This is a genomic window from Macrococcoides bohemicum, from assembly GCF_003259675.1.
Taxonomy (GTDB): domain Bacteria; phylum Bacillota; class Bacilli; order Staphylococcales; family Staphylococcaceae; genus Macrococcoides; species Macrococcoides bohemicum.
In genome coordinates, this window is record NZ_PZJG01000004.1 from 1 (window position 1) to 216,219 (window position 216,219).

The 216,219-nt window shown below is 33.2% G+C and carries 210 protein-coding genes, 1 pseudogene and 1 riboswitch; of the genes and pseudogenes, 45 read left to right on the forward strand and 166 right to left on the reverse strand.

From position 1 onward, the window contains the following. The 9 genes and pseudogenes from BHX94_RS07595 to BHX94_RS07635 form a co-directional block, all read right to left on the reverse strand. A pseudogene (locus tag BHX94_RS07595) lies at positions 1–71 on the reverse strand (IS6 family transposase); the annotation flags it as partial. Positions 72–127: 56 nt separating this feature from the next. Beyond that, positions 128–625 (reverse strand): GNAT family N-acetyltransferase, encoded by a 498-nt coding sequence (locus tag BHX94_RS07600; RefSeq protein WP_157742190.1) that lies wholly within the window; start codon positions 623–625, stop codon positions 128–130. Positions 626–751: 126 nt separating this feature from the next. Beyond that, entirely contained in the window at positions 752–1,216 is a 465-nt protein-coding gene (locus tag BHX94_RS07605) for an NUDIX hydrolase (RefSeq protein WP_111745583.1), read from the reverse strand. A 7-nt stretch (positions 1,217–1,223) separates the two neighbouring features. Then, the gene (locus BHX94_RS07610; RefSeq protein ID WP_111745584.1) at positions 1,224–1,718 is read right to left on the reverse strand and encodes a GNAT family N-acetyltransferase; all 495 of its coding nucleotides are present in this window, start codon (positions 1,716–1,718) and stop codon (positions 1,224–1,226) included. Continuing rightward, on the reverse strand, positions 1,715–2,011 hold the full coding sequence (locus tag BHX94_RS07615) for a GNAT family N-acetyltransferase (protein ID WP_331463397.1): 297 nt from the start codon (positions 2,009–2,011) through the stop codon (positions 1,715–1,717). The genes BHX94_RS07610 and BHX94_RS07615 overlap by 4 nt, the downstream gene beginning before the upstream one ends. Positions 2,012–2,038: 27 nt before the next feature. Next, positions 2,039–2,443: an NUDIX domain-containing protein gene (locus BHX94_RS07620; protein ID WP_111745588.1), complete on the reverse strand. Its 405-nt coding sequence runs from the start codon at positions 2,441–2,443 to the stop codon at positions 2,039–2,041. After that, positions 2,440–3,078 carry a uridine kinase family protein gene (locus BHX94_RS07625; protein WP_199798146.1) on the reverse strand — a complete coding sequence of 213 codons (639 nt, stop codon included), beginning with the start codon at positions 3,076–3,078 and terminating at the stop codon, positions 2,440–2,442. The genes BHX94_RS07620 and BHX94_RS07625 overlap by 4 nt, the downstream gene beginning before the upstream one ends. Positions 3,079–3,182: 104 nt before the next feature. Beyond that, positions 3,183–4,211 (reverse strand): S66 family peptidase, encoded by a 1,029-nt coding sequence (locus BHX94_RS07630; protein WP_111745592.1) that lies wholly within the window; start codon positions 4,209–4,211, stop codon positions 3,183–3,185. 161 nt (positions 4,212–4,372) lie between these two features. Continuing rightward, positions 4,373–5,107: a MerR family transcriptional regulator gene (locus BHX94_RS07635; protein WP_111745594.1), complete on the reverse strand. Its 735-nt coding sequence runs from the start codon at positions 5,105–5,107 to the stop codon at positions 4,373–4,375. A 145-nt stretch (positions 5,108–5,252) separates the two neighbouring features. Here BHX94_RS07635 and BHX94_RS07640 point away from each other — a divergent pair, with 145 nt between their 5' ends. Continuing rightward, positions 5,253–6,464: an esterase/lipase family protein gene (locus tag BHX94_RS07640; protein ID WP_111745596.1), complete on the forward strand. Its 1,212-nt coding sequence runs from the start codon at positions 5,253–5,255 to the stop codon at positions 6,462–6,464. A gap of 22 nt (positions 6,465–6,486) precedes the next feature. Here BHX94_RS07640 and tenA read toward each other — a convergent pair whose 3' ends face one another. The 7 genes from tenA to glgB all read right to left on the reverse strand — a co-directional run bounded on the left by tenA (position 6,487) and on the right by glgB (position 15,813). Next, entirely contained in the window at positions 6,487–7,164 is a 678-nt protein-coding gene (tenA, locus tag BHX94_RS07645; RefSeq protein WP_111745598.1) for a thiaminase II, read from the reverse strand. A 37-nt stretch (positions 7,165–7,201) separates the two neighbouring features. Continuing rightward, positions 7,202–7,299, reverse strand: a riboswitch (TPP riboswitch). A gap of 85 nt (positions 7,300–7,384) precedes the next feature. Further along, complete coding sequence (locus BHX94_RS07650; RefSeq protein WP_111745600.1) at positions 7,385–7,570, reverse strand: hypothetical protein; 186 nt, start codon at positions 7,568–7,570, stop codon at positions 7,385–7,387. Between the two features lie 174 nt (positions 7,571–7,744). After that, a complete protein-coding gene (locus BHX94_RS07655) occupies positions 7,745–10,150 on the reverse strand; it encodes a glycogen/starch/alpha-glucan phosphorylase (protein ID WP_111745602.1) in 2,406 nt (801 codons plus the stop codon). 10 nt (positions 10,151–10,160) lie between these two features. Next, a complete protein-coding gene (locus tag BHX94_RS07660; RefSeq protein WP_165958591.1) occupies positions 10,161–11,561 on the reverse strand; it encodes a glycogen synthase in 1,401 nt (466 codons plus the stop codon). A gap of 20 nt (positions 11,562–11,581) precedes the next feature. After that, entirely contained in the window at positions 11,582–12,685 is a 1,104-nt protein-coding gene (gene glgD, locus BHX94_RS07665; RefSeq protein ID WP_111745604.1) for a glucose-1-phosphate adenylyltransferase subunit GlgD, read from the reverse strand. Continuing rightward, positions 12,685–13,833, reverse strand: coding sequence for a glucose-1-phosphate adenylyltransferase (locus BHX94_RS07670; RefSeq protein WP_111745605.1), 1,149 nt, complete (start codon positions 13,831–13,833; stop codon positions 12,685–12,687). The genes glgD and BHX94_RS07670 overlap by 1 nt, the downstream gene beginning before the upstream one ends. 51 nt (positions 13,834–13,884) lie before the next feature. Next, positions 13,885–15,813: a 1,4-alpha-glucan branching protein GlgB gene (gene glgB, locus BHX94_RS07675; RefSeq protein WP_111745607.1), complete on the reverse strand. Its 1,929-nt coding sequence runs from the start codon at positions 15,811–15,813 to the stop codon at positions 13,885–13,887. A 258-nt stretch (positions 15,814–16,071) separates the two neighbouring features. On the opposite strand from glgB, the gene pulA reads away from it, so the two are divergent. Continuing rightward, positions 16,072–18,147, forward strand: a complete 2,076-nt coding sequence (gene pulA, locus BHX94_RS07680) for a type I pullulanase (protein WP_111745609.1) — start codon at positions 16,072–16,074, stop codon at positions 18,145–18,147. Between the two features lie 85 nt (positions 18,148–18,232). Then, positions 18,233–19,882, forward strand: coding sequence for a phospho-sugar mutase (locus BHX94_RS07685; protein ID WP_111745611.1), 1,650 nt, complete (start codon positions 18,233–18,235; stop codon positions 19,880–19,882). 43 nt (positions 19,883–19,925) lie between these two features. On the opposite strand, the gene BHX94_RS07690 is transcribed toward BHX94_RS07685, so the two are convergent. The 32 genes from BHX94_RS07690 to BHX94_RS07845 all read right to left on the reverse strand — a co-directional run bounded on the left by BHX94_RS07690 (position 19,926) and on the right by BHX94_RS07845 (position 53,303). Then, complete coding sequence (locus BHX94_RS07690) at positions 19,926–20,648, reverse strand: hypothetical protein (protein ID WP_111745613.1); 723 nt, start codon at positions 20,646–20,648, stop codon at positions 19,926–19,928. A 61-nt stretch (positions 20,649–20,709) separates the two neighbouring features. Then, positions 20,710–21,321, reverse strand: a complete 612-nt coding sequence (gene pyrE, locus BHX94_RS07695) for an orotate phosphoribosyltransferase (RefSeq protein ID WP_111745615.1) — start codon at positions 21,319–21,321, stop codon at positions 20,710–20,712. Beyond that, positions 21,311–22,012: an orotidine-5'-phosphate decarboxylase gene (gene pyrF / locus BHX94_RS07700; RefSeq protein WP_096076828.1), complete on the reverse strand. Its 702-nt coding sequence runs from the start codon at positions 22,010–22,012 to the stop codon at positions 21,311–21,313. Before pyrF ends, pyrE begins: the two co-directional genes overlap by 11 nt. Further along, the gene (locus tag BHX94_RS07705) at positions 22,013–22,939 is read right to left on the reverse strand and encodes a dihydroorotate dehydrogenase (protein ID WP_111745617.1); all 927 of its coding nucleotides are present in this window, start codon (positions 22,937–22,939) and stop codon (positions 22,013–22,015) included. It lies immediately after the preceding gene. Next, positions 22,936–23,700 (reverse strand): dihydroorotate dehydrogenase electron transfer subunit, encoded by a 765-nt coding sequence (locus BHX94_RS07710; protein WP_170120808.1) that lies wholly within the window; start codon positions 23,698–23,700, stop codon positions 22,936–22,938. Before BHX94_RS07710 ends, BHX94_RS07705 begins: the two co-directional genes overlap by 4 nt. 5 nt (positions 23,701–23,705) lie before the next feature. After that, positions 23,706–26,879, reverse strand: a complete 3,174-nt coding sequence (carB, locus tag BHX94_RS07715; RefSeq protein ID WP_111745621.1) for a carbamoyl-phosphate synthase large subunit — start codon at positions 26,877–26,879, stop codon at positions 23,706–23,708. Then, complete coding sequence (gene carA / locus BHX94_RS07720) at positions 26,879–27,967, reverse strand: glutamine-hydrolyzing carbamoyl-phosphate synthase small subunit (protein WP_111745623.1); 1,089 nt, start codon at positions 27,965–27,967, stop codon at positions 26,879–26,881. Before carA ends, carB begins: the two co-directional genes overlap by 1 nt. After that, positions 27,960–29,243 (reverse strand): dihydroorotase, encoded by a 1,284-nt coding sequence (locus BHX94_RS07725; RefSeq protein WP_111745625.1) that lies wholly within the window; start codon positions 29,241–29,243, stop codon positions 27,960–27,962. The genes carA and BHX94_RS07725 overlap by 8 nt, the downstream gene beginning before the upstream one ends. Positions 29,244–29,307: 64 nt before the next feature. Continuing rightward, positions 29,308–30,186 (reverse strand): aspartate carbamoyltransferase catalytic subunit, encoded by an 879-nt coding sequence (locus BHX94_RS07730; protein WP_111745627.1) that lies wholly within the window; start codon positions 30,184–30,186, stop codon positions 29,308–29,310. 36 nt (positions 30,187–30,222) lie between these two features. Next, on the reverse strand, positions 30,223–31,539 hold the full coding sequence (locus tag BHX94_RS07735) for a uracil-xanthine permease family protein (protein ID WP_111745629.1): 1,317 nt from the start codon (positions 31,537–31,539) through the stop codon (positions 30,223–30,225). Between the two features lie 111 nt (positions 31,540–31,650). Then, entirely contained in the window at positions 31,651–32,175 is a 525-nt protein-coding gene (gene pyrR, locus BHX94_RS07740; protein WP_096076836.1) for a bifunctional pyr operon transcriptional regulator/uracil phosphoribosyltransferase PyrR, read from the reverse strand. Between the two features lie 162 nt (positions 32,176–32,337). After that, positions 32,338–33,243, reverse strand: a complete 906-nt coding sequence (locus BHX94_RS07745; RefSeq protein ID WP_111745630.1) for an RluA family pseudouridine synthase — start codon at positions 33,241–33,243, stop codon at positions 32,338–32,340. After that, the gene (gene lspA / locus BHX94_RS07750) at positions 33,230–33,721 is read right to left on the reverse strand and encodes a signal peptidase II (protein WP_096076838.1); all 492 of its coding nucleotides are present in this window, start codon (positions 33,719–33,721) and stop codon (positions 33,230–33,232) included. The genes BHX94_RS07745 and lspA overlap by 14 nt, the downstream gene beginning before the upstream one ends. A gap of 187 nt (positions 33,722–33,908) precedes the next feature. After that, complete coding sequence (ileS, locus tag BHX94_RS07755; RefSeq protein WP_096076839.1) at positions 33,909–36,656, reverse strand: isoleucine--tRNA ligase; 2,748 nt, start codon at positions 36,654–36,656, stop codon at positions 33,909–33,911. Positions 36,657–36,943: 287 nt separating this feature from the next. Then, a complete protein-coding gene (locus tag BHX94_RS07760) occupies positions 36,944–37,438 on the reverse strand; it encodes a DivIVA domain-containing protein (protein WP_096076840.1) in 495 nt (164 codons plus the stop codon). 15 nt (positions 37,439–37,453) lie between these two features. After that, positions 37,454–38,224 (reverse strand): YlmH family RNA-binding protein, encoded by a 771-nt coding sequence (locus BHX94_RS07765; RefSeq protein ID WP_096076841.1) that lies wholly within the window; start codon positions 38,222–38,224, stop codon positions 37,454–37,456. 54 nt (positions 38,225–38,278) lie between these two features. After that, positions 38,279–38,572, reverse strand: coding sequence for a YggT family protein (locus BHX94_RS07770; protein WP_096076842.1), 294 nt, complete (start codon positions 38,570–38,572; stop codon positions 38,279–38,281). After that, positions 38,572–39,126, reverse strand: a complete 555-nt coding sequence (locus BHX94_RS07775; protein WP_111745632.1) for a cell division protein SepF — start codon at positions 39,124–39,126, stop codon at positions 38,572–38,574. Before BHX94_RS07775 ends, BHX94_RS07770 begins: the two co-directional genes overlap by 1 nt. A gap of 10 nt (positions 39,127–39,136) precedes the next feature. Beyond that, positions 39,137–39,799 carry a YggS family pyridoxal phosphate-dependent enzyme gene (locus BHX94_RS07780; protein WP_111745634.1) on the reverse strand — a complete coding sequence of 221 codons (663 nt, stop codon included), beginning with the start codon at positions 39,797–39,799 and terminating at the stop codon, positions 39,137–39,139. Between the two features lies 1 nt (position 39,800). Further along, positions 39,801–40,589, reverse strand: a complete 789-nt coding sequence (gene pgeF / locus BHX94_RS07785; RefSeq protein WP_111745636.1) for a peptidoglycan editing factor PgeF — start codon at positions 40,587–40,589, stop codon at positions 39,801–39,803. Positions 40,590–40,691: 102 nt separating this feature from the next. After that, on the reverse strand, positions 40,692–41,819 hold the full coding sequence (gene ftsZ / locus BHX94_RS07790) for a cell division protein FtsZ (protein ID WP_111745638.1): 1,128 nt from the start codon (positions 41,817–41,819) through the stop codon (positions 40,692–40,694). Positions 41,820–41,852: 33 nt separating this feature from the next. Continuing rightward, positions 41,853–43,241, reverse strand: coding sequence for a cell division protein FtsA (gene ftsA / locus BHX94_RS07795; protein ID WP_111745640.1), 1,389 nt, complete (start codon positions 43,239–43,241; stop codon positions 41,853–41,855). Positions 43,242–43,379: 138 nt separating this feature from the next. After that, the gene (locus tag BHX94_RS07800; protein ID WP_111745642.1) at positions 43,380–44,276 is read right to left on the reverse strand and encodes a cell division protein FtsQ/DivIB; all 897 of its coding nucleotides are present in this window, start codon (positions 44,274–44,276) and stop codon (positions 43,380–43,382) included. A gap of 3 nt (positions 44,277–44,279) precedes the next feature. Further along, positions 44,280–45,620, reverse strand: a complete 1,341-nt coding sequence (gene murD, locus BHX94_RS07805) for a UDP-N-acetylmuramoyl-L-alanine--D-glutamate ligase (protein WP_111745644.1) — start codon at positions 45,618–45,620, stop codon at positions 44,280–44,282. After that, entirely contained in the window at positions 45,621–46,589 is a 969-nt protein-coding gene (gene mraY, locus BHX94_RS07810) for a phospho-N-acetylmuramoyl-pentapeptide-transferase (protein WP_111745646.1), read from the reverse strand. Between the two features lie 35 nt (positions 46,590–46,624). Next, positions 46,625–48,964, reverse strand: coding sequence for a penicillin-binding protein (locus BHX94_RS07815; protein WP_111745648.1), 2,340 nt, complete (start codon positions 48,962–48,964; stop codon positions 46,625–46,627). After that, positions 48,951–49,325 (reverse strand): cell division protein FtsL, encoded by a 375-nt coding sequence (gene ftsL, locus BHX94_RS07820; RefSeq protein WP_111745650.1) that lies wholly within the window; start codon positions 49,323–49,325, stop codon positions 48,951–48,953. The genes BHX94_RS07815 and ftsL overlap by 14 nt, the downstream gene beginning before the upstream one ends. Positions 49,326–49,336: 11 nt before the next feature. Next, positions 49,337–50,269, reverse strand: a complete 933-nt coding sequence (gene rsmH, locus BHX94_RS07825; RefSeq protein ID WP_111745652.1) for a 16S rRNA (cytosine(1402)-N(4))-methyltransferase RsmH — start codon at positions 50,267–50,269, stop codon at positions 49,337–49,339. A 9-nt stretch (positions 50,270–50,278) separates the two neighbouring features. Next, positions 50,279–50,710 carry a division/cell wall cluster transcriptional repressor MraZ gene (mraZ, locus tag BHX94_RS07830; RefSeq protein WP_096076854.1) on the reverse strand — a complete coding sequence of 144 codons (432 nt, stop codon included), beginning with the start codon at positions 50,708–50,710 and terminating at the stop codon, positions 50,279–50,281. Between the two features lie 171 nt (positions 50,711–50,881). Beyond that, complete coding sequence (gene bshC / locus BHX94_RS07835; protein ID WP_111745654.1) at positions 50,882–52,477, reverse strand: bacillithiol biosynthesis cysteine-adding enzyme BshC; 1,596 nt, start codon at positions 52,475–52,477, stop codon at positions 50,882–50,884. 118 nt (positions 52,478–52,595) lie between these two features. Beyond that, positions 52,596–52,769 (reverse strand): 50S ribosomal protein L32, encoded by a 174-nt coding sequence (gene rpmF / locus BHX94_RS07840; RefSeq protein WP_041635879.1) that lies wholly within the window; start codon positions 52,767–52,769, stop codon positions 52,596–52,598. Between the two features lie 21 nt (positions 52,770–52,790). Beyond that, complete coding sequence (locus BHX94_RS07845; RefSeq protein WP_111745657.1) at positions 52,791–53,303, reverse strand: YceD family protein; 513 nt, start codon at positions 53,301–53,303, stop codon at positions 52,791–52,793. A 124-nt stretch (positions 53,304–53,427) separates the two neighbouring features. On the opposite strand from BHX94_RS07845, the gene BHX94_RS07850 reads away from it, so the two are divergent. Then, a complete protein-coding gene (locus BHX94_RS07850; RefSeq protein WP_111745659.1) occupies positions 53,428–54,498 on the forward strand; it encodes a tRNA(Met) cytidine acetate ligase in 1,071 nt (356 codons plus the stop codon). A 151-nt stretch (positions 54,499–54,649) separates the two neighbouring features. Here the strand turns inward: BHX94_RS07850 and coaD are convergent, their stop codons facing one another. Further along, positions 54,650–55,150 (reverse strand): pantetheine-phosphate adenylyltransferase, encoded by a 501-nt coding sequence (gene coaD, locus BHX94_RS07855; protein ID WP_111745661.1) that lies wholly within the window; start codon positions 55,148–55,150, stop codon positions 54,650–54,652. Beyond that, on the reverse strand, positions 55,143–55,682 hold the full coding sequence (rsmD, locus tag BHX94_RS07860) for a 16S rRNA (guanine(966)-N(2))-methyltransferase RsmD (RefSeq protein WP_111745662.1): 540 nt from the start codon (positions 55,680–55,682) through the stop codon (positions 55,143–55,145). The genes coaD and rsmD overlap by 8 nt, the downstream gene beginning before the upstream one ends. Positions 55,683–55,759: 77 nt before the next feature. On the opposite strand from rsmD, the gene BHX94_RS07865 reads away from it, so the two are divergent. Next, positions 55,760–56,149 (forward strand): DUF7147 family protein, encoded by a 390-nt coding sequence (locus BHX94_RS07865; protein ID WP_096076860.1) that lies wholly within the window; start codon positions 55,760–55,762, stop codon positions 56,147–56,149. On the opposite strand, the gene BHX94_RS07870 is transcribed toward BHX94_RS07865, so the two are convergent. After that, positions 56,133–56,393 carry a DUF2129 domain-containing protein gene (locus BHX94_RS07870; RefSeq protein WP_096076861.1) on the reverse strand — a complete coding sequence of 87 codons (261 nt, stop codon included), beginning with the start codon at positions 56,391–56,393 and terminating at the stop codon, positions 56,133–56,135. The genes BHX94_RS07865 and BHX94_RS07870 overlap by 17 nt on opposite strands. Before the next feature lie 89 nt (positions 56,394–56,482). Here BHX94_RS07870 and BHX94_RS07875 point away from each other — a divergent pair, with 89 nt between their 5' ends. Continuing rightward, complete coding sequence (locus tag BHX94_RS07875; RefSeq protein ID WP_242446676.1) at positions 56,483–57,403, forward strand: glycerophosphodiester phosphodiesterase family protein; 921 nt, start codon at positions 56,483–56,485, stop codon at positions 57,401–57,403. 31 nt (positions 57,404–57,434) lie between these two features. On the opposite strand, the gene BHX94_RS07880 is transcribed toward BHX94_RS07875, so the two are convergent. From BHX94_RS07880 to BHX94_RS07890, 3 genes are read right to left on the reverse strand one after another with little or no spacing between them, the layout of a single operon-like run. Continuing rightward, on the reverse strand, positions 57,435–58,019 hold the full coding sequence (locus tag BHX94_RS07880) for a class I SAM-dependent methyltransferase (RefSeq protein WP_111745664.1): 585 nt from the start codon (positions 58,017–58,019) through the stop codon (positions 57,435–57,437). A 9-nt stretch (positions 58,020–58,028) separates the two neighbouring features. Beyond that, on the reverse strand, positions 58,029–58,451 hold the full coding sequence (locus BHX94_RS07885) for a YlbF/YmcA family competence regulator (protein ID WP_170120799.1): 423 nt from the start codon (positions 58,449–58,451) through the stop codon (positions 58,029–58,031). A gap of 11 nt (positions 58,452–58,462) precedes the next feature. Then, the gene (locus BHX94_RS07890) at positions 58,463–59,542 is read right to left on the reverse strand and encodes a CAP-associated domain-containing protein (protein WP_111745666.1); all 1,080 of its coding nucleotides are present in this window, start codon (positions 59,540–59,542) and stop codon (positions 58,463–58,465) included. Positions 59,543–59,670: 128 nt separating this feature from the next. On the opposite strand from BHX94_RS07890, the gene BHX94_RS07895 reads away from it, so the two are divergent. Together BHX94_RS07895 and ytvI are read left to right on the forward strand one after the other, a co-directional pair. Beyond that, entirely contained in the window at positions 59,671–60,030 is a 360-nt protein-coding gene (locus tag BHX94_RS07895) for a YugN family protein (RefSeq protein WP_096076864.1), read from the forward strand. A 71-nt stretch (positions 60,031–60,101) separates the two neighbouring features. After that, positions 60,102–61,151, forward strand: a complete 1,050-nt coding sequence (gene ytvI / locus BHX94_RS07900) for a sporulation integral membrane protein YtvI (RefSeq protein WP_111745668.1) — start codon at positions 60,102–60,104, stop codon at positions 61,149–61,151. Positions 61,152–61,244: 93 nt separating this feature from the next. On the opposite strand, the gene BHX94_RS07905 is transcribed toward ytvI, so the two are convergent. From BHX94_RS07905 to cyoE, 7 genes are all read right to left on the reverse strand, one after another. Continuing rightward, positions 61,245–61,706 carry a DUF420 domain-containing protein gene (locus BHX94_RS07905; RefSeq protein ID WP_096076867.1) on the reverse strand — a complete coding sequence of 154 codons (462 nt, stop codon included), beginning with the start codon at positions 61,704–61,706 and terminating at the stop codon, positions 61,245–61,247. 9 nt (positions 61,707–61,715) lie between these two features. Beyond that, the gene (gene ctaG, locus BHX94_RS07910; RefSeq protein WP_096076868.1) at positions 61,716–62,669 is read right to left on the reverse strand and encodes a cytochrome c oxidase assembly factor CtaG; all 954 of its coding nucleotides are present in this window, start codon (positions 62,667–62,669) and stop codon (positions 61,716–61,718) included. Positions 62,670–62,800: 131 nt separating this feature from the next. Further along, on the reverse strand, positions 62,801–63,154 hold the full coding sequence (locus tag BHX94_RS07915; RefSeq protein ID WP_111745670.1) for a cytochrome C oxidase subunit IV family protein: 354 nt from the start codon (positions 63,152–63,154) through the stop codon (positions 62,801–62,803). Next, entirely contained in the window at positions 63,154–63,783 is a 630-nt protein-coding gene (locus BHX94_RS07920; RefSeq protein WP_111745672.1) for a cytochrome c oxidase subunit 3, read from the reverse strand. The genes BHX94_RS07915 and BHX94_RS07920 overlap by 1 nt, the downstream gene beginning before the upstream one ends. Further along, entirely contained in the window at positions 63,783–65,645 is a 1,863-nt protein-coding gene (ctaD, locus tag BHX94_RS07925; protein WP_170120809.1) for a cytochrome c oxidase subunit I, read from the reverse strand. The genes BHX94_RS07920 and ctaD overlap by 1 nt, the downstream gene beginning before the upstream one ends. A 52-nt stretch (positions 65,646–65,697) precedes the next feature. After that, positions 65,698–66,759: a cytochrome c oxidase subunit II gene (coxB, locus tag BHX94_RS07930; RefSeq protein WP_111745676.1), complete on the reverse strand. Its 1,062-nt coding sequence runs from the start codon at positions 66,757–66,759 to the stop codon at positions 65,698–65,700. A gap of 31 nt (positions 66,760–66,790) precedes the next feature. Then, positions 66,791–67,714 carry a heme o synthase gene (gene cyoE, locus BHX94_RS07935; RefSeq protein ID WP_111745678.1) on the reverse strand — a complete coding sequence of 308 codons (924 nt, stop codon included), beginning with the start codon at positions 67,712–67,714 and terminating at the stop codon, positions 66,791–66,793. Positions 67,715–67,967: 253 nt separating this feature from the next. Here cyoE and BHX94_RS07940 point away from each other — a divergent pair, with 253 nt between their 5' ends. Further along, positions 67,968–68,876, forward strand: coding sequence for a COX15/CtaA family protein (locus BHX94_RS07940; RefSeq protein ID WP_099580738.1), 909 nt, complete (start codon positions 67,968–67,970; stop codon positions 68,874–68,876). Between the two features lie 33 nt (positions 68,877–68,909). Here the strand turns inward: BHX94_RS07940 and BHX94_RS07945 are convergent, their stop codons facing one another. From BHX94_RS07945 to BHX94_RS07955, 3 genes are all read right to left on the reverse strand, one after another. Beyond that, positions 68,910–72,347, reverse strand: a complete 3,438-nt coding sequence (locus BHX94_RS07945; RefSeq protein ID WP_111745680.1) for a pyruvate carboxylase — start codon at positions 72,345–72,347, stop codon at positions 68,910–68,912. Between the two features lie 228 nt (positions 72,348–72,575). Further along, on the reverse strand, positions 72,576–73,763 hold the full coding sequence (locus tag BHX94_RS07950) for an FtsW/RodA/SpoVE family cell cycle protein (RefSeq protein WP_111745682.1): 1,188 nt from the start codon (positions 73,761–73,763) through the stop codon (positions 72,576–72,578). 50 nt (positions 73,764–73,813) lie between these two features. Continuing rightward, on the reverse strand, positions 73,814–74,089 hold the full coding sequence (locus tag BHX94_RS07955) for an Fpa/YlaN family protein (protein WP_096076877.1): 276 nt from the start codon (positions 74,087–74,089) through the stop codon (positions 73,814–73,816). A gap of 118 nt (positions 74,090–74,207) precedes the next feature. Here BHX94_RS07955 and BHX94_RS07960 point away from each other — a divergent pair, with 118 nt between their 5' ends. After that, a complete protein-coding gene (locus BHX94_RS07960; protein WP_170120810.1) occupies positions 74,208–74,684 on the forward strand; it encodes a hypothetical protein in 477 nt (158 codons plus the stop codon). 58 nt (positions 74,685–74,742) lie between these two features. On the opposite strand, the gene BHX94_RS07965 is transcribed toward BHX94_RS07960, so the two are convergent. Both BHX94_RS07965 and typA read right to left on the reverse strand, forming a co-directional pair. After that, on the reverse strand, positions 74,743–75,084 hold the full coding sequence (locus BHX94_RS07965) for a YlaH-like family protein (protein ID WP_111745685.1): 342 nt from the start codon (positions 75,082–75,084) through the stop codon (positions 74,743–74,745). Between the two features lie 3 nt (positions 75,085–75,087). Continuing rightward, entirely contained in the window at positions 75,088–76,932 is a 1,845-nt protein-coding gene (gene typA, locus BHX94_RS07970; RefSeq protein ID WP_111745687.1) for a translational GTPase TypA, read from the reverse strand. A 117-nt stretch (positions 76,933–77,049) separates the two neighbouring features. On the opposite strand from typA, the gene BHX94_RS07975 reads away from it, so the two are divergent. Beyond that, on the forward strand, positions 77,050–77,235 hold the full coding sequence (locus BHX94_RS07975) for a DUF5325 family protein (RefSeq protein ID WP_111745689.1): 186 nt from the start codon (positions 77,050–77,052) through the stop codon (positions 77,233–77,235). 165 nt (positions 77,236–77,400) lie between these two features. Continuing rightward, positions 77,401–77,967: a hypothetical protein gene (locus BHX94_RS07980; protein ID WP_111745691.1), complete on the forward strand. Its 567-nt coding sequence runs from the start codon at positions 77,401–77,403 to the stop codon at positions 77,965–77,967. Positions 77,968–78,267: 300 nt separating this feature from the next. Here BHX94_RS07980 and BHX94_RS07985 read toward each other — a convergent pair whose 3' ends face one another. Beyond that, complete coding sequence (locus BHX94_RS07985; protein WP_111745693.1) at positions 78,268–79,089, reverse strand: inositol monophosphatase family protein; 822 nt, start codon at positions 79,087–79,089, stop codon at positions 78,268–78,270. 134 nt (positions 79,090–79,223) lie between these two features. Between BHX94_RS07985 and BHX94_RS07990 the strand changes: the two genes are divergently transcribed. Beyond that, positions 79,224–79,835, forward strand: coding sequence for a YktB family protein (locus BHX94_RS07990; protein WP_111745695.1), 612 nt, complete (start codon positions 79,224–79,226; stop codon positions 79,833–79,835). Between the two features lie 19 nt (positions 79,836–79,854). Here BHX94_RS07990 and BHX94_RS07995 read toward each other — a convergent pair whose 3' ends face one another. From BHX94_RS07995 to BHX94_RS08050, 12 genes are all read right to left on the reverse strand, one after another. Continuing rightward, positions 79,855–80,697, reverse strand: coding sequence for a DUF4064 domain-containing protein (locus tag BHX94_RS07995; RefSeq protein ID WP_111745697.1), 843 nt, complete (start codon positions 80,695–80,697; stop codon positions 79,855–79,857). A 109-nt stretch (positions 80,698–80,806) separates the two neighbouring features. Next, positions 80,807–81,880 (reverse strand): ABC transporter substrate-binding protein, encoded by a 1,074-nt coding sequence (locus BHX94_RS08000; protein WP_111745699.1) that lies wholly within the window; start codon positions 81,878–81,880, stop codon positions 80,807–80,809. Then, a complete protein-coding gene (locus BHX94_RS08005; protein WP_111745701.1) occupies positions 81,877–82,689 on the reverse strand; it encodes an ABC transporter permease in 813 nt (270 codons plus the stop codon). Before BHX94_RS08005 ends, BHX94_RS08000 begins: the two co-directional genes overlap by 4 nt. Beyond that, positions 82,686–83,492, reverse strand: coding sequence for an ABC transporter permease (locus tag BHX94_RS08010; RefSeq protein WP_111745703.1), 807 nt, complete (start codon positions 83,490–83,492; stop codon positions 82,686–82,688). The genes BHX94_RS08005 and BHX94_RS08010 overlap by 4 nt, the downstream gene beginning before the upstream one ends. A 1-nt stretch (position 83,493) precedes the next feature. After that, positions 83,494–84,576, reverse strand: a complete 1,083-nt coding sequence (locus BHX94_RS08015; RefSeq protein ID WP_111745705.1) for an ABC transporter ATP-binding protein — start codon at positions 84,574–84,576, stop codon at positions 83,494–83,496. Between the two features lie 9 nt (positions 84,577–84,585). Further along, positions 84,586–85,128, reverse strand: coding sequence for a helix-turn-helix domain-containing protein (locus BHX94_RS08020; RefSeq protein ID WP_096076890.1), 543 nt, complete (start codon positions 85,126–85,128; stop codon positions 84,586–84,588). Between the two features lie 108 nt (positions 85,129–85,236). Further along, entirely contained in the window at positions 85,237–85,512 is a 276-nt protein-coding gene (locus BHX94_RS08025; RefSeq protein WP_111745707.1) for a UPF0223 family protein, read from the reverse strand. A 66-nt stretch (positions 85,513–85,578) separates the two neighbouring features. Continuing rightward, positions 85,579–86,985 carry a dihydrolipoyl dehydrogenase gene (lpdA, locus tag BHX94_RS08030; RefSeq protein WP_111745708.1) on the reverse strand — a complete coding sequence of 469 codons (1,407 nt, stop codon included), beginning with the start codon at positions 86,983–86,985 and terminating at the stop codon, positions 85,579–85,581. Between the two features lie 4 nt (positions 86,986–86,989). Further along, positions 86,990–88,288, reverse strand: a complete 1,299-nt coding sequence (locus tag BHX94_RS08035) for a dihydrolipoamide acetyltransferase family protein (RefSeq protein WP_111745710.1) — start codon at positions 88,286–88,288, stop codon at positions 86,990–86,992. Between the two features lie 124 nt (positions 88,289–88,412). Beyond that, positions 88,413–89,390 carry an alpha-ketoacid dehydrogenase subunit beta gene (locus tag BHX94_RS08040; RefSeq protein ID WP_111745712.1) on the reverse strand — a complete coding sequence of 326 codons (978 nt, stop codon included), beginning with the start codon at positions 89,388–89,390 and terminating at the stop codon, positions 88,413–88,415. A 3-nt stretch (positions 89,391–89,393) separates the two neighbouring features. Then, complete coding sequence (pdhA, locus tag BHX94_RS08045) at positions 89,394–90,509, reverse strand: pyruvate dehydrogenase (acetyl-transferring) E1 component subunit alpha (protein WP_096076895.1); 1,116 nt, start codon at positions 90,507–90,509, stop codon at positions 89,394–89,396. Positions 90,510–90,701: 192 nt separating this feature from the next. Then, positions 90,702–91,334 (reverse strand): YkyA family protein, encoded by a 633-nt coding sequence (locus tag BHX94_RS08050; RefSeq protein ID WP_170120800.1) that lies wholly within the window; start codon positions 91,332–91,334, stop codon positions 90,702–90,704. Positions 91,335–91,457: 123 nt separating this feature from the next. Here BHX94_RS08050 and def point away from each other — a divergent pair, with 123 nt between their 5' ends. After that, on the forward strand, positions 91,458–92,012 hold the full coding sequence (gene def / locus BHX94_RS08055) for a peptide deformylase (protein WP_096076897.1): 555 nt from the start codon (positions 91,458–91,460) through the stop codon (positions 92,010–92,012). Positions 92,013–92,056: 44 nt separating this feature from the next. Here the strand turns inward: def and BHX94_RS08060 are convergent, their stop codons facing one another. Continuing rightward, positions 92,057–92,320, reverse strand: coding sequence for a hypothetical protein (locus tag BHX94_RS08060; protein WP_111745716.1), 264 nt, complete (start codon positions 92,318–92,320; stop codon positions 92,057–92,059). 11 nt (positions 92,321–92,331) lie between these two features. Continuing rightward, positions 92,332–93,108: a Cof-type HAD-IIB family hydrolase gene (locus BHX94_RS08065; protein ID WP_111745718.1), complete on the reverse strand. Its 777-nt coding sequence runs from the start codon at positions 93,106–93,108 to the stop codon at positions 92,332–92,334. Between the two features lie 235 nt (positions 93,109–93,343). Here BHX94_RS08065 and BHX94_RS08070 point away from each other — a divergent pair, with 235 nt between their 5' ends. Both BHX94_RS08070 and rnjA read left to right on the forward strand, forming a co-directional pair. After that, entirely contained in the window at positions 93,344–93,556 is a 213-nt protein-coding gene (locus tag BHX94_RS08070) for a DNA-dependent RNA polymerase subunit epsilon (RefSeq protein ID WP_096076900.1), read from the forward strand. Continuing rightward, the gene (gene rnjA, locus BHX94_RS08075; RefSeq protein ID WP_096076901.1) at positions 93,557–95,269 is read left to right on the forward strand and encodes a ribonuclease J1; all 1,713 of its coding nucleotides are present in this window, start codon (positions 93,557–93,559) and stop codon (positions 95,267–95,269) included. A 35-nt stretch (positions 95,270–95,304) separates the two neighbouring features. On the opposite strand, the gene BHX94_RS08080 is transcribed toward rnjA, so the two are convergent. From BHX94_RS08080 to BHX94_RS08090, 3 genes are read right to left on the reverse strand one after another with little or no spacing between them, the layout of a single operon-like run. Then, entirely contained in the window at positions 95,305–95,967 is a 663-nt protein-coding gene (locus tag BHX94_RS08080; RefSeq protein ID WP_111745720.1) for a potassium channel family protein, read from the reverse strand. A 12-nt stretch (positions 95,968–95,979) separates the two neighbouring features. Further along, positions 95,980–96,999 (reverse strand): cytochrome d ubiquinol oxidase subunit II, encoded by a 1,020-nt coding sequence (locus BHX94_RS08085; protein WP_111745722.1) that lies wholly within the window; start codon positions 96,997–96,999, stop codon positions 95,980–95,982. Next, on the reverse strand, positions 96,999–98,342 hold the full coding sequence (locus BHX94_RS08090; RefSeq protein WP_111745724.1) for a cytochrome ubiquinol oxidase subunit I: 1,344 nt from the start codon (positions 98,340–98,342) through the stop codon (positions 96,999–97,001). Before BHX94_RS08090 ends, BHX94_RS08085 begins: the two co-directional genes overlap by 1 nt. 215 nt (positions 98,343–98,557) lie before the next feature. On the opposite strand from BHX94_RS08090, the gene BHX94_RS08095 reads away from it, so the two are divergent. Next, positions 98,558–98,791 carry a glutaredoxin domain-containing protein gene (locus BHX94_RS08095; RefSeq protein WP_096076905.1) on the forward strand — a complete coding sequence of 78 codons (234 nt, stop codon included), beginning with the start codon at positions 98,558–98,560 and terminating at the stop codon, positions 98,789–98,791. Then, a complete protein-coding gene (locus tag BHX94_RS08100) occupies positions 98,784–99,614 on the forward strand; it encodes a metallophosphoesterase (RefSeq protein WP_170120801.1) in 831 nt (276 codons plus the stop codon). Before BHX94_RS08095 ends, BHX94_RS08100 begins: the two co-directional genes overlap by 8 nt. A 43-nt stretch (positions 99,615–99,657) precedes the next feature. Here the strand turns inward: BHX94_RS08100 and ptsP are convergent, their stop codons facing one another. The 5 genes from ptsP to auxA form a co-directional block, all read right to left on the reverse strand. Continuing rightward, positions 99,658–101,367, reverse strand: a complete 1,710-nt coding sequence (gene ptsP, locus BHX94_RS08105) for a phosphoenolpyruvate--protein phosphotransferase (protein WP_223160808.1) — start codon at positions 101,365–101,367, stop codon at positions 99,658–99,660. After that, entirely contained in the window at positions 101,367–101,633 is a 267-nt protein-coding gene (locus tag BHX94_RS08110) for a phosphocarrier protein HPr (protein ID WP_096076908.1), read from the reverse strand. The genes ptsP and BHX94_RS08110 overlap by 1 nt, the downstream gene beginning before the upstream one ends. Before the next feature lie 180 nt (positions 101,634–101,813). Beyond that, positions 101,814–102,347 (reverse strand): DUF697 domain-containing protein, encoded by a 534-nt coding sequence (locus BHX94_RS08115; protein WP_096076909.1) that lies wholly within the window; start codon positions 102,345–102,347, stop codon positions 101,814–101,816. A 73-nt stretch (positions 102,348–102,420) separates the two neighbouring features. Then, on the reverse strand, positions 102,421–103,590 hold the full coding sequence (locus tag BHX94_RS08120; protein WP_111745730.1) for a class I SAM-dependent rRNA methyltransferase: 1,170 nt from the start codon (positions 103,588–103,590) through the stop codon (positions 102,421–102,423). A gap of 200 nt (positions 103,591–103,790) precedes the next feature. Beyond that, a complete protein-coding gene (gene auxA, locus BHX94_RS08125) occupies positions 103,791–105,071 on the reverse strand; it encodes a lipoteichoic acid stability factor AuxA (protein ID WP_111745732.1) in 1,281 nt (426 codons plus the stop codon). A gap of 140 nt (positions 105,072–105,211) precedes the next feature. Between auxA and BHX94_RS13100 the strand changes: the two genes are divergently transcribed. Continuing rightward, positions 105,212–105,343, forward strand: a complete 132-nt coding sequence (locus BHX94_RS13100) for a hypothetical protein (protein WP_275068273.1) — start codon at positions 105,212–105,214, stop codon at positions 105,341–105,343. A 28-nt stretch (positions 105,344–105,371) separates the two neighbouring features. On the opposite strand, the gene purD is transcribed toward BHX94_RS13100, so the two are convergent. The 11 genes from purD to purE are packed head-to-tail and all read right to left on the reverse strand — an operon-like array spanning position 105,372 to position 116,495. After that, complete coding sequence (gene purD, locus BHX94_RS08130) at positions 105,372–106,604, reverse strand: phosphoribosylamine--glycine ligase (RefSeq protein WP_111745734.1); 1,233 nt, start codon at positions 106,602–106,604, stop codon at positions 105,372–105,374. A 9-nt stretch (positions 106,605–106,613) separates the two neighbouring features. Further along, the gene (gene purH / locus BHX94_RS08135; protein ID WP_111745736.1) at positions 106,614–108,092 is read right to left on the reverse strand and encodes a bifunctional phosphoribosylaminoimidazolecarboxamide formyltransferase/IMP cyclohydrolase; all 1,479 of its coding nucleotides are present in this window, start codon (positions 108,090–108,092) and stop codon (positions 106,614–106,616) included. 10 nt (positions 108,093–108,102) lie between these two features. Beyond that, positions 108,103–108,669, reverse strand: a complete 567-nt coding sequence (gene purN, locus BHX94_RS08140; RefSeq protein ID WP_111745738.1) for a phosphoribosylglycinamide formyltransferase — start codon at positions 108,667–108,669, stop codon at positions 108,103–108,105. Position 108,670: 1 nt separating this feature from the next. Next, on the reverse strand, positions 108,671–109,702 hold the full coding sequence (gene purM / locus BHX94_RS08145) for a phosphoribosylformylglycinamidine cyclo-ligase (protein WP_111745739.1): 1,032 nt from the start codon (positions 109,700–109,702) through the stop codon (positions 108,671–108,673). Positions 109,703–109,704: 2 nt separating this feature from the next. Then, positions 109,705–111,123, reverse strand: a complete 1,419-nt coding sequence (gene purF / locus BHX94_RS08150) for an amidophosphoribosyltransferase (protein ID WP_111745741.1) — start codon at positions 111,121–111,123, stop codon at positions 109,705–109,707. Then, a complete protein-coding gene (gene purL, locus BHX94_RS08155; RefSeq protein WP_111745743.1) occupies positions 111,102–113,282 on the reverse strand; it encodes a phosphoribosylformylglycinamidine synthase subunit PurL in 2,181 nt (726 codons plus the stop codon). Before purL ends, purF begins: the two co-directional genes overlap by 22 nt. Positions 113,283–113,284: 2 nt before the next feature. After that, the gene (gene purQ / locus BHX94_RS08160) at positions 113,285–113,947 is read right to left on the reverse strand and encodes a phosphoribosylformylglycinamidine synthase subunit PurQ (RefSeq protein WP_111745745.1); all 663 of its coding nucleotides are present in this window, start codon (positions 113,945–113,947) and stop codon (positions 113,285–113,287) included. After that, on the reverse strand, positions 113,947–114,207 hold the full coding sequence (purS, locus tag BHX94_RS08165) for a phosphoribosylformylglycinamidine synthase subunit PurS (protein ID WP_099580658.1): 261 nt from the start codon (positions 114,205–114,207) through the stop codon (positions 113,947–113,949). The genes purQ and purS overlap by 1 nt, the downstream gene beginning before the upstream one ends. 2 nt (positions 114,208–114,209) lie before the next feature. After that, the gene (gene purC, locus BHX94_RS08170) at positions 114,210–114,911 is read right to left on the reverse strand and encodes a phosphoribosylaminoimidazolesuccinocarboxamide synthase (protein WP_111745747.1); all 702 of its coding nucleotides are present in this window, start codon (positions 114,909–114,911) and stop codon (positions 114,210–114,212) included. Then, positions 114,908–116,026 carry a 5-(carboxyamino)imidazole ribonucleotide synthase gene (purK, locus tag BHX94_RS08175; RefSeq protein ID WP_111745749.1) on the reverse strand — a complete coding sequence of 373 codons (1,119 nt, stop codon included), beginning with the start codon at positions 116,024–116,026 and terminating at the stop codon, positions 114,908–114,910. The genes purC and purK overlap by 4 nt, the downstream gene beginning before the upstream one ends. Next, entirely contained in the window at positions 116,013–116,495 is a 483-nt protein-coding gene (gene purE / locus BHX94_RS08180) for a 5-(carboxyamino)imidazole ribonucleotide mutase (RefSeq protein WP_111745751.1), read from the reverse strand. The genes purK and purE overlap by 14 nt, the downstream gene beginning before the upstream one ends. Positions 116,496–116,699: 204 nt before the next feature. Between purE and folD the strand changes: the two genes are divergently transcribed. Further along, on the forward strand, positions 116,700–117,548 hold the full coding sequence (gene folD, locus BHX94_RS08185) for a bifunctional methylenetetrahydrofolate dehydrogenase/methenyltetrahydrofolate cyclohydrolase FolD (RefSeq protein ID WP_111745753.1): 849 nt from the start codon (positions 116,700–116,702) through the stop codon (positions 117,546–117,548). 215 nt (positions 117,549–117,763) lie between these two features. On the opposite strand, the gene BHX94_RS08190 is transcribed toward folD, so the two are convergent. Continuing rightward, positions 117,764–118,906, reverse strand: a complete 1,143-nt coding sequence (locus tag BHX94_RS08190) for a globin domain-containing protein (protein ID WP_111745755.1) — start codon at positions 118,904–118,906, stop codon at positions 117,764–117,766. Positions 118,907–119,048: 142 nt separating this feature from the next. Between BHX94_RS08190 and BHX94_RS08195 the strand changes: the two genes are divergently transcribed. Continuing rightward, positions 119,049–119,465: an RrF2 family transcriptional regulator gene (locus BHX94_RS08195; RefSeq protein ID WP_111745757.1), complete on the forward strand. Its 417-nt coding sequence runs from the start codon at positions 119,049–119,051 to the stop codon at positions 119,463–119,465. Between the two features lie 9 nt (positions 119,466–119,474). On the opposite strand, the gene BHX94_RS08200 is transcribed toward BHX94_RS08195, so the two are convergent. From BHX94_RS08200 to BHX94_RS08340, 30 genes are all read right to left on the reverse strand, one after another. Then, complete coding sequence (locus BHX94_RS08200) at positions 119,475–120,506, reverse strand: acyltransferase family protein (RefSeq protein WP_111745759.1); 1,032 nt, start codon at positions 120,504–120,506, stop codon at positions 119,475–119,477. A gap of 1 nt (position 120,507) precedes the next feature. After that, positions 120,508–121,323 (reverse strand): intercellular adhesin biosynthesis polysaccharide N-deacetylase, encoded by an 816-nt coding sequence (icaB, locus tag BHX94_RS08205; protein WP_111745761.1) that lies wholly within the window; start codon positions 121,321–121,323, stop codon positions 120,508–120,510. Beyond that, on the reverse strand, positions 121,307–121,621 hold the full coding sequence (icaD, locus tag BHX94_RS08210) for an intracellular adhesion protein IcaD (RefSeq protein ID WP_111745763.1): 315 nt from the start codon (positions 121,619–121,621) through the stop codon (positions 121,307–121,309). Before icaD ends, icaB begins: the two co-directional genes overlap by 17 nt. Next, complete coding sequence (pgaC, locus tag BHX94_RS08215) at positions 121,585–122,829, reverse strand: poly-beta-1,6-N-acetyl-D-glucosamine synthase (RefSeq protein WP_111745765.1); 1,245 nt, start codon at positions 122,827–122,829, stop codon at positions 121,585–121,587. The genes icaD and pgaC overlap by 37 nt, the downstream gene beginning before the upstream one ends. A gap of 273 nt (positions 122,830–123,102) precedes the next feature. Then, positions 123,103–123,729, reverse strand: a complete 627-nt coding sequence (locus BHX94_RS08220; protein WP_111745767.1) for a sugar transferase — start codon at positions 123,727–123,729, stop codon at positions 123,103–123,105. Further along, entirely contained in the window at positions 123,704–124,645 is a 942-nt protein-coding gene (locus tag BHX94_RS08225; protein WP_111745769.1) for a hypothetical protein, read from the reverse strand. The genes BHX94_RS08220 and BHX94_RS08225 overlap by 26 nt, the downstream gene beginning before the upstream one ends. A gap of 9 nt (positions 124,646–124,654) precedes the next feature. Next, entirely contained in the window at positions 124,655–125,842 is a 1,188-nt protein-coding gene (locus tag BHX94_RS08230; RefSeq protein ID WP_111745771.1) for a glycosyltransferase family 4 protein, read from the reverse strand. Positions 125,843–125,857: 15 nt separating this feature from the next. Next, positions 125,858–127,117, reverse strand: coding sequence for a nucleotide sugar dehydrogenase (locus BHX94_RS08235; RefSeq protein WP_111745773.1), 1,260 nt, complete (start codon positions 127,115–127,117; stop codon positions 125,858–125,860). Between the two features lie 9 nt (positions 127,118–127,126). Further along, positions 127,127–128,311, reverse strand: a complete 1,185-nt coding sequence (locus BHX94_RS08240) for an O-antigen ligase family protein (protein WP_111745775.1) — start codon at positions 128,309–128,311, stop codon at positions 127,127–127,129. A 30-nt stretch (positions 128,312–128,341) separates the two neighbouring features. Further along, positions 128,342–129,514, reverse strand: a complete 1,173-nt coding sequence (locus tag BHX94_RS08245) for a hypothetical protein (protein WP_111745777.1) — start codon at positions 129,512–129,514, stop codon at positions 128,342–128,344. 13 nt (positions 129,515–129,527) lie between these two features. After that, complete coding sequence (locus tag BHX94_RS08250) at positions 129,528–130,625, reverse strand: glycosyltransferase (protein ID WP_111745779.1); 1,098 nt, start codon at positions 130,623–130,625, stop codon at positions 129,528–129,530. A 13-nt stretch (positions 130,626–130,638) separates the two neighbouring features. After that, entirely contained in the window at positions 130,639–131,259 is a 621-nt protein-coding gene (locus tag BHX94_RS08255; RefSeq protein ID WP_111745781.1) for a CatB-related O-acetyltransferase, read from the reverse strand. Next, complete coding sequence (wecB, locus tag BHX94_RS08260; protein ID WP_111745783.1) at positions 131,256–132,377, reverse strand: non-hydrolyzing UDP-N-acetylglucosamine 2-epimerase; 1,122 nt, start codon at positions 132,375–132,377, stop codon at positions 131,256–131,258. Before wecB ends, BHX94_RS08255 begins: the two co-directional genes overlap by 4 nt. A 2-nt stretch (positions 132,378–132,379) precedes the next feature. Then, positions 132,380–133,489, reverse strand: coding sequence for a polysaccharide biosynthesis C-terminal domain-containing protein (locus tag BHX94_RS08265; protein ID WP_111745785.1), 1,110 nt, complete (start codon positions 133,487–133,489; stop codon positions 132,380–132,382). A gap of 16 nt (positions 133,490–133,505) precedes the next feature. Beyond that, on the reverse strand, positions 133,506–134,531 hold the full coding sequence (locus BHX94_RS08270) for a polysaccharide biosynthesis protein (RefSeq protein WP_111745787.1): 1,026 nt from the start codon (positions 134,529–134,531) through the stop codon (positions 133,506–133,508). A 25-nt stretch (positions 134,532–134,556) separates the two neighbouring features. Next, positions 134,557–136,344 carry a polysaccharide biosynthesis protein gene (locus BHX94_RS08275; RefSeq protein ID WP_111745789.1) on the reverse strand — a complete coding sequence of 596 codons (1,788 nt, stop codon included), beginning with the start codon at positions 136,342–136,344 and terminating at the stop codon, positions 134,557–134,559. Positions 136,345–136,367: 23 nt separating this feature from the next. Continuing rightward, positions 136,368–137,084 carry a CpsD/CapB family tyrosine-protein kinase gene (locus BHX94_RS08280; protein WP_331463398.1) on the reverse strand — a complete coding sequence of 239 codons (717 nt, stop codon included), beginning with the start codon at positions 137,082–137,084 and terminating at the stop codon, positions 136,368–136,370. A gap of 8 nt (positions 137,085–137,092) precedes the next feature. Then, on the reverse strand, positions 137,093–137,770 hold the full coding sequence (locus tag BHX94_RS08285) for a YveK family protein (RefSeq protein WP_111745793.1): 678 nt from the start codon (positions 137,768–137,770) through the stop codon (positions 137,093–137,095). Between the two features lie 208 nt (positions 137,771–137,978). Further along, positions 137,979–139,232: a nucleotide sugar dehydrogenase gene (locus tag BHX94_RS08290; protein WP_111745795.1), complete on the reverse strand. Its 1,254-nt coding sequence runs from the start codon at positions 139,230–139,232 to the stop codon at positions 137,979–137,981. A gap of 254 nt (positions 139,233–139,486) precedes the next feature. After that, positions 139,487–141,262 carry a hypothetical protein gene (locus BHX94_RS08295; RefSeq protein WP_111745796.1) on the reverse strand — a complete coding sequence of 592 codons (1,776 nt, stop codon included), beginning with the start codon at positions 141,260–141,262 and terminating at the stop codon, positions 139,487–139,489. Between the two features lie 21 nt (positions 141,263–141,283). Then, positions 141,284–142,063, reverse strand: coding sequence for an accessory Sec system protein Asp2 (locus tag BHX94_RS08300; RefSeq protein WP_111745798.1), 780 nt, complete (start codon positions 142,061–142,063; stop codon positions 141,284–141,286). Positions 142,064–142,131: 68 nt separating this feature from the next. Continuing rightward, on the reverse strand, positions 142,132–143,841 hold the full coding sequence (locus tag BHX94_RS08305) for a heparinase II/III domain-containing protein (protein WP_111745800.1): 1,710 nt from the start codon (positions 143,839–143,841) through the stop codon (positions 142,132–142,134). A 13-nt stretch (positions 143,842–143,854) separates the two neighbouring features. Beyond that, on the reverse strand, positions 143,855–144,655 hold the full coding sequence (locus tag BHX94_RS08310; RefSeq protein WP_111745802.1) for a glycosyl transferase: 801 nt from the start codon (positions 144,653–144,655) through the stop codon (positions 143,855–143,857). A gap of 5 nt (positions 144,656–144,660) precedes the next feature. Continuing rightward, positions 144,661–147,315 (reverse strand): glycosyltransferase, encoded by a 2,655-nt coding sequence (locus BHX94_RS08315; protein WP_170120802.1) that lies wholly within the window; start codon positions 147,313–147,315, stop codon positions 144,661–144,663. After that, on the reverse strand, positions 147,297–148,223 hold the full coding sequence (locus tag BHX94_RS12990) for a hypothetical protein (protein ID WP_242446677.1): 927 nt from the start codon (positions 148,221–148,223) through the stop codon (positions 147,297–147,299). Before BHX94_RS12990 ends, BHX94_RS08315 begins: the two co-directional genes overlap by 19 nt. Then, entirely contained in the window at positions 148,223–149,428 is a 1,206-nt protein-coding gene (locus BHX94_RS08325) for a glycosyltransferase family 4 protein (RefSeq protein WP_111745803.1), read from the reverse strand. Before BHX94_RS08325 ends, BHX94_RS12990 begins: the two co-directional genes overlap by 1 nt. A 156-nt stretch (positions 149,429–149,584) precedes the next feature. After that, entirely contained in the window at positions 149,585–150,868 is a 1,284-nt protein-coding gene (locus tag BHX94_RS08330) for a glycosyltransferase (protein ID WP_111745805.1), read from the reverse strand. Positions 150,869–150,976: 108 nt separating this feature from the next. Next, positions 150,977–151,129, reverse strand: a complete 153-nt coding sequence (locus BHX94_RS12860) for a hypothetical protein (RefSeq protein ID WP_170120803.1) — start codon at positions 151,127–151,129, stop codon at positions 150,977–150,979. An 81-nt stretch (positions 151,130–151,210) separates the two neighbouring features. Beyond that, the gene (locus BHX94_RS08335; RefSeq protein WP_111745807.1) at positions 151,211–152,113 is read right to left on the reverse strand and encodes an ABC transporter ATP-binding protein; all 903 of its coding nucleotides are present in this window, start codon (positions 152,111–152,113) and stop codon (positions 151,211–151,213) included. A 37-nt stretch (positions 152,114–152,150) separates the two neighbouring features. After that, on the reverse strand, positions 152,151–152,960 hold the full coding sequence (locus BHX94_RS08340; protein ID WP_111745809.1) for an ABC transporter permease: 810 nt from the start codon (positions 152,958–152,960) through the stop codon (positions 152,151–152,153). Between the two features lie 341 nt (positions 152,961–153,301). Between BHX94_RS08340 and BHX94_RS08345 the strand changes: the two genes are divergently transcribed. The 3 genes from BHX94_RS08345 to BHX94_RS08355 all read left to right on the forward strand — a co-directional run bounded on the left by BHX94_RS08345 (position 153,302) and on the right by BHX94_RS08355 (position 158,504). Continuing rightward, the gene (locus BHX94_RS08345; RefSeq protein WP_111745811.1) at positions 153,302–154,699 is read left to right on the forward strand and encodes an LCP family protein; all 1,398 of its coding nucleotides are present in this window, start codon (positions 153,302–153,304) and stop codon (positions 154,697–154,699) included. Positions 154,700–154,715: 16 nt separating this feature from the next. Further along, the gene (locus BHX94_RS08350) at positions 154,716–155,183 is read left to right on the forward strand and encodes a DUF2538 family protein (RefSeq protein ID WP_111745813.1); all 468 of its coding nucleotides are present in this window, start codon (positions 154,716–154,718) and stop codon (positions 155,181–155,183) included. 249 nt (positions 155,184–155,432) lie between these two features. Continuing rightward, positions 155,433–158,504, forward strand: a complete 3,072-nt coding sequence (locus BHX94_RS08355) for an N-acetylmuramoyl-L-alanine amidase (protein ID WP_111745815.1) — start codon at positions 155,433–155,435, stop codon at positions 158,502–158,504. 107 nt (positions 158,505–158,611) lie between these two features. Here the strand turns inward: BHX94_RS08355 and BHX94_RS08360 are convergent, their stop codons facing one another. After that, positions 158,612–159,058 (reverse strand): MarR family winged helix-turn-helix transcriptional regulator, encoded by a 447-nt coding sequence (locus BHX94_RS08360; protein ID WP_111745817.1) that lies wholly within the window; start codon positions 159,056–159,058, stop codon positions 158,612–158,614. Between the two features lie 191 nt (positions 159,059–159,249). Between BHX94_RS08360 and BHX94_RS08365 the strand changes: the two genes are divergently transcribed. Further along, positions 159,250–160,239, forward strand: coding sequence for an acyltransferase family protein (locus BHX94_RS08365; RefSeq protein ID WP_111745819.1), 990 nt, complete (start codon positions 159,250–159,252; stop codon positions 160,237–160,239). Positions 160,240–160,393: 154 nt separating this feature from the next. Further along, positions 160,394–161,977, forward strand: a complete 1,584-nt coding sequence (locus BHX94_RS08370) for a M20/M25/M40 family metallo-hydrolase (protein ID WP_170120804.1) — start codon at positions 160,394–160,396, stop codon at positions 161,975–161,977. Positions 161,978–162,006: 29 nt separating this feature from the next. Here the strand turns inward: BHX94_RS08370 and BHX94_RS08375 are convergent, their stop codons facing one another. Continuing rightward, positions 162,007–162,486 (reverse strand): competence protein ComK, encoded by a 480-nt coding sequence (locus BHX94_RS08375; RefSeq protein WP_111745822.1) that lies wholly within the window; start codon positions 162,484–162,486, stop codon positions 162,007–162,009. Positions 162,487–162,703: 217 nt separating this feature from the next. Between BHX94_RS08375 and BHX94_RS08380 the strand changes: the two genes are divergently transcribed. The 3 genes from BHX94_RS08380 (at position 162,704) to BHX94_RS08390 (ending at position 164,066) form a co-directional block, all read left to right on the forward strand. Further along, a complete protein-coding gene (locus BHX94_RS08380; protein WP_111745824.1) occupies positions 162,704–163,177 on the forward strand; it encodes a sigma-70 family RNA polymerase sigma factor in 474 nt (157 codons plus the stop codon). Between the two features lie 103 nt (positions 163,178–163,280). Beyond that, positions 163,281–163,463: a YkvS family protein gene (locus tag BHX94_RS08385; RefSeq protein WP_111714415.1), complete on the forward strand. Its 183-nt coding sequence runs from the start codon at positions 163,281–163,283 to the stop codon at positions 163,461–163,463. Positions 163,464–163,466: 3 nt separating this feature from the next. Beyond that, the gene (locus tag BHX94_RS08390; RefSeq protein WP_111745826.1) at positions 163,467–164,066 is read left to right on the forward strand and encodes a CPBP family glutamic-type intramembrane protease; all 600 of its coding nucleotides are present in this window, start codon (positions 163,467–163,469) and stop codon (positions 164,064–164,066) included. 7 nt (positions 164,067–164,073) lie between these two features. Here BHX94_RS08390 and BHX94_RS08395 read toward each other — a convergent pair whose 3' ends face one another. After that, positions 164,074–164,943, reverse strand: a complete 870-nt coding sequence (locus tag BHX94_RS08395) for a bifunctional UDP-sugar hydrolase/5'-nucleotidase (RefSeq protein WP_111745828.1) — start codon at positions 164,941–164,943, stop codon at positions 164,074–164,076. A gap of 64 nt (positions 164,944–165,007) precedes the next feature. On the opposite strand from BHX94_RS08395, the gene BHX94_RS08400 reads away from it, so the two are divergent. Further along, positions 165,008–166,525 (forward strand): ATP-binding protein, encoded by a 1,518-nt coding sequence (locus BHX94_RS08400; protein WP_111745830.1) that lies wholly within the window; start codon positions 165,008–165,010, stop codon positions 166,523–166,525. A gap of 46 nt (positions 166,526–166,571) precedes the next feature. Here BHX94_RS08400 and BHX94_RS08405 read toward each other — a convergent pair whose 3' ends face one another. The 6 genes from BHX94_RS08405 to BHX94_RS08430 form a co-directional block, all read right to left on the reverse strand. Then, the gene (locus BHX94_RS08405) at positions 166,572–167,915 is read right to left on the reverse strand and encodes a TrkH family potassium uptake protein (protein ID WP_111745832.1); all 1,344 of its coding nucleotides are present in this window, start codon (positions 167,913–167,915) and stop codon (positions 166,572–166,574) included. Between the two features lie 32 nt (positions 167,916–167,947). After that, positions 167,948–169,477, reverse strand: a complete 1,530-nt coding sequence (locus BHX94_RS08410; RefSeq protein WP_170120805.1) for a S1C family serine protease — start codon at positions 169,475–169,477, stop codon at positions 167,948–167,950. Between the two features lie 77 nt (positions 169,478–169,554). Next, positions 169,555–170,328: a TerC family protein gene (locus tag BHX94_RS08415; protein WP_096076961.1), complete on the reverse strand. Its 774-nt coding sequence runs from the start codon at positions 170,326–170,328 to the stop codon at positions 169,555–169,557. 78 nt (positions 170,329–170,406) lie between these two features. Continuing rightward, the gene (locus BHX94_RS08420) at positions 170,407–171,969 is read right to left on the reverse strand and encodes a peptide chain release factor 3 (protein ID WP_111745836.1); all 1,563 of its coding nucleotides are present in this window, start codon (positions 171,967–171,969) and stop codon (positions 170,407–170,409) included. Positions 171,970–171,980: 11 nt separating this feature from the next. Beyond that, complete coding sequence (locus BHX94_RS08425; RefSeq protein ID WP_096076963.1) at positions 171,981–172,220, reverse strand: YueH family protein; 240 nt, start codon at positions 172,218–172,220, stop codon at positions 171,981–171,983. Next, positions 172,201–173,697, reverse strand: coding sequence for a UDP-N-acetylmuramoyl-L-alanyl-D-glutamate--L-lysine ligase (locus BHX94_RS08430; RefSeq protein WP_111745838.1), 1,497 nt, complete (start codon positions 173,695–173,697; stop codon positions 172,201–172,203). Before BHX94_RS08430 ends, BHX94_RS08425 begins: the two co-directional genes overlap by 20 nt. A gap of 124 nt (positions 173,698–173,821) precedes the next feature. Between BHX94_RS08430 and BHX94_RS08435 the strand changes: the two genes are divergently transcribed. From BHX94_RS08435 to ltaA, 4 genes are all read left to right on the forward strand, one after another. Further along, a complete protein-coding gene (locus tag BHX94_RS08435; RefSeq protein WP_111745840.1) occupies positions 173,822–174,535 on the forward strand; it encodes an ABC transporter ATP-binding protein in 714 nt (237 codons plus the stop codon). After that, complete coding sequence (locus BHX94_RS08440) at positions 174,535–175,722, forward strand: ABC transporter permease (protein ID WP_111745842.1); 1,188 nt, start codon at positions 174,535–174,537, stop codon at positions 175,720–175,722. The genes BHX94_RS08435 and BHX94_RS08440 overlap by 1 nt, the downstream gene beginning before the upstream one ends. Before the next feature lie 143 nt (positions 175,723–175,865). Next, on the forward strand, positions 175,866–177,035 hold the full coding sequence (locus tag BHX94_RS08445; RefSeq protein ID WP_111745844.1) for a diglucosyl diacylglycerol synthase: 1,170 nt from the start codon (positions 175,866–175,868) through the stop codon (positions 177,033–177,035). Continuing rightward, positions 177,013–178,212: a lipoteichoic acid biosynthesis MFS flippase LtaA gene (gene ltaA, locus BHX94_RS08450; protein WP_111745846.1), complete on the forward strand. Its 1,200-nt coding sequence runs from the start codon at positions 177,013–177,015 to the stop codon at positions 178,210–178,212. Before BHX94_RS08445 ends, ltaA begins: the two co-directional genes overlap by 23 nt. A gap of 37 nt (positions 178,213–178,249) precedes the next feature. Here ltaA and galU read toward each other — a convergent pair whose 3' ends face one another. Then, a complete protein-coding gene (gene galU / locus BHX94_RS08455; protein WP_111745848.1) occupies positions 178,250–179,125 on the reverse strand; it encodes a UTP--glucose-1-phosphate uridylyltransferase GalU in 876 nt (291 codons plus the stop codon). Positions 179,126–179,274: 149 nt separating this feature from the next. After that, positions 179,275–180,372, reverse strand: coding sequence for an AI-2E family transporter (locus BHX94_RS08460; protein WP_111745850.1), 1,098 nt, complete (start codon positions 180,370–180,372; stop codon positions 179,275–179,277). 92 nt (positions 180,373–180,464) lie between these two features. On the opposite strand from BHX94_RS08460, the gene BHX94_RS08465 reads away from it, so the two are divergent. Both BHX94_RS08465 and BHX94_RS08470 read left to right on the forward strand, forming a co-directional pair. Further along, positions 180,465–181,187 carry an alpha/beta hydrolase gene (locus BHX94_RS08465; RefSeq protein ID WP_170120806.1) on the forward strand — a complete coding sequence of 241 codons (723 nt, stop codon included), beginning with the start codon at positions 180,465–180,467 and terminating at the stop codon, positions 181,185–181,187. A gap of 43 nt (positions 181,188–181,230) precedes the next feature. Beyond that, complete coding sequence (locus tag BHX94_RS08470; RefSeq protein WP_111745854.1) at positions 181,231–181,740, forward strand: YjcG family protein; 510 nt, start codon at positions 181,231–181,233, stop codon at positions 181,738–181,740. Between the two features lie 28 nt (positions 181,741–181,768). Here the strand turns inward: BHX94_RS08470 and fabI are convergent, their stop codons facing one another. From fabI to BHX94_RS08505, 7 genes are all read right to left on the reverse strand, one after another. Further along, positions 181,769–182,542 carry an enoyl-ACP reductase FabI gene (gene fabI, locus BHX94_RS08475; protein ID WP_111745856.1) on the reverse strand — a complete coding sequence of 258 codons (774 nt, stop codon included), beginning with the start codon at positions 182,540–182,542 and terminating at the stop codon, positions 181,769–181,771. A gap of 147 nt (positions 182,543–182,689) precedes the next feature. Further along, positions 182,690–184,528 carry a monovalent cation:proton antiporter family protein gene (locus tag BHX94_RS08480; protein WP_111745858.1) on the reverse strand — a complete coding sequence of 613 codons (1,839 nt, stop codon included), beginning with the start codon at positions 184,526–184,528 and terminating at the stop codon, positions 182,690–182,692. A 9-nt stretch (positions 184,529–184,537) separates the two neighbouring features. After that, a complete protein-coding gene (gene mgtE, locus BHX94_RS08485; RefSeq protein WP_111745860.1) occupies positions 184,538–185,914 on the reverse strand; it encodes a magnesium transporter in 1,377 nt (458 codons plus the stop codon). 25 nt (positions 185,915–185,939) lie between these two features. Beyond that, positions 185,940–186,800, reverse strand: coding sequence for an RluA family pseudouridine synthase (locus BHX94_RS08490; protein ID WP_242446678.1), 861 nt, complete (start codon positions 186,798–186,800; stop codon positions 185,940–185,942). Further along, positions 186,797–187,594 (reverse strand): NAD kinase, encoded by a 798-nt coding sequence (locus tag BHX94_RS08495; protein WP_111745862.1) that lies wholly within the window; start codon positions 187,592–187,594, stop codon positions 186,797–186,799. Before BHX94_RS08495 ends, BHX94_RS08490 begins: the two co-directional genes overlap by 4 nt. Before the next feature lie 13 nt (positions 187,595–187,607). Beyond that, positions 187,608–188,237: a GTP diphosphokinase gene (locus BHX94_RS08500; protein ID WP_111745864.1), complete on the reverse strand. Its 630-nt coding sequence runs from the start codon at positions 188,235–188,237 to the stop codon at positions 187,608–187,610. 14 nt (positions 188,238–188,251) lie between these two features. Then, entirely contained in the window at positions 188,252–188,596 is a 345-nt protein-coding gene (locus BHX94_RS08505) for a UPF0738 family protein (protein WP_111745866.1), read from the reverse strand. A gap of 146 nt (positions 188,597–188,742) precedes the next feature. Between BHX94_RS08505 and BHX94_RS08510 the strand changes: the two genes are divergently transcribed. Genes BHX94_RS08510 through BHX94_RS08520 form a run of 3 tightly spaced genes read left to right on the forward strand, consistent with a single transcriptional unit; the run spans position 188,743 to position 190,545 of the window. Further along, positions 188,743–189,330 (forward strand): CYTH domain-containing protein, encoded by a 588-nt coding sequence (locus tag BHX94_RS08510; RefSeq protein WP_111745867.1) that lies wholly within the window; start codon positions 188,743–188,745, stop codon positions 189,328–189,330. A 47-nt stretch (positions 189,331–189,377) separates the two neighbouring features. Next, entirely contained in the window at positions 189,378–189,743 is a 366-nt protein-coding gene (locus tag BHX94_RS08515) for a globin domain-containing protein (protein ID WP_111745869.1), read from the forward strand. A 19-nt stretch (positions 189,744–189,762) separates the two neighbouring features. Beyond that, positions 189,763–190,545, forward strand: coding sequence for a DsbA family protein (locus BHX94_RS08520; protein WP_111745871.1), 783 nt, complete (start codon positions 189,763–189,765; stop codon positions 190,543–190,545). 327 nt (positions 190,546–190,872) lie between these two features. Here the strand turns inward: BHX94_RS08520 and pepF are convergent, their stop codons facing one another. The 4 genes from pepF to spxA all read right to left on the reverse strand — a co-directional run bounded on the left by pepF (position 190,873) and on the right by spxA (position 194,994). Further along, complete coding sequence (gene pepF / locus BHX94_RS08525) at positions 190,873–192,681, reverse strand: oligoendopeptidase F (protein ID WP_111745873.1); 1,809 nt, start codon at positions 192,679–192,681, stop codon at positions 190,873–190,875. 36 nt (positions 192,682–192,717) lie between these two features. Then, positions 192,718–193,710 (reverse strand): competence protein CoiA, encoded by a 993-nt coding sequence (locus tag BHX94_RS08530; RefSeq protein WP_111745874.1) that lies wholly within the window; start codon positions 193,708–193,710, stop codon positions 192,718–192,720. A gap of 76 nt (positions 193,711–193,786) precedes the next feature. Further along, positions 193,787–194,455, reverse strand: coding sequence for an adaptor protein MecA (mecA, locus tag BHX94_RS08535; RefSeq protein WP_096076984.1), 669 nt, complete (start codon positions 194,453–194,455; stop codon positions 193,787–193,789). 143 nt (positions 194,456–194,598) lie between these two features. Then, positions 194,599–194,994 carry a transcriptional regulator SpxA gene (gene spxA / locus BHX94_RS08540; protein WP_096076985.1) on the reverse strand — a complete coding sequence of 132 codons (396 nt, stop codon included), beginning with the start codon at positions 194,992–194,994 and terminating at the stop codon, positions 194,599–194,601. 465 nt (positions 194,995–195,459) lie between these two features. Here spxA and trpS point away from each other — a divergent pair, with 465 nt between their 5' ends. Then, positions 195,460–196,452 (forward strand): tryptophan--tRNA ligase, encoded by a 993-nt coding sequence (trpS, locus tag BHX94_RS08545; protein ID WP_111745876.1) that lies wholly within the window; start codon positions 195,460–195,462, stop codon positions 196,450–196,452. Between the two features lie 49 nt (positions 196,453–196,501). On the opposite strand, the gene BHX94_RS08550 is transcribed toward trpS, so the two are convergent. From BHX94_RS08550 to BHX94_RS08575, 6 genes are all read right to left on the reverse strand, one after another. Next, positions 196,502–198,169 carry a peptide ABC transporter substrate-binding protein gene (locus BHX94_RS08550; protein WP_096076987.1) on the reverse strand — a complete coding sequence of 556 codons (1,668 nt, stop codon included), beginning with the start codon at positions 198,167–198,169 and terminating at the stop codon, positions 196,502–196,504. Positions 198,170–198,509: 340 nt separating this feature from the next. Next, positions 198,510–199,475, reverse strand: a complete 966-nt coding sequence (locus BHX94_RS08555; RefSeq protein WP_111745915.1) for an ABC transporter ATP-binding protein — start codon at positions 199,473–199,475, stop codon at positions 198,510–198,512. A 242-nt stretch (positions 199,476–199,717) separates the two neighbouring features. Continuing rightward, positions 199,718–200,791 carry an ABC transporter ATP-binding protein gene (locus BHX94_RS08560; RefSeq protein WP_111745878.1) on the reverse strand — a complete coding sequence of 358 codons (1,074 nt, stop codon included), beginning with the start codon at positions 200,789–200,791 and terminating at the stop codon, positions 199,718–199,720. Positions 200,792–200,805: 14 nt separating this feature from the next. Then, complete coding sequence (gene opp3C / locus BHX94_RS08565; protein WP_111745879.1) at positions 200,806–201,864, reverse strand: oligopeptide ABC transporter permease; 1,059 nt, start codon at positions 201,862–201,864, stop codon at positions 200,806–200,808. Beyond that, positions 201,864–202,790, reverse strand: coding sequence for an oligopeptide ABC transporter permease (opp3b, locus tag BHX94_RS08570; RefSeq protein WP_111745881.1), 927 nt, complete (start codon positions 202,788–202,790; stop codon positions 201,864–201,866). The genes opp3C and opp3b overlap by 1 nt, the downstream gene beginning before the upstream one ends. Before the next feature lie 155 nt (positions 202,791–202,945). Continuing rightward, complete coding sequence (locus tag BHX94_RS08575) at positions 202,946–204,583, reverse strand: peptide ABC transporter substrate-binding protein (RefSeq protein WP_111745883.1); 1,638 nt, start codon at positions 204,581–204,583, stop codon at positions 202,946–202,948. A 318-nt stretch (positions 204,584–204,901) separates the two neighbouring features. Here BHX94_RS08575 and BHX94_RS08580 point away from each other — a divergent pair, with 318 nt between their 5' ends. Further along, entirely contained in the window at positions 204,902–205,264 is a 363-nt protein-coding gene (locus BHX94_RS08580; protein WP_170120807.1) for a DUF3899 domain-containing protein, read from the forward strand. A 220-nt stretch (positions 205,265–205,484) separates the two neighbouring features. Here the strand turns inward: BHX94_RS08580 and BHX94_RS08585 are convergent, their stop codons facing one another. From BHX94_RS08585 to BHX94_RS08600, 4 genes are all read right to left on the reverse strand, one after another. Continuing rightward, entirely contained in the window at positions 205,485–206,387 is a 903-nt protein-coding gene (locus tag BHX94_RS08585; protein WP_111745887.1) for a nuclease-related domain-containing protein, read from the reverse strand. Positions 206,388–206,468: 81 nt separating this feature from the next. Continuing rightward, a complete protein-coding gene (gene fabF, locus BHX94_RS08590) occupies positions 206,469–207,704 on the reverse strand; it encodes a beta-ketoacyl-ACP synthase II (protein ID WP_111745889.1) in 1,236 nt (411 codons plus the stop codon). Next, on the reverse strand, positions 207,704–208,657 hold the full coding sequence (locus BHX94_RS08595; RefSeq protein ID WP_111745891.1) for a beta-ketoacyl-ACP synthase III: 954 nt from the start codon (positions 208,655–208,657) through the stop codon (positions 207,704–207,706). Before BHX94_RS08595 ends, fabF begins: the two co-directional genes overlap by 1 nt. A gap of 79 nt (positions 208,658–208,736) precedes the next feature. Further along, positions 208,737–209,744, reverse strand: a complete 1,008-nt coding sequence (locus tag BHX94_RS08600) for a BMP family ABC transporter substrate-binding protein (RefSeq protein ID WP_111745893.1) — start codon at positions 209,742–209,744, stop codon at positions 208,737–208,739. Positions 209,745–209,832: 88 nt separating this feature from the next. On the opposite strand from BHX94_RS08600, the gene BHX94_RS08605 reads away from it, so the two are divergent. Next, positions 209,833–210,027, forward strand: a complete 195-nt coding sequence (locus BHX94_RS08605; RefSeq protein ID WP_111745895.1) for a YjzD family protein — start codon at positions 209,833–209,835, stop codon at positions 210,025–210,027. A gap of 26 nt (positions 210,028–210,053) precedes the next feature. Here the strand turns inward: BHX94_RS08605 and clpB are convergent, their stop codons facing one another. Then, entirely contained in the window at positions 210,054–212,636 is a 2,583-nt protein-coding gene (gene clpB, locus BHX94_RS08610; RefSeq protein ID WP_111745897.1) for an ATP-dependent chaperone ClpB, read from the reverse strand. A gap of 174 nt (positions 212,637–212,810) precedes the next feature. Here clpB and BHX94_RS08615 point away from each other — a divergent pair, with 174 nt between their 5' ends. Then, on the forward strand, positions 212,811–213,506 hold the full coding sequence (locus BHX94_RS08615; RefSeq protein WP_111745899.1) for a Crp/Fnr family transcriptional regulator: 696 nt from the start codon (positions 212,811–212,813) through the stop codon (positions 213,504–213,506). Positions 213,507–213,536: 30 nt separating this feature from the next. On the opposite strand, the gene BHX94_RS08620 is transcribed toward BHX94_RS08615, so the two are convergent. Beyond that, positions 213,537–213,845 carry a metal-sulfur cluster assembly factor gene (locus BHX94_RS08620; protein WP_099578638.1) on the reverse strand — a complete coding sequence of 103 codons (309 nt, stop codon included), beginning with the start codon at positions 213,843–213,845 and terminating at the stop codon, positions 213,537–213,539. Positions 213,846–213,941: 96 nt separating this feature from the next. On the opposite strand from BHX94_RS08620, the gene BHX94_RS08625 reads away from it, so the two are divergent. Further along, complete coding sequence (locus BHX94_RS08625; protein ID WP_111745901.1) at positions 213,942–214,751, forward strand: Cof-type HAD-IIB family hydrolase; 810 nt, start codon at positions 213,942–213,944, stop codon at positions 214,749–214,751. A gap of 11 nt (positions 214,752–214,762) precedes the next feature. Next, positions 214,763–216,082 (forward strand): CoA-disulfide reductase, encoded by a 1,320-nt coding sequence (locus BHX94_RS08630; RefSeq protein ID WP_111745903.1) that lies wholly within the window; start codon positions 214,763–214,765, stop codon positions 216,080–216,082. Between the two features lie 42 nt (positions 216,083–216,124). On the opposite strand, the gene BHX94_RS13200 is transcribed toward BHX94_RS08630, so the two are convergent. Continuing rightward, positions 216,125–216,217, reverse strand: a complete 93-nt coding sequence (locus tag BHX94_RS13200; RefSeq protein WP_120787076.1) for an IS3 family transposase — start codon at positions 216,215–216,217, stop codon at positions 216,125–216,127. Positions 216,218–216,219: the final 2 nt, after the last annotated feature.

Below are 216,219 nucleotides of genomic sequence, written 5' to 3' on the forward strand. Positions count from 1 at the left end.
TATCTTAGATAGTAGCCAACGGCTACAGTGATAACATCCTTGTTAAATTGTTTATATCTGAAATAGTTCATACAGAAGACTCCTTTTTGTTAAAATTATACTATAAATTCAACTTTGCAACAGAACCTTATATTTCAATCCAAAATCTATTCGTAACGCCACCATCTTCTCTTATATGCGATTGATCTTGTACACCACCATTGTTTAATATTACTTTTCTACTCGCAATATTTTCTTCATCACATGTAATAAGTGCTTTTTCTACATTCAAAGATTTCAAAAATTTTAAGGACTCATTTAGAATCTTTGACGCATAACCTTGACCTCTCATATCAGGTCTTACTCCATACCCAACATGACCACCATAATTCGTTAAAAACTCATTTAAGTGATGACGTACATTAGAAGAACCTATGATTTTTCCATCATCAATTAAAAATAATGTAGTGTTTAATACTTCATATAATCTTTCACGTTCTTCTAAATTATTGATAAAGTCTTGAAAAGATTTATATCGTTTAATGTTTGTAGCTGAAGGGACTATGCTTTTTTGTTCATCTCCCCAAGCATTAAAATACTCCATGAATAATATTTCATCATTAATCGTCAGTCTTCTAAATTCCATTAATACACTCCTATTATTGTATTTATCGAAACAAAAAAACATTGCCTTTCTCTAAGACGTCATCAAAAGATGAGTCCATTACCAACTTAGTGATTCAGTGATTTAAATATGTTTCAGTTAATTACATTAATAAATATTAATATCCATTTTTCCTTCCACCCAATCACTTACAAATTCTTTATGTGGTGGATTGATCTCAACATCTTTCATTTCTTCACGAGATACAAATCGTAATTGTTTAGACTCATCAGAAATAGTTAGTTCACCATCAAATTGTTTTGTATAAAAAATAATCGAAACAGAATAAACTTCATCACCATTTGGATAAGTCACGATGTAATCTGCGCCTGAATATATACCAAACAATTCTACTTCTTTTGGAATTAATCCTGTTTCTTCTGTCACTTCTCTTATTGCAGCATCTTTTACCTTTTCTCCTATTTCAATCAATCCACCCGGAATACCCCATAGTCCGTTGTCTGCTCTTTGTTCTAAAAGAATCTTTTCGTCTTGTTCAATAATCACACCGGCACCAATCACAATTAAACAATCATGCCTAACATGTTGTCTCATCTTTTGTATATAATTCATAAGTCACCTACACCAATTTACTCATATAATATTCATCATAAAATTTATTATTAATCTTCAATGATCTTCGTTTTGTGCCTTCTATTTCAAATCCACTTTTCTGATACAATTTAACGCCCGCTTTATTCTCGGTTACAACCGTTAATTCTAATCTCGTTATACCGACAGTTTTAGCCCACTGTTCAACTGCTTCAAATAACAAAGTCCCAACACCTTGTCCTCTTATTTCTTGATGTACACCTATTACTAAATACGCTGAATGTTTATTTCGTAATGAAGTATTGCCTATCGCGATGAGATAACCATATAATCCATCATTATCAGCAACAAGTATAGTACTGTTATCCTGATTATTAAAATGCTCAATCATTTTCGTTTGTTTCTCAATACTATTATTACGCTCTCCCGGTTCCATTAACATAAAGTCAGATGTCGATTCTACATTATCGATAAGATACATTACCTGCTCAGCGTCTTCCACTGTCACTTGTCTAATAATCACTTGTAATCCTCCCACTCATTTCGCATGATACCCATTTTAATTGCATCATAATATTTACCGTCTACTATCCTTGCATCACGAATTCTTGCCTCTTCTATCATTCCAACTTTTTCAGCCAATTTCATCATTCGGACATTGCCTGACCATGTTGATATTCCGATACGGTGTAAATCACTATTATTAAAAATATAGTCTATCCATTGCAGGAATGCAGAGGTACCATAACCTCTACTCCAATAATCAGGATTATAAATACACATTCCAATTTCCATCCAATTTGTTTCTTCACTCACCCAAATTGCATAATGATAGATACTTTATTAGACATATTGATCTCCGGGTTTTAAATAACTTTTTATGAATAATTCATCTTCTGGATACATCCAGTCTATATCATCGTATTCAGATATCGTTATCCATTTTATTTCTTCAATTTCGTCATCCGGATCATTATTTAACATTTCTCCTGAATACACTTCTCCTAAGAAGTAATCTACGGTAACATTATATTCTTTCACTAATTTACTTAGCGTTTTAATATGGTTTAATATTGTAATGCTATAACCTGTCTCTTCAAATACTTCTCTTATTGCAGCTTCCTCGGAAGCCTCTTCTTTTTCAATGCCACCTGTTGGTATAGACCATTTCTGTTCACTCTTTGACTTAACGATTAGTAATTTATTATTATTAATTACAATAACACTCGCACCATTCCATGTTTTCATATTGATTTCTCCATAATAAATGCGTTGTTAGAAGTATCGATTACATAATCAAATTCAGCTTCTAAAGGCAACATGAATTGTTCATATTGTCTTCTACGTAATGCTTGCGTTGATTTAATATAATCAGGATTTCCACCTCTAATATTGACATCTCTATCTAGCCTTCTCAGCATTTCAGTTTCTTCATCACATTTAAATACAATCGAAATATCGAATAAAGCTTTATCTAAGAAAAATAAACTCAACCCTTCATAGATATTAATTTGACGATTGCCATTCAGTTTGACACTAGGTGCCCAGGGTTCATCAATTGTTATGATGTCCATACCATTCTTTAATGCCAATATATCTCTTTTTAAACTATTAAGTTCGTGCGCTAAGGGCATACATCCCGTTATTTTTTCTTTATACTTTTGTCCACTGAAATCATATTCAACATAAGCCAATTTTCTAATACTACTATCGATAATATATGGATCTGTCTCTAATAAATTGTATTTTTCTTCATTTAACTGACTGATTAATTGATTAGTGAATGTTGATTTGCCAGATGCACCATGGCCACTAATTCTAATATTGATTGATTTAGTCGATTGATTAATTAGTTTTTGTATTTCTTCAATAAATTCATCCATTGTCATCACCCACTTAACATATTATATTAATGATATATTATTATCAGATTTTTCAAAAGAGTGAATCAATAATTTTAGGTAAAAAAATAACCAGCCAGCGCTGGTTATTCTACTGCATTTTCTAATATTGTAAACGTCTTATTGTAAGTATCGAGTTCAGCCTGAACACCATAAGGTAATATCCCTTTTGGTTCATTATGTCCAAAGGTTGCATTATAAAATACCGGTAAATCTTCTCTGCCGATTTCTTTAAGTATCTTTTGAAAGACTGCTTTAATTTCTTCATAATAGACACCATCTTGTGGTCTACCGATTATCATCCCATTGATTATATCAAAGATTCCCATTACTGCATACGTTCTTATATATTGCTCTAACACTTCAGGATGTGTGTGTCTTTCAGATGTTTCAAGGAACAGAATGGCATCTTTAAATGCGGATACTTCTGGAAAATATTTCGTGCCTTGTATATGATTTAACGTTTCAACACATCCACCTATTAAATGTCCTTGAACCTTACCTACCCCATTAATCACTTCGTACCCTGGATTGAGTAAATTTTCTCGCTCAAATACTTTGGCAATCTCATCCCATAACAATCCAAATTTACGCACAGTTTCTGAAGTATATATACGTCCAACAGGATTATCAGTAAAAAGTACATTTAATATTTGGCTGATTGTATATTCATCCATCTTTACATTTTCAGCAAAGTCAGTAAGTAGTGCGGGGCCATAATACGTTGTTATACCATGTTGATAGAAATAAAGATGTTGCACTGTCGTATCAGAATAGCCCATAAAAATTTTGGGATTCTGTTTAAACGCTTCTACATCTATATACGGCATAATACGAACTGATTCGGTACCGCCTATTGTACAAATAATTGCTTTAACTTCTGGATCTAACACTGCCTGATTGAAGTCTTCTGCCCTTTTTTCAGGATGTGCATATAAATATTCTGAACCTTTTAATGCATTTGGCATTACTTTATATTTTAATCCAAAAACAGATTCAAGTCTTTCTAAACCTTGCTTCGTTCTCCATATGAAATCATCATCACCGGCCATACCACTAGATAAAGATACAATAGCTATTGTATCACCTTTTTTTATTTTTACTGGTTTTATCATCATGTCACCTATTATTCATATTTGTTAATAACATTTTATATTAAATTCTGAATTTTTAAAAGTCTTTGCAAAAAATTATTACTAAGAACATTATTTTCAATGTATAATAATTATTTTGCATAGTTAAATTTATGCAAAATAAAAACAGCTGATGCGCTGTTTTAAGAATTTATCATAGCATAATATTTCATTGCTTCACTCATATATTTCGCAAGTCCTTCGCCATACTGATTGATGTTATTAGTAAATCGTTCATCAATCATATACATATCACCTAATCCATAAAATGCATCGAGTGAATAATTACCAAAGTTATTATTTAAAAAATGATAAAATTTTTCAGTATGCAAGGTAACTGTTTGGTCTTCAATCGGTTTATCCTTTAATTGATTAAACGTTTTAAATATATCAATCCAATCCTGTGAAAGTTGATTTTTACCATCATCTGAAAGCTGGTTAATTTTCTTTTGTGATAAATCTACCGCTTTATCCCCATACTTCTCACGCGCTTCTTGTTCATACTGGATATCGTTAAAATTAATACCTTTAAATTTTTCTTCTGGTGTCATCTTCTTACCCTCTTTTTTACTTTTTATTGTTTGGTCGATTAGTGTAATCATTGAATGAATCTGTTGTTGCTGCACTTGCAGTCTTGTTCGTTGATCTGTAAGGACATCTATCATATTTACATTGTTGTTTAATAGCGCTTTGATTTTATTTAGTGATAGATTCATTTTGCGGTAGAGCATTATGTGTTGAAGTCTGTCTAAATCTAAATCACTATAATCACGATATCCGTTGTCATTTTTATTTGGACATAATAAGTCGATTTCATCATAATAATGCAAAGTTCTTATGCTTACACCTGTTAATTCAGATACTTTTTTAATATTCATATCCTACCTCCTTACAATGTTACTTTAAACTATAACGTTACGTCAGAATCAACACATAATTTTAGTTTCTGATTTAAATATTTTGAAGTGATATAATGAATTAAACAATTTATGAATATCCTATATTGTTCAAGGAGTTTTGATAATGCGTAAACGTCTTACAACAATAATTACAGAACGTGCACCGATTCTTCCTGAGAGAGTAGCTAATAATGATTTAAAGATTAATAAAGAGCCGATTATTTTAGTCCATGGTTTTGCGGGTTTTGCAAGAGATAATACACCGCATGGATTAATGCCTTATTGGGGTGGTTTAAAGGTAAATATAACTTCTACATTAAACATTGAAGGCTATAATGTTTATGAAGCGAGCATAGGTTCTATGACCTCAAGTTATGACCGCGCTGTTGAATTATATTATTATATCAAAGGTGGTCGTGTAGACTATGGGGCTTATCACAGTAAGAAATTTGGGCATCATCGTTTCGGTAAGACATATGAGGGCATTTTTCCGGATTGGCAGCCAGGTAAAAAAGTGCATTTCATAGGTCATAGTATGGGCGGACAGACAATACGTATATTAGAGCATATGTTACGTTATGGTCGTCCTGAAGAAGTAGCCTATGCAAACGCCCACCATTTAAAAGTTGCATCTCTATTTATAGGTGGACAAGATAATATGATCAATACAATTACAACAATCGGTACACCGCATAACGGAACATATATTGCAGATCGATTAGGTAATAAGAATTTAATTAAATCATTCTTTTATCGACTCGTTGAGAACGAAGGTATAGCAAGCTTTAAAGTAGACTGGGGCTTTGGTCAATGGGGATTACGTCAACAAAAAGGTGAAAGTTACTTTGCATACATTAAACGAGTTAGAGCGAATAAGCTTTGGCAGACTACTGACAACGGCTTTTATGACTTAACATTAAAAGGCTCAGAGGAAATCAATAACAAGCTTTCAATTAATCCAAACATTCGATATAAAAGTTATTCGACTGTTGCTACACATAAAAGTTTCTTCACGAAATATCAAATTGCAAATGTCGGGATGTTTGCCCCTTTCTATCTTACGGGTATAATCAGTACAATATCAGGAACACCTGAATGGTGGGAAAATGATGGACTTGTGCCAGCAATTTCTGCTGAAGGGCCATTCACCGAACCTAGATCTTACAATAAAAAGGTGATGATAGATCGTGGTATATGGCATGTTGTTCCTAGGATGTATGGTTGGGATCATATGGATCAGATTGGCGGCAATATGACAAATTTACTCCATACGCCAGGAGAATTAATCGATTTCTATCGCACACTTGTTAAAGAACTCGTTTTATTTGAAAAATAAAAACCTAGGAAAATTCCTAGGTCTATTTTTGTGGGATTGGCCATGTTTCAAGATTTTCACACATATCCCAGAACATATATTCATAATAACTTGTCTTAACGATAATTTCTTCTAATTCTGCTAATTCCGCTTCAGGTTTACCTTCAGTCAGCTCATCCATTAATCTGATTGCTTCATTCGTTAATTCAGTAAATTCTTCACCAGAGTATGTTGCAACCCAGTCATGATAAAGATTACTTTCATCGCGTGCACCAGGCATTTGTGCTAATGATTTACCGATATAATTGTAACTCCATGCACATGCGAGTAGACATGCAACGACATGCTCAGCACCTCCACGTTGTGCATGATTCAACATATAACTCGTATAAGCAGTGTTTGTAGCAGCTGAATCAGTAGATTCAAGTTCATCAGTAGTTATGTCAAAAGATGCTGCATATTTACGATGTAAATCCATCTCCATAAATAAAGTACCATGCAATAAATGTGCGAATGTACTCATCGTAGATAGATCTCTAGATTTAGCACTTCCAATCGCCATTAATTTTGCATATTCAATTAAATATACATAGTCTTGTTTCAACCAATGCTGAAATTTTTCTTTTGAAAGTGTACCATCCGCTAATCCTTTCACAAAAGGATGATCAAGATAAGAACTCCAAATAGGTTCAACACGTTGCCAAATACGTTCCGTAAACATTCTATTCCTCCTAAAAAGATACCTATACACGTAAGGGATAGGTATCTTCCCACTTCCCTACGCTAGCATTAACCAACAGGTTCAAAGGGTCGGAATTAACCTCTCAGCATAAAACATGCACCCCTAGTGTATAAGTATTATATTTACATTTATTATAACAATAATTAGCTTAATTACAAAATGCCCTTAGGTGCTTCAGTTAGAATTAATCCGACTTAGACTATTTGATGGTTGTTTTATATGCTTCTACAAATGCTTTTGCTTCTTTTCGATTCACTTGATCAAACAGCCACGATTCACCGTTTTTTTCCATTATCGCGATACGGAATGGAACTGTTGAGATGCCGCTTTTGATACTCTTAATTTCATCTAATAAAAAAGTATCTTTTACTTCAGTTCCTGACAATGGAGAAAAGATTTATAGCGAAAGAAATAGCGATATTGTTTATTTTTAGTTAGAGATTCCACTATTACTCACTTTCTTTTGCGGTATCTTATTCTTCTTACCATCGATTCCGTTAAATCTCTGCCAGCAAATGAAAAAAGACCAATCTTTCACTCGGGATTGGTCAAAATCTTACTATACTAATTTCCAGATATCAGTTGCATATTGCTGAATTGTTCTATCACTTGAGAATTGTCCTGATTTCAGGATATTCATCAAGCTCATTTGATTCCATTTCTTCTTATCCTGATATGTTGCCATCGCAGTTAAGTGAATATCTACATAAGCATTAAAATCTTTTAATAGGAAATATGGATCATTGTTTGTAAGCACATGATAATATAGATTGTTAAATGCAAAGTCACGACCAAACTGTTCATTTTTAAGTGCATCCATCGCACCTTTAACACGTCCATCTGTTTGATAGATAGCTTCCGCCTGATAACCACCATTGTTCTGGTAGTTAATTACTTCTTCTGAACTTAATCCAAAGATAAAGATATTTTCCTTACCTACTAATTCAGCGATTTCAACGTTCGCACCATCCATTGTTCCAAGTGTCACAGCTCCATTCATCATCATCTTCATATTCCCAGTTCCAGATGCTTCCATAGATGCTGTAGATATTTGCTCAGAGATTTCAGCAGCCGGCATAATATCTTCTGCAAGTGTTACATTATAGTTCTCTAAAAATACTACTTTAATTCTATTGTCTACATCTTTATCATTATTCACAACATTGCCTACTGCATGAATTAATTTAATAATTTCTTTAGCAATATGATAACTTGGTGCAGCTTTAGCACCAAATATAAATGTTCTAGGCTGAATTCTTATAGATGGTTTGCGCTTAATTTCATTGTAAAGATATATAATGTGTAAAATATTTAATAATTGACGTTTGTATTCATGTAATCTTTTTACCTGTACATCAAATACTGAATTTTCATCTACTTCAATACCTGTTTTTTTATAGATAACTTCTTTAAGTACACGTTTATTCTCAAGCTTAACATCTGCAAGATGATTTAAGAATGATTCGTCGTTATAATAACGCATTAGCTGTGTTAATTCTTGTGGTGATTTATGCCACACATCACCAATTGCATCATTGATTAAATGCGTTAACCCAGGGTTAGCTGTCATCAACCAACGACGGTGTGTAATACCATTTGTTTTGTTGTTGAATTTTTCAGGTTGTATCCTATAGAAATCATTAAATGTATGATCTTTAATAATTTCAGAGTGAAGTGCTGCAACTCCGTTTACCGAGAATGAGCCAACGATTGCTAATTTACTCATATGCACGACATTATTACTAATCACTGCTAAATCAGCTATTTTGTCGCGCATTTCTGGATGTTTCTCATATACTTCACGGCAGAATCTTTCATTAATTTCATTAATAATCATAAAGATTCTTGGATTTACCTTTTGAACTTGACTTACTGGCCATTTTTCTAATGCTTCCTGCATGATTGTATGGTTGGTATAGGCAAATGTCTTAGTAACAATCGACCAGGCTTCATTCCATCCTAAACCTTCTTCATCCATTAAAATACGCATTAATTCAGGAATACCGAAAGTAGGATGCGTATCATTAATTTGAATACAGTGATATTCATGGAACTGCGTCACAGGTAAATTATATTTTTCTTTGAATTGTTTAATTAAGGTCTGAATCGTTGATGACACTAAGAAATACTGTTGTTTTAGACGTAGGAAACGACCTTCTTCAGTCGAATCATCCGGATATAAGAATCCTGAGATTCGTTCTACATTCTGCATATGTTCTAATCTGTTCTTATAGTTGCCATGATCAATAACGTCTGATGGTAATTCAGCGCTCCACAATCTTAACTGGTTCACAACGTCATTGTCATATCCCACTACACCAACGTCATATGGCACTGCTAATACTGTTTCCTGATTGTGATACGTAAATTTAAAATTACCATGCTCATCGACTTCACTTGATACTTCACCACCGAAGTTCACATGCATCGCTTCATCTATTTTACGTGTTTCCCATGGATAAACTTCTTGTAACCAGTTATCTGGTAATTCAATTTGCGTACCATTGACGATTCGTTGTTCAAATAGCCCATAACGATAACGAATTCCAAAACCATTTCCTAAATAACCAAGACTCGCGATAGAATCTAAGAAACAGGCTGCAAGTCGTCCTAATCCCCCATTACCAAGTCCTGCATCATTTTCTTCACTATATACTTTTTTAGGGTCTCTTCCTAATTCAGTTAATACTTCGTTACAAACATCTAACAATCCTGCATTTAATAAGTTACTTTCAATTAAACGACCAATTAAAAATTCCATAGATAAATAGTTGATTTGACGTTTTTTTCTATCTATATTAGTTTTTTTCGTTTCAACACTCGCTTGGTTGATTTCATCTTTTAAGATTGAACAAATTGCATAGAATAAATCCGTATCTGTCGTATCTTCTAATGTTGTATTTCTTTTGTTCGTTAATTTCATCTCCAGGCGTTCACGGAATTCTGTTTTTGAATAAGTTTTCATTGAAGTCTCCTTAATAGATTTCTAGATATTTTTGAGCTGATGCATCCCAGCTATGATTTACCTTGGCAATATTCTTAATTAATGATTTATATTCTTCTTTGTTGCTATAAATTGCTAATGAAGCATATAAGCGGTCCAGTAATTCATGTGCATTATAATTAGCGAAACTTAAACCAGTACCCTCATGTGTCACATAATTAAATGGAATAACAGTATCTTTTAATCCACCTGTTTCTCTAACAATTGGAATTGATTTATACTGAAGTGCTATCAACTGACTTAAACCACACGGCTCGAATAATGATGGCATAATAAAGAAATCACTTGCAGCATATATTTCTCTTGAAAATGCTTCATTAAACCCAAGATGTAAACTCACTTTATCAGGATACTTATCGCTTAAATAATGGAAATAATGTTCATATCGATAATCACCATTACCTAAAATAACGATTTGAACATCTTGCTGAACAAATTCTTCTAATATACGCATGACAAGATCGAGTCCCTTTTGTTCAACCATTCTTGTAATAATCGCGTACATAGGGATATCCTTATTGACTGGTAAATTAATTTTCTCTTGTAAAATTTTCTTATTCTCTTGTTTTTTAGGAATTGAACTTTTGAAATTAACGGGTATTGAAGGATCTTTCATTGAATGATAATCATCAACATCAATGCCATTCACAATACCTATTAAATCATGGTGACGCATATTCAGCAGATCTTCTAAACCTTCTCCGTAATAAGGTGTCTTTATTTCATCCGCATAGCTTGGAGAAACTGTTGTAATCTTATCTGCATGAAAGATACCAGCTTTAAGTAAATTTAACATACCGTCCCATTCAAAACCTGAAAAATGCGTTCTATCTAGGTTAAACACATCTTCAAAAGCATCGTACATCAGTAGACCTTGATATTTAATATTATGAATAGTAAAGACAGTCTTAATACCTTCTACTGGTCGTTTAATGTTACATATTGCTACAGCTGCACCTGCTTGCCAGTCATGTCCGTGTAATACATCAGGTTTATAATCACTGCGATAGATAAATTCTATTACTGCATTTGAAAAGAATACAAATCTTTCACTGTCATCTTCATATCCATACATACCATCGCGACCGAAATACTGTAAATTATCAACAAAGTAATACTTAATACCTTCTAATTCTAAAGATAAGATACGTGTATATTGAAAACGCCACCCAACTGGTGTCTGGTAAACCATTTCTTCTTCAAGCATATCTCGATACTCTTTTTTCAAGCTTGCATACATCGGTAAAATGACACGAACTTCACATTGATTCGTTTGATTTAAATATTTTGGAAGACTGCCGATAACATCGGCAAGTCCTCCAGATTTAAAGAATGGTGTACATTCTGAAGCCACAAACAATACTTTTTTCATTATTATCTTCCAACTTTCTGTTAAATTGTTTGTCGTTTGGCAACTACAAATGGTTTATCTGTTGATCCAATTAACTTTTGATGTTCATTAACCGTAACATCCTTATCAAGTATTACATTTTCAATGTAAGCATCTTTATGAATACAGCAATTCGTCATAATAATTGAATTTTTAATCACTGCGCCCTTTTCAACTTTTACACCACGATATAAGATACTATTTTCAATATGGCCTTCAATTACACATCCATTAGCAACAGTTGAATTTTTAACGATACATCCATCTTTATACTTTGTAGGGGGTTGATTAGAAGTCTTAGTTTTGATACGATTTTCCTTCATAAATATTTTCTTATATTTATCAGGATCTAAAATATCAAGATTACACTTGTAAAATGCTTTTAAAGAATTGATATACATCGTTGTCTCTTCAATATCAAAAAATATAATATTTAATTCATGCATACGTTCCTGAATACCTTGAACAAAGAAATTATCTTTATAGTTTTGAATACAGAAATCCATAATTTCAAACAATTTATCTTTCTTCACTATATAAGTACCAGTGAAAATATGGTGATTTTCCTGGTCGTGATTTAAAAATGTTACACGTTTACCTTCTGTATTGACGCGTAACAATGGTTGATGCATTTCTTCCAAGTGCTCTTTTTGTTCTGTAATCAGTGTAATATCAGCATCACTTTCAATATGATGTTTAAAAGCTTCTTTAAAATCAGTATTGACAATAAACTGTGACCCTGAAATAATAACATCTGTTGCTTTTGATCTTGTAAAGAAATCACGGTTGTTATGGAAATGACGCAAGTCACCACGAGAAATATCTGTCGGGTCATGCCAATCAGGAGGTAAAACGAATAAACGAGATAGTCTATCATCTAATCCAAAGTTATCACCATTTTCCAAATGGTCCATTAATGAACGATATTTCTGATTAACAAATAGAGCAACTTCATTTGTACCGCTATTTACCATATTAGATAAACTAAAATCAACAAGACGATAACGTCCTGCAAATGGAACACTTGCACCATTTCTAAAATACGTTAATTCTTCTAAAAAATCATGTTCATTTTCAATATTAATTAAACCCATTAATGATCTCATTATTTACTACCTCCTGTGAACTCGCTTAAATTATCTCGTCCAACTACAATTGGTTCTTCACTATTATTACCATCTATTACAGTGCCATCAGGAATATTTATTTTATCCATGATAATCGCCTTATCAATTTTACAGTTTTCACCGATTACTGTTTCAGGGTGAATAATAGAGTCTTTAATGAAAGTACCATTACCAACAGTAACTTCACTAAATAAAACTGAGTGTTCAACGTGACCAAAGATAAATGACCCAGAACAAATTAATGAATCAGTTATATTCGCTTCACTGCCAATAAATTGAGGAGGTAAATTAGCCTCATGAGAAAATGTTGGCCATGTCTTACTATTTAATAATTCAGATAAATCTTCATTTAATAAATCCATATTAGCTTCCCAATATGACTGTATCGTACCAACATCTTTCCAGTAACCATCAAAACGATAAGCATATAATAATTTATTATCCGCTAACATTTTTGGAATAATATCATTCCCGAAATCGTGTTCAGACTGTGTATCTTTTTCATCTTCAACTAAATATTCACGTAATACTTTCCAATTAAAGATATAAATTCCCATTGAAGCTAAATTATTTTTAGGAACTGCCGGTTTCTCATCAAACTCATAAATTTTAAGATCTTCTTCTGTATTTAAAATACCGAATCGACTTGCTTCTTCAAAAGGTACTTCGATTACAGAAATCGTCGCATCTGCATTCTTTTCTTTATGATGTTCAAGCATTGCCTGATAGTCCATTTGATAAATATGATCTCCTGATAATATTAATAAATATTCCGGATCATATTGATCGATAAAATGAATATTTTTCGTAATTGCATCTGCTGTTCCTTCAAACCATGAAGCACCAGTCTGATCAGCAAACGGTGCAAGGACTGTAACTCCACCATCAAGTTTATCCAGCGACCAAGGTTTACCCATACCAATATGGCGGTTTAACATTAAAGGTGCATATTGAACGAGTACCCCTACAGTATTAATATTTGAGTTCGTTAAATTACTTAAGGTAAAATCGATGATTCTATATTTCCCCCCAAATGGTACTGCTGGTTTTGCCACCTTTTTTGTTAATTGACCTAACCTTGTACCTTTACCACCTGCTAATAACATACCAACAATTTCTTTAGCCATTTTGAAATCCCCTATTCTTAAATTATTTATAGTTTTCTTGAAAAAAATTCTTTATTTAGATAAATTTTTTCGCTCCTTAACTTTCTTATAAATAACAAAACCTAATGGTGGTATTTTCCCTTGTATCGAATGATTTAAACCATGCATAGGGTTTGGATTACTAAATAAATATTTTGATATTACTTGATTTGAACCGCCATATTGCTTAGCATCTGAATTAAATAACTCCCGATATTTTCCTGGTTCTGATACACCAACTTTAAAATCATAATAAACTTCAGGTGAGAAATTTAATAGTACGATGAGTTCAGTACCATCTTTTGCCCGACGTATATAACTCAATAAACGCTGTTCATTATTATCTGCATCAATCCATTGAAATCCATCGTGACTAAAATCCTGTTCAAATAATGCTTTCTCTCTTAAATACAATTTATTAAAATCTTTTATGAAACGATGTAAGCCACTATGTACAGGATAATCCAATAAGAACCAGTCTACTTGATCTTTATCTTTCCATTCAGCATACATTCCAATTTCACTACCCATAAAGTTTAGTTTCTTACCAGGTTGTGTCAATTGATAGCCATATAATAATCTATATTGTGCAAACTTTCTCCATTCGTCTCCAGGCATTTTATCAAGCATTGATAATTTCCCATGAACAACTTCATCATGTGAAAACGGCAATATATAATGTTCATTATATCGATACATCATCGGGAAATTGAGGTGATTATGATACCTTTGTCTGTCCTCCGGAGCCACTTCAAAATAATCTAATGTATCATGCATAAATCCCAGATCCCATTTATAATCAAATCCAAACCCACCATCTTTAACAGGTGTTGTAATGGACGTAATATCAGAAGAATCCTCTGCTATCATAATTGCATGTGGTACAGCTTTATGAATTTCATCATTTAATTTCTTTATAAAAGCAACCGCTTCTTTATGTTCATTTGTTCCTTCATCATTATAAATCTTCTCATGAGCTTCATAGTTCTCAAAGTTGAGGTCTGTCATACTATGCACTGCATCTACTCTTAAGCCATCTACATGATACTCTGTTAACCAGAAAATAGCATTTGAGATTAAAAAGCTCTGAACTTCTGTACGCCCAAAATCAAAAGTCAATGTTCCCCAGCTACGCTTTTCTGCACGATACATATCTTGATATTCAAAAAGTGGTGTACCATCAAACATACGTAATCCATGTTCATCTTTACAGAAATGTGCGGGTACCCAATCAAGAATGACACCGATATTATGCTGATGACATTGATCGATAAAATACTTAAAATCCTGAGGTGTCCCGAATCTCGATGTCGGCGCATAATATCCTGTCACTTGATATCCCCAGCTTAAGTCAAAAGGATGTTCGGTTATCGGCATCAGTTCAACATGGGTATAACCCATTTCAACTAAATATGGAACAAGCTTTTCTGCCATTTCGAGATATGAATAGTGCGTTTTATCGGTATAAGTATCTATCGTATCTTCTGCTGTACGATTTGCTTCATGCTTTTTCCATGTTCCGAGATGCACTTCATAAATATTCATCGGAGAAGATAAATGATTAAATTTCTTACGTTTATTCATCCATTGCTTATCCTGCCAATTATAATCAATGTTACGAACGATTGAAGCTGTATGTGGTCGTTTCTCTGCATAAAATGCATAAGGATCAGCCTTTAAAAAAGGTTCTCCATTCTGAGGCGTTATCTTGTATTTATAAGCGGTGTTCTCATGTACTTTGAACGTTCCTGTAAAAATACCGCTATCCTCAACTCTAGTTAAATTAAAATGATTTCCTGTCCAATTATTTTCATCTAATGTAACTGAAACATCTAAAGCATTTGGTGCCCAGACACTAAACGTCGTTTCTTTCGTCTCCGGATGATAATGCGCACCTAAAAATGAATAAGATTGATAATGTGTTCCCTGGTGAAATAAATATTTGTCTAAATCTGTAATCATACCCTCACCCTTTACCGCTTCTATTCTCTATCTTTTATTATATGATAATTTTGTAAATATTACGTCAATTAGTATAAATTAATTCAAAGAAAAATATTACATTCGTGTTAACTTGTATGGCGTTAAACATAATAAAATTTATAACACAAATGCTTATATATTATTAGTATACATCTGTCATCATAATTTTAATAATAATATCATATTATTTACTAATAACTGAAAAACTCGATATAATAATCATATCAGGAGGTTGTTATGAGCACAGCATATATTGATGATTTTCAGATTATCACGTTACATTATGATTTAGTCGAAAATCCACAAAACTATTTTAAGACGATCCAGCTTGTTAGCAATAAATTTGTACATCATCTCGATTTAATTGAAACGAATCATTTTGAAAATCATTCTTACTATAAGTTTAAAACAGATAGACCTATTGATATTTCAGATAAATATTTTATTCATATCAAACAACTAAAAATACCTGTAATATTAGGTAAAGTTACCCAAACGAATACTTTTGAACAAATGTTTGATGCTCGTGAACACGAATTTGGTGCAATTGTTCGTGACAACAAAACGACATTTACAGTGTGGTCACCAGTTGCAAAAGTAATCAAGCTCAATATTAATGATAAGAGTCATACGATGGAAAAATTAAATGATGGTACACACCGTATCACTTTATATGGAAATTACCATCTCCAAAGTTATCATTATGATGCATATATTAACCACCAATGGATTCAGGTAAATGATCCGTACTCAAAAGGATTAACATTGAACGCTACTGAATCTGTCGTTATCGATTTTAATAAAACTAACCTCGAAGGTTTCTATGAATTTTCACGTCCTGAAACAATGCAGAAAGATGCTCTTATTTATGAAGTACATGTAAGAGATTTTACGATGCATCCTAATAGTGGGGTTTCTCCAGAGAAAAAAGGTAAATTACTTGGATTAATTGAACCCCATACGACAACATCGACAGGTGAATCAACAGGTTTTGATTACTTGACTCGTTTAGGTATTACGCATGTAGAATTACTACCCATCAATGATTTTGCGCGAGTTGACGATGTAGAATTTGAAAAAGCATATAACTGGGGCTATGATCCAGAATACTTTCAGACAATCGATGGCAGTTATTCAACACAACCTGCTAATGCCGCAAAAAGGATTCAGGAATTAAAGCAGGTTGTCCAAGCATTTCATGAAAAAGGTATTGGCGTCATATTAGATGTCGTATTTAATCATGTATTCTATATGCCGAATTCAAGTTTTGATAAGCTCGTGCCGGGATATTACTTTAGATATCATGAGGACGGTACAGTAAGCAACGGAACAGGCGTCGGTAATGACACAAAAACAGAACGTCTAATGATGCGTAAATTCTTTGTTGATACGATTAAATATTACATCCATGAATTTAAAATTGATGGGTTCCGCTTTGATTTAATGGGAACGATTGATATTGATACCATGCAGGAAATTAAGTCTGTTGTCATGCGTGATAATCCAAATGCATTTTTACTTGGTGAAGGTTGGGATCTCGCTACAGCACTTCCGAAAGAACTTAAAACAACGCATGAAAATGCATATAAACTTCCGGAAATACATTTTTTCAATGATTATTTTAGAGATACATTAAAAGGTAATAACTTTAATTTGATGGATCGAGGATATTTTAATGGTGGTGGCAGGTATTATGAAAGAATGTTCAATATATTTATTGGACACAAAGGCGAGTTACCTGTCAACCAAACTGTGAACTATGTAGAAGTTCATGATAATCATACATTATTTGATCGCATCAACTATACAAGTAATAAATCTTTAGAAGAAAAAAATATGATTCATCAGTTAGCAACAGTCTTTACAATTTTATCCCTGGGTACCCCGTTCCTCCATGCCGGCCAAGAATTTTACAGAACTAAATATGGCCACGGGAATACGTATAATTTAAGTGACTTCATTAACCGCATTGACTGGAACCGACGCATAAAATACAAAGATGATATCAATCTGATAAAAAGAGCAATTCAAATTAGAAATGAACATCGCATTTTTAGAACTAAAAATATCGATAAAATCAAAAAACGCATTATTCCATTTGAATTGGAACATCCTTTGCTCGGTATTTTATTAATTGATTCAAAATCCGAACTCATTTTACTTTTTAATCCAACACCATTGCATCACATCGTTAACTTGCCAAGAATGGATGAATTTATGGTCATTCTTTCGAACTATAATGAGGACATTGCAATTAAAAATTTTTACGATCTCAGTCCTTTTGAATATGTTGTATTAAAAAAGAAATTATAGGGAAAAGTCCAATAGAAATTAATTGTAAACGATATCATTACCTGTTTTAATAAATATATGATGATTACTAAGGAGATGGAAGCACATGTCAGTTCGTGAATTATGGGAATCAAATATTGAAAACAGTTTAATTACTCAAGAAGTTTATTCAGCCACTTCTGAAGCATTGAAAGAAGATGGATATGTCGGTGCACTTGCATTCGGTACAGCAGGTATCCGTGGGAAAATCGGTCTAGGTCCTAATCGATTAAATAAGTACACAGTTCAAAAAGTTGCTACTGGGCTTGCAAAATATTTAAATGAAGTGAAAAAAGATGCTACTGTCGTTATCGCTTATGATACACGTCATTTTTCACCTGAATTTTGTGATGTGATTGCATGCGTACTTGGTAGTTATGGCGTAAAAACATTCATGTTTGACTGTTATCATACGACACCTGAACTTTCTTACTGTGTAAGACACCTTAAAACAGATGCAGGTGTGATGATTACTGCAAGTCACAATCCTCCAGAATACAACGGTATCAAGATTTATGGACCAGATGGCGGTCAATTAGCAATAGAAGGTGCTGCAAAAGTAAGTGAATTTATTGATAAGATTGATGATGTGTTCAATTTACAATCTGAAGATAAAGAAGTTTTAGTTAGCAAAGGTTTAATTGAATACGTAGAAACAAGCATCATCGAATCATATAAACAGGAAGTATTAAATTTAGTTGAAGGTATTCCATCTTCAGACTTAAAGGTTGTATTTACGAGTTTACATGGGACAAGTGTTCCAATCGTGCCTGAGATTTTAGATGCACTGAACTTCACACAATACGAAATCGTAAAAGAACAGGCTGTACCAGATGCAGATTTCTCTTCTGTAAAATCTGCAAACCCGGAAGATCACGATGCTTTTGATATGGCAATTGAGTATGCTAAAAAAAGCAACGCTGATTTACTGATTGCGACGGATCCAGATGCTGATCGAATGGGTATTGTCGCTCAAGTTGATGGACAATTCCACTATTTTAATGGTAATCAAATTGGCGCATTACTCCTAAATTATAGAATTCAATCAACACAAGACACTGAAAATCGTGCTGCAGTAAAGTCTATTGTGACAAGTGAATTAGGTAAAGTCATTGCAGAACAAAATAATGTGAAGATGTTTGATGTATTGACTGGATTTAAATTTATCGCAGAAAAAATTGCTTCTTTTGAAGCAAATAAAGATTATAATTATATCTTTGGATATGAAGAAAGTTACGGATTTATGGCTGGTCCTTTCGTACGCGATAAAGATGCCGTACAAATTGTTCCATTGATTATTAAACTTGCGAGCGAACTAAAAAATGAAGGTAAAACAATTGTAGATGCAATGAATGAGATATATGCTAAATACGGCAAGTATCAGGAAAAATTATTCTCACATACATTTGAAGGCCAAGAAGGAAAAAGCAAGATTGATACGATCATGCGTGAAAATCGACAAAATATACCTGCTGAAATTGCTGGATATAAAGTGATTAAAACTGAAGATTTCTTAGCGCAGACAAGTACAACAGCTGAAAGTATCACTCGATTAGAATTACCTCCAGCAAATGTATTAAAGTTCTACTTTGAAGAAGGATGGATTGCACTTCGCCCTTCTGGTACTGAACCTAAAATAAAATTATATGTATCAATGATTACAGATGATATTGATACAATTGCTGAAAAAATTAACAATGAGATATTTGGTAAATAAAACTTATACAAAATAAAACGAGACTGAAAAATTCAGTCTCGTTTTATTTTGTCATTGCAAATTTAAAGAAATTTAACCATTCAATATCTTTAGAAATAAAGATATAGATTACCATAATAATGATAAAAGTAATGTGCAACGGAAAAACATCCATTTTTATATTATTCATTTCACGATATGTTACAAAAAGCTTAAATGGAATTGTCATGATAATTAAGAAACGAATAATGTAAAAAAGCATCACTGTTTCTGGTGAAAAATATAAAGCGATGAGCTCAAATATGACAAATAGATTATATATAGTATAATAGCTGATCGAATCTACAAATACTTTATAGAAATTATTCGTGCGATTCAATGCTACCATTTGAATAAGAAATGTAAAAAATATTGAAACTAAGGAGAAAATTGCCCCACTTACAGTCATTCTTAGTCCTGATTCAACATTAAATTGAGTAGAATAAAATGCACCTAGTGCAAATATTAGCAGTAAATAGACGATAAAGTTCAGTGCTGCAAAGAAAAAATATTTACTGCTTTTTGGATTATCAATAATTTTATTCGGCATTGCAACTGTTCTATAAACATAGTTAAAGAAAGAGTCGATTTGATAATCAAATTCTTTAATAGGTCGTTTAACTTGCGCAATCAATTTATTTTTAGAAAATTTTTCGTTATCCTTAATTTCAGTGTCAATTCTTTTTTTCCCAGCCACAGGTGTTGGATTCTTTATAAATTTATTAATATGTCCCCATTTATCTGCCAATATTGTCACCTCATAAAAAAACTGTTTAATGTAAGTATACATTAAACAGTTTTTTTTAACATTATAAAGTGTCACGCCATTCTGTTAATCCGTCGATATCACTTGCTTCAATTTTATTCATTTCTTTTGCGACTTGAATTAACGTATCAAAATCACTTAATGTGTAATATTCATAACCACTTTCTGCTAAGCGTTCTTTACCTTTAGATAACTGATAGCTAAATATCGCAACAATTCCTAAAACTTCAGCACCATGTGCTTTTAAAGCATCAGCAGCATCTATTGCTGATCCACCAGTAGAAATTAAATCTTCTACAACAACAACTTTCTGCCCAGGTTCAACTTTCCCTTCAATCTGATTGCCTTTTCCATGTTTCTTACTTGAAGAACGTACATAGCTCATTTTTAAGTTCATCTTTTGAGAAACAAAAGCAGCATGTGGAATGCCGGCTGTTGCAGTTCCCGCTAAAACTTCGACATCACTGAAATGTTCCTCAACTAAAGTTTTTAAACCTTCAGCAATCTCGTCGCGAACTGCAGGGTAACTCATCGTTAAACGGTTATCACAATAAATCGGACTTTTAATCCCTGATGACCATGTAAATGGATCATTTGGTTGTAAAGATACTGCTCCAATTTCTAATAATGATTTCGCTATGTTTTTACTTAACATGATTTTCCCACGCTTTCTTTATTGAATAATATTTTTCTACAGGATTAACGTCTTGAGTGATTGATCTACCAACTACAATATGCGTTGAACCATTCTCTTTAGCGAATTCTGGTGTCGCTACACGCACTTGATCTCCAACAGCATCAGTCAATGTTCTGATACCTGGAGTTACTTTTAAAAAGTCTTCACCTAAAGCATCTCTTAACATTTTACTTTCATTAGCAGAACATACAACACCATCAAGCCCTGCGTCACGTGTTAATGTGGCATAATTTAATATGCATTCATCGATCGTTAGCGGTATACCTTGTTCATTTTGCATTACCGCTTCCGATGTACTTGTCAATTGCGTTACAGCTATTAATTTCGCTTCACTTCCTGCATCACGCAATCCATTCATCGCTTCCTGCATCATCTTTTTTCCGCCTGCTGCATGTACATTCACCATTTGTATATCTAGCTTTCCTAAACCTAACATGGCTTGACGCACGGTATTAGGTATATCATAAAGTTTTAAGTCTAAAAATATTTCATGGCCTTGACTACGAATCACTTTAACAATTTCCGGACCATTCTGCATAAATAATTCCATACCGACTTTCACAAATAACGGTTCATCAAATGGTTTTAAAAATGCATTTACTTCATCCATATTTTTAAAATCTAATGCAATAATCGGTTTATGAAACATTTATTTTGCCTCCAGTAATTGATGCGTTCTATTTTTTAATTCAAGAATATGGTTTACACCAAGTTTATCTAAATAATCAGGTAAACTGTTAATGATATCTATACAAACATTAGGATTCTGGAAGTTTGCTGTACCTACTGCAACAGCATCAGCACCTACAGAAATAAAGTCAATTACATCCTGTGCATCTGTAACGCCACCCATTGCGATAATTGGGAAATCAGGTAAGGCTTTACGAACCTCATAAACCATACGCATTGCTATTGGTTTAACTGCAGGTCCACTAAGTCCTCCGACAACATTTGCAATAATTGGTGCACCTGTTTTTTCATTGATACGAAGTCCAACGAGTGTATTTATCATAGTAATACCGTCAGCATATTCAGCAACAGCTACTGCCATCTCTACGATATTCGTAACGTTCGGTGATAATTTAACATATACGGGTACATGAGAGACTGCTTTTACTTTTCGTGTTAATTCAGCTGCTGTTTTTGGGTCAGTTCCGAACTGAATACCACCCTCTTTGACATTTGGACAACTGATATTCAGTTCTAATGCTTTTACGTTTGGTGACTTTGAAATCTTTTCAGCAACCTCAACATAATCTTCTTCTTTTGAACCCGCAACATTTGCTATAATCGCTGTTTCAAATTGTTCAAGCCATTTCAATTCATGTGCAATAATATGGTCAACACCAGGATTTTGTAACCCAATCGCATTAATCATACCGCTTGAAGTTTCAGCAACACGTGGCGTTGGATTACCAAAGCGCAACTCAGGTGTAGCAGCTTTTATCATTATGGCACCTAGTTCATTTAAATCATAAAAGTTCGCAAATTCTTTTCCGAATGCAAAACAGCCGCTAGCAGGCATAATCGGATTTTTTAAATCTAATCCTGGTAATTTAACATTTAATCGACTCATAGGGCTAACGCTCCTTTCTCAAATACAGGACCGTCTGTACATATTTTTACATAACCTTCTTCATTATCTGCTTTGCATACACAAGCATAACATGCACCGATACCGCATCCCATTCGTTCTTCAAGTGATACATATCCTGGCGTATCCGGTAATGCGTTTTCTATCGCTTTTATCATCACGATTGGGCCACATGTATAAAAAGTATCATAAGTCTTAGGTAATGCTTTAATAACATCAGTGACAAATCCTTGAGTACCAAAAGAACCATCAACAGTCGCGATATGTGTTTCACCTAAAGTACTAAACTGCTCCAGGTAAAATATATCTTCTTTTGATTGGAAACCTAATATATGAATTGTATTAACGCCACGCGCATTCAATTGTTTCGATAATTCATATAAAGGAGGAACACCTATTCCTCCGCCGATAAGTAATGCAGTATTTCCTGCTGCGTCTACCGGGAATCCATGTCCCAGTGGTGCCAGAATATCAACAGTATCACCTTGTTTTAATTGTGATAATACTTTAGTACCCTTACCATCTGCACGATATAAACAGGTTAATGTATGTTTAGATTGATCAACTTCGCAAATAGAAATGGGACGACGTAGCATAAACTCAGAAGAATTCCCTACTCTAATATGAACAAACTGTCCAGGTGTTGTCATTTCTTTCGTAATTTGACCTTCAAGTACAATTTCATAAATATTTTTTGCGATGCTTTGTTGACTTACGACTCTCATTTCTTCCTGCATAGTGATCCCTCCTACATTTGATTCATATTAAATGTCATACTCTCAATCACTTCAATTAATGCACGTGCAGTATCTAATGATGTTAAGCAAGGTACACCATTATCAACAGAATCACGTCTAATCTGGAAGCCATCACGTTCAGTTTGCTTACCATTTGTCATTGTGTTAATAACAATTTGAACATGTCCATCACGAATAACATCTAATAAGTTAAATTCTGTACCTATCTTACTTACTTCTACCGCCGGAATATTATTCTCTTTTAATAGTTTAGCAGTACCACGCGTTGCCATAATACGGTAGCCAATTTCATGTAATCGTTTTACAAGTCCCAGCGCTTCCTGTTTGTCTTTATCTGCTACAGTGATTAACGCTGTACCATGATCTTTTACCTGCAATCCACTTGCTACTAGCCCTTTGTATAATGCTTTTTCAAGCGTTTTATCTTTCCCCATAACTTCACCTGTTGATTTCATCTCTGGTCCTAATGTAATATCAACATTTTTAAGTTTTGAGAAACTGAATACAGGTGCTTTTACGAATACGCCATCTTTGAATGGTACTAAACCTTCTTTGTAACCTTTATCCAGTAATGACTCTCCTAAAATACCTTTCATCGCGATATTCGCCATCGGAACATCTGTAATCTTACTTAAGAATGGAACTGTACGAGATGCACGTGGGTTTACTTCTAATACATAAACTTCTTCATCCGCAATAACAAATTGTATGTTTAATAATCCTACGATTTCTAAACCATGCGCTAAGCGTGTTGTGTAGTCTACTAACGTATCGATTTGTTTTTCAGTTAATGTTTGTGGTGGGTAAACTGCGATTGAGTCACCAGAGTGAACCCCAGCACGTTCAATATGTTCCATAATACCTGGAATCACCACTGTCTTACCATCACAGATTGCATCTACTTCAATTTCTTTACCTGTTAAGTAACGGTCAATTAATACCGGATGTTCTGGACTTGCTTTAACTGCTCTATTCATATAATCCACAAGTTCTGGCTCATTATATACGATTTCCATCGCGCGACCACCTAATACGTATGATGGACGAACAAGTACCGGATAACCGATAAAGTTAGCGTTATCTACCGCTTCTTCTACAGACGTTGCTGTTTTTCCTAATGGTTGAGGAATTTCAATTCTTTGCATTAACGCTTCAAATTCTTTACGGTCTTCAGCACGATCTAAGTTTTCTAAAGAAGTCCCTAATACTTTTACACCATATTTCGTTAATTTCTCTGCTAAGTTGATTGCAGTTTGTCCACCGAACTGAACGACTACACCTTCAGGTTTTTCAAGGTTAATAATGTTCATAACATCTTCTTCAGTTAAAGGTTCAAAGTATAATTTATCTGAGATAGAGAAGTCCGTTGACACAGTTTCAGGGTTATTGTTAATGATAATTGCTTCATAACCCATTTCACGAATTGCCCATACAGCATGCACTGTCGCATAATCAAATTCTACCCCTTGACCGATACGAATAGGTCCAGATCCTAATACGATGACTTTCTTCTTGTCACTTACAATAGATTCATTTTCATTTTCATAAGTACCATAGAAGTATGGTGTATTAGATTCAAATTCTGATGCACATGTATCAACCATCTTAAATACTGGATTGATGTTATTTGCTTGTCTTAAATCATAGATTTCACGTTCAGTCATATTCCAGCGATGTGCAATAACACGGTCGCTAAAGCCATATTTTTTTGCCCATTCTAAACGATCAATATCGCCAATATGTCCCTTTAGGTCATGCTCAATATCGATAATATGTTGGAATTTATTTAAGAAGAAGTAATCAATCTTCGTCCATTCATGAATATCATCTAAAGAAATTCCACGACGAATTGCTTCACCAATAAAGAATAAACGCTCATCATCTTGTTCTTTAATACGTTTTTCAATGAAATCCAATTCGAAATTTTCACCGTTAGGTAATCCTAAATGGTGTACGCCATATTCTAAAGAACGAATTGCCTTTAATAATGACTCTTCGTAAGTACGTCCGATTGCCATGACTTCCCCAGTTGCTTTCATTTGGGTTCCTAATACACGTTCACCTTTTTCAAATTTATCGAATGGGAAACGCGGAATCTTAGATACAACATAGTCAAGCGCTGGTTCGAATGCCGCATAGCTCGTACCTGTTACCGGATTTAACATTTCATCTAATGTTAGACCGACCGCTATCTTCGCTGCCAGCTTTGCGATTGGATATCCTGTTGCTTTCGAAGCTAATGCTGATGAACGTGATACACGTGGATTAACTTCGATAATATAATAATTAAATGAATGTGGATCTAATGCTAACTGTACGTTACATCCACCTTCAATTTTTAACGCACGAATGATTCTTAATGATACATCACGTAACATGTGATATTCTTTATCACTTAATGTTTGTGAAGGTGCAACTACGATTGAATCACCCGTATGAATACCCACCGGATCAATATTTTCCATATTACAAACTACAATTGCATTATCATTTGAGTCTCTCATCACTTCATACTCAATTTCTTTATAACCTGCGATTGATTTTTCAATTAAACATTGTGTTACTGGTGAATATTTTAAACCATTCGTTACGATTTCAATTAATTCTCTCTCATCGTGACAAATACCCCCACCTGTACCACCCATCGTAAATGCCGGGCGTACAATTACTGGGTAACCAATTTCATTTGCAAAATTAACTGCTTGTTCAACCGTATTAACGATATCACTTTCAGGTACCGGCACATCTAATTCGTACATTAAGCTTCTGAATAAGTCTCTATCTTCTGCCTGGTTGATAGAGGATAATTCTGTACCTAATAGTTTAACGTTGTTTTCTTTTAAGATACCCGCTTCTTCTAATTGAACAGCCATATTTAACCCTGTTTGACCACCTAATGTTGGCAGTAAAGCATCTGGTTGTTCTTTACGAATGATACGCGCAACGAAATCTAATGTTAATGGTTCGATATAAACTTTATCTGCAATTTCTGTATCTGACATGATGGTTGCTGGATTTGAGTTCACAAGAATAACTTTGTATCCTTCTTCTTTTAAGGCAAGACATGCTTGTGTACCGGCGTAGTCAAATTCTGCTGCTTGACCGATAATAATTGGACCTGATCCAATCACTAGAATTGTTTTAATATCATTACGTTTAGGCATTATTTTGTACGCTCCTTAAAGTTAGTCATTAAATCGATAAATTCATCAAATAAATAGTTTGGATCATGTGGCCCTGGAGATGCTTCAGGGTGATATTGTACCGAAAATGCTGGTACCGTTTTATGTTTAACACCTTCAACAGTGCCATCGTTTAAAGCGATATGCGTAATTTCTAGATCTGTATTTGTAATAGAATCAGCATCAACTGCATAACCATGGTTTTGAGACGTTATTTCAATCTTACCCGTTGCTAAATTTTTAACAGGATGATTCGCTCCTCGGTGACCGAATTTTAATTTGAAAGTCGTTGCGCCACACGCTAAGCTGAATAATTGATGTCCTAAACAAATACCGAAGAATGGCACTTTTCCTAAAATTCCTTTAATCATTTCAATTCCTTCAGTCACAACTTCTGGATTACCTGGCCCGTTTGAAAGCATTACCCCATCCGGTTGTACACGTAAGATTTCTTCAGCAGTTGTAGTATAAGGCATTACAGTAACGTCACAGCCACGTAAGTTTAATTCTCGAACGATATTTTCTTTTTTACCAAAGTCGATTAGTACAACACGTAAGTCACTACCTGTTGAGATGTATGGTGTTTTTGTAGAGACTTGTGCGACTTCATCTGTAGGTAACTCAGTTGTTTTTAACGAAGCAATCGTTTCATCAACTTTAGAAGCATCATTGATTAGCGCTGCACGTAAGACACCATACTGTCTAATGATTCGAGTTAATTGACGTGTATCAACACCGTCAATACCAGGCACATCATAACTTTTTAATGTTTCATCAAGGCTTGCAGTATTTCTAAAGTTACTTGGAAAATCACATAATTCACGAATAACCATCGCCTTTAATGATGGATTTAATGTTTCAAAGTCATCTCTGTTAATACCATAGTTACCGATTAATGGATAAGTGAAAGTGATGATTTGTCCAGTATAAGATGGATCAGACAATGTTTCCTGATAACCTGTCATCGCAGTGTTAAATACGATTTCTCCAACTACTTCTTTATCGCTACCAAATGCATAGCCATTAAAAACTGTACCGTCTTCTAATACTAAATATTTTTTATTACGCATGGTGTGCCCCCTCATAAGCTAATTGTCCTTCTACAAATGTCTTCGTTACGTTACCGAATACTTTTTCACCGATAAATGGTGTGTTACTTGATTTTGACAAGAAATCTTCAGCTTTTATTTCATACGCTTCATCTAAGTCAATAACAGTAATATCTGCGATAGCGTCAACTTCTAATGGTTTGCCATATGGTAAGTTAAATACTTCACCAGGTTTTACTGCTAAATAATCAATCAATTGCTGTAAAGTCCAGTCTCCATTTTTAACGAACTTTGTATATAGTAATGGGAATGCTGTTTCGCTACCAACGATACCAAAAGGTGATTTCGTCATCGGTTGTGCTTTTTCATCAGCAGCGTGTGGTGCATGATCTGTTGCGATAAAATCAATCGTGCCATCTAATAACGCTTCAATTAACGCTTCCTGATCTTCTTTTGCACGTAACGGCGGGTTCATTTTAAGAATCGCGTCATCTTTTGTGATTACTTCTTCATTCAATAATAAGTGATGTGGCGTAACTTCTGCAGTGACTTTAATGCCTGCACGTTTCGCATCACGAATGACTCGAACACTTTCTTTACTTGACACGTGACATACATGGTAGTGACAATCCGCTGCTTCAGCAAGTAACACGTCACGAGCAATTTGAACCGCTTCACAAATTGATGGGATACCCGGAATATTTAATGCTTTGCTCACTTTACCTTCATGCATCGCACCGCTATAAATCAGTGAATTATCTTCACAATGTGCAACAATTGCCATATCAAGTGCTGCTGCTTGTTGCATCGCTTCATACATTACTGACGCAGTTTGTACGCCGACACCATCATCTGTAAAAGCGAATGCCCCATGCTCTTTTAGTGCTGTAAAATCAACAAGTTCTTCACCTTTTTGTCGCACAGAGATAGAAGCATATGGTAATACACGAACTTTCGCATTCTTTTCAATTGAAGCGTTTAATGCCTCCAGGTTTTCTACTGAATCTGGTACAGGACGCGTATTTGGCATCGGGCATACAGTTGTGAATCCCCCACGTGCTGCAGCTTTTGTACCTGTTTCAATCGTTTCTTTATGTTCGCCACCTGGTTCACGTAAATGAACGTGCACATCGACAAAACCTTGAGATACAAACTGTCCGTTTAAATCGATAATTTTTGAATCGTAGACATTTAATTTTTCACCGATTTCAGTAATCTTTCCATCCTTAATTCTAATATCTCGTTCTATTAATTCACCATTAATTAATATTTTGCCGCCTCTAAGTAATGTTGACATAGTATGCACTCCTTAAAATATGATTTATGTTTATTTTACAATTTTCTAATTTTTATTACCTGTTTTACTGATTTCCTTCAATGACTTGAGATAATATACTCATGCGAGTATATACACCATTCTCCATTTGTTTAAAGATTCTCGCTTTCGGCGCTTCTACTAGTTCACTTGCTATTTCAACATCGCGATTAACAGGTGCAGGATGTAATATAATTGCATTATCTTTTAACTTATCATAACGCGCTTGATTAAGACCAAAACTGTTATTATATTCTTCTTTCGTAAACGATGATGCTTTATCATGACGTTCATGTTGTACGCGCAGTAACATACAAACATCCACTTCCTCTATCACATCATCAATATTAACGTATTCAGCAGGTATTGAGTTATCAATCCAGGCATCTGGAGCCACAAACTTAACCTCTGCACCTAAACGAGTTAAAGCATCGAAGTTACTTCGTGCAACACGTGAGTTCAAGATATCTCCGCAAATCACTACTTTTAAACCATCGAACTTTCCGAACTCTTCATAAATCGTCATCAAATCTAATAAACATTGCGTTGGATGCTGTCCTGACCCGTCACCACCATTAACAATTGGTATATTTAATCCATCTAACTGTTTATAGTAATCATTCTCTGGATGACGGATGACTAAAACGTTACATCCGATGCTTTCCATTGTTTTGCACGTATCATAAAGACTTTCACCTTTTGTTACTGACGAAGTACCAGTTTCAAATGGTATCACTTGCATACCTAATTTACGTTCTGCCACTTCGAATGAACATTTTGTACGTGTAGAGTTTTCAAAAAACAGGTTTGCTGCATAAATTTCTGAAAAATTTGCGACATTTCCATTTTTAATTTCGATTGCACGTTGAATCGTAGTCATGATTGCTTCGTTAGATAAATCTGTGATCGAGTGTAAATGTCTCAAAGTAAATAGCCCCTTTTTATTTTATTGTAATTTTTTTTAGTAATCTTCATGTGTTTTTGATTCAGGCAAGATAGCGTTTAAAATAATACCTGCAAGTGCTGCTAACGCCATACCTTCAATATTTAAATGAATTTGATTCACCGTTAAATCAATATGGGCTTTACCAATCCCTAAAACTAAAATGACAGAAGCGATGACTAAGTTTCGCTTATCGCCAAAATCCACTTTCGATTCAACGAGCATACGTAAACCACTTGAAGCGATAATACCGAATAACAGGATTGACACACCACCCATTACTGGAGTGGGAATACTTGATACAAGCGCTGTAAATTTACCTACAAATCCTAAGATAAGTGCAAGGACTGCTGCACCACCGATCACCCATATACTATATATTCTTGTAATAGCAAGAACGCCAATGTTTTCACCATAAGTTGTACTTGGTGGTCCACCAATCAGTGAAGCGACCATGGTTGAAATTCCATCACCCATTAAACTTCGGTGTAATCCAGGATTTTTAAAGAAGTTACGACCTACAATTTTATTAATAACGATTTGATGACCAATATGCTCACTAACCGTTACGAATACGATTGGTAACATAATCATTATCAATACCCAATCAAACTGTGGTTCATAATTAACATATGGTAAATATACTTTAGGGGCTTCAAACCATTGTGCTTTTTCTATACCTGTGAAATCTACAACGCCTAAAATTATCGATGTAATATATCCAACGATTATTCCAATAAGGACTGGAATAATTGATAAGAATCCTTTTACTGCCACAGAAAAAATAATTACTGTTAGCAGTGTAATCAATGCAATACTTAAATATGTAAGGTTATAGCCCTTCATTGCGCCACTATCTGTATACATCGCCATATTAACTGCTACTGGTGCTAACCCTAAACCAATGACCATAATAACTGGCCCAACTACAACCGGTGGTAAAAGCTTAAGTAACCAATTGACACCAACCATTTTGATTATCAATCCGATGATGACATACATTAAACCACTCATGAAAAGTGCCATTAACATTTCACCCATCTCATGGGTTTTCAGACCCACGATAATTGGTGTGATGAATGCGAAACTTGAGCCTAAATATGCAGGAATTTTTCCTTTTGTAATTAATATATAGAGTAACGTACCTAGACCAGACGCAATTAACGCAGCTGATACAGGTAATCCTGTTAAATAAGGTACTAATACTGTTGCACCAAACATTGCAAATAAATGTTGCGAACTCAATAAGAACCATTGACTTGTTTTCGGTTTTTCGTTTACATCGAGTACAGGTTCAACAGTTCTTTCGTAAATTTCTTCATTTGTAGAATTCATAATTTCCTCCCTTTTTTTCAATAAAAAAAGTCTCTTTGCACATGCAAAGAGACTTAAGTGTCTATTACTCACTTAAACCCTTTGCAGGTGTCTCGCACCAACTTAAAAGAGTTATTTAATATAAACTTGTGTTCGTTCATCGACTTCATCTAATAAGACTATGACTTCTTCTGAAGTTGCCGTTGGAATGTTTTTACCGATAAAATCAGCGCGAATTGGCAATTCACGATGTCCTCTGTCTACAAGCGTTGCCAGACTGATGCGTTTTGGACGCACATGATCTAATATCGCATCAAGTGAAGCACGTACTGTTCTACCTGTGAAAAGAACATCATCAACAATCACAACATGTTGATTGTTCATATCAGTATCAATCTCATAAGCTATAACATCTGAACTGATGCGATCAGTCTTATCATCACGATAATTTGTTACATCTAAAATACCTGTAGGTACTTTAACACCATCGATGCGTTCAATTTTTGACTGAATACGGTTAGCAAGATAAATGCCACGTGTACGAATACCGAGTAGTACTAGATTATCTGCGCCTTTATTATTTTCAAGAATTTCATGCGCAATACGTGTTAACGTACGGTCAACCGCTTTATCATCCAGCACGATTCTTTTATCCACATTAATTCCCTCCTCAAAAAATCCTCACGTCAAATAGACGTGAGGATTCCTCGACGCCTTTTAAGCCTCTCTGGACTTAATTAAAAGCATTAACGTGTGATTTATTACATTTAATAATAACACTATTAATTTCAATGTCAATCGTCATAGAAAAATTACATTTTATTTTCTAAGTTTCGTTAAAATTTCCTCAAAATATTCTGGAATTGGCGCTGTACGTTCAATGTATTCACCAGTAACTGGATGTTCAAATCCTATTACACCTGCATGCAACGCTTGTCCATCAATATCCATCGTTTTCTTCGGTCCATATTTAGGGTCGCCAACTAATGGGAAACCAATGTGCTTCATATGTACACGAATTTGGTGTGTTCGTCCAGTTTCTAATACACATTCTACTAAAGTATATTTATCAAATGTTTCGATTACATTAAAATGTGTGACTGCCTGCTTACCATTATCTACAATTGCCATTTCCTGACGATCACGCACATTACGCCCAATCGGTGCATCAATTGTACCAAATTCATGTGGAATGACACCGTGTACTAGTGCAGTATATTTACGCGTTACAGACTTATTAACCAATTGTTCTACAAGTCCGCGATGTGCGATATCGTTTTTAGCAATCATAAGTAATCCAGATGTATCCTTATCGATACGATGAACGATACCCGGACGGATTTCGCCGTTAATGCCTGATAAATCTTTAATCGCATACATCAATCCATTTACTAAAGTACCATTCGGATGACCAGGCGCCGGATGCACTACCATACCTTTTGGTTTATAGACAATTGCAACATCTTTATCTTCATAGTAAATTTCAATACCTAAGTCTTCAGCTTGCAAATCAATTTCCTCTACAGGTTTTTCAGTTACAACGATTTCATCCTCCAAGCGAAGTTTATAGTTCGCTTTTACTGGTTTTCCGTTAACGATTACTAAATCTAGTTTGATCCAGTCCTGAATTTGGTTACGAGACCAATCTTCATTCATATCTGTCAAGTAGCGATCTATTCTTGTTCCTACTTCTTCTTCTTCAATTAAAAAATTATATGTTTCCATTACTTTTCTCCTCTTTTTGGTTAAATAACATGTCATAGAGTAAGACAATAACACCAATTGTTAAACAGCTATCAGCTAAATTAAAAATCGGGAAATCATAATTGATAATCTTCGTATCAATAAAATCTACAACATTTCCACGTATTAGACGATCAATAAAATTACCGATAGCACCAGCAAAAATTAAAGTTAAGCCAAGCTGCATCAACGGATTAAACATTGCTTCTTTATAATAAAAGAAAGCAATCGCTACTAACACGATAACTGTAATAATATAAAAGAAAGTCATTTGATTTTGTAACATACCCCATGCAGCACCATAGTTTCTATGTGATGTAATTTCTAAAATATCACCGATTATAGAAATACTGTCACCGATCTTCATTGTTTTAACAATAATATATTTCGTTATCTGATCCATCGCGATTAAAAATATCGCTAAAATAGACATCAATGTTAGGTTATATCGCTTGTTCATAATTTCACTCCAATCTTTAGTATTTTAACACATTTTTATGGGTAAGTCTGTTTTTGTTTTTGAAACACAATATTAGTTCACATAATATAATTACATTATATAATTATATGGTTACGAAATACCTTAATGACATTGATAATTAAAAATCCCGAACGCACTCACAATAGTACGCTCGGGATTTACTATATTATTTACTTTCTAAAACACTTAAACATCTTGGACATACATGTGGAAAATCGTGATCTTCTGCTGTAATTTCAGTTGAGTAATTCCAGCATCTTTCACATTTTTCACCGTCAGCACGTTCTACTAATACGTTTAAGTTTGTATATTGCGACCCAATTGCACTATCACTTACTTTTGCCTGAGAAACGATAAACAATTGATTTAAGTTATCAAATGATTGAAGTAATGCTAAATCATCAGCATTTTCAGTAAATACAGTAACTTTTGCTTCTAAAGGTTTTCCGATTACTTTTTCATTACGTAAGTTTTCGATACCTTTTAGCACATCATCACGAAGTTCCAGGAATCTAGACCATTTCTCGATTAATGCATGATCCACATCATGAACTGCAGGCATATCCGTTAAATGAACACTTTCTTCAGTAACATGTGGTGTGTGACTCCAGATTTCTTCTGCTGTATGCGGAATAATTGGCGCTAAAACTTTCGTTAACGAAGTTAATACTTCATATACAACAGTCTGCATGCTACGACGAACATGACTATCTGCTGCTTCGATGTAAAGAATATCTTTACCATAATCTAAGTAGAAGTTACTTAATTCTACATTGATAAAGTTTTGTAATTCCTGATAAATATCAAGATAGTCATTATTTTCATAATGATTATGTGCTTTGTTAACGAAATTATACAATTTGTTTAACATAAACTGATCGATTTCTTTTAAATCTTCATAAGCAACTGCATCTGTTTCAGGATTGAAATCATTCACATTACCTAATAAGAATTTAAATGTATTACGGATTTTACGGTATACTTCAGAAACTTGTTTTAAAATGTCGTCAGAGATACGTACGTCTGCTAAGTAATCTACAGACATTACCCATAGACGAATGATATCTGCACCCATTTGTTTTACAACTTTTTCAGGCAGAATTGTATTTCCTAATGATTTACTCATCTTACGGCCTTGTCCGTCCATTACGAAACCATGAGATAATAATTTCTTATATGGTGACATGCCGCGTGTAGCAACTGCAGTAGTAATTGATGAGTTGAACCATCCACGATACTGGTCACTGCCTTCAAAATACATATCGGCTGGGAATGTTAATTCAGGTCTTGCTTCTAACACACCACGGTGACTTGAACCTGAATCAAACCATACGTCCATAATGTCTGTTTCTTTTGTGAATTTGCCATTAGGACTTCCAGGATGTGTAAATCCTTCAGGTAATAAATCATTTGCGTCTCTTTCATACCAAACATTAGAACCGTGTTCTTCAAATAGTGTTGCAACATGTTCAATTACCGCTTCATCCATGATAATGTCACCATTCTCTGCATAGAATACAGGTAAAGGCACACCCCAAACACGTTGACGTGAAATTACCCAGTCTCCTCGGTCACGAATCATATTATAAATACGTGTTTTACCCCATTCAACTTTAAATTCAGTCTCATCGATAGCATTTAAGATATCCTGACGCACTTTATTAATTGACGTAAACCACTGTGGTGTTGCACGGAAGATTACAGGTTTTTTAGTTCGCCAGTCATGAGGATATGAATGCGTGAAGAAATCTAATTTTAATAATGCGCCAACTTCTTTTAAACGCTCAGTGATAACTGGATTCGCTTTATCATAGAATAATCCTTCAAATTCTCCAGCTTCTTTTGTAAATACCCCTTTATCATCAACTGGTGAAATAACCGGTAAGTCATATTTTTGTCCAACGATAAAGTCATCTTCACCATGACCAGGTGCAGTGTGAACACAGCCAGTCCCGGCATCTGTAGTAACGTGATCACCTAAGATGATGATTGATTTTCTCTCTTCAATTAAAGGATGCTGTGTTTCAATCAATTCTAATTCTGAACCTTTAAATTCTTTTTCGAGTACAACACTTTCTTTATCCCAGCCGATTGCTTCACACACGTTATCAAGCAATGCTTGCGCAACGATATAAGCGTTACCATCAATCACTACTTGTACATACGTTAACTCTGGATTTAAAGAGATTGCAACGTTAGCAGGGATTGTCCAAGGCGTAGTTGTCCAGATTACAAATTTAACACCATCGTCAACGATGCCACGTCCATCAACTGTATCAAATGCAACATAAATAGAGGCAGATTTTTTATCCTGATATTCAATCTCAGCTTCCGCTAATGATGATTCACTAGATGGAGACCAGTAAACTGGCTTCTTACCTTTATAGATATAACCCTTTTTAGCCATTTCTCCGAAAAGTCTAATTTGTTCTGCTTCAAATTTTTCCTGTAATGTAATGTAAGGATGTTCCCAGTCACCATTTACGCCAAGACGTTTGAAGTCTGCTTTTTGTAATTCAACTTGTTCTAATGCATACTTACGACATAATTCGCGGAATTCAGCAGTAGACATTTCCTTACGATTGACACCCTTTTTAGTTAAAGCTTGTTCAATCGGTAAACCATGCGTATCCCAACCAGGAACATAAGGCGTATAAAAACCATTCATTGCTTTATAACGCGTGATGAAGTCTTTAATAATTTTATTTAATGCATGTCCCATATGAATCTGTCCATTCGCGTACGGTGGGCCATCATGTAAAATATATGGTGTTTTACCTTCATTTTTCTTTAATAATTTTTCATATAAATTTTTTTCATCCCAGCTACTTTGAATTTGAGGTTCCTTGTTAGGTAATCCTCCACGCATTGGAAAATCTGTTTTCGGCATTAATAATGTGTCTTTATAATCCATTTAATATTCCTCCTGAATAATAAAAAAACACTTAAGCTGATTTCTTCAGGACGAACGAATCCGCGGTACCACCTGAATTAACTCAACTTAAGAGTTCTCTTTAATATATTGAATTGAATATAGACTGATCTTATCTATTTATCGATGATTAGGCTCCCACTCACCCTAATTCGCTGTGCATGTCATCAATAGATACGGTTCTATATGATTATTTTGATTATTCTTTATACTATCACGTTTTTATTCATTTGATAAGTAAAAATAAATAATAAATAAAATTTCTTAAATTATTCTTCTTCTAATGGTTTCATTTCTAAATCATAATTTAATAAATGATCCCAGTCTTCACTCTTCAACAAATCTAACTGTGCTTCAACCAGCATTTTAAAACGAGCTCTAAAGATTTTTGACTGACGTTTCATATCTTCAGTCTGAAAAGCAATTTCTCTCGCTTGCTGCATCGCATCTTTCTTTATGAGTTCTCCGTGATTCTTTGCATCCTGGATAATTACATCAGCCTGCATACCAGCACTTGCTTTAATTTCATCTCCTGCTTTTTGTGCGACGATTAAAGCTTCTGAAATTGTATTTTCAACATTTTTAAATCTCGTTATATTTTCATCTTTATCAGCGATTAATTGCTCTAACATCTTTTTTTCTCGACGCATTGTTTCAAGTTCATCACTTAAAGCTTTCAAATAATCTCTAACTTCATTTTCATTTAAACCTTTATGCACTATATTAAATGATTTATTTTGAATTTCTTCCGGACTAAATTTCATAACGTCACCTCATATTTATTTAAACATCGTACCATAAGTTATACGAATCTTATCCTTCTTCGTACGATCTCCGATTGCTTCTATTCTACCACGACCATATCCTTTTATTGAAATCAAATCATTCGTTTCAACATTGAAACTTGTCTTGTCAATAACAACATGATTCACTTTTACGTGCTCAGCTTCAATATGTTTTTGTGCGATACTGCGTGATTTATTAATCATTAAAGCAACAATATTATCAAGACGTAAACTAGAAACTGTTGATTGGTGTGAAGAAAATGGTTCGGAAGTATCTATCGTTGCTTCTCTATCAATTTCAAACAACTTAATACTTGAACCTTTTAATTTCGTTAAATTCTGAAATACAAAGTCTTTTAAATGTGATGCAATTACAAACTGAATCTTTTCTCCGACGAGTATATCACCTAATAAATCACGTTTGAAACCGATAGACATAAGTGCACCTAACACATTACGATGTGTTAATGTTACAAATTTATCAGCATATTTAATTTCGATTATGGATAACTCAAAATCCTCGTGACTTACTTGGTGATATTCAGGATAAATTAATGCGCGCATACGCTCACGCTCACCACGTCCGCCATAAAATGATACATTCAGTTCCGTTCGATTAACAAGTGTCGTTAAAATAAACTGCTGACGTGGATCCAGAAAATGTGTTAGAACAGGTGAATACTGAGATTCAGCACGTTCTACTAAACTTTCTAAATACTTTACAATCTCTATTTCTTCATTTCTAAAATGCTGATATAAATTCATAATATCCTCTTTTACTTTGACATGAAAAAAATCTCATAGCAATGAGATTTTTCTCTAAATTAAATTAGGCAATACATTGTTATATATAGCAATGAGTCCATACTTAAAGAAGTTCAGGAAAATCAAAGCTGCTATGCTTGAAATATCAAACATTCCAATCGGAGGAATCATACGTCTGAACGGTTCTAAAAATGGTTCATAAATTTTGCCCATCCATTCACCAATTACAGATTCTCTTAATCCTGGAACCCAGGACATAAAGAAATAAATTATCATACCAATTGTATAAATATCGACGGCTCTAATAATAAAATATAATATAGTTGCTGCTATTTCGTATGTACTCATTAAAACTCCTCATGTTCATTATATTCTTCTGGTGCTTCTAACATTTCAGTAATTGATCCAGCTACTTCAACATTATCAGGTGTACATAAAAAGATGTCTGCACCGATACGCTGAATATCTCCACCAATCGCATATACAGTTCCACTTAAAAAATCTATAATACGTTTTGCAGAGATTTTATCAATGCGTTGTAAGTTAACAAGTGTCGCACGTCTGTTTTTAAGTTCATCTGCAATATCCTGCGTATCACTGAATACACGTGGTTCAAATAGACACACTTTAGAAATGCTAGAAGTTGGTTGTTCATGCATGTTAACAACATTATTTTGACTCACTTTGCGCTCATTCACTTTCACTTTAGATTTTACTGGTTCAGGTTTCGTGCGATACACAGTTTCTTGTTTGACAATCTTTTTATCTGCTTTATCATTACTTGCCTGAATTTTTTCTCTTTCAACTGATTCTACAGCTTTTTTCGGTGTATTGTCTTCATATACGACTTCTTCTTCATCTTCATAAACGAAGAATCCTTTAAATACATCTTTAATGGCCATAAATTCCCTCCTAACCAACGAGTTTCGTTCCTATACGAATAAACGTCGCACCTTCTTCTATCGCGATTTTGTAATCATTACTCATCCCCATTGAAGTTTCAGTACATGGTGCATGTGGTAATGCCAGTTCTTGAATTGTTAATTGTAAATGCTTTAAATGTTTAAAATAAGATCTAATTTCTGTTTCATTGGCGTCAAGCGGTGCCATTGTCATTAAACCTACTACCTCAATGTTATCATATTTGGCTAAACTTTGGGTAAATGATTGTAATTCTTCAGGACTAATACCATGCTTGCTATCTTCTCCGCTTACATTAACCTGAATAAAACATTTTACTTTTTTGTCTGCGCGTTTTTGAATTTCTTTAGCTAAACTCATTCTATCTAATGAATGTAGATAATCTACCTGATTGATGACTTCTTTAACTTTTCTCGTCTGTAAAGACCCGATATAATGCATCGTCACATTGTCGATGTTTTCTTTTTTTTCAATAAATCCTTCGATTCGATTTTCACCTAAATCTTTAATTCCAGCAAATACAGCTTCTTTTGCACGTTCAGTTGAAACATACTTTGTTACCGCAATAATTGTCGGCGTCTGATTATAAGGTGAATTTGCCTTACTCTCTTCAATATCTTTTAAGATAGCCTTCAGATTATCTTTAACTTCCATTTTAATCCCTCGTTCCAATATATGCTAACATTCTACCTGTCTTACCTTTTTCTAAACGATATGAGAAAAATTCTTCATTCTCAGTTGATGTACAACGTGTTGTGATAGTTATATTTTCTTGTTTAATCCCTGCATTCATCGCAATACGTGCATTAATTTCCTGTAGGTTAATATCAAACATATTATTCTTATTAATCTGGAAACAATCTTCTATTTCTAGATTTAGTTCAGTAAATTGTCGTTTAATATCATCATTCACTTCATAACATGGTGCAGTGACTGACGGACCAATGATACATTTTAGGTCATCGATATTACCAGTATATGCTTTTATAAGTCGGTCAACGATTAATCCTACTGAACCTCGCCATCCTGCATGTCCCAACGCTATGAAGTCATCTTTAACACTATACAGGTAAACTGGAACACAATCTGCAAAACACATTGTTAGTAGTATACCTTTTTCATTCGTATATAAACCATCAACGTCTAACCATTTATGTGTAAGCTCTAATACATTTGTACCCTTGTCTTCTAAAAAAGCTTCCTGAATATTATTACCATGTTTTTGAATCGGAAAGACCCAGTCACTCGTTTTAAATCCAATTTCATTAGCTACTAACGCCTGATTATGATGGACATTAAACGGTGCATCATCAATATATAACGCCATGTTTAAACTACCTTCAGGATAATCACTAATCCCACCATGTCGACTCGTAATGCCAATCACTTTATTGTTATTATTAGCTACGTTATATGTATGTTTCTTTAATTGAAATGGTTCCATATGTGCCTCCAAAATGGCATATTATATAAAAACCGAACAAACAGAAATCAAAGAGCGACTTATGTTTGTTCGGATGTATTGTCAATCAATTATTTAAGTGAATTATCTTCTACGACGACGTGTACCACGGTCTTTTAAGAAACCTGGAACATCTAAATCATCTCTATTTGATTCTCTTTCAGGTTGTGCTTGTTGTGGTTGAGAAACTGATTCTGAGCGTGTCTCACGTTGTGTTTGCGGTGTTCCAAAGCCAGTTGGAGCAACACTACGTGTCGGTTTGTCATTGAAACCAGTTGCAATAACTGTTACCACGATTTCATCTTGTAGTTCTGGATTAATAACTGTACCAAAGATCATATTAACATCTTCATCTGCTGCGTCCTGAACGATATCAGCTGCTTCTTGTGCTTCGAATAACGTTAATGATTCGCCACCAGTAATATTCATTAATACCCCTTGAGCACCCACGATAGATGTTTCAAGTAATGGAGAAGAAATCGCTTTTTTCGCTGCTTCGATTGCACGGTTCTCACCACTAGATACACCGATACCCATTAAAGCAGAACCTTGGTTACTCATAATTGTCTTAACGTCTGCGAAGTCTAAGTTTACTTCACCAGATACTGCGATTAAATCAGAAATACCTTGTACACCTTGACGTAATACGTTATCTGCTTCTTTGAATGCTTCCATCATTGGCGTTGATTTGTCAACGATGTCTAATAAGCGATCATTTGGAATAACGATTAATGTATCTACTGCAGCTTTCATTGCTTCAACACCCGCAGCAGCTTGTGTTTGACGTTTACGGCCTTCAAATGAGAAAGGACGCGTAACGACACCAACTGTTAAAGCACCCATCTCTTTAGCAATTTTAGCTACAACTGGTGCAGCACCTGTACCAGTTCCGCCACCCATACCAGCAGTTACAAATACCATATCTGCGCCCTGGATTGCATCTTCAATTTGTTCACGTGACTCTTCAGCTGCTTTCTTACCAATTTCAGGATTTGCTCCAGCCCCTAAACCACGTGTTAATTTTTCACCGATTTGGATTTTAGAAGTTGCTTTAGATAAGTTTAAAGCTTGGCCATCAGTATTGATCGCAATAAATTCTACATTGTTCATACCGTGATCAATCATTCGGTTTACGGCGTTATTACCGCCGCCCCCTACACCGATTACTTTTAATGTTGCTAAGTGATTAAAGCCCTGTTCAAATTCTAACATTCAATTTTCCTCCTATATAATTGTGGCCAATTATTATTCAAATAAAGATTTCATAATTTTTTTCATTACACTTGATTTTTCATTTTCATGTTTAGGTTGTTCAAAAGTACCATCTTCACGTTCGACGCGTGCGCCGATCGTTTTAGATGTATAAGTTTCTGTTTCAACATCTTTGTTCGCTTTACGTTTAAAGAATCCATCAAATCCTTTTGATTTTGGTTTCTCTTCCACGTACTCTTCAACATGCTCCTCTAAAGAAGTAGTTTCATGATTATTAATTGTAACATAATCTAATAGTTCATCAAAGCTAATACCACTATTGATTGTAGAAATACTTGAAGAAAATTCCGGTTTTCTAATTCCCATTTGTTGTGGAACATGAATTCTCACTTTTTCACTAACCATATCAGATAATAATTCTTTAATACCTAACATGTTAGCAGTACCACCGGTTATTACAAAGCCACCATTAATTTTATTCAATCCCATCTCCTGTAGTAAATCAAATACTTCAAGAAATATTTCTTCAACACGTGCTTCTACGATATCACTTAAATCTTTTTGGTTAAAGCTCATCGGTTCATTAGAATCTACTTGATTTACAGTGAATACATCTTGTTCAGAAGCTAAATCATAAAACGCATGTCCATACTGCTCTTTTACTTTCTCAGCCAGATCAAAAGTTGTATTTAACGCTTGAGCAATATCATTTGTAATTTGACTACCCGCCATTGGAATATTATCAGCGTCAAACAAATTGCCACGTTCATAATATGCCACCTGAGTTAACTGGTCACCTATATCAATGACTACTGCACCTAGCTCTACTTCAGTTGGCGTCAAGATATGTTTATAATTATATGCATCAGAATAAACATCTAATACATGTACCCCACAACTTTCAACGCATTTCAATGTATTGATTAATACAGAACGATTTGTTGTAATTACACCTGCATCAACCGATAAACTTTGCGTTGCAATCATTTCTTTCGGATCACTTACTTCATGTAAGTCGTCAACTTTAAACATTTTCGGGAAAACACCGATAATTTCAATTTCATTCGAAGTATTTTTTGCACGAATGCCATCTAATACTTCTTCAATATGCTCTCCAGTAATTTCAGTCGATTCACCATTAAATGTAATTTCATGTTCAATATCATGAATTTCAGAATGAATAATCGGCATTTTTAAAAATACATCTTCAAACTCTATCCCTGATGCAATTTGTGCTTTCTTAATCGTATCTTTAATCGCATGACTTGCAACATCAAAATCATCAATCATACCTTTTTTAATCCCATCAGTAAAAGTTTGACCTGTACCTATCACATTAATGCCATTATGAAACTTTTCGCCTACAACTACCTTAACGCTCGATGATCCAATATCTATAGAAACATAGTAATGTTCTTCCATCGATAGGCACCTCCTATTTATGTTTGTTTAACATACACTATCAATATTACATTATAGACTTTATTCAGAAAACTATAAACGCTTTTTTTTTAGAATAAAATAATTTTTTATAAAGTTTAATACAATATATTTTTCATATTAATTTGATGTATTGTTTTGTTTTACGTTATTTAACTGCTTTTGTAAATCTTGTACTGCTTTCTCTACTTTTTCTTTCTCTTTTGCTTCATTAGCTTTCATTTCTGATTCCATTTCAAGTCGTCGTGTTTCAGCTTTCTTTGATTCATATGGTATAAATACTGCGCCGACCTCTAAATCAATTATGCCAGGCTTTATCATTTTACCAGATTCATCGCGTTCAATATTTTGAGCCATACTTGGATAGTAATCAAGTTTATCAGAAATTGTTCTTAAATCTCCTATAACTTCAATACCATCTTTCATAAACATTTGAATACGTGCAGATGACTGTTCATTTGGAACAAAGTTAATTTCTGAAATTTGATTAACAATTGCCGGTTTTGTATGTTTTAACACTTTAATGAGTTGGTTTAACTCTTTTTTTCCAAAATTATTGATTAATGGTGCGTTACTCGGTCTATCAAAATTCATTTGATGTATTATCTGACCATTTTCTAAGACTGGATGAAATTCGCTTCCATCTGGTAAGACACCGATTACATTGTATTCATCAATGATGATTGCTACTTTATTTGGAAAATGTCTTTTTACTGTTGCAGATTTTACACCATCTAAATATTCAATATTACTTGATATTTCATCTGTGTTGAGACTATAAATACGGTCACGATTTGAAATTTGAGCTTTCTTTAAAATAGTTTCATTGCTATTTAGTACCGTATTATTGACAGACACTTTATTCACGTAACTAATATTTGTAAACATATATAGTAAAATTAGAGTAACTACTGCTACGATTGTTAAAAAAATTGCAAGCTGAATACGTTGTCTTCGTTTGCGACGTTTTTTCTTTTCCTCTACATACTGAGGCGTTTCTATAATTTGATCTTCCATAGCCTATTGCAGCAACTTCACTTGTTGAATGAAGTCTTCTCCTCTAACTTCATAGGTCGGATATTGGTCCCAGCTGGCACAAGCTGGGCTTAACAGTACAGTATCGCCTGCCACAGTCTTACCTTTCGTTTGCACAACTGCATCTTTTACGTCATCACAAACTGAATATGGAATGTGATGTGATTCAGCAAATGCTTTTAATTTTTCAGTCGTCTGTCCAAAAATATACATATGTTTAACATTGCTAACATGTTCATCTAACTCTTCAAAACCATTCCCTCTATCTAAACCACCACATAACCAGTGAATAGGAGAGTCAAACGCATCAAGCGCAAAAGTAGTTGCTAAAGTGTTAGTTGCTTTAGAATCATTAAAATATTTCACATTAGCATGTGTCTTTACAAATTGTAATCGATGTTTGATGCCTTCAAAAGACTTTAATGTAGCGATAATACTTTCGTTAGGAATGTCACTTAGTTTAGCTGCTGTAATACTTGATAAAATGTTTTCAAGATTATGTTTACCAGGTAACACTACTTCGTCTACGTCAATAATAAATTCATCCTGAAAATAAATTTTTCCATCGACAATATAACTACCATTAACTTTTTCTTCTGTACTGAAATAAATAATCTGACTTTTAATTTCGAAATTTTTAAGCAGCTCTTTTTGCTTATAGTTAAAAATTAAATAATCTTCTGCGGTCTGATTTTTTACGATATTTAATTTTGCACTGACATATTCATCTTGCGTGCCATGATAATCTAGATGTGCAGAATAAATATTAGTAATTAAAGCAATATGTGGTCTAAAAAGTCTGATACCCATCAATTGAAATGATGATAGTTCTGTTATTAATGTATCTTCAGACTTTGCATTTTGTGCTACTAAGGAAGCAACAAATCCTATATTTCCACATAGCAATCCTGTTTGATTACTATGCTTAAACATGTCACCCATTAATGATGTTACAGTCGTCTTACCATTTGTTCCTGTTATACCGATGATTTTGCCTTCATTAATCTCATATGCTAGTTCCACTTCAGTAATAATTTGAATATTACGGTCAAGTGCTTCCTGAATAAAAGGAATACGATAAGGTATACCTGGATTTTTTACGATAAGATCAATGCCATCTAATAACTCAATTGGATGATGTCCACTTACTACTTTAATTTCAAGCGCTTCTAATTCTTTCGCTTCATTTGTTAAGCTAATATCCTTGCCATCATTAACAGTTACTTTCGCACCTAGTAAATGTAATAACTTCGCTGTTTCATAACCACTTTTCCCGAGACCAAGTACCAAAATTTTTTTTCCCTGATAACTTGTTATATTCTTCACTTAATTCACTCCTAAATAAATCCCAATTAATCCAGAAATAATACCGACTGTCCAGAATACAATTACTATTTTCCATTCAGACCATCCACCTAATTCATAATGGTGATGTAATGGACTCATTCTAAAAATACGCTTACCGGTCAATTTAAATGATGCAACTTGTAACATCACTGATAAAGTTTCTAAAACAAACATCAAACCAATAAAAATTAAAGTTAATTCTTGATTTAACATGATAGAAACAGTAGCAATTATGCCTCCTAAAGCGAGGGAACCAGTATCTCCCATAAATAATTTCGCTTTATATTTATTATAGATTAAGAATCCACATAAACTTCCGATAAGAATCGCTAAGTAATACACCATGCCCTGGCTCATCGTATGATGTGCTAAATAAAAGTAACAACTAAATGCAATTATTGATAGTCCTGTTGCTAACCCGTCCAAACCATCTGTTAAATTAACTGCATTTGAAAAACCAACTTGCCAGAAAATTATAAACACAACATAGAATATAGATAAAGGTATTCCAATATCCGTAAAAGGTAAATTAATTTCATTTGATAGTGAAAGCAAGCCGAGACCATTACTCACAATGTAAAATAAAACTGCAATTAATATCTGAAATAGGAATTTTTGTTTTGATGTTAAGCCCTGATTATTTTTCTTAACCACAATGATGTAATCATCTACAAATCCAATTAGTCCAAATCCTAAAGTTACTAAAATCAATAATATAATCGGACCTTTGTCATCAACAAAAAATATTGCAATAATGCTTAAAAGGATTGTGCTGATTAAAAATGTTAAACCACCCATCGTTGGCGTACCACTTTTTTGTTGATGACTTTTCGGACCTTCCTCTCTAATTGATTGCCCAAATTTCATTCTTTTGAGTAATGGGATAAACAAAGGGACTAAAATTGCAGTTAAAATAAAACTTGCTACTCCAAAAATTAATGCATTCATATTTTTCACATATCAGTTTGATAACTGATTCCTTTCTATTCCGTAGTTTTAGATTCTGTAGATATTGCTTCGGTTGTTACTTCTTCTGTCGTATTTTCTTCTGTTGAACTATCATTTAAGTTTTGACTCGTGTTTCTATTCTTTTTCTTCTCTATTTCAAGCTGTTTTTTCAATGCTTTTTCTTCATCCTTTTTATTTGCATCAATTATATTATCATAGGCAGGTGATTGTTTTAACGGATCAAGTGAATCCATTGAAACCATTACTTTATCGCCTTTTTTAACAGCCGTATTTGGTGCAATTGACTGTTTTACAACATAACCATTACCATCAAACTGAACTTTGATTTGTGTTAACTGTTCAAACATCAATAAATCACGTTTTGACCATGAAGTCATATCGGGCATTGTAATTTTTCCGTCTGTAAATAAAAATACTTTATCACCTTTTAACAATTCAGTTTGTTGTGGTGTTTGTCCAGTAACTTTATTACCGTCACCAATCACAACCGGTACAAAGCCATTACCTTCAATTACTCCACTTGCCTTATCGACATTTGATCCAATTACATCTTCCACTTTTGAAGATAACTTTTTACCTTTATCTTTTGTAGCGCCTACATCTAAATATTTCAAAGTATTTTCCATCAATGGTTTATAACCTTTGGATACACCTAAACTGTATGCTTCCCCAGCATTTTTTTGTGCTAAAGACATACCGTAATATATAATTACTCTTGGATTTTTTGCAGGCGCATAACCCATAAAACTTACCATATATGGCTGATAGCCTTTTACATATCCACCATTTTTCGTATCCGGCACTTGTGCCGTACCTGTTTTACCAGCTATTTTATAATCGTCAATACGATAATTGTAGGCATGCATTTCAGAACCGTAAACTACATCATATAGAGCTTTCATCGTTTTGTGCGCTGTTGTTTTTGAAATTGGTTGACCAATCACTTTTTTCTTACCTTTATAGACAATACTTTTATCCGGACTAATAATATCTTTCACAAAATACGGACTGAGCATATTTCCATCATTAACAATTGCAGTTTCCGCCTGTATCATCTGGGCAGGACTCACAGTAGTCGATTGTCCAAATGCTGAGACTTTCTTACTTAATTCATCACCCCAGGAAATATGCCCGGTAACTTCTGAATCAAACAGTGAGTTTGTGGATTTGCCGAATCCAAACTTTTCGTAGTAGGATTTCATCTTATCGGTTCCAACGTCATCCTGAAGTTTCATCATTAATACGTTTGAAGACAACTGGAAACCTTTATGCATAGAAATCATGCCCCATCCAATATCATTCCAGTCAGAAATAACACTTCCGGCAACTTCTCTCTCACCTGACTTAAACTTTTTATTTGGTTGGTACTTTCCTTCTTCAATTGCAGCTGCTAAACCAAAAGTTTTAAATGTTGAGCCAGGTTCATATGTGTTTTGATAAAGATCATTAGCCCATTTATCACCAAAATTTTCTCGTGTTTGCGGATTAAACGTTGGTCGCTGACTATAGCCAAGGATTTCACCGGTATTAGCATCTGTTACAACTGCAAATAAATCTTTAGGCTGGTATCTTTTCACCATCAGATCAAGTGAATCTTCGACAAATATTTGGATATTTTTATCGATTGTCAACTTAACATTATCACCATTTACAGCAGGTATTACATTTCCTGATTTAGGTAGAACATATTGCCAAATATCTTGTTTATAACTCGTTTTACCTGCTTTACCTGAAAGGTAAGTATCAAATATCTTTTCGGTCCCCATCATACCCTGGATTTGATTAGACTCTGAATTCTTTTCAGCATAACCTATTAAATGAGATGCAAAATTGCCATTAGGATAAAATCGTTTTTTTTCAGAGAAAAATGTTAGACCTGGTAACTTTAATTGTTCAATTGCTTTCTTCTGATTAAATGTTAAATCTTTACCTGCTTTTCCAAACTCGACTTGAAATGCTTTTTTTGTGCTAAGTGTTTTCAAAATTGATTTATAAGGCATATCAATTATTCTGCTTAATGCTTTAGCAGTTTTCTTTTTATCTACGACATGACGAGCTGGCTTGCCTTTCTGGCTGATTCGTTTGTCGAGTATAGCAACAAGTTTATATGATTCTATGTCTTCAGCAAGGACCTCACCATTACGATCAAGTATTTTCCCTCTTACAGGTTGATTAACAATACTGCGTACATATTTTTCACTTGCTCGCATTGATAAATCATGTCCGCTGGAATGTCCAGTGACCATGATGAAAGAATATTTCGAAATCAATGAAAAAAAGAGCAGTCCGAATAACATTACTAAAAGGACCGCTCCTATTTTATTTTTTCTTATTTTCAACTTAGTTCGTGACATCTTTTTGCACTACCTTTACGTTATCATTATTCAAGCTAAGTCCGAACGACTTTGCTTTACTATAGACACGTTCATAAGAAGATTGTTTCATCGCTTCTGAATTTAACTCACCATTTACAGATTTTTGATGAACAATTTTTTGTTCAATTGCAGCAATCTTACTATTTGTGTGATACGCGTCATATTTTAAAGATAGCATATAAATACTTACTAAAGCAATCAATGTCACCAATGATAAATATACTAATTTCTCTAATTTAGATAACGAAACAACATGGGATTTTGTAACAGTTTTTGTTATAACTTTAGGTTGTGCTTGTGTCTGTTCATAATAATTTGGATTGATGTATTCTACTGCCATGTTGTCACCTCTTATTTTAATATTTCTACGACTCTAAGTTTTGCGCTGCGTGCTCTATTATTCTCTTCTAGTTCTTGTTCTGTCGATACAATCGGTTTCTTATTAATACGTTTTAATTTCGGCTTGTACTCATCCGGGATAACTGGTAAACCTCTAGGAATATCAGGACCTTTTTCATACTCCTGAAAAACTTGTTTACATAGTCTATCTTCTAATGAATGGAAAGTAATAACTGAAATTCTTCCACCCACATTAACAGAATCAATCGCTTGTTCAATCGACTCTTCAAAAGCACCTAGTTCGTCATTTACCGCAATTCTTATGGCCTGAAAAACTCTTTTAGCAGGATGTCCGCCTGTTCTTCTGGCTGGTGCTGGAATTGCGTCCTTAATAATTTCAACTAAATCAGATGTCGTTTCAATTGGTGTTGTTTCTCTAATATTTTCAATTTTTCGAGCGATTTGTTTAGAAAATTTTTCTTCACCATAACGAAAGAATATTGAAACTAACTTTTCATAGGGCCATTCATTGACTACTTCATATGCTGAAAGCGTTTGTGATTGATCCATTCGCATATCGAGCCTTGCTTCCTGGTGATAACTAAATCCTCTTTCTCCTACATCAAGTTGTGGACTAGAAACCCCTAAGTCATAAAGAACGCCATCTACTTTATCAATATTAAGTTCATTTAAGATAGCTCTTAAATTCCTGAAGTTATCTTTAACGAAAGTTACTTTATCTAAATGATCTTTCAAAATGATGTGTGCATTGTCAATCGCAGTCTGGTCCTGATCGATTGAAATCAATCTACCATTCGTTAATTGTTTGACTAAATAAAGACTATGACCCGCTCCACCTAAAGTACAATCAACATATATACCATTCGGTTTAATATTAAGTTGATCAACAGTTTCTTCTAATAACACAGTAATATGATGGAACATGTTTTCCTCCTATAGATCAAAATCAATTAACTCTTCAGCAATTTCTTCATAGTGCTCTTCAGTATCTTCATAGAAATTATCCCAGCTACTTCTGTCCCAAATCTCAATTCGAGTTGAAACGCCTATCACTGTACATTCCTTCGATAAACCAGCATATTCCATTAAATTCTTTGGAATATTAATACGTCCTTGTTTATCTAATTCTACTTCTACTGCACCAGAGAAGAATAAACGCATAAATTTTCTGGCATCTCGTTTAGTTATTGGTAAAGTTTTTAATTTTTCTTCAATTCTTTTCCATTCATCTAAAGGATAGCCAAACAAACACTTATCAAGGCCACGAGTAATAACAAAATGTTCTGTTAATTCATCTCGGAACTTAGCAGGTACAATCATGCGACCTTTGGTATCCAGTTGATGTTGATATTCACCCATGAACATAGTCATCACCTAGCCTTAATATAAATTTACCACATCCCACCACTTTCCTCCACTAATTATTCAAAACTTTTTTATTTTTTATATGAAGACGCAAAAAACCCCCCACCACGCTAAAAAACCGTGGTGGGGGGAAATCCCAAATATAATGTTGTAATAAGAAAAGAATATCATCTATAGTTTTAAAATCGTATGATCGAACGTGTAGTTATTGATGTTATCAATAACTTCATCAAATATGCCAAAATCGTACGTATTGATAAACTGAATAGGATGCATTATTCTCTCCTGTAAGCCTCCTCCAGGATTCATTATATTCCCGATAGCGTTCAACGCTTTAAAATCAACATCATGACGGCGTTTAATATCTTGATGATAGCGTTTCTTAAAATATTCAAATTGACGTTTATGATAATTCAAATTATCCTGCAACAATTGTTTTGTCTCCATTGGAACATCTAGTAATTGCATTGCTTCATAATCCGCTTCAATATTTGCAATCGTTTCCTGCATTTGACTAAGCAAGAGTCTATTTTCCTTTGAACCTAAAAAATCGTTCTGGAACTTCTCAATACCATTATCGTAAAGCGAATCAATCGTAATATTGAAACGTTGCATATCCTTTAATAATTTGTCATTTATATAGGTTATACGCATACGTGGGACCACTGGAGGCATTTCAACTTTTGCGAAATCAAAAACCTGCTTTAACTCTCCCCAGTATTTAATTTCTGATGGGCCACCGACAAATGCTAATGTGTTAAATAGCATTTCTTCCATCAATGGACGTGTAACAACATTGTTACTGAATAAATGTGGCGCAACTTGAATTTTAGCTCTCATTTCAGCTTTAGTAAAAGTGGCATCAGATTTAGATAATTTATATTTTCCATCTTCGAACTTTAATAACTGACGTTTGCCTTCAAATGACATAAATAAATGAACATTTGTTTCAGTTAAAATTTGGCGTTCTCCGATAAGGGATTCCATCTTTTCTTGTCCATTTCTAAAAGCTTGATTGATTGCTTCATGGTGATCAAACATCCACACAAGTATGTCCGTTTCCAGCGCACGAACTTCTTTGTTCTGGCTATCAATTAACAGTAAACCATAGTCTTTAAATAACGTATGAATAATGTATTGGAAATGATCCGTCCAGTTTTCTGGCAAATTATTTAAAAGTTTATAAATCGATTTTGTTGCATTAGTTTCTGTTAAACTCGTAATAAAGCGGTCAATCGTAAATTTTAATGCTTCCTGTTCAAAGTTAAGTTCAGATACACTATCTGTTACTTCTTCAGTTGGATAATATTTAATTTTATGCACGTTATTTTCCGCTGTATATACATTAATATAATTCACTTCATCAAAATCATGATCTTCACCTGCAATCCAGAATACAGGTATTATCTTAGTACCTAGTTTCGTTGATTGCTCTTTTGCAAGAACAATTATAGTAATAATTTTATGTATTGTATACATTGGACTAACAAACAGTCCTGCTTGTTGCCCGCCGATGACAACTTTATTACCTTCGGCTAAAAGATTTATATTTTCACGTTGTTTTTCGCTCAGTTCAAACTTCGACATATAATTTTCAATTACTTTTGAAAGCTCAGATTCAAGACCATTTGCTTTATCGTTCATACGCAATTTATAACTTTCATCTTTTGTTACATCATATCTATATTGTGATAACACATCATCCTGATGTGTGTAGCGCTCTATAAAAGCCCCTTTGTTATCTGCTAACTGCTTAATTATCTCCACTTGTCTACACCTCGCATTTTATCATTATTTAGTATAATGATAATCAAGCGCAAATACAATTTTATGGCTTACTCGAAAAAAATAAGTGTATCGCAAAAGCGATACACTTATAAAAAAATTATTTAGAAACTACTTCTTTACCATTGTAAGAACCACATGATGGACATACACGGTGAGATAATTTCATTTCGCCACATGATGGACATTCAACCATACCAGGTACTGATAATTTGAAGTGTGTACGACGTTTTCTTTTCGCTGTTTTAGATGTTCTTCTAAAAGGAACTGCCATTGTATTTTGCCTCCTATCGATCTAGTTTTCAGACATACTGTCTTTTAAAGCTTGAAGTTTTGCAAGCCTTGGATCAACCTTAGGCTTTTCATCTTCTAATTGACTTTCATCAATTACTTCCCAACCTTTACCTTTTGTTAGTTCTAAATCAACATCCTCTTTTACCACACGTACAGGTTTATTGATTACAACTAACTCTTGAATAACGGGTGTTAAGTCTATAACACCATTCAAAATGGCATGTCTATTCTCATCATATTCAACATAATCGTTATCATCAAAATATTCTACTGATTTGATATCGAATGGAACTTCAACATCTTCTAATGTTCTTGCACAAGTCATAACGAATTGTCCAGTTACATGTAAATCAGCTACTACTTCGTTTGACTTAGATGTTAATTTACCCTCCACCTTAATCGGTGATATATCAACTAACTGTAAGCTAGATATTAAATGATTTAAGTTGATTTCTGATTCAAATGGATAACCACTATCACGATGTTTTCTTAATTCAGCTAATGACCATTTCATATGGTTTCACCTCTTACAAACACAAAATTTATTTTACCTCTTTTAATAACAGTTTGTCAAGATTTTTTCTTAACAGATATTTCTGTTACAATCATTATTATAAACTGATGTGAGGGGAAATACAATGAAGGCAATCGGAATAATTTGTGAATATAATCCTTTTCATAATGGCCATAAATATCAGATAGAGCAGGTTAAAAAATTATATCCAGATGCTATTATTGTAGCAATCATGAGTGGACAATTCGTTCAACGTGGTGAGCCTGCATTTATAAATAAATTTATGCGTACAAAAATGGCGCTTGATTATGTGGACTTAGTTGTTGAACTCCCTCAATTCTATGCAATAAGTTATGCAGATGACTTTGCTCGTGGTGGTATCATGATCGCTAAAAAGCTCGGTCTCGAAGGTTTGTCTTTCGGCAGTGAGAGCGGAGACCTTAACAAAATTGATTTTGAGATAAAGTCACCTACTCGTGAAGCTATACGTACTGGAGCAGCATACCCAAAATTAATGAGTGCTGATTTAAAATCAAATGATATATTAGCTCATGCATATATGAAAGCTACGAGAGAAATATACCCTACCCTGACATTAATTCCAATCTCAAGAATTAATAATAATTATACAGATGAAGTTTTGACAGGTACAATTTCAAGCGCAACTGCAATACGGAAGAATTACTTTAATGATAATGACATTAAAGAGACGATGCCTCACAGTGAATTAATCGTCAATGCAGTCCGCTGGGAAGATTATTTTACGCTATTAAAATATCGTATGCTATCCATGAATGTACTTGAACTTCAAAAAATATATACGATGTATGAAGGATTAGAAAATCGATTTAAGAAAGTCATTAGTGAAGTTGAAACATTCGACGAATTAATTGAAAAGATGGTATCAAAACGATATACGAGAAGTAGAATTCAACGGTTACTTGTCTATCTATTGTTAAATATAAAAGAAAAAGATGTTCCTCGATTAAAAGAAATTACAGCTATACGTATACTAGGGATGAATGACACAGGACGAAAACTAATCAAATCAATTGAAGATGTTGTAATCGTGACAAACGTAAACAGCGCGTCGCGTGATTATTTCGGTTTAGAAATAAAAGCTACTGAAATATATAACCTTATAAGTGGTAGCTCGATGACAGATTTTAATACGCCAGTTGTATACAATCGATAACGATTGGGTCGCGCTAGTAAAGCGGTTGTATTATCTAATTTCTACTACTTACTCTGATCCTTGCATTTCAACCCATTGGAAAGTATATAAATTTCAACTACTCCATCAAAAAACCACATCTTATCCGGATGTGGTTTTTCAATATGATTTACTATTCTTCTTCTGCTAATTGCTGATACTTTTCTTTTAGTGCAATCTCAACATTTTTAGGTACAATACTCGATACATCCCCACCATATTTTGCAACTTCTTTAACCATACTCGAAGAAATAAATGAATATTGGTTGTTAGTCATCATATATAATGTTTCTATATCATCGTTTAATTTCTTATTCATGCTTGTCAGCTGCATCTCATATTCAAAGTCAGAAACTGCACGTAATCCACGTACGATTTGTTTAGCACCTACTCTTTCACAAAAATGCACAAGTAAACCTGAAAAATAATCAACTTTTACATTCGGAATATCTTTAACCGCTTCTTCAATGAGAGTAAGACGTTCTTCTATCGTGAAAAAACCGGTCTTTTTAGCATTATTCAATACAGAGACATGTATTTCATCAAATAATTCACTACTTCGCTGTATGATATCTAAGTGTCCTTTTGTGACAGGGTCAAAGCTTCCTGGTACTACTGCGATTGTTTTACTCATAATTACCTCTTAATATGATTAATTTTGTTATGCCATATGTTTCATTTTTTATCACTTCATAGTCAAGCGTATCTATTCTTTCATTCTTCTCACATTCTATAAGGATTTGACCGTCTTCTGCAAGTAAATCAAATTCCTTAATCATAGGCAATGCTTCATTAACGATATTCTTTTGATACGGGGGATCTAAAAAAATCATATTAAACTGAATATCTCTTTTATTTAATGCCTTTAAAGCTCTTTTGTAATCATTCTTATAAATTTCAACTTCTTCGTCAAGAAATGAAGTGTTTTTCTTAATCATCTGTATTGATTCAAAACTTCCATCTACAAAAATCACTTTGGAAAGGCCTCTGCTTATCGCTTCTACCCCCAATCCACCACTGCCAGCAAATAAATCAAGTCCTATGCCATTCATCGGACCGAGAATATTAAACATCGTTTCTTTAATTTTATCTGTTGTTGGTCTTGAAGTTACTCCTTTTGGTGCAGTTAACTGAAATCGTTTATATTTCCCACCAATAACACGCATATATTACTCCTTTTAAATTTATTCTCACGGTTCTTTTCATGTATAATATTAATATCAATAAATAAAGGAGAACCATAATGAAACAAGCTTTTATTTCGCTCGGCGAAGGATATAGTGATCTTTTCGAACTCGAGCAGTTAATGAAATATAATCATGAACGAACGGACTGTTTATTGTTTTTACATACTACGTTGGAAAAACAGCCTAAAACTTCAGTAGTACTGATTATGAATCCAACAGTAGATGGTAACTTCCAGGCGATGTATAGCATATTTGAAGGCATAAATTACCCATATCCTGAAAGCAATAAACGCTTTGATCTCGTAAAGTCATGGGCTGAAAAATACCAAATCTCTATAAAAGAATTTGATGTAAAGGCAAAGCATTTCTTTTATGAAGATGCACTTTATCACCAGTACTTAATTGGCGTGTTACGTCTTCAACGCGTTATTAAACCGATGCATTAAGTTTATTATCACCTGAACTGTAGTCTGTCTTTAATTGTTTATATGGTGAAATGAGAACATTTGTCACAAACTTTAATTTTTCTAGTTGTGAAAGTGTATGAGCTAACTTATCTTCATTGATATACATTGCCACCCATTTTTCTTTACGATTGCTATGTACAATATGTCCATATTTTCGGATTTGACGTTCATGCTTATGACTTTTTAAATAAATAATAAGTTGTTCTCTTTGAACTAATGTCATATGTTTCTTTCCTCTCATTTAGCTTTCTTTTATAGTATCATTTGTTCTGTTAAAATTAAAATAACAAAATTCAGTTGGAGGGTTATATTTTGAAAAAAAATACTTTATTAAAAACAATCACAATAACTGGTCTTACATATTCAGCAGCTGTTGCAGCTACTAAAATGACGAGTAAGCAAAGTGCCCGCAATATTAAGCCATTCTTCAGCAAACGTTCACCATACATATTTGCACATCGTGGAGGGTTAAAACTTGCTCCTGAACACACAATGGCAGCATTTAATAAATCTCATAAATTGGGCATTGATGGTTTTGAGATTGATATTAGATTAACTAAAGATAATGAGATTGTAGTACTACATGATGCATTAGTTGATCGCGTTTCTAATGGTTCTGGTAAAGTATGTGATCATACTTTAGAAGAATTGAAGCAACTTGACTTTGGTTATCGTTTTAAAGATATTAATGGCGAATATCCATATCGTGGCCATGAAGATGCTAAAGTAGTTACTTTAAACGAGTTATTAGATGCTTTTCCTGATTTGCTAATCAACATTGATATTAAAGATAGCAAACAATCAACGCCTGGTAAACTAGCACCTGTGCTATTGTACCGCTTAATTCATTCTAAACAGGCCTTTGAACGCGTTTGTGTAACGAGCTTTGAGGATGAACAAACATTACGTTTTAATGCATTTGCACATGATCGTGTTGCAGTTGGTGCTGGTCAAAACGAAGTTGCTCGTGCTTATTATGCTTTTAATTCAGGAATGAAACATATGTATCAACCTAATGTGGATACATTCCAAATACCAACACATTATCGTGGTATTCCATTAAATAATGAGAAATTCATTCAGTTTCTTCAAAGTTTAAATATCGCAGTAGGATATTGGGTCATCAACAGTATCGATGAAATGGATGCCTTACTAAAAAAAGGTGTACACACAATCGTTACAGATCGACCTGATATTGCAATGCATTTAATCAATGAAAAATACAAAAAATAAGTTTAATTCATTAGATAAAGGAACGGCTAGATTAAGCCATTCCTTTATTTTTTATTTCATATATTTCAATACCTCGGTAATGCGTTACATTTTCAATTTGTAAATCCACAGCTTCAAACATTTTTTCCAGCTGTTGTCTTCTGTTAAAAAAGAGATTAATTTTATAGTAAAAAATAATTTTTCCTTTTTTCTTCATTATTCTTTGAAATTCTTTAATAAGTTCTTCTTTTTCAAGAAAAGTATCAAAAGGTTTATTAATTAATATATAATGAAACTTCTTATCTTTATAAGGTAATGCGTTACTGGAAGCTATTTCATAATTAAAATGAGGATATATATGCATTGAAGTTTGCAAATTTCGTATAGACTGATCCAGAATATAACCTTTTATATTTGTCTGCTGGTCAATACTATTCACCCATTTACCGGTATGGCATCCAATACATAATACTTTTTGATGATATTTTATAGTTACATAGTTACCAAGAAATTTTTCAAATATCGGGACAAAAATTAAATCACTTTTTTTGGCTTTAAATAAATTTTCATCCGCGCGGTTCAGAAATTTAATTTTCTTTTCCCATTTAGAAATAAGTTTCTTCTCATTTACCTCCATAAAAACCTCCTAACTACAACCGCATCCACTGCTGCATGTATGGGATTCAAAAAATGGATTACCTTTTTCTACCTTTACTTCTGCTGAAACAGACGAAGCAATAATGACGAGCACTTCATCCAGTAAAGTTTGTAATTGTGTTTCAAGTCGTTTCACCTGAGCCACTTCAGGATGCATATCATATTCTTTTTTCTTCCTTCTCGTTTCAAGCATTACACTCTGATAATCTGGATGATATCGACCAAATCGGTTAACTTCATCATATCTTTCTTTTAAACGGATGAGTTCTTTTTTTAACAGCTGTACGTCTTCATTTATACTTAAGTCTACATAAGCTTTTTTATACGCTTGATATGACTCACTTTGAAGAATCATATCATTTAATTCATCTGCATAATCCATAACTTCCAAAACATCTCTATCATAAATCATAATTCCACTTCCTAATCTATATGTGTAACTCTCTTTTCATTGTTAATAAAAATTAATGAATAATACGAATCAGAAATGCCTCCACCCATTTCATTAATATTTCTGTATAGCATATTTTCTCTATGTTCATCAGAGTTTAACCAGCTATTGATTAAACTTGGAACATCATCAAAATTAAAAGCGATATTTTGAGATAAATGTAAATATTTAATATCCAGCTTATTTAATTCACTACCGATTTCATCCTCTACCTGCTTTACCTTCTTTTGTTTTTCCCTGTTTAAGGAAGCGACCTGAAATTGCGCTACATGATTGATTAATTCGTTAGTTTCAAGTGGCTGTCTTCCATTAATACTACGCATATAATTTGTGATTTCAAACATTGTCAGTACTTTATTACTGTTTATTGCAACTTCATCTTTAGTGTGAATTTCTTTATTAGCTGTCTTCTCTATCGTTTTACCTTTACTACTCATCGCATAAGGTTGCATTTGAACAAGTGTATCTGGCGCTATATAACGCATCGCCATAACTTTATTAGAAATTCTATCAATATAAACTTGTACAAAAATATCATCATATTGTATTAAAGTCTGTGTTTTAATATCTACTTCGGTTAACTGAAACTGATATTCAGCCTGGTTTGTTTTTATTATCGGCTCACTTACAATCGCATTCCCATTAAAGATATTATCTGCACTTTGTCCAATTTTAAATGGATAACTTTTTGCATGTTTACCAGTTGCATAAGCCATTACAATTTTTTTATTACTGACACCAAGTATGTAATATTGATTTTTAAACTCATAGACAAAATTCTTGTAATTAAAATTTGAATCATAAATACGCTTTGGATAACCATATTTATCTGTAAACTGATCTATATTTTTACCGATGTAAACTCCAAGACCTTTACTAAGTTTTGGTCTTTTCACTGTATTCTTAGATGAAGGTTTAATATCTTCATTTGAAATCTTCTCTTTTGCAGGATTTTCTAATACATCAAATTTTAATGAAGGTGAATAAAATAAATAAAATAAAAATACACCCATTAAAAAGATTAGCAGAAGTTTAATTAAAATACTTTTCAAAAACACACCTTCTTTTTCTATTTCTTAACACTATTCTAACATTATTTGAAATGAAATGAATATTCGATTGCATCAATAGCAATTTTATCTTAAAATTGAAGATAGAATGATTTAGGGAGGAACTTAGAATGGTATTCACAAATTCAGGGATTGAAACAATCGTAGCTGAACAATCTTTAATCCAGCATGTAATGAATAAACATGGTTTAGTATTAGGGGGCCATTGGGATTTTGAACGTGCTACTTATGATTTAAAATATGAATTATCAGAAGGTATTTATTATTTACGTATTCCTGGTTACGCTATTGATGGTGATGTTGGCGCTAGAAATGCTACTTTGCAAATGATGGATCCATATTTAGGTAAACACTATTATCCAACTGGTGTTGAATACGGAGAAGATGAATATTTTAGTGATGCATTAGTTGAACATTGTAAACGTACGATTACTAGCATCTATAATGATATTAAAGCAATTCAAGCATAATTCTAGTTAACTAAGCGTGAACAAATTCATTTGTCTCACGCTCTTTTTATTACCAAAGAAGAGGTGATGTCATGGTAAAAAAATGGCTGAATAAACGCACTTTACTCATTATTTCTTTAATCGCTATTGCAATACTTTTTTTATATTTTATTATCCCAATTTCAATTCCTCTCATCTTAGCTTTAGTAATTGCTTTGATGATAGAACCTTTTGTTAAAATACTTGAGAAGAAAGTCGGAAGCAGAAGATGGAGTGTTACAATCATATACTCTACGATACTTGTTTCAATACTATTATTTACTTATTTCTTTCTTACAAAATTAATTGAACATGTCATTCAGTTCTCTAAAGATTTACCGAATAAGATGAACAATTTGATGGCAGTATGGGACAATGTAGAAATAAAAATTTCTAAGAACATTCCGGATAGTATCGCATCTTCCTTATTTGACGAGATCCAGAAATTCTTATTTTCAATGCGAGATTCAATTTTAAATTATTTTAATGTAGAGCGCATAACTGCACTTGTAGCGAGTCTACCAGAGACATTTATTTCAGGTTTAGTATTTCTCGTAGCTTTATTTTTATTTATGTTAGAAATTCCTAAGATGCACCACTTTATAAGAAACCATATGTATGATAAAACCTACAACAAGACTAGTTTTGTCTGGAACCGCGTTACGTCCTCCATCTTTGGGATGATGCGTGCTGCTGTTATTCTTTCAGGAATTACTTGGTTTTTTACATTTATCGGATTATTATTTATTACGCCTAAAAATGCACTTGTATTGTCATTTATTATTTGTCTTGTCGATCTATTGCCTATTATTGGAGCTACCGGCATAACGATACCATGGGCAATTTACGCATATGTGACAGGAGATATTGGATTAGCATTAAAATTAATCGTACTTTCAACATTTTTACTCGTGCAGCGTAAAGTATTAGAACCTAAAATTATGGGTAACGGTGTTGGACTTAGTCCTTTACCTACATTAATTGCAATGTATATCGGATTAAAATTAATGGGTTTTGTAGGGTTCTTTATCGGTCCAATTCTGTTAATTATTATTTTAACGATTATTGAATCAGGTGCTATAAAAACGAATATAAAAATTTAACTTAATTAATATAAAAAAGAGGGTGAGACATAAGTCTTAACCCTCTTCAGTTTAACAGCTTAAACGGCGGAACACTTCTTTCCCAGCCTCTTTTTAAAATCCTAATATTGCTTTAATTACTGAAGTTGTTTCACCACCACGGTAAAAAACATAAAGTAAAAGATATACCGCTACACCAGTAATAGCTGTGAAAAACCAAATGATTGATGTAATCGGTCCAAATTTTCTATGAATATTAAGTTTATCTTTCAAACCTGTATAAATATTTAATATCCCCATTACAGCACCGATTGTTGCTAAAGTAATGTGAAAAATTAAAAATACAGTATAATAAATTTTAATATTATCCGGGCCACCAAATGATGTATTGCCGATAAAAATTGTTCTTGAAGCATAGATAATAAAGAAGATTGTCGCTGCAACACCAGCTGCGAGCATCACTTTTTTATGTGCTTCAATTCGTCCTTTAGCCACCAAATACCAGCCGATAGCGACAAGTATAGCACTGATGACAATAAATGTAGTACTGATTGTTGGTAAGATTGGTAAACTCATATTGTCCCCCTATTCAAATTCTCTGAAATATGCATCTTGCTTTCTTTTTTCTTCTAAACTCAGACGAGTAATTTCGTCAGGATCTAATCGTTCAGAACGAGACCAGTTGACGAAAATATAATAGAACATAAAACCAAAAAATATTTCTTGTAATACTTTCATGATAACACCACCTGTTTGCTGATCATCTTTAGGTGTCATATTAGTAAAATATTGTGGGCCACTAATACCTGAGTTTTGTAAAACATCATTTAATGTTCCTGTCGGCACACATAAACTCATTGCGCTCATCCATGCTTTAGGATCTGTATATGTCCTATACATTGGATGCTGAGCAAAGATAATCAATCCACATGATGGTGTTAGCAATACACCGATTGCAAAAATATATCCTAATTTCATTAATCCAGACAACTGTTTCTTTGTTTCAGCATTTTGATTAAAAATCGGATACCACATTGTAAAAGCGGTGATTGTTAATAAAATCGTATATAGTGAATGCGGTGTTGCATTCTGTTTTAAGAAATCTAAAACAATCGGTAAATGGTACAATGAAAAGAATGCATTAAAAGTGACGAGTGCAATAATTGGTCGTGTCATAAATTGAAATACGGGCTTAACATATGGAAGATTGATTACATATTCTATTAAGTAATTTGGAATTGCAAAATAGAATAACGGCACCATTAATAAAAATATAATTGCCATCTGTAACATATGAAAGCTAAAAATAATATGACTAAGTAAATCAATAGGTGCACCTTTCATGATATAAAGTAATATCATTAAAAAGACAAATAAGATACCTTCTGACCTCTTGAGAGGGCGTCCTCCTGGGATATCTTTATACCATTTCACAGTAATTAAGAAAAAGACAATTGTTGCAAAAATAATTGCAACTAAGAAAAATGGACTCCAGTTTGCTAAAAATCCAAAAATTGAGATAGAACGAATACTACCCATATTATCACTCCATAAAATATACTGTCACCATTATAACGCAAATTATGGCAGATGAGTGGATAAAATATATCAAATTCTTGACGAAATCATGATAATAAAAAAACTGAGACAATCGTCTCAGTTTTTATTGATTATTTTAATAATGGCTCACCTAACCACGTGATATATATAGCCGTTATTACAAAAGTCCCAGCAATAAACAATCCAGAAAGCATCATTAATTTAGCTGTCCCATGACCTGGATGTTTCATATGCATGAAATAATAGAATTGAAGTATGACTTGAATTAACGCCATTAATAATACTGCAGGAATAACAAATTCTTTACTTAATCCAGCTGCAACCATAGCAAAAGCAATTAATGTCAAGAAAATCATTATAGCAAATGTAGTAACCTGCATTCTCATTTCTTCAGTTCTTGTTCTTTTTTCGAAGTTGTTACGTTCCTGATTAAACTTTAAGTTGTTGTTAGTTTTATTTGACATTATCCTAACACCCCTAACAAGTAAACTACTGTGAAGATAAATACCCACACGACATCAATGAAATGCCAGTATAAAGCAGCTGTATTAAACTTCGCAGCGTTGTATACACTTAAACCACGTTTCATATTACGGATGATTAAAAGTATAATCCAAGTCAATCCAATAATTACGTGGAATGCGTGAGTTCCTACTAAGAAGTAGAAGGCTGAAGCAAATGCACTTGATCTGAAAGTATGACCTTGATGGATATATTTAGCGAACTCATAAATTTCTAAACCTAAGAAACTTAAACCTAAAATTACAGTAACGATAAACCATGTAATCATTTTGCCGAAATCATAGTTTTTCATATGATATAGCGCATACACACTTGTTAATGAAGATGTTAATAATAACATCGTCATAACAAATGCTAAAGGTAAATGGAATAAATCTTTTGCTAAAAGGTGATCTTCACTTGGGACATGATCTTTTAATGCTAAGTAAGTAGCGAATAAAGATGCGAATAATGCAGTCTCTCCACCAAGGAATACCCAGAATCCTACTAACTTATTTTTACCTTCTAAAGAAGCTGTTTCAGGATGACTTGGCCATCTTTCAGCCGTCATTTTCTCTTCGTGATGTGCCATTATTTAACACCTCTTTCGTACTCAATTAGCTCATCTTTAGTAATATGATATCCTAAATCATCTTTTAGTGAACGCGCAATCATTGCGCCTGCTGTAATCGCTAAACCTAAAATTAATACAAATGGAGCCCAAGGTTGAACTGGTAAATCTTTTACTGCATCTAACGCCCATTTTTGACCATCAGCTAAGTATAAAGCACCAAAAGCTGCTACAAATAATCCAAGTGATTGCATAAATGGCAAGATTGAATTATTAGGCATATGAATATCACCTAAAGATTCAGCAGGTAAAATCTCACCGTTACCTTGTTTTTTCTCTAAATCAAACGCATCTAAACCACGAACAAGTGGTGTTTGAGCAAAGTTGTAGAATGGAGTTGGTTGTGGAAGTGACCATTCTAAAGTACGACCGTCGCCCCAAGCATCGCGACCTACTTTTGGCGCTTTAGCTAAAGTAATCACAACGTTAATTAACAAGATAATTACTGCCACAGCCATCGTTAATGCACCGATCGTAGATACTAAGTTAAATGTATCGTAACCTTGACCAGGTAAGTATGTGAATACACGTCTTGGCATACCCCATAAACCTAAGAAATGTTGTACTAGGAATGTTAAATGGAAACCTGTTACGAATAAAACAAATGAAATTTTACCTAATTTTTCGTTTAAAATCTTACCGAACATTAACGGGAAGTAAAAATGTAATCCTGCAAGTAATGCGAATACTACCCCACCAACGATAACGTAATGGAAATGCGCTACGATAAAGTAAGAATCATGATATTGATAGTCAGCTGGCGCTGATGCTTGCATTACACCAGTAACTCCACCCATAACGAATGATGGAATAAATGCTAATGCATAAAGCATCGGCGTCGTAAATTCGATACTACCACCCCAGATTGTTAATAACCAGTTAAAGATCTTAACACCTGTTGGTACTGCAATTGCCATAGTAGCAACCGCGAAAATTGCGTTTGCAGTTGGACCCATACCTACTGTAAACATGTGGTGAGCCCAAACCATGAATCCTAAGAAACCAATTAATACTGTAGCGAATACCATCGCTGAATATCCGAATAAACGTTTTCTTGAAAATGTAGCGAAAATCTCAGAGAAAATACCGAATGCCGGTAATACTAAGATGTAAACTTCTGGGTGACCGAAAATCCAGAATAAATGTTCCCAGATAATTGTGTTACCACCTTGTGATACTACGAAGAATCCTGTACCAAACATTCTATCGAAAATTAATAAGAATAATCCGATAGTAAGTGGTGGGAATGCGAATACGATTAATACTGAAGCAACAAACGTTGTCCATGTAAATAACGGCATACGCATATATGTCATACCTGGTGCACGCATATTCATAATTGTAACCATAAAGTTAATCCCTGCAATTAATGTACCAGCACCAGAAATTTGTAAACCTAAAGCATAGAAATCAATACCGTGTCCAGGTGATGCTAAAGATAATGAAGCATATGATGTCCAACCTGCGTCAGGTGCTCCACCTAGGAACCAAGATAAGTTTAAGAATATTCCACCAAAGAAGAATAACCAAAAACCTAATGCATTTAAGAATGGGAATGCTACGTCACGTGCACCAATTTGTAAAGGTACTACAGCGTTCATAAATGCGAATAATAACGGCATAGCCGCTAAGAAAATCATTGTTGTACCATGCATCGTAATTATTTCATTAAATAGACCTGCTGAAACAAAATCATTTTCAGGAACAGCAAGTTGAATTCGAATAATCATTGCTTCAATACCACCCATGGCGAAGAATAATCCACCCATGATAAGATATAATATTGCAATTTTTTTATGGTCAACTGTTGTTAAATATTCCATAATTAAACCACGTTTTTTTTGTGTAGCCAATTGTGTAACCTCCCTTTATTTATTACTCTTCAACTTTTCGTTCCATTAAGTATTTAGTTAATGCATCGATGTCTGAATCAGATACTTTATACGCCCCAGTCATTTTATTTCCTGGTTTGTATTTTTCAGGATCCTTAATCCATTTTTTTAAGTTTTCTTCGTTATGTTCTAAAACGCCAGCAACTGTTGTTCTTTCTCCGAAAGTTGTTAAGTTAGGACCTTTTGCTCCTTTACCAGTTGGCGTTACCGCGTGACAGCCTAGACAAGATTGTTTAAATACTTCTTCACCTTGTTTAGCATCAGTTGTTGCCACAGGTTTTTTCACATCCTGCATTTTAGATACCCAAGTTTTAAAATCATCTTTAGACATTGTTTTAACTTTAAAGTCCATCAATGCATGTGAAGGTCCACATAACTCTGCACATTTACCATAGAACATATTTTTAGCATCTTTAGCTTTATCACCATCAAATACTAAATAGAATTTATTGATGTTCTCAACATTCGTATCCATCTTACCACCAACTGCTGGAATCCAGAATGAGTGTTTAACATCTGCTGAATGTAATTTGAAATAAACTTTTGTATCCGTCGGTACAACAAGTTCTTGGCTTGTCACAATCTTTTGGTTTGGATATTCAAATTCCCACCAGTAAAGATTTGCAGTTACATTGACTACGATTTCTTTATTTTTTCCTTTTGCATCTACTTTATCCATAGCTTTCGTATCAGCTAATTTAAAAGTTAGCATAACTGTTGGAATTGCTAAAATTATTAATAAAAGAATTGGAATAGTTGTCCAGATAATCTCTAACTTATGATTACCGTGCACATCTTTCGGTACAAAATTCTCTCCAACTTTACTACGTCTGAATTTTACAACTGCTAAAACGAAAATAACGACAACAACTGCAATAACAAATAGCATGATGTAAACCGCTAACATCATTAAGTTGAATTGATCTTTTGCAACTTCCCCTGCTGGACGTAAAGCTGATAAATGTGGTTCACCACAACCAGCTAAAGTCATTAATAATAATGAAATTAAGCCCATCAACTTTACATTCTTAAATTTGTTTTTCATTAAATTCTAACCCCTCTTTCACCATTCATAATCAAATCATTTGAATTAATGTAACTACTACTATCATAACAAAAAAGATCATCAAATAGTTTAAAGAATAAATAAACATTGTCATTGCCCATCTGTTTTCTTTAACATTTGACTTAAACCCTGATACAGCAAGCAAAAGCCAACCTAGATTTAAGATTGTAGCAAGTACTATAAAAATAGTTCCTAGTTCATCCATTAAAAATGGTGTTGGAAGAAGTAAAGCAACCCAGAAAAGCATTCCAAGTCTAGTTCTTTCAAAACCTTTAACAGATGGCAACATCGGTATCCCCGCCATAGCATATTCTTCTTTACGTTTTATAGCCAGCGCATAAAAATGTGCCGGTTGCCAAATAAACATAATGACGAATAACATCCATGCTACCTTTGAAAGATTAGGATCAATTGCAGCCCAACCCACAAGTGGTGGAATCGCTCCTGGAAAACTACCTATTATAGTATTTGACACTAAATGACGTTTAGACCAAACAGAATACATCACCACATAACCAAATATCCCTAAGAATCCGATTATTCCTGTTTCAATATTTATCATGAAAAGTAAAACTTCTCCGATGAACATCAATAATAAACTTAGCTGGAATAGTGATTGAGAAGCAATTTTCCCAGTAACACTTGGCCTTTCCTGTTTACTTGGCATAATGCGGTCAATATCTTGATCATAAAAATTATTTAATGCACAACTTCCTGCCATAATAAGTGTAGATCCCGTAAGCATCGTTAATAATTCAGGAATGCTATTTAAAAATGAACGTTGTGTCATCATCATAGCAAGAAATGCTCCCGCAAACGTCGGTATCAAATTTCCTTGAACGAGACCAAGTTTGACAATTGCTTTGACATCTTTAAATGTCAATCGCGTTTGTTCGACCGATTTGACGCTCTTTAAGACTTGTTCATTTTGCATTTTCGCCCTCCTTTAACAATACTAACGCATATAATAACAATAATATATGAAAACTGTCACATTTTCTATACATTTTCGAAATTAAATTGTGACATTTTTCTATTTCTCTACAATTATAAATAATTCACGAATGTGACACATTTACTTTAAGGTTAGATTGTTATACTATATTTTAAGTATATACTGAAGTCGCGATGTAATAAAGTTTACATTTACACTTCACGTGCATAATGATAATTAGAGGTGAAGGTATTTGTTAAAAGAAAAGAATTTAAAATGGTTATCTTTGTTTACGACCGTACTGATGATCCTTGTACAAATCGGTGGTGCGCTAGTAACAAAGACGGGTTCTGCTGACGGATGTGGTAATAGCTGGCCACTTTGTCATGGTAAGTTTGTACCGACACATATTCCTATGGAAACATTGATTGAACTCGCACATCGTGGTGTATCTGGACTTGCTTTGATTTCGGTAACATGGCTTGTTGTTTTAAGCATTAAATATATTGGTCATAAAAGAGAAACAAAGTTTTTATGCTGGATGAGTATCGGGTTTATTTTTGCACAAGCTTTAATCGGTGCAGCTGCTGTAATCTGGCAACAAAATGGATTTGTATTAGCATTACATTTCGGAATTTCATTAATTAGTTTCAGCTCTGTGTTTTTACTCACGTTATTAATATTTGAAGTAGATCAAAAGTTCGACGCTACAAAATTAGTGATACATTCTCATTTAAGAAGACATACAATAGCTTTAACAAGCTTTATTTATATTGTAATTTATAGTGGCGCCCTTGTACGTCACGAAAAAGCTAGCCTTGCTTGTCTGAGCTGGCCACTTTGTAAACAAGGACAAATCGGTTTGCCCGAAACATTTTTTGAATGGGTACAGATGAGTCACCGTACACTAGCTTTTATCTTATTTATATGGTTAAGTTACGTTGTTTACCATGCCGTAAAAAATTATAGTCAGTATCGTGTTATTAAATACGGATACTCAATCGCATTTTTATTAATTTGTTTACAAGTAACGACAGGTGCGTTGTCAATATTTACGATGCTAAATTTATATGTGGCATTATTACATGCATTATTTATTACGTTACTATTTGGGTTGCTGTGCTATTTCTTACTTCTCATTTCTCGTGCAACGCAAAAATAACCTGCCGTGGCAGGTTATTTTTTTTGCTATTTTTTAAGCTTCTGAAATTTCCACTAATAAATCTGTCGTTTGTATACTATCTCCTGTATTAACATAAACTTTGTCAATAGTACCTGAGAATGGTGCTTGGATTGTCGTTTCCATCTTCATCGCTTCAGTAATAAGTAATGATTGGCCTTTAGTTACAATATCACCTTCTTTTACTTTTACGACACCGACTGTTCCAGGCATTTGTGCTCCGATATGACTTCTATTTTTTGGATCTGCTTTAGGAATTGTAGCTAGACTTGGTTCAACGTTTGTATCTTTAACGTATACTTTACGACTCATACCATTAAAGTCGAAGTATACCCATCTATATCCATCTTCATGAACATGTCCTACACTGATTAAATTCACAATCAATGTTTTACCTTCATCAATAGCTATTTCAACTTTCTCATTTTTACGCATTCCATAGAAGAATGTTGGTGTGTCTAGTAGCGATACATTTGCAAACTTTTCATTTGTTGTAATGTATTGTTCATATACTTTTGGATATAAGGCATAACTGATAATATCTTGTTCTGTTACCTGTTTATTCTGTTTTTCCTCAAGTTCTTTACGTAACAAATCGAAATCAATCGGTGCTAATAATTCACCAGGACGAACATAGATACTTTCAATATCTTTCAGTACTACTTTCTTAAGTGCTTCCGGGAAACCATTCACTGGTTGGCCAATCTCACCCTTAAAGAACGATACAACTGATTCCGGAAAATCTAATGATGCCCCACGATCGATTACTGACGTTTCATCTAAGTCATTTTGAACCATGAATAAGGCCATGTCTCCTACTACTTTAGATGACGGTGTAACTTTAACAATATCACCAAACATTAAATTAACACGTCTATACATATCTTTAACTTCACTAAAACGATCTCCTAAACCTAAACTCTTTGCCTGCATCCCTAAGTTAGAGTATTGACCACCAGGCATTTCATGTTTGTATATTTCTGTATGTGGAGATTTAATATCACTTTCAAAGTCTTTATAGTAGTGACGTACGCCTTCCCAGTAATGCGATAATTTTTCCATACCGTCAATGTCAGCTCTCATTTGACGTGTTTTACCATTTAATCCGTAGAATAATGTATTGGAACTTGGTTGACTTGTTAACCCACTCATTGCTCCGAGTGCTGTATCTACGATGTCAACTCCAGCTTCTATAGCTCTTGAATAGAGCATTACACCATTTCCACTCGTATCATGTGTATGCAAATGAATCGGTATATTTACTGTTGCTTTTAATTCACTTACAAGTTCATATGCAGCTTCTGGTTTTAGCAGACCGGCCATATCTTTAATCGCTAAAATATGGAATCCTTCACGCTCCATAGCTTTTGCCATTTTCTTATAATAATCCAGCGTATAAATGCTTGAACGTTCTGGATTTAATATATCCCCAGTATAACAAATTGCACCTTCAGATATCTTACCGGCTTTCAGAACCGCTTCATTGGCCACTTTCATTTGATCTAACCAGTTTAATGAATCAAATATTCTGAAGACATCTATTCCAGCTTTTGCACTTTCCTCAACGAATTTTGTTACTACATTGTCCGGATAATTTTTATATCCAACAGCATTGGAAGCACGGAGTAGCATCTGGAATAAAATATTCGGTATAGCGTTACGTAATCGCTCAAGGCGTTGCCACGGATCTTCTTTCAGGAAATTATACGCTACATCGAATGTAGCTCCTCCCCACATCTCGAGAGAAAAACTATCCTTAAGATAATGACTAGTCATCGGTGCTACTTCTAAAATATCTTTCGTACGGACACGTGTTGCAAGTAATGATTGATGTGCGTCACGGAAAGTAGTGTCCGTAATTAACACGTCTTTTTGATCAAGCAACCATTGTTTAACATATTCAGGTCCATGCAAATCTAATAACTGTTTAGTTCCTGATTCTGAACTCGGTTCTATTTTTTCGATATATAGTGGCTCAAAACTAGGTTTTTCTTTTTTTTCAACACCAGGAAAGCCATTCACAGTCACATTTGCAATATATTCTAATGTCTTCGTACCACGGTCACGCGGTGTTTTAATCTCAAATAGTTCTGGTGTATCATCGATAAATTTTGTCGTATAATTGCCGCTCACAAACTTAGGGTGCTTCACGACATTAATTAAAAACTGTAAGTTCGTTTTAATACCTCGAATACGCATTTCTCTTAATGAACGTATCATTTTCTCTTCAGCTTGTTTAAAAGTAATCGCTTGTGTAGAAATTTTTACAAGTAATGAATCATAATATGGAGATATTTCTGCTCCCTGAAAACCATCACCGGCATCTAAACGCACACCAAAACCTCCAGTAGAGCGATATGCCATAATTGTTCCTGTGTCTGGCATAAAATCATTCAGGGGATCTTCAGTCGTAACACGGCACTGAATTGCATAACCTAACGTAATAATATCCTTCTGCATAGGCATAGCGATGCGCTCGTCATGCATGTTCTCACCATCAGCAATTAATATTTGTGTTTTGACAATATCAACACCCGTTACCATCTCAGTTATAGTATGCTCTACTTGTACACGAGGATTAACTTCTATAAAGTAAAATTCATTTCCGCTCACTAAAAATTCAACAGTTCCTGCGTTTACATAATTAATTTTTTTCATCAACTTGACAGCAGCTTCACAAATGCGCATTCTTAAATCATCATCTAAACCAACAGAAGGCGCAACTTCAACCACCTTTTGATGACGACGCTGTACTGAACAGTCACGTTCAAATAAATGAACTAAATTACCATACATATCGCCAAGTATTTGTACTTCAATATGTTTTGGCTGATCGATATATTTCTCTATGTAGACTTCTGCATTACCAAATGATTTGAATGCCTCAGACTGTGCACGTTGATATGCTTCTTCCAGTTCTTCCTGATTGTTAACGATTCTCATTCCTTTTCCGCCACCACCAGAAATAGCTTTAATAATAATAGGGAAACCATATGAATCTGTAAATTGCTTTACTTCTTTAAAAGAAGTAACAGCATCCCTTGTCCCAGGGATAATCGGTAATTCTGCCATTTCTGCTGTCGCACGGGCTTTAACTTTATCTCCAAACATATCTAAATGTTTCGTTTCTGGTCCAATAAAGATAATATCTTCTTCTGCGCAGCGTTCAGCAAAAGTCATATTTTCACTTAAAAACCCATAACCAGGATGAATTGCATTAGCACCACATTTTTTTGCTATTTCAATGATTCGTTCGATATGAAGATAACTTTCAGTCGGACCAATATTCTCACCAACTAAATAAGACTCATCCGCTTTGTATCTATGAAGGGAACCTTTATCTTCTTTAGAATAAATTGCTACAGTTGGTATCTCTAGTTCGGTTGCTGCGCGGAAAATTCTTATTGCGATTTCCCCACGATTTGCTACAAGTAACTTGTTAATGCGTTTCATACATTTCCTCCTCATTATGTTATACTTTTCACATATATTATATACAATCATTTAATGAATTAATATTGTTAAGTTATATTATACATAAAATATTCATTTATGTCATACTAATATTATAATGTGTTATACTCATGAAATGTCTTTACATCAGTGATTAAAATCAAAAATGCATGTGTCAGAAGACACATGCATACTTGTAAACGTATTCATTTTTTAGAATAAATTTTATTATTCTAATGATTTCTTTTTCACATCTTTTGCAGCCATTAATAGTAATCCAACCGCTATCGATAAGCTTAACAAGCTTGATCCACCATAGCTTAAAAATGGAAGAGGAACACCTGTTAATGGAATTAAGCCAGATATACCTCCAAGATTAATAAAAGTCTGAATTCCGATATAACTTGCTACACCAACACATATAAGCTTATAGAAAACAGTATCTGCAAGTGCGGCATACATAAATCCTTTATATACGATAAAGAATAATAATGAAATAATGATAATAACACCAACGAGCCCTAATTCTTCAGAAATAACTGCAAAAATAAAGTCTGTGTGTGGTTCAGGAAGATACCCCAGCTTCATTACACCATTTCCTAAACCTTTACCAAATATCCCTCCATTACCAATTGCCATTAAAGAGTTAGATAAATGATAACCTGCGCCTTCTTCATCTTTAAAAGGATTTGCAAGCACTTCAAAACGTTGTTGTTGGTGCGTCGCTAATAGCTTCCCAGTGATTAAAAACATTCCGGTCATAATAAGTACAACAGCCCCACTTACTAAACCAACCATAATCATCATGGCACGAAATGCGATACCTGAATATAAAAAGATACATCCGATAATCATTAATATTATCATCGTTGAGCCAAAGTCATTCTGAATAATTACAAGCCCTGCACATATACCTACCAGAACAAGTGGCGCTATAATATCCCAGCTCATCTTTTCCAGGTTTTCTTTCTTATCATAGATATAGGCTAAATAAATAATTACAACAATTTTTAGTAATTCAGAAGTTTGTAACTGCATGAAACCAAGAGGCAACCAACTTTTTGCACCATTAACTTCTATTCCAAACAAACGCGTAAAAAGTAATAGAATCATAATCGCAATGATCGAAAATTGTTGGACACGTTTATTTTTAATGATTTTTATGGACATGAAATATGCCATAAAAAAGACGATTCCAAAACTTAAAATAATAGTCACTAATTGACGTATATAAAAATAATTTGGTGATTTAGGTATACCACCTGTCAACGTCCCACGCGTTGCAGCGACCATACTCGCACTGTAAATCATCACTAAACCTATCAATACGAGCGAAACATAACTCAATAGTAGAGGGAAATCCACGTACTTTGTATAATCTTTTATGTATTCGATAAAATTTCTTATGTGTTTCAAAAGAATCCGCTCCTGAAATAAAATTAAGTCTAAAGCAAACGCTCTAGACTTTAGACATTTGTGAAGGCATCATGTAATTTAGAAAGTTCTTTCTCGAGAGCAGATAAAATCTTTTTGCCTTCATCTTTTTCAATTAATCCGATACGTGTTGCAAAATCTACTTCACGACTTAAACCGAACATTTGTGTATCTAACACCTCTTCATAAAGAGGACATTGTGGCATTGTTAAATTGTCCATTTGAACTTTAATCAACTGCAAAATTTTCTCTGCATCTTGATTGAGCTGGTCATATGCCTTTTGTTTGTAATCTAAATGGTCACGCATAGCATACACCTTCATTTCATTATTCTTATACTTTAAAATTCTATATGACAAGTCCTTAAAAATCAAGCATTTACTTAAATAGAATATGGTATTATAAATATGAAAGGGTGATAGTATGATTATACAGATTAAAGGGAAAGTAAAATTCAATATTACATTAGATCCATCTACTTTTATCTTTGATGATCGCAAAGTTGAAATGGATGCGCTTTTGCAAGGTGAATCTTCAGGTGAAGAAAAAATAAGCTTCCAGGATAATTATGAATGGAACCGTGAAATATTAGAAGGTGGTTCAAAACCTCCGACACTTGTTTCTGAAAAGAAATTTAAGAAACAAGCATTATTAGAAGGTACTTTCTTAATGAATATGCATTCATTTATTATTAATGCAGAACCAGATAGCGATGCAACAAAAGTCGAATTATCGAATGAAGATACTAAAGTGCAAATTACTTTAGCTGAATTGAAGACACTATACTTCCAGTTTTCTAAAGACGGTAAACGTTTATACGACGATGGCATGGTTGATGCTTATTTATATAACGACGAACTCAAATTAATCATGAAACACGTTACAGGTATTGCGTTAATTTAATTTTTTTAGATAATCATTCGAAATTTATTATCACAAAAAGAAGCTCAAGACATTCGTCTTAAGCTTCTTTTTGTTGTCGCTCTTTATGCAATCGATATCGATACAATCCAAGTACAATCGCTGCAATGATTAAACTTTCACCGACAGGTAAAAATACTGCCAGGAAGTTTAATATAATACAACCCAGGAATAATAAAATATATATGACCACATTTTGCCAAGGTTTTAATTTTCTCGCAAATCCTAAATTATAAACTATTGCACTTAATATAAATATCGCAATCAGTAAATACCACATTCCACTCTCTGGATGTTTATCAACTGCAAAAAGTTTAGCAAGAAATGACATTCTTTGTTCAGGATCTACGCTGACTTGCGCATTGCCGATCATAAAATTCATTGATTACTCCTCCTCTTGTATCGCTGCTTTTGCTTTCTTTTGCTCTCTTTCACGTTGAGATTTATCTAATGTTTTCTTTCTTAAACGAATTGATTCAGGTGTAACTTCAACTAATTCATCGTCATTTAAATATTCTAAAGCTTCTTCTAACGTTAAAGTTCTTGGTTTTTTCATCGTTGTTGTTTGTTCTTTAGTAGCACTACGGATATTGTTTGCAGCTTTAACTTTAGTAATGTTTACTGTTAAGTCATTATCACGTGAGTTTTCACCAACGATCATACCTTCGTATACTTCAGTACCCGGTTCCATAAAGTTTACACCACGATCTTCTAGAGCTAAGATAGCATATGTTGAAGCTACACCTTTATCCATAGAAACTAATACGCCGTTACGACGTCCGCCGATACGCCCTTTTAATAATGGACGGTATTCATCAAATGTGTGATTTAAAATCCCATAACCACGTGTCATTGACATGAATTCAGTACGGTAACCGATTAATCCACGTGCAGGTACGTTAAAGATTAAACGTGTTTGACCATTACCACTGTTAACCATATCAACCATTTCACCTTTTCGTGTTCCTAAAGATTCAATAACTGATCCAGTATTTTCTTCTGGTACATCAATTTGAACGCGTTCATATGGCTCATATTTCTTACCATCAATTTCTTTTACGATAACTTCTGGTTTAGAAACTTGTAATTCGAATCCTTCACGACGCATATTTTCAATTAAGATAGATAGATGTAATTCACCACGACCAGAAACAGTCCAGCTATCAGGACCAACAGACTCAACGCGTAATGATACGTCTGTCTCAAGTTGTGATTCTAAACGATCTTGGATATTACGCGCAGTAACAAATTTACCTTCTTTACCTGCAAACGGAGAATTGTTTACTGAGAAAGTCATTTGTAATGTAGGCTCATCGATACGTAATATCGGTAAAGCTTCCGGTGTATCTACAGGCGTAACAGTTTCACCTACGTTAATGTCTTCCATACCAGATACGGCAATTAAATCACCAGCATATGCTTTTTCAACTTCAACACGTTTTAAACCGAAGAAACCAAAGATTTTAGTAACACGGAAATTTTTAATTGTTCCGTCAATCTTTATTAATGAAACTTGTTGTCCTACTTCCATCGTTCCACGGAACACTCGGCCAATACCGATACGACCAACATAGTCATTGTAATCTAATAAAGCGACCTGGAATTGTAATGGCTCGTCACGGTTATCAACTGGTGCTGGTACATAATCGATAATCGTTTCGTATAAGCTTTGCATGTTTTCATCTTGAGTCGACGCATCAAGACTAGCAGTACCATTAATAGCTGAAGCATATACTACAGGGAAATCTAACTGCTCATCATTTGCTTCTAATTCAATAAATAAATCATATACTTCGTCTAAAACTTCTTCAGGTCTTGCTGAAGGTTTATCTATTTTATTTACTACCACTACAGGTTTTAAATTTTGTTCTAATGCTTTCTTTAATACGAAACGTGTTTGAGGCATAGTTCCTTCGTATGCATCTACAACCAAACATACACCATCTACCATTTTCATGATACGCTCTACTTCACCACCGAAGTCAGCATGCCCTGGTGTATCCAGAATGTTGATACGCGTTCCTTTATAATCGATTGCTGTGTTCTTTGCTAAGATCGTGATACCACGTTCTCTTTCGATATCATTCGAATCCATCGCACGTTCTTCAACGTGTTCATTTGAACGGAATGTACCTGATTGTTTTAATAATTCATCAACTAGGGTAGTTTTACCGTGGTCAACGTGGGCGATAATTGCAATATTACGAACATCTTCTCTAAAATTTGTCATTAATTTGTTTCTCCTTAATCGAACTACAGTTTATTATGTAACTGTGATATTATAACATATTATAGGTTAATTATATATCGATAAATTCCAGATTCAAAATTTAAGGAGTGTTTTTTTTTGAAAAAAAGTAAGTTACCATTTTTTTTGTTAGCAATTTTTGCCGTGTTAATGTTAATTCTTTTCAGCATCGGATTAGCTGAATTAAATTATTTATTAATCGTCCTATCAATTATTTTATTCACAGTAACGTTTGGATATGGATTTACACTAAAAAGTCAATACCGAAAAAATGATTGGTTATAGTAATTTTGTAAAACTGCAAAGTAATCTTTGCAGTTTTTCTTATATTTCGAATCAAAATTAATTTTCTGAACAAATATTTATTAAAAAATTGAAATGCTGCAATTTGCACACAATTCAATCGTCTATTATATTATGACTGTATTGATTCTATATAGAGGTGATAACATGATATTAAAACCAAGACAAAAGAATAAACATCTTGCTTATTTAGAAGCTTTAGAAGGAAGAATTGAATTTTCTGAAGAACAGTTAGAGAGATTAGCATTACTGCGTAATACCGAAAGATTAGAAATTGAATTTGAAACTTTTCTTAATCATTTAAACACCGATTGTTTTGATATGATATGGCAATTTAATTATTCAGATTATCATGTTGATGCATTAATTAACGTCATATTAGTATCTGAATCTGCAATTTATCTTTTTAAACTCAACAATTATTCAGGACCGCATTATGTTAATAACGAAGGCATTCTTGCGCACTACATTACTGAACAGCCGCAGTTGGATATATTGCAGTTAAACTGCGTAAAATATTCAATATATTCAATATTAGATACTAAATACAAACATTTACCAATATATATTAAATGTGTGTGCATGGATGAAACGTTTGAACTTGATTCCAATTCTGATCACTATCCATTTCTTTTTAGACACGATATTATGCCATATATTAAAAAAATCAACAAAATGAATAAAAAAAAAGCACTCAGAACAGTGAGTACTTAAAAAGTGCACATATTGAGCCAATCATTATCAAACAATCTGCTTATAGTACAGGCATCGTCTGCCCAAATTGTAAAGCATTAAATCACATTTCAAAATACAAATCACTTGCATATTGCGGTCAATGTCAGACGATACATACTATCGATGAAATTTTTAACTATACTTTGAATGCGTTAATACAATTACACCCCGATCAATCCATCACTAAAGCGAAAATACAAAGATTTTCTGATTATTTCTTTACGAATTATCAATTACAAAAACTTTTTCCGAAATCCAAAAAGAAGCAAATAAACCAAATTATCTTTTAGAAAATCTGCCTTGATGTATTTTTTCTAATTCAAGTTTAAAAGGATTAAGATAATCATTCATTATTTCAGCGTGTAGTGTTTTATTCGCTACGACGATTGAATTAGCAGTTAATAGATTAACCGTTTCACCTAACTGGTTAGTAACGACACCGCCAACTTCTTCGACAATAATTAATCCGCCAGCGAAATCCCATGGATGTAGTCGAAGTGTAATATATGCATTTATCTTGTTTGATGCTACATAAGCAAAATCTAATGCAGCAGAACCATAACTTCTTGCACTGCGTGAATCTCTGACAAGCGGGATATAAATATCACGCGTAAAATCTTTCGTTAACCAATTTGGGTTCATAGAAATAATAGACGTTGCGAGTGGTGTTTCTGTTAGATTTTCTAACTTTACACCGTTTTTGTATGCACCATGTCCTGCACGTGCTTCAAATAATATATCTCTCATAACATCATAGACAACACCAGCATATTTTTCACCATCAATAAATATTCCGATAGATATCGCAAAATTTTCTTGTTGATGGACAAAATTCAAAGTCCCATCTATTGGGTCTATAATCCAGATGACACCATTTAAATCATCTATATCTTTTCCACTACCTTCTTCACCAATAATTCTATGGTCCGGATATTTAATTTGTATACGATTAAAAAGGAATTTTTCTGTTGCTTTATCCATATTTGTTACTAGGTCATTTGGGTTTGATTTTGTTTCTATTAAAAGTGGTTCATTTAATTGCTTGCGGATATTTTCTCCAGCCTGCAATGTGATATCAATTAAAAAATTATAAAGTTCCATATGCACACCTCCTGTTCAATATATTATACACAAGAATAAATATATGCAAAAACGTTTTATCATTATGTTTTTTCATGTAATGTTATAATTATTATAATTCAATTGAATTCAAATTAAAAATAAGCGAGGTTACTATGGTTAAATATACTTTTACAAAAAAAGATTTCGATGTTTTTTATATTGATGGACTTGCACCACGTATGGAAGCATTGATAGAAACGACGCGACCTAAGTTAGAAGCTTTAGGAGAACATTTTAGTGCGTATTTAAGTGAACATACCGATGAAACTTTCTATCCGCACGTTGCCAAACATTTACGCAGAAAGACTAATCCCCCAAATGATACATGGGTTGCCTTTGCTACGAATAAACGGGGCTATAAAATGTTGCCACATTTCCAAATTGGACTGTTTGGCAGTCACGCATTTGTATTATTCGGAGTTATATATGAGTCTCCTGATAAGGAACGTATGGCGAAAAAATGGAAGAAACAAATCAAAACAATTCAAGAATTAGGTGATGAATATATCATTAAAGGCGATCATATGAAAGAAAATTATGATGTCATTAAAGATTTAAAGCAGAATGATATCGAAGCTTATATCAATCGACTTATCAATGTCAAAAAAGGTGAATTAATGTTTGGTAAAGTATTTTATCCTGGTGATGCTGCATTAAAATCGGATAAAGCATTTATTCAGGAAATTGAGAAAACATACTTTGAATTATTACCTTTATATCAATAAAAAACGCCTAGGGCGTTTTTTATTGGTTACGATTATTATTATAATTATCACGGCGTTCGTCAACGGCATCTTTTGTTTTATCTACATAAGTTACTCGGTCACGGTCACCATCATGATTATTATCAAATGTGTTTCGCTCATTTGAAACGTTGAAATCATGATCAACGTTTGAATGATTTTTCTGCTCGATTACAGTATCACGATCAGCTTCAACTGTACGATTGTTATAGTTAACTTTACGTTCTTTCGTTACATCTGCATCATAAACGTATTCGTTATTACGTTCACGTTCGATATTTTCATCACGTTCCACATAATCAGGTGCAACGTTACGTTTTCTTTCAACAGTTTCTACTTCACGATGATCTTCATAATAATCATTATTAGTAATTACTTTATCTTTACGCGCAAACAATAAAATTGCTGCGATAAAGAAAAATAAAGGGATAAATCCTAATACGATAGTTAAGAATAATGGTGCAGTAAATAATCCTGCTAGTAATAACATAACTCCCGCTAAAATACGCTTTTTCATTTTAAGTAATCCAATTAGACCAAATAATAACGGTAAAATAGTATAAGCTATAATGCCCCATACACTTTTAATCATTAAAGGAACTAATTCATCAACTGACATATTTGCTTCATTTAATGAATTCTGCAAATCAGGATTTTTTCCTAATTCATTATTCAATGCTTCTTTTAACTGTGACACAAACTCCGGATTATTACCATTCACTAATAATTGATAAAGACCAAAGATTGATAGTGCAAGTAATGGTAGCCAAGCTAACCAACCAAAGATTTTTTCCGGAACGCGACTTACAGGTTTAACTGTTTGTGTGTATTCTCTACGACTCATATATTCATCTCCTTATTACCTTACTTAAATATTCTATACCCTACTATAACCTATATATGCAAGAATTTAAAAATAAAATAAAAAAGTAAGGCAATGACCTTACTTTTTATCAATTTAAACTCATCTTAAATTTTAAAAATAGTTCATTATAGCGCTTAATATTCTCAAATCCTAGATCTTCGTATACTTCAAGTTTTTCCTGTACTGCTTTACTTGGGTAAAAGCGCTCATCTTCTCTCGTTTCTTTATCAAGTAATTTATAACTTGCTGTGTTTGGTGTAGCATAACCAACCCATTCAGTATTCTGCTTACCAATTTTTGCATCTAATAAAAAGTTAATAAATGTATGCGCACCATCAACATTTTGTGCTGTTTTAGGAATGACCATATTATCAAACCAAAGATTCGATCCTTCTTTCGGTACTACAAAATCTAAATTTTCATTTTCAGTCATAATATCAGCACCCATACCACTCCAAACAACTGCAACGTCCGCTTCCTTTTGAACCATCATCGTATTGATTTCATCACCAACGACACCTTTAACATTCGGACCTAACTTTTCAAGCTTTTGTTCTGCCTTATCAAGTTTTTCTGGGTCTTTTTCATTTAATGATTCACCCATGCTGTTTAGTGAGAATCCAAGTGCCTCACGCGCACCATCTACAATAAGGACGTTATTTTTAAGACGCGGATCCCAAAGACTTTCCCAGCTTGAGAAGTCAATGTCTTTTGTTTTATCAGGATTATAGAGAACGCCTACTGTTCCCCAGAAATATGGGATCGAATATTTATTTCCTTTATCAAAATCAAGATTCATAAAATCCGGATTAATATTTTTTAGATTCGGTAGTTTCTTATGATCTATCGGAATAAGAAGTTTCTCTTCTTTCATCTTCTGAATCGCATATTCACTTGGTACTGCAATATCATAATGTGTACCACCATTTTTAATTTTTGCAAGCATTGATTCATTAGAATCGAAAGTTTCTAAAATTACGCGAATGCCGTACTCTTTTTCAAACTTTTTAAGTAAAGCAGGATCGATATATTCTCCCCAGTTATAGACATAAAGTATATTACCTTTACCGCTTTTTGGTGGTGGATCGATAAATTTAGCTGAGAAAAGTAAAAGTACAGCTACTGCTAGTGATATAAAAATTAACTGCATTAATTGCTTCATTTCACAACACCTGCTTTCACTTTTCTTCTTTTATCTTGTTTATTTGAGATATAGTAATAGATTAAAATAATTGTCATGACAATTATGAATAGTAATGTACTAATCGCATTGATTTCCATAGAAATACCTTTTCTCGCCATTGAGTAAATTTCAACGGATAACACACTAAATCCATTACCAGTTACAAAGAAGCTTACTGTAAAGTCATCAAGACTATAAGTTAATGCCATAAAGAAACCAGCAATAGCGCCAGGTAATATATGCGGAATGACAACCTTTGAAATCGTCTGGTAAGTACTTGCACCTAAATCATAACTTGCATTGATAAGCGATTGATTCATATCGTATAACTTCGGTAATACCAGTAGTACGACAATCGGCACACAAAATGCAATATGCGAAATCAATACAGACCAAAATCCTAATCCCATACCAGTATAGTGCCCGATGACAGTAAAAAGAATCAGGAATGATGAACCGATAACGACATCACTACTTACCATCAATATATTATTTAGTGTCAGTAAACCAACCTTTATTTTCTTGTTTCTCAAGTAGTGTATTCCCAAAGCACCACAAATACCGATCACTGTAGAAATACTTGCTGCAATTAATGCAACAGCTAGTGTATTGACAATGATGACCATCAACCGTTTATTTTGAAAAACTGCTGCATAATGATCCAATGTAAATGATTTAAAGTGATTCATATTTCCTGCTGAGTTGAAAGAATAAAACATGAGGTAGAATATTGGAAAGTATAAAATGAATAATGCAAATGCTAAAAATATTTTAGATCTTAGTTTCATTTGACACCCTCACTTCCATCTTTCGACTTCGTAATAATCATCACTAACGCCATTGCTAAAATTAAGAATACTGCTATTGTAGAACCCATTCCGTAGTTTTGTGTGACAAGAAATTGTTCTTCAATCGCTGTACCTAAGTTAACAACTTTGTTGCCTGCAATAAGACGCGTAATCATGAATAAACTTAATGCAGGAATAAATGTCACTTGAATACCTGTTTTAACGCCTTCCCATGATAAAGGCATAATAACTTTTCTAAAAGTTGTTATTTCATTCGCACCTAAATCACGTGAAGCCTGTAATAAGTTTTCCGGAATTGCGTTCATGCTATTAAATATCGGTAAAATCATGAAAGGAATATAAATATACACCGATACAAAGATAAATGCCGTGTTTGTAAATAATAAACTAGTAGCAGGTAGATGCATCCAGTTCAATAAATCGTTTATAGTACCTTGTTTACTAAAAATACCGATAAATGCATAGGTTTTTAATAAAAGATTTATCCATGTCGGCAGAATGATAATAAGTAGCCAGAACTGCTTATTTTCAGCGGTACGTAAAACCATTGCTATGGGATAAGATATGATTAAGCACAACAATGTGATTATTACTGCATACCAAATTGAACTGATTGTCATTTTAAAATATGACATCGTAAAGAAATCTTTATAATTTTCTAATGTAAAATGACCACTGTTGTTTGTGAAACTTGTATAGAATATCATCACTAACGGTGCAATGATAAATATAACAATCCAGATTAAATAGGGAATTAGAAAATATTTTTTTGCTTTTTCCATATTACACCTCGTATGACTCAATACGTGCATCAAATTCTTCTTCAGTTTCTCCAGGTAGCATAATATGAATAGCTTCCTCATCAAATGTTAGACCAACATGTTCTCCAGGTGTGGCCCTTTTCGTTGATTGAATAATCCACTCATTACCAGCCTCGTCAAAACAGCAAATTTCATAATGTACACCACGGAATAATTGTGAATCTACAACTGCTTTAACTTTACCAGCATGAGTAGTAGTTATTTCAATATCTTCAGGGCGAATGACAACGTCGACCTTAGCATTTGCTTTAAACCCTTTATCTACACAAGCATATTCATTGTCATACATTTCAACAACAAAATCGCGTTTCATCACACCAGAAACGATATTAGATTCTCCTATAAAATCTGCAACATATCGATTAACTGGTTCGTCATAAATATCAGTTGGTGTGCCACTTTGCTCAATTCTACCTTTGTTCATAACGAAGATATAATCACTCATTGCTAGTGCTTCTTCCTGATCATGTGTAACGAAAATAAATGTCTTACCTAAACGTTGCTGTATTTCGCGTAATTCATACTGCATCTCTGTTCTGAGTTTTAGATCAAGTGCTGATAATGGTTCATCAAGTAAGATAATTTCCGGTTCATTGACGATAGCGCGTGCAATAGCAACACGTTGACGTTGTCCACCACTCATATCTTTTATTTCACGATTTTCAAAACCATCAAGTTTTACTAACTTTAAAGCATCCATTACGCGGGTTTGCACTTCATTATTATTTACTTTTTTGATGCGTAAACCATATGCTACATTTTCAAATACATTTAAATGTGGGAATAATGCATAATCCTGAAACACTGTATTAACGCGTCGTTTATTCGCAGGAATATCATTAATACGTTTACCTTCAAAATATATGTCACCCGTCGTAGCCTTTTCAAAACCAGCAATCAAGCGTAAAATTGTTGTTTTTCCACAACCAGAGGGTCCAAGTAAAGTGTAGAATTTACCCTCTTCAATTTCAAAATTAATATTATCCAGAACTTTGTTTTCGCCATATGATTTAGACACATTGTTAAATTGTATAAAATCTTTCATGACACTCTCCTATAAATATGATTCAGTTGCGACGATTAATACACGTGCATCTTTTTTATATTTGTTAAATAATTGATGTGATTCATTTGCTTTAAAATAAAATGATTCCCCACGACGTGCTGTATATTCTTTTCTACCAATTCTTATACTTGCTGTACCATCTAATACATAAATAAAGCTGTCAGAAAGACTCGGTTCAAACTTTTTATATTCAGAATCTGGTCTTAATGTAATAATAACAGGCTCCATATCAAATTCGTTTGAATCCGGAACCAACCACTGAATTAAATAGCCATTATCATATTCATCATATATTGTCTGTTCAGATTTAGGGTAATAAATGCGCTGCTCATGCATCTTCTCATTAAAGAAGTCTGATGGTTCTGATCCTAAAACTTCTAGTATATTAAAGAATGTCTCCATAGACGGTGAACATAAATTACGTTCAAGTTGAGAAATATATCCTTTTGATAAATCCGTTCTTTCCCCTAGTTCTTCTTGCGTTAAATTCTTTTGACGTCGTAAATCTTTTATTTTTTTCCCTATATCCATGTATTCACACCTTAGTTTAATAATTGTAAACAATTTGTTTAATAACGTTTTAAATATAGCAGAAAAAAAGGTTTAAAACAACAGTAATACTAAATTTTTAATTCAAAACTACACTTTAAAAGTTTTTTCGTTCGCAGTTTGTGCTTCTTTAAAGCGTTTCGTTACAACATATCCGTCATAGTCAGAAACTTCCTTAAATTCTTTATAAATTTTATTTTCATCTGATTTCATTGGTGCGATTCTTTTAAATGCTTTATATACTGCAGCATAATCCTCAGTGTTTACTTTAGATTCATAAGCATCTTCAATAAGTGCTAAAAAATTAACAACATCAATGATTTCTTCCTGTGTCCATTCCGGATTAATTGGATAACTATAGCTCATTTGCTTCCTCCGTTAAAAAAAGCACTATTCATCTCTGAATAGTGCTTAATATTTTGTAAAAATAAATTACATAGTATGAATTGGATTACCTAAAGCTACTTCTGCTGCTTCCATTGTAATTTCACCTAAAGTTGGATGCGCATGAATTGTTAATGCGATATCTTCAGCTGTCATACCAGTTTCAATTGCTAATCCTAATTCAGCGATCATATCAGATGCACCAGAACCAGCGATTTGAGCACCGATTAATAATCCGTCTTCTTTTAATGTGATTAATTTTAAGAATCCGTCAGTTTCGCCGATAGATAAAGCACGACCATTTGCTGCATAAGGGAATTTAGAAGCTTTATATTCTAATCCTTCTTCTTTCGCCATCGCTTCAGTGTAACCAACTGTAGCTAATTCAGGCTCAGTGAAACATACTGCAGGGATTGCAAGATAGTCAACTTCTGATTTTTCACCAGAGATAACTTCAGCTGCAACTTTTCCTTCGTATGATGCTTTATGTGCTAATGGAGGTCCAGCAACGATATCACCAATTGCAAAGATATTGTCTACTGAAGTGCGTCCTTCTTCATTTACTTCTACTAAACCACGTTCAGTCATCTTAACGCCTAATGACTCTAAACCGATTTCTTCAGTATTAGGACGACGACCAACAGTTACTAAACAGTAATCTGCTTCAATTGTTTGAGTTTCACCTTTAGCTTCATAAGTTACCTTAACACCAGTTTCGCTCTCTTCAGCTGATTTAGCCATCGCTTCAGTAACAATGTCTACACCTTTAGCTTTAAGACCTTTTTTAACTACTTGTGTCATTTGTTTTTCGAATCCGCCTAAAATATCTTTCGCGCCTTCTAGAATTGTAACTTTAGTACCGAAGTTAGCGTAAGCAGTTCCTAATTCAGAACCGATATATCCACCACCAACTACGACTAAGCTTTTTGGAATTTCAGTTAATGCTAATGCACCTGTTGAATCGATTACACGTTTGTTGAATTTGAAATTAGGAATTTCAATTGGACGTGAACCTGTAGCGATAATTGCATGTTTGAAAGTATAAGTTTGAGATGCTTTTTCAGTCATAACTTTTAAGTTGTTTTGATCAACGAAATAAGCTTCACCTTCAACGATTTCAACTTTGTTACCTTTTAATAATGCACCAACACCGCCAGTTAATTTCTTAACAACGCTGCCTTTGAATTCTTGCACTTTAGAAAAATCAACAGTAACGTTTTCAGCTTTAATTCCGAAATCTTCAGAATGAACAACAGTTTCATATTTATGAGATGCTGATAATAAAGCTTTTGAAGGAATACAACCGACGTTTAAACAAACGCCACCTAAACTACCTTTTTCAACGATTGTTACTTTTTGTCCTAATTGAGCTGCACGAATTGCTGCAACATATCCTCCAGGACCTGCTCCGATTACAATAGTATCTGTTTCAATAGGAAAATCTCCAACTACCATGTGCTTACCCCTCCATTAATAATAATTCTGGATTATTTAATAAACGTTTAATATGATTCATAGCATTTTGTCCAGTTGCACCATCAATTTGACGGTGGTCAAAACTTAATGATAATGCTAATACTGGTGCTGCAACGATTTCTCCATCTTTAACGATTGCTTTTTGAGCAATTCGACCAATACCTAAGATAGCAACCTCTGGGTGATTGATTACTGGAGTGAACCATTGTCCACCAGCTGAACCTATATTACTAATTGTACATGATGCACCCTGCATTTCGCTAGGAGAAAGTTTTCCATCACGAGCTTTTACAGCCAATTCGTTAATTTCATCAGAAATAGCGAAGATTGATTTACGATCAGCATTTTTAACGACAGGAACTAATAATCCACGTTCAGTATCAGCTGCAATACCGATATTGTAGTAATGTTTGTGTACCACTTCTTCTGTAGCGTCATCTAAAGAAGTATTTAATGCAGGATATGCTTTAAGTGCCGATACTAACGCTTTAACAACATATGGTAAGAATGTTAATTTCGTACCTTGTTCTGCTGCAACTTCTTTAAATTTCTTACGGTGATCCCATAATGCCTGTACTTCTACTTCATCCATTAATGTAACGTGTGGAGCAGTGTGTTTTGAGTTAACCATCGCTTTAGCGATTGCTTTACGCATTGCAGGAATTTTTTCACGTGTTTCAGGGAATTCACCTTCAGGTGCTGCGATTGGTTGTGGTGCAGCCTTTTCAGTTGATGCTGCTGGCGCATCAGCTTTTGGTGCTTCTGTAGCTTGAGTATTACCGCCACCATTTAAGTAAGCAGTGATATCATCTTTAATTACACGACCATTTTTACCAGTACCAGTAACCGCTTTAATATTTACACCTTGTTCACGTGCAAATTTACGTACTGATGGCATAGCGATTACTCGACGATTTTCATCAACTTCAACATTTTGTGCAGGTGCTTGTGCAGGTTTTTCTTCTTTAACTTCTTCTGTAGCTTTTTCTTCTGTAGCCGGTGCTTCTTCTTTTGATTCAGAAGCTGATTCTTGTGCATGTGCATCATCAGAATCAATTGTTACGATTACGTCTCCTAAGTTAGCTACTGTTCCTTCTTCAGCAACGATCGTATTGATTGTTCCTGTTACTGGAGATGGAATTTCTACTACTGATTTATCATTCTGTACTTCACATAAAATATCGTCTTCTGCGATGTTATCGCCAGCTTTAACGAACCACTTAACGATTTCACCTTCAAAAATCCCCTCACCAAGAGCGGGTAATTTAAATTCAAATGCCACAATAAATTCCTCCTAAGAATTAATTTTATAATTATAAAATTCATTTTATTACATGATGAAAAGTAACATAGTTAAAACAATGTTACTTTTCACATTACCTTATTACTCGATTTTAAAACTCAAATTAGAATTCTAAAGTCTTTTTAGCTGCTTCAATGATGTCTTCTTTGTTAGGTAACCAGACATTCTCAGCTTGCGTGTATGGATATGCTGTATCAACAGCTGCTACACGTGCAATTGGAGCTTCTAATGATAAAATCGCACGTTCTGAAATTTCAGATACTACAGTTGCACCAACACCAGCTTGTTTTTGAGCTTCCTGAACCACTACAACACGTCCAGTTTTTTCAACTGATGCAATAATCGTTTCGATATCTAATGGTTGAACAGTACGTAAGTCGATTACTTCAATTGAGTGACCGTCTTTTGCTAACTCTTCAGCAGCTTTCAATGATTCCTGAACCATTGCACCATAAGTAATGATAGATAAGTCAGTACCTTCTTGTTTCACTGCTGCTTTACCGATTTCAATTGTGTACTCTTCTTCTGGCACTTCTTCACGGAATGAACGGTATAATTTCATATGTTCTAAGAATACAACTGGATCATTATCACGAATAGCAGAAATTAATAATCCTTTTGCATCATAAGGGCTTGATGGAATTACCACTTTTAAACCTGGCGTTTGAGCTACTAAACCTTCTAAGTTATCTGCGTGTAATTCAGGTGTGTGAACGCCACCACCGAATGGTGAACGGATAACAACTGGTGCAGATTTCGTTCCACCAGAACGGAAACTTTGACGTGATAATTGTGCTGCTAATGAATCAAATACTTCGAATACAAATCCGAAGAATTGAATTTCCATTACCGGACGGAATCCAGTTAAAGTTAAACCTACTGCTAAACCACCGATACCTGATTCTGCAAGTGGAGTATCGAATACACGATCTTCACCGAATTCTTTTTGAAGTCCTTCAGTCGCACGGAACACACCACCGTTGACACCAACGTCTTCTCCGAATACTAAAACGTTTTCGTCATTTTTAAGTTCAGTTTGAAGTGCATTTGTTATTGCTTGGATCATCGTTAATTGTGCCATGACTTACTTCGACTCCTTCTCTTTATAAATTTCATATTGCTCTTTTAAATGGAAAGGCATTTCCTCTGTATACATTAATTCGATTAATTGAGATACAGTTTGTTTAGGAGTTGCATCTGCTTCTTTAATCGCATTTTTAATATCTTCTTTAGCTTTTTCAATAATTTCGTTTTCTTTATCTTCAGTCCATAATCCTTTGTTTTCCAGGAATTTACGGAATCGAACTAATGGATCTTTCTTAACCCATTCAGCATCTTCATCTGAAGTTCTGTAACGTGTTGGGTCATCCCCAGCCATTGTATGTGGACCATATCTATATGTGATTGTCTCGATTAATGTAGGACCTTCACCAGCAATTGCTCTGTCACGTGCTTCTTTTGTTGCAAAGTAAACAGCTAATGCATCCATACCATCAACAACGATACCTGGAATACCTGCTGCAACTGCTTTTTGAGCTAATGTTTTAGCGGCAGTTTGTTTACTACGCGGTGTAGAGATTGCATAGTTATTATTTTGGATTACAAAAATTGCAGGTGCTTTGTATGCAGACGCAAAGTTAATACCTTCATAGAAATCACCTTGTGAAGTACCACCGTCTCCAGTATATGTAATCGCAACGGATTGAGTACCACGTTTTTTAAGTCCTAACGCTACACCAGCTGTTTGAACGTATTGCGCACCGATAATGATTTGAGGTGATAATGCATTCATTCCTTCTGGCATTTGAGAACCTAAATAATGACCTCTTGACCATAAAAATGCTTTTGTTAATGGTAGACCTTGCCAGATTAATTGAGGAACATCACGATATCCTGGTAAAATAAAGTCATCTTTTTCAAGAGCATAATGAGATGCTAATTGAGAAGCTTCCTGACCAGCTGTCGGTGCATAGAATCCTAAACGGCCTTGTCTGTTTAATGAGATAGAACGTTGATCTAACACACGTGTCCAGACCATTCTTTCCATTAATTCTACTAATTGTTCGTCCGTTAATTCAGGCATATATGCATCATTAACTACATTTCCGTCTAAATCTAATACTTGAACTACTTCAAATTTTTCTTCGATTTCACGTAAATTTGAAACAGCGTCGAATGGGGCTTTTTTCTTAAGAGCCATTCTTTTCACCAAACCTTTCATTTATGTTTTAATTACATAATCTATCATAGCATATTTGTGTGCTACAGATAAAGAAAAAGATATAAAAGAAAAAACAGCGTCACAACAATGGTTGTCGGCACTGTATTACCACAATATTTTCACTGTTATATATCAGTAAACGCTTTCATTTTAACAGTTTTGTCACAATAATTAGTTTTTATTCAATGTTTCTACAATTAGCTTTTTATTTTGTTCAACAACTCGCGTTATCTTAGTATAATCATCTGTCTTTGTCTGAAACTGTTTATATAATTTAGAAATAACATTGATTTTTTCATTAACCACGTTTTTATCTAATGTATCTTTTTTTAAATATTGAAATAATTCATTCTCTTTATTAAGGATATTTTGATATGAAGTCATTAAGTCTGAGTGTTTAGCATATTTCTCGTCTAAAGTACCAACTAACTTCTCAACCTGTTGCTTTTGCGTTTTATCTTCAATTGCTTTTGCATCTTTCTTTGATTTATCAAAAATTTCTTTAGATTTCTTCATAATTTCTGCTTCTTTTTTAGCGATTGCTTTACGTTCTGACGTATTTTTTGTCAGTTGATCTGCAAGGCCAGTCATCTCACCTGATTTCGCTTTATTCACCTTATTAAATAGCTGTAATTTATTATTTTCTAATTTCTCTAATTTTTCACTGACACTAACTATTTGCTGCTCTTTAGTATTTGCTTCATCAATTTTTTGATAAAAAGCTTCTAAGTTTGCTGTTTTGTTCGTACATGCTGCAAGTATTACAACAAAGAATACTAATATAAAACCTTTTAAACACTTCATTAACATTGCCTCCTCTTATTTGCTTATAATGTTATATTTTTTTACATATTATTTCAATGTATATAATGCATTTCCTCTGATTATCTGATATATTTTATAATAATAAAGTGAGGAGATGTTACGATGCTAACAATGAACGACATCATTCGAGATGGCCATCCAACTTTGCGAGAAAAAGCACAGGAAGTTGAACTACCATTATCGAATGAGAACCAAAAATTAATCGATGATATGCTAGAATTTCTAAAAATGAGTCAGGATGAAGAACTCTCAAAAAAATATAAATTGCGTAGCGGTGTTGGTATAGCTGCGCCTCAGCTTAATCATAATAAACGTATGCTTGTTATTTATTTTTATGATGAAAAAACTGAAAAGTACGTTGAACATCAATTGATTAATCCAAAGATTATCAGTCACAGTGTTGAAAAAGCTTATTTACCTACTGGAGAGGGTTGCCTTAGCGTCGACGAAAACATTCCAGGTTTAGTTCATAGATATGCTCGTATTACTGTTAAAGCATTTAAACCTGATGGCAGCGAAGTAAAATTACGTCTAAAAGATTTTGCTGCGATTGTTGCTCAACATGAAATTGACCATTTAAACGGTATAATGTTCTATGACTATATCAACAAAGAAAATCCGATGGCAGTTCAGGACAACGCTATCGCTGTGCAATAAAAAATTATCTGTTAAAACATTAATGTTTTAACAGATAATTTTTTTTAAATAAATTCATCTTTTCTTTTTTCGTAGCGAATTCCTACTTCTTCTAAATACGAAATCACTTCTCGCATCGTTTCTACATCCATGAATATTGGATCATTAACATGCGGTGCTGTGTGTACTTCTACTGGATTAAATTTCTGATAAACAAAGTTCATAATAACTTCGTTATCTCTTCTGTTAAACTCAAGATGATCTAGTATTAAAGTTTCATGATTGGCAGCGCTACTAATGACTTTTTTTATATTTGCTATATTATCCATTTAATTATCTCCTAGTCTATCAATTTAAAATGTTTGAATGCTTTTGTTAATCCTTCTTTATGCACATCTTCAGTCACATAATCTGCTACTTCTTTTAATGCATCTACCCCATTACCCATTACAATACCTAGCCCGACACCGTGAATCATTTCCAGATCGTTCAAACCATCTCCGACAGCGATACAATCTTCTATCGGAATATTCAATGCCTCACTTACTTTTTTAATCCCTTCAAACTTCGAACCGTTTACTGGCACAACATCACGACTAACTTCATGCCATCTAATAAACTTTATCATTTTATATTGATCGTCATATAATTTATCTTCTTCTTCACTATTGAAGATTAAGGTCTGATAGATTGGTTTATCGATATAGTAATTTTTTTCGTATCTTGGATGTTCAAACTTTAAAGTACTAATACTCTCCTTAATGTTCTCATGAAATTCAATATTAGAGACCATCTCATGTTCATTTAAAAATACGAGTGGATGATCATTTGAACTTGCATCATTCTCTAATTGCTTCAAAGTTTCCAGATCTAACGGATTTTCATAGATTACTTCGCCATTCATCACCGCATATTGTCCATTAAATGAAATATAATTTGTTATCCCGGTTTCTTTAATTACCTCTTGTAACATAAAAGGTGCACGGCCAGTAGCAATCGCTAATAAATGCCCATTTTCCTGCAACTTTTTAATCGTTTCTTTCGTATCCTCACTCATTTCTTTATCGTCATTATATAATGTTCCATCAATATCAAAGAAAATCAAATGCTGCTTCATGTTTAAGCCTCCGTACAATATTTTTACCTTTAGTTTACCTTTTTCTACGCATTATTTCAAAAATGTATTATTATATATATGAAGAAGTTGCATGCAAAGACTTTACACTAGCATATTAATTCATGTAAGATAAGAATACTTATACATTTAATATAAATGTCTTGTACGGTTTATGTTTAGCCCTAGACTCCTAGGGCATTCTTTATGTATATAATAATAAGGAGGCTATTTATTAATGGCAATTTTTAAAGTATTTTTTCAAGAAGACAAAAGTGAAGTAATTATTCGTGAGAACACACAAGTTAAATATTTTGAAGCTGTAAGTGAAGAACAAGTTAGAAGATATTTAATTGATCGTCCTTATAACATTGAATTTGTTCAGGAATTAAAAGGTGCTCATTTAGAGTACGAACAAAAAGCTGAAAATTACAGCGTGGAGACGATCTAAATGAAGCCTTTACAAAAAAATGAAGTTGGTGTATTCGCCCTTGGTGGTATGGGTGAAATCGGTAAAAATACCTACGCCGTTGAGTATCAGGACGAAATTATCGTTATTGATGCAGGTATCAAGTTTCCCGAGGACGAGTTACTTGGTATCGATTATGTCATTCCTGATTATACTTATCTTGTACAAAATCAGGAACGTATAAAAGGATTATTCATTACCCATGGACATGAAGATCATATCGGTGGTGTACCATTCCTATTAAAACAGTTAAACGTTCCAATTTACGGTGGACCACTTGCACTAGGTTTAATCCGAAATAAACTTGAAGAACATGGTTTACTTCGCACTGCACAGTTAAATCCAATAACAGAAGACAGTGTCTTTGAATTTAAACATCTGAAAGTGTCTTTCTATTTAACAACGCATTCTATACCAGAAGCATATGGTATTATCGTTGATACACCAGAAGGAAAAATAGTGCATACTGGTGACTTTAAATTTGATTTCACGCCTGTTGGTGAACCTGCTAATATCGCAAAGATGGCACAGCTTGGTGAAGAAGGTGTGTTATGTCTATTATCAGATTCAACAAATGCTGAAATTCCGAACTTCACGATCAGTGAACGTGAAGTCGGACAAAACGTAGAACAAATTTTTAGAAAATGTACCGGCAGAATTATTTTTGCTACATTTGCTTCAAATATTTATCGTGTACAGCAAGCGATTGAAGCGGCAGTTAAATTTGACCGTAAAATAGTTATATTCGGCCGTTCAATGGAGAATAATATTAAAATTGGTACTGAACTTGGATACATCAAAGTACCACCAGAAACATTTGTAGAAGCAAATAAAATTAACAGTATTCCTAAACATAAATTATTAATTTTATGTACGGGTTCTCAAGGTGAACCAATGGCAGCATTGTCACGTATTGCTAATGGTACACATCGTCAAATCTCTATCATTCCTGATGATACTGTTATTTTCTCGTCTTCACCAATCCCGGGTAATACATTAAGCGTTAACCGTACGATCAACGCTTTATACAAAGCAGGTGCTGATGTCATCCACGGTAAGCTATCAAATATTCATACATCGGGTCATGGTTCTCAGGAAGAACAAAAACTTATGCTAAGATTAATGAAACCTAAATTCTTTATGCCTATTCACGGAGAATATCGTATGCAAAGCTTACATGGTCAACTCGGTATTGATTGCGGTGTAAATCCTGATAACGTATTTATCCATGAAAATGGTGATATTCTAGCATTGACTAAGGACAGCGCGCGCTTCGCAGGTCATGTACCTTCGGGGAATATACTCGTTGATGGTAGTGGTATTGGTGATATCGGCAATGTTGTAATCAAAGACCGTAAAATATTATCTGAGGAAGGTCTGGTAATTGTTGTTGTGAGTATTGACTTTAAAACGAATCAGTTACTAAGTGGTCCAGATATTATTTCAAGAGGCTTTGTTTACATGAGAGAATCAGGTCATTTAATCTATGATGCGAGTCGTTTGCTGAAAAAGAAAGTCATTGAAAAACTAAATTCTGGTGAAGCACTTGAATGGCATCATATTAAAAATGTCATTTCTGAAAATTTATCACCATTTTTATATGAAAAAACAAAACGTAAGCCGATGATTTTACCAATGATTATGGATGTTAATAAAAATAACGAACAACTTGTTGAACAAGAAACGACAAAATAAAAATAGACCCGACAGGGTCTATTTTTTTCGATCATTTAGTCATTAATAATCTTTTTCTCAAAACGATTTAAGTCATTATCATGGCCAATCATAATTAATATATCACCATTTTCAATAATAACGCTCGGGTCTGGTGAAACGATAATTTCTTTTCCTCGTTTAACCGCAATAATGTTTAAGCCATAATTCGCTCGGATATCTAAATCTAAAATAGAATTACCTGTTAATGTTTCACCTGCTCGAATTTCCACAATTGAATGCTGATCTGATAGTTCAAGATAATCCAATACAGAAGAACTTGCAACATTGTGCGCAATTCTTCTTCCCATGTCTCGTTCAGGGTGGACAACTGTATCTGCACCAATTTTATTTAATACTTTAGCATGATAATCATTTTGCGCTTTTGCTGTAACTTTTTTTACACCGATATCTTTCAAGATTAGAGTTGTTAATATACTTGCCTGTATGTTATCTCCTATCGCAACAATAACGTGATCGAAGTTGCGTATACCTAAACTCTTTAATACGTTCTCATCAGTTGTATCTGCAATAACAGCATGCGTTGCAATATCTGCATATTCATTGACTCGTGCTTCATCAGAATCTATAGCCATTACGTCCATATCCAATGCATTTAATTCTTTTACAATGCTCCCACCAAAACGTCCTAAGCCGATAACTACAAATTCTTTTTCCATACTACACCTCCGTTATTTCTTCTTACCTTTAACATATTCGGTATCAAATACGAATAGTCTCAATAATAAATATAAAGAAGGAAGTAATAAAAGTAAACCTAAAATAAACACCACGACTAATCCGAATGCCATTGTTTCATTTACTACAGCTTTATCCATATTGACATAAGGATATAAAATATAAGGTAACTTAGAAATACCATACCCATAGAATGCTGTAGCAAATTGAAGAATTACCATGACAAGGCCAATTTCAAGATTTTTCTCAAAATAATATAATGCAAAAGCGATTAAGAAAAATACGATACTTAGTCCAAATAACCACCAGTATTGTCCTGTTGCAATATCGAAATGCTCTTTATTTTGTTGTCTTAAACTCAAAAATGTAAACTGACAAATCACAAGCATTGGTAATGCCCATATTAAAAACCATGTTCGAAGTATCTTATAAGCAGGTCTATCTTTTGCTTTGTGCGCATAAACTGTTAAAAATGCTGATGAAATATATAACACAGAGATGATACATAAAAATACAACACTCCATGCATATGGGCTCATTAATAATTCAAACCATTTCAATTCAACACCTTTGGCAGTCTTTGTGATAAAGCCACCTTCTGAAATGGTTAATACTGTTGAAAAAGCTGCAGGAATAAGTAATCCTGAAATACCATATAACGCGACCCACGCAAGCTTAGAGTCTTTACCATACGTTTCAAACGCATAAAATGAGCCACGAACTGTGAGTAGCAATAAAGCAACACTTACAGGCAGCAACAAAGTTGAACCGAAATAATAAGCCGTATCAGGGAAAAATCCTACGATACCTACAAAGAAAAATACTAAGAAAACATTAGTAACTTCCCATACAGGATTCAAGTATCTTGAAATAACGTCCTTTAATTCATTTTCCTGATCTGTAAGTTTTGCATATAGTATAAAGAAACCTGCACCGAAATCAATTGCCCCTAAAATAACGTAACCAAATAGAAATGTCCATAATACTAAAATACCAATATGTTGATAATCCATTATTTGGCACCTCCTTTGGTATATTGCTCAACATCAAATTGGGCTGGTTTATCTTTGTACATACGCAGTAAAACGTAACTACATGAAAACCCTAATACAAGATACAGTAATCCGAATGCAACAAGCACAAGGCTCACACCATCAGCATGTGTAGCACCTTCGGCAACTTTCATATAACCACGTAACAACCATGGTTGACGTCCCATCTCAGCTAGGAACCATCCAAATTCTATGGCTAACATACATAGAGGACCAGTTAAAGCAATTAAGTATAGCATGAAATTATGCGTTGCTAACTTATTTTTCATCTTATTTAATATTACATATAAAATACTGACTGCAAAGCTAAACATACCAAAGAACACCATTAAATCGAAGAAGTAATGAATGATCAAAGGAGGTTGTTCATCTTTAGGTATTTCATCTAACCCTTTTACAGTAGTATCAAAACTGTTATCAGCAAGAAAACTCAGCATACCAGGTATTTTAATTGCACCTTTTACTTCTTGTGTTTTTTCATCAAGAACACCGAATAAGACTAAGTCAGCATTTTTATCACTTTCAAAATGCCATTCCATTGCAGCTAATTTTTCAGGTTGTTCATTGTGCAGGAACTTCGCCGATAAATCGCCCGCTAAAATCGTCAGTAAACTAAAAATTACCCCTACGATCATCGCCATTTTTAAAGATTTCATATGATAATCTTTATCTTCCGGGAATTTATTTCGTAGTAATTTCACGGCTGCTACACTCGCAATACAGAAAGCAATCGTCATTCCACCTGTCGTTACAACATGAAAAGCACGTACAAAAAATGAACTGTTTAACATCGCTTGTATCGGATCAATATCAACCAGCACTCCATTTTTCACTTTAAAACCTTCCGGTGTGTTCATAAATGAATTCACACTCGTGATAAATAATGCGCTTAATGTTGAACCAATAATGATAGGAATATTTAGTAACCAATGCGTCCATTTATTTTTAAATCGATCCCATGTATATAAATATATACTTAAGAAAATTGCCTCAAAAAAGAACGCAAATGTTTCCATAAAAAGTGGTAGTGCAATAACTTGTCCACCCAACTGCATAAATGATGGCCATAATAATGAAAGTTGTAAACCAATAATCGTTCCAGTTACAACACCTACTGCGACAGTTATCGTGAATGTTTTAGCAAAACGTCTCGCCATAGCAGTATACTTCGGATTATTATATTTTATCCCTAATCCTTCTGCAATCATTATCATCAGTGGCATACCTACACCAATGGTGGCAAAAATTATATGAAAACCTAACGTCATCGCTGTTAATAAGCGACTTAAAATAACACCATCCATGATAATCCTCCTTTTGTGATTGTACTCACATTTCTTTAAGTTTAATACACCTTATAAGGAATATAAAGCGAAACGCCTAACAGTTTTGTGACAAATATGTGATCATCTTCGAACTATTTAAATTACATTTGCATATAATACCATTAATATTGATAATTCTGTCTGAAATCGCTATAGTATTTATAGTTATTAAAAAGTAGTAAAGAGGTAATGATATGAATATTGAAATATACACACAAGATGATTGTCCACCATGCGAATTTATCAAAAACTATTTCAGACACTCTTCTCTTCAATTTAAAGAAAAAAATATCAAAAATATGGCATATAAAATAGAGATGATTGATTACGATGCTTTGAGTACCCCTCTAATTAAAATAGATGAAAAATTATTCTATACACCAGATATCGAAGCCATTGAAAAGTATATGGAGACTAAAAATGTTTAAGTTTTTAATGTATAGCATGATAGACCGCTTCGGAAAAAGTTTGGTACCATTATTTCATTCCAATCCAAAAAATGTTGATGTTGATAGTATAACTATTAAAGGTTTGAGATTACACCATGTTCGACCGTTATCAATTGTACATATCTCAGATTTACACGTCGGCTTTCAGTATAATTATCATGATTTAATAGAACACATTAAAATAATCAATAAACTACAGCCTGATATCGTCATGATTACCGGAGATTTATTTGATAATTTAGAAGTGTTTAAAGAGAATCCTCATGATTATATACCATTGCTAAAAACAATTAAAGCCCCATTAGGCGTGTACTTTTCTTATGGTAATCACGATCAGCGTACACACTTAACACATAATTTAGAAACAGTATTGACTAATAGTCATATTACAGTGCTGAATAACTTTGGTAAATATATAAACTATGATGGAGAAGATATATATATTTGTGGCACTGATGATATTCTTAATGCATCCGGAAATATTGAACAGGCACTACGCAACAGAAAGCATGTCAATGACTACACCATCACTTTAGTACATGAACCAGATTATGCAGACTTTGTTAAGCAATTTAATGTTGACCTCCAATTATCCGGACATAGTCATGGTGGACAGATTTTTATCCCTATTCTGGGTGCACCAATTAAACCATCATTAGGGAGAAAATATTTAAAAGGTTTATTTAGATTAAAATATAAAAAACATAGCATGTATCTTCATGTGTCCCGTGGTCTTGGTAGTACACATTTACCAATTAGAATATTCGCTAAACCACAAATTACAAAGATTTACATCAAATAAAGAAGAAGCTGAAAATTTTCAGCTTCTTCTTTATTTTGTTTAACTATAGATAAGCATCTACTAAAGAGATTACTTCTTCTTGCGTTGAGCAGTTTAATGCCTGTTCAGCTATTTTAGCCATTTCAACTTGACTTAAGTTTTTAATTTGACGACGCGCTCTTAAAATACTTGTCGCACTCATAGAAAACTCATCTAAGCCTAATCCTAATAATAGTGGAATAGCTGTTGTATCCCCAGCCATTTCTCCACACATACCTGTCCATTTACCTTCTTTATGGCTTGCATCAATGACTTGTTTCACAAGTCTCAATATTGCAGGGTTATATGGTTGGTATAAATAAGAAACACGCTCAGACATACGGTCAGCAGCCATAGTATATTGAATTAAATCATTCGTACCAATACTAAAGAAATCTACTTCTTTAGCAAAGATATCAGCCATAGCTGCTGTTGATGGGATCTCAACCATGATACCTAATTCAATATTATCGCTAAATTTAATATTTTCTTTCGTTAAGTTAGCTTTTTCATCTTCTAAAATAGCTTTTGCCTCACGGAATTCGTTAATTGTTGCAATCATCGGGAACATGATACTTAAATTGCCATGAACAGATGCACGTAATAAAGCTCTAAGTTGAGGTCTGAAAATTTCAGGTTGTGCAAGACATAAACGAATTGCTCTGTAACCTAAGAATGGGTTCATTTCTTTAGGTAAGTTGAGATAAGGTAACTCTTTATCTCCACCAATATCTAATGTTCTTACAACAACACGTTTACCTTTCATCTCTTTTAAAACTTTAGCATATGCTTCATACTGTTCATCTTCAGATGGCATAGTATCGCGTCCCATATATAAAAACTCTGTACGATATAGACCAATACCTTCAGCGCCATTGTTTACAACACCAGTTAAATCATCAGGTGTTCCAATATTTGCTGCTAGTTCTACATGTTTTCCTTCTGAAGTTACAGTTTTATCATTAACAAGTTGTTTCAGTAATTCTTTTTCTTCAATAAATTGAGATTGTTTCTGCTTATAGGCAGTAATTGTAGCTTCATCAGGATTAAGAATTACTTCTCCTTCGATGCCATCAACGATTATAAAATCACCTTGCTCAACGAGAGCAGTAATATTTTTTGTACCAACAACAGCAGGAATTTCTAACGAACGACTCATAATTGCAGAGTGTGAAGTACGTCCACCGATGTTCGTGGCAAATCCCTGAACAAAAGCCTTGTTTAATTGCGCTGTATCAGAAGGTGTTAAATCTTCTGCAATAATTACTACAGGCTCATCAATTAAAGTCGGATTTGGTAATGTAACACCTAATATATGAGATAAGACACGTTTAGACACGTCTTTAATATCTGCTGCACGTTCTCTCATATATTCATTATCCATAGATTCAAATATAGTAACAAAATTAGTTGCAACTTCAGATAAAGCAGTTGCAGCATTTGATTGATTATTTTTAATATTTTCTTCAATTGGGTTAATAAGTTCCGGATCTTCTAAAACTAATAAATGCGCATCAAATATAGCAGCTTTATCAGCTCCTAATGCAACTTCTGCATTATTTCTAATTTGCATTAACTCTACTTTTGATTGATTTACAGCTGCTTTAAATTTTTCAACTTCAGCAGCTGTATCTGTAACTTTTTCTTCTGAAAAAGATAAGTCTGGCTCAATCATAAGGTAGGCTTTAGCAATCGCTACACCATCAGATGCGCCTATCCCTTTAATGTGTTCCATTATTTACTTAAACCTTCTTTAACTAAAATATCTGTGATAGCTTCGATAGCTTCTTTTTCATCTGAACCTTCAGCATAGATAGTGATTTCAGCATCTTTGCCTACTCCTAAACTCATTACACCCATAATTGATTTTAAGTTAACTTTTTTAGCGTTATATTCTAATTGAATATCTGATTCAAATTTGCTTGCAGTTTGTACTAACATCGTTGCCGGACGTGCATGAATTCCTGTTTCATCAATAATTACGTAAGATTGTTGTTCCATAATAAAAACTCTCCTTTGGTTGCATTTGCAACAGTTTATTTTATATATAACTTTATTAGTCTATACGATAGATAATATATCAAATAAATACCTTAACTTCAATTAATTCAACGTCTTATAATAAACAATTAACATTATAAATATCAAAATGTCTGAAATATGTAAAATTTAAATTTTGATTTATATTAACGCTCTTGCTACTTTTTCACATTTTTCAATATGTGCTTTACCTAACCTTTGCATCATATAATAACTTATTGTACCAGAGACAGCTTGTCCGATAACGGGTACCCATTTTGATTGTTTCAGAACTTCTCTTCGAAGTAAAGTTTTAAATAGTACTGCAACTAATCCTTTTGAAATTTTTTTACCGATGAAATCGCTGCCTGTTTTAGCAGCAGAAAAAACTATTTTTTGTTTCATTTCGTCAGTATATCCACTCACCTGTTTATGACTTAATCCATATATCGCATTAATTTCCTCAATGATATCTGTCATTATTTTCATATCAGCAGTTACATCAACGCCAGGAATCGGAACAACAGCTGCTGCAGAACTCATTAACGATTTATTATGAATTAATTTTTCTGAGCGTTCTCGACGTTCTATTAAATCACTTTCATTTTTTGGAAGGTGATCAATTTCTTTCTTAACTTTTTGTTCTTTATTTATCGTATTTGTTGCCATATTAATTGCTGTATTTAAAATTCCCATGTTATCACCTCTAAAATTATTCAAATTTCTTAAGAGTATATTCCCTAAATTATATATTTTTAATCTAAAAATTTTATTCTGATAAGATTTTAATAGTAATTACCTTTAAATATTTCGAAGCCTTATATTTATCAGTTGTTTTAAAATCTTTAGGGAGCCCCATAATAGATTCGATTTCAAATTGGCATAATGGCGTAAGCGTATCTGTTATCATTTTTTTAAATTGTTTTAACGGTACATTAGAAGCATTCGTTGATAAAATTAAATACCCATTATAGTTCACGAGCGGAATAGCAGCTTCTATAAGTTCATGATAATTATCTTTTACAGAGAATACTTTTTTCTTATTGCGTGAAAAACTAGGGGGATCTATGATGATTGCATCAAAAGTTTTAAGATGACGGGCAAAATATTTTAATGCATCGAATGCATCTAATGTATAAAATTTTTGTTTTTCAAGAGGTAATTCATTAATCGCAAAATTTTGTTCCATCAACTCAATAGAACGCTTAGCAATATCCACATTTGTCGTTTTATAGCTATTCGTTGCTGCAGCAATAGAAAATCCACCAGAATAGGCAAATAGATTTAGGAAGTCACTTCCTTTAGTCTCAAGTTTCAATAATTTTTTACGTACATCACGTTGATCTAAAAATAAACCCGTCATAGCTCCATCATTTAAATCAATCATATAATTGAGATTATTCTCTAATATCATTATCGGAAATTCAACTGTTTCATCAGTAATTTGGTGAGTCGTCACATTTTTATCATATCTAAGTTTTTCAAATATACTTTTATATTCGAAGATTTGCTTAATTGCTTCTACAATCACAGTTTTAAATTGAAAGATACCTTTTGAATACCATTGAATTAATAAATGGCCATCATAATTATCTATCGTAAATCCACCTAATCCATCACCTTCACCGTTGTATAGTCGAAATGCATTTGTATCAGTCGCATTGAATAAAGACGCTCTAAAGTCTTTTGCTGTTTCAAATAAATCAATAAAGTATGATGTCTCTAAAGCTGATACATATCCATCACTAACTTTCCAACCGAATCCTCTATTTTGTAATCCACAATAAAACGTACCTAAATGCTGGCCGGTATCACTTTGAACTGTGAACAATTCTCCTTCATGGATATCATCTTTTTGATAAATATCATCTTTTTCTATTAATAGATAACCTTGTTTAAACTTTTCCTGTTTATTTTTTTTGAGTAATACGCTTTTCATGTTTGTACTCCTTTAGTTTGATAATTTTACTATAACACAAAAACGGCAGCTGCCATCAAAGGCAGCTGCCGTGATATTTATTCGGAAAAATGAACTCCCATCCCCATGGGTTAATGTTTACTCTTAGATTATATACCGTATTGTTGTAGTACACAACAATAATTTCACAAATTAATTAGCCGTGTGTTATATCACGTTTATTAATATCGTTTACGTATGTGAATAATATACAACGGTACAACAAATATAAACATCAGCAATAAAATAGGTGGGATAAACAGGGCTAAGTTTACACCTTTAAAAACCATTAAATAAATACTCGTCACAATTTTTAACGTCAAAAAAGAAATAGTAAAAAGTTGTCCAAAGTATCCTTTTCTTTTGAAATAAATTCTAACAGAGAAATAAATATATCCTATGATAATAATCAGTAGTCCAACAAGATTAATCCATTCATAGAAATATTGCATTTTAACGACATTAAATTTACTTGCATCAAATAAGATATTACGATTATTCAATTCAATCACTGTAATGATAAACATTAATGAACTAAGTAAAATTTCTATATGAAATGACTTTATCCATCGTGGACGTTTATACCACGAAGGTATGTCCTCTTCTACAAGATTAATTTTATCTTTAACGGTATTAATCACTCTTTTAAAGAATAATATTATTTTTTCATCAACCTTTAATGATGTTGTTGATATTTTTTCTATCGTCGAATTTGTTCCTTCCTGCAACTTCTGATTGATTTGTAAATCTCTTTTCTTTTTATTACGGCGACTTAATTTATCATGTTCATCATCTTTTGAACCTAATGATCTTTTCAGGAATACATAATTAAAGAGACATAATGCAGCAATTATAAGTAGCACTATAAAATAAAAGTTAATACTCATGACATCTAAAGGTGTCACTTTTTCTTTATTTAAATTATCATAGACAGCAAGTTGTGACATAAAATAAGCCAACCCGTATACTCCAATCAAAACCACAAAATGAAATTTGCGATAATGCACATTGAGTTTGCGACGATTAATCGTATAATAAACGAGAAGGATAAAAAATAGTAAATAAAACAAAGAAAATATACCATATACCTCAAATAAAAAGATGATAATTACAAGTAAAATGATACTTGCCGCTAAAAGATAATAGTATGCAATCGTTTTATCAAATATAGTTGTTTCTTTAAGCTTTCTTGAAACATAAATAAATGATAATCCGATAATGATTAATAATACGCCATAAATAGCAGGAGAATGCTTGATATAATGACTTAAGAGTTTAATTAATTCAAAAATATAAATATTAATAAAATCAAAAAAGTTATACATGTGTAATTTATTGATATCTATATCTTTAAAATGAGCAATCCGATTGCCATGGTAAATTATAAAAATACCTAAAAATATACTAATAGCAGCAATAAAGTAGCCAATTAGTATTTCAAAATGTGTTTTAATCCAGTTCATAATTCCACCTCACTACCATTATATGAAAATACTTATTAAATGTCTTTTAAATCATAAAAAATCATCCTTAAGTATGAGAATGTTTAACACATTGAATTCAGGGAATTAATAAAACATAACAAATATAGGAGGTAGTTAATATGACTGATAAATACGAAGAAATTAAAGAAGCTGCTGAAGAAGCAAAAGAAAATAATGACAAACATGAGCAAGATAAAGATAATGGTGGTAACGAACAAACTAAAGAAGATATCCAAAAAACATTTGAATAATACAAAAAGTCGCCTAAATGGCGACTTTTTAAATACCTTTATTCCCAATGTCTGTTCGATAAAACAATCCATCGCTTTTGATGCTTTCAACAAGCTTGTAACTATTTAACTGAGCCTCTGCTAAATCATGACCTTCTCCTAGAGCAATCATTACTCTGCCTCCTGAAGTGACCCACTCACCGTCCACTTGTTTTAAAGCGGATACAATATAATCTTGCTGGTAATCATAGCCTTTAACAACAATTCCCTTATCATAATTATCTGGGTATCCCTTAGATGCAAGCACTACACCACATATCGTCTTATTTCTCCATACTAAATCAAGCGGTTGTTTTTGATCAACTGCTTCAATCAAATCAATGAAATCTGTTTCTAGTCGGCGTAATAATACTTGTGCTTCCGGATCACCAAATCTTGCATTAAATTCAATGACTTTCGGACCTTCTGCAGTTACAATAGCACCAACATAAAGTATACCGAAATAATTGAGTCCTTCTTTATACATTGCATCAACGACAGGATAAACAATTTCATGATTTGTGCGTTCTAACATTGCATCACTAATGTGACTTACAGGACAGTATGCACCCATCCCCCCTGTATTTGGCCCGTTATCGCCATCAAAGGCACGTTTATGGTCTTGAGCAATTGTATCAAATGGAATACAGAAATCATCATTGACAAACACCATCAATGAAAATTCTTCACCTTCCAGATATTCTTCAAAGACAACTTTTGCACCCTCTTCAGCATAAAAATCATTGATAGCATCTAATGCAGTTTCATCGTCCATTGCTACAACTACACCTTTACCTGCTGCTAATCCGTCATATTTAATAACGATAGGCGCGCCTTGAGCTTTTACATAAGCAATTGCTTCTGCTTTATCGTCGATTGTTTTATATTTTGCTGTCGGAATATTATATTTTTCCATTAATATTTTTGCAAAATCTTTTGATCCTTCCATTTGGGCTGCGTTTGCATTCGGACCAAACGTTTTGATACCTGCTTCTGATAAACGATCACTTAATCCATCAATGAGTGGTTGTTCTGGACCGATAACGACTAAATCAATTTGACTATCTTTTGCAAACTTTACAATCGCTTCATGATCATTTTCAGCAATATCAATTACCTTTGCTTCCCTTGACATAGCTTCATTACCACAAATTACATATACTTCTTCTACGCGTTCAGATTGACCAATCTTTCGCACTAAAGCATGTTCTCTACCACCAGAACCAATAACTAATACTTTCATAACTGCCTCCTAGTGTTTAAAGTGACGAACGTCTGTCATAACCATTGCGATACCGAATTCATTTGCTTTATCGATTGAATCCTGATCTTTAATTGATCCACCAGGTTGAACGATACATTTAATACCGGCAGCATGTGCTGTTTCTACAGTATCACTCATCGGGAAGAATCCATCACTCGCCATGATTACATTATCATTTATTTCAATTGCACGTTCAATAGCAATTTTAGCTGAACCAACGCGATTCATTTGACCTGCACCGATACCAACAGTTTGTTTATCATTCGCTAAAACTATTGCATTCGATTTCACACTTTTTACAACTTTCCAGCCTAATTCAATCGCTTTCCATTGTGCTTCTGTAGGTTGTGTATTTGTTACAACGCGCATGTCTTCTTTTCTAACGTTTAATAAATCTTTATCTTGTATTAAATATCCGCCAGAAACAGATACAAATTCTTTTTCTTTATCTTCAATCGTCATATCAATTACAAGTAAACGTAAATTTTTCTTTTGCGTAAGCACTGCTAATGCTTCGTCACTATAGCTTGGTGCAATAATGACTTCTAAGAATATTGAATGCATCATTTCAGCAGTTGCTTTATCAACTTCACGATTCACTGCAACAATACCACCAAAGATACTTTGTACATCCGCATCATAAGCATTTTGGAAAGCTTCCTGAATTGTACTGCCCGTGCCAACACCACAAGGATTCATATGTTTTACAGCTACTGCTGCAGGCATATCAAACTGTTTCGCTAAGAAAAGCGTAGCATCTGCATCTTTAATATTGTTAAAGCTAAGCGGTTTACCATGCAGTTGTTTCGCACCTGCTAATGTATTATTTGCATCACTCGTTTTAACAAATTCAGCCGCTTGATGAGGGTTTTCACCATATCGTAATGATGCTTTATTGTTGTTAAAGAAGTTTACTATCGCTTGGTCATATTTATTTGTGTGAGAAAATACTTTTACCATTAATGATTTACGGAATTCGTAATCAACCGCATCTGTTTTAATTTTTTCAATTATTGTATTGTAATCTGAAGGATCAACTACTGTAATAACATGTTTAAAGTTTTTAGCAGAAGAACGTAACATTGTTGGTCCACCAATATCGATATTTTCAATTGCATCTGTTTCAGTAACATCTGGTTTAGCTACTGTTGCTTCGAAAGGATAAAGGTTTACAGCAACGAGGTCAATTGGAGCAATGTTATGCGCTTTTAATGCTGCAACATGTTCGCTATTATCACGGTCCGCTAAAATACCACCATGAATATTTGGATGTAAAGTTTTTACTCTGCCATCCATAATTTCAGGAAAATTAGTTAATTCGCTCACTGATTTTACGGGTACATTGTTTTCTTCTAAAGTTTTTTTAGTACCGCCAGTAGAATATACTTCGAAATCATTTGCAACTAAATTTTGTGCAAATTCAATAATACCAGTTTTATCAGATACACTTAATAATGCTTTTTTCATTGTCGACTCCTTATTGAATCAATTTTTTTATTACTCTTGGGTACAATTCATATTCAAGATTTTGTACGCGCAACTGTAAAGTAGCTTCTGTATCGTCTTCGTAAATTGGACAACTCATTTGATCTATAATCTTGCCGGTATCCATCCCCATATCAACATAGTGCACTGTTGCGCCCGTCACTTTAACACCATATTGCAAAGCTTGTCCAACTGCGTTCTTGCCTGGGAAGCTAGGTAAAAGTGAAGGATGAATATTGAGTATTTTACCTTCATAAACATCCAGCAAAGTTTCCCCAACAAGTTTCATATATCCAGCAAGAATTATCCACTCTACATTATCTTTTTTAAGTTGTTCTAAAATAGCTTTTTCGTACGCAATTTTATTGTTGTAATGTGCGCGTTCAAAGATTTGAATAGGTGTTCTAAATCTTCTTGCGCGTTCTATAGCAAAAGCTTCTCTTTTGTCAGTATATAGTCCAACGACTTCAATATCTGTTAAATAGTCAGCCTGAATATTTTCCATAATCTTTTCATAATTAGAACCATTACCGGATGCAAAAATTGCAACTTTCTTCATGTTAAACCCCCGTGATTTCTATCTCTTTATCACCTGAGACAACTTTACCAATCGTATAAATTTCTTCATTGCATTGAGATTGAATAATTGATTGAATTTTTTCAACTTCACTTTCATTCACGATAAAGATGAAACCAATCCCCATATTAAAAATATTATACATTTCTAAAGCATCGATTTTACCTTTTTCCTGTAATAAATCAAAGATCGGTAATTTAGGTACTGCAGCAACATTAATTTCGGGATAAACCCCTTCAGGAAATACACGTGGAATATTCTCGATAAATCCTCCACCAGTAACATGACACATACCATTTACTTTTGCATTTTCTAAAACAGCTTTAGCTGCTTTGACATAAATTCGCGTCGGTTCCAATACTGTGTCTAGAAGGGTTTTACCTTCAGCAAACTCAGCATTTAAATCTAAATGATTATCTTTAATAATTTTTCTTACTAAACTATAACCATTGGAATGAATGCCGCTTGATGCTAATCCTAAAATAACATCACCATCAGCAATTTTTGAACCATCGATGTATTCAGCTTTCTCTACAGCACCAACTGCAAATCCAGCAATATCATAATCTCCAGTGTGATACATATCACCCATTTCAGCAGTTTCACCACCGATTAATGCACATTCACTTTGTACACACCCTTCAGCTACACCTTTAACAATTTGTTCAACGATGACTGGGTCAACTTTATTTAATGCCAGATAGTCTAAGAAATATAGCGGCATTGCACCTGTCGTTAAAATATCATTAACACACATTGCCACAGCGTCAATACCAATGGTATCGTGCTTGTCAGCATCAATTGCTAAACGTAATTTCGTTCCGACTCCATCAGTACCTGAAACAAGTACAGGTTGCTTCATGTTTAACTGTGAAAGATCGAATGCTGCACCGAAGCTACCTAATCCACCAAGTACCTCTTTACGCATCGTTCTATCTACGTGTTTCTTCATTCTTTCTACCGCTTCATACCCAGCGTGAATATCTACACCAGATTCTTTATAACTTTCAGCCATGGTTAGACTCCCTTCTTCTTTTTCTCTTTGTCTTCAGGTAATAAGTGATCAACAATTTCAATCGGATAGTTTCCAGTAAAACAAGCGTTACATTCACCTTTTGAATCAAATTGACTAAACACTTCGTGCATACCTTCAACAGATAAATATGTTAATGAGTCTACTTCTAAAATATCTTTAATTTCTTCTACACTTTTATCAGATGCAATGAGTTCGGCATGTGTTGATACATCAATACCGTAATAGCAAGGATGGATAAGTGGCGGAGAAGAAATTGCCATATGTACTTCTTTAGCTCCCGCATTTTTTAAAGTCTTAACAATAAACTTACTTGTTGTCCCACGTACGATAGAATCATCGATGACAACAACACGCTTCCCCTCAATGACGTCTCTAACTGGTGAATGTTTCATGCGTACAGCACGTTCACGTAGTGTTTGGTTAGGTGCGATAAATGTACGACCCACATAACGATTCTTAATTAATCCTTGTTCATTCGGAATACCAGATTCAATAGAGAATCCTTTTGCTGCTTGTAAAGAGGAATCTGGAACACCGATAACGATATCAGCCTCTATATTCATTTCTTTCGCAAGTTGTTTCCCTAAAGCTTTACGGACTTCATAGATAGAGTGTTTTCTGAATTCAGAATCAGGACGGGCAAAATAAACATATTCCATTGAACACATATGGGATTCAGTGTTCGTTGTATAAGTATCTTCTACTAAACCGTCATGAGAAAATACAAGTACTTCACCTGGCTCTATATCACGAATGTATTCAGCACCAATTGCTGTAAATGCACATGTTTCACTTGCAACACAATAAGCCCCGTCCACTTTTCCTAACATTAACGGACGTACACCATTACTGTCACGGGCCACAAACATTTGCTCCGGATGTAAAACTAGAAATGCAAATGCACCTTTAATTTGATTTAGTGCAGCTTTAAAATTAGCTAATTTATTATTTGATTTTGCCTTTAATAGTAGATGCCCTAATACTTCCGAGTCACTTGATGTCTGGAAGATTGCACCTTCAGATTCCAGCGCTAATTTTATTTGTTCTGCGTTGGTTAAGTTACCATTGTGTGCTAAACCGATATCACCTTTAGAATGTTTAAAGATAAACGGCTGCACATTTGACAGTTCAGATGCTCCTGTTGTTGCATATCGAACATGTCCAATCGCATGATTAAAATCACTTAATGAACTTAGTTTAACTTGACTGATCGCCTCTGGTAATAAACCCATACCACGTGCACCGTAAATATTCGACTCGTCAGAACATACAATACCAGCACCTTCCTGCCCACGGTGCTGTAATGAATGTAGTGCCATATACGTGAGGTCAGCGGCATTTGGGTGACCCCAAATACCGAAAACGCCACATTCTTCATTTAGGCCTCTGATGTCATACATGTTTCGATTGCCCCTTTCCAAGACTGACTGATTGTTTCAACACTTTCAGTAATTTCGCCTTGGCTTGTTTTTAATGTAAATGTATCTCCACCAAATGTTCCAATTTCAACCGCATTCTCAGGAACAAAACCTTCTTTTGCGATTAAAATATAATTGCCTTGTGTTTCTGCAAATACTGCTGCGTTTGATGCATCCACTTGAGCATCAATTCCTGTATTAAAATAAGCAGTGATTTGCGCTAATTTAATCGCTAATCCACCTTTACCTACTGCTTGTACGTGTGATAATTTACCTTCAGTAATCGCTTTACGAATAGTTTCTCCACGTTCTACTTCTTCTGTCAAATTAATATTTGACGTTACGTGAGATACTTCATTGAATAATAATTTTTCAATCTGTGATCCACCGAAATCTGGTTTAATATCTCCAACTAAGTAAATTCTCTCACCTGCTTGTGGTTTGAAATCATTTAAATAATTAACATCTTCAATTAATCCAACCATACCTACAACTGGTGTCGGGAAGATCGCATCACCTTTTGTTTCATTATATAAAGATACGTTACCTGATACTACTGGCGTATTAAGTGCAGCACATGCTTCGGCCATACCTTTAGTAGAATCAGCTAATTGCTGATAAATTTCAGGCTTTTCTGGATTACCATAGTTTAAGCAATCTGTCATCGCAAGTGGTAAACTACCAACTGCAATTAAGTTACGGTAGCTTTCCGCTACTACCATTTTTCCACCTTCATATGGATTATTAAAGACATATCGTGCTTCACCGTCAATTGTTGAAGCAATTGCTTTTTTTGTGCCTTCCACACGCGTCACACCAGCTGATAAACCTGGTTTAATAATCGTATTTGCACCAACTTGTTGATCATACTGTGAATATGCCCATGTTTTAGATGCAATTGTTGGATGATTTAAAAGGCGCGTAAAAACGTCTTTTGCATCAATGTTGTCATAGTTATGATCAACATCCGCAAATTCAGCTGCTTTACCTTCTAATACGTAAACAGGTGCTTCATCGCTTAACGGTTGAACAGGAATGTCAGCAAAGACTTCTCCTTCATATGTTAAAACGAAGCGATCTGTGTCTGTTACTTCTCCGATTACTGCTGCATCTAATTCGTGGTGTTCAAATAATTTCAAGAATTTTTGTTCAGTGCCTTTTTCAACAACTAGTAACATACGTTCCTGCGTTTCAGATAACATCATTTCATATGGAGAGATGCCCGCTTCACGCGTTGGTACCTTCTCTAAATGTAAGTGAATACCGGACTCACCTTTCGCAGCCATTTCTGAACTTGAAGAAGTAAGACCAGCAGCACCCATATCCTGGATACCAACTAATTCTGGATAAGTAATCGCTTCAAGTGTTGCTTCCATTAACTTTTTACCTACAAACGGGTCACCAATTTGTACGGATGGACGTTTCGCTTCACTTTCTTCACTTAACTCTTCAGAAGCGAATGTCGCGCCGTGAATACCGTCACGACCTGTTTTTAAACCAACATAAATTACAGGGTTGCCAGTACCTTTAGCTGTCCCTTTCTGAATTTTATCGTGGTCAATAATACCTACGCACATTGCGTTAACAAGTGGATTTCCATCATATCTTGAATCAAATTCAATTTCACCAGCTACCGTTGGAATACCGATACAATTACCGTATCCACCGATACCTGCAACAACGCCAGAGAATAAGCGTTTATTTTGTTTTTCAGTTAATTCACCAAAACGTAATGCATTTAATAATTGAATTGGACGTGCGCCAATTGATACGATATCACGTACAATACCTCCAACACCTGTTGCAGCACCTTGATAAGGTTCTATTGCAGATGGATGGTTATGAGATTCAACTTTAAATACAACTGCCTGGTTGTCACCGATATCAACAACACCCGCACCTTCTCCAGGACCCATTAACACACGTTCTCCGGTTACAGGAAATTGCTTTAAGAAAGGTTTAGAATGTTTATATGAACAGTGTTCACTCCACATTACAGAGAAAATTCCGATTTCAGTGTAGTTTGGCTTACGCCCTAATATTTCTACTACTTTATCGTATTCTGTATCAGTTAGACCCATTTCTGCATATAACTTATGCTCTTTAATCTCGTTTTCATTTGGCTCTAAAAATTTAACCATCCTTATTTCCCCCAACTTTCTAAAATTGATTGGAATAACTTCACACCATCATCAGAACCAAGTAATGATTCCATTGCACGTTCCGGGTGAGGCATCATACCACATACGTTACCTTCTTTATTCACGATGCCTGCAATATCTTCAACTGAACCATTTGGATTGTTTTTATAAGTTAAAATGATCTGATTGTTATCTTGTAATTCTTTTAATGTTTCAGGTGAGCAGTAATAATTACCTTCACCGTGTGCGATAGGATAGATGACTGTTTCGTCTTTATCATATTGATGCGTAAATTTCGTCTCATTATTAACAATTGTCAATGGTTCATTTTGACAAATAAATTTATGACTCGTATTATGCATTAATGCACCAGGTAATAAACCAATTTCAGTTAATATTTGAAATCCATTACAAACACCTAATACAGGACGACCTTCTTCAGCTAAACGCTTAACCTCAGGAACGATTGGTGCAACGCGAGCCATCGCGCCACAACGTAGATAATCTCCAAATGAAAATCCACCAGGAATTAGTACACCGTCGAATCCTTCTAATGAAGTTTTTCTATAATCTACATACTCCGCTTCAAAACCTGTGTTAAGAGCTGCATTGAACATATCTCTATCACAGTTAGAACCAGGAAATTCAATAACAGCAAATTTCATTATTTTGTCTCCTCATCTTCAATAATTTTGTAGCTGTACTCCTCGATAACTGTGTTTGCAAACAATTTTTCACTTAATGTATTTACAACATTCGCTACTGCTTGCTCACTTGCTTCGTCAACCGTCATATATAATACTTTTCCAACGCGAATATCATCAACTTGCTTATATCCTAAATCGTGTACCGCGCGCGTTAAAGCTTGTCCTTGCGTATCTAATACCTGTGGTTGTAAAGTGATATGTAATTCAATTTTAGTCATGATTATAATGCCTCCAGTTTATTATAAAATTTAGTATATGTTTCAATTAGTGAGCCTGTATCATTGCGGTAAACATCTTTATCGAAGTTCTCATTTGTTTCTTTATCCCAAATACGACAAGTATCCGGTGAAATTTCATCAGCTAAAAGAATTTTCCCTTCGCTGTCCTTACCAAATTCAATTTTAAAATCAATAAGTTTTAAATTCATTTCATCCATTATCTTAATTAATGTTTCATTTACGATTAATGCCTGACGTTTTAATTCAGCGATATCTTCGTCATTTGCAAGACCTAATAACTTAACATGGTCATCTGAGATAAATGGATCATTCAGTGCATCTTCTTTGTAATAGAATTCAACAAGTGGTTTTTTAAATGCCTGTCCATTTTCAAAGCCTAGTCTTTTTACAATTGATCCTGCAGCAAAATTTCTTACAACAACTTCTAATGGAATAATCGTTACTTTCTTCACGCGTTGCTCAGTGTCACTAGTACGTTCAATAAAATGACTGTCAACGCCATCTTGTGCTAATCTTTCAAAGAAATAACTCGTAATTAAATTATTTAAACGTCCTTTTCCTTCCATCTTATCTTTCTTTGCACCATTACCAGCTGTTACCTCATCTTTATATTCAATACGATAAATATTATTATCATCAGTATTGAATACACGCTTCGCTTTACCTTCATAAACTAATGTCATGACATCATCTCCTCATATATAGGATAAAATGTATCCTCTTTATCGTCTAACAAAAGGGTAATATGTCCCATTTTACGATTTTCTTTTCTCACTTCTTTGCCATACACATGAACATGCCATTCCGGATGATCATTGAAATAAAGCTCCATAGCATCTAAATCTTGTCCTAATAAGTTATACATCACAGCTTTTTCGTGTAGTCTGATTTGTTTAGGTAATGCATAGCCAATTACTGATAAGATATGTGTATCAAACTGTGAATAATCACACGCTTCTATAGAATAATGACCTGAATTATGAGGTCTTGGCGCAATTTCGTTAACGTATAATTCACCAGTCTTATCAATAAAGAATTCAACAGTAAACGTACCGACAAAGTGAATTTTAGAGATAATTTTTTCAACTTCTGCAACCGCTGCATCTTTATAAGCATGTTCCTTTTCAACCGTTGTCTTAAAAAGAATTTGGTTACGATGAATATTTTCCTGTAAAGGGAAATAAACAATTTCTCCTTGTATGTTACGCGATGCAGTGATAGAAATCTCTCTATCAAGTTCGATCATTTTTTCAGCAACAAGTACTGCATCTTCTACCATTTTATATGCTTCATCCAGCTCAGCATCACTTTTCAATACAAGCTGACCTTTACCATCATATCCACCAAAAATTGTTTTTAATACAATCGGATAGTCAAGATCTGCTATCGCATTATCAAGAGAAGCTTTAGAATCCACTTTATAGTATGGTACGACTTTAGCACCGCTTGATGCGATTGCTTCTTTTTCAGAAAGACGATTTTGCAAAATACCAACAGTTTCATATCCTTGGGGAACATTGTTTTCGCTGCATATTTCTTTTAATGTTGCTGCATTGATATTTTCAAATTCATATGTGATTACATCACTAACGCTGCTTAACGCTTTCAAACCTTCTAAATCATTGTAGGGTGATTCAATAAATTTATGTGCAACAAATCTTGCTGGACATTTTGGGTCTGGATCTAAAATATTCACTTTAAATCCCATTCTCTGAGCGGACTGTGCCATCATCTTTCCAAGCTGTCCACCACCAATGATTCCAATCGATTGACCAATTTTAAATTTATTTAAGGTCATGCTGCATCCCCTCCACTTTCTTGACTAAAGATGCTTCGTAATCATCCAGCTGCGCTTCTAAAGCAGCATCCTTCAAACTGAGCATTCGTGCTGCAAGAATACCGGCGTTCTTCGCACCAGCTTTACCGATAGCAGTCGTAGCTACCGGAATCCCACCAGGCATCTGTACAATTGATAATAAGGAATCCATTCCCTTCAAAGCCTTCGATTCAATCGGCACACCGATCACCGGAAGCGTCGTCATCGAAGCGACCATTCCCGGCAAATGCGCCGCACCACCAGCACCCGCGATAATAATCTCAATACCTTTACTGCGTGCAGACTTCGCAAAATCAACCATCGCGAGCGGTGTACGATGCGCAGATACAACACTTGCCTCATAGTCGATGCCGAAAGCTTCAAGCATTGTCACCGCTTCTTTCATCGTCTCCCAGTCAGAAGAAGAACCCATTATTACTGCTACTGTCACAACTATCACCCTTTATAATTATTTGAAAATCGACTTCATTTATGTGTATATTACATATATAGCATAACAATGACACATACATTTTTCAATGCAAAAAACGAACGATTATGTATTTTTTTCTTTAAAATTATTTTTTCGTTCGTATTTTCTGGTTGTTTATTGCTATAATAATATTAAACGTTCGAATAAATGGAGGGAACTGGAATGTCAGCAAAAGTATTAGACGGAAAGAAAATTGCAGCGGATTATCGTGCGAAACTTGCACAGGAAGTCGAACAGTTAAAGGCACAAGGGGTTACGCCAAATTTAACGGTTATTCTTGTAGGAAATGACGGTGCAAGCCAGAGCTATGTGAACAATAAGAAGAAATCTGCTGAGAAGATCGGTATGAGCTCAAGTATCATCCATCTTGATGAAAGTACGACTGAAGCGGCATTATTAGAAGAAATCGACAAGTTGAACAACGATGACAATGTACATGGCATCCTTGTTCAAGTCCCACTACCGAAACAAATCGATGAAACGAAAGTGCTAGAGAAGATTGCACCGGAAAAAGACGTTGATGGATTCAATCCAATCAACATCGGCCGACTCTATGCAGGTGTTGAAACATATATCCCATGTACGCCACTGGGCATCATGGAAATCTTAAAGCATGCAGATATCGATTTAGAAGGAAAAGATGTCGCAGTCATCGGAAGAAGTCATATCGTAGGACAACCCGTCGCAAAACTATTAACAGATGCGAATGCAACAGTAACATTACTACACTCTCGCAGTAAAGACATGGACGCAGTATTAAAACGCTCTGATGTTATCGTATCTGCTGTCGGTAAACCAGGATTAGTGACGAAGGATGTCGTGAAACAAGGTGCAGTGATCGTAGACGTAGGAAACACAGTCGTTGACGGAAAGTTAACAGGAGACGTTGTATATGATGAAGTTGCTGAAGTCGCAGGCGCAATTACACCGGTGCCAGGTGGCGTTGGACCACTGACAATTACAATGGTATTAAATAATACATTACTCGCAGCGAAACGTGCTGAGAAGTAAATAGATGAGACACTCAACTGCAGTTGGGTGTCTTTTTTGTAAAATCCCGACTTTATTGAACTTTATCCGGCCAATATTCAGGATGCTATTATTTTGGTACATTTTTATACGCGTCTCATCAATGGGGGTAGCAATGATAGTAACAATCCAACACAAAATACATAAAAAAATAAAGCACAGTTAGCGCTGTGCTTCAATTATTCTTACCATACCTATTATACTGTAATACTCATCTTCGGACCAAACGGCTCGAAGTGGACGCGGCTTCGATCAATGCCCATATCACTGAAGATCTCAAGCATGCCTTCCATAAATCCTACAGAACCACACATATAGATTTCTTCGTTACCGTTCATAATTTTAGATAACTTCTCTTTCGTTAAGCGACCTTCACTTTCCGAATAGTTAAAGAAGAACGCTACGTTACGATTATTATGGAACTTCGTAATCTCATCTTTAAATGGAACAGCATCACGGTTATATGCTGAATGGATAAATTTAATACTGCGTTTATCCACCTCATCCTCTAACATACTCATGAGCGGCGTCATACCTACGCCCCCACTTATAAATACGAGGTCCTCATTATCAGTCTCAACTAAGAACTCGCCCGCCGGTGCAGATAATAGAAGCTCATCTCCTGCTTGAACATGATCATGTAAATAGTTAGAAACCATCCCTCTCTCTTCACCAGCAACGTCACGCTTAACCGCAAACTTAAGTCCACGAGATGTATCAACAGAACAGATTGAATAATGACGTAATGCATCATTTGTTTCATCTTCAGGATGCACCTTCACTGTGATATACTGACCCGATTTAACAGGTTTCAATTGAATCGCATCACTCTGCACCGTGAATGACTTAATTTCAGGAGACTCCTCCTTAACCGCTACAACCTTGAACGGTACAAATCCTTGCCAGTCCGCTTCATCATACAGTGCTGCCTCCATCTGAATAAATACATTAGCAATCACTCCATATGTCTTTGTCCAGGCTTCCACAATCTCAGGCGTCGCCGCATCACCTAATACATGCTGAATCGCCCAGATTAAATTCTCACCCACAATCGGATAATGTTCCGGTTTAATCTCTAACGCTCTATGTTTATGTGCGATTTGGTTGACATTCGGAACAATCGCCTCCAGATGATCAATATGCTTAGCCGCAGCGATAATCGTCTGCGCTAATGCCGTCTGCTGACGCCCTAACTTCTGGTTCGTCTTATTGAAGACATTGAGTAACTCAGGATGCGCTTCAAACATATGCTGATAGAATGCTGAAGTGATCTCCGTACCATGCTCCTCCAGTACCGGAATCGTCGCTTTGACGATATGCTTAGTTTCTTCTGTTAACACATTAACTCCCCCTATTTAAAGATACATTATAAATACATCTTTAATATACACTTCATCCACACAAATTACAATCATTTATATAATATATGAACAAAAAATTCACAGTCTAATGCTATAATATGGATGATAAGGAGAGATGACCATGAAATTAACACTTTACTCAGATTACTCATTACGTGTCCTGATGTATATCGCACGTCAGGAGCACCGGGTTCAGATAGATGAAATTGCGAAGTTTTACGGGATTTCTAAGAATCACCTGACGAAGGTAGTAAATAACCTCGCGACGCTCGGTTATATTGAAACGACGCGCGGACGCGGCGGCGGAATTCGCATCAAGATGACACCAGAAGAGATTAATATCGGTGCTTTAATCAGAAAGACTGAGGAGCATTTCAACTTAGTCGAATGTTTTGATCGTGAGACGAACACATGTCCGATTGCAGGGATATGTGGTCTGCAAGGTGTACTCGGTGAAGCGCTAGGCGCCTATCTTTCGGTACTGGATGGCTATACACTTAATGATATACTGCATAACAAAAGGACTCAAAATGTTTGAGTCCTTTTGTTATCTATAAGGTTGTGTCCCCATTACATACTTGAAGATGTTAAAGGTTCTCAGCAGACTACCGACACCGATGCATGCGCCGAACGTCAGCAGTACAGAGAACAGCATGAACAGCAGCGTGCTCCCTTCAAAGCGTTCTGTGTATGCATACACATACTGCAGTATGACCGGATGGAACAGGTAGATAAAGAACGAATACGTACTGATGAGCGTCACAGCTTCCAGCAGCATCCCCTGAACCTTGATACTGAAATGGATGATGCAGTAGAATGCACTCATACAATACAGCATGATATACTCGTTATTGCTCGTCACATCAGTAAAGCTATGGTCTCCTGTCATCACGAACAGGATAAACGCAAGCACAGTGATACCGATAAAGAATAATCCGTAATCTTCAAAGTAAGCTTTCAATCGCTCATAATGACTGCCAAGATATGAACCTACGAAATAATAGCCGATCCAGCCGAACAGCACCGTATTTCCTTCAAAGAAATACGAATTATCGATCCAGTCGCCCACCATAGCATTATGATGATAGACATACAGATAGACGATATTGATGAGGATGGCGATAACGACTGCAGTACGCGATGAAAGCAGCTTCGGCCACAGTTTCGTGATCAATACATTAAGGATGAAGAACTTCAGGATGATTAAAATAAAGTAGCCGTACCACTGTCCTTTTAGTACGTTCTCGACAAACTGCGTGATAAACGGTTTACGCAGATATATAGCCTCACTATAGCTGTAGAAGGCCCCCATCACGATATACGGGATGAAGACATATTGCAGACGGCGTCTTAAGTAGTTGTTTGGTATGCCTTGCAGGTTCAAGGTGAAGATGAGCTGCGTGAGCATCAGAAACCCCGGCGTTCCGAAGATGAGCAGCATCCTGATCCAGTACAGTGTCTCAAGCTGTGCTGCATTGTTACTATGGGCATTCGTGTACTCAGTCAGTACATGTGTGATAACGATTAACACGCACAGAATCACCCTTACATAGTTCAGTTCCAGTCTATATTTTTTCATATCAATTAAAACCTTTCCAGTTTTTTACGACTTTCTCAAATGAATCTCTGCTCACCAGGATACGTGGCAGCGTGTAATTATAATCATCGACGTGAATCGGCGTCTCCTTCAGCACATAGGCATGACGGATTGCCGAGTGCTCCAGCGTATCGATCACTTCATCGTCATACTGCCCGTATGGATAGGCAAGAGAAGTGGCCTTCTTGTTAAAGTGCTGATCGAGATACTTGACGCTCCTGTCGATATCCGCACCGGCCTCGCTAGAGTGCTTCACTAGGTCTGAGGTCGAACGCTTCAAGTTATGCAGATCATGTGTATGTGAATTGAACTGCCATATGCCGGATGCTTCCATCTCCTTAAGCGCCTTCAGATCGATCAACTTAAGGTTATGGAACGAGTCATCCCCTACATGACCCGTAATCACGAAACCCGTCGCCGGAATGCCACGTTCCTTGAGGATTGAATGTGCCAGTTTTAGCGCTGACTGATCCATATCGTCGAAGTTCACCCATACACAGCGCTCAGGAAACTTACCATGCTTCTTGCCCTGAATCAACGTCTCTTCTGTAACAAAAGTCGCGTCATGTGCAACCAGCCAGTCCATCTGTGCCTCAAACTCACTATCCTTAATCGAATAGAAGTTCAGTTCTTTATTCGAAGTGAGCAGCCTGATGGTATTCGTAAACAGATTATCTTTAATCAGTCGATGATAGTTGAGCGCAAGACACTGCTTAGACACATCATTACTCTTTGCCTCTACCGGCTGTCCATTCAGCAATAGCAAAGCAATTAGCAACAGACTAATCCATCGTTTCATAACGGCGCTTCCTCCATTTCGTCAGACTGAACGTACTCAGCAGATAGACGGTGACGACACCAACCGCTGCCAGAAGACCCATCATCGTATGGTCCAGCGCACGCTTCTCCAGGTTAAAGATATTTCTGAAGAACAGAGCCACTTCAAAATCCTGCAATGAGAACAAAGCAAACAGGATGAACACCGATATCAGACAATATAACCATAACGTGCCTGAGAGTATATAGAGCACACACTCATTGAAGAAGTTCAATGTAGACTTTACTGTTGGATGTTTCCTCTGTCCGGACTTGACCATGTCGCAAACTCCCCTTTCTTACGGCGCAGTGCTTTAGGAAAGGCAAACACTGCAACACACGCATTAATCAACCAGTAGAAGGTCGGATACCAGCATAAGAAGAACAGATAGAAGAAGTTCTTGCGCTCATATCTGCTATCTATCACAAGTGACACCGTAAACTGAATGATGTTCACCGTCGTCAGAATGATAGAACCAATGATCAGCAAATTCACATTGTAAGCATAGAAGTAATAATCCAGAACGTCGATGTTGATGATAGTAAAAGCCAGCAAGAATAATACTGAGTAGACCCAGATGATAGAAATAAGCTGTTCCAGGTATAATAACCATAACGGCAGGTTCGGTTGCTTCAGCATCGATTTAAACTCTCTCAAGACAACCTCGTGTCCCCCTTGAGCCCATCTCAAACGCTGTTTCCATATGCCGGTGAACGTCTCAGGAACGAGCATCCAGCACAACGCACGAGGTTCATAGCGGATCTCAAAATGGTTCAAATGGAATTTCCAGGACACTGCAATATCTTCTGTGATCATATCATCATCCCAGTACCCTACCGCTTCAAGGGCTGACTTTCTGAACAGCGTGAACACACCTGAAATCGTATTGACATAGCCATTCAACGTCTGTGCACGCTTGATACTCCCGATGATACTTGCATATTCAACTGTCTGGATCTTACCTAGGATAGACGACTTGTTTCTGATGCGCGGATTGCCAGTCACAGCACCGAGATTTGGCGCATGTCTAAAGTTGTCTATCATGAAGTAAGGCGCGGCATCGTCAATAATCGTATCTGCATCGATACCCATGACGAAATCATACTGCGCATGTTTCACTGCTGTATTCAGCGCATTCGCCTTACCTCTGTTCTGTTGTAAATCGATGAATCTGAAGTCGTAATGATCTTTGAGCGCGTTAATTTTCTCTGCTGTATTATCGCTACTCCCATCATTTATCAAGATAATCTCTTTCTTCGGATAAGAGAGCTTTAGCACGTTGACCAACGTCTCCTCTAATGTATCCGCCTCGTTGTAACAAGGAATAAGAAAGGAAATCCCTTCATACTCATCCCTCTCTGGTAGCGTTTGCTTCAGTCTTCGCTCTATGAGTAAGAAATAGAGCACTGCACCGATAATCCATACTAAGGACATCAGTACAGGATAGACGATCAGAAACCCACCAAAGAAGTTAGCTAAACCTTTCATACCTTCACTTCCTTTTATAAATATAGTGTCATACTTTATTATTATGATTTAAATGAAAATATATAACAAAAGTACACAACATAGCTTACCACAATATTCTTTAATCACACTCTAATCAAACTCTAGAGTGTAAAAAAGACCCTATTTTCTATGAGAATGAAGTATTAGAAGAACAAAAAGAGCAGCAACAAAATTATTACAATCTTGAATATATAACGCAAAAAAATCACCCCTGATATATATATCGAGGGGTGACATAACTTAAGTTATATATTATGCAGAACCTTTACCAGCAATTACTTGCCAGAAAGTAAGCCATATAATCTTCAAATCTAACATTAAACTTTGATTTTCTAAATAGTATAGATCATATTTAATCTTGTCTCCATGGTTCATATCACTTCGTCCATTTACCTGAGCCCAACCAGTGATACCTGGTTTGACATTCAACCGTTGTCTTTGATTATCATCATACTGTTCAGTAATTTCTATTATTTCAGGACGTGGCCCGACAATACTCATCTCACCTTTTAACACATTATAAAACTGTGGAAGTTCATCCAGCGAATATTTTCTTATGATTTTTCCGAAATTCGTTATGTTAGGATTCGAATCTGAGGTTGTTTTAAATACGAAATCATCAGGAACATGACCATTCCAAGCTTTGTACGGATTTTCTTTTTTCACAGAATTATTATTCACTTTCATAGAACGCAATTTATAGATATCAAAAGGTTCATCATTTAAACCACTTCTTTTTTGTTTAAAAAATACTGGTCCATTATCTTCTTTTTTTATTTTATAAGCAGCATATACAATAACAGGAGCTATAACTCCTAAAGCAGCAGCACTTGCAGTGATGTCCAATGCACGCTTAATGACTTTCCCAAATATATTCATTAATTTTATGTATCCTTTCTATTTCCGTGTCGGATAAACTATCTCTTCTTTTCACTCCGCCAAAACCATCAGCCAAACCAATTACTGTTTTTGGATTTGAAATATTATCAACGATAACATCATTCTCTTTGCCAATGATGCCGCCACCAACAAGAATAATCCCTTCAACTTCTTTCCTTCCGATGCAATTAAGAAATGGATTATTAGTAAGAGACTTAATATGACTTTCTAATATTACATCGCCCATTCTTACATCAACTCTTCTAATATCTAAACCTTGTTCATTGCCTTTAGCAATAAAATCTTTAGAAAAGTTTCCTATCCCACCATCTAGGCAAAGTGCATCATTATCAAGATAACTTAAATAAGTTGAGTCAATTGCTTCATTTGCAGAAACAAATGATACAAAACAATTCAATTTAACTTGTTGATTATATATATGTACTTTATTTTGATTAAAAGTCATTTGATCAACAATGTTCTTTATGTTAACAACCTTTTCCTTATCTCTGCCCAATAAATAGATATTTGCATTTCTTTCCGCAAATCGAATAGCTAGTTTAGTAGCGATATTTCCGGTACCATATATTCCTACATTTATATTTGTCAATGTATTATCAAAATAATTCAACACGGAGAGATCTGCGGCTTCAAGCGTGATATCATTCGGTTTATAAGGAATACATTTAATTTCTTTTATTGCTTTTGCAATATCAAATAATGAAATACCTTGTTTCGTTTCACAGTCAATGACGAATAAGATATCCTCATCATTATTTTCTAAAAGGAAAGTAATTAATACATCTTTATGAGTTATCAATACATTTCTACAATAAGTATTAAAAATATATTTTTTAGGTAATTCTAAGAATTCTGTATTGTGTTTCGAAGTTGTACTTATAAAAATATAGTTCATAATAACTCCTTATTTAGATGTGATATCTTTAAAATCATTTAACAATATTTGGATGAACTTATCCTTACCAAAATTATCGTTATAATACTCTATACCTTTAATACCAGACTTCTTAAGTTCGTCATATTTATTAACAAATTGGTTAATATTTTCAGCTAATTTTATTTCATCTTCAGCCGGTGAAACAATACCAGCTTTTGATTCTTTAATAACATCAGCAGCCTCACCATTTATTGACCCTATAATAAATTTTCCACTTTTTAAATATGATTGAACTTTCGCAGGAAGTGTATAAGATATGACTTCATCATTTTTCATCGTAACGAGTAGCGCATCACTATTTTCCATGACAGATTTCATCTGTTCTACGGGCTTTCTACCATGGAATTTAATCTTACCAATAACATTTAGTTCATTTGCAAGTTTTTCTAGAGATTCTTTTTTCGATCCATCACCAACAATATGAAGAACTACTTTCTCATCTACATTTTTCATTGCTTTGATAGCAACTTCTAAACCTTGCATTTCCCCAATATTACCTGTAAATGAAATATTAATTTTATTCTTTGGAAAATTTATATCAGTATCAGCATAATCTGAGTTCTCATCTACTGCGTATTGAGGATTGTATACGAAATCACCTTGAATTTTAAGCGTTTGTTTAAAATACTTTTCAAAAGACTTACTTGAAATCTCAATTCTATCAATTGCTTTATAAATCTTCTTACTAATTAATTTGATAATGTTATATATAATCGAATTTTTCTTAATTCCTCCTGATACTAGGCTTTCCGGCCATAAATCAAGACAATATAAAATTATAGGTCTATTTATTCGTTTTTTTAATACTATTGCAGGAATTGCCATGAATACAGGCGATAATTGATATACAAATATCTCATCATAACTATCTTCTAATTTTCTAGCATAGTTTGAAGCTTTCATAGCATATGAAAGATAATTAAGAAAAAGGTTTTTTGTACCTTTCTTTCTCGGTCTTATAGGTAATCTAACGATTTTCACTCCGTCTACTTCACTGTTTCCAGCTTTATATCCAGATATTAATTCACCTTTAGGATAATTCGGTAGACCAGTAACAACTGTAACCTCATGTCCTAGTTCTACTAAACGCTTCATTTTATCATGAATAAGAAATGGTTCTGGTTCGTAATACTGTGAAAATACAATAATATTCAAATGATCAAGTCCTTATTATAATATTTCTTTTAATTGATATAAATTCCCCATGTTAAAGTATTGATAGTTACTATGTGTTGAAACAATATTTTTAGTATCGATAATAATATTATGATTCATTAGTTCAGCTACATTGTCTAAATCTTTAAATTCATTATGATCAGATAAAACCAATATTAAAGAACTACTTTCAACAGCTTTTTCTATATCTTCTTCCACAAAAGACTTTTTCACATGTGGGTCATGCGCTACGATATCAATATTAAACTCTTTTTGAAGCATATGATAAATATCCATCGCTGGTGATTCACGAATATCGTCTACATTCCCTTTGTAAGTTAAACCGAACACAGATATTTTCTTTGCATCTGTTTTTTCAACAACAGTTCTAACTTTATCAACTACAAATTCAGGCATACTATTATTAATACTTCTTGAATTTTGGATTAATGGACTATTTTCTGGAGACTTCGCAATGATAAAGTATGGATCAACAGCTAAACAATGCCCACCTACCCCTGGTCCAGGGAAATGTAAGTTCACGCGAGGATGCTTGTTCGCCATCTCTATCACTTCTAAAGCGTTAATATCTAAATTAAAACAAATCTTTGCTAATTCATTTGCTAAAGCAATGTTTGTATCGCGATACGTATTTTCCATTAATTTAGACATCTCAGCAGTCTTAGCATTTGTTTCGATCATTTCTCCTTGTACAAAAACGCCATATACTTCTTTAGCTTTTTTTGTACAAGCTGGGGTAATACCACCAATGATTCTATTGTTATGAATCAATTCATGCATAATTTGTCCTGGTAATACACGTTCAGGACAATGTACTAAGAATAAGTCTTCACCAATTGTAAATCCCTTTTCTTCAAAGAAAGGTTTAACATGATCATCCATTGTTCTTGGGGCAATCGTTGATTCTACAATTACTACATTTCCTTTTTCAACATAAGGAAGGATGCTCTCACAAGCTGACATAACATAGCCAATATCACAAGACTTGTACTGATCATCGTTATTTGGTGTTGGAACAGCAATTATAAAGCAATCGGCCTTTTCAGGCTTTAAAGATGCTTTAAAATTACCAGCTTCGATAACTTCTTTTAGTGCTTCATCTAGAAATGGTTCTTCTAAATGTAAAACTCCATTGTTTAAAGATTTTACTGCATCTTCATTTATGTCTACGCCTGTAACGTTAACACCATGTTTTGCAAACATAATAGAAGTTGGTAATCCAATATAGCCTAAGCCAATAGTTGTTAATTTCATTTTATTCTCCTATACACTTTTATTATAGAGTCTTCCATTTTTTAATCTACTTATAAAGTAAAAAATAAAAAACCAGAATTCAGATACAATTAAAAAATTAGTACTAAACATAAGTAACAATAGCGGATAAACGCATATATATAATACTAATTTGTCGGGATATTCATCACTATAATTTACATATATCTTAAATACAAAATATATCATAAATAAAATAAAAATAAATCCAAGTAAAAATCCACCAATTAGTAATATTTCTAAAAACAAATTATGAGGAACACTATAAGTTAACTGATAATAATTGAAAAAACCATAACCTAGTAACGGACTATTTGATATTGCATCAATATCCATTTCATAAACAATATTTCTTCCTGATGCACCTTCATCTAAATTTATACCATCTGACGTAATGTATGCAAAAATTCTGTTGTCCTTATCAAGAATAGCAGAAAGTTGATAAAATAAAAAACACATTACTAAAGTAAATATACCAGTAAAGAGCTTGTAAATGAATTTAATATTTCTATTTTTAAAAATATTTAATAAAGTGATAAGAACATAAACAATTAAAACTAATGTCCCACCTCTACCTGCTCCAATAAAAATAACAGGTAGTAATATTAGATTCATAATAATATAGATTACATTTCTTTTATAAGAATCAGAAATAATGAAATACAAACCTAACCCTATGGTAAATGCGGTAATGTATGTTATGTTTTGATAATTCATTAATCCAAGATTTATTGGTTTCTCAAGTTTTGATAGTAAATAAGGAATTAATATCGTTAGAGTTATGAGTAAACTATTAAAAAAATATAACTTTTTTATCAATTTTTCAAATTCTTTTCTATCAATATCTGAAAAATAGATTCCAGCAATAGCTGCAGGAACAGACCAAACAAAAAAAAGATAGAAATTTATTTTTACTATATCAGTATTATTGAAGTCAGAAATTACAAAACTAATTATCAATAATAATGAAAATAATAATAGATATATAAAAGTTCTTTTCAGCTTAAAATATTTTAACGTCAATATTATAAAACAAATGTAATTTAATATCGCAAAAACAATACAAAATGGATAATAAATAAATAATATATCTTGATTAAAATTTTGAAGTACAAAAGCTGAACATAATATAAAAATATTTAGTGTAAAAATTGAAATAAATAAAATATGTTTCATTTTTTCATCTTCTTTAACAATTTATTTTCATTAATAATGAATTTTTTTATTAAGATAAAACAGGATTATTGCAAACTTAAATATACTTACAATAAAAAGTGACCATATAAATCCATTTATTCCTTCTAAGTATGTTAACGGAATACCTAAGATTATTAAAAGTAATACTATAAATAGATTTACAATTAAATTTTCTCTAAATCTATTATTAGCAACCAATTTGACTTGTGGTATAGTTGATCCAGAAAGTAACATAAGCGAGTAGTTACCCATAAATATATAATCTTTTACCTTATCCAAATATTGATTATAAAAGATATCAATAAATATTATACTTATAAAATACATACAAATATTTAATATAGTCACGATAACTATAATATTTAATACAGATTTAATTTCATTATTTTTTTCACTTTTATCTTCTTTTCTTACAGAATAAGAAAGTATGACATTATTTATAGGAGCTATAATTAGATTAGATAATTTTCCTAAAGTTGTAGCTATAAAAAAATATGGTGTAAATAAGCTGCCTAGAATTATGTCAATAAACAATCGATCTGAATAATTTAATATATTAGAAAGAAGATTTGAAATAGTTAAAGATATAAAATCTTTAATCTTATAAATTGGTAATAATGATATATTTTTTATGCCATAATAATCTTTATTTTTATAAAGAATATATAATAATGATAGCAAATCTGCTAATAATAAAATTATATAAATATTAAAATTAAATTTATATACTATGAATGAACTCAATATTATAAATATAGAATAGATGATTGAACTAATTAGATAATGATAAAAATCTAATTTTAACCTGAAAAATACTAAATAGTAACTTTTAAGTAATAAAACTCCAGACCAACATGAAATGATTAATACATTATACATATCAAATTCTTTGAAATATGCAAATAAAAAATTAAGTAATAATTGTATGCATAATAAAATTAATAGAAAGGTATTAAATTGAGATTCAGAAATTGATGTATCTTTGTTTGTTAACCTTATATTATTAAGTGAGTTTCCTAAGATAACTGATGATATGTTTACAATAGCAAGAATAATGACAAAATTACCTAATTGAATTTGAGTATTATTATGCGAATAAATGGGTATTAAAATTAATTGCAGAAAAACAATTGGCAATGCCGATGACAAAATACTTAAAAAATAATCTTTTTTATTTTTCATATTTATACCAACATTAAAAAGAAGAATAAAGACTTTTTAATTTTTTTCCTTCATTCTGCCATTTTAATAAATTCGAAGTTGATATTGCATTTCTACTAATTTTTTCATATAAATTTTTATCAGAAGTTAATAAATTAATAGCATTAGCAATTTTTTCAGGTGTTATTTGTTCAACTACTATACCTATTTTATATTTATCATTTAAATATATATGTTCCTTGACTGGAGATAAAATTACTGGAATTCCTGCATGTAAGTATTCAAACAATTTATTAGAAACTGTATACTCGTAATTTTCTGATATAGGCTTAGTCATAACAATCCCAACATGACTTCGTGATGCAGCTTTAATCATTTCATCCATTTCAACTGGATCTTCTATTTTTAAATTTTCTAAGCTGTATTTATTTTTAATATCCAATATTTTTCCCATCGTAGGGCCATATCCTCTAATTGTCACTTGAGCGTCTGTATAACGAGCACTTTCTGCAAATTCTTCGTAACCTCTTCCTTCACTCACAATACCTTGATATATAGCTTCAAACTTTTTATTCTTTTCTAATTTTTGAAACTCTCTTTTTATAGGAGCATTTGTTATTACAACAGGTTCAAGATTATATCCTTTAGTTTGATAATATTCTTTTGCAGCATTACTTACAGTTACAAAATGATTTACTTTTTTCATCATATGCTTTTCTAACATAACTATTATTTTTGATAATAGAGGAATTTTTGAGATCATTCCATTTTTTGCATATATTTCATGGGCATCATAAATCAGATTTTGATTTTTCTTTTTAACAAAATATGCAAAAAATAACATATCAAAGTCATTAGCATGAATAACATCTGGATTAAACTTTTTCAAATGATTAATTAATTTTAAACCAAAACTTAGTCTTGTAATTGCTTTTCCAATTATATTATTAGATGCTTTTGTATTAATAAGTTTATAATTAAAATTTATTTTCGATAATCTTTCTTTTGTGGCATTTTCATCTTTTTTACCAATAATGATATAATCATCTGTTAGTTTTGATACTATTTCTGATTGTTTCATAACTCTTGGATCTTTTACAATATTACTTGAAACTATAACAGCAATTCTCATTAATTTACACCTACTAAAAAGATTTATATATATCTAACTTAGTTACTTCTTCTGGTGATAAATTCCACCATTTAGAATTTTGAATTTGTTTTTTCTTTTCTTCTGGAAACCTGTCTTTTAGTTTCTTTGCCGGTGATCCCACATGAATTTCATATGCTGGAATATTTTTTGTAACGATACTTCCAGCACCTACTATTGCTCCATCTCCGATGGTAATGCCATCCATTATTATAACATTTGCACCTATCCACACATCATTACCAATTGTCGTCACCTTACTAGCATCATCATAGTTAAAGGTATTATCTAACTTTATCTTAAATGGATTATTCTCAGAATAAAAAATGGGTGAAGATGATAATAAATTTATTGGATGCTTACCTAAACCTATTTTTATATCGCTTGCAAATGAACAATATCGTCCAATAGTCACATTATTAAATTTACATCCATATCCTAAATATGAATAACTTGATATTCGAGTATTATGTAATATACAAAACCTATCTATATAAACATTTTCATTTAAGACTGTCTTGCTATCTACATAAGCTAGTGGTGAAATTTTTATATTTTTTTTGGCTAGGTTTTTTCTATCTTTAAACGAATTAGCAAATTTATTTAATCTACTCATTTCTTCCACACATTTCTATTAATGTAATCAGTATATGAAATAATAATTTTCTCAACTTTTTCTGATACATTATCAATGTTATAGTCTGCTACAATTCTGCTCTTATTTCCAGATTGCTCAACAACTGCAATACCTTGCATTACGCGTTCAGGTTCTAATCCAACCATCATTGTTGAAGCCTCTTCCATAGCCTCTGGTCTTTCGTGAGCTTCACGAATATTCAAAGATCTTAATCCAAGAATTGCAGTTTCTTCGCTGATTGTACCACTATCACTTAATACAACCTTCGCTTCTTTTTGTAATTTAATATAATCATTAAATCCAAGTGGCTTCAAAGTTTGTACATTTTTATTAAATTCAATTCCTAATTCATCGATACGTTTTTGAGTTCTTGGATGTGTACTCACAATAATTGGCATATTATAAGTTTCAGCAATAAGATTTAATGATTCAACTAAATTCTTAAAGTTTCTATCTGAACTAATATTTTCTTCTCTATGTGCAGATACTACAAAATACTCTTCCGATTTAAGGTTTAATCTTTCAAGTACATCTGACTTTTCTATATCTTCTAATCGAGAGTTAATAACTTCTTTCATTGGGCTTCCCGTCTTAATAACGCGATCTGATGGTACACCTTCTCGCAATAAATATTCACGGGCAATAGAACTATAAGTTAAATTAATATCTGAAATATGATCTACGATTTTACGGTTTGTTTCTTCAGGAACACGTTGATCAAAACAACGATTACCAGCTTCCATATGGAATACAGGCACTTTCTTACGTTTCGCAGCAATCGCACATAGACAGCTATTAGTATCTCCTAATACTAAGAAAGCATCCGGTTGTACTTCATCAAGCACAGGATCAATTCCAATTAAGATGTTCCCGATTGTCTCAACTGCAGTACCTTTCGCAGAATTTAAGAAGTAATCAGGCTTACGTAATTTAAAATCATTGAAGAACACTTCGTTCAATTCGTAATCATAGTTTTGTCCTGTATGAACTAATACATGTTCAATTGCATCAGAATTTTCTAGACGATTAATCACTGCAGAAAGTCTGATAATTTCGGGTCTTGTCCCCACTACAGTCATAACTTTTAACTTTTTCATTTTTATACCTCCAAGTAATATGTATCAGGTATTTCTGGATCAAACATTTCATTTACCCACATGATTGTGACCATATCAGTATCGCCAAGGTTCTCAATATTGTGTGTATAACCTACAGGAATATCTACTACTTCAAGCGTATCTCCTGATACAAAGTATTCGATAACATTATCAGAATCAGGCTTTCTAAATCTGATTACGCCTTTGCCCGAAACTACTAAGAATTTTTCATTTTTAGTATGGTGCCAATGCTGTCCCTTTGTAATGCCAGGCTTCGAGATATTTACTGACACTTGCCCTCTATCAGGTGTTTTTAGAAACTCTGTAAACGAGCCACGATGATCACTATGTGTAGTTAACGGATAACTAAACTCATCTTCAGGAAGAAATGATAAATATGTACTATATAATGCTTTAATAAATGCGTCATCAAGTTTAGGTAATGTTCTGTCTTCTCTATCTTGTTTGAACTGTTTTATCGTTTCAGCGATAAATCCTAACTTTACCTTATGTTCATTAGAAACAATGCCAAATCCATCCACTATTGTTGGATTACCTTGAAGTGCACGTTTAAACTCCTCTAGTACATCATCAATATAATTTAAAGTAAGTTCTACTTCTGGATCATTGACCTGAACTTCCTCGCTTCTAGCAATCTTATGACAGAACGTTGCAACTACAGTGTTATAGTTTGGCTTAGACCATTTCCCGAATAGATTGTTCAATCTATAGATATAAACTTCATTTCCATTCTCGGTTCTCAAAGCTTCAAATAACTGTTCAGCTTTATTCTTGCTTTGGCCATACGGATTATCTTTCTCTGCTTGTATCGAAGAAGAATAAACAATTGCGGGTTTTTTAGGATTTTCTTTAGCATAATTTATAATTTTCTCAGAAAAGTTAACATTTCCTTCAATAAATCCTTCTTCCGTTTCTGGTCTATTTTCACCTGCAAGATGGAAGATAAAATCTGCTTCTCTTAATGATAATTTTAAAAATTCATCAGTTGTTTCTCTAGTAATTTTTATTACATTGTACTTATCTTCTTTTACAAGTTCCTGATAAAGATTTCTACCTACAAAACCATTAGCTCCTGTAATTACAATATTCATATCATTGCTCCTTTAATTATTTACGACTTTTAAAGTTAGCCAACTCATTACGGACGTATTCTAGAGTCAACAATCTCTCTTTAATCTCTTCTACAGAAAGGATATGTGTATTATCGGAATTATATTCTTTAGCTTCTGTTATTTCATCCGAACCTTCTTCAACATAATTAGCGTAATTTAAATCTCTTGAATCCGCTGGTATTCTATAATAGTTACCCATATCCTCAGACTTAGCCCACTCTTCTTTTGTTAACAACGTCTCATATTTCTTCTCACCGTGACGCGTACCGATAATCTTAACTTCGTTATCCACCTCAAATAACTGCTTTAAGGCTTCAGCTAAGTCAGCTACCGTTGAAGCATCTGATTTCTGAACCATGATATCCCCTGTCTTGGCATGTTTAAATGCATGCTCAACCAGTTCAACAGCTTCTTCTAAACTCATTAGGAAACGTGTCATCGAGCCATCAGTAACTGTAAGAGGCTCGCCTGCTTTAATCTGTTCAATGAATAAAGGAATAACTGATCCGCGAGATGCCATTACATTTCCGTAACGTGTACCACAAATCAATGTTTCATCTTCAGTAACAGTTCTAGATTTAGCAACAAATACTTTTTCCATTAACGCTTTGGAGATCCCCATCGCATTTACTGGATATGCCGCTTTATCAGTAGATAAGCAAATGACCTTACTGACATTATTACGAATCGCTGCATTAAGTACGTTCTCAGTTCCAATTACATTTGTTCTCATCGCTTCCATAGGGAAGAACTCACATGAAGGAACCTGTTTCAATGCCGCAGCATGAAACACAAAATCTACGCCACGCATTGCGTCATTAATACTCCCTTCATCACGAATATTACCAATATAAAATTTAATCTTTGGATTATTATATTTCTTACGCATATCGTCTTGTTTCTTCTCATCACGTGAGAAGATTCTAATTTCTTTAAAGTCACTATGTAAGAACTTATCTAATACAGCATTACCGAATGAACCTGTTCCACCTGTAATTAACAACGTTTTACCTTCAAACATTCTCTGCACTTCCTTTAATAATTAGTTACTTAATAAATTTCAGCAAATCATTTTTTAAATTCGTACTACTTAACAATTCTGGAATTTTTTCTTCAATCTCAGAAAGCTCTATCGTATTTGCTTTCCCTATATAAATCTTCGGATATATTTGATCTGGATGAATTTCTTTTTCGTCTAGTAATTCTTCATACATCTTCTCTCCAGGTCTGATTCCAGTAAATTCTATCGGAATCTCATCCTCTTTAAAGCCACAAAGACGAATCATATTTTTAGCTAGATCTACAATTTTTACAGGTTCACCCATATCAAGTACAAATATTTCGCCACCTTTTGCAAGTGCCCCTGCTTGGATGACTAACCTAGAGGCTTCTGGTATGGTCATGAAGTAACGTGTCATATCAGGATGTGTAACAGTTACAGGACCACCTGCTTCAATTTGCTGCTTAAATTTAGGTATTACTGATCCTCTAGATCCTAATACATTACCGAAACGCACAGCAACAAACCTTGTTGTAGTATTCTCTTTATCCAATGCTTGAATAACCATCTCAGCAACGCGTTTCGTTGCCCCCATCACATTCGGAGGATTTACAGCTTTATCTGTGGATACAAGCACAAATCTACTCACTTCTGCATTTAATGCAGCTTCAGCAGTATTTTTTGTTCCAATAATATTATTCTTTACTGCTTCAGTAGGATTATATTCCATTAAAGGTACATGTTTATGAGCAGCTGCATGATAAACAATATCTGGCTGATATTTCAGCATCTGTTCAAACATACGATCACGGTCCTGAACATCTGCAATTATCGGGATAATTTCGACACTACCAAGTAGCTTTTTATTTAACTCTTCATTAATTAAATATATTGAATTTTCCCCGTGCCCTAACAATACAAGACGTCTAGGCTTAAACTTAACAACTTGACGACATAGCTCTGAACCAATAGAACCACCAGCGCCTGTTACTAATATTGTCTTATTCTCAATCTGTTCTAAAATCCCCTGATCATCAAGTTCAATGGGATCGCGACCTAATAAATCTTCTACTTCAACTTTCTTAAGTTGGGAAACTTCAAGTTTACCTGCCATCACATCGTCGATATTCGGCATAATTAAAACTTCTGACCCCGTATCTGTTGCAGCTTTATATATGTCATTTAACTTTTGCTTATCTAGACTTGGAATAGCAATTACGATACGTTTGATATCGTATTTAGTTACTAAACTATGTATATCTGAGGTTGTACCTCTCACTTTGATGCCATCTGTTAATTCAATATTCTTCTTGTTCACATCATCATCGACAGCAACTACAGGTTTCATTCCCATGGCCGGTGTTGATAACATCTGATGAATTAATAAGTTTCCACCTCGACCTGCACCTACAACCATGGTTGGAATTAATTCTATATCTGTTTCCAAAATGTACTTTCTTAGTACTCGCCAGCTGATTCTTGAACCTCCTATTAATATGAGGTGCATCATCCATGTGATAAATATTAGGCGTATGAATACACGACCATTAATGATAAATGCAAGAATTGAGGTTAATAAGATACTTGCCGTAACACCTTTTACGATTGCCATCAGTTCATTGATACTCGCATATTCCCATGCACGGTGATACAGATTGAATATGTATGCAAACAAATGATGACTTAGAAGAAGGATTACTGAATATACTAATAAATCATTGAGCTGGTCACCTTTGAAGAATGGAAAGATAATTGAATAACAGAAAAAGACAGAAAGTGATACGATGATTGAATCTAAAACAATTAACAACATTAACCTTTTTTTAGCTGTCATGATGTTGTTCCTTTCTGTTAATTTTATTTGCCGTAGTATTCATAATAGTAGTAGTCATCTTTTGATGATTTCTCTACATTATTTAATACGATTCCCAGTATGTTTGCATCAGATTTCTGTAGCACTTCTTTCGCTTTAACCAAATAATGCTTATTATTTATCTCCACGTTAGTTACTAAGATCGTCCCATCAGCAACGATAGACATGATTACAGCATCTGTTACAGCGAGTATAGGTGGTGTATCAATAATAATCATATCAAAGTATTGCTCAAAACTTGCAATTAATTCTTTGAAACGTTTAGAACCTAACAGCTCACTTGGATTTGGAGGAATTGGCCCTGATGTCATAATTGATAAATTATCAACTTGAGTATTCTGTACTGCTTTGTCTATACCAATTTGATCTGTAATCAGATTTGATAATCCGAAAACATTCTTAGTTTCAAATGTGTAATGGGCAGTAGGTTTACGTAAATCACCGTCAATCAATAATACTTTTTTACCTGCCTGCGCATAAGTAACAGCAATATTGGCTGCAGTTGTTGATTTACCGGCTGAAGGCGCTGCTGAAGTTATAACGAGCTTCTTAATTTCATTATCAACACTTGAGAACATAATATTCGATCGAATCATACGATATTGCTCGCTGATTGTGGATTTAGGAAATAAATGCGTAATTAACTTTCTTTCTTTAGGGAGTTGTGTTAATTTACTTTTTCTTTTAAACAATATATTCACCAATCTTTCTATTGTAATGTTTTTTCATCAAAGTGTGGAATCATTCCAATTACAGGGATACCTAAGATTTCTTGAACTTCTTCTTCTGTTTTTACACGTTTATCTAAAATGCTGTTTAAAAGTGTGATCGCTAATCCGAGCAGTAATCCTAAAATTAAACCAATTAGTATGTTGATTAAAGGTTTAGGTTTTACTGGTGAAGCTTTCAAATTTTCATCTGCTTTCGAAAGGACAGTAACATTATCTGTCTTCATGATCTTTCCGACTTCTTTAGAGAAGACACGCGCAGTTTCATTAACAATCTTAGCTGCATCCTTATAATTCTTTGAAGTTGCGGCGATTGTGATTACTTTAGATTGTGTTGAATTAGATACACTAATCTTTGAAGATAAATCGTTGGAGATATTTAAATTCTTAGCTACCTTGTCTAGTATGACCGGTGATTTAATGATTTCATTATATGTATTGATTAACTGTAAATCGGTCTGGTTGGCCTGTAATTCTAACTGCGATTTATTTCCATTACTGTTAACAAGTATTTGCGTCGATGCCGAATATGTTGGTTTAATTAAGAAGAAACTAATTGCAGCTGCAATTAATGCTCCTAGTACTGATATGCCAACAATGAACTTCCAATGTCTTTTTAATAGATTTAATACCTTCGAAATATCGATTACCTCTTCCATGTCTTCCTCCTAAAAATTCTATTTATTTTCTACTTTTAATAATATCATAATATTAGAAATTTGAGATTTAAATTTTTACATTCTCGCTTTTTTTATACAATAATTAACATAAAAACTTTATAATTTACAAACTATATATTATGGAACAGAAAAAAACAGAAAAAAAAAGCATATGTAATCATTACATATGCCCCTTTCTAAAAATTTATTATAGCTTTTGAATATTACCGTAATTATAGTAATCAACTTCTTTAAAATCGTTGTGCATTACATTCTTAGTATCAAAAATCACTTTAGACTTCATCGGTGCAAAATCAGCATCGCCCATCGATTTAAATTCACTATGATCACTTACAACCAATACTAATGAGCTACCTTCTAAAGCATTAGCTAAATCCTTCTCAACCCAGTCAAGTTCCACATGTGGATCATAAGCCACAACTTCTAGACCCTCTTCATTGTTAAGCATCTCATAGATATCAAACGCAGGAGATTCACGAATATCATCAACGTCACCTTTGTAAGTTAATCCAAATACAGTTACTTTATTGCCTTCAACTTTTTTCAGGATATCTTTCGTTTTATTCACCACATACTCAGGCATTGACACATTGATATCACGTGCTAATTTAATCAATTTAGACTCTTCTGGTGCTTCAGCAATAATAAAGTAAGGGTCAACTGCTAAACAATGTCCACCAACACCTGGTCCTGGTGTATGTAAATTAACACGAGGGTGTTTATTTGCCATAGCGATAACGTCATGAACGTTAATATCTAGACGGTTACATATCTTAGCTAATTCATTAGCTAATGCAATGTTAACATCACGATATGTATTCTCCATTAACTTAGACATTTCAGCAGTTTTAGCTTGTGTTTCAATCATTTCACCTTTTACAAAAATACCATATACTTTTTTACCTGCTTCAACACATGCCGGTGTAATACCACCGATAATACGATTGTTGTAAATTAATTCTTGCATGATTTGGCCAGGTAATACTCGTTCCGGACAATGCACGAGATAAATATCTTCACCGATCACAAAACCTTTTGATTCTAAATACGGTTTTACAAAGTCATCCATCGTACGTGGTGCAATGGTAGATTCAACAATCACTGTATCACCTTTTTTAAGTAAAGGTACGATACTTTCAACACCTGCCATAACGATTGAATTGTCACAAGACTTATGTTCATCATCGTTGTTTGGTGTAGGCACTGCTATAATATAAACATCCGCTTCTTCAGGTTTAGTTGCAGCTCTGAATTTCCCGCTTGAAAGTACTTCATCTAAAGCTTCTTGTAGACCTGGTTCTTCGATATGAATTTGACCATTATTTAATTTATCCACTGCTTCTTGTTTAATATCTACACCTAATACATCTACACCATGTTTAGCGAACATAATAGAAGTAGGTAGACCAATGTAGCCTAATCCAATTGTTGTTAATTTCAAAATAAACACCTATCCTTTAGCTTACGCGCTGCGTATATTTTTCATATATTTACTGTGTAAGAAATTGAGAAGTTCTATAAGGTAAATATACTTTTCCAAACTTATGTTACATCATTATAGCTATAAATGCCACAATAATCTACTTAAATTGCTCTATATATTATATGCATTCCATTAAAATTAGATATTTTAAAAAATTAAAATCAACCTATTAATAATAAAAAAGATGGCACATATGTCCATCTTAAATCAGTTTATTTCATATATAATGTGCCTGCTTTAATCCAGGAAGAGGTCGTAGTAGGTTTATGATAAATAATTTCAATTTCATATAATTTATTAGATAATAACTTATATCCATTACTTAAATCTACAATATCAATTAACTGTTCTTGATTGCCTTCACTTATCTTAACACTAATATAATTTTTCCCTTTCGGATTTGTATATGTTGAGAACAATAAACCATCTTCTTCTCGTTTTATATCAACTTTATATTTTAATTTTTGAGTATCTTTTAAATTTACTTTTGGAATTAAAACATACATTTCCTCATCTAAATCAAAATCCATATTTGTTTCATTTATAATACCACCATGTGCTGCAATTGTATGTAATATCTCATTGCGTTCATAATCATATAATGTACCACTACCATTATCTTCAAAAAAGTTTAATATTGGCCAATACGTATTTATTAGATCTTTATGGAATAAATTATACATTCTGATTTCATGTGGTAAGTGCAGTAATAAATTTAATGTCTTTCTATCATTTAAGTAATTGAAAAAATCCATCACTCTATCTGTCTCTTTCACTAATTGATTATGCCAATTTCCCATTCTTGAATCTATGTGAATGATATCGAGTAATTCAATAATATTATTTGTTTCAATATTAGTTTGTGTTCTTTCAAAATATTCGTGAGTTAACTGAATCGCTTTTTCAAAACTTATATCCTGTAATTGCTTATGATGGATATGTTCATAAATATCTTGAAAAGATAAATTTTTATGTAAATATTCTTTAGGATAATCAAATTTTGCATTTGAAAATATAACACTTCTAAACTGAAATACATCTTCTACTTCTTTCGCGTATTTCTTTTCAAATTTTTCTGCTATTGGATGATTAAACGTAGTTCCTGTCCATTCAAACATGTCTTTTGAATATTCCTCATCAACATCATTTACATTAAATTCTATGAATTCATGATCTATATTTATATTTTTGATTAAACGATTGACAATCATCTTGTCATTTTTGTAAATTTGTCTTGCACGTTTATCTTGAATTCCATAAATATCTTTCATATAAGTGAAAGTATTAATTCTATTACCAAGGGATTTTGATAATGCTAAAGTACATTTTGAATCAATGCCACCTGTGATACCTACTAATAATTTATTATCCCTTTCACTTAATGATGCATTTAAATTTTTAACATGTTTCTTCATTTCCGATAATATTTCTTGATATCGATGGTGAATTAAGTCTGGATTAGGAAAAATCCTTTCAGTCCCACTGCCCAATGTTAGTTTTAACGAAGGGACAAGTTTGTAAACATCTTCGTATCTGGAATAATCTAAAGCATTTATACGTTGATATTTTTTCTTTTTATTTAATAAATCACCTATTAATTTATCGTGGGATGATACAACGTTTAAATCTAACGTATAGTATGGGGATCTAAAACCCGCTGCATCCGAAAATAATTCTATTGATCCATCTTTAACTTTGATGATCACAAATGATCCATTTAACATATTTACATAGTGACTTTTACTTGATAGGGTTTCATGTAAGATTCCTTTTAATATATGAAATGTAGAATCGTTAGGTTGAGTGATATCGATAGCATATCCCAATAAATGAACGGCATCTTCATTATTAATATATGATTCAAAAATGATATCTTCTGAAATATATAGATGATAATCATTATTTAATGCTATCTTTATTGGCACATGTTCATTTTCAAGTTCTTGATTACTGATGATAAATGCTTTATGTATTTTATATTTCTCCAATGTAATACTCCTTTCTACTTCTTAATCAGAAATGATTTCATGTATGATTCTGGTTAAGAAAACCGGAAATTTATATTTCAAATTTTGATGTCCTTCATAATGTTGTAAATCTAAAGCATATAATTTTTTTCTTTTCGTTAACATCGACATATATGGACGTAAATGTTTAATGTAGTGTAAATCTTGATTACCAGCATGTAAAAATAATTTTGTTGATTCATCTAGATTAAGCATTTTTTCTTTCATATCATTTTGAACAGATTCAAAATCATCTTCATGTTTTAAGATATTATTAAAGATTAAGGTTCTAGCTTTTTCATTGATTTCATTTAAATAGTTTAACGGAAAATATTGTGGTGCACCTGCAATGATATAACCAGCTTTTAATGCATTACCTATAAGGATAGCTCCAGTACCACCTTTAGACGAACCTGCTATGATGAGATGCTCACGTTTAATATTATGTTGCGACATTATTTCTTGAATCAAAGATGCTGAATCATTCAAATAGTTTGGCTCACTTTTCGTCCCATAATAATATGTCGGGATATTATCAACTTCATCCATGATATAAAGTTTATTAGATTTAATATTGATTAATGTTTTTATATAATTAAATTTCGCATCTTCTTTAAGTGCTTCTCTACCATTGAATCCTGAAAGAACCACAATAAGATAGGGTGAATTTTTTTCAGGAAGAAACATGTATTTGATAGGATGCTGTTTTCCTTGATAAATATTTTCTTTTTCTTTAATGAGTTGCTTTATACTTATTTGTTTCACTTTATTAAATAATTTCATACCCTCATCCTTTATAAAAAAAGAGCTAAAGATAGATGGTACTAGCTTTATCTTTAGCTCTATTAACATTACCTGGGAATCAATATTGTTTTGTCATCTAAGTTTATATTTAAATAATCATTTGTTAGTTCTAAATCTTTGATTTTAATTTCGTTCGGACTCAGAATAGTAACTGTAGAAGTATCAGTCCCCTTCTCTTTAAACTGTAAATGCTGCGTTAAATGGTATTTGCTTGGACCTGTTGCATTGATTGCTTGAATAGGATCTTTACGTCCTTCAATTATTTCTGATGTAACATTATTATATGAAGTAACATATACTTTTTCATCGCTTCTTGATAACACAAATTGTCCTGAATCAATTGTTTCAATCATAACTTCGTGATGTAAATTATAGTTTTCAATAAAAGAATGTTGCTGCTCAGAATGTCCTTCATTTATTATGAAAAACATTTCGTGTTCTTTTAAGAAAATTATTGTACGATATAATGTTGTTCCATCATTGAAACCTTTATTTCTGCCTTTCACGATGAAGTATGCATTGTGATCAAAGTATTTTTCTATCCAGATTTTCTGTGTATATTTATTATCTTTTTCTTTTTGATAGAACTTATTCTCAAGTTGTAAACTAGAATGCGCTCTAGGAGTAACAATATAACGTCTAATCGGACTTTTAGAGTAATCGAATTTTGCACCATCTTCAATAAAATCAACACCATTAATACTTAAAGTAATACTCAAGTCATCTGAATGTTTATGTGTTATGGTACTATAACCACACACAAATGACATATAAATCTTTTTATTTAGGTTTTGTTTGATGACTGCAATACCTGCTTCTTCATCAACGAAGTTTTTATAGATTGGTGTTCTGTCAGGTAATGACGTATGGCCAGAATCGCCTATCGCAGGTAATCTTCTATTTGGCTTTAATAATACATTCAAATAGTTATCTGCTGTTTCCATATGTTTAACAACATCTTCACCTAATGATTTATCATGCATCTTTAAATATTCTTCTATACCTACATACATTCGGAGAACCATATTATGATATTCTGGTGAGTTCTCTAAATGCCCGCCTTTATAACTAAAGCTTTGCCAGAACGTATCAACTACTCTATAAAAACCTTTATTAAAGAGTAATTCATCATTCATTACAAATCCAAGCATCATTAATCCTCTATCAACCATAATACCATGATTATTTTTTCTATAATTAGAGTCATCCATTAAATACTCAGCATGTTTATATAATAAATCAAAATATCTATCTGAGTTCACCTGGATATTTTCCTTGTTCAAGCTATATAATAAATGAATCAGAATTTGTGTTCTATTACCAACTGGATGGTCATACCAGGTCATATCTGTACTCTTTCCACTTTCAACAAATGACATCCACGATTCCGTAATTTCTTGTGCTTTAAGTAAGTATTTTTTTTCATCAAATTGATCATATGCTGCCAATAATTGGCCTACGATTCTTAAACTTTGTAAATATAATTGATAACTCACATGATTTTTGTGATGAATATAAGACCAGTCAAATTGGTCATCAAATTGAATAGAATCAAAACCCGGAAATGGAACAATTGTATTTTCTAGTGCTAATTTAGCATACTTTAATGTTGTTTTATTATATTTCGCTAATGGCAGCACATCTTCTTTCTTTATACTTCTAAAATGTTGTCGATTTTTTTGATGTGTTAGTTCTGCTAATATTTTATTTTCTAATGTATCGATACGATTTAATATTTCTTTGTTATTACTAAACAATATAATTCCTCCTTTATGAAATAAAGTTATGAATCATTCTAATCGTCTGTTCTTTTGGTAGTGGATTGTGTCCTTCTTTCGGATGCTTATAGAAATAGAATTCAATATTAATATCTTGAATACCTTTATATTTAGCAATGTTCTTCATAAAAGGATCAACATGACCTCTCATATCCGATATACATGCTCTATTTTGCATATACAATATTTTAGGCGTATTTTTATATTTTGAGAAAGCTTGCGTTAGACTCAGTCTATATGCATATTTTTCTTTAATTTCATCTAAAGTTAAATTAGGATATATCATTTCTAACAATTTATTCACTGCAACTTCGTGATAGTTTAATACATATGTTTGAGGATTATTTACTATTACTTTCGTTCCTTTTATCAAAGTACCTAGGTAGATAGACATATAGCCCCCCGCAGATGACCCATAAAAAGTAGTTTGTTTTTTTGAATAATGCATTGAATTGATAATTGCTTCAATGATGATAGCTATTTTCTCTAATCCAAATGAATCAATGGTCCCTTGACCCCAGCCAATTTTTAACCCATTGCCATGTAGCGTTGGATCATCTATAAATAGGCAACTTGCTCTAAAATCTGCTTTCCATGATGATCTTTGAAATAAAGGTGGCTTTTTCTTACTTGGGTCAATTGCTCCGTTACTAAAACAAATAATATTTTCATATTTCTTATTGTATTTTAAATGAAAATAATATTTTTTATCTTCTAATATCACGCAAAAATCATCATTAAAGCCATCTTCAAATTTATAATTTTGCAATGCCTCGAAATTAATCTCTAACATTTATTTCACCCCTTATAATTTACCTCTTTTTTAAGTTGCGCAATTGTTTCATTTAATTCAATATCCTGAGGTCGTTTAATATCATCATACAAGCTATAAATATCTAAAAATCTTGTAATCGCCTGATGGCGTTCTTCTGGTTTAATTCTATCAAATCTTACCATGTACCACCCTTTTACATAAAAATTAAATCTTTCATTCATATATGCATCTAATAATTTATGTTTTTTAAGGAAGGGAATACGTTCAGTCTCTAATTTGTAATATTTATCAAAGAATTTCGCGCCAATTGTATTCGTGACTGAACCTGATACCGCTGCATAATACATATGAACGTAAACATTCATCGCTTCTACTTTATTTGAGTAAAGCATCAACTCCTGGAAGAACATTGTATCTTGTCCGGCAGCACCTTCAACCATCCTAATATTATTATTTTCAATGATTGATTTCTTAACGATTAGTGCCTGAATACTTTGTGCTCTTAAACCAGAATCCTTCATAAACTGATGCGTATTGTCAATCACCAATTGATTGTGATTATATTTTTTTATCGTTTGTGCAAAGTTGAAATTAGAGCGGCGAACGTTATCTTCTTTCATAATATTACCTACGACTAAATCTAAACTGGCATCATTCATTAATCGTTCAAACAATTTAGCATAACCATCACCCATCGCCTCATTATCTGGATCCAGATATGTAATATAAGATGACGTTGCAAGTTCTATTCCTACGTTTCTTGGGCGTGATGCAGATCCTGAGCCTTGATCAAACGCTTTATAAACAATATGATTCGGATATCTTCTTCGGATACGATTAATGATTTTTATCGTTTCGTCATCTGTACTGCCATCGTTTACAAATACAATCTCCATTTTATTGAAAATACTTGAACGTCTTAAACTTGCAAAACATTTATCTTCTAAATAAACACCATTGTTATGAATAGGAACGATTACACTTAATTTTTTTGAAGATTTTGGAGCGCGTCTGTTATTTTCAATTTCAATGTCATCAGCTAAATAACCATTGGTTAAAGACTCTTTTTCATTTATGTTATTTAGGCTAGATAATTTAAACATCGTTAATGTCTCATCAGAGAATTGATTAATCAGATTATGTACTTCACCATTTCCTTTTTTAGTTACAAAATCGACTTCTACAAACTTAAATGGTGTTAACAAATCTTCCAGATAATATTCACCATATACATTTTTCTTACTCATATATGTTAAATAATCATACTCATCTAAATTAATGGTTGAGAGTTCTGATGCATTCACTAATGTTTTATCCACGTATAGTTGACGATCAAAATTTTCTTTAACCGTCTCACTGTCATCGACATTTACTACTAATATTCGATTATATTCTTCAAGAAGTGGTGTGTCTAAGACAATATTTTCAATATAGGATAGACGATGAAAAGTAGTATGTTCTCTAAATACATTACGTATTGCTTTTCCTTGAAATTCACGTAGATCTAATTCATTATAATTATTTAAAATTGGACTTACGTCAGCATTATTATTAATCATAAATACATTTGGAAACTGATTATTAACACCTACACTATAGTTAGACAACAATAGAATTCCAAAGGCTTGTAATTCAAAAATACGATTCGCAAACATTGTTTCGCTGTATTTTACTGAATTCAAGTTAATCGCCCATCTGTATAACTTATGTGTATTCATTAAATCTTCATGATTCATCGGATACGTTAGATACGGGATATATTTTACCGGGAATAGATAACGATCTTTCTTTAAATTTAAGTTTCTATCAATAATAGTAACCTCTTTTTCAGCATTAATTACACCATCTAAAATCATGCTTGTTTCTTTATTACGTGTCGGATACTTCGTTAACCAGCTACCAGCAAAAATAACTTCATCCTTAACTTTTTCCGCATAATCAGAACGCGTTCCAATAGGGTTATGATAATAAGGGTTGATTCCAAACTGAAGACTGTGCACATTCACATGGCCGCATAATTCTACATACGTCGGTACCATCTCACTTGCACTTGTAAATACAACGTCACATAACTTGGCAACATCTTTAAATAAGTTGTAATTGACAGGATCTTCTTTAGAATAAAATACTGTCTTTATTTTTCTGTCCTTAAATTTTTTAATGATGTTATAAATATCCTGTCTCAATTCACTGTTTGGGCTGGCGCTACCTTCCCAAGACATATCTATACCTCTCCAACTCGTTGCATACATAAAATAATCAACATCTAATGTAGAGACAATGTCAATATCATTATGTGAAATATATATCAAATCAGAAACATCTTTAAATGAATTAAATAAAAACTCATCACAGATAATCGCTACTTTTTTACCTGACTTTTTAAAATAAGTGCTTGGTTTAACTTTTTTTAAGTTCGGAAAATACGATTCAACTTCATTAAAGAAATCTATCTTAGCTTTTTCATCAACTAATTTAAAATAATTATGGAAAGAATGATATTCAGAATCATTCAGTAAATGAAATTTTGCCAGATTATAATTTGTTTCCAGCATGTCATAATATGTTTTATATCTTTCTATTTTAGACATTTCTTCAAAATTAATATTTTCTACAGCTTGATCCGTTTCAATTGTTTTCTTATCACCATTTACCACAACTAACGTCTCCTCTTCCATATTTGTCGTTGAATTCTTCCTAATTTAGAATTAGATAAATTGTTATATAGTTCTTCTAAGCGTGCTTTACGTTCTTCTGATTTATAAATCTGTTCAGTTAAAGCAATATTTTCATTGATTAACTTTTGAATGATGCTTCTTGAAGTTTCTCTTTCTTCATCAAATAAACCAAGTAAATTATTTATTAAACTAGTGTTACTATCTAGTATAGGTTTAGTAAACTTAAGTAAATTGATATCAAAACCATGTATAAATTCTGCTTTTGTATAATAATATTTATTTCTATGGTTGAAGCGTACTAAACCTAAAGTTGGAAACGCAAGTACTATCGTTATAGGTTCATCGCTAAAGTCAATAAATTGACTGAACTGAGATTTTAAATCCGAATCTTTATAACACACATCTGTTGTCAGATCTTTAGCAATCATCATTTCGTTCATTTTCTTTGAATAATAAATATCATCTTCATAGACGAAACCTATAAATTGAGATTTTTTATAGAGTCCTAAAGTCATTCTACCTTCGACTTCAAGCGCTACACGAGCAGTAAAACTTCCTGTATTAAAAAAGAGCTGATAATCACGTTTTGCATTTATCAACTTATTAATAGGTACAACTTCGAAATGATCCAAATTAACTTTAACTGTTAAAGGGTCTATACTTGTCAACAATTTCGAAGATATAATTTTAATCCATCCTCTAAGTTGACCATTTTGCTCAATTAATCCCCAAATTTGATCATCAATCTTTTCAGTAGTTATTACTTTTATTACTTTCTGATTGAGTTCACTCAGTACACCCGTAGCTTCAGATTTGTCATCAACAGCCGTAATTAGATCATCATCATTTTCCTGACATAAAATATAGAATGACAAATCTCTCGTCGCATATAATTCTAAAAGATTCATTATTTATTCTCCTTATCAATTAATTCAATCAATGCCCTAATGTTATTATCCCAAACTAGATGTTTTGTTGTATAGTCATAACAATTACTGCAATAAAGTTCATACATCTTTGAATCTAATTTGAGTGCCTGAATATTTGTAATGATTTCCTCCACACTCGCTTTTTCTTTGGCATAGCCTAGAGAATGCTCATTAATCATGTCAGAGGCTTCATTGCCAATATTCGAGATAACCGGGATACCTAAACTAATAGAGTCGATAATCTTCCCAGGTAAAATATTCATGAAAATATCATCTTCAATCAGTAATGATAACGATAGATGCCTTTCTTTCATAAATTTTAAACATTCTAATCGTGGTAAAACATCGTAAATTGTAACATGTTCTAAATTTAGCTTGCGGACATTCTCTTTGAATTCATTTGCATGTAATCCATATACTATCGTATCGAATTTAATATTTAATTGATTCAACTGTTGTGCTATGGTTAGAAGTTCTTTAGAATTTTGGGCAAATCCTAAATTACCGGAATAAAACACTGTGAATTCATCAACTTTTTCCACTATCACAGCATCTAATTCATCTTTATTAATACTGTTAGGTAAATAGAGTAGAGGTTTATTTTTTCTATTCATCCTTTTTAGGATATGGTGTTTAAATCCCCTGTGGTTATATATAATTTTTGCACTTTGATTATAAATATATCTTTCAAGATAATTAAGCACAGGTTTAAATAAATTAATCCATTTAATATTTAAAGCATATATGCTGTCCGGCCATAAATCTCGTACATCTAAAATAATTTCAGCTTTAATATGCTTCTTGAGCGATGCAATGGCAAGTGGCATAAAAATATTCGGACTCGTAACAATGATCGTTTCATAATCATGTGCATTTCTTTTTATGAATTGATATGTATGATACATAATCTCGATATAATACATTATACGTTTAATATGTGATTTGGATTGTTTGTCTAAAAACGTTTTTATTCTAAAAACTTGACTGTTCTTTTCATTAATAAATGTATCATTCCAATATTCATCCGTCTTATACATTGAGGCATTGGGATAAGAAGGGTCAGAAGTAAGTACATCTGCGTTGACACCATTCTTATTTAATAAAGTAAATATATTTTTATAGCGATTTGCCCCACTTCCGATTTCAGGATAAAAATTTTGAGTAACTAGTAATACTCGACCCATAAGATAACTCCAATCATGTAAAAAATTTAGCTTGTATAATGTTTATTAAATATATTGTTTATATTATACCAATTAATAAATGATATCTATAACAATACATAGAATACATAAATCCAAAAACAATACCCGTAAATATTAACATTTACGGGCATTGTATTACAGTGCATTATATACTTCTAATAATTTTTGTTTTTCATTTTCCCAATTATAGATTCTTTTAATTTGTTTACATTTTTCACTGTATTGATTACGTAATGTCTCATCTTCAACAAGTTTATTTACCGCTTCCGCTATTTGATTAACATCTTGACTATCTACTGAAATACCGACGCCTTGGTCCACGACCGCTTTAACTTCAGGAAAATTACAACTCACTACCGGTACATGCGCCATAATATATTCAAACAATTTATTCGAGCTTGCAGAATAATGATTAAAACAAATATTTTGTAGCACCTGAAAACCTAAATATGCTTGTTTAGTATAAGAAGGCAGTGCTTTAAAGTGAACTTTGTCAATAAATTTTATGCGATGACTTTCAGAACTTTGTGCTGCCATTTCTTTTAATGTCTTCTCAAGCTTACCTGCCCCTAAAAATACAAGTGTACCTTCCTTAACTTTAGGCATCATTTCAATCAATAGTTCTAAACCACGACCTTGCTGCAAACCACCTTGGTATAATAATATCTTTTCATCTTTTGGTAGACCGAGTTCTGAGTGAAGATCAACGTCTGGTTTATCTTCAATATTATATAGTTCTGAATAATTATATAAAGTGTTAGGATAAAAACCATATAGCTCTTCATTCTTCTTAGCCCTTGTATGGTTTTCAACTATCATTTCATCAACAAATTTTATCATGAATGATTCAAATAATTTAATCGTCTTAGGATTATAACCCGTTCTTGAGGTTTGCACTTCATGGGAATCATAGACTAACTTTTTAGGTTTCAACCTAAATTTAGAACAGATGATACCCTGGGGTAGCGTATTTAAATCATTAGAATGATAAATATCGGCATTATCCTTATAACCTTTTATTATCATTCGACCGATAATGGCTGCGTTGACAATATTTTTACGTACTTTTCTAAGTTTGACGCTCAGCGCCATCATAAGTAACAAAGACGCAAAGTATATCAGAAGCATCAAATTAAGGTAAAGAAATGTAACACCAATGACAGTACTTACTGTTCCTACTTTTATCAGAAATGAATTTTTATCTTTTTGATATGCTGTTATGAAAGAGGGATAACGTTGCACACGCGATACTTTAAAGTTATCTTTCACAATTTCTTCTTGCAAAACATTGTCATCTTTCGGATCATCGATAGCGATAAGATGCACATCATAGTTATTATCTGATAACGCAGTACACTCCCTATTTACACGCGCGTCGTTCGTAAAATGATTCCATACAAACATTGTAACTTTTCTCAAATTTTCCACCTACATTTTTCTATTAATATAACTTTGATAATTATATTTATCATACACTAAATTTTCAATTAAAAAAGAGATTAGACACTATTCTAATCTCTTTTTTTATTAATTTGAACTCGTAATCGCTAATTGTGCTGCTTTCTTTTTTGCAATCTTTTCTGCTTTTGCTTGTTTTATATAGGGAAAAACATTATTAAAAATATAATGTCCAAAAGTAGATGAATAAGTATTTGTTAAGTGATGTCTGTCACGAACCATAATGACATTCCTTGTACAGGGTAACAAAAAAAAATAAAAACAGTAAGTTAGCGAACTAATCACTGTTTTTATTTCTCATTGTTAACTATAAAAGTATTGTAATGCTGTAGCTATGATCGTGCCAATGCTCAATAAAAGAAAAATAAATATATTTTGATAATCTAGGTTTCCTTTCTCCGCTTTATCAATATAACCATATTGTTGTTTTTCTATCATTTCTTTTTTATAGGCATTTTGTTCTTCTTTTGTTTTATTTCTAAAACTTCTTACAAATCGAGTATATTTATTAATAATGTCATTCGTATTACCGTACTCTACCATTTCTCCATAACTAAGCCATAATGCTTTATCACAAAATTTCTTAATTTGTGGTGTAGAATGGGAAACAAAAAATATGGTCTTTCCTTGTTTTTGGAAATCTTTCATACGTTCAATACATTTATTCGAAAATGTTTCATCCCCAACACTTAATGCTTCATCGACTATTAATACATCAGGTTCCGTATGAATGGCTATGGCAAATCCTAAACGTGAACGCATACCACTCGAATATGATTTGATAGGCTGATATATAAATTTATCTAATTCAGAAAATGAAACTATATCATCAAATCTTTCATTTATTTGTTGTTCACTTAATCCATGCATTAGACATTTCATTCTTATATTTTCTTCGCCTGTTAAATCGTTATTTAACCCTGCTGATATAGCTATTAATGAACTTCTACCATTGATTTGAATACTACCTGTTGTTGGTTGCGTTACTTCTGCAATCAAATTACTTAAAGTGGATTTACCGGAACCATTAAGACCAATAATACCCACTGATTCACCTTCATATACAGTAAAACTAACATCACGCAATGCATAATAAGGTTTTAATATATTTTTCTTTTTAAAACTAAACAAAGATAATATTTTATCTTTTTTATTCGTATTTAAATCATATACTTTTGAGACATTACGTACGATTACTTTTTCCATATATTATCATCCCAATTTTTTATTATTATTTTTAACTTTATAAATAATCAACTAATTTATTTCTAAATTTATAGTGGACCTGACTTCCAATAAATAATAGCAACAAACAAATCATCCAATAGAATAAATGATCATGCCAACTTCCATAAACATTTACATGATCACGAATAAAAGCAACTCTGTAAGTACCAATTAAATAACCAAACGGATTAAATGCATTAATTTTAACCATTAATGGAGTAGCATTTTCAATCGCCCAAAATATTGGTGTTATGAAAAATGCCATACGCATAACATTTTGAAGTATATTATTTGTATCCCTGACAATTATAACTAATGTGCTCATAATTAATGAAATACCAAATATTAAAGCATAACTTGCAATGATGAAGTAGAAAAACCATAAATAATGCCATATTGGTACGAGTTGATAATAAATTGATAATATTAATAATAGCGCAGTTGTTATTAACAAGTTAATTAGCGTGTTGGTAAAAGAAATAGATAACAATACACTTGAAGGAAACTTCATTTTTGTTACCAATCCCAATCTCTGATAAATTGCTAGCGAACCACCTATTATAGATTGAGATATAAACATCCAGGGAAACAACCCACTAATTAAATGAATAATAAATGGAACTCCAATCACATCATGACGAACACCACGAAGTCCTAATCCAAATACTATATAATATAGTCCTACTTGCATTAAAGGCTGTAATATATTCCAAAAAACACCCAGGTAGTGATTTGAATATTTACTTTTAATATTATATATAGCAAGTTTTCTTATTAAATTAAAATGTAAAATTTGTTCTTTTATTAAGTTTAATAATTCTTTCAAAATTAATTACTCCCTTTAACTTTGAAATATTTAAACAATCAAAGTTGTCTATAGATTCCAATTCAAAATATAATACAGCATTCTAATATGCAACTTTTAATTTACAATACTTTAATTTTATTTACAATCATTTTAAATCATCTCAAAGCACCTTCGTTTCCATGCGTCAATATCCAATGTATCTTAAATTATCACTTCTTAACAGTATATAATTGCTATACTTCTCATCTAATCTCTATAATGATATTATAATTATTTAATAGAAGATATTATTTTATTGTTATTTTACATAATTAGCTATATAATTTAATAGTTTATTAAACTGATTTAAGGAGCATAATATGAATAAGACTTTCAGAGCAATATTAATTTTACTCTCTTTAAGTTTAGTAATTGTACCTGTATCATATGCTGCATATTTATATAGTACAACAAAAGGTGCAATTGATTTATCGTTTAGCAAAAATAGTGATAAATCTAATTTAAGAGAAAAAGCTGTTGACCCGTCAATGGATCACATTTCTATATTATTCCTGGGTATTGACGATAGTATTTCCAGAAGAGAAAATGGACAGAAGGTTTCTGAAGCACGTACTGATGCAATAATACTTGCAACTTTCAACCGTAGTAATAAACAAATAAGACTTGTAAGTATTCCTCGTGATACTTTAGCTTATATTCCTTCTGTAAAGCAATACGATAAAATTACGCACGCACATGCTGAGGGCGGCCCAGAAAGCTCTATGCATGCTGTTGAAAACATCTTTAATATTCCGGTTGATTATTATGCACGAGTAAATATGCAGGCCTTTGTGGATATCGTCGATGAATTAGGTGGTATTGAATTTAATGTGCCCTTTGACATCGATGAACCTACAAAACTCGATAAAGGTAGAATTAAAGTTAAAAAAGGAAAACAACTCATCAATGGTGATGAAGCACTTGCACTAGTAAGAAGTCGTCATGTGGATACTGATTTAGGACGTGGTAAACGTCAAATGCAAATGATTGAAGCAATCGTTAAAAAAGCGAAAGATACTAACTCTATTTCAAAATTAGATGAACTTGTTGAAATTATTGGCAATAACGCAAAACATAATTTAACCTTTGCAAATATTACATCCGTAGCTTCTTACTATACTTCTAATGATGTAGCGTTTAAACAAATGCAGTTAAAAGGTACTGATTATATGTATAACGGTGTGTACTACTATAATCCAGTATTTGAACACATTTATAAAATATCTAAGCTACTTCGCAAAGATTTACAATTACCTGAAGAGAAAAGATCTTCATTGTTGGATTATAAAGTTATCGCTTTAAAAGGAAATTTAATACCTTTAGAAAAGATTGACATTGAGCAAATTAAAAAAGATTTTAAACAACTGATGAAGGACAAAAAGAAAAATAATACAAAAGAAAATAATGCAAACGAAACAAATATTGAAGGCTCATCAAAATCTATAGAAACTGAAGAGCCAAAAACTGTAGAAAGTGCGCCTGTTACTGAACAAGCACCACCAGTAATGGCAGATCCAGCACCTGAACCTATTATTACTGAGACACCAGCTGGTCCAGAAGTCAATCAGAATACTTCAAATAATAATTCTATTAATGATCCGAATGTTGTTAGAAATAATATCACTACGAATAACAACATACAAAGTAGTCAGACACCACAAAACGTTGTAAGACAACCGATAATACAGAATAATGAAGTGCCTGTAAATCATCAATAAATTGGAGTGAACCTTAATGGCAACTCGTAAAACTTATGAAAGATACGAACATATTAAGCATATGTTCGATAAATTAGATGAAATAATAACGTCACCTGGTGATTTATCTCATAAGCGTAAAGATTTTTATTATCTGGATGAGTATCATCAGCAAAACTATGAAGCATTATTAATCTATTATAGTGATGCTTCACAAAATCCTTTAATGGATGGAGCGTGCTACATTCTAGGAATACCTGCTATATTTAAAAAACTCAATATCTTTGACCATGAAGTTCCTTTAGACTTCGTCTTCGATGACGAAAGCTTAAGTCAAACGTTTACATCACTAGATGTCTTTGATCAGTATTTGATTGCAGCAGTTTTAGAAGTATCCAACATCCAGATCTTTACACCATCAGGGTATGCTATGGGCATGACTCACTGGGATATGAAGCATATGCAACTATTTTGGCAATATACTGCAATATTAAAATTACATTAACGTAATATAAAACACTATCAGTTTCGATATATAAATTGATGGTGTTTTTTTTATTCAACTATTTATTTTATAACAATACGGTAATAATGATACTTTAAAAATAAGTGGGTATATTATTTTACTTTATGAATTTATTATTTCATTTATTAAAGTAATATTACATTTTAAATCCTATATATACTTACTGTTTAAATGTACTTATAATATAAGAGTATGAAATTATAAATCAAATTGAGAAAGGAAGTACACATGGATAATAAATTTTATTATAAAACACCTGCTATAATGTTAATGATGTTTGTTGGTACAACAACCGCTGCTTATGCCGCAGAAAATGAGGTTGTTACAACACCTACTATTAAAAATGCAACGAATGAAACAATAAAACCAAATTCTTCTAATGAATCAAAAGTTCCGGTTAATGTGATTGCTACAAATGATTTATCAAATCCCGCATCTATTGCTAAACAATATTCATTAACTCAAGTAAAAAATAATACTAAAACAGCTTCAACTACACAACTAACAACTACGGAAACATCAACTGTTGAAGCAGCTACTACTGAATTGCCTACTGTAGATTCGACTTCTACGGAAACTCCAACTGTTGAAGCGGTCACTACTGAAGTGCCTACTGTAGATTCGACTTCTACGGAAACTCCAACCGTTGAAGCAGCTACTACTGAAGTGCCTACTGTAGATTCGACTTCTACGGAAACTCCAACCGTTGAAGCAGCTACTACTGAAGTGCCTACTGTAGATTCGACTTCTACGGAAACTCCAACTGTTGAAGCAGCTATTGCTGAAGTGCCTACTACAGCTCTTCACCCTAAAAAAACAGCAATTACTACAACAGCAAGGACAAGAACTTTAGGAACAACGGCAACAACAAAAAGAACATTAGGAACAACAGCAAGAACAAGAACTTTAGGAACAACGGCAACAAAAAGAACATTAGGAACAACTACGAAATCAAAGAATATCGATTCTATGTCAGTTAATGAAGTGATTAAATATAATAACTGGAATGTACCTGAATATGAGAAAAGTTTCTTTGATTCACCAAAAATAGCATATCGAAATGGTGTAGCTAAGCCTGAAGGTATCGTAGCCCATGAAACAGCAAATCCGACTTCTACGATCGATGGTGAAATTGCTTATATGAAACGTAATTACACAAATGCCTTTGTACATGCTTTTATCGACGATAAACGTATTGTTGAAGTAGCAGATACTGATTACATTTCATGGGGTGCAGGACCCGTTGCTAATCCTCGTTATATCAATGTTGAATTAGTAAGGGTTTACGGTAAAGAAGCATTTAGTCGTTCTATCAATAATTACGCAGATTACTTTGCGACAAATTTATTATATTATGGTTTACCGTTAGATAATGCACACTATGATGGTAATGGTACTGTTTGGAACCATAAAGGAGTTTCTAATTTCTTAGGTGGAACTGATCACACTGATCCGATCGGCTGGTTCCAGGCTAACAACTATACTTTCGATGAATTTTACAATCTTGTTTCTGAAAAATATAACTATAAATTAAACGGTACTATGCCAGCAACACCTGTACCAACACCTGGTAACACACCACCAAAGGTTACTCCGGCTCCAAATTCTACCGGAACAGTTGTAACGACAAATGAACGTCGCATTGCAAAGATTAAAATGAAAAATACTGATATTTACTCTGCAGTTGGAAGTGCTCCAACTTCGAAAGCAGATTCAAAATCAAACACTGCTTATTATGTAAATAAGAAAGCTGTGTTAGATGGTGTTACTTATTACTCACTTACTGATAATAAAAACGTTCCGCGTGGTTGGGTAAAATCAAAAGATACAAAATCATTTTCAATCACTCCACCATCAAAAACGTCTAAAAGATTTACATTAAATAGGACTGCAACAAATATTTATTCAACGCCATGGGGGAGTTCAAAGCAAATTGTCGGAAGTCTAAAGGGTTTAACAGGCAAAGAATTTAGAGCATCACAATTTGTTAAAGTAGGTCAAACACCTTATTATTTTGGAACGGTTAATGCTTTAACAGGCTGGATCAATCTAAATCATATGACATTGAAACCAGTTGCTTCTAAAATTACCGATATGAAAAATGTCAGCTTAATTGGTCGCACAGATGCTAAGAATACAGTGTTATATACTGATCTTAAATCTGCTAAGAAAGCACAGACAAAAGCAGTAGATATGCAACTTTATATTAATCAGCAAGCTAAGAAAAACAACAAACTTTACTATAATGTATCAGACCCTAAAAATAAGTTTTTAGGTTGGATTAGTGATACATTTATTAAAGAAAAGCAATTTAAAACTGTTTCATGGACTAAGATGCCTTATACGATAAAGAAATCTTCAGGTTATATTTATTCAATTCCTGGTGGTTCTAAATCTCAACGCATAAAAAAATTAAGTACATTACCTTCTAACATCGTACAAGTAATTCGTACAGATAAAGTTGGCAATGCGGTATGGCATAAAGTATTACTAGATAATAAAACGACAGGCTATGTACCTGATAGTTACCTTTATACACAAAATGTCGTAAAACTAAAAGCACCTGAAAGTTTAGAAGTTGTCGTTGCGAAACAATCACGATTAAAGAAACCTGAAAACAATGCTGGTGCAAAAGTTGTATTCTCTACGCCTGCAAGAGCTTATAATGAGCGTCTGGCAACAGATAGCGAAATAAAGGCGAATATGGACACTAAAGATGCTTTAAATAATCCTGTATTAAAATATCAATTTTTAGACTTAGGACAATCTGAAGGTATTTCTGCCAAACATTTAAATAAACTACTTGCTGGAAAAGGTATATTAGAAAATCAGGGTGCTGCTTTTGCAGCTGCTGCAAAACAATTTAAAATTAATGAAGTTTATTTAATCGCGCACGCTTTAGTTGAAACAGGTCATGGAACAAGTAGGCTCTCTAACGGTCTTGGAATCAGTAAAGATAATAAAAAGATTGTCGAAAATACCACAAAAAAATACTATAATATGTACGGTTCGAAAGCCACTGATAATAATGTAGAATTAGGTGGTATTGAATACGCTAAGCAAAATGGATGGGATACGGTATCAAAGGCGATTATCGGCGGTGCTGAATATGTACGCAAAGCTTATATTGATAACGGTCAACGTACACTGCATCAAATGCGCTGGAATCCAGAAAATACTGCAACACATCAATATGCAACCGATGTCCGATGGGCAATTAACAACGCACAGATTATCGCTCGTCTATATAAGACTTTAGGTATGGATGGATTAAATTATATCGTTCATGAATATATCTAATATGCAAATAACCTTCCTAAAATTAGGAAGGTTATTTTTTTTGTATTAGGCTATATATTACTAAACTGAGTATTTTAGTAGATTTAATGAATATTGTGGATTGTCAATTAAAAACGAAATGGCTCTCTAAGCGCAAATGAATGATATATTTTATCAAGTAACTGAATTAATTCTTCAGATTCTGCAGAATTTAACTCTCGCATAAAGCTACGTACAACTTTAGCTTTAATATCTTCTGCACGTTCTAATGCTTTTTCACCTTGTTCAGTTGCAATTAACACCGTAGATCTTAAATCGTAAATACTCTGCTCTTTTTTTACAAACCCGTTATCAACTAATTTTTTTATTGTTCTTGAGACCGCTGTCTGTTCTTTATTTAACTTATATATTAATTTTTTCTGTGTCATATTATCTTCAGATACTATGAGTTCTAACATGTATAATTGTTCACGTGTTAACGATACATCCGTTAATTCTGCAGAAGCAAGTTCATCAATTTTAGAATCCATAAAATAAATTAATTGTCCAAATCTTTTAAGTCGCTTTTCATCCATGTTATTGTCTCCCAACTTTTTTCTTATATAGATTATAAGCCCAATAATTTTGTTTAGCAACGATATATAATTAATTAATAAAAAATTGTAGACTATTTATATTTTATCATAGGATATTTAATTTATAGATTTAATTCATAAGTAGACAATATAATTAATTTTTTTTGAGAATATTTTTAAGGAGATTTTTTATGAATAAAGAAAGAGATCATTATTTTGATAATGCAAGATTTTTATTAATTGTTTTAGTAGTTTTTGGTCATTTATTACGTTCTTTCATAAATGAAAGTCATTTTTTACAAGCTTTATATATGTTTATATATAGCTTTCATATGCCTGCATTTGTATTGATTTCTGGTTATTTTGCTAAAGGCATACATAAACCAGGGTATATCAAAAAAGTAACTAAGAAATTATTATTACCCTACATTATTTTTCAGAGTTTTTATGCGTTTTATTATTATTTTATCGATGACGTAAACACCGTTGATTTAAATCCATTCGATCCGCAATGGGCGATGTGGTTTCTACTCAGTTTATTTTCATGGCAGGTCATGCTATTTATCGTAAAAGATATAAATCCATGGGTTACCCTAATTGTTTCATTCATCATTGGAATAATCGTCGGCTACTTACCATTTATTAATAATACTTTAAGCTTATCAAGAACATTTGTTTTCTTTCCTTTGTTTTTAATTGGTTATTATGCTCAACCAGAACAATTTAAATACATTAGAAATAAGAAGTATATTCCAGTTTCTATATTTATGTTGATGATTGTTTTTATTTTCTATATGTTAACAGATTTTAATTTTGAGTGGCTTTTCGGGAGCAAACCCTATATCAAACTTGAACATCAAGCTTCTGATCTTTATAGTGGCATAAAACGTGCCATTATTTATGTAATCATTCTAATCAGTACTGCAAGCTTTTTAAATGTTGTACCGAACCGAAAACTCCCTCTAACGTATATTGGCTCAAGAACCATGTTCATTTATCTCTTACATGGCATGTTTATTGGATTATTCAGAGCAAATAATTGGGGGAGATATTTTAATGATCATATAGCTTCAATATTAATCTTTATGATTCTTGTTACCATCTTCTTAGTTTATACACTTAGTATGAATGCTACTAAAAAAATAACTTCACCGGTCGTCGAAATTAAAAAACCTCGTTAGAGGATTTTTAATTTTGTAAATTATATATGAATTACTTTTATTTAATATTTTTTATTTGTGAAGAAATATGTATAATTGTTATAAGAGCGCCGAATATGTCTGATATAAATAAAATTACTTATTGCTTTTAAATATGATTTTAAGGAGATTTTTTATGCGTTTACTTTGGCAGACACCTGCAGACAGAATTGCACTATTAAAAGACCTTGTTAGGCATGACAGCATCACGAATACCGAAGGTGAAATTAACTTTCCTTTTTATATTAAACAGACACTAAAACAATTAGATTATTTTAAACAACATGATTCTCATATTAAATTAATTGAAACGTATGATCACAAGACTGCTGTAGCAGCAATGTATCGTTCACATGTGACAGATGATACAGTTATTATTATGAGCCACTATGACACTGTTGACACAAATGATTATGGCCCTTTTGAAGCATTAGCATTCGATAGTGATGCATTAGAAAAATCATATGCTTGTAATCTTGAAAAGTTTAGTGAATATCATCAAGAAGATATTCAGTCAAAACAGTATTTATTTGGACGTGGCATCATGGATATGAAATCTGGATTAATGATGCATTTAAGCATACTTGAAAAAGCAATCCATGAAGAATGGCCCATTAACATTATTTTATTAACTGTTCCTGACGAAGAAGTAAATTCCTCGGGCATGAGAAGTGCTGTTTCTGAACTATCAGAATTTATTGAACAGGAAAACTTAAAATTATTGCTTATCATGAATGGCGAGCCCGCATTTAGTCAATATCCGAAAGATGATAATTATTATATTTATAATGGTAGCATCGGTAAAGTGATGCCATCTGTATTTGTTTATGGAAAAGAAACACATGTTGGAGAACCATTAAATGGACTTAGTGCCAACTATTTAATTAGTCGTATCAATTCTGAATTAAAATATAATACACAATTTCTTGAACGATATAAAAATGAAGTAACACCTCTCCCTGTTAGTCTGTATATGAAAGACTTAAAAGAAGATTACAATGTACAAACACCCTTTATGGCTTCAAGTTACTACAACGTATTCTTATTTGAACAAAGTGCTGCACATGTTTTCAAACTGTTCAATCAAATCGTTGAACGCACTGTCTCAGAATGTTCTCGGGACTTAGGTTTGGTATTTGATACATCACCAAAAATAAAAGTAATAACTTTTGAAGAATTAGTTAAATCCATGAAAAAGAAACATGGATATGAAACAATCCATAATATTATCAGTAATACAAAACAAGCAGATGATCGTCTATATGCTCAGACAGTTATTAAAGCCTTATTGCTTTTAGATAAAGGTAATGATTATACGGTCGTAACTTATTTCAATGCACCTTACTACCCTTCAGTTAATAGCAGTCAAGATAAATTAATAAAATCAATTACAAGGTATGCTATTAAACAAATGAAGAAACAATTTAATCGTGAAACAACAAAAATTCATTACTTCAATGGTATTTCTGATTTAAGTTATGTTAACTATACGCACGATGATAGTGATACTAGTATATTTACTGATAATACTCCCGGTTTCAAAACACATTACGATATTCCTTTTTCAGCAATGAAAAAATTAAAAGCACCAGTAATTAATATCGGTGCTTTTGGTAAAGATGCACATCAGTTAACTGAGCGAATCCACATTAAAAGTGTGTCTGAAGAAGTACCTTTTGTATTAAATAAAATTTTCCACAAATTCTTTATCGACAAATAAAAAAGATAATATAAGCCATAAAAACATTTCTAACGGTAATTGCTTAAGTGCAATTGCCGTTTTATTATTTTGGATTGTAAATCTGCTAGTAACAGTGCTTTTTGATGTTGCTTATGTATAAAATTTATATTTTGAGGAACAACTAATTCCATATTATTTATAAAAAATATTCTTGTCTGATCCTTCTTGCCTTCAAAATGATAGATCATCTGGTGCTGTATAAATAATTGAAAATGCGTTTTTGACTGATGGATAGGATAATACATCCATTCAATAGAAGGTTCGATAATAATCGGAAGATGATGCATATGTCTAGTTAATACTTTTGCAGATTGTCTACGCGTTTTTATATTACTTCCAAAAAAAATTAATGTTTGATCTAATAACTTTTCTGCTCTTTCATCAATAATTCTAACTTCTCCACAAAAGGAATAAATTTGAGTCTTTCCCTCTACTTCTGGACTTTGATAAATACACATATCAGTTGCACAAATCGGCATTTCTAACATAATATTCACCTCTTATCAAATTATCAATTCATCATTATTATAAATAAATACAGATATTAACTTCACTTTTTAATCAATTTTTGACAATAAAATTATATTTATTTAATAAACTAAACATTTTTTATCGAAATGTTAATTTTTAATTAACAAAAAGTTTGAATATACTTACTTCATCCGGAAATAAAATTAGAATATCTAGATATTCAAAAGGGAAAAAATGTTTGAAGAAACCAAGAATAAATATGAAAAGCTAATCTTTCACCTCATTTATAAATATCATTTAACTTATGACTTTGATGAGTTTTATCAAATGGCATTAATTAAACTTTGGGAATTAGATCAATCATACGATCCCAACAAAACACCTAATAAAGATCACTACATCTATACAAAACTGAAATTTTTCTTTATCGATGAAATTAGAAAATTATCTAAAAGAAATGAACGGTTTATCTTAATGAATGACGACATTATGTATCATAATAATCATTTCAATGATTCATATGATAATTTGACATTAAAAGAAATAAAATATTATTTATCTCGTGAAGAATATCAATGGCTGACGTTGTTTTTGAAAGGTTATTCAATGAAGGAAATAGCAGCTGATATGAAGGTAAGTGTGTCTACAATAAAAAAATATAAGAAGAATGCACAAAAAAAATTAACCTTCTTTTATCACGATTATTAGAATGTATGGTCATCAAAAACCTTTTGAATAATCAATAAGTTTTTATGTTCAATATGTATCAAATTTAGTATAATAGCAATTAGCATGTTTTTAAGGAGGAAAAATTATGGCAGCTAAAGTTGGAGATATTATTGAGTTTCACGAAGGTAAACAAGGCATCGTTGAGAAAGTTAATGAGAATTCAGTGATTGTGGATTGTACGATTATGGAAAACTTCGAAAAATTAGAAATCCCTGAGAAAACTGTTATTAACCATAAACGTTATACCATCATTACAGAGGCATAAATAATGAATATAATAAAAAAGCCTGTATATGGTTTTTTAATTTTATTTACTACCTTTCACATTATATTGTTCGGAATGAGAAATGAACATCAAGTGTTCTGGCATTTATATACTGGCTTAATGTTATTCTCTTCTATCGGATATATTTTCTATGAACGTAATATTCATTCTAAGCGTTTATTAGACGCAATCATCACAGGTATTCTTACAAGTTTTGTAATCGTTATTCTACATACAATCCTATCTTTCATAATGAAAGATATTACATACTTTCATTTACTGAAAGTAATTGTAGGGCTCGGTGTTTATGTAAAATGGCAGCTTATCATTTCTTTAATGATATCTATACCGTTGCAGGAATTGTTCTTTCGTAATATGTTGCAAAATTACCTTGATGATCGATTTAATCAGTTTGTTTCAGCAATGATCGTCAGTCTATGTGTAACAAGCTTGTATATGTATTTCATAAGTATTGAGTTATTATTTTTTATCTTTATAACTCAGTTTATTTTAGCTCTGAGCTATCATAATACGAAACGTTTGATTACACCTATTATAGGTCAAATATTTGCAATAATAATATTAATGCTCATCTACAGATAAAAAATCCTTAGTCACTAAGGATTTTTTTCTTTCTGACAAGTAAATATTCTTTTTCTTCGTAATATATTGTTTCCTTTAACAAATAATCTTCTTCATATCTTGAAACATCTATAAATTCATAAGAACATCCTTTAGTTTCAAAAGAGTTTGTACGTTCTTTAAACATCAATTTTATATGTAGTAGCGATGAACTTTCTGGTAAGTGAATGATTTCTGTGTATTCATGCTCAATATCCTGAGCTTTATTATTTGTCAGTAATAAATGAATGCCTTCTACACATAAAATTTCTTCACTTGTAATTAAATCCGTAATTTGTCCATTATGTAATGCTATAACATAATCCGGACTTTCATTATCGTACATATATCTCATCCAGGTCTTAATCGATTCCTTTGGATTGGAGACAATCATTGTTTCGTGATCTATTTGCACCGCTTCTGATAAAGCAATTACGCCTATTTTAATACCTTTATATTGATGAATGATATAAGGGGTATTAAAATACGGCTCTTTTGTAGAATCATTTAAAATATTACATGATAAAAATGGAAATTCACTCATCGCATGTGCCCGGTTAAAATAATTAAAGCCTAAAGAAAAGTCTTTAATCGTAATATTTGTTGCATTATATTTCAAAAGATTCATAAGTGATATTAATGGAATGCGTTTATATTCTTTCAAACCTGCATAATACTCACTCACTGGTGAACCTGTAATCAGCTGACCATTATTAATTAACAGAACTTGTCCACTTTGCCTGGCTAATTTAATATAAGTTGCTGCTTTATAAATATTAAATGCATTATTTTCTTGAAACATTGCACCTTTGATGTTATTTGTTGTTATAATATGTATATTAATTAATCCTTTTTTCATGCTTCCACCTCTTTGTGATATTATAGCATGATTTTTAATATGACTTTTTAAATTGGAGAAATCTATGAATAATATCAAAAAATACGTCATTTATAATATCATACTTACATTATTATTTTCAGCATTTTTCTGGTATTTATTAGCGCATAACGAAGAAGTTCATCTTCGTGAAAACATAAAGAAATCTATTGGAATACATACTGAACAGGTTGATTCATTTTTTAGTGAGACAACTTCTGCAGTTGAAAATGTTGCAACTACAGTTATATATGAAAAAGATAAAGTAAATATTGATAAAAAGATACAAGTACTTAAAAATCGTGACCACCGAATCATTAATATCTATGTTCTGGATCATAATGCGGTTGTTATCAATTCAAATTCAGAAGCAATGATCGGTAAAAAAATAGAATCCATGAAATTCTTCAATCATATTGAAAAAAGAACTTTAAATAATGTTGCAATTAGTGATGTTCGTAAAAATAATATGAATAAAAATGTCGTATATATTACGAAAAACATTGCCGACGAGAAAACAAGCAATCTTGTCGTTGCAGAAATTGATATTAATACAATTGGTACAGTCATTGATTCTCTTCAAAAAGATAATACTGTGACGATTACAGACTTTAATGATCATATCATTTTTCAGTCAAATCACCCTGTATTTACTAATATAAAAGAATCACAGAAATTTTTAAAAGTTGACTGGAATCTTACAATCAATTCGAATAAGAATGTTTATCGTGAAGTATTTGAAAAAGTTCTACTTGCAGCATTAGTATTTTCATTACTTATTGCGACATTACAACTTTTCTATCATAGCTATAAAGCACAGAAAGAAAGTGAACTAATACTTGCAGATATTAATTCTCAAAAGAAAGAATTAATTGGTCAACTTGCTGCTAACACTGCGCATGAAATAAAGAATCCCTTAACATCTATTAAAGGCTTTGTAGATTTACTGGAAATGCAATATGATGCTAAACATGAAAACCAATATTTTAAAATTGTAAAAACAGAATTAGAACGTATCAATTTAATCGTTGGACAATTCTTATTACTAGGCAAACCTACAAAACTAGATGTAGAAATTGTAGATTTACGAGATATTGTAAGAGAAACACTAACATTTCTTGAATATGACTTATCGATGAAGAATATTCGAACGATAAAAAGCTATACCGATCATCAAACGCTGGTTCATGTAGCTGTCGACCAATTTAAACAAATTATCATCAATCTTATTCAAAACGCAAAAGATGCAATGGTGGAACATAAACAGGGCATAATTGAAATCAAGGTGGACCACACTCATGATCAAGCTATTCTTTCAATACGAGATAATGGATGTGGTATGGATGATGAAGTGCTAAAGCAGTTATTTAATCCTTTCTTCACAACAAAAATCACTGGTACGGGACTTGGATTACCTGTTTCTAAAAGTATTATCGATGCTAATAACGGTGCAATTGAAGTAATCAGTAAAGTAGAGATTGGTACAACATTTATTATTAAACTACCACTTATATCGATTCCATCTGAATATGATCAAAATAATAATAAACTAAAAAAAGACTAGCGAATAAATGCTAGTCTTTCTTTTAAATTATCATCTATTTATAATATTAGCCTATCATAATTCTTTCTTTCGGATATCTAAATTTATCAGGTTCTGCTTTACCACCAAGCATTATAATAAATGAGATTAAACCAACACGACCTATAAACATCAATGCCATAATGACCATTTTACTGCCACTTGTTAAATCTCCAGTTATACCAAGTGATAAACCACAAGTTCCAAAGGCGCTCATCACTTCGAAGAAAATCGACAGTAAATCAAATTTATCATTTTCAAAAAATAGAATAAATAATAAACCTGTAAAACAGATAATAGTAGCAAGAACCATTACCGCAAATGTTCTTTGAATATCAATAGGATCAATTTCTTTATTGAATACTTTAATGTTTGTTCTACCATTACTATAATTCATCAAAAACAGAATTAATATAGCAAATGTAGTTGTTCTGATACCTCCACCAACTGAACTTGGACTAGAACCGATAAACATGAGTCCCCCCATAAAAAAACGTGTGGCCTCTGTTAATTGATTTAAATCTATCGTCGTAAGTCCCGCACTTCTGGTTGTTGAAGATTGAAATAACGCATAAAAAAGACCTTTATGCCATGAAATATTTTTAAAAGCGTTATTAAACTCAAATAAGTAGATAACAACTGTACCAACAATAAACAATAAAAAATATGTACTGATCGTCAGTTTTGCGAATAAACTGAACCTGAAATTTGGAATTTTGTTTGTTAAATAAGTTTTTATTTCAATAATGACGGGAAATCCAATTGCACCTAATACAATCAAAAACATCGTAATTGTTTGTACAAAATAATCGTCAGCGTAACTATTAAGTGAATCACCTGTTATATCTAAACCACCATTTGTGGTTGCGGAAATCGATGCGAATAATCCGTGGAATAATGCATCTTTTATTGAATCCATATCTTTATAGAAATAAAATGCTAAAAATAAGGCACCCAGTATTTCAATAAACAACATCGCCTTCACAATTTCAAGAATCATTGTTACAACGCCAGACATCTTATTTTGATTATGGTCAACCATTATAAGTTGTCTTTCACGCATCCCAATCTTCTTACCAATAATAACCCATAACAATGTACCCATCGCCATAACACCAATACCACCAAGATTAAGGATGATAAGGATGACACACTGACCAAAAGTGGAATAAGTTTCTGCAATAGACACCGGTGACAATCCTGTTACACTGACACCAGACACTGCAACAAATAATGAATCAATGTAACTAATATCAACGTCTGGTTTATGTACATGTGGCATACGGAGCAATAAGAAAGAAATGAATATTGCTACAAGGTAATAGAGCACAATACCTTGTTGTGGTGTTAATTTTTGGAATAACTTGTTCATTATTTCACTTCTTTCTTAAATCAATGTAAATGTTATAACTTAACTTTAATATTTTTTTCAGCACCATTGCGAATAATTGTCATAGTAATTGTATCGCCAATTTTCTTTTCATTAAATAGGATTTTTCTAAAATGGATTTTAGATTTAATTTCTTTGCTATCTATTACTTTAATGATATCACCTAGCATTAGTCCACTTTTCTCTGCTAAAGAGTTTGGTTCTATCTCGATAATTTCTACGCCAGTTTGATTAGTTGGAGAGTTAGGATCATTTGGGTTACTATACGTACCCACATCTTTAATCATGATACCCATTTTTGGGCGATTTATACTACCCTTTTGTTCAAGTTCCTTTAATACTTTTTTTACTTCGTTGGTAGGGATACTAAATGCGATACCTTCTACGCCGTCCATAGAAATCTTCATTGAATTCAGACCAATCATCTTTCCTTCTTTATTTAATAAAGGACCCCCAGAATTTCCTGGATTAATTGCAGCATCAGTTTGTAATACATTCATTTCCCAATCATAAATCTCATCACCATCAATGTCTACCGGTACATTACGTGATAAACCAGATATAATTCCAGAAGATGCACTTCCTGCAAACATTTGTCCTAAAGGACTACCTAGTGCAATAACTTCTTGACCAGGTTCTAAATGATTACTATTTGTCATCTCTATAACTGAGTTTATATTACCTTTTGGAATTGTAAGTATAGCCATATCAGTCCAGACATCGTAGCCTATCATCTTTGCTTTTTCTTTCTTTCCTTCATAAGTCACTTCAATCTCATTGGCTTTACCTACAACATGATAGTTTGTTAGTATATATGCTAAATTCTTTTCTGTTTTATAGATAATACCTGTACCAATACCCACCTCTTCAGGCGCTTTCACTGCACTCTCAGGATCTATCGTCTCACTATCAGTAGCTTTTTTTAGATTTGTAATACTCACCACATTTTTTATATTTTTTTTAATTGCTTGTTCAGTAGAAGTTTTAACTTCAGGTTGTTTAGTGATTTCTTGTGGCTTCGAATTAAACAAGCTCATGAGTAATATACCGATCAATATACCAGCAAGTGTACCCATCAAAATTTTTGGCAGTTGTGAACCAAAAGAACGATTTTCTTTTCTATTTTTATTATCATCATTTATTTCATTTCTACTGAAAGATGCTTCTACTAATTCTTTCTCCTCAGAAGTATTATTTATAATATTTTCTTGTTTGAGTAAATGATTACCTTTAGCACTTTCTTCATTCTCAATAGGCTTTGTTACTTCTACAGTCTTTTTCATATTAGTAGTTTCTTCTGTATCAATTGAGTCACTGTTAATATTTACATCTTTATTTACATTAATAGTGTGATTATCTTTGTCATTATTTATTATTGTATCATCCACTATTTCTACGTCTTCTTTGGGAGTTATCGTTTCTATTATATTATCTTTTTTATGTAAATACGGATAAATCATTCTGACTTTCTGACCATTAAAGAACAATCGTTTAGGTCTACTGTAATTTTTCTTTTTAATGACAATTTTATGTTTATGCTGCATGATTTCCTCCATAAAAAAACTTAGTGTGTCTATTATAATATAGTTACACTAAGTTTTATATGATATATCAAGTTTTTTTATGCATTTGATTGTTTTTTCTTACCGCTAAACCAGCCTATTGCTAATATCAATAATAGTACGCCCCAGAAAGTTATTTGCCATGGCATACTGTGTGGAAATTCGTGAGGTAATATATGAATTGATTCATGGGCAAGTACCATCACGACTAACTTCACGCCAACCCAACCGACGATCGCAAATGCTGCTGCTTCTAATGAAGGATTATCATGCAGTAGTTTCACAAACCAGGTTGCTGCAAATCTCATGATAATAACACCTAGCATACCACCGGTGAACATCACTAAAAATTGTCCTAAATTCATCCCACCAAATTGTGGTCCAACTTCTGGTAATGTTAAAGCAATTGCAATAGCTGCGAGCATAGAATCGATTGCAAATGCAATGTCTGCAAACTCTACTTTCGCAACTGTCATCCAGAAGCCACTGCCCTTTTTACTATATTTTTCTAGTTCTGCTTCTTCAGCTTCACTTGTAGCATCACCTGTCTTAAAATATTCGTATAAATTTTTTATCGACATAAATAGTAAGTATGCAGCACCTAATGCTTGTATTTGCCAAAACTTAGCAAGATAAGCAATGGCAAATAATGATGCAAATCTAAATACAAATGCTCCGAGTAATCCATAAAATAACGCTTTCTTTCTTTCATCTTCAGGTAAATGTTTCACCATTACTGCCATAACGATAGCATTATCAGCTGCAAGTAATCCTTCTAAAACGACAAGAACTATTACAACCCACGCGTACGTTATTAATATTGACATATCCATCTTCTCACTCCGTATCATTTATATAAATGTTAATGACTGTATTATACGCCTTTAATTGATTTTATATTGTAAATCTGCTTATAACAAACTGTATAACTTAATCTCTGGAAACTTATCCAGGAACCAGCGTGTAGCAAATTCATTTTCAAATAAAAATACTTTATTCCCATATCGATCATCTACTAATATTGAACGACTTCCGTTCATAATGTCTTTAATATCTTCTTCATTTTCAATCCAGCGTGCTATTTTACGTCCTACTGGTTCCATAATGACATCAACATTATATTCATTTTTCATGCGGTGCTCGAACACCTCAAACTGAAGTTGTCCAACTGCTCCAAGTATAATTTGATTCGTATGCAGTGTTCTGTATAGTTGAATCGCACCTTCTTGTACAAGCTGCTCTATTCCTTTATGAAAATGTTTTTGTTTTAACACGTTTTTAGGGCTTACTTTCATAAAGATTTCAGGTGTAAACTGAGGTAACTTTTCAAATTTAAATTTCTGATTACCACCAACGACTGTATCTCCAATCTGGAAATTTCCTGAATCATATAACCCGATAATATCACCACTAACAGCATGATTCACCGTTTTAGTATCGTCAGCCATAAATGATGTAGAACGAGATATTTTCATCTTTTTATCTGTACGTGTAAGTTTCACATCCATACCACGTTCAAAAGCACCACTCACGACACGCATAAATGCAATTCTATCTCGATGTAAAGGATTCATATTTGCTTGAATTTTAAAGATAAATCCAGAAAAGGCTTCTTCAAATGGAGAAACAACTTCTCCTTCTTCAGTTTTTCGTCCACTTGGCATCGGTGCATGATCTACATAGGCATTTAAGAAGTTTTGTACACCAAAGTTTGCTAATGCCGAACCAAAGAACACGGGTGTTAAATCACCTGTTAATAATTTTTCGTTATCGAAAGTTTCCCCTGCACCGTCAACTAACATCAGTTCTTCAACTGCTTGTTCGAAAGCAGAATCATTTGAAATGGCATGTTCTTCAATAAGTTCGTAATCTTCATTTAAATGTAAAATATTCTGTTCATCACGGAAAGGTTCGATCGTTTTCTCTTTTCGGTCAATGATACCGAAGAATGATTGACCCATTCCAATCGGCCAGTTCATAGGATATGTTTCAATTTCTAAAGTCTTTTCAATTTCTTCTAATAATTCAAAGGGCTCTTTACCAACACGATCAAGTTTATTGATGAATGTAAAAATTGGAATACCACGCATCTTACAAACTTTGAATAACTTTAATGTTTGAGGTTCAATCCCTTTAGCAACGTCTATTACCATGACTGCGCTATCCACTGCCATTAACGTACGATAAGTATCTTCTGAGAAATCTTCATGTCCTGGCGTATCTAAAATATTGATTTTAAAGTTATCATAATCAAATTGCATAACAGAACTTGTTACAGAAATACCACGTTCTTTTTCAACATCCATCCAATCACTCGTTGCAAACTTACCTGTCTTTTTACCTTTAACTGTACCCGCTTCACGAATCGCACCACCGAATAATAACAACTTCTCTGTCAAAGTTGTTTTACCAGCATCCGGGTGAGAGATGATAGCAAATGTCTTTCTTATTTCTACTTCTTGTTTTAATGTCATATTTGCACTCCTTATACTTCGCTTGTCCACTGGGCGATAGATAAAGCCAGTTGATTTGCTTCTTTTTCGTCTAATATATTAAATAAATGGTGATACAGATGGTCCACTAATGCATCACCATAGATATCATAATCAAATTGAATAGAAAAGAATATATCCGGTACACTTACAAGAATTGTCTCTTCCTTTTTATTCTCATGGATATATACTTTGCATTGTAATGACTCACCATTATTCGTTCTTATTTTCATTCTTTTCTCTCCCATATTTTTCATATGCTGCTTCAAGACCAATTAAATCATCTCTATGTGGTACTTTTTTATAACCTGGCATTATCTGATAAGGTTCACGACCTTTAGATGCAAGTACTATCATATCACCTGGTTCGCTCACTTCAATTGCATGACGTATGCCTTCAGCACGATCTAAAAAAGAAACATATTGATCATGCGTAACACCTTTCTCTAATGCATCTGTTAACTTTTTAGGATCATCATTTGCCGGATTGTCCGGAGTGAATATCACATAATCAGCACGACAAGCAATCGCACCCATTTCAGGCGTCTTTGTTAAATCTCTTTCACCTGCCATACCTACTAGAAAAATAAGCTTTCTTTTCTTAAATGGTTCAACAGCATCAATTAACTTATTCATACCGTCAGGTGTATGTGCATAATCTATAATAAGATCAACCGGTAAATTTCTGTCTAAAACTTCCAAGCGACCTTCTACTGGGTTTAAACGTTCAGTAGCCTGTGCTAGTGTCTCAATATCATGCCCTTGTGTCCACATCGCACATAGTGCCGCAAGCATATTATACACATTAAATCGACCAATATAAGGGCAACGAATCATTGTGGTGCCATCTGGTGTCTGTAAATCAAACTGAATGCCCTCTAAACTTTCATGTATATGCTCTGCTTTAAAATCACAGTCATTTTCAATACCATATGTGATTACCTCTCTAGGAGAAGCAATGATAAGTTCGGATAAATAATCATCATCGCCATTGATAATGGCATATTTAGGTTGAGTGTAATCATTACCAAGTTGAGCAAACAGCAACGATTTATGGAATCCATATCGTTGCATCGTCTGATGAAAATCTAAATGATCTTGTGTCAGATTGGTAAATATTGCTGCATCAATATCAACACCGTTCGTTCTGCCAAGTGCCAGACCATGACTACTCATCTCCATTGACATTGCCTTAGCACCTTTTTTTTGTGCGTCCTTAATATGTTGATTTAATGTGATTGTTTCTGGTGTGGAGTTCGAACCTTTAGCGACCTCTTCATTATACTGAAATCCATTTGTTCCCAAATAAGCTGAATTAATATGTAATGCTCTATGGATATGATGAATCATCGTGGCAACACTTGTCTTACCATTAGTTCCCGTCACACCATATGTCGTTAATTTCTGGCTAGGGAAATCCATGAGAAATTGACCGAAAATATTTGCGACTTTAAGTGTGTCTTTAACAACAACTTGACCTACATCCTGAGGTAATCCATCAATGAAATGATCAACAACAATCATTCTACAACCTTGTGCTATAACATTCGGAATGAATTTATGACTATCAACGGTATATCCATGACTTGCGACGAATACAGAATCTGCATTTGCCTGTCTTGAATCTACTACAATATTAGTAACTTGTTCAGGAAATTGACCATATATTTTCTTCGCTTTAATCACTTTCAATAGTTCTTTCGTATCCATTAAGTGACCTCCTTTAGTTCAATTCTTAATTATACACTTTTTTAAAACATTCGCCTATACAAGTTAAACATGTTCATTCAAAATAAATAAGCGTATAATAAAAATAAAATTAAAGGAGGTTATTATGTCAAAAGTAATTGTGAGTCAACTTTCAAAATCCTTTAATCATCAAAAAATACTTAATGATATCAGTTTTTCCGTAAATAGTGGCGAACGTATAGGCATAGTTGGCGCTTCTGGTTCAGGCAAAACGACACTTATTCAATGTATGCTTGGCATATTAAATAGTGATAGCGGTAATGTTACGATAGACGATCATTTTATGCCACATCTTAAATCATTACAAAACATTGGTTATATGGCTCAGTCTGATGCATTATATGAAGATTTAACTGGTCTTGAAAACCTCAGATTCTTCGGTAAACTCTATCGAATGAATAAAAAAGAATTACAAGCAGCAATTGATGATGTAGCAAAAATTACTGAATTGACTTCTCATCTCAATAAGCGGGTAGCTCAATACTCCGGAGGTATGAAACGCAGATTATCACTTGCCATCAGTTTATTACATCAACCACATCTTTTAATTTTAGATGAACCGACTGTTGGCATTGATCCTATACTAAAACGTAAAATATGGCAGTCATTTAATGATTTAAATAGAAACGGTATAACAATCATCATTACTACGCATGTAATGGAAGAAGCTGAGGCATGTGATAAATTACTATTGCTATATAACAGTGAAATGATAGGTTTTGGTTCACCTCTTCGTCTTAAAGCACATTATCAGGTCGATACAATCGAAGATATATTTATCAAAGTAGGTGAATTGTAATGAAAATATTAACAATCGCACAACGCATTATCACTCAAATTATTCGTGATAAACGCACGTTACTGCTTTTATTTATAGCACCTATTATGTTACTTACTTTACTTCATTATATATTTCAGACAGTTGATGAAGGAGAAGTACGCGTTGGAATATATCATATTCCTGAAGAACTTAATAAACAGTTAAAAGAAAATGATATAGAAAGCGTCAAGATTAGTTCAACAGAAAATTTAAAATATACGATTGAAGATAAAAATCTTGATGGCATTATTATCTCTAATAAAAAAACCATTGAAATTTATTATACAAATCTAGATACTAACAAAAATTTAAAGTTAAAATCAGCGATACAAGGGTATAAAATTAAAACAAAATTTTCAAAGTCTCAAATTGTCATTGATAATATGCAACAGAAATTTGAAGATATTAATCAGCAGATGGATAAATTAAAAGATCAATTAAAAAATTTAGGTCCTTTATTAGATCGTGTTGGAATAGACTTGCCACAAACTAATAACAAAGACAAAAAGTCAGATGCAAATGACGATGTATTATTTAAGTCACACTACATTTATGGGGATAAAAATAGTAATTACTTTGATATGATCAATCCAGTAATGATTGCTTTCTTCATCTTTTTCTTTACATTCTTAATTTCAGGAATTACATTGTTAAAAGAACGCACGACCGGTACATTAAATAAATTACTTTCAACGCCTATCAAAAGATATGAAATTGTATTAGGATATATGCTAGGTTTCTCATTGTTTGGCACTATTCAAACTGTTATGCTAGTGCTATATGCAGTATATATATTAAAAATGGAAGTTGCAGGTTCAATATCGCTACTCATCATTAGCAATATCATACTTGCATTTGTTGCGCTTAGCTTAGGTTTATTCATCTCAACTTTTGCAAAATCAGAATTCCAGATGATACAATTTATTCCACTCATCATTGTACCTCAACTACTGTTTAGTGGTATTATACCTTTAGAGAATATGCACAAATTTTTACAAATCATAAGTTATTTAATGCCACTTAAGTTTGGTGCAGATAATTTATCACGTATCATGTTAAAAGGTCAAAGTATTGAAATTATTCCTAACATAATAATATTAATCTTTATCTTCATCTTTTTAATGATACTTAATATCACATTATTAAAACGTTATCGTAATATATAATGCGTAGAATCATATTTAAAAGACACGTTTTGTAAAGAATAAACAAAATTATTGTAATTTTTATGTAATTTTCAAAAAATATTACCACATCAATGTGATAATAAGATAGAACTACAATAAATTAAATGAATCGGAGTGTCATTATGCTGATTAAAAATAAAAAAATACTGATTTTGACAGGTTCTTTCGGCAATGGTCATATTTCAGTGACAAATGCACTTGTTAATCAATTTAATAAAATGCACTTACCGAACGTTACTGTAATAGAACATGATTTGTTTCAGGAAGCACATCCTATTATTAATAGTATTGCCAAGAAATACTATATTAATAGTTATAAATATTTCCGTAGATCATATGAATATTTCTACTATGCAAGACCAGAGAGAACTGAATCTTGCTTTTATAAATATTATGGATTGAATAAACTTGTAAATCTTATCATTAAAGAAAAGCCGGATTTAATTCTCTTAACGTTCCCTACACCTGTTGTATCCATTTTAAAACGTGATTTCAATATTCAAACACCCGTTTGTACAGTTATTACAGACTACCGTCTACATAAAAACTGGATAACACCAGACTCGGAACAATATTTTGTTGCGACAGAAGATTTGAAACAAGAATTACTTGCAATCGGCGTTCCGGATACGAATGTATTTGTTACCGGAATCCCAATCCATGAAAAATTTAATCTATCTGTTGATAGAGATGCATGGTTAAAGCAACACGGACTAGATCCAAATAAAAAAACATTGCTGATGGTAGCTGGTGCATTTGGTGTGATGGAAGGTTTCAATGAAATGCTTTCTGCTTTAGTTGACAAGAGTAATCATCAGTTTGTGGTAGTATGTGGTAAGAATCAATCACTTGTCTCAAAATTACAGCAGCAATTTAAAGGGAAAAATGTTTTAGTAATGGGATATACACAAGAGATGGCTGAATGGATGTCAGCAAGTGACCTCATGTTAACAAAGCCTGGTGGTATTACCATTACCGAAAGTTTATGTAAAAGTATTCCACTCGTATTCTTTAATCCTGCACCAGGACAAGAAGGAGAAAATGCAGTTTATTTTAGTAATAAAGGTTATGCACGTATTACCCATTCCTATGCTGAAACAATTCATGTCACATTAGATTTGTTAAATCACGAACGAGAGCTAGAACGCTTAGTTCAAAATATGAAAAAAGATTACATTCCAAATTCTGCACAAAACATCTGTAGTTCTATTATCGAAATATTAAACGCATCACTCATCCAAAATGATATTCAATCGAAAGCGAGATTATATGCGAGACTCTTCGCGAAATAGATTTACTGGCAAAAATTTTTGGTTAATGATTTCGATTTTGTTTTTAATGGAATTTGCACGTGGAATGTATGTTTTGAGCTATCTCCCTGTATTGCCGACAACTAATTCTAAAATTACTGTTGGTATCGTTTCTCTTGCCATCACACTTCACTTTATCAGTGATGCGCTTACTAATTTTGGTATTGGATTTATGCTGAAACGATTTGGTACGAAGAAAGTTTTAAATTTAGGATTTTTATTAGCATTTTTCGGTTTGTCTATTGTAGTATGCTTCAATAACCCAATTGCTTTAATTATTGCAGCGATACTCACAGGTATTGCTGTAAGTCCAATTTGGGTCATCATGTTAAGTTCAATCGATGATACAAAACGGTCTAAACAGATGGGATATGTTTATTTTGCATGGTTAGTCGGCATGATGGCCGGAATGATTGCTATGTACTTAATATTTAAAATCCATCCGACAAAATTTACTTTTCTCATGCCAGTATTTGTATTGATTGCATGGTTGCTTTACTTTTTCGTGCATGTAGAAGTCTCATATTTTGAGAAAAAGTCTATAAAGACACAATTTGCCCACATCAAACATGTCATGATGCGACACTTAGTATTATTTCCCGGTATTGTATTACAAGGACTTGCTATAGGTATGCTTGTACCAATATTACCAAGCTATGCGATAAAAAATCTTCATGTAACAACACTTGAATATACTTATCTATTAATCGCTGGCGGCATAGGTTGTACAATATCAATGCTATTTATTTCAAAATTTATGGATGAAGTTTCTAAAATTTATTCTCATATCGTTATATTAACTGGATTTGTCATCTTCGGTGTTGCTATATTTACTATGACGCAAATCAATAACTATTATCTGGTACTTATAGCAGTTGTGCTTATCGGTATCTTTTATGGCTTATTACTGCCAGGATGGAATGCATTTATGGCGAGTCAGGTGGAAGCGAAATTGAAAGAGGAATCATGGGGAGTATTTAATTCACTGCAAGGCATTGGCACAATGCTTGGACCTGTTATTGGTGGCGTAATTACAGAAGTATTTCGTAACACTAATTTTACTTTATTTACTTCAGCTATTTTATTTTTAAGTTTAGCCTTATTTTATGGCATCTATTTTTTAAGAATGCATCATCAGAAAAACAGAGCTGATCACTAATGAATCAGCTCTGTTTTAATCTTTATTAACTTGATAATTAATTTTTATATTTCTTAACGAGATCTTCTAAAAACGGAATAAGTTGATCTTTCATCTCTGAACGCATCGCATATTCCATCGTTGTCTTAACAAACCCAATTTTATCTCCAACATCATAACGTTCACCTTCGAAGTCATAAGCGTATACTTCATCATCTTCATTTACTCTTGCAATCGCATCAGTAAGCTGTATTTCTCCACCAGCTCCAATATTCTGTTCTTCAAGATAATTAAAAATATCTGGTGTTAACACATAACGACCCATAATTGCTAACCTTGAATCTGTTGTACCTAATTTTGGCTTTTCAATCAATGTATCGATTTCATATAAGCGGCCATCCTGAGATTTTGATTCAATCATGCCATAACGTTCCGTATCTTCATACGATACAGTTTTAGCACCGATTACAGATTTTTGTTTTTCAGCATAAACATCCATCAGTTGTTTAATCGCAGGTACTTCACCATCAACAATGTCGTCTCCGAGCAGAACAGCAAAAGGTTCATCACCGATAAACTGCTTCGCTGTCCATATTGCATGACCCAATCCTTGTGGCGATTTTTGTCTGACATAAAAGATATTCGCTAAATGAGTTGAATGCTGTACTTTTTCCAGTAAATCATACTTTCCTTTTTCTTCTAAGTTAAATTCCAGTTCCATCTGTGCGTCGAAATGATCTTCGATAGCGCGTTTATGTTTACCTGTTACGATAATGATATCTTCAATACCTGCTGCAACTGCTTCCTCAACAATATATTGAATCGTTGGTTTATCAAGTATCGGTAATATCTCCTTAGGCATTGCCTTTGTAGCTGGTAAAAATCTAGAGCCGATGCCAGCTGCAGGAATAATAGCTTTTCTTACTTTTGACATGTGCGTGACCACCCTTTATTCAAATTAAATTTTCTATTAATTATATATTCTATTATACTTTATGGAATCATTTATATTAAGAAAATATAAAAAATAAAGAGCGTGGGAACAGAAGTGTTCTGTCCCAGTCTCTTATTGATAAATACTCATTATCTTTGCTGTTCATTTACTGATTTAACAGCTTCATGTGTAATGTCCTGACGATGCATATAGATGTTACGTACAATTGTTTTTATGACGGCATATGTTGGAACCGCAACAAGTATTGCCATAAATCCTCCCAGATTACCTGCTGCTAAAATAACAGTGATAATCGTAAGTGGATGAATATTTAAAGATTTGCCCATAATATTTGGAGTAATAACATTACCTTCTAATTGTTGTGCTACAAACATAATGATAATGACATACACAACCATAACAGGATCTTGAATTAAGGCAATGATAATTGCAGGTATTATCGCAAGATATGGACCTAAGAATGGAATCAAATTTGTGACCATCCCCCACATTGCAAGTATCAATGCATAATCTAATCCTATGATTAAATAACCGATTAATAACAAAATACCTAGTATAAGACTTACTGTCACCTGACCCTGTATGTATGATCTTAATGTTTTATCTATATCTTTAAATAAATTAACGACAAATAATTTTTTCCTTCCAGAAAATGGTGCAGCAACAAAAGGAATGAAACGATTATGATCTTTCAGCATATAGATTAAAAAGAAAGGTACTAAAATAATTAAAAATAACGTTGAAATAAATTGAGTTATAAATGAGAAAGCATTTGATACTATTTTTCCTGAAAGGCTATTTAATTTTTCAATGCCGTTATTTATACCATCCTTAACGTTTTCTGGTAGTTTCTCACGTTGATCTAATGCGATATTAACATAAGATTGAAATTCTTTTTGGATTGTTGGAAAATTGTCTACAAAATTATTACCCTGTTTCATAATAATTGGTCCAACAAATGATATAAATAGACCTGTTAATATAACGAGCGTTAACATAATTGTTGTTAAACTCTGCCATCGCTTGAGATTATATCTCTTCTCCAGTTTATCCTGAAATGGAACAGTCACGTAATAAAGAAATCCACCTAATAATAAAGGTAAGATAATCGACTTGATAATAACGATGATAGGGTAAAAAATATGATTAATTTCTAAAAAATACTTTATGATCAGAAATGTTAATAATACTCCAATCCCAAATCGAAACCACACTTTTTTTGTCATAATGTCCTCCTAGTAATGATATATGTCTATTATACCCAAAAATTAATGATATTATTGATTTATAAAAAAATATGCGAAATGAGTTGATGAATATGAAAAATGGTCTAATCACACCATTTACAATGAATAGCGAATATTTAAATAGAGCAGTAAAATTAGGCATATACTTTCCAGAAGAATACTCTCCATTCATACAACATACATTGTTTATATGCTTTGATGGGCAGGATTTGAGTCAGATAGGAAGAATCCATCGCAAATATGAAACTTTAAAAGATGACTTAGATAACCCTGCAGTATTTCTTTTCATACATTATAATAATGTCGATGAGAGAAAAGATGAGTATCATCCAGAAGGTATACATCGTGAAAAATTCCAGAAATTTGTAGCTGAAGAATTGCTTGATTACATACAAGACACTTTTAATTTCTCACGAGATAAAAATAATACGATTGTTATCGGAGATAGCTTAGCAGCTAGTATCTCTTTAACACTTGCTATAGAATATCCTGACCTAACTTCAAAATGTTGTCTATTCTCTCCAATGATAACAGATAAAATAAATAATCAAATAAATAATCTTTCCCAAGAAAGAAAAAGTGAATTGAATCTCTATTTGGTTGTAGGTAAAGAAGAAGATCATTTTAAACTACTTACTGGAGATTATGCTGATTTTTTAAATCCGATAAGACAATTACACCAGGTATTAATAGAAAATAATATTTCACATTATTATGCTGAATTAGATGGTGGACATACATGGAAAACATGGCATACAGAAATAGACAAATGTTTAAATTATTACTTAATTTGAAATTCTGATATAATTGAATTATCAGAAAAAAGGGGGATTTATTATGAAACTAGGCATTGTATTATACCCATCAAAGGCGTATCAGGATGAAATTAATCAGTATCGTAAGCGCTATGATTCTCATTATGCTTTAATTACACCACATATTACGATTAAAGAAGCATTTGAAGTAGATGATAACGACATTGACGCTGTTACTGATAAATTGAAGGAAGTAGCAAAAGCAGTACAACCCGTTGAAATTAACGTGGAAAAAGTATCAGATTTTGCCCCAACTCAAAATATCATCTATTTAAAAGTTAATCCGAATGATAATCTTGTTAAATTATTTGAATTATTGAACGATGGATCATTCTATGGTACGAACACGTATCCATTCGTGCCACATTTTACAATTGGCCAGGGTTTTTCTTCGCAGGAATTTGAAGACTTAAAAGGTCAGTTATCAATGAAAGATGTTACACATTCTGAAGTTATCGATAACATCAGTCTTTGTTATCAGTTAGAAAATGATACCTGGAATGTAAAAGAAACATTTAAATTAGGAGAATAAAAAAAGCCATTACGGCTTTTTTTATTTTTTATCCGACGATATGATATCCGCCATCTACATGAATATTTTCTCCAGTAACCCCACTTGATAAGTCAGTTAATAAATATAATGCTGTTTTACCAACTTCAATAGTGTCAACATTTCTTCTTAATGGTGAATGTGCTTCAATTTCTTTTAGTATCATATTAAAGCTCCCAACACCTTTCGCACTTAATGTTCTGATCGGTCCCGCAGAAATTGCATTAACTCGGATGCCATCTTGTCCTAAATCAGATGCTAAATATTTAACGTTAGCTTCTAACGATGCTTTCGCTACACCCATCACGTTATAATTAGGAACAGCAAATTCTCCGCCGATATACGTTGTTGTAACGATAGAGCCACCTTCACGCATCAACTTTGAAGCTTCTCTAGCTACTATCGTTAATGAATATGAACTGATGTCCTGAGCCAGCAAAAACCCTTCACGACTCGTATCGATAAAACGACCGCGTAAATCTTCCATATTTGCAAATGCGATAGAATGGAATACACCATCAATTCGTCCAAATTTATCTCCAATTTGCTTAAATGCATTAACAACATCATCATCGCTCTGTACATCACATTGTATCATTTCTGCATTCTGATTATGCTTAAAGTTAGGTAACAACTTCACTAATTCATTCTTACTTCTTTCTTTACGATAAGTAAATATGAGTTTACAACCCACTTCATCTAAAACTTGAGCAACCCCATAAGCAATACTTCTTTTATTCGCTATCCCCATAATTACGTATACTTTATCTGCAAAATTTAACATCATCGTTCTCCTTTATATGCAAGTTCTAGTATCTAGTACTAATTTATTTAACTATAACATAAATAATTACTCAAAAAAAGTGAATCATCTCTTTCCTATAAACAAAAAACAATCTGGCAATGTCACATAATGCCAGATTGTTGATACTTAAAATAATTCTAATTCACGTTTTATTTCATCTACATAGTTTCTTTCACCGGTAACAATTAATCGGTCTTTAAAGTGAAGTTCCGTTTCACCATGTGGCACAATAGAATCATTTCCACGTAATATACGTACGAAGATAATATCTCCTGAGAATGGGAATTCACGTAATTGCATCTCATGATATTTTGTATTTAACATTTCAATTTCATATAATGAAGTTTCAACGTTAGATAAAAGATTTAACATGTTTGGTGATTCAATTAACCCTTTTAATAAAATTTTAGTACTCTGGAATTCACTGAATACTTCGATACCTGCTTCAGTTAACGTATCGTCTTCCTGCAATGTTTCTAAACGGCAGATTACACGTGGTACTCCTTCTTGTTTCGCCATTACTGCAACACTTCTATTAATTGATTCATCATTAGTCGAACAAACAACAATGTCAAAATCAAAGAGCCCGGTTGCAGATAATTGCTCGTAACTGTATGCATCAAGTTCAATTGTTTCCAGATCCTGAATCGTTCTTTTATCGACATTATTCTTCAAATAGAATAACATCGGTAAATATAAATCTGATTTAAAGCTTTGCGCGACAGGTATTGATAACTGGTTCTTACCGATAAATGCTACTTTAATCGTTTTTTCTTCAGTGATAGCAACTGGGAAGGTCTTCTTAAATAGTATAGGAACAATGACACAAGTGATTACTGCTGCTAATATTAAAGTACCACTTGTCGCACCATCAATTGTACCTAATCGTTCAGCGATTTTTGCCGAAGCGATAACAAGTGATAGCGTAGAAGTCAGTAAGAATGAAGACGCAATAACTGTTTTAGTATCATACCACTTCTTTAATATTGCTATCGGAATGACTTTAGTTAAATAGAACGCAATTAATAAAAATGGAATAATGATTAATCCTGATGGATCTTTAAATAAAGCTGGTATATCTAAATCAACACCTACCATAATAAAGAACATCGGAATAAAGAATCCATATCCAAATGAATCTAATTTATTTACCATATCCTTATCGGGACCTAGAAGACTCACAACACACCCTGCTAAAAAGGCACCTAATATATTTTCAGCACCTACACCTTCAGCAAGTGCAACAAGCAGAATAATTAAGGCAAATACTGCACGAATTCCGATTTGAGTCGTCCCTGCCATCAGTTTTTCCAGAAATGGCGCCTTTTTAAAATTCTTACCGGTAATATAAAATAATCCGGTAAATACGATTAATATACCAATTAACCAAATCGGTGAATCGCCTTCAGCATACAATGTGCCATATAAAGTTAACATTAAGATTGTGGCAAGATCAGCGATTACTGCTACTAACAAGATGATTTGTCCAATTGTAGTCTGCATAATATTCATTTCCTTTAAGGTAGGTACTACTACACCTAAAGAAATGGTAGAAATAATAATGACCAACAATAATACATCGTCTATTATCCCGGCCCATTTAAATAAATAAGCTGCAATAATCGAGAGTATCAAAATGCCGGTAAATATAATTGATGAGATTACAATTGGGTTGGGTTCTTTTTGTTTTGCTTTTTTCTGTTTCGATGATGATTTAAAAGCTTTAAAATCAATTTCTAAACCACTTAGAAACATTAAGAAAATAAATCCTAAAGTTGAAAGCATATTTAACATCGCTGTACGATCTACCCAATTAAATAAAGACTTTCCTACGATAATCCCCATTAATATCTCTGCGACAACTACTGGTAAAAAATTAATACGCAGACGATTCAATAATATCGGTGTTAAGAAAGCACAAACGACAACAATTACGAGTGATAATAATTCTGCATGATTTCCCATCTTTTCCTCCTAAGCTAAGTAACTCATAAAAGTGGTTGCTAATCCAAAATAGATCAACATACTTATAATATCATTTGTAGTAGAGATAAATGGCCCACTCGCAACAGCAGGATCTATCTTTAAACGATGCATCACTAGAGGTACCATCGCGCCAGCTAAAGTTGCGACCGTCATAGCAATCGTTAAACTAAAACATACAATTAATCCTAGTACCGGAGTTCTATATAATACACAAATTATTAGAAATAACATTACAGAGCAACTTAATCCGGTGATAAATCCAGAACCCGCTTCTCGTAATGCTAACTTAAACTTGCTTTGTTCATCGATTTCACCTGTTGAAATACCGCGAACAACAACGGCTAAACTTTGCGTACCGGAGTTTCCTGCCATTCCTCCGATAAGCGGTATAAACGCTGCTAGTAAGGCAACCTTACTTAAAGTATCTTCAAACTGGCCTAATATCGAAGCAGTAATCATCCCCATCACGGTTAATGCCATCAACCATGGCAATCTTTTACGGGCTGTTGCAAACATAGAATCATCTGTAGAATCAATGTCGCTTACCCCGGCAAGTTTTGAGTAGTCTTCACTTGCTTCTTCATCGATAACATCTAAAATGTCATCGATTGTAATGATACCAAGTAGATGATTTTGATAATCGACAACAGGAATCGCCAAGAAATCATAGTCTTTCATGATATTTGCAACATCTTCCTGATCATCTGCTACATTTACGCTAATAACACGTTCATTCATTATATCTTCAATATACTCATCATTTTCTGCAACAATGAGATCTCTTAGAGAGATTACACCGACAAGTTGTTTTTTTTCATTCAGTACAAAAATATAATAAATGGTTTCCGCTTGAGGTGCTTGTTCCTTTAATTGAATCATTGCTTCGCGCACAGTACTTAAAGATGATACAGAAATAAATTCCGTAGTCATCAAACCACCGGCCGTATCCTCTTCATAATGTAACAGCGCTTTTATTTCATCTGCTGTCTCTTTATCCATCAGCATAAGCAAGCTAGCAATCTTTGTCTTAGGTAGCATCTTTAAAATATCTACTGCATTATCGAAAGACATCTCTTCAAACATACTACTTGCATATCGTGCGTCCATCTCTTCGAAGATATGATCATATTCATCATCTTCCATTTCAGTTGTTTCCATAAATTCTGCAACTTCTTTTGGAGATAAATAATGATAGATTTTATCTCTAAATTCATCACTTGATTCGGTAAAATATTCACCTTGATCATAGGTATGAAGTTTGAGAAATTCCTCTCTAAACTGGTCTATATCACCACTCACCAACAGTTCATCTAACGCTTCTTTGTTATACATTTCTTCTTCTAAAACAACTTCTTCTTCCGCCATAATCTCACCTCCAAAATACAATTTATTATAACACATCAAAAAATTGACTTAAATCTTTAGGTAATGATGACTTTATATTTATTTGATTTCCGTATATCGGATGATTAAATCGGACTTCGTATGCATGAAGTGCATGTCTATCAATTTTGTTGTCATTCCCGTACAATGTGTCACCTATCAATGAGTGTCCCAGCGCGGAAAAATGGACACGAATTTGATGTGTTCTACCTGTGTGCAGACGTGCGCTTACCAATGATATATCCATGGGTTTATTATATTGAAGTAATTGATATTCAGTTCGAGAATTTTGTCCATAGACACTTACCTGTCTGGTGATGATTGAAGTGTCACTTCTTTCAATTGGCATGCAAATATTACCTTTAGCCTTCAATTCACCATGACAAATTAATAAATAATGTTTCTCTATTTCATTCGTCAGTAAATGATGTATCAACTGATGTTTAGCAAAAACTACAATGCCACTCGTATTTCTATCCAGTCTGCTAACAGGATGAAGCATACTGTTATCATCATTCCGTTCAAGATATCCATATACCGCCTCTAATAAGCTGTCATGTGGATGTAATTGAGATGGTATCGTATTCATATAACTTGGTTTATTTACAATGATCAAAAATGAATCGTCATATAATATTTCAATTGGGATGTGGCTCGTTTTTAAGTAAAGGCTTCTTGTTTCCTCAGGAAGTCGCACAGTTAATATATCATCTTGAGATATATGCGCTCTAACAGTTACAGGATGATTATTTACAAGTAAAGCGCCATTTTGTTTAATGGCGCTTAATGATTTCTTGCTATAACACTGACTTTGTAAAAATGTTTTTACAGTTGTGGCTTCTTTAATATTGTATATAATTTGAATCAATCGTTTGCTATAAAAGAATCGTGAACTCTTTTCCAGAATGGAAAAGGCCTAAATCTTGCAAAACGAACTTTTTCATCTGCAACACGATATTGTATCGAAGCCACACCTCTATGATCTGCTGTCAGATGATCAAAAGTAAGTTGTAAAGTACTAGGGTTATCAGGAACGACTTTACATGTATGGTGCTTTGGTAATACTAAAGGAGATCCTACTGTACGAAACACCCTGTTATTGATTGATGCTATTTCAGTAATTTGCATCGCCTGTAAAGAAGGATGGATCAATGCGCCGCCGAGTGCTTTATTATATGCAGTAGACCCACTCGGTGTCGAAATGCATAAACCATCTCCTCTAAAACGTTCAAATTGATCCCCACGGATAAACAAATCAGCTACGAGTGTTGCTCCATTGTGCGTTTTAACTGTTGCTTCATTAAGCGCTAAATATCTTGATGGTCTTCCTTCCTGGTATCTTACAATCACTTCAACTAAAGGATATTCAATGACCTGAAAAGAGTCATTATTTATGGCAAGAATTAATTTTTCAACTTCATGTGGTAGCCAGTCTGCATAAAAACCCAGATGTCCTGTATGTATTCCAACAAAACTTGTTTCACTCAAACGATGACTATATGTATGAAAGGCTTGTAATAATGTACCGTCCCCGCCTACAGAAATTACTATTTCGGGCGTTTCAACATCTTCAGTCATATTAAAATCTTTCATAAATCCTGTCATTTTCTGTTTTAAAGCATTACTTTTCGAATCACCTTTAGACAATATATTAAAGCGCATTTATTCACCCCCCTTAGTCTCTAATCTCACTACGTTGTTCTGAGTAAAACTTTTGAGCTTCTTTTATTTCTTCTCGAATTTCAGACATTTCTTCATCTAATAGATATGCTGCTTCTGCTGCACGCTCTAGACGATTTTGAATTTCTGGTGGATAGTCTCCTGCATATTTATAACGTAAAGTATGCTCAATTGTTGCCCAGAAGTTCATCGCTAACGTCCTTATTTGTATTTCTGCCAGTATAAATTTTTGACCTGTTAATGTTTCAATTGGATATTTAATAATGACATGGTATGAGCGATAACCACTTTCTTTTGTATCTTTAATATAATCACGTTCTTCAACTACTTCAAAATCATTTCTATTTCGCAACATCTGTACAACAACATCTATATCATCAACGAATTGACACATCAGTCTAAGACCAGCAATATCATACATTTCTTCACTTAAACGATCAAACGGAATACCACGCGTATTTGCTTTCTCAATGATACTTGGTATCGGTTTAACTCTACCAGTAACAAATTCTATCGGTGATGATTTTCCCTCTGATTGAATTTGTTTACGGATACCTTTTAATTTTATTTTAAGTTCATCGATTGCTTGTTTATATGGTGATAAAAATAAATCCCATTGGTTCATAACAACACCTCATTCTATAGCTCAAAAACCTCTTCAACACGTTCAACAAAAGGTTTCCCATAATTAAAATTTCCTTGAATATTATCGATAAGTTCATCAAATTCTTCTTTAAAATTAATCAGTTCAATTGTACCGTATAAAAACCACGGATATGATTCATAAGCTTTCATCATATGCCATGTCTCTTCTACAAAACGCAAATTTGCGAAACTCTCGCCACTATCAAGTAAATATACAAATTGAAAATTATCACTATCTACCACCATCGTACCAGTGGCTGTAGCTTCAATTGGTGATTCTTCAGTAAATATTATAACTTTATTTTCTTCTAATTTAATTTCATTGACATGTAAATTCATTTTTGTGTCATCTCCTTAACATGAATATTTTAACATAATTATTATAAATGTTTTAATGTTTCTTGATTTAGTAATGAATAGAATGTAATATACTTTACTTCATTTATTATGTTGTACATAATTAAAATATATAAAGGGGGTTCACCATGGAAGAACTTGAAATTGAATTCAAGAATCTACTTGATTATTCAACTTATGAACAATTAAAAAATGCGTTATTTATCGATGCCCCGATGATTACGCAAACCAATTTTTATATCGATACGAATCAATTCGATTTAAAATCTCACAAATGTGCACTTAGAATTCGCGATAATGGTACATCTAAAATGATGACATTAAAAATACCACAAGCAATTGGTGTCATGGAGTATTCTGGTGTGATTGATGAGCGTATTATAGATCAGGAATATATTGAGCAACGTTTTATCCCTGAAAATATTGACCAGCAATTAAAAAAAATGAATATAGCAGATAATTCACTTCGTATATTTGGTGCATTATCTACAGAACGTCAGGAAATAGAATATAAATCCGGTCTTCTTGTCCTTGATGCCAGTTATTATCTTGATACTAACGATTACGAGCTGGAATATGAAGTAAACAACTACGAAGAAGGCAAAGTACATTTTGATGCGTTACTTGAATATTATAACATTGACAAACAAGAAACAATTAGCAAAGTACAAAGATTTTATAACCACTACAGCAAACTTACAAGCAAAATACTTTAAAATTGTAATAGACATGCTATATTAGAATGAAAGTAAGGAGATGTCAGATGGATACAATTTTTGATCGTATCGGTCAGGAGAATTTATATCAAATGATAGATATCTTTTATTCGTATGTTAGAGAAGATGCGCGTATTAATCATTTATTTCCTGGTGATTTTAATGAAACTGCTCGAAAACAAAAACAATTTCTAACACAATTTTTTGGGGGACCAACGCTTTACTCTGATGAACATGGTCATCCCATGATGCGTGCACGTCATATGCCTTTTATAATAGGAGAATATGAAAAAAATGCATGGCTCGAAAATATGACGAAAGCTGCATATGAAGTAACGATGGATGAAGATATCAGAACTTACTTATTGCAACGTTTAACGCTTACTGCTGAACATATGAAAAATGTCGATTAAAGGATGAAGGTGATGTAGAATGGGACAACTACAATTAATAGTAAATCAAACACGAGAACAATTAGTGCCAAATAAAAAAATAGAAATCTATTCTTTCTTTGATCCTTTTTGTAAAGATTCATGGAAACTTAAAGCAACTTTGCGCAAGTTGCAAATTGAATACTATCAATTCGTAGAAATCAAACAAATTCTACTTCCAACTTTGAAAGTACTTACAAAATGTCAGGCACAAAGTACAACTTACGATGATAATATTGCTTTAGCATTTAAAGCAGCTGAATTACAAGGAAGAAAGAAAGCAAATTTATTTTTGAATTTTATACAGAATGAAATAATGCCAAAACAAGATATAATCACAAAAGAATTGATTATGCATTGTGCTCAAAAAGCAGGACTAGATATTGAAGTTTTCACTAATGATATACGTAGTAATCATGTTACATCCTCATTAAAGTGTGATCAACATATCGCGAATGAAATGGATGTCAGTGTTACACCTACACTTGTTTTCTTTAATGAAAATTATGAAGATGAAGGATTAAAAGTAGAAGGTATTCATGCTTATCATATATACACTTATATCATCAATGAACTTGTCGAAACGCCGATTGAAAAAAAGTTACCACCATCGCTTTCAGAATATATTTGTGAACAGGAGATGGTAAGTGAGCACGAACTCGAAACTGTTTATGAGTGGCCACATAATATATTAATGAATGAGCTACGAAAGTTAAAGCTTCAGAATATTATTGAAGATGTTTATTATGATCATGACCTATTCTGGCGTTTTAAATCACTATAGAATATCACACCAAAAACCGATATCGTACGATATGTTTTTGTGTTTCTTTTTTTTCAAATAATTTATTAGTACAGTTTCATTGTTTTTCATAACAGTTATTTATGTACTTAAAATATAATATTAAAAAATCTCATAAAAAAATACCGTGTCTGATTACACGGTATTTAAACAAAGGGGATGGGAGAAATTTTTCACTCAAACAAAGGGGTATGTTTGGTATGTGATTAATTTCATGTACTTAATATAACACGGAATTTGTTCTGTTTCAAATAAAATGGACACTGTTCACAAAGTTGACATATTGTAAACGTATTCACTGCTTATTTATTATTTTGATACTTTTATTAATCTTTCAAATTCATCTAATCTTTCTTCGAACACTTTACATGCATTTTCTATTGCAGCGCTTGATGTCATATCGACACCTGCTTTCTTAAGTACTTCGATAGGATAATCAGAACTACCAGCTTTTAAGAAATAATTGATATAACGTTCCACAGCAGGTGCGCCTTCTTCAAGAATTTGCTTGCTTAACGCAAATGCTGCACTATATCCTGTTGCATATTGATAAACATAATAGTTGTAATAAAAATGTGGGATACGACTCCACTCATATTGAATATTATCATCAGTTATTACAGCATCTCCATAATATTTTTTATTCAATGCTGCATACTCTTTATTTAATCGTTCAGCAGTTAATGGTTCATTATTTTCAACGATCGTATGGATGATATGTTCAAATTCAGCAAACATCGTCTGTCTGAATACAGTACCTCTGAATCCATCTAACTGGTAATTGAGTAGATATAGTTTTTTCTTTTCATCATCTAAATTTTTGTACATATAATCTGCCAGTAAAGCTTCATTACATGTTGATGCTACTTCAGCAACAAATATTGAATAGCCTGACATATTAGACGGCTGATTTTTTCTTGAAAAATAGCTATGTGCACTATGGCCAAACTCATGTGTTAAGGTAAATGTATTGTTTACATTATCTGTCCAGTTCATTAAGATAAACGGATTTGTACCAAATGTTCCAGATGAATAAGCACCACTACGTTTTCCTTTATTTTCGTATACATCTACCCAGCGATTCGTTAATCCTTCTTTAATTACTTCTATATATTCACTACCCATCGGCTCAAGTGATGCCAGCATCCAATCTTTCGCTTCTTCGTAAGTAACTTTGAATTCAACATCTTCTATTAAAGGTGTATACATATCATACATATACATCTCATCTAGGCCTAATAATTCTTTACGTAATGCTGTGTAGCGATGTAATAATGGCAGATGATCATTAACCGTCTTAACTAGCGTATCATATACAGACTCCGGTATATCATTGTTTGATAATGCTTGATGACGAGCACTTTCATAATTTCTTACTTTACTTGAAAATACGCTTGCCTTTACTTTTCCTGCTAATGTTTGTGACAATGTATTATTAAATTCACCGTATTTAGAGTAAACCGCTTTATATGCGTTTTCACGTAATACACGATCATCAGACTCTAAATATGTAATATAGTTACCATGAGATAACGGTAATGAATTACCATCTTTATCTTTTATGTTATCAAAAGTTAAATCGGCATTATTAAACATACTAAAAGTATTGCTTGAAGCAGAAAGTGCTTCCTGAGCTTCAGCTAATATCAATTCTTCTTTCTCACTAAGAACGTGTTCACGTCGTTTATTAATTTTTTCAAGATCAAATTTGAAACGCTCTAATCCTTTATTCTCTGCAATAAATGTATTTAACTGTGATTCATCAATTGTCATCAGCTCCGGTAACATAAAACTCCAGGCAGATGAGAATTGACTTGCAAGTGTTGCAGCACGTTGCTCAAAAGCAGTATACTTGGCATTCGTAGTATCTTCATCATGTTTAAGATGTGCATATACATAGACTTTACCTAATAATTCATCAATTTCAGCATCTAATAGTAATGCATTTAACAAAGTTTCACTTGAAGTACCTAGTTTACCTTGAAATGCTTTTTCTTTGCCCAGATACTCTGAAAGCTCAGTAAAAGCACTTTCCCACGCGTCATCGGATTTAAATATTGTCGTTAAATCCCATGTGTTTTGCTCATGTTGCTCGCTTCTTGTTATTAATTCTGTCATTTTAAATCCTCCATTTCTTTAATACATATAATTTTCTCACTTTTCTGTTATTAATGCACGCATTTGATTTGATATATGCTGATAAACTTTTAAGATGTGTAAAGCTAGTTCTGGATGCGATATCATTAAGTTACTTTGTTCAGATAATTTTAAGCAATGCATCCATTTTTGAAAATCAAATTGTTGATTGTGAATCATCACCATCAATTCAACCTGCCATTCTACAGGATGTTTATCTATATATATTTGTTCAGGTATTACTATACGTAAGTATTCTGGTATATTTCTATGGTCTAACCTGAGTTGATAAAGTCCACTTAATGTGGGCTGCAGCACTGACTTTTTTGCTAAGCAATTTTGAATATGCTTTTTCGTTTCTATCTTGCTTAATATACGATATGTTATTTTTAACTGATTATCAGAAATTATTGAAAGTATCACTTCTCCATTCATAATCTTACTAATTTTAATTTCAAATTCATTATGATTCAGTACACGGGTAATCTGTAAGGCAAAAAATGATTTTAACTGCGTATGATAAGCAAACAATACATTACTTGCTAAATGAATTAATGATTTTTGAAAGTATGTAAGTTTCATTTTCGTATCATTGATATTAATATCTTCAAATTTAGTAATCCATATTACATCCACACCAATTGATTTGTAGCCAGAAGTTCTCGTAGCAATGTGAGAAATCGGGATTACCGACATCTGTAGTTCAAATGCTATAGAAGAAGTATGATAACAGTCAGGTATCTGCTCAATGGATGATAAATAATATTCCATAAAACATGTTGAAGGATCAAATAAATCATATAAAGCATATTTACCTTCAATATGGGCGATTGTTTCTTTTTTGTATGTATACATAAAACAATCTTTTAAAGTTTGATGTGCAAAATGCGGTAACTTAACTTTTCCTTTTTTTAATACAACAGGTTTATTGCAAATTGGACAAGTGTATCGGCCCGGCAATGCACGATTGGCCTCAATTAATTCTCCGGCAACATTTAAAGCAACAAGCATAAAAAAGCACCTCCTACTTATATATAGTAGAAAGTGCTAAAAGTATTTTTTACAAATGTGTAAATATTGTAAATCACTACAATTTAAAATATTTTTGTACTTGATGTTTCACATTATGACTCATCACGACTTTTCCATACTCTTCAAGTTGTTCTTTAGAAATACGGGATTCATCAGCATACTCTAATATATGCGCAACATATGTATGTACTTCATCATCTGATAAACGTTCGTCAAACTGTACATAATAATAATATCTTCCTTCATGCATATAAAGTAAGTCTTCAATGTCGATATCAAGATGATCATCATAACTGAATTGGATAACATGCTCAAGATTATCAAAGTGTGCAATAAATTCATTATCGAGATCATTTATTTCAGATGCTTTCATTAATAAATCACGTAACTCTTTTTCATCCTGAACTGATTTACTTAAGAAATCGTTCACCTGATATTCAAGATTTTCAGGTGATTCATCATCCGGTAAATGTAAAACATCATCTTGTTTAGTTTTTGTAACAACAAATTCAATACCTTTATCAAATGCATGAACTTGTATCCATAATGGCCCTTCAACAAAAAATTCTTCCTCTTCGTTGATTTCTTCCATCATAGACCAAAAGAATTCTTCACCAGCTTTACGGTTCGTCCATAAATCATCACGTTTAAATCCTCGAGCCTCTATATCTGCATATGTTAAATAAAATTTTAATGTAGTGTCATTTACGCGTTCAATTCTCATGGTCTATTCCCCCTATCAAAAGAATTGTAAGTCTATTGTACATTAAAGGGTATATCCTCACAATGAATTAACCTTAAAGTGATACATAAAAAAGCTGTCAAATTCATTCATGTGAACAAATTATGACAGCCTGTTATTTTAAATTAATCTACCATACGTTGCGCTTCCAGTAATTGGAACGTACGCACTTTACGTGGTAAGAAACGTCTGATTTCGTCTTCATTGTATCCAACTTGTAAACGCTTTTCATCTAAGATGATTGGACGACGTAATAAACCAGGGTTCTTTTGAATAATTTCATATAATTCCTGTAAAGGTAATGCGTCGATATCGACATTTAATTTTTGGAATGTTTTTGAACGTGTAGAGATGATTTCATCTGTACCATCTTCTGTCATTCTTAAGATTGCTTTTATTTCATCGATTGATAAGTTTTCTGAAAATATATTACGCTCCGTATACGGAATGTCATGTTCTTGTAACCATGCTTTCGCTTTACGGCAAGATGTGCAACTTGGTGAAGTAAATAATGTTACCATACATCTCACTCTCCTAATTGTGTTATTTATCGGTTAGATTATTATTTTCATAATTAATCTTGAACGCTTAATTATATTTACCCTTTACGCGTTAACTTAAACATTGTCAAACGATATAACTTAAAAAATAATTATACAATTAAATTAAGCAATCAAAATGTTATTGATATGTGCTCTAACCTGATATTATTATTATATTATCTGAACATTAAAATTTAATGAGAATACTCTAATAAAATGAAAATAATTATCTGAACATTCAATCATAAATTACTGAAGATAATCTCATAAATTTTATTATTTACTCTTACACTATACACCTTATAAATCCTTATTACAATATGTTTTCATAAGTTTTCATTTTTGTCACATATTATATTAATCCTAATTTTTATTAAATCTGTTTATTTATTATATCCTTTTATATAGTACAATATACTTACTATTATAAAAGGAGTTTTATATATGCAAACATTATTTTCAGGTATTCAACCGAGTGGTGTTCCTACAATCGGAAACTATATCGGTGCATTGCAACAATTTGTTGAAATTCAAAATGACTACGACTGTTACTTTTGTATTGTTGATCAACACGCGATTACCGTTCCTCAGGACAAAGCAGCATTAAGAAAGAATATTCGCTCACTGGCAGCACTTTATCTTGCTAGTGGATTAGATCCGGAGAAAGTAACGCTCTTCATCCAATCAGAAGTCCCAGCTCATGCTCAGGCAGGATGGATGCTAACAACGATTTCAACGATTGGTGAACTAGAACGTATGACGCAATTTAAAGATAAGGCAAAGGATCGTAAAGAAGGTATTCCTGCAGGATTATTAACTTATCCACCACTTATGGCTGCAGATATATTATTATATGGCACACATATCGTTCCAGTCGGTGATGATCAGAAACAACATCTTGAGTTAACGCGTGACCTCGCTGAACGATTTAACAATAAATATAATGATATATTTACGATTCCAGAAATTAGAATGCCTAAAGTCGGTGGACGCGTGATGAGTTTACAGGATCCTACGAAAAAAATGAGTAAATCTGATAGCAATACGAAAGGATATATCTCTCTCCTTGACCCACCGAATACTGTAGCGAAAAAAATCAAAAGTGCAGTTACTGATTCTGAAGGGATCGTAAAATATGATAAAGAAAATAAACCAGGCATTTCTAATTTGTTAGGTATTTATTCAATCTTCTCAGGTAAAACGATTGAAGAACTTGAAGTTATATATGAAGGAAAAGGTTATGGCGACTTTAAATCAGATTTAGCAGATGTTGTAGTAGCATTTATTACACCTTTCCAGGAAACATACGAATACTACATGAATTCACCAGAACTTGATGAAATACTCGACCGTGGTGCTGAAAAAGCCGCATTTAAAGCAAATAAAATGCTTAAAAAGATGGAGAACGCAATGGGGCTAGGCAGAAAAAGAAAATAAAAAATAGAGCACTTCACTGAAATTTAGTGAAGTGCTCTTAATGTTGTAACTATTTTTTACCTTCGATTGTAACTTCTTTTAAAGTCGTATCTCCAGCAAATTTGTGAGTTACATAGTTTTTAATGTATGGTTGACGTAAACGTGCAGTTCCACGTTGATACATCGGAATGATAGCTGCATCTTCTAAGAATAATGTTTCTGCTTCTTGTAAAGAAGTCCAGCGTTTTTCTGGATCTGCTAATAATGGACCTTTAGCATCTTTAACTAATTTATCAAATTCTTTGTTTGACCAATCCATTTGGTTATGTGGACCGTCAGTTACGAACATATCGATAAATGTCATTGGGTCTGGATAGTCTGGACCCCAACCAGCAAATGATAATTCATAGTTACCTTTAGATTCTAAAGATAATTTTTGTTTGAATGGTTGTTGCTTAATTTTTAAAGTAACACCTGGTAAATTAGTTTCTAATTGTTCTTTTATATATTCAGCATCTTTTTTAGATGTATCTGCATCATATGTTAAGAATTCAAAATTAAACTTGTCTTTACCTAATTCTTTTTTCGCTTTTTCATAGTAATTATTCGCTTCATCTTTATCATAGTTTAACGGAGATTTTACACCATCGATATAATCTTTACCGTCTGGACCTTTAACGAATTCTTTAGGCATTAAAGTATCAACTGCGACTGATCCATTGTTTAATAAAGTTTTTACGTATTTATCTTTATCAATTGCTTTCGCTAAAGCTAAACGTAAGTTTTTGTTTTGTAAATCTTTGTTTTTAGATTGGTTGATACGTACAAAGTAAGTAGAAGCATCTAATTCAGTAGAGAATTGATCTTTGTATTTCGCATCGTTTTTGTACTTATCTACGTTTTCAGCAGTTAAACCTACAGCATCGATTTTACCAGTAGTGTATAAGTTTAAAGCAGTTTGTGTTTCTTTAACGATTTGGTAGTTAACTTCTTTTAACTTTACTTTATCTTTATCCCAGTATTCTTTGTTTGGCGTTAACTGGTAGTTTTTCTCAGTGTTCCACTCGTTTAATACGAAAGGACCATTGTATAAAGTATCATCTTTAGTTGTACCATACTTGTCGCCTTTTTCTTTAACGAATTTCTCGTTTTGTGGTAAGAATGAACCAAATGCTAATAATTCCTGGAAGTAAGGAACGTTAGTTTCTAATTGAATTTCTAATGTGTTATCGTCAATTGCTTTAACACCTAACTCATCAGGTTTCGCTTTACCTTCCATGATTTTGTTAGCATTTTTTAAATCCGCCATAATATATGCATATTCAGCACCTGTTTTAGGATCCATTGTACGTTTCCATGCATATTCAAAGTCTTTCGCTGTTACAGGGTCACCATTAGACCATTTTGCATCTTCACGTAATTTGATTGTCCATGTTTTACCGTCTTTAGACTTTTCAGGGTCACCTTCAGCGACACCCGGAACAGCCTTATCGTCTTTATCTAAAGTATAAAGACCTTCCATTACCTGGTTGAAAGTATCGAATGATACTTGGTCAGTTGCTAATGAAGAATCCATAGATGGAATATCTGATGATGACGCAAAATTTAATACTTGATCACTTTTACCACCATCTTCACCGCCACTACTAGATTTCTTATCTCCGCCACCTGAACAAGCTGAGACAAAACCAGTTAAAGCTAATAATAGAACTAAAAACCATTGAAAATTCTTTTTCATTCAACTTCCCCCTACATATAAATTATTCAATCTGCTGTTTGGAATATTCAGAAGATTTGTATTAATTATATTTTATATTCCAAGGTATAGCAATACTTTTTTTATACATTTTTTAATTTTTTTGAATATTTTATTATTTTATATTTATTCACATTCTTTTATTAAGTATAACTTTAAATTTCTTTCTGAATGCCTTAATAATGGTAAGTTATTTTTCTTATGTTTTGTTATCATTTATAAAGTGTATTTTTTCCTTTTTATTTCTTTTTATAAAATTATTAAGTATTGTGCATAAAAATAAAGGACATTGAGATTAATGCTTCTCATTGTCCTTTATTGATTAATAATTATGATTATAAGATTTCTTTAATGCTTCGTATTCTTTCGGTGAGCAATATACGTAATGATCTGGAGCAACTTCACGTAACTCTAATACATCGTCAGCAGTATACGCATGAACATCCGGATTATATGTTTTACGTACGCGTGTGCGCTCTGATTCAGGATCTGGTAATGGAATTGCAGATAACAATGACTTCGTATATTCATGAAGTGGATTGTTATAGATAGCATCCGCTGGTCCTACTTCAACTAATTTACCGAAATACATTACACCGATACGATCTGAAATGTATTTAACCATTGATAAATCATGGGCGATAAATAAGAAAGTAATGCCACGTTCGTTCTGTAATTTCTGCATTAAGTTTACAACCTGCGCCTGAATAGATACGTCAAGCGCTGAGATTGGTTCATCTGCAATAATAAACTCTGGTTCTACTGCTAATGCACGTGCGATACCGATACGCTGACGTTGTCCTCCTGAGAATTCATGTGGATAACGGTTAGCATGTTCTTTAGATAAACCTACAGTCTCAAGTAACTCGTAAACACGGTTTGCACGATCCTGTTTATTCTTTGCAAGTTTATGAATATCGATACCTTCAGCAATAATATCCATAACTTTAAGTCTTGGGTTAAGTGAAGCATAAGGATCCTGGAAGATCATCTGCATGCGACGATTAAACTTTAATAAATCTTTTTTGTTTTTAATCGACTGAATATCAGTCCCATCAAAGATAACTTCTCCACCAGTCGCATCATATAATTTAATCAGTGTACGTCCTGTTGTTGATTTACCACAACCTGACTCACCTACCAGACCTAACGTTTCACCGCGATAGACATCAAAAGTAATATCATCGATCGCTTTTACTTCATTTTTCTTGCCAACGTTGAAATATTGCTTTAAATTTTTTACTTCGATTAATTTTGTTTTTCCCTCAGCATAAGGTTTTGAACCCACTGCTTTTTTTTCTGCTTCAGATAGGTTTGTTTTATTTAAGTCTGCTTCATTATAGTGTGATGTATCTTCAACAATCTCATCTTCACTTACTTGAATCGGACCATCTTCTATTGAATGTTCTACAGTATGCTCTGAAGTATGATTCACAGTTTTTTCAACTTTAACATCTTCTACTGTATTTCCTGTCTTATCAATTACTTTAACACGACCATCCGTATTGTTATGCACTTTATCGTCTCTCATTAAAAGCTAACCCCCTCAACACGTTTTGGCTCTGCATAGTCACCAGGCATAGGGCGCAGCTTTTGTTTAACCATTTCAGGTGGTTCAACTTTAGGTGACTGCGGATCCATCAACCATGATTTCACAAAATGCGTATCTGAAACCTGGTACCAAGGTGGCTCCTGTTCAAAGTCAATTTGTAATGCGTAATCTGAACGTCGTGCAAAAGCATCACCGACTGGCGGTTTAATTAAATCTGGTGGCGTACCAGGAATTGCAATTAATTCCGTATCCTGATGTGTATCTAAACTCGGCATAGATGATAATAATCCCCAAGTGTATGGATGTTTAGGATTGTAGAATATTTCATCTACTGTTCCTGTTTCAACGATTTGTCCACCATACATTACTGCAACGCGATCTGCTACGTTTGCTACTACCCCTAAGTCATGGGTAATGAAGATAATTGAAGTATCAATTTTCTTCTGTAAATCTTTCATCAATTCTAAAATTTGTGCCTGAATTGTTACGTCAAGTGCTGTTGTTGGTTCATCGGCGATTAGAATTTTTGGGTCACATGCAAGTGCCGTTGCAATAACGATACGTTGACGTTGTCCTCCAGAGAACTGGTGAGGGTAGTTATTAAAGCGTCCTTCCGGATTCGGAAGTCCTACTAAACGTAAAATATCTAGTGCACGTTCCTTAGCTTCTGCTTTTGATAACTTTTGATGTTTAATCAGTGGTTCCATTACCTGCTTACCAATTTTCATGGTTGGGTTTAATGAAGTCATCGGATCCTGGAAAATCATTGAAATATCTTTACCACGCACTTGCTGCATTTCTTTTTCTGATAACTTTGCTAAATCTTTACCATCGAATAAAATTTCTCCTTCTTTAATACGTGAAGGTGGTGATGGTAACAACCTCATAATCGCTTTCGTCGTTACTGATTTACCTGAACCAGATTCACCAACGATCGCTAAAGTTTCTGCTTTATCTAAGTGGAAATCAACACCACGTACCGCTTGAACTTCCCCCGCGTTAATATCGAAGGAAACTTTTAAATTCTTAACTTCTAAAATTCTTTCTGCCATTCTAATTTCCTCCTTTATTTACGCATTTTCGGATCGAATGCATCTCGTACACCGTCACCAAAGAGATAGAAACATAAGATTAATAATGATAATACTGCAGATGGAACAAACATTTGATAAGGATGAATGAGTAACATTTTACGACCATCGTTTACTAATGCCCCAAGTGATGTCATCGGTGGCTCTAAACCTAAACCGATGAAGCTTAAGAAAGCTTCGAAGAAAATCGCACCAGGAATTGAGAACATTGCTGTTACGATGATTGGTCCTAATGTGTTCGGTAAAATATGTTTAAAGATTAAACTCATGTTTGAAGCACCTAATGTTCTTGATGCTAAAATATATTCCTGGCCTTTTAATTTTAAGAATTGTCCACGTACGATACGGCTCATTCCAATCCAGCCGGTAAGTGACATGGCTAAGATGATTGTCCATAGACTACCGCCGAATATAATTACGAATAAAATCATGATGATTAAGTTCGGAATTGAAGCGATAATCTCAATGATACGTTGCATCAATGTATCTACCCAGCCACCAAAGAAACCTGAAATAGATCCATAAGTAATCCCGATAACAACATCTAAAAATGCTGCTACAACACCAATAAAGATAGAAACTTGTGTACCTTTCCAAGTACGTGTGAAGATGTCACGACCAAGTTGATCTGTCCCGAACCAGTATGCTTCTTTAACATTCTTAGATTCATAAACATCGAAACCATCTTTATCTTTACCATCGAACGGTAAGAATCCTACATCCTTTAGCGCCATAATTTTTGGCGGTAAGTTAGAATGATCGACGTTTTGTGCACGATATGTATGACCACTAATCATCGGGCCGATAAATGCCATTAACGCCAATAGAATTAAACCGATTAAACCAAGGATAGCTGCTTTGTTAGCTTTTAGTTGCAACCATGCATCCTGCCAGAATGTCTTAGATTCACGCTCGATTTTTTCTTCATTGATTTCATCACGATTTGCTAATACAAATGAACCAGGAGGTGTTGCTAAATTTTGATTTAAATTTGCATGATTAACATTTTCTTCTACTTCATTAAATTTTGCCATTAATCTTTACCTCCTTGTACACGGATACGTGGGTCAATGATGCCATATAAAATATCTACGATAAATAATACTGCTACGAATAATGCACAGATAAATACTGTAAGCGCCATAATAACTGGATAGTCATTCATTTGAATAGAACGCACGAATTGATCACCAAGACCTGGAATACCAAAGATAGTCTCGATAGTAAGTGCCCCTGTTAAGATACCTACTGTCATTGGTCCAATTAAAGTAATGATCGGAATCAACGCATTACGTAATGCATGGCCAAATAATACTTTTGTAGTTGAATTACCTTTGGCACGTGCTAATGTAATATAATCTGAACTTAAAACCTCAATCATTTCCGAACGAATATATCGTGCGATAGTTGCGATAACACCCGCTGATAATGCAATAGCTGGTAATACTGCATAATCAATTCCTTCCCAACCTGCAACTGGGAACCATTGTACTTTAACAGCTAAGAAATATTGTAATAACACGGCTAAAACGAATGATGGGACTGAGATAGCAAGTACAGAGAATACAGTTGCTAAATAATCTACCCATGTATTTTGTTTTACTGCTGCAATAACACCTAAAATAATACCAAGTGTCACACCAATAATCATTGCATAAAGACCAATTTCAGCAGATGGTCCAAGACGAGGGATAATTAATCCTAATACATCTTTATTATCATATTGGAATGAAACGCCGAAATCACCTGTTGCTGCCTTCTTCAAATAATTAAGATATTGCACACCAACCGAATCATTTAATCCATATTTTTCATTCACGATTGCTTTCTGTTCAGCTGATAACTTTTCATCGTTGAACGGTGAACCAGGCATTAATTTCATTAAGAAGAACGTAGCCGTAGTAACAATGAACAATGTTAAAAGCATATAAGAAATTCGTTTAATCGTATATTTTAACATGCACTTCTTCCTCCTTATAAGCATATAGTGCAAAATCAACTTTTGCTCTAATACTATAATAACTAAATTTTCTCATAATTCATACAACTTTTTTTATTTATTTAAAAAGAAGGATATAAGTTGCATATCCTTCCTTCAAAATTGGTTTGAAGATACTATTTCTTAATTTCAGTTTCTTTGAATGAATAATCTCCAGCAAATTTATGAGAAACAATGTTTTTCACGTATGATTGCGTTAAGAATGCGCCACCACGTTGATAGATTGGAATAATAACTGCTTCATTTAAGAATTCAGTTTCAGCATTTTGTAAAGTTGTCCAACGTTTTTCTACATCTGTTAATAAAGGACCATTCGCTTCATCAATTGCTTTGTCATACGTTTTTGAAGACCAGCCTGTTTGGTTATGTGGCCCATCTGTAACAAACATATCTAAGAATGTCATTGGGTCTGGATAGTCAGGACCCCAACCACCTAATGATAATTCATAGTTTCCTTTAGATTCTAAATCTAATTTTTGTTTGAATGGCTGTTGTTTAATTTTTAATGTAACACCAGGTAAATTAGATTCAATTTGTTCTTTAAAGTATTCAGCATCTTTCTTAGAAGACTCTTGGTCGAATGTTAAAAATTCAAATGTGAACTTATCTTTACCTAAAGTTTTTTTCGCTTTTTCAAAAGAAGCTTTAGCTGCTTTTGCATCGTAATTTAATGGAGATTTCACACCATCAACAAAGTCTTTACCCGCTTCGTCTTTAACAAATTCTTTTGGCATTAATGTGTCAATTGCTACAGAACCATTATTTAAGTTATTTTTAACGTATTTTTCTTTATCAATAGATTTTGCTAAAGCCATACGTAAATCTTTGTTTTGTAAATCTTTATTTTTGGTCTGGTTCATTCTAATGAAGAATGTTGAAGCGTCTAGTTCTGTAGAATAATTTTTATCATCTTTGTATTTATCGATAAATTCTGCAGGTAATCCTACACGGTCAATTTTACCAGTTGTATATAAGTTAACACCTGAGTTTGCGTCTTTTAATACTTTATACGTAATTTTTTCTAATTTTACTTTATCTTTATCATAGTATTTATCATTTTTCGTTAAAGTAAATTTGTCTTCTGTTTTCCATTCACTTAATACGAATGGACCATTATATAATGTATCTTTTTCTGTAGTCCCGTACTTTTCACCTTTTTCTTTAACGAATTTTTCGTTTTGAGGTAAAAAAGTACCGAATGCTAACAATTCTTTGAAATAAGGCTTAGATTTTTCTAATTCAAATTCTAAAGTTGTATCATTAACTGCTTTAACACCTAATTCAGATGGTTTCATTTTTCCCGTATTAACTGCTTCTGCATTTTTTAAGTCGTACATGATGTAAGCATATTCTGCAGCTGTTTTTGGATCTAATGCACGTTGCCATGCAAATACGAAGTCTTTTGCTGTTACTGAATCACCATTTGTCCATTTTGCATCATCGCGTAATTCAACTGTCCATTTTTTACCGTCAGCTGAAATTTTTGGTTCACCTTTTGCAATTGCAGGAACCGCTTTATCATCTTTATCTAATGTATATAAACCTTCAATCGTTTGGTTATATACATTGAATGAAACAGCATCTGTTGCTAAAGATGAATCCATTGTTGGAATATCACTAGATGCAACGAGACGTAATGTTTTACCATCGCCACCAGCAGTATCACCAGAACCACCTTTTTTACCTGAACATGCAGCAAGTACCATTGTAATTGCTAGAAATAAAACTAATAAAGATTTTACCTGTCTTTTCATATCTTTCCCCCATTTCTAAAAATGCCTCTGTTAATTTTCAGAAGATTAACTTTATTATAAATGTTATAGTAAATAAATAGCAATAACTTTTTATACATTTTTCTTAATATTTTCAATACTTTTTATACATATATAGTGCACTAAAGCGTTAAACGAAAGGTATATTTATACGTATTTTTGTATATAAAAATTATTGTATTGTCGTAATAATCGAGTTTTATATTATATTGTATAATGATTATTCATTTTTATAACATTTTATATGCATTTTATGAAAATAAGGATATAATAAATAAAGTTAATATAGGAGGAATAATTGTGAAAAATTACATTATTATTTTTGCGATAGAAGCAGGTTTAACTATTATTTATGCATTATTTAGCGGACTGAATTTATTAAATTTTTTAAACGGTACCTTTACCGTTTCAATGATAGGATTATGTATCGGATTATTTATGATGATGTATAGTGACGGGGCATATAGTATTATGGGCCATTCCTTTAGAAAGTTTAATTACATGATGGCACCTAAAAGAATTAAAGAAACAATGGATGAAGATCCAGACTTCAATAAAAAATTGCGCATCAGACAGGAAAAGTACATATGGACTAATCCGATTTTATTTGTATCGCTTGGATTAGTGATTATAAGTTTAATTGCTATGTATAGCATGGTGTAGAATATTGATGATGAAGTTGATGGCCGATATTTTCGATTTATCGGCCATCATTTTTGGATTTGAACTAGTTTTGAGATTTCATGGCCGATATTTTCGATTTATCGGCCATCATTCTGGGATTTGGACTAGTTTTGAGATTTCATGACCGATATTTTCGATTTATCGGCCATCATTTCCAGATTTGAACTTGTTTTACGATTTCATGGCCGATATTTTTAGTTTATCGGCCATTATTCTTTTTATAACTCCTATTTTTATTGCTCCCTTGAGAATGATAATTCTGTTTTAAAAACCTTCGCACACTTCTCTCTGGTACGTCACTCCAATAAACCACGTCTTTAGTCTTAATAATACCTTGATTAATATGAAAGAGTTCATCAATTATATTTTGCAGCATCTCAGATTTTTCATATGTATGTCCGCATGCACATGATACAGTTTTATATTTGTTCAAAACTTCAACCTTATTAATTTGCAGACATTTTGGACAACGTGGACCTGATTTCATCTTTTCGAATGGATAATAATAAATCCTTTCAAATGCTTTCGGATTATTTAATTCAACAAGTTTTTCTGCTACGTATAGATCTTTCTTATATGTTTTACTTTTTAATAAATGCTGAATAAAACTATCGATTTGATTATTAAAGAGTATTAATGGATTACCATCGTAATTTCGAATAGAAAATTGGTTATTAATAAATATTATTTTACTTTCCACTTTATATCCCCAATTGTTTAACTCCACAATTCTAATGAGTCTGTCATGTGCCGCATCGAGTTGTGCCATAATATTTTTATAGTTCCGTCCATTTTCACTAATGAAATTATCATTTTTATATGTATACACACCACTAAAGTTCTTAACGTCAAAATGATAGATCACTTTATCAACTACTATAATAAAGTCATATTGTGATGACCCGTTATTTTCTAAAGTAATATCCCAGATTTTTATACCTTCAAATATATTTTTCAAAAGCTCGTAAAACGCTCTTTCTCCAGCTACTCCACTCTTATATCTGAAAAGATTGATGCGATCATTTTCCTGTAATGTAATTCTATCTTCTACTGCAAGTAAATATTGAATATATTGGTTTGGATGATGTGCTTTAATAAACATGTATTCACCTCATCCATATTATAAAAATTAACATTTGTTAACACAAGAAAAAAGTGAGAAAAATTAATTTCTCACTTTTTTCTATTCACTATATTTTTTTAAGATTAATACTGCGTTATGACCACCAAATCCTAAACTGTTTGTCATCGCGTATTCAATGTCGCGTTCAACGCTTTTATTCGGTACAAAATTCAATCCAAATGCATGTTCATCTTCCTGATGGATTGTTGGTGCAATCTTTCCTGTTTCAATAGAAAGTGCTGTAATAATTGTTTCGATTGCACCTGTTGCACCTAATAGATGACCCGTCATTGATTTTGTCGAAGATACTAATAGATTTTCTGCATGTTCTCCGAATGTTGTCTGGATTGCTAAGGCTTCATACTCATCACCAATCGGTGTACTCGTACCATGTGCATTTAAATAGTCGATTTTATCTGCTTCTATACCAGCATCTTTAAGTGCCATCTTCATCGTACGCACTCCACCTTCGCCATTCGGTGCTGGTGCTGTAATATGATGTGCATCACCGTTATTTCCGTAACCTACAACTTCTGCGTATATATGAGCACCTCGCGCTAATGCATGGTCTAAATTTTCTAGTACGACGACACCTGCACCTTCACCCATAACAAACCCATCACGTCCTTCCTGATATGGACGACATGCTGTTTTTGGATCTGGATTTGTACTGAGTGCACGATTAGATGTAAAACCAGCGATACTTAAACGTGTGATTGGTGCTTCAGTACCACCTGCTATCATTACATCTGCATCTCCATATTGTATCATTCTGGTAGCATCACCGATAGAATTTGTTCCTGTTGCACATGCTGTAACTGTACATCCATTTGGTCCCTTTGCACCTAAATCGATAGATACTTGTCCAGCAGCCATATCAGGAATTAACATCGGTACAAAGAACGGACTAACACGTCTTGGTCCTTTATCAACTAAAGTTTGATGTGCAGTTTCAAAAGACTCGATACCACCAATGCCTGATCCAATCCAAACGCCAATACGATCACTATTATCATCAGTAATTTCTAGTTTCGAATCATTTAATGCTTCACGTGCTGCGACTACCGCATATTGCGTAAATCGATCCATTCGACGTGCTTCTTTTAGAGCCATATGATCTTCAATATTGAAATCCTTCAATTCACCCGCTACTTTCACTGCCATATCATCATGCTTAATACGTGTAATAGGCGCTATGCCGTTAACGCCTTTCACAGCATTTTCAAATGTAGTATGTGCATCATTACCGATTGGGCTTAGTGCACCAATTCCAGTAATTACAACTCTATTTTTCATTATTTTCTCTCCTTATCTCCCCAAATTAATGTCATAGCACCATAAGTCAGACCTCCACCAAATCCAACAAAAACTAATTTAGAACCGTTCTTAATCTTCCCTTGTTCTAATTCATGGAATAATGAAAGTGGTATACTAGCTGCTGATGTATTACCATATCGATCAACAGTAACACTCATCTTCTCTGGAGGTATCCCTAAACGTTCACGTGCTGATTCCATAATACGTATATTTGCCTGATGTGGAATAAACATATCAATTTCTTCTGAGTTTAGACCCGCTTTCTCAACTGACTTCAATGAAACATCACCCATAACACGTACAGCAAATTTAAATACTTCACGACCGTTCATTTCAAGTAATCCTGTTTCCTTATTATCAAATAAATATTTACCGCCAGAACCATCGCTTCCCCATTCATGTGATAGGAAGCCATATCCTTCAGCAACTTCACTCACAATGACAGCTGCAGCCCCATCTCCAAATAAAATTGCTGTATTACGATCATTTAAATCTGCAATTTTGGTTAACTTTTCTGCGCCTACCACTAAAATATTTTTACACAATCCTGTTTTAATGAATTGTTCCGCCGTAATTAAACTATAGATAAATCCCGTACATGCTGCGAGTTGATCCATTGCCGGAACATTTCTTAATCCAAGTTTATCCTGAAGCATCGTTGCTACAGAAGGGAATTTATGATCGCCTGTTGCAGTTGCTACAATAACCATATCTATATCTTCATTATTTATTTTAGCATTTTTAATTGCATTTTCACATGCAATGAATGCTAAATCACTTACATCCTGGTCAGCTCTTGCAAATCTTCTTTCTTTTATACCTGTCATTTTTGAAATCCATTCATCTGAAGTATCCAAGTAACTTTCAAAATGTTCATTGGTTACTATTTTTTCAGGGATATAAACCCCGATTCCTCTTATACCTACATTCATGTGATGCACCTCTTATATCTACTTTTAGTATCTGGTACTAATTTAACATAAAAAATTAAGAACTTCAAATAGAAGTCCTTTATTTTTCAGTATCACTTTCGAGATATACATTCACGTTATTTTCAGGTACTTTTTTACCATTTGGTAGTTTACTTGTTTTCTTATATTCCTCAATCAGTTTATCCATTTTTTCAATTGTACTTGATGTAACTAATGGCGAATAACCATGTAGGCTAGTAATATTATCTTTCATGCCATAGTATTTAGTTCCGCCTATTAGTCTACCTTCCGAGTATTCTCTTGCAATATCCTGATATAACCTCGAAATATTCTGCTCAGTACTTGCCAGAATAAAGTCACCTAGATAGCTCTGGTCAGTGATATATCCGATTGCTTTACGATCATATTCTTTAACAATCCCCATAACTTCACTATTAATACCATCTGCAGCCGGATAAAAAACATCGACGTCATTTTCTATCATTTTCTTTGTAATGACACCAACATCATTATTATACTCCCACGTCTTTACAAAAGAAGCCTGAATGATAGTCTCTTTATTTTCATAGTATGCACCGTCCATAAATCCCTTAATTTCAGGCTGATAATCAAAAGCTCCTATTACACCAATTTGATGAGTCTTTGATTCATGGCTGGCTAAGTACCCGGCAAAAAATCCCATACTATATGCTTCGATATTAAGTGCAGAAACATTTTTATGTTTACTTATCCCATTTGTAAAAACAAAATGAACATCAGGATATTTTTTTGCATATTCATTAAAAATTTTCTCATACATAGAACCTTGCCCATAAATAATAGAAACATCTCTATCAAGAAATTCATTCAGTACAAGTTTAGTTTTTTCTTCATCATCAATATTTTCCTGAATATAGAAGTTTGTATCATAATCCTGAACAATGTCTAACACTGCCTTATATCCTTCTGTCCCCCAAGTCTGATCATTGATTGATTCCGGGAAAATAAAACCAAAACTATTTATTTCATGATATTTTGGTATTTTATAATAAACAATTGTACCAAGCACCGTTATAAGCACTACAAGAAAAACAAGAAATTTTTTCATTTTTAGTTCCTTTCAACGTCAGGGGTATACAATTGACGTACACTCTTTTATAATAATTAATATAACATCTTTCATGGGGGATAAACATATGCAATATATTATGACATTCGTTTGGGCATTTATTCTTGTTCAAATGGCAAACTTCGTTTTAATGAGTTTAGCAGGCGGTAATGACTTAAACTTACCATTCGCAACAATTATTAGTGTAATTTTTGGTATTTTAGCAATTATTATTGCACACGTAATTCCGAATGAGCCTATTCCAGCACACGAAGAGCATTAAAAAAACGAGACATCTGTCTCTTTTTTTTATACCATAAATTTAACTTCATCATTAATGCGATCTACTTTAATTACTGTGCCTTCTGAATAATCTTCTTTAATCAATAATCTTGCTAACGGTGTTTCGATTTCTTTTTGAACGAATCGTTTCAATGGTCTTGCTCCAAACTGTGGCTCATACGCTGTGTCGGCAATCCATTTCTTGATTTCATCCGTTAATTCAACTTTTACACCACGACTGTCTAAACGCGTATTTAATTCACGCACTATTTTATCAACAATAAACGTCATATCATTTCTACTTAATGGTTTAAATAATACAATATCATCCATACGGTTTAATATTTCAGGTTTAAAGTGTAAATGTAATGCATCCATCACATTTGTTCTTGCTGTTTCTGTAATTTCATCATTTTCAATACCGTCTAATAAATATTGTGATCCGATGTTACTTGTCATAATGATGATTGTATTTTTAAAATCAACGATTCTTCCTTTAGAATCTGTTAAACGGCCTTCATCTAATAACTGTAATAATACATTAAATACATCGCTATGTGCTTTTTCAATTTCATCTAATAAAAGCACAGTATAAGGATTTCTTCGAACCGCTTCCGTTAATTGTCCACCTTCTTCGTGGCCAACATAGCCAGGAGGTGCACCAATCAAACGTGACACAGCATGTTTCTCCATATATTCACTCATATCGATACGTACCATATGTTTTTCAGAATCGAATAAAGTGCTGGCTAACGTTTTAGCAAGTTCAGTTTTACCGACCCCCGTTGGTCCTAAGAATAAGAAACTACCGATGGGACGATTAGGATCTTTAATTCCTGCACGTGCACGGACAACTGCATCTGCTACTAAATCAACCGCTTCATCCTGACCAACTACACGTTCATGTAGAATCTCAGATAATTTTAATAATTTCTCTTTTTCAGTTTCTACAAGTTTACTAACCGGAATTCCTGTCCACTGAGACACAATGTAGCCAATTTCTTCTTCAGTAACGACTTCTCGAATTAAACGGTCAGTGCCTTTCGTTTCTTCAATTAAACTATCTTCTAGATCAGCTAATTCTTTCTCAACTTGCGGTATCTTACCATATTGTAATTCAGATGCTTTACCTAAATCGTAGTTACTTTGAGCTTCTTCAAGCGCTGTACGATATTTATCAAGCTCAGCTCGTTTTTCCTGTACGACGCTAATTTGAGATTTTTCTTTCTCAACACGTGCCTGTAAAGCCTGCTGTTTCTCTTTCTCATCTGCAAGTTCACGTTGTAGTTCAGATAAACGGCTTTGACTCTTACTATCTGTTTCATTTTTCAATGCTTTTTCTTCAATCTCAAGTTGTAACACACGACGATTCACTGCATCAAGTTCAGTTGGATTTGAGCCCATTTCAGTACGAATCGTAGCACATGCCTGGTCTACAAGATCAATCGCTTTGTCTGGTAAGAATCTATCTGTAATATAACGGTCTGATAACTCAGCTGCTGCTACAAGTGCTGTATCCTGAATTCTTACACCATGATGCACTTCATAACGTTCCTTTAAACCACGTAAAATAGAGATTGTATCTTCTAAATCTGGTTCAGCTACATTAACTTTCTGAAAGCGACGTTCTAAAGCTGAATCCTTTTCAATATATTGACGGTATTCATTTAAAGTTGTTGCACCGATACAATGTAACTCCCCACGCGCGAGCATTGGCTTTAACATATTACCTGCATCCATGGCACCATCTGTTTTACCTGCACCAACTAACATATGGATTTCGTCGATGAATAATAAAATTTTACCGTCTGATTCTTTTACTTCTTTCAACACTGCTTTTAAACGTTCTTCAAATTCGCCACGGAATTTTGCGCCTGCAACAAGTGCTGATAAATCAAGTTCAAATATCGTTTTATCTAGTAATGCATCAGGCACATCTTTTTTTACAATACGTTGTGCTAATCCTTCTACAATTGCTGTTTTTCCTACACCTGGTTCACCAATTAAAATCGGATTATTTTTTGTTTTACGGCTTAATATACGAATCGTATTACGCACTTCTTCATCGCGACCGATTACAGGATCCATTTTTCCGTTTCTTACTTCCTCTACTAAATCACGTCCATATTTCTTTAATACTTCATATTGAACTTCCGGATTTTGTGTCGTCACGTGGTTTCCTCCTCTAATCTGATTAATAATTTCTTGTATTACTTCAGCTTTATTACCGACAAACAATCTTGTAGGTTCATGTGTTTCAATTGCAGCCAAAATAATATGCTCTACAGAAATATAATGATCATCCATTTCATCCATCTTTTTTTCTGATACATTCAGTAACTGATTAATTCCATTGCTTAAATATTGTCCATATTGGATATTACCCTCTACTCGAGGCATTTTTGTTAACGCTTCATTTAAAATTCTTTCATATGCTTTAATTTCTAAATTACTGCGTTCAAATACAGTATTTAACATGCTGTCACTTTGCAATACAAAATGTTTCATTAGATTTTCTACTTCAATCGCCTGTAGTTTTTCTTCTACTGCGTCATTTTGAGCATATTCTAAGGCAGCCTGTACGTTATATGTCATCTTTTCTATATTCATGAAATCACCTCAAAAAAGTTTGACTATCTTTGACTATAATATCATTATAAAACCATTTCATATAAAAAACAAATTATCCACCTCGAATCAAACACAAAGTAATAATTTTATAAGAAATCATTATTTCTTGTATGATATAATATATTAAATCTAATAAAGTTACGGGTGATACAAATGATACATACTGAATACCATGAAGCAATGAGTATAATTAATTATATAACCGAAGAAGGAAAGCTTGAGACATATGATCAAAATCAATATATTTATCAGGCAGAGGATCCTGCGAATGCAGTATATGTCATTAAAAGTGGAAATGTAGTTATTCATCGTGTATTAGAAGATGGTAAAGAATTTTCAATGAAATTACTTGGCCCAAGAAATATCTTTGGTTCTACAACCTTATTTTGCGGATTAAAAAAACATTCTTTATTCGCTAAAACAAAGACAAAAGTCTCTGTTTATAAGCTGGATATTGAACAGTTTGAGAATGCTATATTAAATGACGAAGTATTAAACTACGAATGGTTATTGTGGATTCAAAATGAAAATGCTAAGCAGGAATATAAATTAAGAGATTTATACACATTGGGTAAGAAAGGTGCAGTATACTCGACTCTAATAAGACTATCGAATACTTATGGCATCACTACTGATGACGGCATCCAGCTTAATATTGATATGACGAATAATGAGTTAGCTACCTTTGGGGGTACAACACGTGAAGGAGTCAACCGAATTATAAGCGAATTGAAGTCAAAAAATATCATAACAACTCAAGGTAAACGAATTACTATAAAACATATTGACTATTTAAAAGATCAGATTAATTGTGAAAATTGTCCAATCAATATATGTAAGATAGAATAAAAAAAGAGACATGAAATATGTCTCTTTTTTTTAGCTTACACCTAATGCTATTTTAGCGTAACGGCTCATCATGTCTTTTGACCACACTGGATTCCAGACGATATTTACTTCAACATCTTTTACTTCTGGTAATTCTCCTAGTGCAGTTTTAACCTGATCGATAATTTGAGGTCCCATCGGACAACCCATTGATGTTAATGTCATATCTACATTTACTAAGCCATCATCATCCATATCAACGTGATAAACTAGTCCTAAATTTACGATATCTATACCTAATTCTGGGTCAATTACATTTTCTAATGCACCCATAATACTATCTTTCATTGCTTCTTCCATTCATATCACCTCATTCTTTGTTATAATCTTAATATAACAAATATCAGTCATATTTCAAATTAATAAATTTTCATACTGATTAAAGGAGTTTTTACTTTGGAACAACATCTCATTTGCCTCGATTTAGACGGTACTTTACTCAATAGCAATCAACAGATTACACCCTATACAAAAGAAATAATAAAGAAAGTACAGGCTTTAGGTCATCATTTTATGATTTCAACGGGACGACCATATCGTGCAAGCCAGATATATTATACAGAACTTGGATTAACAACACCAATCGTTAATTTTAATGGTGCTTTCGTCCACCATCCTACAGATATGAACTTTGAAACTTTTCATCAGCCTTTAGACTTTAAAGTGGCACGTGAAATATTCGAAAAGATTCCACACTTAAATATTCAGAATATCGTCGCAGAAGTAAAAGATCATGTTTATCTTCATTATCATGATGCATATTTATTTGAAGGTTTTAGTATGGGTAACCCATTAATTGAGGTCGGCAATCTTTTAGATAGTATTAAAGAACCACCTACTTCAATACTCATTCAGGCTGAAGAGAAAGAAATACCTAATATATATAAACATCTGGATGATGTTTATGCTGAGCATTTAGAACATAGACGATGGGGTGCTCCTTTCCCGGTTATTGAAATTGTTAAAAAAGGCATTAATAAAGCTGTCGGTGTTCAAATTGCACTAGATTATCTTAACATTAAAAGAGAAAATACAATTGCTTTTGGTGATGAAGATAATGATCATGAAATGATTCAATTTGTGAATACCGGTGTTGCAATGGGGAATGCGATTAATGATTTAAAAGAAATTGCAGATGATATTACCGTTTCAAACAATGAAGACGGTATCGGAAAATACTTAGCACGTTATTTTAATATAGAATAGAGGCTTTAAATATGAAGGTTATTGTTATAGGCGCAGTAGCAGGCGGTGCTACTGTAGCCTCTCAACTCAGAAGATTAAGTGACGCTGAAATTACTGTATATGAAAAAGATCGTGATATGAGTTTTGCCAACTGTGGTTTACCTTATTATTTAGGTGGTGAAGTTGCACCTCGCAATAAGCTGATTGCTGCAACTGAATCTTCATTTAAGACGAATAAATCAATTACTGTGAAAACATATCATAAAGTTGTTTCAGTATCAGCTGAAAATAAGGAGATTGTTGTTAAAGATATTAAAAATGATCGTACTTTTACTGATACATTTGATTATTTAATCTTATCACCTGGTGCAACTCAAATTAAATTACCAGTATTACAAGGAAATCATGTATTTACGCTCCGTAATTTAGAAGATACTGATAAGATCGAAAGGTTTATTACTTCTGAAAATGTGAAAAATATTCTGATCATCGGTGGAGGATACATCGGTTTAGAAGTCATCGAAAATTTAAAAAATCGCGGCATAAATATTACATTGTTACATCGCAGTTCACATCTACTTAAATCTGTCGATGCAGATATGACAAAACATATACCAGAAATACTTGAAGCTAACGGTGTAGAATTATTATTAAATGATGAAGTGGATACGCTAGAAGGCAAAACTGTGCATCTAAAATCAGGTCGCGAATTTAATTTTGATATGATTATTACAGCGCTTGGCATTAAACCCAATACACAATTTATACAGTCTAGTGGCATAAAATTAACAGATAGCGGACATATTAAAGTTAATGAATATTTTGAAACGAATATCTCTTATATCTATGCTTTAGGTGATGCTATCCAGACGAAATATCGACATGTTGATTATCCAGCTCAAATAGCACTTGCCTGGGGTGCGCATCGTGCGGCAAACATTATTGCGCATAATATAGTAAAATCCCAGTCTGTACAGTTTAAAGGATTACTAGGTACAAATATCATTAGATTATTTGATTTTACATTTGCAAGTGTGGGTATTACACCGAATATGCTGGATAACTTCGAATATGAAATTGTTCAACAAACACAAAAGCATCATGCTGGTTATATGCCAGGTGTAGAACAAATTTCAATCAATGTCTATTACGATAAGAAATCTCGCAAAATATTACGCGCTTCAGCCTTTGGAAGAGTCGGTGTAGATAAACGCATCGATATAATAGCTACAGCTATGATCGGAAATTTGACGATAGATGAATTTAAAGATATCGAAATCGCATATAGCCCCGTATATAGTAGTCCAAAAGATATTATCAATATGCTCGGCTATAAAGCAGAACAAAAATAAAAAAACCGCATTTGTAGTGAACCCAAAAAGTTGAACTTTTTATTAAGCTACTTTCATTAAAGCAAGATTTCTGTATTCTACAGGAGTCTTGCTTTTTAATTTTCTCTTCTTTCTGACTAAATTATAATACTCCATAT

What these genes read in the sequence shown, in the direction of transcription:
- BHX94_RS07600 (WP_157742190.1), bottom strand. Translation starts at nt 625, where the DNA reads ATGGAATTTAGAAGACTGACGATTAATGATGAAATATTATTCATGGAG.
- BHX94_RS07605 (WP_111745583.1), bottom strand. Translation starts at nt 1,216, where the DNA reads ATGAATTATATACAAAAGATGAGACAACATGTTAGGCATGATTGTTTA.
- BHX94_RS07620 (WP_111745588.1), bottom strand. Translation starts at nt 2,443, where the DNA reads ATGAAAACATGGAATGGTGCGAGTGTTATTGTAATTAATAATAATAAA.
- BHX94_RS07625 (WP_199798146.1), bottom strand. Translation starts at nt 3,078, where the DNA reads ATGGATGAATTTATTGAAGAAATACAAAAACTAATTAATCAATCGACT.
- BHX94_RS07630 (WP_111745592.1), bottom strand. Translation starts at nt 4,211, where the DNA reads ATGATAAAACCAGTAAAAATAAAAAAAGGTGATACAATAGCTATTGTA.
- BHX94_RS07635 (WP_111745594.1), bottom strand. Translation starts at nt 5,107, where the DNA reads ATGAATATTAAAAAAGTATCTGAATTAACAGGTGTAAGCATAAGAACT.
- BHX94_RS07640 (WP_111745596.1), top strand. Translation starts at nt 5,253, where the DNA reads ATGCGTAAACGTCTTACAACAATAATTACAGAACGTGCACCGATTCTT.
- tenA (WP_111745598.1), bottom strand. Translation starts at nt 7,164, where the DNA reads ATGTTTACGGAACGTATTTGGCAACGTGTTGAACCTATTTGGAGTTCT.
- BHX94_RS07655 (WP_111745602.1), bottom strand. Translation starts at nt 10,150, where the DNA reads ATGAAAACTTATTCAAAAACAGAATTCCGTGAACGCCTGGAGATGAAA.
- BHX94_RS07660 (WP_165958591.1), bottom strand. Translation starts at nt 11,561, where the DNA reads ATGAAAAAAGTATTGTTTGTGGCTTCAGAATGTACACCATTCTTTAAA.
- glgD (WP_111745604.1), bottom strand. Translation starts at nt 12,685, where the DNA reads ATGAGATCATTAATGGGTTTAATTAATATTGAAAATGAACATGATTTT.
- BHX94_RS07670 (WP_111745605.1), bottom strand. Translation starts at nt 13,833, where the DNA reads ATGGCTAAAGAAATTGTTGGTATGTTATTAGCAGGTGGTAAAGGTACA.
- glgB (WP_111745607.1), bottom strand. Translation starts at nt 15,813, where the DNA reads ATGATTACAGATTTAGACAAATATTTATTTCACCAGGGAACACATTAT.
- pulA (WP_111745609.1), top strand. Translation starts at nt 16,072, where the DNA reads ATGAGCACAGCATATATTGATGATTTTCAGATTATCACGTTACATTAT.
- BHX94_RS07685 (WP_111745611.1), top strand. Translation starts at nt 18,233, where the DNA reads ATGTCAGTTCGTGAATTATGGGAATCAAATATTGAAAACAGTTTAATT.
- pyrE (WP_111745615.1), bottom strand. Translation starts at nt 21,321, where the DNA reads ATGTTAAGTAAAAACATAGCGAAATCATTATTAGAAATTGGAGCAGTA.
- pyrF (WP_096076828.1), bottom strand. Translation starts at nt 22,012, where the DNA reads ATGTTTCATAAACCGATTATTGCATTAGATTTTAAAAATATGGATGAA.
- BHX94_RS07705 (WP_111745617.1), bottom strand. Translation starts at nt 22,939, where the DNA reads ATGAGTCGATTAAATGTTAAATTACCAGGATTAGATTTAAAAAATCCG.
- carB (WP_111745621.1), bottom strand. Translation starts at nt 26,879, where the DNA reads ATGCCTAAACGTAATGATATTAAAACAATTCTAGTGATTGGATCAGGT.
- carA (WP_111745623.1), bottom strand. Translation starts at nt 27,967, where the DNA reads ATGCGTAATAAAAAATATTTAGTATTAGAAGACGGTACAGTTTTTAAT.
- BHX94_RS07725 (WP_111745625.1), bottom strand. Translation starts at nt 29,243, where the DNA reads ATGTCAACATTACTTAGAGGCGGCAAAATATTAATTAATGGTGAATTA.
- BHX94_RS07735 (WP_111745629.1), bottom strand. Translation starts at nt 31,539, where the DNA reads ATGAATTCTACAAATGAAGAAATTTACGAAAGAACTGTTGAACCTGTA.
- BHX94_RS07745 (WP_111745630.1), bottom strand. Translation starts at nt 33,243, where the DNA reads ATGGAAACATATAATTTTTTAATTGAAGAAGAAGAAGTAGGAACAAGA.
- lspA (WP_096076838.1), bottom strand. Translation starts at nt 33,721, where the DNA reads ATGAACAAGCGATATAACCTAACATTGATGTCTATTTTAGCGATATTT.
- ileS (WP_096076839.1), bottom strand. Translation starts at nt 36,656, where the DNA reads ATGGATTATAAAGACACATTATTAATGCCGAAAACAGATTTTCCAATG.
- BHX94_RS07760 (WP_096076840.1), bottom strand. Translation starts at nt 37,438, where the DNA reads ATGAAATTTAGTCCGGAAGAAATTCAAAATAAATCATTTAATATAGTG.
- BHX94_RS07765 (WP_096076841.1), bottom strand. Translation starts at nt 38,224, where the DNA reads ATGAATTTATATCAGCATTTTAGAAATGAAGAAATAGAGATTGTAAAG.
- BHX94_RS07770 (WP_096076842.1), bottom strand. Translation starts at nt 38,572, where the DNA reads ATGAGTACATACGAAATAGCAGCAACTATATTATATTTTATTATTAGA.
- BHX94_RS07775 (WP_111745632.1), bottom strand. Translation starts at nt 39,126, where the DNA reads ATGGCCATTAAAGATGTATTTAAAGGATTCTTCGTTTATGAAGATGAA.
- BHX94_RS07780 (WP_111745634.1), bottom strand. Translation starts at nt 39,799, where the DNA reads ATGGAAGTTAAAGATAATCTGAAGGCTATCTTAAAAGATATTGAAGAG.
- pgeF (WP_111745636.1), bottom strand. Translation starts at nt 40,589, where the DNA reads ATGGAACCATTTCAATTAAAGAAACATACATATAACGTAGCTAATAAT.
- ftsZ (WP_111745638.1), bottom strand. Translation starts at nt 41,819, where the DNA reads ATGTTAGAATTTGAACAGGGCTTTAATCACTTAGCAACATTAAAAGTA.
- ftsA (WP_111745640.1), bottom strand. Translation starts at nt 43,241, where the DNA reads ATGGAAGAACATTACTATGTTTCTATAGATATTGGATCATCGAGCGTT.
- BHX94_RS07800 (WP_111745642.1), bottom strand. Translation starts at nt 44,276, where the DNA reads ATGGAAGATCAAATTATAGAAACGCCTCAGTATGTAGAGGAAAAGAAA.
- mraY (WP_111745646.1), bottom strand. Translation starts at nt 46,589, where the DNA reads ATGAATGCATTAATTTTTGGAGTAGCAAGTTTTATTTTAACTGCAATT.
- BHX94_RS07815 (WP_111745648.1), bottom strand. Translation starts at nt 48,964, where the DNA reads ATGTCACGAACTAAGTTGAAAATAAGAAAAAATAAAATAGGAGCGGTC.
- ftsL (WP_111745650.1), bottom strand. Translation starts at nt 49,325, where the DNA reads ATGGCAGTAGAATACATCAATCCAAATTATTATGAACAGACACAAGCA.
- rsmH (WP_111745652.1), bottom strand. Translation starts at nt 50,269, where the DNA reads ATGTTCCATCATATTACTGTGTTATTAGAAGAAACTGTTGATCAACTT.
- mraZ (WP_096076854.1), bottom strand. Translation starts at nt 50,710, where the DNA reads ATGTTCATGGGTGAATATCAACATCAACTGGATACCAAAGGTCGCATG.
- rpmF (WP_041635879.1), bottom strand. Translation starts at nt 52,769, where the DNA reads ATGGCAGTTCCTTTTAGAAGAACATCTAAAACAGCGAAAAGAAAACGT.
- BHX94_RS07845 (WP_111745657.1), bottom strand. Translation starts at nt 53,303, where the DNA reads ATGAAATGGTCATTAGCTGAATTAAGAAAACATCGTGATAGTGGTTAT.
- BHX94_RS07850 (WP_111745659.1), top strand. Translation starts at nt 53,428, where the DNA reads ATGAAGGCAATCGGAATAATTTGTGAATATAATCCTTTTCATAATGGC.
- coaD (WP_111745661.1), bottom strand. Translation starts at nt 55,150, where the DNA reads ATGAGTAAAACAATCGCAGTAGTACCAGGAAGCTTTGACCCTGTCACA.
- rsmD (WP_111745662.1), bottom strand. Translation starts at nt 55,682, where the DNA reads ATGCGTGTTATTGGTGGGAAATATAAACGATTTCAGTTAACTGCACCA.
- BHX94_RS07865 (WP_096076860.1), top strand. Translation starts at nt 55,760, where the DNA reads ATGAAACAAGCTTTTATTTCGCTCGGCGAAGGATATAGTGATCTTTTC.
- BHX94_RS07870 (WP_096076861.1), bottom strand. Translation starts at nt 56,393, where the DNA reads ATGACATTAGTTCAAAGAGAACAACTTATTATTTATTTAAAAAGTCAT.
- BHX94_RS07880 (WP_111745664.1), bottom strand. Translation starts at nt 58,019, where the DNA reads ATGGAGGTAAATGAGAAGAAACTTATTTCTAAATGGGAAAAGAAAATT.
- BHX94_RS07885 (WP_170120799.1), bottom strand. Translation starts at nt 58,451, where the DNA reads ATGATTTATGATAGAGATGTTTTGGAAGTTATGGATTATGCAGATGAA.
- BHX94_RS07895 (WP_096076864.1), top strand. Translation starts at nt 59,671, where the DNA reads ATGGTATTCACAAATTCAGGGATTGAAACAATCGTAGCTGAACAATCT.
- ytvI (WP_111745668.1), top strand. Translation starts at nt 60,102, where the DNA reads ATGGTAAAAAAATGGCTGAATAAACGCACTTTACTCATTATTTCTTTA.
- BHX94_RS07905 (WP_096076867.1), bottom strand. Translation starts at nt 61,706, where the DNA reads ATGAGTTTACCAATCTTACCAACAATCAGTACTACATTTATTGTCATC.
- ctaG (WP_096076868.1), bottom strand. Translation starts at nt 62,669, where the DNA reads ATGGGTAGTATTCGTTCTATCTCAATTTTTGGATTTTTAGCAAACTGG.
- BHX94_RS07915 (WP_111745670.1), bottom strand. Translation starts at nt 63,154, where the DNA reads ATGTCAAATAAAACTAACAACAACTTAAAGTTTAATCAGGAACGTAAC.
- BHX94_RS07920 (WP_111745672.1), bottom strand. Translation starts at nt 63,783, where the DNA reads ATGGCACATCACGAAGAGAAAATGACGGCTGAAAGATGGCCAAGTCAT.
- ctaD (WP_170120809.1), bottom strand. Translation starts at nt 65,645, where the DNA reads ATGGAATATTTAACAACAGTTGACCATAAAAAAATTGCAATATTATAT.
- coxB (WP_111745676.1), bottom strand. Translation starts at nt 66,759, where the DNA reads ATGAAAAACAAATTTAAGAATGTAAAGTTGATGGGCTTAATTTCATTA.
- cyoE (WP_111745678.1), bottom strand. Translation starts at nt 67,714, where the DNA reads ATGCAAAATGAACAAGTCTTAAAGAGCGTCAAATCGGTCGAACAAACG.
- BHX94_RS07945 (WP_111745680.1), bottom strand. Translation starts at nt 72,347, where the DNA reads ATGAAACGCATTAACAAGTTACTTGTAGCAAATCGTGGGGAAATCGCA.
- BHX94_RS07955 (WP_096076877.1), bottom strand. Translation starts at nt 74,089, where the DNA reads ATGCGTGACCATTTAGATTACAAACAAAAGGCATATGACCAGCTCAAT.
- BHX94_RS07965 (WP_111745685.1), bottom strand. Translation starts at nt 75,084, where the DNA reads ATGAATTTTATGATCGGCAATGCGCAAGTCAGCGTAGATCCTGAACAA.
- typA (WP_111745687.1), bottom strand. Translation starts at nt 76,932, where the DNA reads ATGACAAATTTTAGAGAAGATGTTCGTAATATTGCAATTATCGCCCAC.
- BHX94_RS07980 (WP_111745691.1), top strand. Translation starts at nt 77,401, where the DNA reads ATGATATTAAAACCAAGACAAAAGAATAAACATCTTGCTTATTTAGAA.
- BHX94_RS07985 (WP_111745693.1), bottom strand. Translation starts at nt 79,089, where the DNA reads ATGGAACTTTATAATTTTTTAATTGATATCACATTGCAGGCTGGAGAA.
- BHX94_RS07990 (WP_111745695.1), top strand. Translation starts at nt 79,224, where the DNA reads ATGGTTAAATATACTTTTACAAAAAAAGATTTCGATGTTTTTTATATT.
- BHX94_RS07995 (WP_111745697.1), bottom strand. Translation starts at nt 80,697, where the DNA reads ATGAGTCGTAGAGAATACACACAAACAGTTAAACCTGTAAGTCGCGTT.
- BHX94_RS08000 (WP_111745699.1), bottom strand. Translation starts at nt 81,880, where the DNA reads ATGAAGCAATTAATGCAGTTAATTTTTATATCACTAGCAGTAGCTGTA.
- BHX94_RS08005 (WP_111745701.1), bottom strand. Translation starts at nt 82,689, where the DNA reads ATGAAACTAAGATCTAAAATATTTTTAGCATTTGCATTATTCATTTTA.
- BHX94_RS08010 (WP_111745703.1), bottom strand. Translation starts at nt 83,492, where the DNA reads ATGGAAAAAGCAAAAAAATATTTTCTAATTCCCTATTTAATCTGGATT.
- BHX94_RS08015 (WP_111745705.1), bottom strand. Translation starts at nt 84,576, where the DNA reads ATGAAAGATTTTATACAATTTAACAATGTGTCTAAATCATATGGCGAA.
- BHX94_RS08020 (WP_096076890.1), bottom strand. Translation starts at nt 85,128, where the DNA reads ATGGATATAGGGAAAAAAATAAAAGATTTACGACGTCAAAAGAATTTA.
- BHX94_RS08025 (WP_111745707.1), bottom strand. Translation starts at nt 85,512, where the DNA reads ATGAGCTATAGTTATCCAATTAATCCGGAATGGACACAGGAAGAAATC.
- lpdA (WP_111745708.1), bottom strand. Translation starts at nt 86,985, where the DNA reads ATGGTAGTTGGAGATTTTCCTATTGAAACAGATACTATTGTAATCGGA.
- BHX94_RS08040 (WP_111745712.1), bottom strand. Translation starts at nt 89,390, where the DNA reads ATGGCACAATTAACGATGATCCAAGCAATAACAAATGCACTTCAAACT.
- pdhA (WP_096076895.1), bottom strand. Translation starts at nt 90,509, where the DNA reads ATGGCTCTTAAGAAAAAAGCCCCATTCGACGCTGTTTCAAATTTACGT.
- BHX94_RS08050 (WP_170120800.1), bottom strand. Translation starts at nt 91,334, where the DNA reads ATGAAGTGTTTAAAAGGTTTTATATTAGTATTCTTTGTTGTAATACTT.
- def (WP_096076897.1), top strand. Translation starts at nt 91,458, where the DNA reads ATGCTAACAATGAACGACATCATTCGAGATGGCCATCCAACTTTGCGA.
- BHX94_RS08060 (WP_111745716.1), bottom strand. Translation starts at nt 92,320, where the DNA reads ATGGATAATATAGCAAATATAAAAAAAGTCATTAGTAGCGCTGCCAAT.
- BHX94_RS08065 (WP_111745718.1), bottom strand. Translation starts at nt 93,108, where the DNA reads ATGAAGCAGCATTTGATTTTCTTTGATATTGATGGAACATTATATAAT.
- BHX94_RS08070 (WP_096076900.1), top strand. Translation starts at nt 93,344, where the DNA reads ATGGCAATTTTTAAAGTATTTTTTCAAGAAGACAAAAGTGAAGTAATT.
- rnjA (WP_096076901.1), top strand. Translation starts at nt 93,557, where the DNA reads ATGAAGCCTTTACAAAAAAATGAAGTTGGTGTATTCGCCCTTGGTGGT.
- BHX94_RS08080 (WP_111745720.1), bottom strand. Translation starts at nt 95,967, where the DNA reads ATGGAAAAAGAATTTGTAGTTATCGGCTTAGGACGTTTTGGTGGGAGC.
- BHX94_RS08085 (WP_111745722.1), bottom strand. Translation starts at nt 96,999, where the DNA reads ATGGATTATCAACATATTGGTATTTTAGTATTATGGACATTTCTATTT.
- BHX94_RS08090 (WP_111745724.1), bottom strand. Translation starts at nt 98,342, where the DNA reads ATGGATGGTGTTATTTTAAGTCGCTTATTAACAGCGATGACGTTAGGT.
- BHX94_RS08095 (WP_096076905.1), top strand. Translation starts at nt 98,558, where the DNA reads ATGAATATTGAAATATACACACAAGATGATTGTCCACCATGCGAATTT.
- BHX94_RS08100 (WP_170120801.1), top strand. Translation starts at nt 98,784, where the DNA reads ATGTTTAAGTTTTTAATGTATAGCATGATAGACCGCTTCGGAAAAAGT.
- ptsP (WP_223160808.1), bottom strand. Translation starts at nt 101,367, where the DNA reads ATGGAACACATTAAAGGGATAGGCGCATCTGATGGTGTAGCGATTGCT.
- BHX94_RS08110 (WP_096076908.1), bottom strand. Translation starts at nt 101,633, where the DNA reads ATGGAACAACAATCTTACGTAATTATTGATGAAACAGGAATTCATGCA.
- BHX94_RS08115 (WP_096076909.1), bottom strand. Translation starts at nt 102,347, where the DNA reads ATGGGAATTTTAAATACAGCAATTAATATGGCAACAAATACGATAAAT.
- BHX94_RS08120 (WP_111745730.1), bottom strand. Translation starts at nt 103,590, where the DNA reads ATGAAAAGCGTATTACTCAAAAAAAATAAACAGGAAAAGTTTAAACAA.
- auxA (WP_111745732.1), bottom strand. Translation starts at nt 105,071, where the DNA reads ATGAACTGGATTAAAACACATTTTGAAATACTAATTGGCTACTTTATT.
- BHX94_RS13100 (WP_275068273.1), top strand. Translation starts at nt 105,212, where the DNA reads ATGACTGATAAATACGAAGAAATTAAAGAAGCTGCTGAAGAAGCAAAA.
- purD (WP_111745734.1), bottom strand. Translation starts at nt 106,604, where the DNA reads ATGAAAGTATTAGTTATTGGTTCTGGTGGTAGAGAACATGCTTTAGTG.
- purH (WP_111745736.1), bottom strand. Translation starts at nt 108,092, where the DNA reads ATGAAAAAAGCATTATTAAGTGTATCTGATAAAACTGGTATTATTGAA.
- purN (WP_111745738.1), bottom strand. Translation starts at nt 108,669, where the DNA reads ATGAAGAAAGTTGCAATTTTTGCATCCGGTAATGGTTCTAATTATGAA.
- purM (WP_111745739.1), bottom strand. Translation starts at nt 109,702, where the DNA reads ATGGCTGAAAGTTATAAAGAATCTGGTGTAGATATTCACGCTGGGTAT.
- purF (WP_111745741.1), bottom strand. Translation starts at nt 111,123, where the DNA reads ATGTATGACATCAGAGGCCTAAATGAAGAATGTGGCGTTTTCGGTATT.
- purL (WP_111745743.1), bottom strand. Translation starts at nt 113,282, where the DNA reads ATGGTTAAATTTTTAGAGCCAAATGAAAACGAGATTAAAGAGCATAAG.
- purQ (WP_111745745.1), bottom strand. Translation starts at nt 113,947, where the DNA reads ATGAAATTTGCTGTTATTGAATTTCCTGGTTCTAACTGTGATAGAGAT.
- purS (WP_099580658.1), bottom strand. Translation starts at nt 114,207, where the DNA reads ATGACTAAAATTGAATTACATATCACTTTACAACCACAGGTATTAGAT.
- purC (WP_111745747.1), bottom strand. Translation starts at nt 114,911, where the DNA reads ATGACATTAGTTTATGAAGGTAAAGCGAAGCGTGTATTCAATACTGAT.
- purK (WP_111745749.1), bottom strand. Translation starts at nt 116,026, where the DNA reads ATGACCTTAAATAAATTTAAAATTGGTCAATCGATTGGAATCATTGGT.
- folD (WP_111745753.1), top strand. Translation starts at nt 116,700, where the DNA reads ATGTCAGCAAAAGTATTAGACGGAAAGAAAATTGCAGCGGATTATCGT.
- BHX94_RS08195 (WP_111745757.1), top strand. Translation starts at nt 119,049, where the DNA reads ATGAAATTAACACTTTACTCAGATTACTCATTACGTGTCCTGATGTAT.
- BHX94_RS08200 (WP_111745759.1), bottom strand. Translation starts at nt 120,506, where the DNA reads ATGAAAAAATATAGACTGGAACTGAACTATGTAAGGGTGATTCTGTGC.
- icaB (WP_111745761.1), bottom strand. Translation starts at nt 121,323, where the DNA reads ATGAAACGATGGATTAGTCTGTTGCTAATTGCTTTGCTATTGCTGAAT.
- icaD (WP_111745763.1), bottom strand. Translation starts at nt 121,621, where the DNA reads ATGGTCAAGTCCGGACAGAGGAAACATCCAACAGTAAAGTCTACATTG.
- pgaC (WP_111745765.1), bottom strand. Translation starts at nt 122,829, where the DNA reads ATGAAAGGTTTAGCTAACTTCTTTGGTGGGTTTCTGATCGTCTATCCT.
- BHX94_RS08220 (WP_111745767.1), bottom strand. Translation starts at nt 123,729, where the DNA reads ATGAATATATTTGGGAAAGTCATTAAGCGTGCATTGGACATCACTGCA.
- BHX94_RS08225 (WP_111745769.1), bottom strand. Translation starts at nt 124,645, where the DNA reads ATGAACTATATTTTTATAAGTACAACTTCGAAACACAATACAGAATTC.
- BHX94_RS08235 (WP_111745773.1), bottom strand. Translation starts at nt 127,117, where the DNA reads ATGAAATTAACAACTATTGGCTTAGGCTATATTGGATTACCAACTTCT.
- BHX94_RS08240 (WP_111745775.1), bottom strand. Translation starts at nt 128,311, where the DNA reads ATGAAACATATTTTATTTATTTCAATTTTTACACTAAATATTTTTATA.
- BHX94_RS08245 (WP_111745777.1), bottom strand. Translation starts at nt 129,514, where the DNA reads ATGAAAAATAAAAAAGATTATTTTTTAAGTATTTTGTCATCGGCATTG.
- BHX94_RS08250 (WP_111745779.1), bottom strand. Translation starts at nt 130,625, where the DNA reads ATGAGAATTGCTGTTATAGTTTCAAGTAATATTGTAAAAGATCCAAGA.
- BHX94_RS08255 (WP_111745781.1), bottom strand. Translation starts at nt 131,259, where the DNA reads ATGAGTAGATTAAATAAATTTGCTAATTCGTTTAAAGATAGAAAAAAC.
- wecB (WP_111745783.1), bottom strand. Translation starts at nt 132,377, where the DNA reads ATGAAAAAGTTAAAAGTTATGACTGTAGTGGGGACAAGACCCGAAATT.
- BHX94_RS08265 (WP_111745785.1), bottom strand. Translation starts at nt 133,489, where the DNA reads ATGAATATTGTAATTACAGGAGCTAATGGTTTTGTAGGTAGAAATCTT.
- BHX94_RS08270 (WP_111745787.1), bottom strand. Translation starts at nt 134,531, where the DNA reads ATGTTTGAAGGTAAAACGTTGTTAATTACAGGTGGAACAGGTTCATTC.
- BHX94_RS08275 (WP_111745789.1), bottom strand. Translation starts at nt 136,344, where the DNA reads ATGACAGCTAAAAAAAGGTTAATGTTGTTAATTGTTTTAGATTCAATC.
- BHX94_RS08285 (WP_111745793.1), bottom strand. Translation starts at nt 137,770, where the DNA reads ATGGAAGAGGTAATCGATATTTCGAAGGTATTAAATCTATTAAAAAGA.
- BHX94_RS08300 (WP_111745798.1), bottom strand. Translation starts at nt 142,063, where the DNA reads ATGAAATTATTTAATAAAGTGAAACAAATAAGTATAAAGCAACTCATT.
- BHX94_RS08310 (WP_111745802.1), bottom strand. Translation starts at nt 144,655, where the DNA reads ATGTTAGAGATTAATTTCGAGGCATTGCAAAATTATAAATTTGAAGAT.
- BHX94_RS08315 (WP_170120802.1), bottom strand. Translation starts at nt 147,315, where the DNA reads ATGGAAGAGGAGACGTTAGTTGTGGTAAATGGTGATAAGAAAACAATT.
- BHX94_RS12990 (WP_242446677.1), bottom strand. Translation starts at nt 148,223, where the DNA reads ATGAATCTTTTAGAATTATATGCGACGAGAGATTTGTCATTCTATATT.
- BHX94_RS08325 (WP_111745803.1), bottom strand. Translation starts at nt 149,428, where the DNA reads ATGGGTCGAGTATTACTAGTTACTCAAAATTTTTATCCTGAAATCGGA.
- BHX94_RS12860 (WP_170120803.1), bottom strand. Translation starts at nt 151,129, where the DNA reads ATGGTTCGTGACAGACATCACTTAACAAATACTTATTCATCTACTTTT.
- BHX94_RS08335 (WP_111745807.1), bottom strand. Translation starts at nt 152,113, where the DNA reads ATGGAAAAAGTAATCGTACGTAATGTCTCAAAAGTATATGATTTAAAT.
- BHX94_RS08345 (WP_111745811.1), top strand. Translation starts at nt 153,302, where the DNA reads ATGAATAAGACTTTCAGAGCAATATTAATTTTACTCTCTTTAAGTTTA.
- BHX94_RS08350 (WP_111745813.1), top strand. Translation starts at nt 154,716, where the DNA reads ATGGCAACTCGTAAAACTTATGAAAGATACGAACATATTAAGCATATG.
- BHX94_RS08355 (WP_111745815.1), top strand. Translation starts at nt 155,433, where the DNA reads ATGGATAATAAATTTTATTATAAAACACCTGCTATAATGTTAATGATG.
- BHX94_RS08360 (WP_111745817.1), bottom strand. Translation starts at nt 159,058, where the DNA reads ATGGATGAAAAGCGACTTAAAAGATTTGGACAATTAATTTATTTTATG.
- BHX94_RS08365 (WP_111745819.1), top strand. Translation starts at nt 159,250, where the DNA reads ATGAATAAAGAAAGAGATCATTATTTTGATAATGCAAGATTTTTATTA.
- BHX94_RS08370 (WP_170120804.1), top strand. Translation starts at nt 160,394, where the DNA reads ATGCGTTTACTTTGGCAGACACCTGCAGACAGAATTGCACTATTAAAA.
- BHX94_RS08375 (WP_111745822.1), bottom strand. Translation starts at nt 162,486, where the DNA reads ATGTTAGAAATGCCGATTTGTGCAACTGATATGTGTATTTATCAAAGT.
- BHX94_RS08380 (WP_111745824.1), top strand. Translation starts at nt 162,704, where the DNA reads ATGTTTGAAGAAACCAAGAATAAATATGAAAAGCTAATCTTTCACCTC.
- BHX94_RS08390 (WP_111745826.1), top strand. Translation starts at nt 163,467, where the DNA reads ATGAATATAATAAAAAAGCCTGTATATGGTTTTTTAATTTTATTTACT.
- BHX94_RS08395 (WP_111745828.1), bottom strand. Translation starts at nt 164,943, where the DNA reads ATGAAAAAAGGATTAATTAATATACATATTATAACAACAAATAACATC.
- BHX94_RS08400 (WP_111745830.1), top strand. Translation starts at nt 165,008, where the DNA reads ATGAATAATATCAAAAAATACGTCATTTATAATATCATACTTACATTA.
- BHX94_RS08405 (WP_111745832.1), bottom strand. Translation starts at nt 167,915, where the DNA reads ATGAACAAGTTATTCCAAAAATTAACACCACAACAAGGTATTGTGCTC.
- BHX94_RS08410 (WP_170120805.1), bottom strand. Translation starts at nt 169,477, where the DNA reads ATGCAGCATAAACATAAAATTGTCATTAAAAAGAAAAATTACAGTAGA.
- BHX94_RS08415 (WP_096076961.1), bottom strand. Translation starts at nt 170,328, where the DNA reads ATGGATATGTCAATATTAATAACGTACGCGTGGGTTGTAATAGTTCTT.
- BHX94_RS08420 (WP_111745836.1), bottom strand. Translation starts at nt 171,969, where the DNA reads ATGACATTAAAACAAGAAGTAGAAATAAGAAAGACATTTGCTATCATC.
- BHX94_RS08425 (WP_096076963.1), bottom strand. Translation starts at nt 172,220, where the DNA reads ATGAAAATAAGAACGAATAATGGTGAGTCATTACAATGCAAAGTATAT.
- BHX94_RS08430 (WP_111745838.1), bottom strand. Translation starts at nt 173,697, where the DNA reads ATGGATACGAAAGAACTATTGAAAGTGATTAAAGCGAAGAAAATATAT.
- BHX94_RS08435 (WP_111745840.1), top strand. Translation starts at nt 173,822, where the DNA reads ATGTCAAAAGTAATTGTGAGTCAACTTTCAAAATCCTTTAATCATCAA.
- BHX94_RS08440 (WP_111745842.1), top strand. Translation starts at nt 174,535, where the DNA reads ATGAAAATATTAACAATCGCACAACGCATTATCACTCAAATTATTCGT.
- BHX94_RS08445 (WP_111745844.1), top strand. Translation starts at nt 175,866, where the DNA reads ATGCTGATTAAAAATAAAAAAATACTGATTTTGACAGGTTCTTTCGGC.
- ltaA (WP_111745846.1), top strand. Translation starts at nt 177,013, where the DNA reads ATGCGAGACTCTTCGCGAAATAGATTTACTGGCAAAAATTTTTGGTTA.
- galU (WP_111745848.1), bottom strand. Translation starts at nt 179,125, where the DNA reads ATGTCAAAAGTAAGAAAAGCTATTATTCCTGCAGCTGGCATCGGCTCT.
- BHX94_RS08460 (WP_111745850.1), bottom strand. Translation starts at nt 180,372, where the DNA reads ATGACAAAAAAAGTGTGGTTTCGATTTGGGATTGGAGTATTATTAACA.
- BHX94_RS08465 (WP_170120806.1), top strand. Translation starts at nt 180,465, where the DNA reads ATGAAAAATGGTCTAATCACACCATTTACAATGAATAGCGAATATTTA.
- BHX94_RS08470 (WP_111745854.1), top strand. Translation starts at nt 181,231, where the DNA reads ATGAAACTAGGCATTGTATTATACCCATCAAAGGCGTATCAGGATGAA.
- fabI (WP_111745856.1), bottom strand. Translation starts at nt 182,542, where the DNA reads ATGTTAAATTTTGCAGATAAAGTATACGTAATTATGGGGATAGCGAAT.
- BHX94_RS08480 (WP_111745858.1), bottom strand. Translation starts at nt 184,528, where the DNA reads ATGGGAAATCATGCAGAATTATTATCACTCGTAATTGTTGTCGTTTGT.
- mgtE (WP_111745860.1), bottom strand. Translation starts at nt 185,914, where the DNA reads ATGGCGGAAGAAGAAGTTGTTTTAGAAGAAGAAATGTATAACAAAGAA.
- BHX94_RS08495 (WP_111745862.1), bottom strand. Translation starts at nt 187,594, where the DNA reads ATGCGCTTTAATATATTGTCTAAAGGTGATTCGAAAAGTAATGCTTTA.
- BHX94_RS08500 (WP_111745864.1), bottom strand. Translation starts at nt 188,237, where the DNA reads ATGAACCAATGGGATTTATTTTTATCACCATATAAACAAGCAATCGAT.
- BHX94_RS08505 (WP_111745866.1), bottom strand. Translation starts at nt 188,596, where the DNA reads ATGAATTTACATGTCAATGAAATTAAATTAGAAGAAAATAAAGTTATA.
- BHX94_RS08510 (WP_111745867.1), top strand. Translation starts at nt 188,743, where the DNA reads ATGGAAGAACTTGAAATTGAATTCAAGAATCTACTTGATTATTCAACT.
- BHX94_RS08515 (WP_111745869.1), top strand. Translation starts at nt 189,378, where the DNA reads ATGGATACAATTTTTGATCGTATCGGTCAGGAGAATTTATATCAAATG.
- BHX94_RS08520 (WP_111745871.1), top strand. Translation starts at nt 189,763, where the DNA reads ATGGGACAACTACAATTAATAGTAAATCAAACACGAGAACAATTAGTG.
- pepF (WP_111745873.1), bottom strand. Translation starts at nt 192,681, where the DNA reads ATGACAGAATTAATAACAAGAAGCGAGCAACATGAGCAAAACACATGG.
- BHX94_RS08530 (WP_111745874.1), bottom strand. Translation starts at nt 193,710, where the DNA reads ATGCTTGTTGCTTTAAATGTTGCCGGAGAATTAATTGAGGCCAATCGT.
- mecA (WP_096076984.1), bottom strand. Translation starts at nt 194,455, where the DNA reads ATGAGAATTGAACGCGTAAATGACACTACATTAAAATTTTATTTAACA.
- spxA (WP_096076985.1), bottom strand. Translation starts at nt 194,994, where the DNA reads ATGGTAACATTATTTACTTCACCAAGTTGCACATCTTGCCGTAAAGCG.
- trpS (WP_111745876.1), top strand. Translation starts at nt 195,460, where the DNA reads ATGCAAACATTATTTTCAGGTATTCAACCGAGTGGTGTTCCTACAATC.
- BHX94_RS08550 (WP_096076987.1), bottom strand. Translation starts at nt 198,169, where the DNA reads ATGAAAAAGAATTTTCAATGGTTTTTAGTTCTATTATTAGCTTTAACT.
- BHX94_RS08560 (WP_111745878.1), bottom strand. Translation starts at nt 200,791, where the DNA reads ATGGCAGAAAGAATTTTAGAAGTTAAGAATTTAAAAGTTTCCTTCGAT.
- opp3C (WP_111745879.1), bottom strand. Translation starts at nt 201,864, where the DNA reads ATGGCAAAATTTAATGAAGTAGAAGAAAATGTTAATCATGCAAATTTA.
- opp3b (WP_111745881.1), bottom strand. Translation starts at nt 202,790, where the DNA reads ATGTTAAAATATACGATTAAACGAATTTCTTATATGCTTTTAACATTG.
- BHX94_RS08575 (WP_111745883.1), bottom strand. Translation starts at nt 204,583, where the DNA reads ATGAAAAGACAGGTAAAATCTTTATTAGTTTTATTTCTAGCAATTACA.
- BHX94_RS08585 (WP_111745887.1), bottom strand. Translation starts at nt 206,387, where the DNA reads ATGTTTATTAAAGCACATCATCCAAACCAATATATTCAATATTTACTT.
- fabF (WP_111745889.1), bottom strand. Translation starts at nt 207,704, where the DNA reads ATGAAAAATAGAGTTGTAATTACTGGAATTGGTGCACTAAGCCCAATC.
- BHX94_RS08595 (WP_111745891.1), bottom strand. Translation starts at nt 208,657, where the DNA reads ATGAATGTAGGTATAAGAGGAATCGGGGTTTATATCCCTGAAAAAATA.
- BHX94_RS08600 (WP_111745893.1), bottom strand. Translation starts at nt 209,744, where the DNA reads ATGAAAAAATTTCTTGTTTTTCTTGTAGTGCTTATAACGGTGCTTGGT.
- BHX94_RS08605 (WP_111745895.1), top strand. Translation starts at nt 209,833, where the DNA reads ATGCAATATATTATGACATTCGTTTGGGCATTTATTCTTGTTCAAATG.
- clpB (WP_111745897.1), bottom strand. Translation starts at nt 212,636, where the DNA reads ATGAATATAGAAAAGATGACATATAACGTACAGGCTGCCTTAGAATAT.
- BHX94_RS08615 (WP_111745899.1), top strand. Translation starts at nt 212,811, where the DNA reads ATGATACATACTGAATACCATGAAGCAATGAGTATAATTAATTATATA.
- BHX94_RS08620 (WP_099578638.1), bottom strand. Translation starts at nt 213,845, where the DNA reads ATGGAAGAAGCAATGAAAGATAGTATTATGGGTGCATTAGAAAATGTA.
- BHX94_RS08630 (WP_111745903.1), top strand. Translation starts at nt 214,763, where the DNA reads ATGAAGGTTATTGTTATAGGCGCAGTAGCAGGCGGTGCTACTGTAGCC.
- BHX94_RS13200 (WP_120787076.1), bottom strand. Translation starts at nt 216,217, where the DNA reads ATGGAGTATTATAATTTAGTCAGAAAGAAGAGAAAATTAAAAAGCAAG.